The following is a 224,499-nucleotide window of genomic DNA, read 5'->3' as shown; positions in this document are numbered from 1 at the left end:
TCGGTCACGGCGCGGCCTTCCGGCAGGCTCAGCCGTGCCTCTGGACGCCTGCGCGACCGTCGCCCCAAGCCGTCCGCCGGTCGTGCATCGCTCGGACCTGGGGCGTCCGCAGGCTCCGGTGCCGATCGGTCCGTCTCGTCCCAGCGCGCCATGGCGTCCGGCCACAACCTGGTCCGGTCGATGGCCCGGCCATCCACCGGCGGCTCAAAATCGCTTGACCGGACCAGCCGAAATGATGACCAAGGGCGCGTCGACATTTCGGGTGCGTTCTCACAAAAAGACCACGCGGGCAGGAGGAAGCGAGATGAGTTTTTCACGCAGGAGCTTGTTGAAGGCGTCGGCGGCGGCAGCCGCGATCGGTGGCATCGGTGCGCCTTGGGTGGCACGGGCCGCTGAGGCCGAATTCAAGTACAAATACGCCAACAACCTGCCCGACACCCATCCGCTCAATGTTCGCGCCCGCGAGATGTCGGCAGCGATCAAGGCCGAGACCGACGGCAAGGTCCAGATCGACGTTTTCCCGAACAACCAGCTCGGCTCCGACACCGACATGCTGAGCCAGATTCGCGCCGGCGGCGTCGAGTTCTTCACGCTGTCAGGCCTGATCCTGTCGACCCTGGTGCCGGCGGCATCGATCAACGGCATCGGCTTCGCATTCCCGGACTATGAGACGGTCTGGAAGGCCATGGATGGCGAGCTCGGCGGCTACGTCCGCGGCGAAATCCAGAAGGCCGGCCTGATGGTGATGGACAAGATCTGGGACAACGGCTTCCGCCAGACCACGTCCTCGACCAAGCCGATCAACGGCCCGGACGACTTCAAGGGCTTCAAGATCCGCGTGCCGGTGTCGCCGCTGTGGACCTCGATGTTCAAGGCGTTCGATGCAGCCCCCGCCTCGATCAATTTCAGCGAAGTCTATTCGGCGCTGCAGACCAAGGTGGTCGAAGGCCAGGAAAACCCGCTGGCGCTGATCTCGACCGCCAAGCTGTACGAAGTGCAGAAGTACTGCTCGCTGACCAACCACATGTGGGACGGCTTCTGGTTCCTGGCCAACCGTCGCGCTTGGGAGAAGCTGCCGCCGGACGTGCGCACGATCGTCGCCAAGCACATCAATGCCGCCGCGGTGAAGGAGCGCGAAGACACCGCCAAGCTCAACGCCACGGTCAAGGAAGAGCTGACGGCCAAGGGCCTGCTGTTCAATCAGCCGCCGGTGATGCCGTTCCGCGACAAGCTGCGCAGCGCCGGCTTCTACGCCGAGTGGAAAGGCAAATACGGCGATCAGGCGTGGTCGCTGCTCGAGAAGTCCGTCGGCAAGCTGGCGTAACGGCTGGCCGATATGGCGAGCGCCGACGCTTCCCAGCTCACCGCCGGTGAACGGCTCCACGCGCCGCAGCGTAAGACGCTGATCGGCGCGCTGGAGGCTGGGCTCGGCCTGATGGTCGAGATTCCGGCGGCGATCCTGGTCGTCGTCGAGGTCGTCGTGCTGTTTGCCGGCGTGGTATCTCGCTACGTCTTCCACAGTCCGCTGATCTGGTCCGACGAACTGGCGTCGATCCTGTTTCTGTGGCTGGCGATGTTCGGCGCGGCGGTCGCATTCCGTCGCGGCGAACACATGCGGATGACAGCGATGGTGGCGGGGGCCTCCCCGCGCCTGCGCGCCTGGCTCGATCTGGTCGGCATCTGCGCGGCACTGGCGTTCCTGCTGCTGATCGCCGCGCCGGCCTACGAATACGCCTACGAAGAGAGCTACATCACCACGCCGGCGCTGTCGCTTGCCAACAGCTGGCGCGCCGCGGCGCTGCCGGTCGGCATCGCGCTGATGGCGCTGTTCGCAGCTCTCCGGCTGATCCGGTTCGGCGATCTCAAGCTGGTGTTCGGCGCTGCGCTGACCGTCGCGCTGCTGATCGGCGCGTTCTGGCTGGCGCAGCCGCTGTTCAAGCCGCTCGGCAACCTCAATCTGGTGATCTTCTTCGTCGGCGTGGTGGCCACTTGCGTGTTCGCCGGCGTGCCGATCGCGTTCGGTTTCGGCTTGGCGATCTACGGCTACCTGGCGCTGACCACCACGACACCGCTGCTGATCCTGGTCGGCCGGATGGACGAGGGCATGAGCCACCTCATCCTGCTGTCGGTGCCGCTGTTCGTCTTCCTTGGTCTGCTGATCGAGATGACCGGGATGGCGCGGGCGATGGTGGCGTTTCTCGCCAGCCTGCTCGGCCATGTCCGCGGCGGCCTGCATTACGTGCTGGTCGGTGCGATGTATCTGGTCTCCGGCATCTCCGGCTCCAAGGCCGCCGACATGGCGGCGGTGGCGCCGGTGCTGTTTCCCGAGATGAAGGAGCGCGGCGCCAAGCCGGGCGATCTGGTCGCCCTGCTCTCCGCCACCGGCGCCCAGACTGAAACCATTCCGCCGAGCCTGGTGCTGATCACCATCGGCTCGGTCACCGGCGTGTCGATCTCGGCACTGTTCACCGGCGGCCTGTTACCCGGCGTGGTGCTGGCGATCATGCTGTGCGGCCTGGTGTGGTGGCGCTATCGCGGCGAAGACCTTAGCCACGTCAAACGCGCGCGCGGCAGCGAGATCGGCAAGGCCTTCATCGTCGCCCTACCCGCGCTGGCGCTGCCGTTCGTGATCCGCGCCGCCGTGGTCGAAGGCGTCGCCACCGCCACCGAAGTCTCGACCATCGGCATCGTCTATGCCGTGGTGGTCGGCATCCTGGTGTACCGCAAGTTCGATTGGCGCCGGCTGCGGCCGATGCTGGTCGAGACCGCGGCGCTGTCGGGGGCCATTCTGCTGATCATCGGCACCGCCACCGGCATGGCCTGGGGCCTGACGCAGTCCGGCTTCTCGCGGGCGCTGGCGGCGGCGATGACCGGCCTGCCCGGTGGCTCCGCCACGTTCCTGGCAGTGTCGATCGTTGCCTTCGTGATCCTCGGCAGCGTGCTGGAAGGCATCCCGGCGATCGTGCTGTTCGGGCCGCTGCTGTTTCCGATCGCCCGCGCCGTCGGTATCCACGAGGTGCACTACGCCATGGTGGTGATCCTGGCGATGGGCATCGGATTGTTCGCGCCACCGTTCGGCGTCGGCTATTATGCGGCCTGCGCGATCGGCCGCGTCGATCCCGCCGAAGGCATGCGCCCGATCTGGGGATATATGCTGGCGCTGCTGATCGGCTTGATCGTGGTCGCGGCGATCCCGTGGATCTCGATTGGATTCTTGTAGAGGCGCTGCGGGGAGAACGCAGCGGCGCCGTCGTGAAGTGAGAGGCAGGTCGTCATGAGCACCCCGCAAGGTCATTACAGCATCGGTCTGGACAAGACCCCGGCCAACTTCGTGCCGCTGTCACCGCTGAGCTTCCTGGAGCGCACCGCCAACGTTTATCCGGAGCTGACCTCCGTGGTGTACGAAGGCCGGCACTACACCTGGAAAGAAACCCGCGCGCGCTGCCGCCGCTTCGCCTCCTGGCTGACCCGTAGCGGCATCGGCCGCGGCGACACCGTGGCGGTGATGCTGCCCAACGTGCCGGCGATGGTCGAAGTTCACTTCGCGGTCCCGATGGCTGGCGCGGTGCTGAACGCGCTGAACATCCGGCTCGATGCCGCGGCGATCGCATTCCAGCTCGATCACGGCGGCGCCAAGATCATCCTGGTCGATCCGGAGTTTTCGGGCGTCGTCGCCGAAGCGCTGAAGCTGATGACCAAGCCGAAGCCGCTGGTGATCGACGTCGACGACAAGATGTTTCCCGGCAGCCACCGGATCGGCGAGCTCGAATACGAATATGCGGTCGCGTCCGGCGATCCGACCTTCGCCGGCCATCGCCCCGAGGACGAGTGGGACGCGATCTCGCTCGGCTACACCTCCGGCACCACCGGCAATCCGAAGGGCGTGGTGACGCATCATCGCGGCGCGTATCTCAACGCGGTCAGCAACATCCTCGCCGGCAATCTCGGCCAGCATCCGGTGTATCTGTGGACGCTGCCGATGTTCCACTGCAACGGCTGGTGCTTCCCGTGGACGATCGCGGCCGCGGCCGGCATCAACGTCTGCCTGCGCAAGGTCGATCCGGCCAAGATCTTCGAGCTGATCCCGAAGCACGGCGTCACCCACATGTGCGGCGCGCCGATCGTCTATAACGCGCTGATCAATGCACCGGAGGCGCCGAAGGGCGCTGCGACGAAGCCCGTCGTCGGCCTGATCGCCGGCGCGGCGCCGCCGATGGCGGTGCTGGCCGGCGCCGAGACCATCGGCATCAAGCTGACCCATGTGTACGGCCTCACCGAAGTGTACGGCCCGGCGTCGGTCTGCGCCGAGCAGCCCGGTTGGGACGATCTGCCGGTCGCCGAGCGCGCCAAGCTTAAGCGCCGCCAGGGCGTGCCCTACCCGATGCAGGAAGCCGTCACCGTGCTCGATCCGGAGACGATGCAGGAGGTGCCGCGCGACGGCGAGACCATCGGCGAGGTGATGTTCCGCGGCAACATCGTGATGAAGGGCTATCTGAAGAACGAAAAGGCCACCAAAGAAGCGCTCGCCGGCGGCTGGTTTCACACCGGCGACCTCGGCGTGCTCGACGCCGACGGCTACGTCATCATCAAGGATCGCTCCAAGGACATCATCATCTCGGGCGGCGAGAACGTGTCATCGGTCGAGGTTGAAGACGTGCTGTACAAGCACCCGGCGATCCTGTTCGCCGCCGTGGTCGCCAAGCCCGACCCGAAATGGGGCGAAGTCCCCTGCGCCTTCGTCGAGCTGAAAGACGGCGCCACCGCCACTGAAGCCGAGATCATCGCCTATTGCCGCGAACACCTCCCCGGCTTCAAGACCCCGAAGAGCATCGTGTTCTCGTCGATCCCGAAAACCTCGACCGGCAAGATCCAAAAATTCATGCTGCGCGATCAGGTGAAATCGGCGAAGGCGATTTTGGAGTAATACTTCCCATCATTCCGGGCGCGAGCCGCACCGCCCGGGATACCTCGCGTTTGTCATTCCGGGGCGCTCGCAAAGCGAGCGAACCCGGAATCCATACGCCGCAGCAGTGCGATTACGTCGGGCGCTCGTCGATCTACCTTACCAAGTAACTAACCGCAGGGGTTATGGATTCCGGGTTCGCGCTTCGCGCGCCCCGGAATGACAAAAGAAGGCCGGACGCGTGGCGGCCTCAGCCCGCGATCTCCAGCCGCATCCCATCGAACCCCGGCACTACGCCCTCCGGTAGTTCCTTGCGCAGCGTCTCGTAATCGATGTCGGCACTCATGTTGGTGATCACCGCGCGCCTCGGCTTGAACTGCTCGATCCATTTCAGCGCGGTTTCGATGTTGAAGTGGCTGGCGTGGTGCTTGTAGCGCAGGCCGTCGATGATCCACAGGTCGAGGCCTTCAAGGGCGCCGAAGCTCGCTTCCGGAATATCATGGACGTCGGGCGTATAGGCCGCCCCGGCGATCCGATAGCCGAGCGCGGGGATATCGCCATGCTTCAGCAGAAACGCGGTCAGCGTCAGGTCGCTGCCGGCGCCTGCGATCGTCTTGCTGTCGCCGGCCTCGATCTCGCGCGATTTCAGGATCGCTGGATATGAGCTGCCCGGCGCCTGCTTGAAGCAGTAGGCGAAACGGCACAGTACGTGCTCGCCGGTCGATTGGTTGAGATACACCGGGATGCGCCGCTTCATCGCCATCACCACGGAGCGCAGATCGTCGATGCCGTGGGTCTGGTCGGCGTGCTCGTGGGTGAGGAACACCGCGTCGAGATGATCGACGTCGGCGCTGATCAGTTGCTCGCGCAGGTCAGGCGAAGTGTCGATCAGCACGCGGGTGATGCCGCCGTCCGGCGTGATGCGCTCGGCCAGCAGCGAGCAGCGCAGCCGCCGGTTCTTCGGGTTGGACGGGTCCGCGGCGCCCCAGCCGAGCGCCGGGCGCGGCACGCCGGCGGAGGAGCCCGAACCGAGGATGGTGAGCGTCAGCGTCATGCGGCGACCCCGATTGTCAAAGGCGTCATGCGGCGGCGGGCGCCGGCACCTTGCCGAACAGGCGGAAGAAGTTCTCGGTCGTCTGGCGGGCGATCTCGTCGAGCGACACGCCGCGGACCTCGGCCAGCACCTTGGCGGTCTCGACCACATAGGCAGGCTCGTTGCGCTTGCCGCGATATTTGCCCGGCGCCAGATACGGCGAGTCGGTCTCGACCATGACACGGTCGGCCGGCAGTTCGGCGGCGAGATCCCGCAGCGTCTGCGACTTCTTGAAGGTGAGAATGCCGGTGAAGGAAATCATCAGTCCGAGGTCGATGGCCTTCATCGCGAGATCGCGACCGCCGGTGTAGCAATGCAGCACCGCGCGAAAAGCTCCCTTCCCCATTTCGTCTTCGAGGATCTTGCCGCAGTCATCGTCCGCCTCGCGGGTGTGGATCACCAGTGGCAGCCCGGTCTCGCGCGCCGCCGCGATGTGGGCGCGGAAGCCGCGCTCCTGCGCAGGCCGCGAGCCCATTTCGTAGAAGTAATCGAGCCCGGCCTCGCCGAACGCCACCACCTTGGGATGCTGCGCCAGCTTCACCAGCTCATCGGTGGTGATGCCGTCTTCCTCGTCGGCATGATGCGGATGGGTGCCGACCGAGCAGTACACGTTGGGAAACCGCTCCGCGATAGCTACCAGGTCCGGCAGCTTCTTGACCCGTGTCGAGATCGTCACCATCCGCCCCACCCCGCTCACCTCGGCGCGGGCGACGATGCCGGCGAGATCGTCGGCAAAGTCGGGGAAGTCGAGATGGCAGTGGCTGTCGACCAGCATGGCGTCAGCTTGCCGCCGGCTCGACGTAGCGCGGGAAAATCGGCGCAGGGGCCGGCAGCGGCGTGCCCGGCACGATCCGGGTCGGCAGCGCCGCGAAGTCGCGCGAACCTTCCGCAACGCCGAGGATGTCGAGCAGCTTCGCCGCCGAGGTCGGGATCGCCGGCTGTGCCAGGATCGCAATCTGCCGCAGCACTTCGGCGGTGACGTACAGCACCGTCTTCTGCCGCGCCGGGTCGGTCTTGGCGAGCGCCCACGGCGCTTCGCCGGCGAAGTAACGGTTGGCTTCCGCCACCACCGCCCACACCGCGTTGAGCGCCTGATGGATCTGCTGCGTCGCCATCGCGGTCCGCGCCTGCGCGATCATGCCGTCGGCCATCGCCAGGATGGCGCTGTCGGTCTCACTGAACGCGCCATGCTCGGGCACTTTGCCGTCGCACTGCTTGGCGATCATGGTGAGTGAACGCTGCGCCAGATTGCCGAGGTCGTTGGCGAGATCGGCGTTGATGCGGTTGACGATCGCCTCGTGATTGTAGCTGCCGTCAGAACCGAACGGCACCTCGCGCAGGAAGAAGTAACGCACCTGATCGACGCCGTACTGGTCGGCCAGATTGAACGGGTCGACGATGTTGCCGACCGACTTCGACATCTTCTCGCCCTTGTTGAACAGGAAGCCGTGGGCGTAGACGCGCTTCTGGATCGGGATTCCCGCCGACATCAGGAACGCCGGCCAGTACACCGCATGGAAGCGGATGATGTCCTTGCCGATGACGTGAACGTCAGCCGGCCAGTAATGCCAGTTCTTGTCGGATTCATCCGGGAAGCCGACGCCGGTGATGTAGTTGGTCAGCGCGTCGACCCAGACATACATCACGTGCTCGGGATCGCCTGGCACCTTGACGCCCCAGTCGAACGTGGTGCGCGACACCGACAGATCCTTCAGCCCGCCCTTGACGAAGCTGACCACCTCGTTGCGGCGCGCGTCCGGGCCGATGAAGTCCGGCTGCTCCTCGTAGAGCTTCAACAGTCTGTCCTGATAGGCCGACAGTTTGAAGAAGTAGCTCTTCTCCTCGACCCACTCGACCGGCGTGCCCTGCGGGCCACGGCGAACGCCGTCCTCGCCGACGACGGTTTCATCCTCGGCGTAATAGGCTTCGTCCCGGACCGAGTACCAGCCGGAATAGCTGTCGAGATAGATGTCGCCGCTGGCCTGCATGCGCTTCCAGATTTCCTGGACGGACGCGTGATGCTGCTCCTCGGAGGTACGGATGAAGCGGTCGTAGGAGATGCCGAAGCGATCATCCATGTCGCGGAAGCGGCCGGCATTGCGGGCGGCAAGCTCAGCCGGCGTCATCCCCTCGCGCTGCGCGGTCTGGATCATCTTCAGGCCGTGCTCGTCGGTGCCGGTCAGGAAGAACACATCCTTGCCGTCGAGCCGCTGGAACCGGGCCAGCGCGTCGGTCGCGATCGCCTCATAGGCGTGACCGATATGCGGCGCGCCGTTCGGATAGGAGATCGCCGTGGTGATGTAGAATGAATTTCGCTGCGCCATCTGCGCGGACGCCTTTCAAATCTGGATCGGTTGAGCGCGGCGGCGCTGACCATGCCGGGCGATCGATCGCCGGATCGGCGTCAGCGCACCGCCTCCGCGAGAAGCCCGAACACCGAAAATACCAGCGGTTTCCGCTCGAGATTGTAGGCTTCGGTGTCGCGTGCGGCGCGGCCGATCTTTTCCCATACCTCCGCCAGCCGTGCAAGGCGCGGCAGTTCCGCGTTCGGATCTGGCGTGCGGAGCCGCGCCGCGACCCAGCGGTCGACCCCATCGACAAAGGCCTGCAGCGTCGCACGATCGGTGCCGCCGATCGCATCGCCAAGCGCGTGCAGCGCGCGGGGATCGACATTCGGCAGGCTGTCGAGCAGCGCGGTCGTGGTCTGCTGCAGCGACAAGGCGCCGCCGCCCATCAGCATCAGCGCGCGCGCGACGCTGCCTTCGGACGCCGCGGCCGCTTCGCCGAGCTGCGGATCATCGCGCTCGAGACCGGCCGCATCCGCCGCTGCGGCGATCACGTCAGCGGTCGCGAGCGGGCGCAGCATCAGCTTGCGGCATCGCGACTGGATGGTCGGCAGCACGCGCGCCGGCGCGTTCGACAGCAGCAGGAACAGCGAGCGCTGCGGCGGCTCCTCGATCACCTTGAGCAGCGCGTTCGCCGAATTGGCATTCAGGTCGTCGACGGTGTCGACGATGCACACCCGCCAGCCATCGATCGCCGCGGTGGCGCCAAAGAACGAGATCGTCTCGCGCGACTCATCGACGGTGATGACGTTGCGCAGCACGCCTTTGTCGTTGACCGAACGCTCCAGCGTCAGCAGCCCGCCATGGGCCTCGGCCGCGATATGGCGCGCCACCGGATGATCGGGGTCGATCGCCAGCGAGGCTGCGCTCCGCACCGCGTCCGATTGCGGCTCGCGATGCGTCAGCACGAACCGCGCCATCCGGTACGCCAGCGTCGCCTTGCCGATTCCCTGCGCGCCGCCGATCAGCCAGGCATGGGCAATCCGGCCGCCGCGATAAGCGTCGAGCAGCGCTTGTTCGGCGGCGTGGTGACCGTACAGCTCGGTGGTCTCGCGCGGATGCCGGACGGTGTTTTCCGGCGCCGCTGCCTTCGAGGCGGCCTTGCGGGCGCTCATGCCGATTTCGCCCCGCTGCGGGCTGGCTCCAGCAGACGCAGCCGTACCGCCTGCCAAATCCGGTCGGCGACCTCCTCCGGCTCGGCGTTGGCATCGATCAGCACGCAGCGCTCCGGCTCCTGCGCGGCGATCTGGCGAAATACCTCGCGGAGGCCACGGTGGAAATCGATCGCCTCGGATTCGAACCGGTCCGGCGTCTCGCTGCCGCGGCGCACCGCGGCGCGCGCCAGCCCGATCTCGACCGGAATATCGAGGATCACGGTGAGGTCCGGTTTCATGTCGCCGATCGTCACCTGCTGCAGCGCGTTGAGCAGATCCAGGCTCACGGCGCCGAGCTTGCCCTGATACGCCCGGGTTGAATCGTAGAAGCGGTCGCACAGCACCCATTCGCCGCGGGCCAGCGCCGGCTCGATCAGGGTGCGAACATGGTCGTCGCGGGCGGCGGCGAACAGCAGCGCCTCGGCATCGGCGCCGCCGATCAGCTTGCCGATCCCCGCCAGCAGCGCGCTGCGGATCGCTTCCGCGCCCGGCGAGCCGCCGGGTTCGCGGGTCACCAGCGCGCGCAGCCGCGCCTTCTCCAGCCGCTTCGCCAGCAACCTGATCTGAGTCGATTTGCCGGCTCCCTCTCCACCTTCAAAGGTGATGAAGCGCCCGCGCAATGAACGATTTGTCGGCTTCTTTTGAACCATGGTCAGAGCTTTGCCATGCCGGCCCGCACCAGGCCGATCGCCAGCTCGCTGGCGCCGTCGAGCGCGCGACGCATGGTCGAGCCGACCGGATCGGCCTCGGCCGCCTTCAGCGGCACCTCGACTGCCAGATTGGGGCCTCGCCACACCCGGACCATCCCAACCCGCTGGCCGGATTCGACCGGAGCCGGCACCGGCCCCTGATACACGATCCGCGCGATCAGTTTGTCGCTGCCGTTCTTGCGCACCATCACGCGGACCGGCTCGGCCGGCGTCAGCGGGACGTAGCGCTTCTCACCGCCGAACACCCGCGCGTAACCGATCGTCGCATCATTGGCGAACAGCGACCGCGACTCGAAATTGCGGAAGCCCCATTCCAACAGCTTCTTCGCTTCGCTGGCACGGTCATCAGCATCCTCGAGACCGTTCACCACTACGATCAGCCGCATCCCGTTCTGCACCGCCGAGCCGACCATGCCGTAGCCGCCCTCCTTGGTGTAGCCGGTCTTGAAGCCGTCGGCGCCCGGCATCGCGTTCAGCAGCGGATTACGATTGGTCTGGCGGATCTTGTTCCAGGTGAACTCCTTCTCACCGAACAGCGGGTAGTATTCGGGATAGGTCAGGATGATGTGGCGGGCGAGCTTCGCCAGCTCGCGCACGCTCATCTTGTTGTCGGGGTTCGGCAGCCCAGTGGAATTGGCGAAGGTCGATTGCGTCAGCCCGATCTCGCGCGCCCGCTTGGTCATCAGCTCGACGAACGCCGCTTCGCTGCCGGCGATGCCCTCGGCCAGCACCATGCAGGAGTCGTTGCCGCTCTGGATGATCGCGCCGTGCAGCAGATTGTCGACCGAGATGATGCTGTGGATCTCGGCGAACATCGTCGAGCCGCCGGCCGGCGCGCCGCCATTGCGCCACGCATTCTCGCTCACCCGGTATTCCTGGGTGAGTTGGAGTTCGCCGGCCTTGAGCAGATGAAACACGGTTTCGACCGTCATCAGCTTCATCATGCTGGACGGCGCGCGCAGTTCGTCGGCGTTCTTCTCGAACAGCACGCTGCCGCTCTCGGCATCGACCAGGATGGCGCTCGGCGCCTGCGCCTCGAAACCGGAATCGTCCTTCTTGGCGCCCTGCACGCTCTGGTTGGCGGCGGTCACCGGCCCTGCCCCAATCGCAATGGCGATCAGGCCCGCCAACAGGCCGCGCCAAAGGGACGAGCGCGGAGAAAGCAGCGAAGTCAGGACGGCCATCGACGGGATTTCCAGGGCAGCGTTACGACCGCCGGCCGTGCAACCGGCGCGGCCGTTTTCGATTGTGGTGACGGACGATCAATCCTACCGTGAGCGCAAGCTCGCTTCCACACAAACTCAATAACAATCAGGGCGGATACACCATGGCTTCCACACGCACCGTCACCGTCAATGGCATCGAGCTGTTCCTGCGTGAACAGGGTGAAGGTCCGCTGGTGGTCCTGTGCCACGGCTGGCCGGAGCTGTCGTATTCGTGGCGGCACCAGATCGGCGCGCTCGCGGACGCGGGCTATCACGTGGTGGCGCCGGACATGCGCGGCTTCGGCCGTTCCTCGGCTCCCCAAGCGGTCGAGGCTTACAGCATCTTCGATCTGGTGGGCGACATGGTGGCGTTGGTGGCCGAACTCGGCGAAACTCGCGCCGCGATCATCGGCCATGATTGGGGCGCACCGGTCGCCTGGCACGCGGCGCAGTTTAGGCCAGATCTGTTCGCGGCGGTCGCGGGCCTCAGCGTGCCGCCGCCGTGGCGCGGTAAAGGCCGGCCGCTGGACCTCTTGCGCGCCGCCGGCATCACCAACTTCTATTGGCAGTATTTCCAGAAGCCCGGGGTCGCCGAGGCTGAATTCGAGCGCGATGTCGCCGGAACGATGCGGGGCATGCTGTGCGGCGGCTTCGCCGACCCGGCGCGCTCGCTGTTCGTGCCGGAAGGGCGCGGCTTCGTCGGCCGGTCAGCCGCCACGCTGCCGCTGCCGAGCTGGCTGACCGAGGCCGAACTCGCCTTCTTCACCGAGCAATACAAAGAGAGCGGCTTCCGCGGCGGCCTCAATTGGTACCGCAATATCGATCGCAACTGGGAGCTGACCGCGCCCTGGCAAGGCGCTCAGATTCGCCAGCCCGCCGCGTTCATTGCCGGCAGCAACGACCCGGTGATTTCCGACAAGATGAGCGGGAAGCATCTGGCCGCGATCGAGCGGGTGCTGCCGAATCTGAAACAGAAGCTGATCATCGACGGCGCCGGACATTGGATCCAGCAGGAAAAGCCCGATGAAGTGAATGCGGCGCTGATCGCGTTTCTGAAGGAAAATTACTGAGACGATTGGAGCGGCTGGATCGAGCCGCTCAGTACAGGCCGCGGGCCGACAGCAGGTTGCCGATCTCGTCGTTGCGGCGGACCGGGGCGCTGGCCGGTTCTGCATCGGCTTCTTCGGAGCCGACATTGTAAGAGACCGCCCGCGGGTTCGGCGCCAGCGCCTGCCGGTTCGAGCGGCTGCTGCGCGAGGCCGAGACTTCGGTGGTGGCGCCGACTGAGGCGACGTCCATCGAGGTGTTGCCGAGCGAGTATGGGCGCCCTTCCGGCAGCGGAATGTCGCCGCGGATCCGGCCGCCTCCGCTGCTGGCGCTCGCGCTGCCGAAGTCCGGCACGAACGGCTTGGCCGACGCGATGCGGACGCCTGTGGGCGCCGGGGCCGGTTCGCCCTGACGCAGCGTCGCGATCAACTGCCGGTCGTCGGAGCCTTCGAGGGGCGCCCGGCCGACATATTCGACCCGCACCTTCGCGGTGCCTCTGTGTTTGAATTCAAGCAGTTCGGCGGCTTTGTTCGAAACGTCGATGAGCCGGTTGCCGTGATACGGGCCGCGGTCGTTGATCCGCACGATCAGCGACCGGCCGTTGGCCATATTGGTCACCCGGGCGTAGCTCGGGATCGGCAGGGTCGGATGCGCCGCCGACAGCGACGCCATGTCGAACACTTCGCCGTTGGCCGTCAGCCGGCCATGAAAGTCATCGCCGTACCAAGAGGCCAAGCCTTCGGCGCGGTAATGCGGATTCTCTTCAGGAACGTAGGTGCGGCCGGCAACCACGTATGGCTTGCCGACCCGATAGGTGCCGCCGCCCTTCGGCACGGGCTCGCCGAAAGCAACCACGCGCGGGCTCGACGACACGCCGTATTTCGGATCAAGCCGGCTGAATTGGCCGTTCTGGGCACAATTGGCAAGGACAAGGCAGGCACCCGCAGCGACCACGACACGCGCGGCACGGCCTTTGGAATCTCGCTCGCGAATCCCCATGAGTCCCCGAATACCATTCCCGCAGCCCGCGCCCAACTCGGCGCTTCCCCAGCCGCGACCGATGCACGCCCATTCCGGCATCGGTTGGGACCATATCGCACAGCGAACACGGCGAAAATGGGACCGCTCAAACTTGATCGATTGATGGTTAAGGCTTTTTCGGTCCACCAGCCGCCGCCGCCGCACTCAACGCTCTTCATCGCACGCTTGCCCCCGCACGCCGATTCGCGGAACACTGCGCCGCAGAGTGAAAGGACCGCCTGTGACCGCCCCCCTTCTCGATCGCACTCCGTCCCGTACAGATCTCGCTTGGGCGATCGCCCTCGGGGGCATTGCAACCGTGTCGTTCGCGGCGCTGCTCTATGCTTCGTGGCAGTTCGCCGGCACGCTATTCCTGATCTTTGCGGGCGTGCTGTTCGGCGTCTTCCTCAATGCGCTGACCGAGCTCACGGGTAAGCTGGTCGGCGGGCCACATGGCCTACGTCTGGCGCTGATCTGCCTGGTTCTGACCAGCCTGACGATCGGCGTGGCGTTTCTTGGCGGCAACACCATCAGCCAGCAGGCCAAGGCGCTGTCCGGCACGATCAAGACCCAGATCGTCAACGTGAAGGCGTTCCTCGAGCGCAATGGCGTCGACACCGGCTTCCTCGAGCTCAACACCACGCCAAGCGCAGCGCACCCCGAAACCACAACGCCCGTTCAGCCACGCAACCTGCCGAGCGCCGGCGAGATCGCTTCCGGCGGCGGCGCGATCGTCAGCCAGACCCTGAAGCTGATCCTCGGCACCATCGGTGCCGTCGGCAACTTCTTCATCGTGATGTTTCTCGGGCTGGCCTTCGCGGCGCAGCCGTCGGTGTATCGCAACGGATTGGTGCGGATGGTGCCGCGGCGCTATCGGGCGCAGGCAGATGTCATCGTCACCGACACCGGCGAGATGTTGAAACGCTGGCTGCTGGCGCAGCTGATCACCATGATGGCGGTGTTCGCCGTGACCGCGACCGGTCTTTCGTTGATCGGAATTCCTGGAGCGTTCATCCTCGGCATCCAGGCTGGTCTGCTCGCCTTCATCCCGACCGTGGGCGCCATTCTGGGCGGGCTGATCATCGTGCTTGCCGCGATCGGCTCCGGCTGGATCGCCGTGGTCAGCGCCTTCGTGCTCTTCCTCGGCGTCCACGCGCTCGAAAGCTACATCCTGACGCCGTTGATCCAGCGTCAGGCGATCGACATCCCGCCGGCCACGCTGTTCGCGATGCAGATCCTGCTCGGCATCGTGTTCGGGCTGTGGGGGCTGGCGCTGGCGTTGCCGCTGATGGCGATCGGCCGGGTCGTGCTCGACCATCTGCGCGGCGAGGAACCGGCCGAGCTGATCGCTCCGGCCGGCGCCGCACCTCTGGCGATTACCCCTGAGACGTAAGCACCGTCTCGGTGTGCTCGACATCCGGCGGCGCGGCGAAGAAGCCGCCGACGAGGCCGCGCCACTCGGTGAAGTTCTCCGAGCCGCGGAAGTCGACGGTGTGGTTCTCCAGCGTCTGCCACTTCACCATCAGGCGGTAGCGTTGCGGCTTCTCGATCGACTTGTGCAGCTCGAAGCCGCAGAACCCTTTGGAGCGGCCGAACGCCTCGCGCGCCTTGGCGACCGCGGCTTCGAAGTCGGCCTCGCTGCCGGGTTTGACGTCGATCTGTGCGATTTCGGTGATCATGCGCGTGCGCCTCGTCCGTGATGGGACGAGCGTCTTATCGCACCGGGCGGCGCAATTGAAGCGGTCGGAAGCGGCGGCTTAGGCGACCGCCTGCCCGACCTCGCCGCCTCGTGCGACAACCTGATGCTCGCGTGCCTGCGCGGCCTTGCGCCGGCTCTCCTCGAGCGACACCGGCTGCTCCACCGTTGCGACCACGCGATTCCGGCCGCCGCGTTTGGCTTGATACAGCGCGGTGTCGGCCGCGGCGAGCAGCACCTCGAGCTCGACACCCGCCGGGCCGCCGGCGACGCCGATCGAGACCGTGGTCGCCACTGGCGCGTCGTCGACCTCGATACCGCAATTCTGGAACGCCTCGCGGACGCGGTCGGCCGCGGTGACCGCCTCGTCGATCGGGCACGGCAGCAGCGCGGCGAACTCCTCGCCGCCGATCCGGCCCGACAGGTCCGATATGCGTAGCGAATTGGTAACGATGGCGGCAAACAGCTTCAGCACTTCGTCGCCGGCCGGGTGACCGAACCGGTCGTTGATCGACTTGAAGTGGTCGATGTCGAAGATCAGCGCCGACACCGGCCGGCCGGCGATCGCTTCGCGCTCGATCATCCGGGCGCACGCTTCGGAGAAGCCGCGGCGGTTGAGCATGCCGGTCAGCGGGTCCAGCGACGCGGCGGTCTTGTGCAAGCTGACCGAACGCTCGGACACCAGCATAAAGATCACGAACACGGTGCCGATCGCGTACAACACCAGTTCAACGGCAAACAGCACCACCCAGACGTTGCCGGCGAAGCCGGAATGCGGCGACGGCCACAGGTCGGCCAGCACGATCGGCAGCATCAGCACGGCGCCATGCAGCAGCGGCACCACCATCGTCGGCCAGCGCCGATGCATCGCTTTGCGACGCTCGGCAGCGAGCTGGCTGGCGGTCAGCCCCGCATAGGCGGCGACGATCGCGGCGCCGATCGTCATCCGCAGCGCGTCCTGCTCAGGCGGCAGACTGGTGACAGCGGCGAGCCAGGCGAGCGCGCCGAGGAACAGGCCCGGCCAGCTCGGCTTCAGGCCGTGGAACACCCGAGCTGCGTTCCACATCATGCCGCAGGCGATAAAGCCGAGGCTGGCCATCGCCAGCGTGATCACCTCGCCGAATACCGGAGTGAGGATGGTCCATAGCGCCACCGTGATGGCTCCGAGTAGGTAGGCGTTTCCCCACCAGTTCAGGGCCGGGATTTTCTCCTGGCGGCCGAAATAGTGCAGCATCACACCGAGCAGCGCGCAGATCAGAGTCGCAACAAGGAACAGTGTCGAGATATCGAGCGACATGGTGGGGTACTCGGTGGTGGCTTCCGGTGATGGCATTTCAACACCGCGGGCGCGGCGCTGATCCCCTCATGCAGGCGATTTGACTCCGGGTGAATTGAAATCGCGTTTGTTCGACAGGTCCGATTTGTCCGATAACTCGCTGGAAATTGCCGACAATTTGCGTGCAAAGCCACGCTCGCCGGTAAGCCTGCCCCCGGCCGCTTGCACCATTCCAAACGGCAATAAAAAAGGGCGCCCCGCAGGGCGCCCTTTGGATCGACCGGTGAGACCGGGAAAGATTAGCGCTTCGAGAACTGGAAGGAGCGGCGGGCCTTGGCCTTGCCGTACTTCTTACGTTCGACGACGCGGCTGTCGCGGGTCAGGAAGCCACCCTTCTTCAGCACGCTGCGCAGCTCCGGCTCGAAATTGGTGAGCGCCTTGGAGATGCCGTGACGAACCGCACCGGCCTGGCCGGACAGACCGCCGCCGGCGACGGTGCAGATCACGTCGTACTGGCCGGCACGGGCCGCGGCGACCAGCGGCTGCTGGATCATCATGCGCAGCACCGGACGGGCGAAGTAGGTTTCGACCTCACGGCTGTTGACGGTGATCTTGCCGGCGCCCGGCTTGATCCAGACGCGGGCAACCGCGTCCTTGCGCTTGCCGGTGGCGTAGGCGCGACCGAACTTGTCGACCTTCTTGGTGTAGGTCGGCGCGTCCGCGGCAGCGACGGTGGTCTTCAGCGCGGCGAGCTGGTCGAGAGACTGCATGGTCTCGGACATCTTATGCGGCCCTCATGTTCTTGCGGTTCATCGCACCGATGTCGAGCTTCTCGGGCTGCTGAGCTTCGTGCGGGTGTTCGGCGCCGGGATAGACGCGCAGGTTGCCCATCTGGACGCGGCCGAGCGGACCGCGCGGGATCATGCGCTCAATCGCCTTCTCAACCACGCGCTCCGGGAAACGACCTTCGAGGATCGCCTTCGCAGAGCGCTCCTTGATGCCGCCGATGAAGCCGGTGTGATGGTAGTAAACCTTGTTGTCGCGCTTGCGACCGGTCAGCACCACCTTCGAGGCGTTGATGATGATGACATTGTCGCCGCAGTCGACGTGCGGGGTGTAGGTCGGGAGGTGCTTGCCGCGCAGGCGCATCGCGACCAGCGTGGCGAGCCGGCCGACCACGAGACCGGTGGCGTCAATAATGACCCACTTCTTCGTGACTTCGGCGGGCTTGGCCGAAAACGTCTTCATGAGAATGATCCATGACAGGGGGAATTCGGTGCACGAAGCACCGGACTGCGGGCGCTTGTAGAGAAGCACCGCTTTCGCGTCAATCCCTCTCGGTCTGAATTTCGCTTGTTAAACCAGATGGTTACAAATAAGGTGCAATAATACCTTCTAAAACATCAAGCGACTGGAATGGAATAGGTCGACGTCACATGGGCGATCGGATCCGGCGAGGTGCCGGACAGCAGCGTCACCTCCCCGACCGCCAGCCGCCGGCCGAGCTTCAACAGCTTGGCGACCGCCACGACGTCCTGGCCGGGCTGGCCCTTCCGCAGGAAGTTGATGTTGAGATTGGTGGTGACGGCGAGCGCGACGGGACCGATCGCCGACAGCAGCACGACGTACATGGCAAAATCCGCCAGAGCCATCAGGGTCGGCCCCGAAACGGTGCCCCCGGGGCGCAACATCCGGTCGCTGTAGCGCTGCCGTAATAGAGATGTGCGACCATCGGCGGTCTCGATCGAAATGTCACCGTGGCTGAACGCCTGCGGGAACTCGCGCTGCAGAAATTCTTCGAGTTCGGCTACGCCCATCCTCGCATGTGTCATGTCGTTCCCGCCCCTGCTCTCGCTTCGTTCGGCTTGTTACAATAAGGTGACGCTCGTTCCCAGCGCTTCATTTTGTTCCCGGACGTCGCCATGACCGTGTTGCCCGCTTTCGCTGCGACCCAGCCTTCACCGATTCTGTTGCGTGAGACCGTCGACGGCGGTGTTGCAGTGCTGACGTTGAACCGCCCTGCGGCGCGCAACAGCCTGTCGCTGGAGATGATCGACGATCTGCACGCGGCGCTGGATCTGATCGGCCGCGATGACGGCGTGCGTGTCGTGGTGATCGCCGCCAATGGACCCGCGTTCTGCGCCGGCCACGACCTCAAGGAGCTGACCGCGCATCGCAACGACGCCGATCGCGGCCGTGCCAGCTTCACCCGGATCATGACCGCCTGCAGCGCGATGATGCAGGCGATCGTCAAGCTGCCCAAGCCTGTGATCGCAGCGGTGCAAGGCGTCGCCACCGCGGCGGGCTGTCAGCTGGTCGCGAGCTGCGATCTCGCCATCGCGTCCGAGCAGGCGACCTTCGCGACGCCCGGCGTCGATATCGGACTGTTCTGCTCCACCCCGATGGTGGCGCTGTCCCGCAACGTGCCGCGCAAGAATGCGATGCACATGCTGCTGACCGGCGAGCCGGTCGGCGCCGAAGAGGCCCGGCAGATCGGCCTGATCAATCGCGTGGTGCCGCACGGCACCGAGCGCGCCGCAGCAGTGGCGCTCGCCGAGCAGATCGCCGGCAAGTCGGCCCACACCATCAAGATCGGCAAGGAAGCGTTCTACCGCCAGGCCGAGCTCAACTTGGCCGACGCCTATCACTACGCCTCCCAGGTGATGGCCGAGAATATGATGGCCGCCGATGCCGAAGAAGGCATTTGCGCCTTCCTGGAAAAGCGCCCGCCGGAATGGAAGGATCGTTGATTAGCTCTTTCGACCATGCCCCGTCATTGCGAGCGAAGCGAAGCAATCCAGGGCCAAGCACCGGAAGCTGGATTGCTTCGTCGCTTCGCTCCTCGCAATGACGGACTTGTAAGATGAACCACGACAGCTACCCCGACAACGACATCCGCGCGATCCTGAATGGTGTGAAGACGATTGCGATGGTCGGGGCATCGCCGCTCAACGTGCGGCCGAGCTACTTCGTGTTCAAATATCTCACCGAGCGCGGCTACGACGTCATTCCGATCAACCCCGGACAGGTCGGCAAGAGCCTGCTCGGCAAGCCGTTCGTGGCGTCACTGAAGGACATCGACCGGCCAATCGACATGGTCGACGTGTTCCGCGGCTCCGCGCATGTGATGCCGGTCGTCGACGAGGTGCTGTCGCTGTCGCCGCTGCCGAAAGTGATCTGGATGCAGATCGGGGTGCGCAACGACGAAGCCGCCGCAAAGGCCGAGGCCGCCGGCCTCAAGGTGGTGATGGATCGCTGCCCGAAGATCGAATACGGCCGGCTGTCGTCGGAGATTTCCTGGATGGGGGTGAATTCGCGCACCCTCAGCGCCAAGCGCGCGCCGATTCCGGTTAAGGGAATGCGGCTGTCGCTCGATCGTCAGAGCGTCGCCGGTGCCAATACCGCCGCGTCCGACCGCGCCGTGAAAAGCCGCAACGAGGCGGGCTGAACGCCGCAGCGCGGCTGCCCGCCCGCGCTTGACCTGATCCGGGGTTCCGATCAGATAGCTCAACCATCAGCCAGAGTACGGAGGGATCGACCATGACCGAACGCAACCCGGGATTCGCGACACTCGCGGTCCATGCCGGCGCCCAGCCCGATCCCACCACCGGTGCGCGCGCGACGCCGATCTATCAGACCACGTCTTACGTGTTCAACGATGCCGACCACGCCGCCTCGTTGTTCGGCCTGCAGGCGTTCGGCAACATCTACACCCGCATCACCAACCCGACGACCTCGGTGCTCGAAGAGCGCGTCGCCGCGCTGGAAGGCGGCACCGCCGCGCTCGCCACGGCGTCGGGCCACGCCGCGCAGTTGGTTGCCTTGCAGCAGTTGATGCAGCCCGGCGATGAATTTATCGCCGCGCGAAAACTCTATGGCGGGTCGATCAATCAGTTCACCCACGCCTTCAAGAGCTTCGGCTGGAACGTGGTGTGGGCCGACACCGACGATGTCGCCAGCTTCCAGCGCGCAGTGTCGCCGAAGACCAAGGCGATCTTCATCGAGTCGATCGCCAATCCGGGCGGCAGCATCACCGACATCGAGGCGATTGCGGAAGTCGCGCGCAATGCCGGCGTGCCGCTGATCGTCGACAATACGCTGGCGACGCCCTATTTGATCCGCCCGATCGACCATGGCGCGGACATCGTGGTGCATTCGCTCACCAAGTTCCTCGGCGGCCACGGCAACTCGCTCGGCGGCATCATCGTCGATGCCGGCACCTTCGATTGGTCGAAGGACGGCAAGTATCCGATGCTGAGCGAGCCGCGGCCCGAATATCACGGCCTGAAGATCCAGGAGACGTTCGGCAACTTCTCGTTCGCGATCGCCTGCCGCGTGCTCGGCCTGCGCGATCTCGGTCCGGCGCTGTCGCCGTTCAATGCCTTCATGCTGCTGACCGGCATCGAGACGCTGCCACTGCGGATGCAGAAGCACTGCGAAAACGCCAAGGCGATCGCCGAATTTCTCTCCACCCACAAGGCGGTCGATGAGGTCAACTACTCCGGCCTCGCCTCCAGCAAATACGCCGCCCTCGCCCGCAAATACGCGCCGAAGGGCGCCGGCGCAGTGTTCACCTTCAGCCTCAAGGGCGGCTACCAGGCCGGCGTCGATCTCGTCGCCAATCTGAAGCTGTTCTCGCATCTGGCCAATGTCGGCGACACCCGGTCGCTGATCATCCACCCGGCCTCGACCACCCACAGCCAGCTCGACGACGCCCAGAAGACCGCGGCTGGTGCCGCGCCCAACATGGTGCGGGTGTCGATCGGCATCGAGGACAAGGATGACCTGATCGCCGATCTCGACCAGGCGCTCGGCGGCTAACCGGGAAAACACTGGAGCAGCGTCGTCGAGGAGCCGGCGATGAGTAGCGGCCATTTCGAACTGCGGCGGCTGGAAGCGCTCAGCAACACCGTGTTCGGCGTCGCGATGACGCTGCTCGCCTACCAGGCGCCGCGCGAGAAGTTCGCCGGCGGCGATCCGCAGTGGCACGAGATCTGGCACGTCTACGGTGCCTTTGTCTCGACGCTGCTGCTCAGCTTCATCGTCGCCGGGATGTTCTGGTACAGCCACCAGCAGCGGCTGGCCTACACCACTCACGCCGGCCGCAGCGAGGTGATCGGCAATCTGTTCTTCCTGTTGTCGATCATCCTGCTGCCGGTGACCTGCGGCCTTTACGGCAACAACTACGACTCGCCCAACGTCACCACGCTGTACGGCTTCAACCTGTGGCTGATCGCGCTGTTCAACACCGCGCTCTGGGCCATGGCGGTCGCGCCGCGCGGCGACTGGCTGAAGCTGGCGACGCCGGCATTTTCGTTTGTGCTGTTCAGCTTCGCGACATTGGTCTGTCTGGTCGAACCGCACTGGCCGAAATTCATCTGGCCGCTGGCGTTCCTGTCGCCCGTAATCAGCGCGTGGAGCGAGAAGCGGCGATAGCAACTCTTCATGACGGCATTCGTTGCCGCGATCGAAGTCGCCGCAGCCGCCGTAACTTGGCGGCCCCGAGGACCGTGACGCAGATCCATTCGAAGAACGGACTGACCAAGGCCCCTCAGAGCCTGACTTGAAATGCGGGCAATGAAATCAAGCACTTTCGTTTCAACCCGTCATGCCCGGCCTTGTGCCGGGCATCCACGTCTTGCAGCGAAAACAGCAAGCAAGGCGTGGATGGCCGGGACGAGCCCGGCCATGACAAAACTAATCGTCAATTGAACGGCTTAGGAAAGCTGTTGAATTTGCTGCCCGCATTTCCGATCAGGCTCTCAGAGACTAAGCCCGGCCGGGATCGACCAGGAGTTTGATGCAGGCGTCCGCCTTCGACAGCGTCGAAAAGGCAGCAGCCACGCCCCCGCGTCCGACTGTCCCCGAGATCAGGGGAGAGACGTCGCAGTGTCCCTCCGCGATCGCGTGCAGCGTGTCGGCGAATTCGGCGGGGCTGTAGCCGAACACGAACCGCAACGAGAGCTGTTTGTTGATCGCCAGCGACGGCTCGATCGTATCGCTTTCCATGCAGACGCCGACCACGATGATGGTCGCCGTCGGCGGGGATTTCTCGATCAGCTGCTGCAGCATACCCGGCACGCCCACGCATTCGAACACCACGGCATCGCGGATCGTGCGGCCCTGCAGCGTCGCGGCGCCGAAGCTCGCCAAGGTCGCGGGAACGTCGAGAGCCTCCCAGCGATCGTGTGGCGAGTGCTCGCCTGGATCGATCACCACATCGGCACCGAGCGCCACGGCGGCGGCGCGGCGATGCGGTGAGAAGTCGCTGGCGATGACCGGACCAATCCCCCGCGCCTTGAGCGCGGCGATCACCGACAGACCGACCGGTCCGCAGCCGATCACCAAGGCCACGCTGCGCGGTGTCAGCGGAGCACTGGCAACGGCATGTGCGCCGACCGCCATCGGCTCGGTGAGCGCAGCGCGCACGTCGTCAAGCCCATTCGGCACCTCGAGCAGCAGCGCCTCTTGCAGCACCATTCGTTCGGCAAAGCCGCCGGGAAAGCGGTTCGAGTAGCCGACGAGTTCGCTGCCCGCCGGGCCGAATGCGGCCGGCACCGAAACCACCTTGGTGCCCGGAGCAAGGGTTTTGTTGCAGCCAGGACCGTGATCGATCACTTCGGCGCAGAACTCATGGCCGAACACGACGTCCTGGGATGGGTCGAGGCTGGGTCGCCCGCCGGCGCGGCGGGTGAGCGCGATCATGTGATCGAGATGATGAAGCGCGTGAAGATCCGATCCGCAAATCCCGCAAACCAGCGTCTTCACCAACACCTGGCCGTCGCCCGGTGTGACTTCGGCGATGTCTGTGTCGACCAGCTGGCCGGCACGCCTGACGACAGCCTTCATTGCACACCTCCCGCCAGAGCGTTCATGACGCGCGGCAGATTGGGTTGCCCAGTGTGCGCGGTCAGTCCGCCATCGACCGGCATGGCAACGCCGGTGACATATGACGCGGCATCGGAGGCGAGGAAGGCGATGACTTGCGCGATCTCCGCTGGGCTCGCGAACCGCCCTATCGGCACACGATCTTCCCAATCGGCGCGCAGACCCGGGATACCCTGAACGCCTGCGAGGATCGGCGTGTCGACCGGACCAGGGCACACCGCATTGACCCGTATTCCATCACGCGCATGATCGATTGCTGCGGTGCGGGTGAAATTGATGACGCCGGCCTTCGCAGCGTTGTAAGCCGCGAATCCGAAGTCGCCGGCGAGGCCCGAAGCCGAGGCGGTGTTGACGATGGCCCCTGCCCGCTGGGCCACCATCACCGGAAGCGCCGCCTTGCAGCCGAAGAACACGCCGTCGAGATTGATCGCGAGCACCTTCTTCCAGTCTTCGACCGGCAGTGCAGCAATCGATGACAGGCTGCCAATCCCAGCGTTGTTGACCAGCACATCGATCCGCCTGAAGGCCGCTACCGCACCGTCGATCAGTGCAGTCACCGATGCGAAATCGGACACGTCGGTGGTGATGAACCGTGTGCGCTCGGCGCCGAGTTCAGCCACCAAGGCATTACCCGCCGCCGCATCGAGGTCGCCGATCACCACGCTCGCGCCTTCGGCATGAAGGAGCCGCGCGGTCGCCGCGCCGATGCCGGATGCTCCACCTGTGATCACCGCGGCTTTGCCGCCAAAGCGCGTGCGCTCATTCATCCTCTTGTCCTCCCTGTTCGATGCTTATAATTATAGTGGACTATAATAACAGCGCGGCAGACGCTGCAACAGGGAGGAATGAGATGGCAGAACAGGATCGCCTGGTCGGCGGACAATTACTGGCAAAGACGCTGAAGGCCGCTGGGGTCAGCCAGGCGTTTGCGCTGCACGGCGGACATCTCGAAGCGCTGCTCAAGGGATGCATCGAGGAAGACATCGCCCTGATCGATTTCCGTCACGAGTCGTCGGCCGGCCACGCTGCCGATGCGTATGCGCGTGCGACCGGCAAGCTCGGGGTCTGCATCGTCACAGCCGGGCCCGGCTTCACCAACGCGCTGTCGGCGATGACCAATGCGCAGCTCGATGGTTCACCGGTCCTGTTCATCGTCGGTGCGCCGCCGCTGCGCGAGATCGAAACCAATCCGCTTCAGGGCGGGATCGATCAGGTCGCGATTGCGAGGCCGGCCGTAAAATGGGCGTTCTCGATTCCCAGCACGGAGCGGATCGCCGATCTCACCGCGATGGCGATCCGCAAGGCGATGACACTGCCGCGCGGCGCCGTTCTGCTCGAAGTACCGATCGACGTGTTGCACATGAGCGTCGCGGCTGGGCGTGCCACTCCACCGGCCGGTGTCGGCGTCAATCCGCGCCCCGCGCCTGCCCCGGCTGAGGTTGCGCGATTGGCTGAACTGCTGCAGGCGGCCAAGCGTCCCGTGCTGATCGCCGGCAATGGCGCAGCTAATCGCGAAACCGCGGAGGCGCTGCGGGCATTGTGTGCCAGAGTGCCACTTCCGGTGTTCACCAAGTCACTTGCGTCAGGCATCCTGCCGCCGGGCCACCTCTGCAATGGCGGTGCCGCCGGCAACCTCGCCTTACTGCCGATGCTGGGGATCGAACGGCCGGATCTGGTCATCCTGCTGGGCGGCAAGCTCGGCCTGCTGCTTGGCGGGCGTTCGGGCGTGCTGGTGCCGCACGGCGCAACGCTGGTGCAGATCCACGGCGATGCGGCCGAGATGGGCCGGATCCGCGACGTCGATCTGGCCATCCTGGCGGACTGCACCGAGGCAACGCGCGCGCTCGACGCTGCCGTGAAAGACGCCCAGTTCAAGGAAATGGAGGCTTGGCGAGCGCAGGCCGTCTCGGCAACCGGGCTGTTCGCAACGATGTTTCCAGAACAGGAAACGACACGAGGCATCCATCCGTATCACGCGGCCCGCGCCGTGGCTGACGCGGCAGGGCCGGAGGCGACCTATGTGTTCGATGGCGGGGAAGCGGCGTCATGGGGCGCAGCTGCAGCGGTCGTCGACCGCCCGGGAGCGCTGCTCAGTCACGGCTATCTCGGCTGCCTGGGGATCGGACCGGGGTTCGCGATCGGCGCCCAGCTCGCCGCTCCGGAGCGGCGTGTGATCCATCTGACCGGCGACGGCGCGCTCGGCTTCCACCTGCAGGAACTCGACACCATGGTGCGGCACCGCTTGCCGATCGTCACCGTGGTTCTCAACAATGAAGTCTGGGGAATGTCGATCCACGGGCAGCAAATCATGTTCGGCAGCAACTATCATGTGATCTCGAAGCTGGGCGGGACGCACTTTGCCAACATCGCCCAGGCTTTCGGCTGTCATGCCGAGCGTGTGACCCGGTTTGCCGACATCGCGCCGGCTCTGGGACGCGCTTTCGCCAGTGGCGGCCCGGCGTTTATCGAGGTGATGACGGATGCTGACGTGGTGCATCCTGTGACGGTGGCGATGCTCGGTCAGGTTCAGGAAGGCAGCAACGACGTGTTGATCCCCTATTACGAGAATATCCCAGCAGATACGGCCTGAGATGACGCTATCGACGAGCACTCTGGAATCCCGGCGGCGCGGGTTGGTGACAGCCGCGCACGCCTTGATCCGCGAATCCGGCGGTGCCGGGTTTTCGATGATTCAGCTCGCCAAGCGAGCGGGAGTGAGCCCGGCGACGCCCTACAATCTGGTCGGGACAAAGGCCGACCTGTTGCGGCTGGTCGTGCGCGACGAGTTCGCCGCGTTCGAAACCCGCCTCGCCACCCGGCCCCCGGGATCGCCGCTCGCCCAACTCGAAGCGGCGATCGATCTGGTGGTGAAGCACTATTGTGCAGAGCCGGCGTTCTATCGCGGTCTTTACGCCGCGATGCAGGGCGAGCACGCCGCCGAGCTGCGCGGGATGATGCTCGCCGAAGGGCAGCAATTGTGGTGCGCGATGGTGCGCGCCGCAGTGGACGCCGGCGAAATCGAGCGCGTCGTCGATGACGAAGCTTTCACCGAGGTGCTGCTGCGCGCGATGGCCTCAACCACGGAAGCCTGGCTAGCCGTGAACTGGAGCCGGAAGCGTTTCGCCCAGGAGATGCATTTGGCGACGCGCCTGCTGCTGCTGGGCGTGGTCACCAAAACGGCTCGCAGCCGGATTGCTGCTAAATTCGCATCGTCGCGCCGGACCAGCGTGCGAAAGCCTGCACGAACGAGCCGGACTGCCAAGTCGTAGTCGGCCGCCGCGGCTATGCCGATAGGACTGGCTTGGATGGAAGCCGCTCAGCAGCACCGCGATCAAGCGCGGTTTGATGGTCGCTTGTCGCCGTCAGCCGTTCAGCCTGCAGCACGGCCAGCGTCAGCACCACCAGTGCCATCGCCTGATGTGCGAGGGCGAGGTCGATCGGCGCGGCGTACAGCACAGTGAAGATACCGAGCGCGGCCTGTGCGGTCAGCGCCAGGAACAGCAGCACCGCGCCGCGTGCCGCGGCCCCTGCCCGCGTGCGCAGCGCGTCGATCATGTGCAGCGCCGCCAATGTCCACAGTGCATAGGCCAGCATGCGATGATCGAACTGCACGGTGAGATGATTGTCGAACAGGTTCTTCCACCACGGGCTTTCGAACCACAGCCGCGCCGCGTCCGGGATCAGCGCGCCGTCGATCGTTGGCCAGGTGTTGTACACCCGCCCGGCGCGCAGGCCGGCGACCAGCGCGCCGGCGTAGAGCTGCACGAAGGTCAGCCCGAGCAGCAGCAGTGCGGTCGCTTTCAGCCGCGTCGGGGCGGTCGCGCGCGCCCGGTCCGACAGCCGGCGCAACGTCCAGACGATTGCGGCGTAGATGAGCAGCGCCAACGACAGATGCGTGGCGAGCCGCACCTGCGACACTTCGGTCCGCTGCGACAGGCCGGATGCCACCATCCACCAGCCAACCGCGCCCTGCAGCGCGCCGAGCGCGAAGATGATCCACAGCGCCCGCTTCCACTGCGGGCCGATCGCGCCGCGCCACAGGAACCAGAGGAACGGCAGCAAATAGACGATGCCGATGACCCGGCCGAGCAGCCGGTGGCTCCATTCCCACCAGAAGATCGTCTTGAACTGATCGAGCGTCATGCCGGCGTTCAGTTCGCGATATTGCGGGATCTGCTTGTAGCCGGCGAACGCGGCGTGCCACTGCGCATCGGTGAGCGGCGGTAGCGTGCCGGTGACCGGCTTCCATTCGACGATCGACAACCCGGATTCCGTCAGCCGCGTCGCCCCGCCGACCAGAACCATCACGGCGATCAGGGCCGCCACCAGGGTCAGCCAAATCCGTACGGCGCGAACTCGGGACGATGGCGGCGCCGCGGCGATGGTCATAAAGCATCCCTTGAACGGATTTTTCCGCACTCTATAGTCCGGCCGTTCTTACGCGCAAGGCGTTGCGAGAACGCATCAACGGCGTGTGAGCGAGGCATGAATATTCGAACCCGCAAATTGATTGGAACCGTCGGCCTGCTGCTGCTGGCGATCGTATGGTCGCTGACCGCGATGGCGTTCGCGCAGGCGCCGGTGATCGCAGAATCGAAATGGCTGCAGGCGGTGTACTACGTGGTCGCCGGCCTCGGCTGGGTGCTGCCGGCGATGCCGCTGGTCACTTGGATGTCGCGTCCCGATCCGACCGAATAACCGAGCCGCTGCAATTCAAAACAGAAACGCCGCCACCGGTGCAACGGTGGCGGCGTTGTTGTTTCAGAGATGAGAAGCTCGGATCAGAACAGGTAGTTGAACCGCAGCATCGCCTGGTGGCGTTCGAAATCGTCGAGATCGAGGTGGCGCGGATCGTTGCAGGCCTGGCCGGCGACCTGCGTGCTCCAGGTGCCCGACAGACCGATCTTCTCGGTCAGATGTGCCGAGAACGTCGGGCCGATATACACTGCATCGCCGGAGAACCGGTCGAGCCCGAGGCCCTCATAGGCCCGCACGTAGCGTGCCTCGACGCCGAGGATCAGCGTCGGATTGAGCTTATAGGACAGCGCGCCCTGCACGGCGAATTCGGAATCGTGCGACCAAGCATTGGCGAGATCGCGCGAGGCGCCGCCGGAGTACCAGAGGTTGAACGCCGCGAACAGCGTGCCGCGGATCAGCTCCTTGTCCATCAGCGCGGCGAACTCGGTGCCGTAGATCTGCGCGTCGAAACCGGTGAGTTCATCGACTCGGTTCCAACCCGGCGCGGCGTGCAGCGTCAGCCCGAACGGCATCTCGTCGCGATCGAGCACCTTGTAGCGGAACTCCATCGACGCGCCGGCGATCGCGTTGCGCCGGTTATCGATCATGTCGGGCACGCCGCTGATCTGGGTCGAAGCGAAGCTGACGCCGGGAGCGACGCGGAAATTGTCGGTCAGCGTGAACTTGAACTGCGACAGCACGCCGACGCCGGTGTAGGAGCCGAACCGCCGGCCGAACCGCCCGACGTTCTCGATCTCGAGTTCGATCTCGCCCTTCTTCCCGATGTCCGAACCCATGCTGAAGCCGAAGATGTGCTCGGTATCAACATCGTCATGGTCGGCCTTGGCGACAATCCCCTGCTCCAACGCCGGTACCGCAACCCTTGCGGATGGGGCGGCCGTATAGGACAGCCAGCCCGGCAGTTCCTCCGCGGCCGCCGCCGGCATCGCCAGCGCCGCGGTGAACAACGTCGCCATCGCTGCAGTCAGCGTCGTCTTACAATCGGAAATTCGGCCGCAACGGCCGCGCCACTTGGCAATACGCGCAATCATTAGTCGCCCCCGATGAATTCCATCGGTCTACTAATTGCAATTGCGAATGCCTCTCGGTCAAAGCCTTTTGTTTACAGGCCCTGTAAATGCGAGGCGTCTGAAAATTGATCGATGACAATGATTAGTAGTTGCGTACCGCGGCAGGATGGCAACGTTCCGCGACGGACGCCGCAGCCGGCTAACGATCAGCACCTTGAGCGACGTCGGCGGTGCAATGTTGCCGAAGCGGTACTCATCTACGACCGCCGGCATCCGTGCCGGCACGCTGCAAAGGACCGGACATGACCAAGCCTGCCAAGATCAACATCGGTATCCCGGAAGACAAGCGCGAGAAGATCGCCGACGGCCTGTCCCGGCTGCTCGCCGATTCCTACACGCTGTATCTGATGACGCACAATTTCCATTGGAACGTCACCGGGCCGATGTTCAACACCCTGCATGCGATGTTCATGACGCAATACACCGAGCAGTGGACCGCGCTCGACCAGATCGCGGAGCGGATCCGCGCCCTCGGCTTCCCGGCTCCCGGCACTTACAAGGAGTTCGTCAAGCTCGCCTCGATCGCCGAAGTCGAAGGCCAGCCCAAGGCGATGGAGATGGTGCGGCATCTGGTGACCGCGCAGGAAGCCACCGCGCGCACCGCGCGCGAGCTGTTCCCGCTGGTCGAAGACGCCAACGACCAGCCGACGGCCGACCTTTTGACTCAGCGTCTCGACGTCCACGAAAAGACCGCCTGGATGCTGCGCAGCCTGTTGGAAGACTGATCAGCCACCAAGTCGACTTGGGCGGTTTGCAGCGACGCTGCGGACCGCCTTTGCTTGTGAGAACCGCTATCGACTTTCGTCTCAAGGCGCGACGACCGAACTCAAAAAGCCCTGTGTTGCAGTTACTTTTCGTCGTTTGTGAAGGTTATCCGGCAGTCTTGCGATTGACCCGCATCAAAGATCGCTGCTGCGAATAAGAATTACTCTAGAGACCCTTCCGCATCGTCGCGGAGCGACCGTCGGTCCCCCCTCTGCGATGCCATCCTGCCCCTGGGGGTTCTCATGAAAACCGCACAAGTGTTGCTCTTGGCGACGGCGCTCTCCGTCTCGTTGTCGCTCCCGGCCCGTGCCGCCACCGACGAGCCGATCTCTCCGATCAAGCCGGCCGTGGTGAAAGATCCGAACCTGGTCGAGCTCGGCAAGAAGCTGTTCTTCGATCCGCGGCTGTCGAAGTCGGGCTTCATCTCCTGCAACTCGTGCCACAACCTGTCGATGGGCGGCTCGGACAATCTGAAGACGTCGATCGGCCATAACTGGCAGAAGGGGCCGATCAACGCGCCGACCGTGCTCAACGCCAGCCTCAATGTCGCGCAATTCTGGGACGGCCGCGCGCTGACCTTGAAGGATCAAGCCGGCGGGCCGATCGCCAACCCGGGCGAGATGGCGTTCACCCACGCGCTCGCGGTTGACCTTCTGAAGTCGATCCCCGGCTACGTCACCGAGTTCAAATCGGTGTTCGGACAGAACAGCACAGTCGACATCGACGAAGTCACGCGCGCCATCGCCGCGTTCGAAGAGACGCTGGTGACGCCGAACTCGCGGTTCGACAAATGGCTGCAGGGCGACAAGAAGGCGCTGACGCCGACCGAACGGGCCGGCTACGAGCTGTTCAAGGACTCCGGCTGCACCGGATGCCACAACGGCGCAGCGGTCGGTGGCAATACCTTCCAGAAGATGGGCGTCGTCGAGCCGTACAAGACCGACAATCCGGCCGAGGGCCGCTTCGCGGTCACTAAGGAGGAAGCCGATCGCTTCAACTTCAAAGTGCCGACGCTGCGCAACGTCGAACTGACCTATCCCTATTTCCACGACGGCGCGGCGCAGAAGCTGTCTGACGCCGTCGAGACCATGGGACGGATCCAGCTCGGCAAAACCTTTACGCCGGAGGAGAACGCCAAGATCGTCGCCTTCCTCAAGACGCTGACCGGTGACCAGCCCAACTTCAAGCTGCCGATCCTGCCGCCGTCGAGCGACAAGACCGCTCCTCCGAAGCCGTTCGACTGATCTCGGCCAACCAGGCGCATTGCGGACGGCGGAGCTGACACGCCGTCCGCACGCCACCGATAGTCTGGCACGACGGAACTAACTCATGACGTCGATCTGGAGCCGACTGGCGCGGCCCGGCCGGCTGGCGCTCGCCCTTGTGCTGGCCGCCATTGGCGGCGCGGTTGCCTGGGGTGGTCTCAACACCGCGATGCACGCAACCAACAGCCTGGCGTTCTGTACGTCGTGCCACGCGATGCGCGACAACGTGTATCAAGAATACAAGACCACCGCGCACTACACCAACCGTACCGGCGTTCGCGCCGTCTGTTCCGACTGTCACGTTCCGCGCGACTGGAGTCACATGCTGATCCGCAAGGTGACGGCCACCAAGGAGCTGTATCACTGGGCGATCGGCAGCATCGCAACCCGCGAGAAGTTCGAGGCCAAGCGTCACGAACTCGCGCGTCACGAATGGCAGCGGATGCGCGCCAACGGCAGCCGCGAATGCCGCAACTGCCACGCCTTCGAAGCGATGGACTTCCACAAGCAGACAGCGAAGGCGGCAGCCGCGATGCAGGAGGCCAGCAGGGCCGGCAAGACCTGCATCGATTGCCACAAGGGCATCGCCCACAAGATGCCGGACGTCACAGCAGGTCACCGCAAGGCGTTTGCGGCGCTGCAGGTCGACGCCGGCAAGCTGGCTGCGGCACCAAGCGCGACGCTGTATGCGATCGGATCCGTGCCCCTGCTGCTCGGCGATTCCAACGAAAGCGCCGGCGAACTCGCGGCCAGCACCGCGGTCACAGTTCGCGCCGTCGATCAAGGGCGACTCACGCTTGAGTTGACCGGCTGGCAGCGCGAGGGCTCTCCCGAACTTCTGTATCAGCGCTTCGGCAAACGCATCCTCGCCGCGACGTTGACCGAGGCGGCACGCGCGCGGCTTGAGAGCCTGGAGACCGCGACGGATGACGACACCGGTGATCAATGGACGCAGGTGCGGCTCTTGGTCGGCGCGGCGCCGGGCCGGTTCGTCGGTTCGCGCGCTCCGCTATGGACTCTGGCGGCGCGGATCGAGGACGATAATTGCACCCTGTGTCATGCGTTGAAGCCGCCGGGTAGTGCCAAGGCGGACGCCTGGATCGGCCATCTCAACGCCATGAAGCGGCTGACCGCGCTCGACGGGGAGGAAGTCGCCCTGCTCCGCGCTTACTTGCAGAACCATGCCAAGGACGTCGCGCCAGCGCCGTGAACTCGCGCGCTAGCTGCTCCGCCCGATGCCCCGTGCCGCATCCGGCATCAGGCCGGACAGGATCACGCGCAGATCTCGCAGCGAGCTCTCCCGGCCGTCCCAGGCGATCCGCGGCAGGGCTAGCGGATCGATCGGGCCTGCCCCGATCACGCCGGGGATCGACGTCATCGCCCCGGCGACCCCCGCCTCCTTGGCCATCGCGACATGCTGCGGACCGAAGCTGCTGCGCTCACCGAACGGATACGCGAAGTGCGAGGCGTCGCGGCCGAGCGCGGCCTGCAGCACCGCGCGGCCCATTGCGATTTCCTTTTGTGCCGCCGCGTCCGGCAGATTGGCCAGCACCGGATAGTTCACCGTTGCGCTGCCGATCGTCACCTTCGGATCGACGGCGAGCCGGCCAATTTCGTCCCAGTCCATCACAGCCTCGCGCGTGACTGACGCGAGATCGACCGCATAGCGCTTGCATAGATCCTGGATCGCCGCGGTGAGTGCCCCGGGCGTCATGGTGCGCAGCCAGCTCGCGAGGAAATGGAATACCTGCGCCTTGTCGGCAACCGTCGCAGTGTCGAACCGGCGTTCGTTGTGATCGATCAGCAGCGTGATCCGTTCGGTGCGCGCGATCACCTGCTCCAGCGCCAGCCACCAGGCTTCACCGATCCCATCCGGAAACGCCGTCGGCAGATACACCGCGAACGGTACAGCGTGCCGCGCCAGGATCGGATAAGCGAAAGTGGTGATATCGCGGGAGCCACCGTCGAAGGTCAGGCAGACGAACCGACCCGGGGGGCCCCCTTGAGCGATCCGGGTGCAAACCTCGGCGGGCGAGATGACCGGACAATTCCAGCGTTTCAGCGCGCGCAACAGGCGGTCGAGAAACTGCGGTGTAATCTCGCGAGCGCGCAGCGGCTGAAACCGGTCGCGGCGCCCCGGACGCACCCGATCGAACCGTAGGATCACCCCGCAGCCGCCGCCCTTCCATTCCGAGAAGCGCGCAGCACCGCTCGCATAAGCAAGCTGCAGCCGCGCCGCCGTCCACCAGCCGTTCGTCGACAAGGTTCAGTCCTTTGCGGCGCCGGGACCGGCAGCGGTTTCGTGGGTCATCATTACGCTTTGTTGAGATTTGTTTGTAAAGGTCCGCAGCGTTGCGCTAGTCACGCCTAGTTTATTCTCATTGGATCGCCGGATGACGATGATGGCCGAGCTGATCGAGGCCCGGACCGCCGATCGCATGGCGGCCGCGCAGAGCCGGATCGCCGACGTCGAGATCATCCCCGACATCGACTCCGCCGAACCAATCTGGCGCGCGCTCGAGCAGACCGGTCAGCATTGTTCGCCCTATCAGCGGTTCGACTTCCTCAGTGCCTGGCAGCGCCATGTCGGCCGCGCCGAGGGCCGACAGCCGTTCATTGTGGTTGCGCGCGACGTCGAGCGCCGGCCGCTGCTGCTGTTGCCGCTGGGTCTCGAACGCAAATTCGGCGTCCGCGTGGCGGGATTCCTCGGCGGTAAACACTCGACCTTCAACATGCCGTTATGGCGCCGTGATTTCGCGGCCAGCGCGGGTGAAGCCGACATCGCCGAGCTGATCAGGCGGATGCGGGATATTGGCGGAGCCGATCTGCTCGCATTCGAACAGCAGCCGGCGCGCTGGAACGATCTCGCCAATCCGCTGGCCCGCCTTCCCCACCAGCCGTCGGTCAATGATTGCCCGGTGCTGGTGCTGCCGCCCGGTGCGGCCCCGAGCGACTTGATCAGCAACTCGATGCGCCGCCGGCTCAAGGGCAAGGAACGCAAGCTGCAGGAGCTGCCTGGCTATCGCTATGCCCAAGCTCGCACGCAAGCCGATGTCGACCGCCTGCTCGAGGCGTTCTTCCGGATCAAGCCGGTGCGAATGGCGGCGCAGAATCTGCCGAACGTGTTCGCCGAACCCGGCGTCGCCGATTTCATCCGGCAGGCCTGCTCCACGGAGCTCAGCGGCGGCGGCCGTGCGATCGAAATCCACGCGCTGGAATGCGACGACGAGATGATCGCGATGTATGCGGGCGTCGCCGACGGCAGCCGCTACTCGATGATGTTCAACACCTACACGCTGTCGGACGCGGCGCGCTACAGCCCCGGCCTGATCCTGATGCGCCATATCATCGATCACTACGCCGCCTGCGGCTATCGCTGGATCGACCTCGGCATCGGCTCGGATGACTACAAGAAGATGTTCTGCAAGGACCTCGAGCCGATCTTCGACAGCTTCATCCCGCTGACACCGCGCGGACAGGTCGCTGGTGCGGCGCTGTCGGCGATCGGCCGCGGCAAGCACGCGGTCAAGCACAGTCCGGCGATGATGCAATTGGTGCAACGCGTGCGAAGCGTGCTGCCGCGCTGAAATCAAAGTTCCTTCAGATTGCCCAAACGAAATGCCCGGGACTAAGCCCGGGCGTTTCTCGTTGATCTGTTCGGTGGCTTTACGCCGCTGCGGATCGCTGTCCCGGCTCGATCGGATCAATCGGCTCGGCGGCGCGCAGCATCGTCACCTCGGAGAAGCCGACCGCAACGAGCTGCTCGGCCATTTTGGCGCGCGCCTCACTGGTCATCGTGGGCGCCGGCACGACGGCGGCCTGGGCCTGCGACGTCAGCAGCTCTGCCGGCAGGTCCGACGCGGTGCCGGCATCAAGCAGCACGTGGTCATACACCCGCATCAGTGCATCGATCGCCAGCGACAGCCGCGGCGAATGCAGCAGCATCCGGTCGAAGCCGGGCTTGCCGGCGCTGACCAATTGCAGCGACGAGGAGCGGTCGCGGGTGATGATCTGGCCGAACGCCGCCTCACCCAGCATCAATTCGGCAAGACCGGGTGCCGAGGGATCGATCGACGCGACCTTCAGCATCGCGGAGGATTCCGACAGGTCGATCAGCACAACCTTGGCATCCTGGGCGAGCCGGCGGGCCAGCACCAGCGCCGTCGTGGTAACCGAGTCGGTGTCGCCAGTGCCAAGCACGGTGAGTTTCCTCCCGCCCTCACCGGCCGTGCGCAAACGTTGCACCAGCGCTTCGATTTCTCCGACCGGCGCAGCGGCGGCCGCAGCAACGGGCGCAGTCTCGACCGGAGCCTGCTCGAGGCTCGGCGCGGGTGTAGCCGGCGCAGCAAAGGTCGGCGGTGCTGCCGGTGTGGGGCGCACGACGGGAGCCGCTGCCGCAACCGGCACCAGATCCGGCTCGACAACCGCCGGCGCAGCCACCTCACGAGCTCGCGGCTGGGTCATCCGCAGCAGTTCGCCGGTCGCGATGCTGCCCGAGGTCAAGAGCAGCGTCGCCAGCGTGGCGATCAGCACGATCGGCAACTTCTTCGGATAGTCGGGCGTATTGGAGACGATCGCACGCGAGATGATGCGGCCATCCGACGGCGATTGGTCGATCGTCTCGCGCGTCGTCGCTTCACGATACTTCGCCAGATAGGACTCCAGCAGATCGCGCTGCGCCTTGGCTTCGCGTTCCAGCGCGCGGAGCTGCACGTCCTGGCCGTTGGTCGCTGAGGCTTGCTTCTTCAGCTGATCGAGGCTGGCCGAGAGGTTCTCCACCCGGCTGCTGGCGATCCGGGCATCGTTCTCGAACGAGCGCGACAGCTTCACCGCTTCATCGCGGAGCTGTTGATCGAGGTCGGACAGCTGCGCCTTCAGTTCCTTGATCCGCGGATGACCGCCGAGCAGCGTCGAGCTCTGTTCGGCGAGCTGCGCGCGAAGCGTGACCCGCTGCTCCGACAGCCGGCGGATCAGTTCGGAATTCAGCACTTCGGAAGCTTCGATCGGGCCGCCGCTCTTCAGCATCTCCTTGATCAGCCGGGACTTGGCTTCGGCATCGGACTTCAGCGCACGGGCGTTGGCGAGCTGGGCGTTGATGTCGCCGAGCTGCTGGTTCGACAGCGTGGTGTTGTTGGTGCCGATGAACAGGCTCGACTTGGAGCGGAAGTCCTCGACCTTGTCTTCGGCCTCCGACACCTTCTTGCGCAGCGACTCGATTTCCCCGGACAGCCACTGCCCCGCCGCCTTGGCCTGCGCCTGACGCGCGTTCTGCTGCAGCACCAGATAGCCGTCTGCGATCGAATTGGCGACGCGCGCGGCAAGCTCGGGATCTTCGGACTGGAATTCGACCACCATCACCCGCGACTTGTCGACTGCGTACGCGGTCAGTCGCTCATAGTAAGCGTTCAGCACGCGCTCTTCCGGCGTCATCGCGAACGGATCGCGGCCGATGCCGATCAGCGCCAGCAGCGATTTGATCGGATTGATGCCTTTCAGCACCGGATCGAATTCCGGCCGCTCGGCGAGCTTGTTCTTCTTGATGATCTCGAGCGCGAGTTGGCGCGACAGCAGCAATTGAACCTGGCTGGTCACCGCTTCCGGGTCCGGGCCGCTGCGCTGATCGTCGCGATCGCCGCTCGGACGCAGGAAGGTGTTCTCGCGGCCGTCGATCAGGATTCGCGCCTCGGATTTGTAGCGCGGCGTGATCAGGTTCACGATCGCCAGCGAGACGACCAGCGCAAGCAGCGTCGGCGCGATGATCAGATGCTTTTTGCGGGCGAGCGCCTGCCCGATCAGCCGCACGTCGATGTCGCCGTCGGGCGGCAGCGGTGCCGGCTTTTCGATCTGAACGGTACGAGTTGGGGGGCGCTTGAAGATCGCCTGACGAATCGCAGGCTTCTGCGCGGGAGTCGGGGCGGTTTCGGTTGCAGCCGCTGAAGTTGCAGCGGTGGAGGATTCGCGTAATCGGGCTGATGCCTTCGCCGTATCGGTGTTCCGGCGCCAGAACGCGATCCGCATTGTCTACTCCTACGTGACGCGACCAACCGTCAGTTCGGTTCCGACTACAAACCATTAAGGTTGCTGTGCGGTTAATCTCGACGTAGACGGGTAACTAATTCATGCTGCCCGCGCTTACGCAAACACGTTTTGTTAACCACGAAAGTCGTTAATCGGAATCGACTTTTCCGGATCAATCCATGCCCCGCGCCGCCATTCTGACTGGCTTCTGTTCCGCTGCGCGCTGTCACGGCGGATGGCGCGGCGCGCCGTGCGCACCGGCGATCCGATGACCGCTGCCACTCAGGATCAGCCGCTCCGGATCGTCCATGCGGTGCGCGCTCCGGTCGGCGGTATCATCCGCCACATCCTCGATCTCGCCAACGGCCAGGCCGATCGCGGCCATCACGTCGCCCTAATCACCGACAGCCTCACCGGCGGCGACCGCGCTGTGGCCGCGCTCGACGAGATCGCGCCGAAGATGAAGCTCGGCGTCTATCGGCTGCCGATCCGGCGCGAGCCGAGCATCACCGATCTTTTCGTCTGGGGCCGCTTCGTTCGCCTGATCGCGACGCTGCGGCCGGACGTGTTGCACGGCCACGGCGCCAAGGCCGGCATCTTCATGCGCGTGGTGCCGCGGCCGGCCGGCTCGATCCGGGTCTACACCCCGCATGGCGGCTCGCTGCACTACCCGACCACGACCTTCAAAGGGCAGCTCTACAGCCGGCTCGAGCGGCTCTCGATGAACCGCACCGAACTATTCTTGTTCGAGAGCGAGTTCGCGCGCTCAACCTATGAGCGCATGATCGGCAAGCCCGAGGGGCTGGTCCGCTGCGTGTTCAACGGCGTCACCGCCGGCGAATTCGATCCGGTTTCGCTGGCGGCCGATGCCACCGACGTCTGCTACGTCGGTGAATTCCGTCACATCAAAGGCGCCGATCTGCTGATCGACGCGATCGCGCGGCTGCGGGCCGAGGGTCGTTCGGTGACGCTGACGCTCGGCGGCGACGGCGAAGAAACCGCGGCGTTGAAGGCGCAGGTGGCGCGGCTCGATCTCGGCGCCGCGGTGCGTTTCATCGGCCACGTCAAAGCTCGTCATGGTTTCGCGCAGGGCCGTCTGCTGGTGGTGCCGTCGCGCGGCGATTCCATGCCCTATGTGGTGATCGAAGCTGCCGCTGCCGGCGTCCCGATGATCGCCGCCAATGTCGGCGGCATCCCGGAGATTTTTGGTCCGGACCATCGCGACGCGTTGTTCGCCCCGAGCGATCCGGCCGCGATGGCGAAGGCAATCGCGACCGCGCTCGACGACCTGAATGCCGCCCGCGACCGGGCCAGGCGGCTGCGCGAGCGGATCTTTCTGCACTTCTCGCAAAAGGCGATGGTCGAAGGCGTGCTCGCCGGCTATCGCGAAGCCTTGGCGCAGCAGCGCTGAGCGTCGGCGGCCGCGCTAACCGTTTCTTGCGACTTTTCCGTTAAGGCCCGGACCGGGGGAGTTCGCCGGACGACAAAGTCGTGCCGACGCAAGAGACGGACATGAACAGATGGAGCCGATCAGCGCACGCTCGATGATCAGCGCTGCAGCGACGGAAGCCGTGGTCGCCAGCGGCGACGGCGCGCCGCGCGTGGAACGCCGCAAGCGTTTGTCGCCGGCCGCCCTCGCCGTCGCCAATCAGAAGGTTCCGCCGGCGTTTTCGCCGATCGTGATCGCCGGCTCCGTCCGCCTGGCCGATTTCTTGGTGATCGCCGCCGTCGGCATCGCGCTGTACTTCGCGCTGGTGGTCCGCCGCGATGGCTTTGCTTGGGAGTACATCGCGGCAATCCTCGGCACCACGGCGACCGCAGTCGTCGCATTCCAGGCGGCCGACCTCTACGAGGTGCAGCTGTTCCGCGGCACCTTGAAACAGATGACCAGGATCATCTCGACGTGGTCGATCGTATTCCTGCTGTTCATCGGCGCATCGTTTTTTGCCAAGCTTGGCGGCGAAGTGTCGCGGCTGTGGCTGGGTTCGTTCTTTTTCGCTGGCCTCGCCTTGCTGATCATCGAGCGACTGTCGGTGCGCGCGCTGGTGCGGCACTGGGCGTCGCAAGGCCGGCTCGACCGCCGCACCGTGATCGTCGGCGCAGACGCTAATGGCGCCAAACTGATCGAAGCGCTGAAGGCCGAGCACGCCGACGCCTCCGACATCCGCATCCTCGGCGTGTTCGACGATCGTAACGACGCCCGTTCGCAATCCACCTGCGCCGGCGTGCCGAAGCTCGGCAAGGTCGACGACATTCCGGAATTCGCCCGCCGCACCCGTGTCGACCTCGTGCTGTTCGCACTGCCGATCTCGGCCGAGACCCGCATCCTCGACATGCTGAAGAAGCTGTGGGTGTTGCCGGTCGACATCCGGCTGTCGGCGCACACCAACAAGCTGCGGTTCCGGCCGCGCGCTTATTCTTATGTCGGCAAGGTGCCGACGCTCGACGTGTTCGAAGCCCCGATCACCGATTGGGATCAGGTGATGAAGCAGGTGTTCGACCGCGCGGTCGGCGGCTTCATCCTGCTGCTCGCCGCGCCGGTGATGGCGTTGGTGGCGCTGGCGATCAAGCTCGACAGTCCGGGGCCGGTGCTGTTCCGCCAGAAGCGGTTCGGTTTCAACAACGAGCGCATCGACGTGCTCAAGTTCCGGTCGATGTATCACCATCAGGCGGACCCGACGGCGTCCAAGGTCGTCACCCGCAACGATCCGCGCGTCACCCGCGTCGGCCGTTTCATCCGCCGCACCAGCCTCGACGAGCTGCCGCAGCTGATCAACGTCGTGTTCAAGGGCAACCTGTCGCTGGTCGGCCCTCGCCCGCATGCGGTGCAGGGCAAGCTGCAGAGCCGGTTGTTCGACGAAGCCGTCGACGGCTACTTCGCCCGCCACCGTGTCAAGCCGGGCATCACCGGCTGGGCCCAGATCAACGGTTGGCGCGGCGAGATCGACAACGAAGAGAAGATCCAGAAGCGCGTCGAGTTCGACCTGTATTACATCGAAAACTGGTCGGTGCTGTTCGACCTCTATATCCTGCTGAAGACGCCGTGGGCCCTGCTCAAGGGCGAAAACGCATACTGAGGCGCTCGTTTCACGCGCACTCCCTACACCGTCATTCCGGGGCGCCGCGCAGCGGGAACCCGGAATCCCGAGGTTGTTGAAACGTCGTGCCTCACCAGGTCGAGATTCCGGGTTCGCGAGCTTCCGCTCGCGCCCCGGAATGACGAGATGAGAGTTTGCTACTTATTCCCGTACGACACACCCATCCCGGCCCGGACGTCGGCCTGGATGCCGTATGGCGCGATTGGATAGCGCAGGCCGTTCTTGGCGAGCTGCTTCATGCCGTCGATCGCCTTGGCAAGATGCGCGGGGCTGAGCGCCATCAGTATCTCTTCGTCCGGCACGCCGCCGTAGCGGCGTTCGGCGAAGCACGGCAGCGACAGGCTCGGCTCGCCGGTCTTCAGCGCCCTACCCCAGGAATCGGCGCAGGCGGTTTCGCCGACCACGCTCCATTCGAACTTCTTATAGCCGGCATACTGCAGCCCGTTGATCAGGATGATCATCTGACCGGGCGTTGCATAGACGAGGCAGATGTCCGGCGGATCGAGCCGGCCGCTCGCCAGCGGCGAAACTGCCATCGCCTGGTGATGGCCGAACGGCACCACGTCGAGCGCGTGCTGACGCGCGCTGGCGTCCTCCTGCGTTGCATGCCAGACGCCGACGTACGACCGTCCGGCAAGCCATTGCTCGTCCTGCGGCGCCAAGCCGATCACCGCGCGGCACTGCTCGCCGACCAGATCGGCGGCGGTGATACCGACGGTCCAGCCGAGCCGCGACGCCATCGATACGATCTGGTCGGTGGTGTGGATCGCGTTCGGCCGGCGGATCTTCGGCACCGCCTCCATCTCGGCGACGGTCCGGAACAGCTTCATTCCGATCACCGTGGTCTTCAGCCGCAAGAGCGCGTTGAGATCGGCGACCAGGCCGGCGAGATCGATGCGCTCCGGCGCGGCGGCGGCATCCATGGCGGGCTCCCTTCGGTTTGTTATTGGTCTTGGTCGCGCTCAGCCGAGCCGCCAGCCGACCTCGGCCGCGAAGCTCTGATAGAACTCGACCTCGTAGGCGCGCTCCGGCATGGCGCGAACGCGGGCGTCGAGCGCATGAGCATCGTCGCCGACCAGGATGCGCCAATCACCGCGGCGCACGCCGTCGAGGATACTCCGCGCCCGCTCCTTGGCGATCGCGCGAAGGTCGTCGTCGGAGGTCTGCGATAGATCGATCCCGGCGGCCGACAGACGCTGTCGCATGCCGGTGACTTCTTCGGCGCTGAGTTCGTCCGAGCTGTCGCCAAGCTGGATCCGCCGGGAGTTCGTCATGATCGACGTGCCGATGTGGCCCGGCATCACCACCGAACAGCGGACATGCGGTGCATTCAGCCGGAGATCGCCGATCAGCGCTTCAGAAAATCCCTTCACGGCGAACTTCGCGGCGCTGTAGGCGGTGTGCGGCACCGTGGGGCCGAGCGAAGCCCAGAAGCCGTTGACGCTGGAAGTGTTGACGATGTGACCGTGGTCGGCGGCGATCAGCATCGGCAGGAAAATGCGCGTGCCGAGATACACGCCGCCCCAGCAGATGTTGAAGGTGCGCTCCCACTGTTCGCGGGAATTGGCGATCATGCTGCCGCCGCCGCCGATGCCGGCGTTGTTGAACAACAGATGGATGCAGCCGGTGGCATGCTGGGCGGTGACCTCGTCGCGAAACCGCTGCATCTGCGCTTCGTCGGAGACGTCGACGACGTGGGTGGTGATCCGCACGCCTTGCGGCAGACCGTCGGCCTCGCACAGCCGCCGCGTTTCATCCATCGCGGCTTGCGCAACGTCGCAGATCGCGACGTGGCAGCCTTCGGCGACGAGCTGGCGGGCGAGTTCACGGCCCATTCCCGCACCGCCGCCGGTGATCACGGCAATCCTGCCGGCGAAATCCCTCATGGTCGCGTCGTCCCTTCCCGTTTTTTGATGCGCTCCGGTTCGAGCCGGAGCTGCAGGGGCGAGCTTAGCTGCAGGTCATCGCTTGCGCGAGTCCATCGCAAGGCATTGCAGCCGGCCTGCATTCGTCGTCAGGCGCGTCCCGGACAGCGCCGCGCTTTTGCGATTCGGTGAATTGCCCTAGTCTTGCAGGCAGATTCAGTCGATCCTTATGGAGTCCCCGATCATGCTGGCAGCCACCCTTCAGACCGCGGCGTTTCTGTTCCTGCTGCTGGTCGCGCTTCTGGTGTTTTCGGTGTTCGTCGCCTTCACGGCGCCAGCGCTGACCAAGTCGCCGAAGCCCGGCTTCACCACGGTGCTGATGTATTTTGCCGCCGAGCTCGCCGCGCTGATCGTGGCGATCTGGATCGTGGTCGAGGTGTCGTCGTTCGAACTGTTGCCGGTTTTGATCGCGCTGGCGATCGCCGCGGTGGTGTTCGCCCCGCAGCTCGTCGCCAAGATCCCGCTGCCGGAGCCGGTCGCCGGTTTTCTCGGGCGCAAGTAATCCCGCTGCGGAGCCTACCCGCGCCGCGCGGCGGGTCAGGCCAAGCAGAGCTCGCCACGATGCTGGAAAACCGCCCTCCGGGGCGGTTTTCGTTTCTGGGGAGATGAAAGCTAGGTTTAGTGGGCGTGCGCGCGGCGTATCCGGGCGATCGCGCCGGCGGTGATCTGCATTGTCACGCCGGCGAGCCAGCCGATCAAAATCAGCCAGCTCCAGACCGAATGCAGGTTGAGCCGCAGCACCACGGCGCTGACGGACGCAAACGCCGCGAGCGTCGCCAGAAACGTCCCGAATGCGCTGAGAAACTCCGCGGCGTCGATCTTGCCGCTGGCGCGGCTGTCCTCGTCGGCACCGTGGAATGGCAGCGGCGGAATGTCGATGCCGAGATAAAACCCGATCGCGCCGAGCGCGATCATCCCCAGCAAGAAGCCGATTGTGGTCAAGGCCGCGAAGCTGGTGCCGACATGAGCGCCGACGAAGGTGCCACACGCCGCGCCGGCCAGCGCCAGCCCGGTTCGTTCGAGAAAATGGGCGGCCTTCCGTACACGCAGTCGCATCGTCGAATCCTCGCTTGTCGCGATGCAACGACGTTATGACATTTCAATGAACCGCGGAAGGATGTGGGCTGCCGGTAACCTGAGGCCGTCACGGTCAGATCGTCGCGGCAAGCCGCCGCCCCGCGCAGCCAAGGCGACGCGGGACGGCCCTGGTCGATCAGAAGTTGAACGTCGTCGACAACAAGTAGGTCCGTGGCGCGCCGAGCCCGATCGCGGTACCGCTATAAGACGACGCGTAGTAGGCCACGTTTTCCACGTTCTCGATCGCTGCCCGCACCACGATTGGCTTGCCGTTCCACGGCGACAGGAAGGTGTACCGGGCTCCGAGATCGAACCGCGTCCACGCTGGCAGCACCTGGGTGTTGGCGGCGTTGGCAAAGGTCCAGCCGGTGTGGATCACACGGCCCGTCAACGTCAGGCCGTCGACGCCCGGCACGTCGACCTCGGCGCCGAGATTGACGTTGACCCGCGCAACGCCCGGCGCACGATTGCCGTCGTTGAGACCTCTGTCGGTCTTTTCCAGCACGCCGTCGATAAACGTGGCGCCGCCGAGCAGCCGCAGGCCCGGCGCCATTTCACCGAACACGTTGAGCTCGGCGCCACGGTTGCGCTGCTCGCCGTTGGCCGACAGCGTCAACACGCCGTTCGCACTCGACGCGATCGCGCTCGGCTGCTTGATCTCGAACAGGCTGCCGGTGACGCTGATCTTGCCGAAGTCGACCTTCACGCCGGTTTCGACCTGCTTGGTCTGGAACGGCGCAAACACCTGGCCGACATTTTCATAGCCGATCCCCACGGTCGTGCCCGGCTGCAGCCCTTCGATGTAGTTGGCATACAGCGTCACGTTCGACAGCGGCCGGATCAGCAGCGCATAGGCCGGGCTCCAGGCTGCGCCGTCCTGCCCGGTGGTGACGCCGGTGAGCAGATCGGTCGAGCTGTTGCTGACGTGCTGGCGCCGAACGCCGACCACGGCCTGAACGCCGCCGTTCAGGATCGACATCGTATCCGCGGCCCCGACGCTCCACTGCTTCAGGCTGACAGAGTTGCTGCTTGGGACCGAGAACAACGGTTCGGGGATCGCTTTGTAGTTGTAGATGTTCGATCCGACGAGACTGTTTGCGCCCAGATAGGAGCTGTCGCTGGGACGATCGAATACCCCGTAGTTCACCACGAATTTGTGGTTGATCGGCCCGGTGTCGGCCTCCCCGCGTAGCCCGACTTCACCGGTCTTGGCCGTGAACGTCTGCTCGCCGGCGAACGGGCGCGAGCCATAGTCGCCCGCCTGGTTGATGATGGTCGGCGACAGGAATTTGAAATCGATCTTGGCCTGATGATACCCGGCCGCGCCGTACACCGTGAGGCCGGGCGTGACGTCGACTTCGGCGCGCACGGTAGCGAAGGTGTCCTTCGGTTTCCAATAGGCCCAATCCGGAATCGCGTTGGAGTTGGCCGCGGGCGCGGGCGGCAGCGGCACAACGCTCGACTGGAAACTGAAGAACCGGATCGGCGGATTCAGGTTGTTGGCCTGATAACCGACGTCGGCCGAGACCCGGACGTTCTCGCCGCGATAATCCAGGCCCAACACGGCGTTGCCGAATTCGCTGCTCTGCCGGTCGAACGGCGTCTTGCCGTCGCTGTAGCTGCCGTTGAAGCGGACGCCCCACTCCTTGTGCTCGCCATAGCGCCGCGCCACATCGGCCTGCAGGCCGAATTGCGAGCGCGAGGCGTAGGTCGCGGTGAGCTGGGTGATGTCGTAATCCGGCGCCTTCTTGGTGACGAGATTGATGCTGCCGCCGACCGCGCCCAGCGGCGAGATGCCGGTGAGCAGCGCGGTCGGGCCTTTGAGGATTTCGACCCGTTCGATGAAATTGGCGCCGACGCTCCAGAACGGCGCCATGCCGTACATGCCGTTCAGCGCCAAATCGCCGACGTCGTAGTAGAAGCCGCGGATGAAATAGCCGTCCTGCCCGCCGCCGGCGGACGTCACCGCCCGCACCGATGGATCGTTGGCGACGACGTCGCGGATCGTGCGCGCCTGCTGATCCTGCATAAGCTTGGCGGTGTAGTTGGTCTGGCTGAACGGCGTGTCGAGCAGGCTGCGATTGCCGAGGAAACCGACCTGCCCGCCACTCGCGACCTGGCCGCCCGCGTAGCTTGCCGGCAGCGCGCCGAGCGTGCCGGTCGACGGTGTCACGTATGGCACCGGCGCGACCGGCGCAGGCGGCCGCGCCTCCCGGCGAGCGGCAACGCGTCGCGTGGTGCCGGCGCGCGTGCTGGCGACTGGACGCGCGGTGCGCGCCCGCTCGGCCCGCGGCGCATCCACGGTGACGGCCGGCAGATTGGATTGCGCTTGCGCGCCCTGCGGAATTGGAATCGTCAGCGCGACCGCACCGACGGTGCAGAGCAGAAGAGTTCGCCCTGTCGCTTTTGTTGTTGTTTGAAACATGCCCATGCCCCGATGTTGCTGGGAGGCCCAGCGCCATCGCTGCTGTAATCGAGCATGTCCGTCCGAACACGAGGTCGCAGCATAGAATACCTCAAACCGGCCGCGCGACGCGGACGAATGGGGGCAATCGACAAGTGATTAGTTGATGGAAGGTTCTTCAGCGCCTGTCAGCGATTAGCTGATGCACAGTGCTTGCGAGTGCGCGTATCGACGCAAGTCCGAGATGCGACAAATTGTCGTGTCAGACTGTCTTTTGATCGATTCTGAGAACTGTTACTTCGGAGCGAGTAGTAATTCCGACTTCGCCCGGCGATTGCGCCAACCTAGCTATTCGCAGTCCTCTTATCCGGCGCCGGATGACTTGGCAGATCATCGTGGGGGTGGTGATGGACGGCGGCTGTGACGTCGGTGAGACCGTCACCAGCCGTCCCATCGATCATGGTCTGCCCGAATTCGATCGTGCGCATACCGGCGCCGCCATCGTCCCCGTCCCGCTCCAGCAGCCGCCAAGGGATGAAGGCATTCTTCACCGATTGCCAGAACGACGACATGTCGTGCGCCCTCTAAAGCTCGTCTCGATAAGGAGTGTTGGACCTAGCGGCCGCGACCCGCCTAAATTCTATGGCTGGAGCCGAGGCAGAATAAAGCGCGCCATAACTCGCGCCGCACTCGATGAACAAAATACCGAAGGCCGATAAATGGTCGGAGCGAAAGGATTTGAACCTTCGACCCCTAGTCTCCCAGACTAGTGCGCTAACCGGGCTGCGCCACGCTCCGATGCCGTTTCGGCCCTGATGCTGTAGCGGCGATCGCGCGTTCGCGCAAGCTGCGGAAGATCAATTCGGGGGCGTGTTTGGCGAAGAATGCGGGGCAGGATCTGGCGTCCGGTCCGCACGCGACCTCAGACGCCGCCGGCCGTTTACGCTCCCACGGTCTCCATACTCTAGTGCCCGAGCGCGGTGCTGGGCATCGGCAAGTCGACGGCCCTCACATGCTCGCCGACAAGCCCAATCGTGAATGATTGGGACAAGTCCGGCCGCGACGAAACTGAAAGCTCTGCCGAACCTTAGACCGGAGTCTTGAGCTTATTGCTCAAGACCCTCGCCTGTCCTCAGCCGTCCTTGATCGCGGCGTCGAGCAGTTCGCGGCAGGCGATCAGATCGGTCAGTGCGGCGCGAAGCGGACCAAGATCGACCGGTGGCGGAGCCGGCGGCGCCTTGGCGGCGGGGAACTCCAGCGGCGGAAGATCGAACCGCGGCGGGCGGCCGGGAGCTGCCATGACGGGAGCCGGCTCGACGGCGAAATCGTCGTCGTGGTCGTCGTCCTCGTGATCGTCGAACCGCGGCGCGTGGCGCGACTCGGCCTCGAGGGTACGTCGCGGCGCGGGTGCTGCGCGCCGATCCGGTTCGGCCATCGTGGCGTGCAGGTCGAGCCCTTCGTCCTCACCATCGTAGTCGTCGTCATCGGCATCAATGCCGCCGGGAACGGGCTCAAACTCTTCTTCCTCGGCCACGGTCCGGGTGATCGCCGCCTCGACCGCGCCGAAACTGGCGTGGACCTCGGCGTCGGCCAGCCGCTGCACCGATTTAATGCCGTGCTCTTTCAGGATCCGCTGCACACCGCGGATGGTGTAGCCCTCGCCGTATAGCAGACGGCGGATGCCCTTGAGCAGATCGACGTCGTCGGGCCGGTAGTAGCGCCGCCCGCCCGACCGCTTCATCGGCTTGATCTGGGTGAACCTTGTTTCCCAGAACCGCAGCACGTGCTGTGGAATGTCGAGCTCGGCTGCGACCTCGCTAATGGTGCGGAATGCGTCGGGTGCCTTGTCCAAAGGCCAGCTCCCCGTCAGCTGCCGGATGCGGTTGCGGCTGCGTTTTCTTCAGACTCGTCGTCGGCTGCCGGCACGGCACCATTGGCGTTGATGCGCTGCTTCAGGATCGCCGATGGCTTGAACACCATCACCCGGCGCGGCGAGATCGGCACTTCGGTGCCGGTCTTCGGGTTGCGCCCGATGCGTTGCCCCTTTTGCCGGACCAGGAACGACCCGAACGACGACAGCTTCACCGTCTCGCCCCGCTCGAGGCAGTCGGTGATCTCTTTCAACACCAGTTCGACGAATGCCGACGACTCGGTGCGCGACAGGCCGACCTTCTGATAGACCGCCTCGCATAGATCGACACGTGTGACTGTTCGTCCGGCCATCGCCTGCCCCACCTCACGGCGAAAGAAAAATCCGCGCTGAAATTAAGAGGTTAACTACCGGCGGTCAACTCCACCGCGTCTCAAAGTTAGCACCGAACGCCATGGAAATGCTGCTAAAATTTTACGCGCACAACTACCAGCGGAGCAGCGCGGCGCCCCAGGTGAAGCCGCCGCCCATCGCCTCGAGCAGAACGAGGTGGCCCTTCTGGATGCGGCCATCGGCGACCGCAGTGCACAACGCCAGCGGAATCGAGGCCGCCGAGGTATTGCCGTGGCGGTCGACCGTCATCACAACCTTCTCCGGCGCGATATGCAGCTTCTGCGCCGAGGCGTCGATGATCCGCTTGTTGGCCTGATGCGGCACAAACCAGTCGACATTGTCGGCGCTGGTGCCGGAGGCGTTGAAGGCGTCGACGATCACCCCGGTGATCATGCCGACCGCGTGCTTGAACACCTCGCGCCCTTCCATCCGTAGATGGCCGACGGTTTGGGTGCTCGACGGGCCGCCGTCGACGTACAATTTGTGTTTGTGACGGCCGTCCGAACGCAGATGTGTGGTCAGCACGCCGCGGTCGGCCGAGGTGCCCCAGCCTTCCTGCGCTTCGAGCACGATCGCGCCGGCACCGTCGCCGAACAGCACGCAGGTGCCGCGATCATTCCAGTCGAGGATGCGGGAGAACGTCTCGGCGCCGATCACCAGCGCTCGCTTGGCCGAGCCGGCGCGCAGGTAATTGTCCGCAGTGGCGACCGCGAACACGAAGCCGGAGCACACCGCCTGGAGGTCGAAGGCGACACCGTGGGTCATGCCGAGCGCGGCCTGAACCTGCACCGCGGTCGCCGGGAAGGTGTGGTCGGGGGTCGAGGTCGCCAGCACGATCAGGTCGATCTGATCGGCGGTCAGGCCCGCATTGTCGAGCGCCGCCTGGGCGGCCTTGGTGGCCAGATGCGAGGTGAATTCGCCGTCGGCGGCGATGTGGCGTTCGCGGATTCCGGTGCGCTGGACGATCCATTCGTCCGAGGTGTCGACCGTCCGGGCCAGTTCTTCGTTGGTTAGGACCCGCTCCGGCAAGTAAGCGCCGCAGCCCAGTACGACCGAACGAATCACCGTCACGAGACAACCTCCTGAGCGCTCGGCGTCGCGACCAACGCGCCGGCATCACGATTGAGCGTTTGATTGATCTTGGTCAGGAGATCGTAGCGGACCATGTCATAGCCAACATCGACTGCGTAGGCAAAGCCCTCGGCATTGGTTCCGCCGTGGCTCTTGACCACGATTCCGTTAAGCCCGAGGAAAACGCCGCCGTTGGACTTGTTGGGGTCCATCTTGTCCTTGAGCGCCTTGAAGGCGTCGCGCGCGAACAGATAGCCGATCTTCGACCGCCAGGTCCGGGACATCGCGGCGCGCAGATATTCGGCGAGCTGGCGGGCGGTGCCCTCCGCTGCCTTCAGCGCGATATTGCCGGCGAAGCCCTCCGACACGATGACGTCGGCGGCGCCCTTGCCGATGCCGTCGCCCTCGACGAAGCCGATGAAATCGAAACGCTGCGAATTCATCGCGCGCAGCAACTCGGCCGCCTCGCGGATCTCCTCGCCGCCTTTGATCTCTTCGACGCCGATATTGAGCAGGCCCACGGTCGGCCGCTCCAGGTCGAACAGCACGCTGGCCATCGCCGCGCCCATGACCGCGAGCGCCTTCAGGTGCTGCGCGTCGCCGCCGATCGAGGCGCCGAGATCGAGCACCACCGAATCGCCTCGCATGGTCGGCCAGGTGGCCGCGATCGCCGGACGGTCGATGCCCGGCAGCGTGCGCAGGCAGAATCGCGCCATCGCCATCAGCGCGCCGGTGTTGCCGGCCGAGACCGTGACGTCGGCCTCGGTCTTCTTCACCGCGTCGATCGCCTGCCACATCGACGATTTGTAGCGACCGCGGCGCAGCGCCACGCTCGGCTTGTCGTGCATCGCCACGGCGACATCGGTGTGAATGACGCGCGAGGCTTTGCGCAGCGCCGGATGCGCGGCCAGCTCTTTCTCGATCAGCTTGGCGTCGCCGTAGAGCAGGAATTCAACGTCCGGATGCCGGCCGAGTGAGATCGCCGCGCCGGGTATCACGACGGAGGGGCCGAAATCGCCCCCCATTGCGTCGAGCGCGATTCGAACTTTTTGAGGCATGGGCGTTCCGGAAGCCTGATCGCCTGCGACCTTGTGCGCTTGGCCGTGGACTCAAAAAAAGCCCCGTCGGGGCGGTGAAAAGCGTGCAGCGCTGCACACCGATTTGGCCGGACAATAGCCATTCTCCGCCCCGATACAACATCTTGATCGGGCAGATTTAAGTCGCATTTCGTAGCGTGTGCGCATGATTTTCGGCTGCGAACAGGCCGCGTCTGCGGCGGCTGGGCAAACGCTGTCCGCTCAGCCCTTTTTCGGCTTGCGCGGACTGTCCGAGGCCGCTGGCTGTTGCAGCGCTTTCAACGCCGCGAACGGGTTCATGTCGGGATCGTCGCGATCGACGACCGGCTCGAACACCGCGTCCGGTTTGCGCGGATAAGGATCGAGTCCGAGATACAACGCATCGGTGGCGACGCGGCCGATATCGATGATGCCGCGTTCGATCGCCTCCGGTGGATCGCCTGGATCGGGCTCGCCCTCCTCGTCGACCGTGTCGGACAGCTCGCGAATCTGCTCCGGCGGCAGGAAGGTGAGATCGACGCTCTCGTCGATGACATTGTCGACCGGATCGAGCGTCACCACGCAGGTCTGCGTCACCTTGGCGCGCACCCGTCCGGTGAGATGGACGCGGCCGTCAGTGAACGGCTTCAGATCAAATGACGCGGTGGCCTCCGCGACCCCGCGCAGATCGCCGAGCGCGCTGATCGCCTCCCGCTCCGCAGCGCTCGCAACGATGTCGCGGTGCAGCCCGGTTTCGGGAATCTGCAGCACCACCACCGGCACGCTCCACGGATTATCTTCGCTCGCCATCGTCGAAAGTCCTCGTCTTAAGCGGTGGGCTGCGGAAACGGCAGCTCGCCGCTGCGCAGCTTGGCCGGCGGCACCGCGTCGAGCGCGTCAATCACCTGCCCGACATAGACCGCCAGCTTGCGCGCGTTCTCAATGTCGGCGCCGTCGAGAACGTTCCGGTTCAGCGCCAGCTCGAGGTCCTCGCGGCCTTCCGTCAGCGCCAGATCATACGCCGCCGAGCGGCCGTAGAATGCTTCCCCGAAGGCCTGCATCCGCTTCGGCACCGACAGGTCGCCGACGCCAAGCTCGCGCAGGTTGGCGTCGAGGTCGCTGCAGAAATAGTCGAACAGCGCCTGGGCGAAGGTCGATGCGTCCTGGATGCTGCGAATCCGCCGCAGCACCAGCCACAGATGGACCACCAGCATCTCGAATCGGCCGTTGACGGTGTCGGCGACGCCGAATTGCTGGTAAAAGACCGGCAGGCGCGACTGCGCCACGATCGTGCCATAGATCGCTTCAATGGTGCCGCGCGACGGCGTCCGGGGCGGACGGAGCAGATTGAACGGCCAAATCATTGCGGGTTCCAGGTCCGGGCCCGTACGGGCCTTTCGGGATTGCTTTCCGAGTTCCTGCCCGGTACGTCAACGCCCTGCGCGATGCAAGGGGATGAGGCCAACTCCCGGATGAGTATTTCGATCGACCGACGCGGGCGCGCCAACGCGCTGCGAAGCCGTTTTTCGCTGCCGCGCAACCTCGGCCTGGCCGTGGCGCTGACGCTGGTCGGCGCCGGTATGGGTGCCTGCACGTCAGAGCAATTCCAGAAGGGCTACATTCTGCCCAATGGCGCGCTGGAGCAGATTCCGATCGGCGCCAGCCAGGATCAAGTGCTGCTGGTGATGGGCACGCCGTCGACGGTGGCGACCCTGGACGGCGAGGTGTTCTACTACATCTCGCAGCGCACCGAGCGTGCGGTGGCGTTCATGCCGCAGAAGGTGATCGACCAGCGCGTGATCGCGATCTATTTCGACAAGAACCGCCAGGTTCGCCGTATCGCCAATTACGGCCTCCAGGACGGCAAGATCTTCGACTTCATCAGCCGCACCACGCCGACCTCCGGTCAGGAGATGAGCTATCTGGCGCCGCTGTTCCGGCTGATCAGCTTCCGCTAAGGCGGAGGCGGATCAACGCAATGATGTTGATGGGTAGGATGGGTTGAGCGCAAGCGAAACCCATCTCAGAAGCGTCGTCCCGGCTACGCCAGTCCCTTCCCCCGCGCCCACTCCGCAATCGTCGCGTTGACTTCATCGGGTGCGTCCTGCTGCACCCAATGCGACGCGCGCGGCAGCTTGTGCAGGGTGAAGTCCTCGACGAACTGCTCGTTGCCTTCGGTCAGCGCGATATCGAGCGCGAGATCGTCCTTGCCCCAAATCAGCAGCGTCGGCACGGTGATCACCGGATTGCTGCCGGCGCCGCCGGCAAGGCCGGAGAAATTGGCCCGATAGTAATTCAGCATCGCGGTGGCCGCGCCCGGCTGCAGCATGTTGCGGCGATAGATCTCGAGTTGTTCGGCCGGGATCTTCTGGCTGTGGCTCTTGAACATCTTGACCAGCGGCGCGCCACCCTTGCGGGTCAGCAGCCATTCCGGCAGCCACGGCAATTGGAAGAACGCGACGTACCAGGAGCGGCGGCGCTGCGCCCAGCCGCGGGCGAGCTCACGCGCAAACGCATCCGGATGCGGTGCGTTGAGGATGATCAGCCCGTCGAGATGCACCTTGCCGCGCAGCGCGGTCTGCCAGGCGATCACGCCGCCCCAGTCGTGGCCGATCAGAATACGGCGCTTGCCGCCAAGCGCGGCAAACAGCGCCGCGACGTCGTCGGTAAGGTGCTCGATCGAGTACGCCGCCTTGCCCTCGGGCCGCGACGTGCCGCCATAGCCGCGCAGATCCGGTGCCGCCACCCGCCAGCCGAGCTCCGCCAGGAACGGGATCTGCCGATGCCAGGATTGCCGCGCCTCGGGAAATCCATGCAGCAAGAGCGCGACGGTGTCGCCCTGCCCCGCGGTGTCGACCGCAAAGCGCAGTCCGTTGGCCTCCAGCGCCGCCGTCTCGATCGCCATCCCTCAAATCCCTGCCCTGTGCTGGCAGATCCTACACTAGGATTTGTCCTTGTTGATCTTCTTGATCTTGGCGTCCGTCGTCTCGATCGAACTCGCCAGCTCCAGAATCGCCTTCGACAGCAATTCGATCGCTTCCTTCTGATCCTGCGACTTGGCCGCGCGCAGCGCGTAGTTCTTGGCGGATGACAGCGACATGGGATCATTCCTTTGCAGCCGGTTGGTGACGTGTCCCGTCACTATCACGCGGAAGGAAAGGTCGCAGCCCCAATGCATTGATCCTCATCCTGAGGAGCCTCGGCGCAGCCGAGGCATCTCGAAGGATGGCCACAGGCGCGGGCAGCGCCGCGACCGTAACATCATGGTTCGAGACGCATCGCTTCGCGGTGCGCCTCGAACCATGAGGGCTTCGCTAGGCGCAAGAAAGAGGCTCCGTGGCAATCGCCGCGGAGCCCGTTGCGTCAGCTGCTCGAAGGCGACTAACTACTTCTCTTCTTCCATCGACACCGCGACGGCGGCGTTGGCGGAAAGGCGCACCTTGTTGCCTTCAACTTCGGCGACCAGGCCGCCGTCGATGAAGTGGTGATGGCCCTTGTGATGGCCCTCGCCGCTGTCCTTCTTGGTCAGCTTGATGCGATTGCCGTCGACACGATCGACGGTGCCGACATGCACGCCGTCGGCGCCGATGACTTCCATATGTTCCTTGATACCGCTCACACCGCTCATGTCGTGATCCTTCCGCAAGATGGGAACGGGTAACGCGGCGAGTTCCGATAGGTTCAATCCGAAGACGGGTGAGCTCGGGAGCGCTCTGCGATAGCGGCCTCAAAGCAAAAGCCCCGCGGCTTCGCCGCGGGGCTTTGTGTTGGACCAATCGGTCTGACGCTTAGTGCGCCAGGATCGCCAGCAGCAGCAGGGCCACAATGTTGGTGATCTTGATCATCGGGTTCACGGCCGGACCCGCGGTGTCCTTGTAGGGATCGCCGACGGTGTCGCCGGTCACCGCGGCCTTATGGGCGTCGGAGCCCTTGCCGCCGAAGTGGCCGTCCTCGATGTACTTCTTGGCGTTGTCCCAGGCGCCGCCGCCCGAGGTCATCGAGATCGCGACGAACAGACCGGTGACGATGACGCCGAGCAGCATCGCGCCGACCGCCGAGAACGCCGCCGACTTGCCGGCCGCACCGCCACCCGCGATCGCATAGATCGCGAAGTAGACGAAGATCGGCGACAGCACCGGCAGCAGCGACGGGATGATCATTTCCTTGATCGCCGCCTTGGTCAGCAGGTCGACCGCCTTGCCGTAGTCCGGCTTGTCGGTGCCCTTCATGATGCCGGGCTTTTCGCGGAACTGGCGACGCACTTCCTCGACGATCGCGCCGGCGGCGCGGCCGACCGCGGTCATGCCCATCGCGCCGAACAGGTACGGCAGCAGGCCGCCGAACAGCAGGCCGACCACGACGTACGGGTTGTTCAGCGAGAAGTCCGGGGCGACGCCGACGAAGTACGGCGACTTCTGCGCAATGAAGAACTTGAGGTCTTCATTGTAGGCCGCGAACAGCACCAGCGCGCCGAGACCGGCCGAGCCGATCGCGTAGCCCTTGGTGACCGCCTTGGTGGTGTTGCCGACGGCGTCGAGCGCGTCGGTCGACTTACGCACTTCCTTCGGCAGGCCGGCCATTTCGGCGATACCGCCGGCGTTGTCGGTGACCGGACCGAAGGCGTCGAGCGCGACGATCATGCCGGCCAGCGCCAGCATGGTGGTGGTGGCGATCGCGATGCCGAACAGGCCGGCAAGGCTGTAGGTGATCAGGATGCCGGCGATGATCACGATCGCGGGCAGCGCGGTCGCTTCCATCGAGATGGCGAGACCCTGGATCACGTTGGTGCCGTGGCCGGTGACCGAGGCCTGGGCGATCGATTTCACCGGGCGGAAGTCCGTGCCGGTGTAGTATTCAGTGATCCAGATGATCAGGCCGGTGACCGCGAGGCCGACGATGCCGCATTCGAACAGCGCCAGACCCGTGTAGGACACGCCGGGCAGCGGGCCGAAGCCGATCAACTGGTGGATGACGACGCCGACGCCGATCAGCGACAGCACGCCGGTGGCGATCAGGCCCTTGTACAGCGCGCCCATGATCGACTGGGAAGCGCCGAGTTTGACGAAGAAGGTGCCGACGATCGAAGTCAGGATGCAGATGCCGCCGATGGCGAGCGGCAGCGTCATCACGTTCTGCAGATGCGCCGGATCGGCGCTGCCGAAGAAGATCGCGGCGAGCACCATGGTGGCGACCGCGGTCACCGCATAGGTCTCGAACAGGTCGGCCGCCATGCCGGCGCAGTCACCGACGTTGTCGCCGACGTTGTCGGCGATCGTCGCCGGGTTGCGCGGATCGTCCTCCGGAATGCCGGCTTCGACCTTGCCGACGAGGTCGCCGCCGACGTCCGCACCCTTGGTGAAGATGCCGCCGCCGAGACGGGCGAAGATCGAGATCAGCGAGGCGCCGAAGCCGAGAGCCACCAGCGCGTCGACCACGGTGCGGCTGTTGGCCTGCAGACCGGCGAAGTGGATCAGGTAGATGAAGTAGAGGGTGACGCCGAGCAGCGCGAGACCGGCAACCAGCAGGCCGGTGATCGCGCCCGCCTTGAAGGCGAGCTCGAGGCCGCCGGCGAGCGAGGTGGTGGCCGCCTGCGCGGTGCGGACGTTGGCGCGCACCGACACGTTCATGCCGATGAAGCCGGCCGCACCGGACAGGATCGCGCCGATCGCGAAGCCGATCGCCACGAGGATGCCGAGGAAGTAAGCGAGCAGCGCGAAGATCACCACGCCGACGATGGCGATGGTCATGTACTGGCGCTTCAGATAGGCCTGCGCGCCTTCACGCACCGCGCCCGCGATTTCCTGCATCCGCGCGTTGCCCTGGTCGGCGGCGAGCACCGACGAGGTCGCCCAGATGGCGTATACGATCGATAGCGCTCCGCAGAGCACGATCACCCATAGAGCTGTCATACCTGATTGCCTCAGTCCCGAGTTTCACCCCCGTGCCTGCGCTGCGGGAGCGGCGCGGGCGCGCAACAAGATGGCGTGCCCTCTTTTGCGGGGCAGCCTCAAATCGCGGCGAACCTTGCCAAAATCACAGGTGCTCCGCAATCGCTGCGAAGGGACTAAGCTGGGCTTTTCCGCTGACCTTCGGAGTATTCCAGCGAACTTCCTCGCGTCGGAATACCAGTGACTAAGCGTCAGAAATGACTGAAAGACAGCGTCTTCAGCGGGATTTCAGCGCCGCCCGCGCCGAGCCATCGCGGCGGTGCGGTTCCGTCTTCGGCAACGCCGATGACTGTCACCTGCACATGGCTCCGCTGCGCCGCAGCAAGGAACTGATCGAGATTGGTTTGTGCAACGCCGCAAAGCAGTTCGTAGTCATCACCGCCGCTGAGTAATCGCGCCAGCTTCGACTCATCGGTTCCCGTGATCGCACGCGCAGCCTCCGACAACGGCACGGCGGCCGCGTCGAGAGTCGCGGTGACACCGGACGCGGCGCACATCTTGGCGAGATCGCCGGCGAGCCCGTCGGAGATGTCCATCGCCGCGCCGGCATAATCGCGCACGGCCTCGGCCAGCGCCGAGCGCGGCTGCGGTACCCGGTAGCGGTCGATCAGGAACGCACGCTTCTCATCGTGGGCGGTGGTCGCCCGGCCCTGCAGCAGGTCGAGCCCGAGCGCGGCATCGCCGATCGTGCCGGTGACGACGATAGCGTCGCCCGGGCGCAATGCGTCGCGCGCCACCATCCGGCCCGGCGGCACCCGGCCGAGCGCAGTCACTGAGATCATCATCGGGCCGGGAGTCGAGACCGTGTCGCCGCCGAGCAACGGGCAGCGGAACGTCGCCGCATCCTCGCCGAGCGCGGCGGCGAACGGGGCCAAAAAGCCCTCATCGGCCTGGCGCAGCGCCAGGGTCAGCAGGAAGCCGGCAGGCTCGGCGCCCTTGGCGGCTAGATCGGAGAGATTGACCCGGAGTGCCTTGCGGGCGATCGCCGCCGGCGGATCGTCGGGAAGATAATGCACGCCTTCGACGATCGCGTCGGTGGTCAGCACCAGATCGCAGCCCGTGGCAGCCAAGACAGCGGCGTCATCCACCAGCCCCCGCGCCCCCGGATCGGTCGCCAGAGGCTTGAAGTACCGCGCGATCAGATCGTCTTCACCGGAGGGCATGGTTTACTTCCCGCGACCGGTTTTGTGCCCGGCCAAATCCCGCGCGCACTGAGAGGCCAGAAAGCCGCCGCGCGCAAGTCGGCAGGGCCGACGGTTCAGCCGCGCTCAACCTTACCGCTCACTCGGCATCTAGCAGGGTCGGATCTTCGACCTCGCCGATCGCGCGCCTGACGAACTGCACGATGGCAGGGCCCTGAGCATCCGCCATCTGCTGCGGGGTGGCGCCGGTTTGCTCGTGGGTCCACACCGTCCAAACAGCGACCACACCTGGTTGGGCTTCGATCACTGCCGTACAAAATTTGGTCGTGCGATCACAGCCCATGCCGACTCTGTCGGGATAAATCATCTTTCTGATCTGGTCGTACTGTGGCTCTCCTCCGACCGTGCCGTAGCTTTTCAAAAGGTCGAGTTTGCTGCGGTCGAACAGATTGAACCGCTCAGGCAAACGTCGCAAAAGCCCCTTATGTTCGCCGCGGCAGAGCGCCTGCGACCAACGCCGCGTCAGCCGCGGGCAGATGCTCACCGAGGCGAGGTGCTCGCCGGTGTAGCGGTACTCGTGGATCAGGAAGTCGACGTGATCCATCGGCATCGGTTTGGCCGGATTGCGGGCGGCCTGCCGAATCTGGTCCGCGAAGCTTCGGGTTTGCCGGCCGCCGAAATCGAAAACGTGGTCCGGCCCTCTCAGGGCGACGATTGGAACGACGATATGCTGCCCCGCGACGGCGAAGTGTGCATCCGAGGCAAGGAAATTGATGTCAGGCGGTCGCTGACCTGGCGGGCTGACGACGATCCACGCGACGGCAGCGACGAATGCAAAAAGGCCGAGCAGAACAATCCAGGAGTGGCGAAAAGATCCCATGACCAGGCCCCGGCATCATTGCGGGGTCTGATAACTCAAATTCGTTGCAACTTGGCCTGCCCGGTCCATCGAATTTAACACGTCACAACGCGTTACTTCGTAAACTCGTCTTCGCGGAACCGCCGCGCGATCTGGTCGAGCACGGCATTGACCATGCCGGTCTCGTCCTTCTCGACGAAGGCGTGGGCGACGTCGACGTATTCGGAGACGACGACCCGCGCCGGGATGTCCTTGCGGTGTTCGAGCTCGTAGGCCCCAGCCCGCATCACCGCGCGCAGGATGGCGTCGATCCGCGCCAGCGGCCAGCCCTTGGCGAGCAGATCGTCGATCAGGGGATCGATCTGCTTCTGATCGCGCACCACGCCGGCGACGATGTCGCGGAAGAACGCCGCTTCGGCCGGCAGATACTGCTCGCCCTCGACCTCGTTGCCGATCCAGAAGCTCTCGAACTCGGCGAAGGTCTCGTTGATGCCGGCGCCGCCGATGTCCATCTGGTACAGCGCCTGAACTGCCGCGAGCCGGGCCGCCCCGCGGCGGTTGGCTTTGCGCTCGCCTTTCGGCACCGGTTTCTTGAACGCGGGTTTGTTGATCTCGGCCATCTGCATCAGGCCTTCGCCAGCCGGCGCTTGATCCGCAGCATCGCCAGGGCGGCGCGCGCGGCGTCGCCGCCCTTGTTGAGGTCGCCGGGCTTGGCTCGCGCCCAGGCCTGCTCGTCGGTGTTTACGGTTATGATGCCGTTGCCGAGCGGGAATTTGCGCGCGACGCTGAGGTCCATCAGCGCACGGGCCGACTCCATCGACACGATCTCGAAATGGATGGTTTCGCCGCGCACCACGCAGCCGAGCGCGATCGCAGCATCATACGGCTTGCCGGCGGCCTCGGCGGAATCGATCGCGATTGCCACAGCTGCGGGGATCTCCAGCGCGCCCGGCACGGTCAGCACGTCGTGGGTGGCGCCGGCGGCCTTCAGCTCGGCGACCGCGCCTTCCAGCAGCGCGTCCTGGATGTCGTCATAGAACCGCGCCTCGACGATCAGGACGCGCGCGCCCGAAACGTCGGTCTGGTCTTTCAGGGGTGCGCGCCGCGCGTCTGCCATGTGTCGCTTCTTCTTCGGTCGGTTGTCTGCATCTCGGCCAGTACGGACCTCATCCTGAGAAGCGGCCCATTGGCCGCGTCTCGAAGGATGAGCGCCGCGAAGCTCATGTTCGAGACGGCGCTTCGCGCCTCCTCACCATGAGGGCCTGCGGGTTGTAGGCGGAGGCCGGCGCAAAGCCAAGCCCGCGCATGGCGTCCTTCGGCGGGCTGCCGCCTATTTCATCTCGCTCAGGCGCGCGGCATAGCGGGCCATCAGGTCGACCTCGATATTGACCTCGCTGCCCACCTGCCAGCCGTTCAGAATCGTCGCCGACAGCGTGTGCGGGATGATCAGCACCGAGAATTTGGTGTCCTCGACGGTGTTCACCGTCAGCGAGGTGCCGTCGAGCGTCACCGAGCCCTTCGGCGCGATGAACCGCGCCAGCTCGCGGCTGGTTTCCAGCGTGAAGCGGGCCATATCCGGCAGCTCCTCGCGCGCCACCACCTTGGCGATGCCGTCGACATGGCCGGTGACGATGTGGCCGCCGAGCTCGTCGCCGATCTTCAGGGCGCGCTCGAGATTGAGCCGGGTGCCCGCGGTCCAGGCTTTCGCCGTGGTCTTGGCCAACGTCTCGGCACCGGCGTCGACCTCATACCAAGTCTTGCCGCCTTCGGTGCCGGAGCCGACCACGGTCATGCAGATGCCGTTCGAGGCGATCGAGGCGCCGTCGGCGATGGTCGACTGGTCGTAGGCGCAGCGGATCCGCAGCCGGTGCAACTGGCCCTGCGCGACCGGCTTGACGGTCTCGATCTCGCCGATGTCGGTGACGATGCCGGTGAACATGGAGTGCCTTCTAGTTCGAATCGTAAATGGTAAGGGTATCCGCGCCGACGCGCTCGGTGCTGCGGACACGCCAGTGCGGTGAGTCGCTAATCGCCTTCAGCGGCAGGCCGTGCAGCGCATCGATGCCGTCGGCGCCGATCGGATTGTCGCTGCGCCACAGCCAGATTTCATCGGCGAACTCGCCGGCGACCAGCGAGGCGGCGACGCGGGCGCCGCCTTCGACCAGGAGGCGCGTCACGCCCTTGTCGGCCAGCGCGTGTAGCACAGCCGGCAAGTCGAGGCCCGGGGTGTCGGCGCAATCGGCGACGTGGATCACCTCGGCACCGGCCGCACCGAGCCGCGCGGCAGTAGCAGCTTCGACGGTCTCGGAGGCCATCAGCCACAGCGGCGTGGTGCGGGCGGAATGCAGCAGTTTGCTCGTCGCAGGGATGCGTAAGCTCCGGTCGAGCAGCACGCGGATCGGCGACTGCGCCGCCATGCCAGGCAGCCGGCAGGTCAGTTCCGGATCGTCCGCCAGAACGGTGCCGATCCCGACCAGCACCGCGTCGGAACGGGCGCGCAGCAGATGGGTACGGGCGTTCGCCGCCTCGCCGGTGATCGCGACCGGCTTTTGGCCGGCGGCGGCGATCTTGCCGTCCGCGGAGACCGCCAGCTTGAGAGTCACCTGCGGGCGACGGTCGCGGATGCGGCGAATGTGGCCGGCGTGGTCGCGCGCAGCCTCCTCGGCGCAGACCCCAATCTCCACCGCGATCCCGGCGGCGCGAAGCCGAGCGTGACCTTGACCGGCGACCAGCGGATTGGGGTCTTCGATCGCCGACACCACCCGCGCAATGCCGGCGGCGATCACCGCATCGGCGCAAGGCGGGGTGCGGCCATGATGCGAGCACGGCTCCAGAGTCACGTAAAGTGTGGCACCGCGGGCGGCCTCACCGGCCCGGCGCAGCGCTTCGACCTCGGCATGCGGACGGCCGCCATCCTGGGTCCAGCCCCGGCCGACGATCACGCCATTCTTGACCAGCACCGCGCCGACCGCGGGGTTGGGCGCAGTGCGCCCCTGGCCGCGCCGGCCGAGCGCCAGCGCCAATTGCATGAAGCGGCGGTCGGCGGAATCGCCGGCTTTGGCCGCCTTTTCGGCGGCGAGCTTCTGGCCGATCTGCTCCTCCAGGATGCGGAAGATCATTTGCGGACCAGCGCCGCCCTCGCCTCGTCTTCGTGGGAGAGTTCGCCGAGCACGGCCTCGAAATCCTTGGCCTCGCGGAAATTGCGATAGACCGAGGCGAAGCGGACATAGGCGACGTCGTCGAGCTTGCGCAGGTGATCCATCACGCTCTCGCCGATCGTCTCCGACGAGATCTCGGCCTCGCCGCCGCTCTCCAGCTCGCGCACGATCGCCGATACCATCTGCTCCACCCGCTCCGGATCCACCGGCCGCTTGCGCAAACTGATCTGCACCGAGCGCACCAGCTTGTCGCGATCGAACGGCACCCGGCGGCCGTTGCGCTTGATCACGATTAGCTCACGGAGCTGCACCCGCTCGAAGGTGGTGAAGCGGAAGTTGCAGGCGATGCACACCCGCCGGCGCCGGATCACCGAGGAATCCTCGGTCGGCCGGCTATCCTTCACCTGGGTATCGAGGCTGTTGCAGTTCGGGCAGCGCATCGCGACGCGTCCTCAGAGCGGTCCGAGGGGATCGGTCCCTCACCTTTCGTCATGGCCGGGCTCGTCCCGGCCATCCACGCCTTGTGCCGTCGCCACGCTTGAAGGCGTGGATGGCCGGCACAAGGCCGGCCATGACGGGGTTGTTTACTGATAAATCGGGAAGCGGTCGGTCAATTCCTTCACCCGCTGCTTCACCGAAGCTTCCACCAGCGGCGCGCTGCCGTCCGGCGATTGTGCAATGGCGTTCAGCACTTCGGCGATCAAGTGACCAACCTGCTGGAACTCGGCGACGCCGAATCCACGAGTCGTCGCCGCCGGGGTGCCGAGGCGCAGGCCCGAGGTCACGAACGGCTTCTCCGGGTCGAACGGGATACCGTTCTTGTTGCAGGTGATGCCGGCGCGGACCAGCGCCTTCTCCGACACGTTGCCCTTCAGCCCCTTCGGTCGCAGGTCGACCAGCATGAGGTGGTTGTCGGTGCCGCCCGAAACCAGATCGAATCCAGCCGAGCGCAGCGTTTCCGCAAGCGCCTTAGCGTTTTCGACGACGTTCTTCGTGTAGACCTTGAAGTCGGGCTGCAGCGCTTCCTTGAACGCCACCGCCTTCGCAGCGATTACGTGCATCAGCGGGCCGCCCTGCAGGCCCGGAAAGATCGCCGAGTTGAACTTCTTGGCCAGCGCCTCATCGTTGGTGAGGATCAGGCCGCCGCGCGGGCCGCGCAGCGACTTGTGGGTGGTGGTGGTGACGACATGGGCGTGCGGCACCGGCGAGGCATGGACTCCGCCCGCCACCAGGCCGGCGAAGTGCGCCATGTCGACCATGAAATACGCGCCGACGCTGTCGGCGATCTCGCGGAAGCGCTTGAAGTCCCAGGCGCGCGGATAGGCCGAGCCGCCGGCGATGATCAGCTTCGGCTTGGCTTCCTCGGCGAGCTTGGCGACCGCATCCATATCGATCATCTGGTCTTCGCGGCGCACCGTGTAGTGCACCGGCTTGAACCACTTGCCGCTCATGTTGACCGGGGCGCCGTGAGTGAGATGGCCGCCGGCGGCGAGATCGAGGCCCATGAAGGTGTCGCCGGGCTGCAGCAGCGCCAGGAACACCGCCTGGTTCATCTGGCTGCCGGAATTCGGCTGGACGTTGGCGAAGTTGGCGCCGAACAGCTTCTTGGCTCGGTCGATGGCGAGGTTCTCGGCGACGTCGACGAATTCGCAGCCGCCGTAATAGCGGTTGCCCGGATAGCCTTCCGCGTACTTGTTGGTCATCACCGAGCCCTGCGCTTCCAGCACCGCGCGGCTGACGATGTTCTCGGAGGCGATCAGCTCGACCTCGTGGCGCTGGCGGCCGAGTTCGCCGCGGATCGCAGCGGCGATCTCGGGATCGGCCTGCTCCAGCGAGGCGGAGAAGAAGCTGTCGGGCGCGGACGCGGGATTGGCTGTGCTCATGGGAAAAGTCTCCACCGTCGCAGCCGGTTCATCGGGTGCGAGCGGTTACGGGATAGCGGTTCGGAAACGGCGGCTGCCGCATAGCACATCCGGCCCCGCCGGCCAAGGATCTGAACCATGCATTGCGGCATCCGGCCTCAGCCCCGCCCAGATATGGTGGCTGCGACAGAGTTGCAGAAGGGCTGCCAAACTGCCTGGAAACTCCTGGTTTTGTGCCGACCGGCGGTTCTGCCAGCTCCCTTTTCCCTTTGCGGAGGGAGCCGTGGCCTTCGACGAGCCTCGTCTTATGCCAGGTTAGGCCCGCACCTGCCCTCGACAGCGCCACCCGTCGGACTTAGCTTTTCGCCATGAACCTGATCCGCCGCACCTTCGATCTCGACTTGGCGACCGACGAGCGCCTGAAGGCGCTTGCGGCCGAGCGAGGTCAGGACGAAGCAGCGGTGCTCGCCAAAGCACTCGCGCTGCTCGACTCAGTGGGCGAGATCGAAATCCCGGATGTTGCGGAAGATCGTCGGCGTCTCGACCGGTTTCGGGAAACCGGCGAAGCGGTGCCGATTGCCGAAGTCCGGGCCTGGGTCGAAAGCTGGGGCACCGATAGCGAGTTGCCACAGCCACCGGCGCGGCCGGTGGGATGATCCGGTTCGCACCGGAAGCCGTCGACGATTTAGCGCGGGTGCGTGACTTTCTCGATGAGAAGAGCCCTGACGCTGCCAAGCGCGCTATCGCCACGCTCTTTGCTGCCCTTCAGCGCCTCGAAGACTTTCCGAATCTCGGTCGTCCGACCGACGACGTCAGTATTCGCCAAATTGTCGTTCCGTTCGGATCGGCCTGTTATGTCTTGCGCTACGTTTTAGGCGACAACGGCGATCTTCTCGTCCTGCGGGTTTGGCACGGTCGCGAGGCACGGACATGAGCGGTTGGCGGTAGCATGACGCAGAATTGATGGTGGCATCGCTGAGTTCGGCTTAGTGACAAACAAACCTGCATAACCTGTCCAAGTCCACTCCCCCTTGCGGTAGGGGGCGGGGGGCACGAGTCAAAAGCCTGCCACTCCGGCGTAGCTGATCGCCGAATTTAGCGTTTGACGGGACCTCGCTAGCAGCGCAACCGGACCACGCCTCACCTCGTCGCCCTCGCCCCCACTCGCCCATACTGTCCGCGAAAAAGCCCTGAGCCATTCGATGGCGCTGATTGAAAAATACGTTCCGGCGTTCAGCTTCAACGAGCGCCATGCCATCCAGGTCGACGCGCCGGGCGACAAGGTGCTCGACGCAATTCTCAGCTTCCGGCCGGAAGATGATCGGTTCTTCCGCCTGATGATCACGTTGCGCGAACTACCTATGCGTACCGTGCGCCTATTCGGCGGCGGCGGGCAGACCACACCAAAAGTGTTCGGCATCGACAACTTCACGCTGCTCGAACACGACGACCAGGAGGTGGTGTTCGGACTGGTCGGCCAATTCTGGCGACCCGATTTCGGCCTCGTCCGCATTGCGGATGGCGCAGCGTTCGCCGCATTTCAGCGCAGCGGCTTCGTCAAGCTCGGACTCAACTTCACGATTGCTCCGCAAAGCGACGGCCGCATTCGTCTGACGACCGAGACCCGCGCGTTCTGCCCCGATCGCGGCGCGCGCCTGAAGCTGTTGCCCTACTGGTACGCCGTCCGTCCGTTCAGCGGCGTGATCCGCCGCCGCATCCTCGCCGGCCTGAAGCGCCGCAGTGAGGCGGCGGGGAGCCAGCCACCAACGGGGCCATAACACCGCTGTTCGCATCACTGAGCCAGATAGCCCGAATTGGTCAACCGACGTCTATTGCCTTGCTCAGAAGGGCTGGCGTGGCGAACCGTTCGAGCGCGGCAGTTGACCATTTCCTGCCAGAGGCGCGGAATACACCATCGGGCGAGCGCGGAGCCTTTGTTGAACTGACCAGTGGTCCACGGCTGTGCACCGCCTGAACGACGCGGAGGTTGCCATGGAAGACCGATGGCTCGCATGGGCGAAACAGCTTCAAGCAATTGCCTCGACAGGCCAGTCCTTCTGCAAAGACGAGTTTGATCAGGAGCGCTATCGCGAGATCGCTCACATCGCCAACAGCATGATAGCTCAGCTGGGGACCGTACCGATCGAGCGCATCGAAGGCCTCGTGTCGGACTTCGCTAAGGGCTACGCCACACCCAAAGTAGACGTCCGTGGGGCTGTGATCGAGAAAGACAAAATCCTTCTCGTTCGCGAGAGGAGCGACGGGTGCTGGACACTTCCGGGAGGCTTTGCGGATGTCGGTCGCTCCGCGTCAGAAAACGTCGTGAAGGAGATTTGGGAAGAGGCCGGAATTGCCGTATCGGCACGGAGCCTCTATAGCGTTCGCCACAAGGCAAAGCAGCCCTACGAGCCGGACGCGCGCGATTTCTACAAGCTATTCTTCATTTGCGAAAGAACAGATCTGACGGCCCCGTCAGCCCGCGGTGAAACGACCGACGTCGACTTTTTCCCGGCGGATCGCTTACCCAGGCTGTCCCGCGGCCGCGTTGTCGAAAGCGATATAGAGGCTGCATTTGCGTTCCAGCACGGCTCGTTGCACACAACCATTTTTGATTGAGGATCGGCGACGCAAGAGGACAGCGGCTCAGGCGGGCTTGCTCGTATCGGTGCTGGTACCGCCCGCCCAAACGCTCAGTTCTAAAAATGAGACTTCGCCCTCCTCGCCGCCGCCACCGTCTGCGGGATCGATATCGTCACGGTCGTCCAAACGATCTGCTGCTCCACCATATAGTAGCCATGACTGAGCTTGTTGCGAGCTCTGTAGGCCAAGCCGAGCTGAAGCTCCGGAAAACGCGCTTCCAGCGTCGGGTCGAGCTTTGCGAGTTCGTTGGCTGCGACACCGATCGCTTCGGCGCATTTTGCAGCGGCGTCCTGGGTCTTTGGATCTTTTAGGAAGCTCTCGTAGTTCACGCCGGCCAAGTGACCTTCCAGCCGCTCCCCCCAGGCGATGATATCGTTCAGCCAATCGAGGACCGAGCGCCGGCTCACGGCAACGGCACGAGATCAGTCTGGATGCGGGCGGCGACGTCCGGAGCGAGCAGACCGGCAGTGACGATTTCGACTCGACAACCGAGTAGTGCTTCGAGAGCCTGCTCAGCACGGGCGAAGTCGTAAAGCGAAGTGGTTGGGGCGGCATCGACAAGGATGTCGAGATCGCTCCGCCGAGTGTCTTCACCGCGCGCGACTGAGCCGAACAGGCGTGGATTAGTCAGCCCGAACTCGCTGAGGATCACCGCCAGTCGATTGCCATGCGCGGCAATGGCTTCGGAGGGTCTTAGGAGCTCGGTAGTTGCTCGGGGCATACCTTATGTTAGCAGATTGGAGCCGCGGCGCCGAGGTGAATTTACAACCTTCGGGCGGCATCTGGTTCACCGATCACGTCCCGGATTTCGCAGCCTTGAGCGGGCTACCGCGCTAGCTACAGCGTCTCCTGCTTCGCCCCGCATTCCTTGCAGGTGTAGGCCACGCGGGTGACGCCCTTCGGGGCCTTCACCTTATTCGGGGCGCCGCATTTGCCGCAGGTGGCCATGATCACGGTGTCGCCCTGCTTCACCGTTACGTTGCGGTTCGCCATCGCCTCGCGCATCAGCCGTTCGGCCTCTTCGCGCATCGCCTTCTTGTCCATGTCGTCCATCGTTCGTTGTGTCGTCGCCACGCGTTGTAGCGCAGCGCGATGACGGCGACCGCATCAAATCCGCAGTGCCCTGCGAAAATCGGTTGACAGTGGGGCTCTGCAACCTCGCCCTGGCCTCACCGCTCGTCCGGCCCAGCCTGCGGGCGTCGCAGCCGCTTGCCTGGCATGACCAAGCTGCCGGGATGCCCCTTGCAATGCCCGCGCGGCTCGCCAATCTCTGCTGTCCCGCTCAACCACAATCCGAACCTCAATCCGGAGCTCATTGATGACCGACGCCCCCTACACGCCGCCCAAAGTCTGGACCTGGGACAAGGAGAACGGCGGCAAATTCGCGTCGATCAACCGTCCGATCGCCGGCCCCACCCATGACAGGGAGTTGCCGGTCGGCAAGCACCCGCTGCAGCTGTACTCGCTGGCGACGCCGAACGGCCAGAAGGTGACCATCCTGCTCGAGGAGCTGCTGGCGCGCGGCCATAGCGGCGCAGAATACGACGCCTGGCTGATCAAGATCGGCGACGGCGACCAGTTCTCGTCCGGCTTCGTCGCGGTCAACCCGAACTCGAAGATCCCGGCGCTGCTCGATCGCTCGGTAAACCCGCCGCAGCGCGTGTTCGAATCCGGCTCGATCCTGCTCTACCTCGCCGAGAAATTCGGCGAATTCATTCCGAAGGATCCGGCCGGCCGCACCGAATGCCTGAACTGGCTGTTCTGGCAGATGGGCTCGGCGCCGTATCTCGGCGGCGGCTTCGGCCATTTCTATGCCTATGCGCCGGAAAAGTGGGAATACCCGATCAACCGCTTCGCCATGGAAGTGAAGCGGCAGATGGACGTGCTCGACCGCCGCCTCGCCGAGACCGAGTATCTGGCCGGTGCCGAATATTCGATCGCCGACATCGCGGTGTGGCCGTGGTACGGCGGCCTCGCCAACGGCGTGCTGTATGGCGACAGCGCCACCTTCCTGGATGTGGCGAGCTACAAGAACGTGCAGCGCTGGACCAAGGCGATCGGCGCCCGCCCCGCGGTGAAGCGCGGCCGCATGGTCAACCGCATCAGCGGCGACCTCTCCACCCAACTCCACGAACGCCACGATGCCAGCGACTTCGAGACGAAGACGCAGGATAAGCTCGAGGCTAAGTAATCGGGAGAATTCAGACGGGGTCGCGTCAGCGCCCTCTCCTCCCCCACGTCATTCCGGGGCGCGAAGGCAGTTCGCGAACCCGGAATCTCGAGATTAGTCAGGCGAGCGTTTCCACAAGCTCGGGATTCCGGGTTCGCTCCCTGACGGGAGCGCCCCGGAATGACGGGGCAAACGGGTCGGTCCGCTGTGCCGAACTACACGCTGTGCCTGGGCGTCGCGACTTTGCCTTGGGTCGTGGCGATGCCCATCTCGAAGCTGTCGGCGATGCGGCGGGCGCGGATGATGAATTCGGCCGCCACCTCCGGGGTGAACAGCTCAGTCGCAGTCGCTTCGAACAGCTTGAGCCATCGGTCGAAATGCTCCGGCGCGAGGTTGAGCATCAGGTGCGGCCGCATCGGCCGGCCGCCATAGCGCCCGGTCTTCAGCAGCATCGACGACCAGAAATCGGTGATCTGGGCGATGTGGTGATCCCAGTCGTGCACTGCGCGGTCGAAGATCGGCCCGATCACCTCGTCCTCCCGGGCGCGGCCATAGAAGGTTCGCACCAGCTGGGCGATCTGGTCGTCGGTCAGAATGTCCGAATGGGCAAGGCTCATGACGACGATGTAGGCCACCCGGCGGCGCTGCTCAAGCCGGCCAGCCTTCGAGAAACGATCAACTCGTCGCCTGGCCTTCCAGGATCGCCAGATCGCGTTCCAGCAGCGGCAGCTGCTGGATTGCGAAGCGGCGGATCAGGTCGTTGTCCGGATGCAGCAGAAACCGCCGCATCAGCGCGATCATGCGGCGGAATTCCTTGACCTGCTTGGCGTGGAAATCGGCCATGAACCGCTCGCCGACGGCGCCGCGTAGGCCGGCCAGCTCGTTGCTGAGGATCACGTTGGAATGGTCGGGAAAATCGATCGACAGCAGCGTGAAAGTGTTGAGTCGGAACACCTGCTGGTCGCGCTCGCGGGCCTGCCGGGCCTGATCGGCCGCGAACTGCCGGAGCGCGTCGTCGCCGCGCGAATCTGCCAGCCCGGCGGCCTGAGTCTGAAACATGTTGAACTGGTGCAGGTAGCGCAGCACGTCGGCGGCGTTCGGCGGCCAGCCGAACACCTGCTTGATTCCGAGCGCCTCAACCAGGGCATGTTGTCGGGGCGTTTCTGCGCTGGCGATGACGCCGACGAAAATGACGATGGCCGGCAGGATCGCAACCAGTCCCGCGATCAGCCGCATCATCATCCGTGCACCGCCTGCTACAACCCCGTGTAGCCAGCTTTCACCGGATCATTGCTGCCGTCAAGCTCGCGTAAATAGACCAAACCGCACACCGTCAGGCGGTTGTCGTCGGTCTCGCCCGCCTCGACCAGCGTGCGGATATAGCTTTCGACTTTGGCTTTGGCATTCTCGGCCGCTTCCTGGTTGGTCAGCAGCCCATAGGTCTGGATCACGCGGTCAATGGCGCGTTGCATATCGTCCCCTTGTTGTCAGGCCGCAATCTTCGCGGACTCGAAGTTGGAGATCGCCTTGTTGGCGAGACGGATCGGATGGGTCTCGCCCCGCTGGAACATCTGCACGATCAATTCGAGCAGGCCGTCGTGGGTCGCCGTGGTGTCGGGGATCGCGCCGGTGCGACGCAGATAGTTCGCCGCGATATCGTAGGCCTTTCCGATCGTGTCGACGTTCATCACCCGAAGCCCTCGCTCGATCAGCATCGTCCTCTCCAACGGCTGGCGCAGGGATAAGTATCGAGGCAGACTAAGGTTCCAGAAGGTTCCGCGAAAATTCGGCAGCGCAAAACAAATCGGCCTCCCTTGTGGGGAGGCCGAGGACGACAGGTCTGGAGACTGACAGCGCGCGGGCCTGCTTCTTGTGAGCAGCGGCTCGGCAGTTGGCCGGCCGACGTTGGCGCGTATCTCTTAGGCGGCCTTACAGCCGATACAGGATCTGGTCGGTCCAGAACCGCTCGAGGCGATGCAGCGACTTGTTCAGCGTGGCGAACTCCTCGCTGGAGATGCCGCCGACCTGCTCCACCGTCTTGACGTGCTTCTGATACAGCGCCTCGACGATATGGCGGACTTCCTGGCCCTGCGGGGTCAGACGGATCCGCACCGAGCGGCGATCGACGCGCGACCGCTGATGATCGAGGAAGCCGAGTTCGACCAGCTTCTTCAGATTGTAGGAGACGTTGGAGCCGAGGTAGTAACCGCGGGTGCGCAGTTCGCCGGCGGTCAGCTCCTTGTCGCCGATGTTGTAGAGCAGCAGCGCTTGCACCGAATTGATATCAGCGCGACCGCGACGATCGAACTCGTCCTTGATGACGTCGAGCAACCGGCGGTGCAGTCGCTCAACCAGAGTGAGCGCCTCGAGATAGAGCGGCTGGACCGGCGTGTTGGCTGCTACTGCGGGTGCGGAGGTTTCCGCCGCCGTGGCGACTGCTTTGATCATGACACTTCCCCTGTCGTCTTTTTTGATCGACTTATTCGACGAAACTTCTGTCTCGTCTGATAGGTCCACCTTAAGGGGCCGCTTTGAACATCAGCTTAAATAAGACGATAAAGAGATCATGAATTTAAGACAGTGAACCGTGCATTAAGCCTGCAAATCAAGGGCTTTTTGCAACGATTGATTCACGGATCGACGGCGATTCAAGGGTTTTCCGGAGCCCCGTGTCGCATTTGAAGACAGCTTCGATCGAATTTGAAAGATCTGCGTAACGGATCCGGCGCCGCGTCCGCGATCCGGTTAAGGTCTTCACAACCCTATCCGGACCGCGTTTCGATAAAATGCCGCGAGCTTGTTTACGCGACGCCGCGGTTGCGGCCTTCCCAATATGGGGCACGCAGCACCTTGCGATCGATTTTGCCGAGACCGGTCACCGGAATCGCTTCGACGAAATCGATCGACTTCGGCGACCACGGTGCGCCACGCTTCTCTTTGACGTGCGCCTGCAGTTCGGCGGCGTCGTTGTTGGCGCCGGGCTTCAGCACCACGAACGCTTTGACGGCTTCGCCCCATTTGTCGTCGGGCACGCCGATCACCGCAGCCGACGCGACCGCATGGTGCGCCATCAACGCATCCTCGACTTCGCGCGGATAGATGTTGAAGCCGCCGGAGATGATCATGTCTTTGGTGCGGTCGACGATATAGAGATAGCCATCCGCATCTTTCACAGCGACGTCGCCGGTGTGCAGCCAGCCGCCGCGGAACGCTTCCGCCGTCGCTTCAGGCCGCTTCCAATAGCCGTCCATCACCAGCGTGCCGCGCACGCAGATCTCGCCGGGCTCGCCGGTGCCGACTTCGCGCATCTCGGAGTCGAACAGCTTGACGTCGAGCAACGGGCTCGGCCGGCCGCACGAACCGAGGCGTCCGGGCTTGGAGTCGTCGTGGTCGACCTTGCGCATCGTGGTGATGCATTGCGGCGCTTCTGTCTGGCCGTAGAGCTGCACGAACACGTTGCCGAAGATCTTGATGCCCTCGCGCAAGCGATCCGGCGACATCGGTGCGGCGCCATAAACGATCATGTCGAGCGAAGACAGGTCGTGACGCGCCCTCACCTGCGGCGCATCGATCAGCGCGTAGATCAGTGTCGGCACCAGAAACGCCGCGGTGATCTTGTCCTCGGCGACGACGCGGCAGTACGACTCGACCTCGAAGCCCTGCACCAGCCGCGTGAAGCCGCCGCGCATCATCACCGGATAGACCGTCACGCCGGCGGCGTGGCTGATCGGCGTGGCGGCGAGATAACGGATGTCGGCGGGCCAGTCCCAATCCGAATACAGGATCACCGCCATCGTGGTCAGCGCGCGATGCGGGATCATCACGCCCTTGGAGCGGCCCGTGGTGCCCCCGGTGTAGGCCAGCCACGCGATGTCGGAGGTCACACTGTCGTCGACCAGCGGCGCCGGCTGAACCACTGCGAAGCCATCGAGCAGGTCGCGAGCGCCGTTCACCGCTCCGAACGACAAGAGATGTTTCAGCCCAGGCACGCGGGCGCGGATCGCCTCGCCGCGCGCGGCGAACTTGCCGCCTTCGACGATCAGCGCATCGATCTCGGCATCCTCGATGATGAAGGCGTGGTCGTCCTCAGCCGCCATCGGATGCAGCGGCGTGTAGCGCATTCCCATCACCGTGGCGGCGCAGATCGCGGCCCAGGATTCGGCGCGGTTCGACGACAGGATCGACAGCGCGCTGCCCTTGGCGAGTCCGCAATCGCGAAACAACGCGATGAAGCGGCCGACGGCGTCGCCGAGTTCGCGATAGCTCCAGCGAATGCTGCCGTCGGCGATCGCCGGACGGTCACCGTAGCGCGCAATCGCATTGATGATCAGGCTGCCGCCCGTGCCGCCGGAATGAAGCTGGTCCATGGTTTCCCCCTTTGTTGTGGTTATTGTTGATACGGCGCCGCCTTGCGTGATGCGGCAGCGCTCGCCGCACGCGCTATGGCGGCCGTTCGCGCGCCGCCATCCAGGCAAGCGCCAGATAGGCGGCGAGCAGCAGCGCTTCGCCGAGCACCACCAGCAGGCTGCCGCCATAGATCGTCGGGAACATCAGTTCGATCACCGCCATCGACACGACGGTCGTCAGCCACACAACAGCGCCCCACGGCGTCGCGAGCCACAGCCCGACGGCGGCGACCAGCTCGATCACCGCGAAATAGATGGTGGCGGTCTGCCAGGCCATGGTCTGGACTTCGAACGCATCGTCTTCGCCGCCGACGAAGCCGGTGATCTGCGCCCAGTGGTAAAGTCCCTTGGCGACCGACAGCACCGCCATCACCCGCAGGAACAGCACCAGGCGCCGCGTCCAGTCGTTCTCATGATTATCCGGCCGCTCCGGCGAGATCGCCGCGACCGAAATCGCCTGGTCTCGCGGCGGTTGTTCGCGTGGTGGAAGTTCGGACATGCGGCTCGGCTACCGGATCGGTGGTGGTGCGGTGCGGTCTGACCTGACTCTTGGCCCGCCGGGCCAGCAAAATCAATCGGCTGTGATCGCCACGGAACATTCTGATTGCGCCAAATCAACAGTGCAGTGACGCGGGGGTGCCAAAATGCTACTTTCCATGAACACAGCAGAGCCTGCAGGGAGAGTTGGCACCATGGCGATCAAGTTCGGCCGTCCCATCGAGATTCGTGACCCCTCGACCCGGCCCGCCGCTCCGCCGCTCGATCTCACCATCCGTCCGCGCCGCAACCGCAAGACCGAGTGGGCTCGCCGTTTGGTGCGTGAGAACGTCCTGACCACTGACGACCTGATCTGGCCGATGTTCGTGATCGACGGCACCAACCAGCGGGTTCAGGTCGCCTCGATGCCGGGCGTCGAGCGACTCAGCGTCGACCAGATCGTTCGCGACGCCGAGCGCGCCGCCAAGCTCGATATCCCGTGCATCGCGCTGTTCCCGTTCACCGAGCCGTCGCTGCGTGACGAGCACGGCACCGAAGCCTCCAATCCGGAAAACCTGATCTGCAAGACGGTTCGCGCGATCAAGAAGGAATTCCCGCAGATCGGCGTGCTGTGCGACGTGGCGCTCGACCCCTACACCAGCCACGGCCATGACGGCCTGATCGAGGATGGCCGCATCCTCAACGACGAGACCGTCGCGGTGCTGGTGCAGCAGTCGCTGGTGCAGGCCCAGGCCGGCTGCGATGTGATCGCGCCCTCGGATATGATGGATGGCCGGATCGGCGCGATCCGCGAAGCGCTCGATGCCGCCGGCTACCTCGACGTTCAGATCATGGCCTATGCGGCCAAGTATGCGTCCGCCTTCTACGGCCCGTTCCGCGACGCGATCGGTTCGGCCAAGGCGCTGACCGGCGACAAGCGCACCTATCAGATGGACCCGGCCAACACCGACGAGGCGATCCGCGAGGTCGAACTCGATCTCGCCGAAGGCGCCGACATGGTGATGGTCAAGCCGGGCATGCCGTATCTCGACATCGTCCGCCGCGTGAAGGACACCTTCGGCGTTCCCACGTTCGCCTATCAGGTGTCGGGCGAGTACGCGATGATCGCCGCGGCCGCCAACAACGGCTGGCTCGACGGCGATCGGGCGATGATGGAAAGCCTGCTCGCCTTCAAGCGCGCCGGCGCCAATGGCGTGCTGACCTACTTCGCCCCGGCGGCGGCCGAGAAGCTGCGGCAGCAGGGCTAAGTTTCCATCCTGGCCTCTTTCAACCCTCCATCGATTCGCCGGCCTGCGGCGGATCAATGGAGGGTTTGTAATGTCGCGGCAGCCTTGCAAGGCGCGCCTGCCGTCGCCATGTCGAAACCCGACCACCGTTCTCTCGGAACGGTGCAACGGGGAGCAGGCTGATGGCTGACTATGGCGGGAGTGGCTGGCGCGGCGGCGAGGTACGGCCGGCGGCGTTCGATCCCTGGCTCAATCCGGAACTGTTTCAAGGCGTGCTGACCAAGCGCGTCTTCGCGTTCCTGATCGACCTCGTGGTGCTCACCATCCCGGTGCTGGTGGTCACGGTCTTCATCGCGATGTTCGGCCTGGTGACACTCGGCATCGGCTGGACGCTGTTCTGGCTGGTCTCACCGCTGTCGGTGATCTGGGCACTGGTGTACTACGGCGCCTCGCTCGGCGGCCCGCACTCGGCGACGATCGGCATGCGGACCATGGGCCTCGAACTCACCACCTGGACTGGCGAGCCCGGCTACTTCGTGCTCGGCGCGGCGCACGCCTTCCTGTTCTGGCTGTCGCTGTCGATGCTGACGCCGCTGGTGCTGCTGGTCGGGCTGTTCAATGCCCGCCGCCGCCTGCTGCACGACATCGTACTCGGAACTGTGATTATCAACAGCACCGTGCCCGCCTCCCAGCCGGCGCGCTCCTACTAAGGGCGAAAGCGATTGACCGGAGACGGACGTAAGGCGATGCTGGTCAGGTTGGAGGCCGACGACCCGACGTGACCCAGCACTCGCGCGACACACCGCAATTCTATCTGACGGCCCCCTCGCCGTGCCCGTATCTGCCGGGCCGGCACGAACGCAAGGTGTTCACCCACCTCGTCGGCAACAAGGCCGGCGAACTTAACGACCTCCTCACCCATGGCGGCTTCCGCCGCAGCCAGTCGATCGCCTACCGCCCGGCCTGCGACCAGTGCCGGGCCTGCGTCTCGGTGCGGGTGATCGCCAACGAATTCAAGCCGTCGCGCAACCAGCGCAAGCTACTGGCCCGCAATGCCGACCTCGTCGGCGAGCAGCGCAATCCGGTGCCGACCTCCGAGCAGTATTCGGTGTTCCGCGCCTATCTGGACCAGCGCCATCGCCACGGCGGTATGGCCGACATGACGGTGCTCGACTACGCGATGATGGTCGAGGACAGCCACGTCCAGACCCGGATGATCGAGTATCGCAAGCGCTCGCCCGACACCGGCGTCACCGGCCGCGGCGGCGAGCCGATCGCGGCGGCGCTGACCGACGTGCTCGGCGACGGGCTGTCGATGGTGTATTCGTTCTACGAGCCGAACGAGCAGCACCGCTCGCTCGGCACCTTCATGATCCTCGACCACATCGCCCGCGCGCGGCGGCTCGGCCTGCCCTACGTCTATCTCGGCTATTGGATCGAAGGCTCGAAGAAGATGGACTACAAAGGCCGCTACCTGCCGCAGCAGCGGCTGGCACCAAGCGGCTGGCTGCGGGTCGATGCCTTCGGCGAAATGCAGCCCGAGCCGCAGGATTAGCCGCGGCCTCGCGACACGCTGGCGCTCGCTCCATCACTCCCTCTCCGCTCCACCAGGTGAGTCAATGGGACAGCAGAAGCGCGCTCCCGCATCATGACCGCTGCCCCGCATTCGCTTCGACCTCACCGGGAATGATCTCGACCGTTGCAGTCATGCCCGCAGCCAGCTCGACGCCGGAAGGCACCCGGTCGAGATGAATGCGGACCGGGATGCGCTGGGCAAGACGCACCCAGGAGAACGTCGCCGCCACATTCGGCAGACCGAAACGACCGGGTGTTTCGTTGCTGTTCTCGATGCCCCGACCGATGCTCTCGACATGCCCGACCGCCGGCTGATCGAAACCCATCAGCTTGACCCGCGCCGGAGCTCCCACACGGATTTCTTGGAGTTTCGTCTCTTCGAAATAGCCGGTGATCCAGAAACTCGCCCCGTCGAGGATCGCGACATTTGTCACCCCGGCGGTCGCATAGTCGCCGGGCCGAAGCTTCAAATTGGTGACATACCCATCGACTGGAGAGCGAATGACGGAGCGCGCAAGATTGAGTTTGGCCAGCTCCAGCGTCGCCACCGCCGCCTGATAGGCCGCAGTGGCCATCGCCGCCGCGCCGCTCGATTGCTGGAGCGCTTCCTGTGAGACCACGTCATTCAGTTTGAGTTGCTGCTTCCGTTGAGCCGTGGCTTGCCGCACCAGCATATCCTGGTACTTCGCCTCAACGTCAGCCTCCGCCAACGCCACAGCCAGCCGAAGCCGCTCCGGGTCGATCTCGTAGAGAACGTCGCCACGTTTCACATACTGATTATCGGCGATCGGCACGGAGCGGATCGTGCCAGAGACTTCCGGCGCGATCTGGACCACATCGACGCTTACCCTGCCGTCGCGAGTCCAGGGCGTTCGTTCGTAATGGCTCCAAGCCTGAAGGGCGACGATTCCGGAAATAACGAAGACGCAGAGCGTCAGAGAATAGTGGCCGAGCAGTGATCCAAGCGATTTCACAATGACAGTCCGATCATTGGCAGGGACTGCATGAGCAGACCGCAAACGATGACAAAGATGGCGATTTCGACGAGCGGCCGATAGGCGAACAGGCGCGAGACGCCGATGTCGGTGCAGACGCGCATCGTCGCGATCGTGATGATCAACCCGATGAACGCAACGACGACGAGGCCGGGGATCAAGACGCCTCCGATATTCAGATCAGCGATCATCAGCCAGGGCTCCTTTCCTTGCGGCTCCATTCGCGCCGAGCGCGAAACGCAGGTCGATCAACAGATCGAATATCCGCGACCGGCCGATCTGTGAGCTGTGCTCCATCATCGCCGTCAGCCGCTCAATGCGCTGATCGAAATCGATAAGGACGGCTGGCGTTATCGGTCTCCTGCCGCGAAAGTGCGCGGCAATCTCGGTGAGAAGACCTTCTATTGCAGCGCGGGCCTCGCCCTTGAACTGCGGGATCGTCTTACGAAGCTGACCGGCGACGTGACCGATACGAAGAAGGCGGAGCGTATCGTCGAGCACGTCTGCATAGGCGTTCCTTGCCGCTCGCAGCCTCGGCAGCTGCAGCGCCGTTCGGTCAATCATCAGACTTGTCCAACGCGCCTCGTTCGGCGCGCCGCCCAGAGCGCGGCGGCCGACGTCCCGTCGACTGAGATGAAGCAGCCGATTGATCGCGACGTCGACCGGCACCGTCTGGAATATCGACATGCTGACCGCGGCGAACCCAACCGCCACGAACAGCGCGATCGCCATATTGAGCGAGGCCGCGAAATCGCCGATGTAGCTCGTTCCCAGCCCGGACAGGATCGGAATGGTGAGAGTGATGCCCATCGCCATGAAGGCCGTCGGCGCTCGCGCTTGGAGAGAGCCGGCGAACAGGAACGCGGGGGCAAGGACCGCAACGAGCACCGCGAAGTTTGTCACATGAGGAAGGATGACGAAGCTGTAGAACAGGCTGATCAGCACGCCGAAGATCGAGCCGACGATATATTTGACGACGAACGGCAGAGGTGTGTCGACATTTCCGAACAAGGTGCAGCAGACGCCGAGAATGGAGACTGCCGTTCCGCCGTCGGGCCACGCCGACCATATCCAGAAGGCGCAGCCGGCAAGGATGCCGACCATTGCGCCGAACGCTGCGCGGGCTGCCATCCATGGATCGCGGTGATAGACGTACCCCTTTGCAAGCTCGGGGCCGTGCAGCGCTGTTGCTCTTCGGACGCGCCGGTTGGCGGTCATGCTCTGACTGAGCTTGTCGCAGTCGTTCAGCAGGCCGATCATTTCCGCCAGATGGCCGGCAAGGTTGGCACCTACCCTGTCGACAGGCATCGTCGCGTCCGTGCCCAGACATTTCTGAATTGATCTCGCACGCCCGATCAGACGAGCAGCTTCCGCCTGCTGATCATCATCCGGCTGATTGACTGCGATCCAGCCTCCCACATCAGCGACCAACGCGGCCGGTTCATCGACGGCTGCGTGCTCGACGCTGAGAGAACGTACGCGCTCCTCGATCTCGGCCGTGAGTGGCAGAAGCCGAGCGAGCCGGTCGTGGATGAGCTGCACTGTCTCGCGGCGGGGCCTGGCAGACGCGGAATCGTATGGAAGATGTGTCGCCAGCCCCTGAATCATCAGAAGGTCGACAGCGAGCTGTTCGCGCCGTTGGCGGTTATCTTCCGACAATCCCGTCAGCGCGACACTCGCAAGCCGGCGAGCGTCCTGCAGCATCGCTGATAGCTTGCCGGTGAACTGGCCCGTCATCGGCTTTGGCCAAACATATCGATGGATCAGAACTGCGCAGAGAATGCCGATGCAGATCTCCTGGACCCGCAAGGAAGCCGTGTCGAAGACTGCGCCGGGCTCAAGTACGCTTGGAAAGCCGATCAGGCTCGTCGTGTAGCCTGCAAGGACAAAAGCGTAGGCTCGTGGTGTCCGATCGAGCAGCGAGAGAAACAGGCAACGGCCGATCCAGCCGGCGAGGATCAGGCAGCACACGATCGGATCGTTGACGAAGTTCGGCACGATCGCGACGGTCGCTATTGCGCCCACGAACGTCCCGGCGAAGCGATACACGCCACGGCTGACTGAGGCTCCCGCAGATGTCTGGGAGACGATGTAGACCGTGACGATGGCCCAAAACGGCTTGGGCAACCCGATCCGCAGCGAAATGTAATAGGCGAGCATCGCCGCGGCGAAACTCTTCGCCGAAAACAGGACCGCATCGGCATCTTCCTTCCTGGCGGGCTGGCGGAGAAAGTTCGCCAGCGCCTGGCGCGCTGCTGCGTGGGTCTGAGTCAAAGGGGACGTCCGGACGGCATGGAGTTCATGGCGCCAGTTGTGACCAATTTGCAGAAGCGAATAAATTCGGTATTACGACAACAAATCCCTGAAAACGGCCATTCGCATGCCCGTGCAATCTATCGTTTCCGTTTTCAACCCCGACCTGACGCGTCTGCCGGCGGTCGCCCATCGGCTGCATTTCTCGGACCATGAGTCGGAGGTGCCGTTGCATGTGCATCGGAAGGGGCAGCTGATCCTCGCCCTGCACGGAGCCGTCACCTGCACGGCCGCCAATGAAATCTGGATCGTGCCGCCCAACTGCGGGGTATGGATTCCTGGCGGCGTGCCTCACAGCGCGCGCGCGACTGCCAATGCCCAGCTCAATTACCTGTTCGTCGAACCGGAAGCGGCGAACCTTCCCTGCTCCAGTTGCACGCTGGCGATTTCTCCGCTGATCCGAGAATTAGTCGAGCGTCTCGCAGAGGAGAGTGCGGACTATCCCGCAGACAGCCATGCAGCCCGAATGGCGCGCGTGCTGCTGGACGAACTCGCGGACATGCCGCGAGAGCGGTTCAACCTACCAATTTCCAGCCATCCAAAGATCCGGGCCATAGCCGACGCTCTGACAGCCGAACCGTCCGACCGCAGGACCTTGAGCGATTGGGCAAAGCAGGTCGCAATGAGTGAAAGATCATTGGCGCGGCTGCTGATCCGCGAAACGGGACTGACATTCGGACGCTGGCGGCAGCAACTCCACCTCGTCGTCGCGCTCCGGGAACTTGCGAGCGGCGAAGCGGTGCATAACGTTGCGGCCGAACTCGGCTATGAGTCAGTCAACGCCTTCATCACCATGTTCAAGAAGGCGCTTGGAAGCACACCCGCTCAGTACTTCGCGCAGCGTCACGCGCTCACGAAGGCGGGGTCAAATGAGCAGAAGCGTGTTTGATCAGGCATCAGCTTGTTCGACAGGCAGACCCAGACGCTCGGATTTTCCGCGTCGTGCACTACCCGCCGGTCACGTAGTCGAACACCAGCTTGATATTCAGCACGACGATGATCGCTGCGATCAACGACGCGATGGCGGTGAGCCAGCGCGGCGCAACGAATTCGCCCATCTTCGCCCGGCTGGCGGTGAACACCACCAGCGGCACCACGGCGAACGGCAGTTGCAGGCTGAGCACCACCTGACTGAGGATCAGGAGCTGTCCGGTGCCCTTCTCGCCGGCGATGATCGTCACCGCAACCGCCGGAACGATTGCGATCAGTCGCGTCACCATCCGTCGCAGCCAAGGCTTGATCCGGATCTGGATGAAGCCTTCCATCACGATCTGGCCGGCCAGCGTGGCGGTGATGGTCGAGTTCAGGCCGCAGGCGAGCAGCGCGATGCCGAATAGCGTCGGCGCCAGCGTCGAGCCGAGCAGCGGCGCCAGGAAGGCGTGGGCCTGGTCGAGTTCGGCAATGTCGGTCTGACCGGCATGGTGGAAGGTTGCGGCCGCCAGGATCAGGATCGACGCATTGATGCTCAGCGCGAAGGTCAGCGCGATCGTGGAGTCGAAGGTCGCGAGTTTGATCGCTTCGTGCTTGTCGGCGGGGCTTGTCCCGAAACCGCGCGTCTGAACCAGGCCGGAGTGCAGGTAGAGATTATGCGGCATCACCGTGGCGCCGAGGATGCCGAGCGCCAGATACAGCATGCCGGGCTCGGTCAGCACCCGCGTGGTGGGGGCAAAGCCGCGGATCACCGCGCCCCAATCCGGATCGGCCATTGCGATCTGGACCGCAAAGCACGCCGCGATCACGCCGAGCAGCGCCACGACGAACGCCTCGATCCAGCGGAAGCCGAACGCCTGCAGGGCCAGCACCAGGAACACGTCGGCCGCGGTGATCAGCACGCCGATCTCGAGCGGAATACCGAACAACAGATTGAGCCCGATCGCAGTGCCGATCACTTCGGCAAGGTCGGTGGCGGTGATGGCGATCTCCGCCGACAGCCACAGCGGCCATGAGACCCAACGCGGATAGGCGTCGCGGCAGGCCTGGGCGAGGTCCCTGCCCGCGCCGACGCCGAGCCGCGTGCACAGCGACTGCAGCACCACGGCCATGATGTTGGAGACCAGCGCGACGGTGAGAAGTGCGTAGCCGTATTTGGAGCCGCCCGCGAGCGAGGTCGCCCAATTGCCGGGGTCCATGTAGCCGACCGCGACCAGATAGCCGGGGCCGAGGAAGGCGATCAGCTTGCGCCAGAACGGACCCTTGGCCCGGGTCGGCACGGTCCCGAACATCCCGGCGAGCGACGGCTCGCCGCGCGCCAACCGCCACCCCGTGGTCTGCTCCGGTGCCGGCGAGGGTTCGGCTGTCATTTGCGGCGATCTTGCATCCATCGCATCACAATGCAGGCTCACACAGCTTCTTGCAAGTCATTTGCAATAGCAAGAAGGTAGCCAAGCACTGGTCGATGACGATATTTGCGGTCAAGGAGCCTCCAGCGGCCGAGTCGCGGGCCACTTTGAACACTGCCACAAAAGACGTCAGTGGTCATTGATCAGGCTTCGACCGTACCGTGTCGGGTACCGGACGAGATACCGTTGCGATTTTCCAGCTTGCGTTCGCCCTCAAATCGCGCACAACGCCGCCATGACAAATCAAGCGCCAGAGCGGATGTCTTTTAGCGGCTTGCTGGGTTGGGCCACCAAGCCTCCGCAAGCCTATCTCGTGTACGCGATCTGCGTCGTGCTGGTCGGCGGCGTGTCGTTCTATGTCGGGACGCTGAAGCCAAAGCACACGCCGGGCCTGCCCCCTGCTCCAGCCGCTACAGCGCCGCAGAGCAAGTGACGCCCCTTGCGGCTCAGTGCAGCCGCAGGTTCGGGACGATCGGCAGGAACGTCAGCAGCAGGAACAGCGGGATCAGCACCAGGCCAGCCCGCAGCGCGTAGCCGAAGAAGCCCGGCATCTTGATGCCGCGCTCGGTGGCGATCGCATAGACCATGAAGTTCGGCGCGTTACCGACATAGGTCAGCGCGCCCATATAGACCGAGCCCATCGAGATCGCCGCGAGCGTACCGGCGAGCGGCCCCATAAGCTCGGCGGGGCGTCCGCCTGCCAGCTCGAAGAACACCAGATAGGTCGGCGCGTTATCGAGCACCGCCGACAACAGGCCCGTGAACCAGAAATACGGCACCTCGCGCGGCGTACCGTCGCTCGCCGTCACCGCCTCCAGCAGCGGCGCAAATAGCCCGCTCTTGCCGGCGTGCAGCATCGCCAGCACCGGGATGATCGCGACGAAGATCCCGGCGAACAGCTTGGCGACCTCGCGGATCGGCTCCCAGGTGAAGCCGTTGGCGGCGCGATGCTCGTCCGCCGTCCACCACAGCGACAGCAGCGCCAGCACCACCAGCATCGCGTCGCGCACCAGGTTCTGCAGCGCGACCTTGGTGCCGTAAACGTCGAATTCGATGCCGGGACGCCACTGCGCGCAGGCCAGAATGGTGGCGATGATGCCGGCGATCAGCAGGAAATTGATGCCGCCGCGAAATCCGATCGGCGCCTCGGCCGTCTTGGCCGGCGCATCGTGGCGCGCATACCAGCGGTCGAGCAGATAGAACACCACCAGCAGCACGCCGGCGACGATCAGGGTCTGCTGCCACAGGTGTTGGACCGGCCAGAAGAAATCCACGCCGCGCAGGAATCCGACGAACAGCGGCGGATCGCCCAGCGGGGACAATGCGCCGCCGATATTGGCGACCAGGATGATGAAGAACACTACGACGTGGACGTTGTGCTGCCGTCCCGCATTGGCGCGGATCAGCGGCCTGATCAGGACCATCGCGGCGCCGGTGGTGCCGATCAGGCTGGCGCACGCCGTGCCCACGGCAAGCAGTCCGGTGTTGATCAGCGGCGTCGCTCGGATGGTACCGGTGACCAGGATGCCGCCCGACACCGTGAACAGCGCGAACAGCAACACGATGAAGCTGAGATACTCGGCGAGCAGCGCATGGATCAGTGATGCCAGCGCGATGTCCCAGCCGTAGACGATCGCAATCGGCGCCAGTGCCAGCACGCCCCAGCCGGCGGCGATCTTGCCGTAATGCGCGTGCCAGACCTTCGGCGCCAGCAGCGGTCCGAGCGCGATCGACAAGAGGATGCCGGCGAACGGCACGCCCCAGGCCCAGCCGAGCGCCGCGCCATCGAGCTCGGCCGCCTGCGCTGGCCCCGGAAGCGCGGCGAAGACGAGCAGCGGAAGTAACAGGCGAAATCGGCGGGAGCAGCGTTCGATCATCGCATCCACTTCAAGGCAATTCGGGAGCGAGACGCAAAGCCAAACGAACGGCCCGCCTGCGACATAGCGCGCAGGCGGGCCAGCATCACGCGATGCTGCGTCCGAACTTGTTGGACTTCGGGAAGCCCTTCGGCGGCAGCCGGCCGGCGTCGGCGCGGTTGCCGCGCCATTCGGCGAGTTCCTTCATGGTCGCGCTGAACTCGCGGCCGGCGGAGTCGCGCCAGCTGAGGCCCTGCTTCGACGAGAAGGTGGCGATATCGGACAGGCCGCCGTCCTTGTACTTCTGCAGCCGCACGCCGCGGCCACGGGTCATCTCCGGCACCTGATCGAGCGGGAAGATCACCATCTTACGGTTGTCGCCGATCACCGCGACGCTGTCGTCGCCCTCGCCGACCACCGTGAGCGCGCGCGCCTCGTTGGGAATGTCGACGTTGAGGATCTGCTTGCCCTTGCGGGTCGAGCCGACGCACTCGTCCTCGTTGACCATGAAGCCCTGCCCGTCATGGCTGGCGATCAGGAATTTGCGTCCGCCGGTGTGCACGAACACGGTGACGATCGCGGCGTCCTGCTCCATGTCGATGAACATGCGGATCGGCTCGCCATGGCCGCGGCCGCCGGGCAGCTTGGCGACATCGAGCGCATAGAACCGGCCGTTGGTTGCAAGTAGCAACAGCTTCGACGTCGTCTCGGCGAAGAACGACTGGCCGAGCTTGTCGTCTTGCTTGAAGTTCAGCCCGGACAGGTCCTCGACATGGCCCTTCAGGGTGCGGACCCAGCCCTTGTCGGAGATCACCACCGTCACCGGCTCGCGCTCGACGAAGGCTTCTTCGATCGCGGCGAGATCGTGCTCCGGCGCGTCGGCGAACTGGGTGCGGCGCTTGCCGAGCGGCGTCTTCGGCCCGAACATCTCGCGAACCTTGCGAACCTGTTCGCCGACCTTGGCCCACTGCTCCGTCTCGGATTTCAGGATCGCATTGATGCCCTTCAGCTCCGCGCGGAGGTTCTTGTCCTCGGTGCGGATCTCGAATTCTTCGAGCTTGCGCAACGAGCGCAGCCGCATGTTGAGGATCGCCTCGGCCTGGATCTCGGTGAGATTGAAGGCCTTCATCAGCACCGGCTTGGGCTCGTCCTCGGTGCGGATGATCTTGATCACCTTGTCGATGTTCAAGTACGCGATCAGATAGCCGCCGAGCACTTCGAGCCGATGCTCGATCTGGCCCTTGCGATACTCGGAGCGGCGCAGCAGCACGTCGCGCAGATGATCGAGCCATTCGCGCAGGCACTCGGCGAGGCCGAGCACCTTCGGAATCCGGCCCTTCACCAGCACGTTGAGATTGAGCGGGATCCGGCTTTCCAGCTCGGTCAGCCGGAACAGCGATTCCATCATCAGCGTCGGATCGACGCTGCGCGACTTCGGCTCGATGACGATGCGGACGTCCTCGGCGGATTCGTCACGGATGTCGCCGACCAGCGGCAGCTTCTTCTCGTTCAGCAGCTCGGCGATCTTCTCGATCAGCCGCGACTTCTGCACCAGCCAGGGGATCTGCGTCACCACCACGGTCCAGGTGCCGCGCGCGCCCTCTTCCTGCTCCCACTTGGCGCGGGTGCGGAACGCGCCGCGGCCGGTGGTGTAGGCCTCGGCGATGCTCTCCTTGGAATCAATGATGATGCCGCCGGTCGGGAAGTCCGGGCCCTTGACGAAGCGCAGCAGCGCTTTCGACTTGGCGTCGGGTTTCTCGATCAGATGCAGCGCGGCGTCGCACAGCTCAGCGGCGTTGTGCGGCGGGATCGCGGTCGCCATGCCGACGGCGATGCCTTGCGCGCCGTTGGCGAGCAGGTTTGGGAAGCCGCCGGGCAGCACGACCGGCTCTTTCGACTGGCCGTCGTAGTTGGCGCGGAACGCGACGCCATCCTCGTCGATGCCTTCCAGCAGCAGGCGCGCGACGTCGGTCATGCGCGCTTCGGTGTAGCGGTAGGCCGCCGGGTTATCGCCGTCGATATTGCCGAAATTGCCCTGGCCGTCGACCAGCGGGTAGCGCGACGAGAAGTCCTGCGCGAGCCGCACCAGCGCGTCGTAGATCGACTGGTCGCCGTGCGGATGGAACGAACCCATCACGTCGCCGACGATCTTGGCGGACTTCTTGAACGGCGTGCCGGGGTCGAGCCGCAGCAGCCGCATGCCGTAGAGGATGCGGCGATGCACGGGTTTGAGGCCGTCGCGCGCGTCCGGCAGCGCCCGGTGCATGATGGTCGACAGCGCGTAGGCGAGATAGCGCTCTTCCAGCGCCTCGCGAAGCTGGACCTCGTGAATCTCGGCCGGCTCCGGCGGAATCAATCTTTTTCCCATGGCGTGGGGTTATCCCCTGACCGGAAGCGGAGCAAGCGCCAGCGGGCTTTCCGGCCTTGCGGATTCGCCTGGAACCTGGGCGCCCCCCTCCTGGGCCGCCGAGTCGAACCGGGCGCGGGCGCGCTCAATCTCGGGGAAGTTCTGCTCCGCCCAGCCGACCAGGGCCGTCAACGGTCCAAGCACGGACTCGCCCGACGCCGACAAACGGTACTCCACACTGGGCGGCTTGGTCGGAAACACCTGCCGGGCGACCAGCCCGTCACGCTCGAGATCGCGCAGCGTCTGGGTCAGCATCCGCTTCGAAATGTCTGGAACATCTCGCAGCAGCGCATTGAACCGCATCGGCTTTTCGGCCAGCGCGATCAACAGCAGCGTGCTCCATTTGCAGCCCAGATGGTCGAGCACGTTGCGCACCGGACAGCGCGACGCGTCGAAGCCGAGCTCGCGCCAGGCGGCATAACGGTCGGTCAGCGTGGCGCGGTGCGCGGCGACCGTCAGGTTATCTGCAGGTGACCTTGTCACGAAATACTGCCTCCTTACGCGGCCGGACGAAGGTCTCCAATATAGACCTACCCTCAATTGAAAACCACCAGGAGATCCTGATGTCCGCCTCCCGTTTCCTCGTCACCGGTGCCAGCGGCCAGCTCGGCCGGCTCGTCATCGACGGCCTGCTCAAGACCGTCCCGGCCTTCCAGATCGGCGTGCTGGTCCGCAGCGAAAAGGCCGCCGCCGAATTCGCTGCCAGAGGCCTGCACGTCCACAACGGCGACTACAGCCGTCCCGACAGCCTCAAGGCCGCCTTCGCCGGCGTCGACCTTGCTCTTCTGATTTCCTCCAGCGAGATCGGCCAGCGCACCGCGCAGCACCGCAACGCGATCGAAGCTGCCAGGCAGGCCGGCGTGAAACTGCTCGCCTATACCAGCCTGCTGCACGCCGACACCTCGCCGCTGGGGCTCGCCGAGGAGCACCGGCAGACCGAGGCGGCCTTGAAAGCGTCCGGCGTACCGCACGCCCTGCTCCGCAATGGCTGGTACAGTGAGAACTACGCGGCTTCGATTCCGGCCGCGCTGGCGCACGGCGCCCTGCTCGGCAGCGCCGATGGCGGCCGGATCGCCTCCGCGGCGCGCGCCGATTACGCCGCGGCCGCGGTTCGTGTGCTCACCGCCGCGGAGCCGCAGGCTGGCCGCATCTACGAACTCGCCGGCGATGCGGCCTACACGCTCGCTGAGTTCGCAGCAGAACTGTCGAGGCAATCCGGCAAAGCAGTCGCGTATCGCGATCTGCCGCAGGCCGACTACCAGGCTGCACTGGTCGGTGCCGGCCTGCCCGGACCGTTCGCCGCGCTGCTGGCGGACTCCGACGCCGGTGCCGCCAAGGGCGCGCTGTTCGACGACAGCCACACCTTGAGCCAGCTGATCGGTCGTCCGACCACGCCGATCGCGGCGACGATCTCCGCAGCTCTGAAAGCCTGATGCCGCGATCGCGGCATCTCGCGGATGTGACGCGGCCGGCTACGACTCCGCCGGCCGCTGCAGCGCGCGGGTGATCGCATTGATGAACCCCGCGCGGGCGTCCGAATGGCTTTGCCCGCGCGGCTCGAGCACATTGCGCAGCAGGAAGCGGCCGGTCAGCTCGAAGCCATCGAACAGGTCCTGCCCAGACCAGCCGCTCTCGCACGCCGTCTCGTCGTCACGCAGGAACGCCGGCAGTCGCAACAGGCGGTCGCGCCACGGTTCGCCGGCGCTGCGCGAAACGGCGCTGCCCGACTTCGGAGACACATAGATCAGTTCCGTGGTGCTGCCGGTCGCGGCGCAGACGGACAGATCGAGCCCGAAGCCGAGCTCGGCCAGGATCGCCAGTTCGAACCGGATCAGATGCGCGGCGGCGACTCCGAGGTCGTCAAAATCGTCGAGCGTGAACAACAGCCGCTGATAGATGTCCTCGTGCGGATCGCGCTCCGGCAGCAGCCGCGCCAGCGCGGCCAGATGGGTGACGCCGTACACCGCATAGGATGATGCCAGCAGCGTCGCGGCGCGCATCTTGGTGGCTTCCAACTGATAGTAGCCGAGATGCTCGTCGAGCCTTGCCCGCCATGACGCCAGCACGCTGTTGCCGGGCTGCAGCAACGGCCGCATCCGCGCCGACGCCCCGCCCCGCACCATGCCGAGATGCCGGCCATGCTCGCGGGTCAAAAGCTCGACGATCGCGGCGGACTCGCCATGGCGCCGCACCCCGAGAATGATGCCCTCGTCGCTCCATTCCATCGGACGAGCCTATCGGATTTCGCGCAGTCGCGCCTGCCGGCCTTACGCGGTGAACCAGCCTCGGGCGTCGCCGGTGTAGGACAGATACAGTCCAGCCGCAGTCAGGATGCAGGACGCAATATCGATCCACAGTCCGGCTTCGATGCCGCTGTCGCCGACGATCTGGGCCAGCGACACCACCGAAAACACCAACGAGGCGGTCAGCACCGCCCTCGCCCAGTTCTTGCGGGCGTGGGCGGCGAGCCACACCAGATAGCTCAGCAATACGATCAGGCCGGCCGCCATGGTGTTGGCGGCGGCCACCACACCGGCCGACATGCTCGGCTCGATCACGGTGCGATCCTGAAACGCCACCGAGATGCAGTCGAGCATCAGCGAAGTGAGCAGCAGCACTTCGAACCAGTACACATTGCGCGGCAGGCTGGTGGTGGTGCTGGTGGTCATTCCTTGGGGAACTCCAGGCCCATTTCGCGGTAACGATCCGGATCGTTACCCCAGTCCTCGCGCACCTTGACGAACAGGAACAGGTGCACCGGCTGCTCGAGGATCTCGCCGATCTCCTTGCGGGCCTCGGCGCCGATCGCCTTGATGGTCGCACCGCCCTTGCCGAGCACGATTTTGCGCTGGCTCTCGCGCTCGACGAAGATGGTCTGCTCGATCTTCACCGAGCCATCCTTGCGCTCGGTCCAGGTGTCGGTCTCGACCGTCGACTGATACGGCAGCTCCTGGTGCAGTTGCCGGAAGATCTTCTCGCGGGTGATCTCGGCGGCGAGATGGCGCAGCGGCGCATCCGACATCTGGTCTTCGGGATAATGGAACGGGCCCGGCGGCACCTGCGCAGCCAAGGCCTTGCGCAGATCGTCGACACCGTCGCCAGTCAGCGCCGAGACCATGAAGGTCTGATCGAATGCCAGCCGCTGATTGGCGGCCTGGGCCAGCGCCAGCAGCTTTTCGCGGGCGATCAGATCGATCTTGTTGAGCACCAGCAGCTTCGGCCGGTCGACATTGGCAAGGTTGGCCAGAATGTCTTCGGCCTGCTCGTTAATCCCGGCACGGGCATCGAGCAGCACGCAGACGATGTCGGCATCGTGCGCGCCGCTCCATGCAGTCTTGACCATCGCGCGGTCGAGCCGCCGCTTCGGCGCGAAGATGCCGGGAGTGTCGACCAGGATGATCTGCGAGGCATCTTCGATCACGATGCCGCGGATCAGCGCGCGCGTGGTCTGCACCTTGCGCGACACGATCGTCACCTTGGAGCCGACCAGCGCGTTGACGAGTGTGGATTTGCCGACGTTCGGCGCGCCGATCAGCGCAACGAAACCGCAGCGGGTCGCGGCGGTCGCCGCGTCTTCATGTTCAGCCATCATTGCCGCCTGTGCCGACGCCTTCACGCGCCAGCATCGCCGACGCCGCGACCTTCTCGGCCGCGCGCTTGCTGCCACCGACACCTTCGGCCGGCTCGAGGCCCGGCAGTATGACGGCGACACGGAATTGGGGATCGTGATGCGGACCGGTGCGCTCGACTTCGCGGTACACCGGCGTCGGCAGGCCGCGGGCCTGTGCCCACTCCTGCAACACGGTCTTGGGATCGCGCAGCGACCGCGCCGGCTTGCGCATCCGCTCGGTCCAGTTGCGGCGGACGAAATCGGACACTGTGTCGTAGCCGCCGTCGAGATAGATCGCGCCGATCACCGCTTCGCAGATGTCGCCGAGCACCGACTTGCGCAGCTTGGCGCCGGCGCCGGCCCCCACCGTGCCGAGCTTGATGCCTTCGACCAGGTCGAGACTGCGGGCCACGTCGGCGCAAGTTTCCTTGCGAACCAGATCGGCGAGCCGCTTCGACAACTCGCCTTCGTCGGCATCCGGAAACGCCCGGTACAGCATGTCGGAGACGATCAGGCCGAGCACGTGATCGCCGAGAAACTCGAGCCGCTGATAGCTGTCTGTGCGGCGCGCGGACTTCAGCGCGGAGACGTGGGTGAGCGCGGTGGTCAGCAGCGCCGGATCGGCGAAGCTGTGGCCGAGCCGTTGCTCGATCGCGGCTGCGGTCGCCTTGGACTTCGCCTTGCTGGCGCGCCGCTTCTTTGCAGCCGAAGGCTCCGCCGCCGGAACATCCTGCGGTTGCGGTTCACTGGCCGTCGAGGGTTGCTCGACGTTGGTCACATCATCGCTCATCGCACGATGGAGAAGATACGGCTCCAGCGCACCGCGGTCGGCCAGCGCCAGATCTGCCAGGCGTGCTCGCCCTCGGCGATCGAGAAGAAGATCATCTGGGCGCGGCCGATGATGTTCTCGTAAGGCACATAGCCCACCGCGGACAGCACGCGGCTGTCCGTGGAGTTGTCGCGGTTGTCGCCCATCATGAAGAAGTGGCCGGCCGGCACGGTGTAGACGTTGGTGTTGTCGTAGAAGCCGTTGTCGACGCAATCCAGCGTCTCATAGGACACGCCGTTCGGCAGCGTTTCCTTCCAGCGCTTGACGCGCGCGGTCGCTTCCGAGCCGCACGGATCTTCGCCGACGTAGTCCGACAGCCGCTCGCGGTCGACAGGCTTGTCGTTGATGTACAGCAGGCCTTCGCGCATCTGGATGCGATCGCCCGGCAGACCAATCACGCGCTTGATGTAGTCGGTGGAGTCGTCCTTCGGCAGGCGGAACACCACCACATCGCCGCGGTTCGGATCGGATCCGAAGATCCGGCCGGAGAACAGCGGCGGCGACAACGGGATCGAGTAGTGGCTGTAGCCATAGGTGTATTTCGACACGAACAGATAGTCGCCGACCAGCAGCGTCGCCTTCATCGATCCGGACGGAATGTTGAAAGGCTGGAACAGGAAAGTGCGGATGATCAGCGCGATGATGAGGGCGTGAATGACGACGCGGATGGTTTCGCCGACGCCGCTCTCAGATTTGGTTCCGGATGTCACGCTCATCGCTTTCCCGATTCCCGTCGCGGGGAGCCGCGCGGTGGACGACTGGACTGGTGCGGAACGGGTCCAGGTGATGGGCGAGACGTAGGCCGCAGCGACGGACACCGCCACGACCGGCGCTCGTTCGCCGAGGACTCGACCCCGCTGGGGATTCCGCGCGGTTTTAGACTGTTGTCGCGACCGGTGCAATCAAGCGTCGCGGCATCGCGGGCTAATGCTATGACGAATCAACCGCTTTTCCGTCTCACGAGGACGTGGCACCGGTCGCCTCGGCGGCCGCCGGGATCGCCGAGATCACCACGAAAGCCTGCGCGAGCGGCCATTCGTCGGTGATCGACAGGTCGATCCGCGCCGTCATGCCTGGAGGGGTCAACGCGGCGAGCCGGGCTTTGGCACCGCCGGTCAGCATCATGGTCGGCCGGCCGCCGGGCAGATTGACCACCCCCATGTCGCGCCACCACACCCCTTGCCGGATACCGGTGCCGAGGGCCTTCGAGCAGGCCTCCTTGGCGGCGAACCGCTTGGCGTAGGTGGCCGCGACCAGTTCCGACTTCTTGGCACGCCGCTCGGCCTTCGCCCGCTCCGCCTCGGTGAACACCCGATCCAGGAACCGCTCGCCGTGACGTTCGATCACCTTGGCGATCCGGGTGATGTCGATCAGATCCGAGCCGATGCCAATGATCATGCGGCGATCGCCTTGGCGCGGCCGCGGTCCATGGCGGCCCGCATCGCCCGCACGGTCTCGCCGAGGCCGACGAACAGCGCCTCTCCGATCATGTAGAAGCCGATATTCAGTTCGACGATCTGCGGCAGCTCAGAGATCGTCTCGGCGGTGGCATAGTCGAGACCATGACCCGCGTGGACTTCGAGCCCGGCCGACCGCGCTAGCGCGGCGCCGGCAAAGATCCGCTGCCATTCGGTATTGGCCTTCGCAGCATCGCCGTCGGTAATCGAGTCGCACCAGGCCCCGGTGTGGATTTCGATCGCTGGGGCCTTCAGCTTCGCCGCCATCTCGATCTGCGCCGGATCGGCGGCGATGAACAGCGAGGTCCGGATGCCGGCATCGTTGAAGCGCGCGATCGCCGGCCCGAGCGAGGCTTGCTGGCCGACCACGTCGAGGCCGCCCTCGGTGGTCAGCTCCTCGCGCCTCTCCGGAACGAGACACACCGCATGCGGCTTCACGCCGAGCGCGATCCTGATCATGTCGTCGGTTGCCGCCATTTCGAAGTTCAGCGGTTTGGAAATCTCCGCCTTCAGCCGCTGCATGTCGGCGTCGCGGATGTGGCGGCGATCCTCACGCAGATGCGCGGTGATTCCGTCGGCCCCCGCCTCGATCGCCGCGAACGCTGCCCGCAACGGATCGGGATGGCGACCGCCGCGGGCGTTCCGCAGCGTGGCGATGTGATCGATGTTGACGCCGAGACGAAGCGGAGGAGTTTTGGACATTATCGAGAACCGAAAGACTTGGAGTGGATATCACTCGTCATTGCGAGGAGCGAAGCGACGAAGCAATCCAGTTCAGTGCTCGTTGTCCTGGATTGCTTCGCTTCGCTCGCAATGACGAACATACTAACTGCCTCGTGCGACCTCTGGCCTCAGCCGTTCACCCGCTCGACGTGAGCGACGACGTCCTTGGCGCGCAACTGGGCGATGATCGCGCTGAGATGCTTGAGGTCATAGACCTCGAGATCGATGGTGAGCTCGGTGAAATCGGGCGAACGTCGGCTCATGTTGATGTTGTCGATGTTGCCGTCGTGCTCGGCGATGACACCGGCGATCTGCGCCAGGCTGCCGGGCTCGTTGACGTTCTGCACGAACAACCGCGCCGGGAAGCGCTGCGGCGTGGTCTCGTCGATGTCCCACTTCACGTCGAGCCAGCGCTCCGGCTCTTCCTCGAATTCCTTCAAGTCCGGCGACTGGATCGGATAGATGGTGATCCCCTCGCCCGGCGTGACGATGCCGACGATGCGGTCGCCCGGCACGGCGCCGCCGTTCGGCGCGAACTTCACCGGCAATCCGGAATGCAGACCGCCGATCGGAATCACCGAGCTAACCTTGCCGGTCTCGGGGGCCTTGCCGATCACCTTGTCCGGCACATCCTTCTTGCCGCCGAACCGCGCGATGCGCTCTTCCTTGTAGTCCGGGTACATCGCCCGGGCGACATCGGACGCCTTCATCTCGCCGCGGCCGACTGAGGCCATCACGTCCTCGACCGAGGCTCGCGCAAGCCGCGGCAGCGCGCCCTTCAGCTTGTCGTCGGCATATTCGATCTTGGCGCGGGCAAACAAACGCTCGACGATGCGGCGGCCGAGACCGGCATATTGATCGCGCATCGCAACGCGGGTCGCACGGCGGATCGCCGCCCGCGCTTTGCCGGTGACGGCGAGCGATTCCCATGCCGCCGGCGGCGCCGATTGCACCGGCGACGTCAGCACTTCGACTTCGTCGCCGTTCTGCAGCTCCGACGACAGCGGCGCGAACTTGCCGTTGATCTTGCACCCGACCGCGCTGTTGCCGACGTCGGTGTGCACCGCATAGGCGAAGTCGACTACATTGGCCTTGCGCGGCAGCGCGATCAGCTTGCCCTTCGGCGTGAAGCAGAACACCTGGTCGTGGAACAGTTCGAGCTTGGTGTGCTCGAGGAATTCCTCGGGGTTCGAGCTTTCCGACAGCATCTCGATGGTGTGACGGAGCCAGGCGAACGCATTCGACTCGCGGTTGAGCAGCTCGGTCGGTGAGCCGACGCCGTCCTTGTAGAACGCATGCGCGGCGATGCCGTATTCCGCGATCTGATTCATCTCGCGGGTCCGGAACTGCAGCTCGACGCGCTGCTGGCCTGGACCGATCACCGTGGTGTGCAGCGAACGATAGTCGTTCTGCTTCGGTGTCGAGATGTAGTCCTTGAACCGCCCCGGCACCATCGGCCAGGTCGTGTGCACGACGCCGAGCGCGCGATAGCAGGCCTCGACGTTATCGAGGACGACGCGGAATCCGTAGATGTCGGAGAGCTGCTCGAAACCGACCGACTTCCGCTCCATCTTGGTCCAGATCGAGAATGGCCGCTTCCGCCGCCCGGTGACCTCGGCGGTGATGCCGTGGCGGGCGAGATTGGCGGAGAGCTGACTTTCAATCTCGCCGATCAGATTGCGGTTGCGTTCGGCCAGCGCGTCGAGCCGCTGCATCACGACCGTAAAGGCTTCCGGATCGAGGCTGCGGAAAGACAGGTCCTCAAGTTCCTCGCGCATCTCCTGCATGCCCATGCGGCCTGCGAGCGGCGCGTAGATGTCGAGCGTCTCCTCGGCAATGCGCTGACGGGCGGCGGGCGGCACGAACTCGAGCGTGCGCATGTTGTGCAGACGGTCGGCGAGCTTGATCAGCAGGACGCGGACGTCGTCGGCGATCGCCAGCAGCAGCTTGCGCAGGTTTTCGGCCTGCTTGGCCTCGCGCGACACCAGTTCGAGCCGTTTCAGCTTGGTCAAGCCCTCGACCAGGGCGCCGATTTCGGGACCGAACATGGTGTCGATCTCGGTCCGGGTCGCCTCGGTGTCCTCGATGGTATCGTGCAACAGCGCGGCAACGATGGTGGCGTCGTCGAGCTTGAGGTTGGTCAGGATCGCGGCGACTTCGAGCGGGTGCGAGAAATACGGGTCGCCGGAGGCGCGGGTTTGCTCCCCATGCGCCATCATTGCGTAAACGTACGCCCGGTTGAGCAGATCCTCGTCGGTATTCGGATTGTAAGACCGGACCCGCTCGACCAGATCGTATTGCCGCATCATGCGGGCACGGGATCGGGGCTTGGCGGCAGCAGACGGCTCGGCGACAGCGGCTGCACCGCCGGCCTGCTCCATCTGCTTCGAACTCTGGCGTCCTGACGCCATTCCACAACCTTTATTGCATTGCAGCGACGGCGGAACTCCGCCCTCGGAGCTTTAATTACGCCCGCTAGCCCTCTGATCTTGTGCCATGAAAGGAACCAGAACGGCCAGAAAAAACCGCGATTTCGGCGGAGTTTAGGTCAGGGCAGCAATGCGCCGGACACTGTTCCGTGTGCACCCGATTCTCTTTCGAAAACGAAAAACGGCCCGGAAGCGATCCGAGCCGTTTTTGCAGAGCATCACGGAAACGTGCAAAGCCGCCGTAGGGCTTATTCGTCTTCCTCGGGCTGCTCTTCTGGAGGCGCCAGGCCCTCCAGACCCTTAAGCAGCTCTTCCTCGGTCATCCGCTCCATCGCCACTTCGGTGTCGTCGGCATCGACGCTGGCGCCGGCCGAACCGATCAGCGGAACGGTATCGGGCTCCGGCTCATCGACCTCGACGAACTTCTGCAGCGAGTGCACCAGCTCTTCCTTGAGGTCTTCCGGCGAGATCGTCTGATCGGCAATTTCGCGAAGCGAAACAACGGGGTTCTTGTCGTTGTCGCGATCAATCGTGAGCGGCGAGCCGGACGAGATCATGCGGGCGCGATGAGCGGCCAACAGGACGAGGTCGAACCGGTTGTCGACCTTGTCAATGCAGTCTTCCACGGTGACGCGCGCCATGGCCAGTCGCTCCGTTCAATAGGACCAAAATCGGGGTTAGACCGCTACCTATAGCGCGAAGGCGGCTTTCGCAAGCAGCAATTTGTCATTTGGCCGATCAGCCCCACTCTGATAATGCACCCGACATTCCGGGACGGCCGGCCAGTGGCCAACTCGGACGAACACGAGTCCGACAACAAAAGGCTTCTTTTCAGAAAGAAAAGTATAGAATACCGGCTGATGCTTCGTGCGGTTGAAGTTTGTGCCGGTTGCCCAGCGCGACGGCTATTCGTGCAAAAATTGACTTGAGCTGCGCAGCTATTTCCGTTGCGCCAAGAAGCTGACAACAGACACATGAGAGATCTTGATGTCCACTTCCTCCAGTAACAAAATTGCGCTGTTCATCGACGGTGCCAACCTTTACGCAACCGCAAAGACTCTCGGCTTCGACATCGACTACAAGCGGCTGCTGAAGGAATTTCAAAGCCGCGGCAATTTGGTCCGCGCCTTCTACTACACCGCGATCATCGAAGATCAGGAATACTCGTCGATCCGCCCGCTGATCGACTGGCTGGACTACAACGGCTACACCGTCGTCACCAAGGCGACCAAGGAATTCATCGACGCCTCCGGCCGCCGCAAGGTCAAGGGCAACATGGACATCGAGCTTGCTGTCGATGCCATGGAGCTGGCCGAACACATCGATCAGATGGTGTTGTTCTCGGGCGACGGCGACTTCCGCTCGCTGGTGGAAGCCGTGCAGCGCCGTGGCGTCCGCGTCACCGTGATTTCGACGATTTCCAGCCAGCCGCCGATGATCGCCGACGAGCTCCGCCGCCAGGCCGACATCTTTACCGATCTGGTCGAGCTGCAATCGAAGATCGGCCGCGATCCCGCCGACCGCCCGCCGCCGCGGGAACCGCGAGAGCCCCGCGAACCGCGTCACCACGCGCCGCAGTTCCTGCAGCGGCCCACTGCCTTGGCGTCGCGCGCCGGCGCTGACGACTTCGAAGACTAAGGTCCATGCCGACGTTGACGCGGGGCTCCGGGCCCCGCGTCCCGACCTCCCTCACCGACCCTGACCGCGACTGCCCGTTCTGCCCGCGTCTCGCTGAATTCCGCAGCGAAGCCCGCGCACGCGAACCGGGCTGGTTCAACGCGCCCGTCCCGTCCTTCGGCGGCGCCGACGCCTCGCTTCTGATTGTCGGCCTTGCGCCGGGCCTGCAAGGCGCCAACCGCACCGGCAGGCCGTTCACCGGCGACTATGCCGGCGACCTGCTCTACGCCACGCTGATCGACTACGGCTTCGCCAAAGGCCATTATCAGGCCAGACCCGACGACGGGCTGCAATTGATCGGCTGCCGGATCAGCAACGCGGTGCGTTGCGTGCCGCCGCAGAACAAGCCGTTGCCGATCGAAATCAACACCTGTCGGCGCTTTATGATCGCCACGATCGAGGCGATGCCGAAGCTGCGCGCGATCGTCCTGCTCGGACGGATCGCTCACGATTCAACGCTGAAGGCACTCGGCCTCCGCGCCGCCCAGGCCCCGTTCGGCCACGGCGCCGTGCACGAAGCCGGCCGCCTACGCCTCTACGACAGCTACCATTGCTCGCGCTACAACACGAACACCGGCGTGCTGACGACTCAGATGTTTCGCGATGTGTTCGCGCGGGTGCGGGCTGATCTCGACGCGTAGTTGGATCAGAAAGAATTGTCATTGCGAGGAGCGAAGCGACGAGGCAATCCAGAGGCCACACGTTCTGAGGCCTCTGGATTGCTTCGCTTCGCTCGCAATGACGGGGATGGGCCCTCCGAAACTGCTAACTAGCGCCGATTGCCCTTGAGCCATTCCAGCACGTCGCTGGCGTTCCGATCCGGTGGAAATACCGGATAGAACACGTGGCTGATGCGGCCGTCGTCGATGATCAGCGCCATGCGCTTGAGCAGCGTCATACCGGCGACCTGCATCGTCGGCAGGTTCAATGCACGGGTCAGCGCGAGGCTCTCGTCGGACAGCACCGCAAACGGCAGATGCAGCCGGGTGGCCATCTCGGTTTGATAAGCGGTCGATTGCGTCGACAGACCGAACACCGCATCGGCGCCGGCGGCCTTCAACTCGGCGAATAGATCGCGGAACGAACAGGTCTGCGGCGTGCAGCCGCGCGCACCGGGGATCATGTCCCAGTCGTCGACCAGGCTGATCTGACCGGGCACGCCCGTCCGCGGATAGACGAACAGCGCGGTCCGCCCGGGCAGCGACGACAGCGTCACCGAGCCTCCATCTGTCGCCGGCAGCGCGACCGACGGGATCGCGGCGCCCGCTAGATGCGCGGCGGCGCCATCATCGTCCGGTGCTGGGATCGCGCTCCAATCGACCTTGAGAAGATCTGGCTGCTTGGTCATGGGCGCCTCCCTCCGACCGGCTCAGCCGCGCGACCGCAGCAGACGGCCCTTCTCGCGGCTCCAATCGCGCTTCTTCTCGGTCTCGCGCTTGTCGTGCAGCTTCTTGCCCTTGGCGAGGGCGAGCTGCAGTTTGGCACGGCCGCGTTCGTTGAAATACAGCTTGAGCGGAATCAGCGTCATGCCTTCGCGCTCGACCGCACCGATCAGCTTGTTGATCTGCTTGCGATGCAGCAGCAGCTTGCGCGGCCGCTTCGGCTCGTGATTGAAGCGGTTGGCCTGCGGATACTCCGGGATATTGGCGTTGATCAGCCAGATCTCGCTGCCGCGGGCGTCCGCATAGGACTCCGCGATCGTGGTCTTGCCGTTGCGGATCGACTTCACCTCGGTGCCGGTCAGCGCAATGCCGGCCTCGACGGTGTCGTCGATCGCGTAGTTGAACCGCGCCTTGCGGTTCTCCGCGACCACCTTGATCGGGCGTTCGTTCTTCTCGGCCATTGTGGGCGATTCCTGTCGGCGCCGTCGTCGTCACCTATGGCGACGGACCGGCGCCCTTCTTCAACAAATCCCTGATCTCGGTCAGCAGTTCTTCCTGCCGCGTCGGGGTCGGCGGCGGCGACTTGGCCTCTTCCGCCTGTTGCTTCAACTTGTTCAGCGATCGGATCACCGCAAACAGCACCGCCGCGACGATCAGGAAGTTCAGCGTCACCGTGAGGAAATTACCCCAGGCGAGCACCGCCCCCTGCTTCTTCGCGTCGGCCAGCGTGCCCGCCGTGACCGTCTTCGACAGCGGCGTGAAGTAGTTGGAGAAATCCAACCCGCCGGTAACCGCTCCGATGATCGGCATGATCACGTCGCCGACCAGAGAGGTCACGATCGCGCCGAACGCTGCACCGATGATGACGCCGACCGCGAGGTCGACGACATTGCCCTTCATCGCGAAGTCGCGAAATTCCTTGAGAAGCCTCGAGCCCTTCTGCTCGAAGTGACGGACGGAATCGGTGCTGTTCATGCGCTCCCTGTCAGTTGATGACTCCTGCGTGCACCATCGCCGCACGGATCGTCTTGCCGGTCGGTTCGGTCACCGGCATCAGCGGCAGCCGGACCTCTTCCTGAATACGGCCGAGCAGCGTCAGGCCATGCTTGGCACCGGCGACGCCCGGCTCCTTGAACACGGCGTCGTGCAGCGGCACCAGACGGTCCTGGATCTTCAGCGCGCCGGGATAGTCGCCCGCGAACACCGCGCCCATCAAATCCGAACACAGCTTCGGCGCGACGTTCGACACCACCGAGATGCAGCCGTGGCCACCGGCCGCCATATAGGCAAGCGCGGTCATATCCTCGCCCGAGAGCTGGATGAAATCGGGACCCATCGCGTGGCGCTGCTGCGACACGCGGCCGAGATTGGCGGTCGCATCCTTGACGCCGACGATGTTGTCGAGCTCGTACAGCCGGCTCATGGTGTCCACCGACATGTCGACGACCGACCGCGGCGGAATGTTGTAGATGATGATCGGAATCCCGATCGCATCGTTCACCGCCTTGAAGTGCTGATACATGCCTTCCTGGGTCGGCTTGTTGTAGTACGGCGTCACCACCAGCACCGCATCGGCGCCGGCCTTCTCGGCGTGGCGCGCGAGCTCGACGGCTTCGCGAGTCGAGTTGGAGCCAGCGCCGGCGATCACCGGCACGCGGCCCTTGGCCTCCGCGATGCACCACTCCACCACCTTGTGGTGTTCCTCGTGGCTCAGCGTCGGGCTCTCGCCGGTAGTTCCGACCGGCACCAGGCCGTGGGTGCCCTGCTCGATCTGCCAGTTCACCAGGCTGCGAAACGCCTGTTCGTCGAGCGCGCCATTTTTGAAAGGCGTGACCAAGGCGGTAAACGACCCCCGAAATTTCGTCTTGGCTGCCATTCTATTCTCCTCAACGCCCGCCACCTTGCAACGAAGCGCCCTTCATACCGAGTCCCCACCCGACGGGAAAGGGTCCCATCGGCGGAGAAACCGGCGGTTTTGAGGATTCTGATCGGCGGTGGCCGCGGATCTCAGGCGGACGGCGCGACGGCGTAATCGTCGTCGGAGACATGCTCCATCCAGGTGGCGAAACTGCCGTCCAGCGCTTCCTGCATCGCAATATGGGTCATGCCGTTGGTCGGCGAGGCGCCGTGCCAGTGTTTCTCGCCCGGCGGAATCCACACCACGTCGCCGGCGCGGATCTCCCGCACCGGCCCGCCTTCGGTCTGGATCCGGCCGACGCCGGTCACGACATACAGCGTCTGGCCGAGTGGATGGGTGTGCCACGCGGTGCGCGCGCCCGGCTCGAACGCCACGCGCGTGGCGGCCAGCCGCGCCGGCGCCGGCGCGGCAACGATCGGGTCCTGCCACACCGTGCCGGTGAAATAGTCCTTGGGCGCCCGCTGGGTCGGGCGTGAACCCGCCGCGAAGATGTCCATCGACCAGGCTCCTTAGGTTTTGTCGGCCTTCTCCTTGAACGCGGCGTAGCGCGCCTTGGTTTCGGCGTTCATCGGATACAGGCCGGGCAAGACCGCGCCCTTGTTGACCTCTTCGACGATCCAGCCTTCCATCCGCTCCTGCTCCGGCCCCTCGGCGAGCACGTGGTCGAGCAGCGCCTGCGGGATCAGCACCGCACCGTCCTGGTCCGCCACGATGACGTCCTTCGGGAACACCGCGACGCCGCCGCAACCGATCGGCTGGTCCCAGCCGACGAAGGTCAGGCCGGCCACCGACGGCGGCGCAGCCGCGCCGTCGCACCACACCGGCAGACCGGTCCCGAGCACGCCCTCGAGGTCGCGCACCACACCGTCGGTAATCAGCGCCTTGATGCCGCGCTTGACCATGCGGGCACAGAGAATGTCGCCGAAGATGCCAGCGTCCTTGATGCCCATGGCGTCGACCACGGCGATGCAGCCTTCCGGCATCGCCTCGATCGCCGCGCGGGTCGAGATCGGCGAGGCCCAGGACTCGGGCGTCGCCAGATCCTCGCGCGCCGGCACGAAACGCAGCGTGAACGCCTCACCGACCAGCCGCGTCGCACCTGGACGCAGCGGCCGCGCGCCGCGCATCCAGACGTTGCGGAGCCCCTTCTTCAGCAGCACCGTGGTGATGGTCGCGGTCGAAACGCGCGACAGGATGTCGATGGCTTCCGGGGTCAGTGACATGAAGAGAGAGCTCCAGTGATTGTCGGCGCATCTTGCGGGCCGCGACTGCCGCGTCAAGACGCAACCCTGCGATCAGCAGCTCTCTCCAGCGCATGGCGATCATCGCAATTTATCACCTTCAAAGTCGCAGACTTATCGACCTCGCATGAGTTGCGAAGTGCTTTTCAGGCGCTCGGAAAAGGCGCTATCGCTGCCGGTAGCTTTGTGAGATCGTTGAAGCATGACCACCCCACCTCCCAGGATGCTGCCGAGCGGTGACACCGCGATCACCGTCGAGTTCGGCCGCGATATCAGTGATGAAGCTAATCGTCGCGTGCTGGCGCTCGATCGCAAGCTGAAGCAAGCTCCGATCTCCGGCATCGTCGAAACCGTGCCGACCTATCGGTCGCTTCTGGTGCATTACGATCCGGAGACGATCGGCTTCGGCGCGCTATCCGATCAACTGGTAACGCTCGCGCAGACGCCCGACGAAAGCGAAACCGTCGCCAAGCGGCGCTGGCGGATTCCGGTGTGTTACGGCGGCGAGCACGGTATCGATCTGGAGGATGCGGCGCAGGCTTTGAACACCACACCGGATGCGCTGGTCGCGCGCCACGCTGCCGGCGATTATCGCGTCGCCATGATCGGCTTCACACCGGGCTGGTCGTATCTTTCCGGCCTCGATCCGGCGCTGGCGATGCCCCGGCGGCAAGCGCCGCGACTGCACACTCCGGCCGGCACGATTTCGGTCGGCGGAATCCAGACCGGCATCCAATGTCTGGCCGGACCGAGCGGATGGCACCTGCTCGGCCGCACGCCGGTGCGCACTTATCAGTTGCATCGCGAGCCGATCTTTTTGCTCGAACCTGGCGACGCCATCAGCTTCGCGCAGATCGACGCCAAGGAGTTCGCCGAGCGCGACGATGCAGCGTCCCATGGTGAAGTCGTCGCGGAATTGCTGAGCGCATGACGAAGCTTGTGATCGATAGCGTCGGCCCGGCCACCTCCGTGCAGGATGCCGGGCGCCACGGCGCGCAGCGTTACGGCCTGCCGCCGAGCGGCGCGATGGACCGGCTGTCGCTTGCCGCCGCCAATGTGCTGGTCGGCAACAGCGCGTTCGCGGCGGCGATCGAACTCGGCCCGCTCGGCGCGAAACTGAGCCTCCGCGACGGCGCGGTGCGGCTGGCGCTGACAGGCGCCGAGCGGCCCGCTGCACTCGACGGCAAGCCGCTGGCATTCAACGAGTCGTTCATGCTCACCGAAGGTCAGATCCTCACCGTCGGCGTCGCGCGTGGCGGCGTATTCAGCTATCTGGGAATTGAAGGCGGCGTCGGCGGCGAGCCGATGTTCGGCAGTCTTGCTGTCAACGCGCGCGCCGGTCTCGGCAGCCCCTACCCGCGGCCGCTGCAGGCCGGCGACACCATTGAGGTCAAGTCCGCGGCACCGGCGCTCGAACGCCGCCTCGACCTGCCCGAGCAACAAGACGCGCCGATCCGCGTCGTACTCGGTCCGCAGAACGATGAGTTCGGCGACGCGGTCGAGACGTTCCTGGCCGGCGAATGGACGATCTCGGCGACCAGCGACCGCATGGGCTATCGGCTCGACGGTCCGCAGATCTCGCATCTCCACGGCCACAACATCGTCTCGGACGGCACCGTTGACGGCAGCATCCAGGTGCCCGGCTCGGGCCAGCCGATCGTGCTGATGCCCGATCGGGGCACCAGCGGCGGCTATCCGAAGATTGCCACGGTGATCTCGGCCGATCTCGGGCGGCTGGCGCAGCGTCAGCCCGGCCGGCCGTTCCGCTTTCAGGCGTTGAGCGTCGACGAAGCTCAGGAAGCTTATCGCGCGATGGCCAGGCTGACCCGCTCGCTGCCTGACCGGCTGCGCGACGCGCAGCACGCCACCATCGACCTCGACGCGCTGCTCTCCGCCAACGTCGCCGGTGCGGCGATCGACGCGCTGGCGGCGGAGTAATCGAATCTGACGACGGGACCAATCGGGATGAAGATCGATCTAAACTGCGACCTCGGCGAAGGCTTTGGCGTCTGGCAGATGGGTGACGATGCGGCGATGATGCAGATCGCCACCAGCGTCAACATCGCCTGCGGCTTCCACGCCGGCGATCCGGACATCATGCATGCGACCGTCAAGCTCGCGAAGCAAAACGGCGTCGCGATCGGCGCGCATCCGGGCTTCCGCGACCTGCACGGTTTCGGCCGCCGGCCGGTGCCGGGGATCACAGCCGCGGAAATCGAAAACCTCGTCGCCTATCAGATCGGCGCGCTGCAGGCGGTCGCGGCCCTCGCCGGCCACAAGGTCACCCACGTCAAGGCGCACGGCGCGCTGTCCAACGTTGCCTGCGAAGACGATATGACCGCCCGCGCGATTGCCTCGGCGATCAAGGCGGTCGATCCATCGCTGGTGTTCGTCGTGCTGGCGAACTCGAAACTGATGGTCGCAGGCGAAGCAGCCGGCCTGCCGCTGGCGCACGAGGTGTTTGCCGATCGGGCCTATGAGGACGACGGCAATCTGGTGTCGCGCAAGAAGCCTGGCGCGGTGCTGCACGACCCCGATGAGATTGCCGAACGCGTGCTGCGGATGGCGCAGGACGGAGCCGTCGTCTCCGTGACCGGCAAAGTGATCAAGATGCGCACCGACACGGTGTGCATCCATGGCGATACCAAAGGCGCGGTCGAGATCGCGCGCGGCGTCCGCCGCAAGCTGGAAGCCAGCGGCATCACCGTCGCGCCCTTTGCCGGCACCTGACGCGTAGCTACGCCCCGATCAGGGCCAGCAGCTCGGCGGTGAGCGCGCCGTCCGCGTTCCATTCATTCAGAATGGAGAAGTGATGATGCCGCGGCAGGATGCTCAGAGTGATGGGCAATCCTGCCCGCGCAGCGACGTTGGAATAGTCCAGCGACTGACGCTGCAGTTCGGGCAACTCGTCGCCGCCGACCACCAGCAACTGTGGCGCAGTGCCAAGGCGGGTGCGCCGGATCGGGCTCAGGATCTCGATCTCCTGCCGGTCGAGGCGTAGCGCGTCGTCGAGATAGCACAGCGCAATCGGCTCGAGATCGAAGATGCCGCTGATGCACACCGCGCCCCGGACCGCGGAATGCGCGCTCGCGACCGATGCGAGATGCCCGCCCGCGGACCAGCCGCTGACCACCAGCCTGCGCCGGTCGAAGCCGAAGCGCTCGATGTCGGCAGCGAGCACATCGAGCGCCAGATCGATTTCGGCGACGATGTCCGATAGCCGCGCCGTCGGTGCCAACGTGTAGCCGACGACGGCGACATCGATGCCGTGCGCGTTAGGGCCATCGGCGACGAAGGAGAACATCTCCTTCGAATTGCGCTGCCAATAGCCGCCGTGCAGAAACACCAGCAGCGGCGCGCCGGTTTGGCCGGAACCAAAATAGTCGAGCGAAGTCCGCTCGCGATCCGCATAAGGGATATCGAGCCGCGCTCCGGGACCGGCGCGGCGAACAGCGCTGTGCTGTCGCCAGCGTTCCAGCCATTGCGGGCTGTCGATCACAGCCGCGCTGTTGTTGTAGGCGGCATCGAGAGCCGCACGATCCATCCCGCGATAGACCGATCGCGACGCGTGGGGGGCTGCAACGTCCACGTCAGGAATCCGCCGTCGCTGCAACCTTGCGGCCTGTGCCGACATCGCTGGTCAGTTGCTGCGTGATGCTGCGCCGAAGCCTGTTGAACTCGACCGACGCCACGTCGCGCGGCCGAGGCAACTCGATCTCCACGTCTTGGTCGATCCGGCCCGGCGACGAGCTCATCACCACGACCCGATCGGCGAGCAGAACCGCCTCCTCGACCGAATGGGTGACGAAGATCACGGTCAGCTTGGTGCTGCGCCAGATCTCGATCAGTTCTTCCTGCAGCGCTGCGCGGGTCAGCGCGTCGAGCGCACCGAACGGCTCGTCCATCAACAGAATGTCGGCGTCGTTTGCGAGTACGCGGGCGATCGCCACGCGCTGTTTCATGCCGCCGGAGAGCTGGTGCGGGTAGCGGTCTGCGAATGCCGTGAGCCCGACCATCGCCATGAACCGATCGGTCAGTTTGTCGACTTCCTGCGCGGCGACGCGGCGATGGCTGGGGCCGAAGCCGATGTTCCGCCGGACCGTCAGCCATGGAAACAGCGCGTAGTCCTGAAACACCATGCCGCGGTCGGGGCCAGGTCCCCTCACCTCGCAGCCGTACACGCCGACTGAACCCTGGGTCGCCTGCTCGAAGCCGGCGATGATCCGCAGCAGGGTCGACTTGCCGCAGCCGGAGGCGCCGAGCAGGCAGATGAACTCGCCCTTACGCACCGTCAGATCGACGCTGCGTAGCGCTTCGACCGGGCCGTTCGAGGCCTGATAGATCTTGTTGAGCCCGCTGACCTCCAGGATTACCGGCGGCGCGTCGCGATGGGTGGCTTGATCAAGCATGATGCTGCGGGCTCCAGCGCAGGAAGTAATTGCTGAGGGACACCAGGATGCGGTCCGACAGGAATCCGGTGATGCCGATGATGATCATCCCGGTGATGACCAGGTCGGTGCGCGACAGTGTGCGGCCATCCATGATCACGGCACCGAGACCTTCGGGCACGCCGGTCATCTCGCCGACCACGATCAGGATCCAGGCGAACGACGCGCCGAGCCGGAGGCCGTTGAAGATGCTCGGCAGCGCCGCCGGCAGCACGACGGATCTGAACAGTTGCGGACCGTTGCAGCCGAGCATCCCGGCCGCCTCGAACAGCCGCACATCGACCGATTTCACGCCGAACACGGTGTTGAGCAGGATCGGATAGAACGCGCCGAGGAACACCAGGAACACCGCCGACTTCGGCCCGAGGCCGAAGAAAATCATCGACAGCGGCAGCCAGGCGGTAACCGGGATCGGCCGCAGCAGGGCGAGCGTCGGATCGAGCAGCGCACGCAGCAGCGGAATCCGGCCGATCATCAGCCCGAGCGGAATCCCGAGCAGCGCCGCCAGGAAGAAGCCGCCATACACGCGCTGCACTGACTTCCAGAAATGGATCGGCAGGCTGCCGCTATAGGCGTCGTCGTAGATTCCGCCGAAGGCGAAATCCCACATCATGGTCGCGACGCCGGAGGGCGGCGGAACCAGCCGCGTCCCGGTCCAACGCACCATCAAGTCCCAAACCAGCAGCAGACCGAGCGGCACGATCAGCGCAAGGGCGGCAGTGCGGAACCTGGCTGTGAGTTTGGCGAACTGTCTGGTGCTGCTGCCGCGTACAGTCGCGGCAGCCTTGGTGATCGCGGGGCCACTCATGGCGGATGGGGAGACCGTACTTTCCAAGCTCATCTGTCGCTCACGACGCCGAGATGGCCTTGATGAAGCTTGGATCAATGAACGTCTTGTAGTCGGGGAGCTGCCGGATCTGCTTCTTGTCGAGCATCTGGGCGCCGTAATACTGCGCCTGCTTTAGAAACTGATCATCGATGTTCCAGGTCAGCTCGACGTTCGGCGCCGCCTGCTCGATCGATGCCTTCTGCTGGCCGAGCTTCTGCATCGCCATCTCGACGAAGGCATCGCGGTTGCTCATCGCATACTCGCTGGCCTTGCGATGCACCTTCAGCAGCGTCCGGATCAGTTCGGGGTCTTTCACGATCAGCTCGCGCCGGGTGCTGAGCACCATGTTCAGCGAACCGGTCGGCGTCGAATACGGGTACTCGACGATCTTGCCGACGCCGCTGGCGAGGCTGATACCTGCCGCCGGCTCGGCGCCCACATAGGCGTCGATGTCGCCGCGCGCCAACGCCGGGGCCATGTCGCTGAACGAGACGCGGACCGCCTGAATATCCTTGATCGACATGCCCTCAGCGGCCAGCCGGTCGAGGATGACGACCTCCTGGGTCGAGCCCGGCCAGATCGCGACCTTCTTGCCCTTCAGATCCTTGATGCTGGCAATGCCCGAGTCCTTGCCGGCCACCACCGCCATGCCACGATTGCAGGCCGCGCCAACCACCACCACGGGTTCGCCGTTGGCGCCGCCGAGGGTTGCGGCCGCGAGGCCGAAGATGCCGAAATCGACCGAGCCGGTGACCACAGCGTTCTTGCCATCGGTCGGGCTCTCGAACGGCACCACCACCACCTTGACGCCCGCCGGCACGAATTTCTCGTAGAAGTACGGCGTGATGCCGTGGATCAGCTTCAAGGTCCCGACCTTGATGACGCGATCCTCCGCAAGCGCTGTCAGGCTGGTGGCGGCAAGCGCTGTCGCGGTCACCGCAAGGCGGATGAAGTGGCGTCTGGTGCTGTTGTGCATGGCTTCCTCGCTGCTGATCCCGGCAAGCCACTGTAGGTGCGACGCAACAACATCAGAAATTTATTGTTTATATCGGTTTTATAAGCTGGCTTAATAGAACCATGCTCGCCCCGCTCGACCTCCGCCTGCTGCAGACCTTCATCGTGCTGGTTCAGACCGGCAGTTTTTCCGAAACGTCGCGGCGATTGGGCCGGACCCAGCCGGCCGTCAGCCTGCAGCTCAACCGGCTGGAGGAAGCAACCGGAGCACCGCTGTTCACCAAGGTCGGCCGCAAGCTGGTCCTGACTAATCATGGTGAGCTGGTGCTCGGCTATGCCCGCACCATCATGGGCCTGCAGGACGAACTACGCGCCCGCCTCGCCGCACCGAAGCTCGACGGCGTGGTCGTGCTCGGGATGCCCGATCTGTACGCCGCGTATCTGCTGCCGGGCATTCTGGCTGACTTCCGCAGCGCCTACCCCAATGTCGATGTCGAGCTGAAATGCGCGCTGTCGAGCAAGCTGATGGCGTCGGTCGAGCGCGCGGAGATTGATCTGGCGATCGTCACGGGGATGCCCGCGTTCAAGGTCGGCGAGTTGGTGGCACAGGAAGAGCTGGTATGGGTTGCGTCTGAGCGAAGCTCAGTACACCTCGAAAACCCAGTGCCGCTGGCGATGCTCCCGCCCGGCAACATCTTCCGCGATTTCGGTCTCGCGGCGCTCGAAAGCATCGGCAGAATCTGGCGGCTGAGCTGCATCAGCGAGAGCATCAGCGGCATTCAGGCGGCGGTGTTCTCAGGGATCGCGGTCAGCGTTGTTGGCAAGAGCTCGGTGCTGCCGGGGATGCGTATGCTCGGCCGCGGTGATACGTTCCCCGCCCTGCCCAAAGTCGATTTGGTGCTCTACCGCTCGGCGCGAAGCTCCAATCCTGCGGCAGAGGCGCTCGCCAGCGTGATCGTCCGGCACTTTGCAAATTCAGCGCTCGCTCCCGCGGCGCGTTTCGTGCGAACCCAGGCGGGCAGCGGTTCACACGAGTAGTAGCCGTTGAACGAAACGATCAGGGCAGCCGTAGATGCGGGGCGGCGATCACGATCGCACCGATCAGACCGAATGCTGCGCCGAGCATCAGGACGTGAATATCGACGGCGACCGCCGACCACGACCGAAGCCGCTGGGCTGTCGCGGATTGCAAATGAGGCTGTTGTCGCACCGGTCCGTCTCCTGGTTCCGTAGAACAAGAAAGGCCTGGCCGTCGTCCTCCGCAAGACGGCCGCCGAAATAACAACGGGGCCGCTGCGCGGGTCCCGGAACCGGAAAAATTCGCCTCCTTCGGAACCCCACCGAAGAGCATTCTTCTCGCCCAACGGAGTTCCGGCCCGCCTTGCCAGCGCCGCCGATCCGGTTTAGCTCCTCTCCCACCCCAATCCAGGCAGTTCGACCATGCAGCAGGCCACCGCGCCCAAGATCAGTTTTGTTTCGCTGGGATGCCCCAAGGCCCTGGTCGATTCCGAGCGCATCATCACGCGGTTGCGCGCCGAGGGCTATGACCTGGCTCGCAAGCATGACGGCGCTGACCTCGTGATCGTCAACACCTGCGGCTTTCTCGACAGCGCCAAGCAGGAATCGCTGGCGGCGATCGGCGAAGCGATGGCGGCCAACGGCAAGGTGATCGTCACCGGCTGCATGGGCGCCGAGCCGGAGCAGATCGAAGCCGCCTACCCCGGCGTGCTGTCGATCACCGGACCGCAGCAATATGAAAGCGTGCTCGAGGCGGTGCATCGCGCGCGGCCGGCGCTTCACAACCCGCATCTCGATCTGGTGCCGCCGCAGGGCGTGCGGCTGACGCCGCGGCACTACGCGTATTTGAAGATCTCCGAGGGCTGCAACAATCGCTGCAGCTTCTGCATCATCCCGAAGCTGCGCGGCGATCTCGCATCGCGCCCGGCCGGCGACGTGCTGCGCGAAGCCGAGAAGCTGGTCGCTGCCGGCGTCAAGGAGCTGCTGGTCATCTCGCAGGACACCTCGGCCTACGGCGTCGATGTCAAGTACGCAGAGAGCCCCTGGAAGGATCGCAGCGTCCGCGCCAAATTCCTCGATCTGGCAAGCGAGCTCGGCGAGCTCGGCGCCTGGGTGCGGCTGCACTACGTCTATCCGTATCCGCATGTCGACGAGGTGATCGGCCTGATGGCGGACGGCAAGGTGCTGCCCTATCTCGACATCCCGTTCCAGCACGCCAGCCCCGACGTGCTGAAACTGATGAAGCGCCCGGCCGCGCAGGACAAGACGCTCGACCGGATCAAACGCTGGCGCGAGCAGTGCCCGGATCTGGCGTTGCGCTCGACCTTCATCGTGGGCTTCCCTGGCGAGACCGAGCGCGACTTCGAATTCCTGCTCGAATGGCTGGACGAAGCCGAAATCGATCGTCTCGGCGCGTTCAAATACGAGCCGGTCGCCGGCGCACCGTCGAACGCCCTGCCCGATCAGATCTCGGACGAGGTCAAGCAGGAGCGCTGGAACAGGCTGATGGCGCGGCAGCAGGCGATCTCTGCCCGCCGGCTGAAGCGCAAGGTCGGCACCCGTCAGCAGGTGATCATCGACGAGATCGGCCCGACCGTCGCCAAAGGCCGCTCCAAGGCCGACGCGCCGGATATCGACGGCGCGGTCTATCTGTCGAGCCGCCGCCCGCTGCGCGTCGGCGAAATCGTCACCGCCAAGATCGACCGCGCTGACGCGTACGACCTCCACGGCACCGTGGCGGGGTTCTGAACTCGCCGCTAACGCACGGCTCCTCGACATCTAATCACGTCATCGCCCGGCTTGTCCGGGCGACCCAGTATTGCAGAGCGCTGATTGCTCTACACCAGCGCTCTGCAATACTGGGCCCTCCGCTTTCGCGGAGGGTGACGGCTCGTTGTGGGGTGACGTTGTGCGACCTTACGGCTTCAGAATCGAGGCACCGGTCGTCACACGCCCTTCCAGATCGACGTGCGCCTTGGCGGCGTCCTTGAGCGCGTAGGCGTGGTTGATCGGGACGTGCAGCTTGCCTTCGATCACGGCTGAGAACAGCGTATCGGCGCCCTCGATCAGCTCCTTGCGGGTCCCAATGTAGTCGTTCAGCTTCGGACGGGTCGCGAACAGCGAGCCGTGGTTGTTGAGCTCGGTGAGCGGGAACGGCGGCACCGGGCCTGAGGCGTTGCCGAACGACACGAACAGCCCGCGCGGCTTGATGCACTTCAGAGAGCCGGGGAACGTCGCCTTGCCGACGCCGTCATAGACCACGTCGCACAGCTCATTGCGGCTGATCTGTTTGACTCGCGCTACCCAGTCCTCTTCGTTGTAGAGGATGACGTGATCGCAGCCATTGGCCAGCGCCAGATCGGCTTTGGCCTTGGAGCCGACGGTACCGATGACATGCGCGCCGAGCGCCCGTGCCCATTGGCACGCGAGCAGACCGATGCCGCCGGCGGCGGCGTGGATCAACACCCGGTGGCCGGGCTCGACCTTGAAGGTCTTGTGCAGCAGGTACCACACCGTCAGGCCCTTGAGCATCAGCACGGCGCCCTGCTCGTAGGTGATGTGGTCGGGCAGCTTCACCAGCTTGGCGGCTTCGATGTTGCGCTCGGTGGCATAGCCGCCGAGATTCGCGTAGTACGCGACGCGGTCGCCGGGATGGAAGTTGGTGACGTGCGGGCCGACCGAGACGACCTCACCGGCCGCCTCGTTGCCGATCACGAACGGCAGCGACGGCGCTTTGTAGAGTCCGGTGCGGAAATACACGTCGATGAAGTTGAGGCCGACCGCGTGCTGGCGGATGCGGACCTCGCCCTCGCCCGGCGGCGGCAGCTCGACGTCCTCGTAGACCAGAACCTCCGGTCCACCCACCTGATGCACCCGCACCGCCTTCGCCATTATCGTCCCCTCAGGTCTATTGTCAGCGTCACGGAATGCCATCGCCCCGGCCTTGTCAACCGGCGGCGATGCGGCAGCGCACGGCGTCAACGCGGCTTGGCGCGGTTACGCTTGGCCAGCACGTTGAAGAACTCCACCGCCGCCGAGAACAGGATGGCGAAGTAGATGTAGCCGCGCGGGATGTGGAACGCGAAGCCATCGGCCACCAGCGCCACGCCGATCAGCACCAGGAACGCCAGCGCCAGCATCTTGGTGGTCGGGTGCTCGGAGACGAATCGCGCCACCGGACCGGACGAGACGTACATCACCGCCATCGCGATCAGCACCGCCGCGACCATGATCTCGATGTCCTGGGCCATGCCGATCGCGGTGATGATCGAGTCGATCGAAAACACCAGGTCGACCACCACGATCTGTACGATCACCCAGAAGAACGCCCGATCGGCGGTCGAGGCTTGCGCCTCGCCGTTCTTGGCCTCGACCTCGGCATGAATCTCGTGGGTCGCCTTGGCGATCAGAAACAGGCCGCCGAGGATCAGGATGATGTCGCGCCAGGAGAACGCCCTGTCGGCGATGCTGAACACCGGCGCGGTCAGCCCGATCAGCCACACCAACACGCTGAGCAGCATGAGCCGAAACAACAGCGCCAGGCCGAGGCCGATCTGGCGCGCGCGGGTCGCCCGCGGCTCGGGGATTCGGGACACCAGCACGGACAGGAAGATCACGTTGTCGATGCCGAGGACAATTTCGAGCGCCGTCAGGGTGAGCAGCGCGGCCCAGGCTTCGGGACTGGACAACAATTCGATCATCGGGGGGCTCGTCGGAATAAGCGGATGACACTATCGGCAAGGCAGACATAGAGGGCGACCGCGCACAGCACGATGGTAACCGGCAGCGGGACTTCGAAGTCGCGGACAATTGCATAGGCAGCGAGCACCGCCCACAGCGCGATCAGCGCCAGCGTCAGCGTGCGCAACCGCGCCACGCGCACCGGATGCACGACGCGAAACGGCACGAAGGTGAGCACGATCAAGGCTGCTATTCCCAGGCTGCCGACGATCGCCGGCGGGTGCAGCAAGAACAGATAGAACGCTGCTGCGTTCCACAGCGCCGGAAAGCCGCGGAAGTGATTATCGTCGGTCTTCATCCGTCGGTCGGCGAAGTACATCGCCGAACTGATCACGATGCCGATGCCGAGCAGCGGCGCTGCGATCGGCAATAGCAGACCACTCGCGGTGATCGCATAGGCCGGCACGAACACGTAGGTGACGAAATCGACCACCAGATCGAGCACGTCGCCCGACCAGTCCGGCTGCAACCTTGCGACGTCCAGGCGCCGCGCCAGCGGGCCGTCGATCGCGTCGATCAGCAACGCCAACCCGAGCCAAGCGAACATCCCGGCCCAATGCTGGCGGACGGCTTCCAGCATCGCGAGCAATGCGATCGCAGCCCCTGCGGCCGTAAACAGGTGCACGCCGAGCGCGGCGGCGCGGCGTATGCCCGATCCGGGCGGCAATGGCGAAGGGTCCAGCTGGGTCATCGGGCCTCGTGCATATCAGGTTGGGTACCGGTCTGCACAATCAGTTGCGGCGTTCCGTCGCGCAAACGGCCGGAAACGTTAATGTTTCGCGGCGGACTTGAAATCGTCGCTGACGAGAGCAATTGTCCGTGCCATGACCCAGAGCCTGATCGAGCCTAACAGCTACGACGCCATCATTGTCGGCGGCGGTCCCGCCGGCCTCACCGCCGCCATCGCGCTTGCCGAGACCGGCGCAGCCACCGCACTGATCGCGCGGCTGGTGCCCTACGGCGATAATCGCACCACGGCTCTGCTGGGCGATTCGATCGACATTCTCGACCGACTTGACGTCTGGCGGCGCTGCTCAAGCAAGGCCGCCGCGCTGCGGTCGATGCGGCTGGTGGACGATACCGGCCGGCTGATACGGGCCCCCGAAGTGAAGTTCGCGTCCGATGAAATCGGCATGGACGCGTTCGGCTACAACATCGAGAACCGTGCCCTGCTGGTCGGCCTCGAAGAACGCGCGGCCGAGCTGTCGAACCTGCAGCGTTTCGACGATGAAGCTGAATCGGTCGTGCCGGGCGACGACGAAGTGATCGTTCGGATCCGCGGCGGCCGAACCATCTCGGCCAAGCTGGTGGTCGGCGCCGATGGCCGCCAGTCGCAGTGCCGTGAAGCCGCGGGCATCAAGGTGAGCAGCCGCGCCCTGCATCAGTCGGCGCTGACCTTCAACGTCAAGACCACCCGCTCCCACGACAACGTCTCCACCGAGTTTCACACCAAGGAAGGCCCGTGCGTATTCGTGCCGCTGCCGGGCCGTCGGATGAGCATCGTCTGGGTCGCCTCACCGAAGGAGGCGCAGCGGCTGATGGCGCTGTCCGACGACGAATTGTCGGCTGCGGCGGAGAAGCAGTCGCAGTCGATCTACGGCAAAATGACCGTCGAGCCCGGCCGCAATCTGTTTCCGCTGGCGATCGAGAAACCGGCCGCTTACGCGCAGCAACGCATCGCCTTGGTTGGTGAAGCCGCTCACGTCGTGCCCCCGATCGGGGCGCAGGGGTTGAATATGGGGCTGCGGGATGCCGGCGACCTTGCCGAGATCGTGCGCGACGCGCTGGCGAACGGCACGGATATCGGCTCGGACGCCGTGATGGCGCGCTATGGCCGCAGCCGAGGACCCGACATTGCCAGCCGCACCGCCGCGATCGACATCGCCAACCGCACCCTGCTCAGCGATCTCTTACCCGCGCAGATGCTGCGGGCGGCGGGGATGCATCTGATCAGCTCCGTAGCCCCGATCCGCCGGTTCGCGATGCGCGAGGGGCTGTCGCCGTTCTGGCGCTCGATCTGAGGACGGCTAGCCCGGGAACGGGATCTGCCCGGTCCGGATCAGCCACATCACGGTGGTGAGCGTCACCACCGACATGAAGGTCCCGATCAGCACCGCGACCGACGCCGGCTCGACCCACGTATTGTATTGCCGGGCGATCACGAACACGTTCAGCGCAGGCGGCAGTGACGCCATCAGCACTGCAGTCGCTGCCCATTCGGGCGAAAACGGCCCGAACGCCAATATCAGACAAAACACGATCACCGGGTGCAGCAGCAGCTTGACCGCCACCAGGCTGGGGATCTCCCACGGCACCCGGCCGAATGGCCGCAGCGCCACAGTAACGCCGAGCGTGAACAGCGCTACCGGCGCCGCTGCATTCTGCAAGAAGCCCAGCATCTTATCGACCGCGACCGGCAGCTCGACATGGAACGCGGCCGCCGCCGCTCCGCAATAGGCGGCGACGATCAGCGGGTGGAACAGGATCTCCCGCAGCACCGCGATGATGGTCGGGATCAGCGGCCGTTTGTCGGCAGCGGTGAGCGCCATGCCGAGCGGCACGATCGAAAACAGAAAGATCGTGTCGAAGCAGAAGATCAAAGCGGTCGGCGCCGCCGCCTGGGTGCCAAGCACCGCCAACGCCAGCCCCGGCCCCATATAGCCGATATTGCCGTAGCCGCCGGACAGCGCCGCCATCGTTGCTTCCCGCATCGACAGCTTGCCGATCAGCCGGCCGAGCACCCCTGACAGGAAGAAGGCGATCGCGGTCGCCAGCGTGGTCGCCAGCACGAACGGCAGGTTGTTCAGTTCCTCGAACGGCGTCTTCGACATGATCCGGAAGAACAGCGCCGGCAGCGAGACGAAGACGAGGAAGAAATTCATCCAAACCAGGCCCTGTTCGGGCAATTTCTTCCAGCGTCCGCAGGCGAAGCCGACGAAGATCAGGCCGAAATACGGCAGAGCGAGATTGAGAATATCGATCATGCAAAATGCGGCAGCGGGGCGTTGGAACCTAGCGGTATCAGGGAAACCCCGGGTGAACCACCGCGGAGCAGAGTCGCCGGTTTACCACTAGCGTCCGCCGCCAAGCTGGTCTATCCGACTCCCATGATCAAGACGCGAACCGCTAAATTTCAGATCGGTCAGATCGTCCGCCACCGGATCTTCTCGTTCCGCGGGGTGGTGTTCGACATCGATCCGGAATTCGCCAACACCGAGGAATGGTGGCTGGCAATTCCCGAAGAGGTGCGGCCGAGCAAGGACCAGCCGTTCTACCACCTGCTGGCGGAGAACGCGGAGTCGGAATACGTCGCCTACGTGTCGGAGCAGAATCTGCTGCCCGACGATTCCGGCGAGCCGATCCGGCATTCCCAGGTCGCCGAGATCTTCATCAAGGACAAGTCCGGCGGCTACCGGCCGCGCAATCCGTCGCTGAACTAATCGAGGACGCTCGGTTTCGATCGACGCATCGACCCGCCCAGCCGGGACTGATTGCCGGAACGCGCCGTCTCACGCGAAAGCACAAAAGCGCAGAGAGCCACATCCCTGCTAGGCTGTCGTGGGAAGGAGCTCTCATGACGCTGACGCCGGAGCTTTTGCGCCAGACCCTTACGATTGTGCTGAGCTTGGCGAAACAGGAGGGCGGCTTCGACTACCGCCTAATCGGCACCGCCGCGGACCTGCTGCGCGGCGTGCCGATCGAGCCCTGCGACGTCGACTTCCTCATGCCCACACGCAGCGATGTCGACACCTTCGCGCGGGCGCTTGCCGCCTACCGATGCCTGAGCCCGCCGACCTGGATGCCCTGTTGCGTGCAGTATTACGCGGCGTTCGAGGTGGGCGGCGTTCAGGTCGATGCCAGCACCGTCGAGCCTCCGGCGCAGTCTGCTTTCATCGAGGCCTTCGGCGGCGGCCCCTGGACGCACTTTTCCGAGATCGCCGTGGGCAACACGCGCGTGGCGGTGGTGGCGCCCGAATTGCGGCTGGCGACCGAACTCTGCCGTGATCGAAAGGATCGCGCCGAAATAATCGCCCGCTGGATGCGCGATCACGGCTGTGACGCGCCGCTGCTGAAGAACGCCATGGAGGCCCGCGGCATCGACCCGGCAACCCAGTTGTCCGTGATGGCAACCGTCACCGGCTGACAACGCGGCAGGCGCCGGCGAGTACGCAGAAAACAGAAAGGGCGCCACCTGGGCGCCCTTTGCATTTTGCGATTGCAGTCGCGTGTTACTTGGCAGCCGGGTTGGCGCCGGCCGGAGCCTGAGCTTCCAGCTTCTTGCGCTGCTCTTCAGCGCGCTTCTGTAGCTCTTCCTGCAGCTTCTTCTGGGTCTCTTCGAACTGCTTAGGATCGGTCGGCGGGCCGTCATAGGCCTTGGCGAACTCGGCCAACGGCAGCGGCAGCGTCAGCGGCGCGCCGTTAGAGTTGATCGCCTGGACGATCAGGTTCTGGCCCTTCTTGAGCTGATTGATCAGATCCGGCGTCGCTTCGTAGTCCGACATACAGCCGTTGGCGAAGCAGATCACATACGGGCTCTGCTGCGGCGCGTTGCTGTCGACGATGATGCGGGTGCCGTGCACGAGCTGCATGCCGAGCGGCAGCGTCACGCGCAGGATCTTCTTCGGCTCGCCTTCCGGCTCGATGATCACAGCGGCGATCACCGGCTGACCGGATTCGATACGGCCGTCCTTGCCGGTGAAGCACACCTGCTTGGCGTTGGCGTCCTGCCCCTTGAGGCAGAACTTGGTCCAGGGCGCGTAGATCAGCTGAACCTGTTGCTGCTCAGGCTGTCCCTGGGCGGGAGCCTGCTGCGCCGGCGCCGGGGCTGCCTTCGGCGCCGCCTTAGGGGCTGCCTTCGGGGCGGCCGGCTGCTGGGCCTGCGCGGCGGGGACGATGGTCAACGCCGCGAACGCGGTCGCCGCCAGCAGGGCGAAGGCCCGCCCGCGCGGCCCGGCCGACGCGACCAAGTTGCAAGACTTCATTCGGAAAACCCTTTCTGAAACGGTCGCGCACCCCAACCTGCGACGCTGGAGCTGACAGCGGTCCGTTTGGCCGCTGTCTCGGTGCCAATTGAGGCGGTTACGTGACGAGCCGGTGGGCATCATCGACTGCCCGCCTTCAATACATTGGCGAACGCAAAGATCAATGGCAACAATCCCCGGGCACCGGTTTCCAGCCGCTAATGTGGTAAAAATCCCGGCGTGGGACGCGTCGAATCAGAACACCGCTTCATCCGCCGAATCAAGGCCCTCGCCGTCGCGTTCGCGATCGGCGCTGGATGCCTGACCGGCGCCACCTCGGCAGGCGCCGAGCCGGCCGGCACTCCAGCACCTGCGATCGTCAGCCATGCGATCGCCATGCACGGCAAGCCCGCGCAGCCGGCCGACTTTACCGCGATGCCCTACGTCAACCCGGACGTCCCCAAGGGTGGCCGGATGATCGCCAGCGTTGTCGGCGCGTTCGACAGTCTCAACCCGCTGATCGTCAAAGGCATCGCCGTCCAGCAGATGCGCGGTTATGTGATCGAGAGTCTGCTGGCGCGCGGCCATGACGAGCCGTTCACCTTGTACGGCCTGCTCGCGCGCTCGGTCGAAACCGACGACATTCGCAGCTACGTCACATTTCGGATCGATCCCCGCGCCCGGTTTTCCGACGGCAAGCCGGTCACCGCCGAGGACGTGCTGTTCTCCTGGAAGCTACTCCGCGACAAGGGCCGGCCGAACCTCCGCCTGTATTACGGCAAGGTCGCCAGCGCCGAAGCGCTCGATCCCCTCACCGTCCGGTTCGATTTCGGCGGTGCGCCGGACCGTGAGCTGCCGCTGATCCTCGGCCTGATGCCGGTGCTGCCGCGCCACGCGGTCGATCCCGACAGCTTCGAAGAAACCTCCCTGAAACCGCCGCTCGGTTCCGGCCCCTACCGTGTCACCAATGTTCAGGCCGGTACTAGCGTCACCCTGACGCGCGACCCGAACTATTGGGGCCGCGACCTGCCGATCAACCGCGGCCTGTGGAACTTCGACGAGGTGCGGATCGATTACTTCCGCGAGTCCAATGCACAGTTCGAGGCGTTCAAGCGCGGGCTCTACGACTTCCGCGTCGAGACCGATCCGCTGCGTTGGAGCGAAGGCTATGACTTCCCCGCCGCACGGCATGGCGACGTGATCCGCGACGCGATCAAGCCGGGCACGCCGGAGCCGACCGACACCCTGGTGTTCAACACCCGCCGTCCGGTGTTCGCCGATGTTCGGGTGCGCGAGGCGCTGCTCAACCTGTTCGACTTCGAGTGGATCAATCGCAACTACTTCTTCGGCCTCTACACCCGCACCGCGGGGTTCTTCGGCGGCTCGGAGCTGTCGGCCTATGGCCGCGCGGCCGATGACGGCGAACGCAAGCTGCTCCAGCCATATCTGTCGCGGCTCCGCGCCGACATCCTGGACGGCAGTTTCAGGCTGCCGGCGAGCGACGGTTCGGGCCGCGACCGCGCCGGCCTGCGCCGGGCGCTCGATTTGCTGGAGCAGGCCGGCTACCAGCTCGACGGCACCGTGCTGCGCAAGCGCGACACCCGCCAGCCCCTCACCTTCGAGCTCTTGGTGACGACGCGGGAGCAGGAACGGATCGCACTGGCGTTCGCCCGCGACCTCAAGCGCGCCGGCATCACCGTGTCGGTCCGCACCGTGGATGCCGTGCAGTTCGATCAGCGCCGCCTCGCCTACGACTTCGACATGATCCCAAACCGCTGGGACCAGTCACTGTCGCCCGGCAACGAGCAGTCGTTCTATTGGGGGAGCGACGCCGCCGACACGCCGGGCACCCGCAACTACATGGGCGCCAAGGATCCGGCGATCGACGCGATGCTTGCGGCGCTGCTACGTGCCCGCGGCCGCGCCGATTTCGTCGACGCCGTGCGCGCGCTCGATCGCGTCCTGATCTCGGGGTTCTACGTGGTCCCTGTGTACAGCGTGCGTGAGCAATGGATCGCGCGCTGGAATCGTTTAGAACGTCCGAAGGCCACTGCCCTGACGGGTTATCTTCCCGAAACATGGTGGTATCGGCCGCCGCCGCAGCAACCGCCGCAGAGGTGATCCCGTGAGCCCGCCCAACACCTCGCCGACGCTCGACGGACTGTTTCGCCGCACCCTCGCCCGTCAGCCGGATGCGATCGCGCTGATCGATCCGCCGGACAAGCAGCGCATCACCGGGCAGCCGCCGCGGCGCATGACCTATGCCGAGGCCGACCGCGCGATCTCGGCGCTGGCCGCGCATTTCGTCACCGCCGGTCTGCCGAGCAATTCGGTGATCGCGGTGCAACTGCCGAACACCATCGAATTTCCGCTCACCGTCCTGGCGGCACATCGCGCCGGTCTCGTCGTTGCGTTGCTGCCGCAGCTCTGGCGCCACGCCGATCTCACCGCCGCGCTGAACCGCACCGGTGCGCGGGCGATCGTGTCGACACGCTGGATCGACGGCGTCAGCCACTCCGATCTGGCCATGAACGCCGCGGCGGAAGCTTTCTCGATCCGCCATGTCTGCGGCTTCGGCGATGACCTGCCCGAGGGCATGGCCTCGCTCGACGCCGCGATGGAAGATCCCACCGCATTGCCGCCGGCGCCGGGACCACAGGAAGCCCGCCGCGCCGCGGTGATCTCGTTCGATACCACCGGCGACGGCGTCCGGGCGATCCCGCGCAGCCATCTGCATCTGATCGCAGGCGGTCTGGTTGTCTTCCTCGAAAGCGCGATCCCGCAGGGCGCGGTGCTGCTGTCGGCGCAGACGCCGGCGACGTTCGCCGGGCTGGCCTCGTCTATGGTGACGTGGCTGCTCAGCGGCGGCACGCTGGCCCTGCACCACCCGTTCGATGACGCGTTACTGGAGCGGCAGATCGTCGACCTCGGCTGTCAGGCCCTGGTCGCACCGGCGCCCCTTGCTCTCCGCCTCGGCGAAGCCGGACTGACAGCGCAGGCTCCGTCGCTGCGCAGCGTGGTGGGCCTCTGGCGCGCACCCGAGCAGGTCGCCTCCAGCCCGAACTGGATCGGCACGCCGGCCCACTTCACCGACATCTATCTGTTCGGCGAAGCCGGATTGTTCGGCGCCCAGCGCACGGCGGAAGGTACTCCGGCTGCGATCATGCCGGGGCCGCACACCGCGCCGCGCGATCATGCCGGCGGTTCGACTGCTGGCGAAATCCTGATCACGCCGAAGGGCACGCTCGGGCTGCGTGGTCCGATGGTGACGCTCGCCGCCTATGCGCCGCTGCCGCCGCTCAACAGTTCGATCCCGATGGCGCCGCCGCCAGACTACGTCGACACCGGCTACGCGGCCCGACTCGACCGTGCCACCGGCTCGATCTGCATCACCGCTCCACCTGCCGGGGTGATGGCGGTCGGCGGCTATCGCTTCCTCGCCCAGGACCTGCAGGAATGGGCGAAGCGGCTCGGCCAGGGCGCGCTGCTCACGGCGCTGCCGGACCGGCTTAGCGGCTATCGGCTCGCAGGCCGCGCACAGGACAATTCCAGAGCTCGTGAAGCACTTGCAGAACTCGGCCTAAACCCTTTGATGGTCGAAGCCTTCCGCGATGCTCCGAAGGTCGATGAAAACCGCGCATCGACGTTGACGCCGCATTAACAGCGACGGCTTACGGTTTTCGCCTCGACCGCGGGAGCCGTTCTTGGAATGTCGTACCACGCGCCTATCCTCGTCGTAACCGACGATGAAAGCTCGCCGACCCTCGCAGCACTGACGGACGCCAAACTGTTTCCAGTGCTCGCTTCTGCATGGCCGGAAGCTGGCGAAGCGGTTGGCCGGCTGCGACCGTCGGCCGTGGTCGCAGATGGCGGTGCGCCCGCCGGCTCCCTTGAGACACTCGCCCGCCAGATCGGCTTGCTCCAGCCCTACGTGCCGCTGATCGCGATCGGCGCCGATGGCGGCCTGCCCGACAACGTCATGCCGTTCAGCGCCGATCCGCGCGAGCTGATCCATCTGGCGCCGCGGCTGCGGGCCGCGCTGCGGGTGCGGACACTGCACGCCACCGCGATGCGGCGCCTGACCGATCCGAGCGGCCTCACTGAACTGTCCGACCATGATCCGCTGCAGGACGCGACCGTGCTGCTGATCGGCCGCGGCGCCGCCTATCCGGCGCTGTCGGTGGCGCTCGGCGAACGGGTCGGGGTGGTCGGCGCGCTGTCGATCGAAGCCGCCGCCAAGCATCTCAACGCCCGCGATCTCGACGGCATCGTGCTGGCCGAAGGCTTCAGCTCACGCGTGGTGGATGCCTTTCTCACCGTGCTGTCGGAAGACACCCGGTTCCGGCATCTGCCGATCGTGGTCGGCATTCCGGCGCCGCACGGCAGCTTCGAACTGCCCAACCTCGAATTCGTCGACGGCGATCCGGCGCGGATCGTCGGCGCCGCGCTGCCGCTGGTGCGCCAGCACGCCTTCGAGGGCCGGCTCACCCGCACGCTGGCTTCGCTCGATGCCGGCGGGCTGCTCGATCCCCGCACCGGCCTCCTCACCGAGGCTGCGTTCGAGCGCGATTTTGCGACCGCCGTGTATCAGGCGCAGACTCGCGGCGAAGGCCTGTCGGTCGCGCGTTTCGTCCTGCACCGCGCCGATCGCCGCGCGGTCAACGACGCCGCACGGATCGTCAGCCGGCTGATGCGCAAGATGGACTTCGGCACGCTGCAGACCGACGGCACGCTGCTGGTGGTGTTCGCGGCAACTGACCTGCGCAACGCCCAGGCGATCGCGCGGCGGCTCAGCAGCGTGATCAAGCAGACGGCTCACAGCGCAAGGCGCGAGGCCCGGATCGATCCCGACGTCAGCGTCGCGACCCTGATGCCGGACGAATCCGCCCGCGCCATCCTCACCCGCGTGGTGCAGCAGGACCGCCGCCGCGCGGCGTCGTAGGCGTCCAGCCAAGACGATCCCGTCATTGCGAGCGCAGCGAAGCAATCCACGGGCCGGTGTACGGAGCTTCTGGATTGCTTCGTCGCTGCGCGCCTCGCAATGACGCTGAGGCGAAATCACGCCGCCTTGCGGTTCTCGGCGAGGTCGGCGAGCTGCTTGAGGATATCGGTCGTCCCCATCAGCCGTTCTTCCGGCGTCTCCCAGACCTGGAAGAACACCACCTTCATGTCGGGCCGCACCTTGGCGGCTTCGCCGTGGCGTTTGATGAAGAACACCAGCTTGTCCGGTTGCGCGAACGCGTTGTCGCGGAAGCTGATGACCACGCCCTTCGGACCGGCGTCGACCTTCTCGACATTGGCGCGGCGGCAATACGCTTTGATGGCCGCGATCTTGAACAGATAGCGCACCTCGTCGGGCAGCGGACCGAAACGGTCGCGCAGCTCGGCGGCAAAGTTCTCGATCTCCTCGTCGGTGTCGAGATCGGCGAGCCGGCGATACAGCGACAGCCGCACCGCAAGATCGGCGACGAAGTCCTCCGGGATCAGCACCGGCATGCCAATGGTGATCTGCGGCGACCAGCGGTCGGCGACCGGCTCGTCGACGATGCCGGCCTTGAGGTTGGTGATCGCCTCCTCGAGCATCTGCTGATACAGCTCGAAGCCGACTTCCTTGATGTGGCCGGACTGCTCCTCGCCGAGCAGATTGCCGGCGCCGCGAATGTCGAGGTCGTGCGAGGCTAGCTGGAAGCCGGCGCCGAGCGTTTCCAGCGATTGCAGCACCTTCAGCCGGCGCTCCGCCTGCGCGGTGATGTTGTGCTGCGGCAGCGTGAACAACGCGTAGGCGCGCAGCTTGGAGCGGCCGACGCGGCCGCGGAGCTGATACAATTGCGCCAGGCCGAACATGTCGGCGCGGTGCACGATCAGCGTGTTCGCGTTCGGGATATCCAGGCCGGATTCGACGATCGTGGTCGACAGCAGGATGTCGAACTTGCCGTCGTAGAAGGCCGACATGATGTCCTCGATCACGGCCGGCGGCATCTGGCCGTGCGCGACCGCGACCTTCATCTCCGGCACATGCTTGTCGAGGAAGTCCTTCACCTCGGCGAGATCGTCGATCCGCGGCACGACGTAGAAAGCCTGACCGCCGCGATAGCGCTCGCGCAGCAGCGCCTCGCGGATCATCAACGGATCATGCGGCGCCACGAAGGTTCGCACCGCGAGCCGGTCGACCGGCGGCGACGCAATGATCGAGAGGTCGCGCACGCCGGTCATGGCGAGCTGCAGCGTGCGCGGGATCGGCGTCGCGCTGAGCGTCAGCACGTGGACCTCGGAGCGCAGCTGCTTCAGCTTCTCCTTGTGGGTCACGCCGAAGTGCTGCTCCTCGTCGACGATGACGAGGCCGAGATCCTTGAACTTGATCGACTTGCCGAGCAGCGCGTGGGTGCCGACGACGATGTCGAGCGTGCCGTCGGCGATGCCTTTCTTGACCTGCGACAGCTCCTTGGTCGAAACCAGTCGCGACGCTTGGCCGACATTGACCGGGAAGCCACGGAAGCGTTCGGTGAAAGTCTTGGCGTGCTGCCGCGCCAACAGCGTGGTCGGGACCACGACCGCGACCTGCTTGCCGTCGAGCGCCACCGCGAAAGCCGCGCGCAGCGCCACCTCGGTCTTGCCGAAACCGACGTCGCCGCAGACCAGACGGTCCATCGGCGTGCCCTTCTCCAGATCGCCGAGTGCCGCGTTGATCGCGGCGAGCTGGTCCTCGGTTTCGTCGTAGGGGAAGCGCGCGCAGAACTCGTCATAGAGCTGCGGCTGCACCGGCAGCTTCGGCGCCTCGCGCAGATGCCGTTCGGCAGCGACCTTGATCAGTTCGCCGGCGATCTGACGGATACGGTTCTTCAGCTTGGCCTTGCGCGCCTGCCAGCCCGAGCCGCCGAGCTTGTCGAGTTCAACCGTGGTGCCGTCGGAGCCGTAGCGCGACAGCAGTTCGATGTTCTCGACCGGCAGGAACAGCTTGGTGTCATTGGCGTAGTGCAGTTCGACGCAGTCGTGCGGCGCGCCGCCGACTTCGAGCGTCTGCAGGCCGACGAACCGGCCGATGCCGTGCTCGACATGCACCACGATGTCGCCGGTCGACAGGCTGGTGACTTCGGAGATGAAGTTGTCGAGCTTCTTGCTGGCCTTGCGTTGCCGCACCAGACGGTCGCCGAGTACGTCCTGCTCGGTGATCACCGCAAAGGCGTCGGTCTCGAAGCCGGACTCCAGGCCGACCACCGCCAGCATGGTTTCGTTGCGCGGCGTCGCCTGCACGGTGCGCCAGGAATTGACGCTGGTGAGCGCGACCAGCTTGTGGTCCTTCAGCATGCTCGCCATGCGGTCGCGCGAGCCTTCGCTCCACAGCGCGATCACCACCTTCTTGCGCGCAGCCTGCAGCGCATAGACGTGCGCCACCAGCGTCTCGAACACGTTGACGTTGGCGTCCGCGCGCTCCGGCGCGAAGTTGCGGCCGGCACGGGCACCGGCATCGATCACGTCGCTGGTGTCGTCCGGCAGCGCGAACGGCGTCAGCCGCGCCAGGGCGACGCCTTCGAGCCGCGCGGTCCATTCACTGTCGGTGAGATACAGCCGATCCGGCGGCAGCGGCTTGTAGATCGCGCCGGAGCCGGGCTGCTCCATCGCTTCGCGCCGGGCGTCGTAGTAGTCGGCGATCTGCTTGAAGCGCTCGCGCGCAGCGTCTTCGCTCTGCGGCTCGATCGCGACCGGCGTTCCCTTCAGGTAATCGAACAGCGTGTCCATCCGCTCTTGGAACAGCGGCAGCCAGTGCTCCATGCCGGGATGGCGGCGGCCTTCGCTGACCGCGGCGTACAGCTGATCGTCCGGATGCGGCGCGCCAAACGCGGCGACGTAGCCCATGCGGAAACGGCGGATGGTCTCGGTGACGAGCTGGAATTCAGACACCGGCACCAGGTCCAGGCCGCGCATGGTGTGCAGCGTGCGCTGGGTCTCGGCGTCGAAGGTGCGGATCGATTCGAGCTGGTCGCCGAAGAAGTCGAACCGCACCGGCTGGTCGAGGCCGGCCGGAAACAGATCGAGAATGCCGCCGCGGACCGCATATTCGCCGGCTTCACGCACGGTCGATGCGCGGCTGTAGCCATTGTGTTCGAGCCAGGCGACGATCGAATCCATCGGCACGACGTTGCCTGGCGCAACCGACAGCGCCTGCGCGGCGATGATCTCGCGCACCGGCACCCGCTGCACGGCGGCGTTGACCGTGGTCAGCACGATCAGCGGTTTGTCGCTGCCGGTCAGGCGCGACAGCTTCGCCAGGGTGGTGACACGCTGCGCCAGGATGCCGGCGTGCGGCGAAACGCGGTCATAGGGTTGGCAGTCCCAGGCCGGAAACTGCAGCACCTCGAGATCGGGCGCGAAGAACTCCAGGCTGCGCGCGAGCTGCTGCATCCGCGGACCATCGCGGCAGATCACCGTCAGGCTGACAGCGGGCGCCTTGGGCTTGGCCACGACCGCGCGGGCCAGATCGGCGATGATCAGCCCCTCGGCGCCTTCGGCGACGTTGGCGAAGGTCAGCGCCTTGCCGGACGTAAGCTGTTCCGCCGGCGACCTGCTCGGAGTCTTCATACGGCGCCGTCCTGATGGCCGTAGGTCTTGATCCGTTCGAACAGACCGCCCTTAAACTCGGCCGGCAGCGTGTCGCCGCCGGCGACCGCGGCATAGAGATCGTGGTCGTTGACCTCGATCAGCCGTTCCAGCTCGTCGAGCTCCGCCTCCGACAGCGTGCCGATCTCGGCGTCGGCGAACTGGCCGAGAATCAGATCCATCTCGCGTGTGCCGCGATGCCAGCAGCGGAACAGAAGCCGCTTGCGGCGGTCGTCGAGCCCGCCGCTCGACCGTGTGGTGCCCGTCATGTCGAAATCCACCTCAACGCCAAAAGCCCGGACGTGCCGGGCGGCCCTGATATAGCGACCGGGATCGCCGCTGTCAGCCCGCACTGGCGCATTGCAATCGGCCGCAAATGCAGCCAACCCTGCGGGCAACCGCCCATCCACCCGCTTGGTTCGATGCGCCCTGCTCTGCTCAATCCGCTGTTCGCCCCGGTCACCAGCCTGACCGGCGTCGGACCGAAACAGGACAAGCTGTTCCGCTATCTGCTGGACCGCGACGACACCCCGCGGCTGGCCGATCTGCTGCTGCATCTGCCGAGCAGCGTGATCGACCGGCGCGCCCGGCCGAAAATTCGCGACGCGGTGCCGGGAACGGTGGTGACCCTGGAGGTGACGGTCGATCGCCACCGCGCGCCCCCGCCGGGCCGCTCGCGCGCGCCGTATCTGGTCTATGCCGGCGACGACACCGGCGACGTGGTGCTGACGTTCTTCCGCGCCAAGCCGGACCATGTGCAGAAGCTGCTGCCGGTCGGCGCCAAGCGCTACGTCTCGGGCACCGGCCAGCTCTACGACGGCACGCTGCAGATCGTCCACCCGGACCGGGTCGTCGACGAAGAGGCCTTCGCCAAGCTGCCGCAGATCGATCCGGTCTATCCGCTGACCGAGGGGCTGGCGATCGGCTCGCTGCGCCGGGCGGTGGCGCAGGCACTGACCAAGCTGCCGGCGCTGCCGGAATGGATCAGCCCCGAGGTGCTGCGGCGCTGCCGGTTTCCCTCGTTCGCCGAAGCGCTGAAGCACGTCCACATCCCGGATCAGCCGACCGACATTCTGCCCGATGGGCCGTATTGGTCGCGGCTCGCTTATGACGAACTGCTCGCCGGGCAGCTTGCTTTGGCGCTGGTGCGGGCGCAGCTCCGCCGCCCGGCCGGCAGCCGCAACGCCGGCGACGGTCGGCTGCGCCACAAGATCATCGACGCGCTGCCTTATGCGCTGACCGCCTCCCAGCAGCAGGCCGCGGCGGCGATCGCCGAAGATCTGCGCCAGCCGGTGCGGATGCTGCGGCTGCTGCAGGGCGACGTCGGAAGCGGCAAGACCGTGGTGGCGCTGCTGGCCGCAGCGGCGGTCGCAGAAGCCGGCAAGCAGGCGGCGCTGATGGCGCCGACCGAAATCCTCGCCCGGCAGCACATCAAGACCATCGCGCCGCTGGCCGAACGCGCCGGGATGCAGGTCGCGATCCTCACCGGCCGCGAGAAAGGCAAAGAGCGCCGCGAGATCTTGGCGCGGCTCGAAAGCGGCGAGATCGATTTTTTGGTCGGCACACACGCGCTGATCCAGGACGACGTGATCTACAAATCTCTGGCGCTGGCGGTCATCGACGAGCAGCACCGTTTCGGCGTGCGCGAGCGCCTGGCGCTGACCAGCAAGGGCGCCGATGTCGACGTGCTGGTGCTCAGCGCAACGCCGATTCCGCGGACGCTGGTGCTGACTTACTTCGGCGACATGGACGTTTCGGAACTCCGCGAGAAGCCCGCCGGCCGCCAGCCGATCGACACCCGTACGCTGTCCGATACGCGGCTGCCGGAAGTAATCGACGGCATCGGTCGCGCGATTGCCGCCGGCAAGCGGGTTTACTGGATCTGCCCGCTGGTCGAGGAATCCGAGAACGTCAAACTCACCGACGCCGAGCAACGCTTCGAATCGCTGCTGCAACGGTTCGGCGATCATCAGGTCGGCTTGGTGCATGGACGGATGCGCGGCAGCGACAAGGACCTGGTGATGGGCCAGTTCGCGCGCGGCGAGATCAGCGTGTTGGTCGCGACCACGGTGGTCGAGGTCGGTGTCGACGTCCCCGAAGCCACCATCATGGTGATCGAAAACGCCGAACGGTTCGGTCTGGCACAACTGCATCAGCTGCGCGGCCGGGTCGGCCGCGGCAGCGAGGCGTCGACGTGCTTGCTGCTGTATCGCGAGCCGCTGGGCGAGCTGTCGGCGGCGCGCCTGCGGGTGATCCGGGACACCACCGACGGTTTTCGGATCGCCGAGGAAGATCTCAAGCTGCGCGGCGAAGGCGATGTGCTCGGCACCCGGCAGAGCGGCCTGCCCGGCTACCGGATCGCCCGCTCCGAAGTCCATGCCCAGCTCATCACCCAGGCGCGCGACGAAGCGCTGCGGATTTTGAAGGACAACCCCAAGCTCGAAGGCCCGTCCGGCGAGGCGCTACGCTGCCTGCTGTATCTCTACGAACGCGACGAAGCGATCCCGCTGCTGGGAGCCGGTTAGAGGGCCATCTCGGGAGTTGGGTGAGCAGCCCCGCGTGCACGACGCTCGACCCGATTACGAAAATCAGACTCGAGCGCCGGCGTCATAGGTTCAGTTGTTCAGTTGCGGCGATCGGCATAGCCGGACGGCAATTTCTCCGGCGGGCAGTCGATAACGCTTTGATCGTCGCGGTCACGCCGCTCCATGAAGGTAATCGTGGCGAATTCGTCGATCACCAGCTTGGGATAGGTCGGTCCGGCATCTCGATAGGCGCGCATCGCATCGAGATGATCGTTCTGAAAACAAACCGTCTTCTTGGGATCTCGCGCGATCCAATCCGGGAAGAAGATCACGCCGTGCAGTTTGCGCTTGGGCAGATTGACGGCAACGCTGACGCAAGTTCCCGTCGGTTCGTCCCAGGAAATCTTGTAGATGCCCTCGCCCAGCCGGACGATGTGGGCGAACTGGTCGCGCACCCAACGTCCGCCGACCATACCGCTGTGAATCCGGTAATCGATCGTGTTCTCGTTCTTCACGTAGAGCTCGTACTGCCAGCCATTGTCATACGTGTAAATCAAATGGCTTCCGACAAAATCTACCAGTTCGGCGGGATGAAGGGATTCACTGACCTGAGACATATCGTGCTCCTGTTTGCATTTGCCGGATCATTGCATCTGAAAAATCGAATGAAAAATCTTCATTTCGGTGCATTATGATCTAATAATCCGAACGATGGAGGCGACCGTGGCCCAGGTGCCAAAAACGACGGTCGAGCAATGGGCCATATTGAGAGCGGTCGTCGAACTCGGCACCTACGCGCAAGCGGCCGAGACGCTGCATCGGAGTCAATCGTCGATCAGCTACGCCATCACCAACCTGCAGCACGCGGCGGGCGTTCAGCTTCTTCAAATCGAAGGTCGCCGAGCTGTCCTCACGGAGGCGGGCCGAGCGCTTCTGGCCGAAGTCGAACCCCTCATCGACGATTTTCTGCGCATCGAACAAAGGGCGTCGGCTGTGGGGCATGGCGAGCGCGTAGTGCTCCGGCTTTTGGTCGACAGCGTCTTTCCAAAACCCAGGCTGCTGGCCGCCTTACGCCGCCTGGCCGAGGTCCATCCGCACGTCGATGTTCGTCTCCGTGAAGCGGTCCGCCTGCCGATGCCGGAGCCGACCGACAGAACTTACGACATCGCGATCGCCCAGCCGGTGATTGGCGCGCGGTATGGCAAACGCGTAGCGGATGTCGACCTCATTGCCGTCGCCGCGAAGGGCCATCCCCTCGCGCATCGCACCCGCCCGATCAGCCGGGCGACCTTGGCGAGACACTTACGGATCGAGATTCGGGATCTCGAATTGTCAGCTCCCACGAAGGGGCAGACCGGCGGCAAAGCGTGGCACATGAGCACGATCGACTCCGCGCTCGGCGTCGTCCGCGAGGGGCTCGGCTACAGCTGGCTGCCTCGTCACTCGATCCAAGGCGACCTGGAACGCGGCGATCTCGTCGAGCTGTCCTTGAGCGAAGGCGGAGAAAGGCGCATCCCGCTGGACCTCTGCCTTGCCGATCACGAGTCCGCCGACGGCGCGGTCTTGTTTCTCGGCGAGGCGTTGATGATGCACGCGGAGTGACCGCAGTCCTGCGACAGAGGTGTCAATAAGGCGATCTGCTCACCTTGACGCGCCCCCGAACGCGCAGTCACCCCATCCGCCGGACGCCAGCTTAATCGACCTTGTCGGGCGCCTTGGTGACGCGGCGGCGCGAGAACGCCGATTCCGGCTCTCCGGGTTCGCGGACCTTCTTGGCGGCCAGCGCGGTCGCTGCCAGCGCTGCGATCTTCTTCTGCGGATCGGAACCCGGCTGCACCACGCCCGCCGACATGATCAGCGTCGCGGCCTCCTCGGCACTCATGTCGACCGGGATCACTTTGCTGCGCGGGACGTAGAAGAAGAAGCCGGTGGTTGGGTTCGGCGCGCACGGCAGGAACACCGAGATGTGCTCGTCCTGGCTCGGGATCTTGGTCGCGACTTCCTGGTTCGGCGGCAGCGAGATCAGCACGATCGACCACATCCCCGGCTGTGGGAACTCGACCAGGCCCACTTTTCGAAGGCTGTTGCCGTTGCCCGAGAACAGCGTCTCGAACACCTGCTTCAGGCCGCGGTAGATCGCCCGCACCACCGGCATCCGGCCGAGCAGCCGCTCGCCGAGATCGACCAGGCTGCGGCCGATCAGGTTGGCGGTGAGGAAACCGAGCAAAGTCAGGGCGACGAACGCCACGACCAGGCCGGAGCCCGGCACAGCAAACGGCAGATAGGTCTCGGGGCGGTAATCCGGCGGAACCAACGGACGCACGAAGCCATCGACCCAGTTCACGAACCACCAGGTCAGGTAGAACGTGATCGCCACCGGGCCTGCCACGATCAGGCCGGTCAGGAAGTAATTGCGGAGACGCCCCATCACGCCGCGCGGCGGGTCCGGCGGAAGATCACCGGTCGGGGTCGGAAGCTGGTCGGTCATCGGCAGTCCAGGTCGGTGCTACGGATGTCGCGGCCGAAGCCCCGACGCGAAGTTCACTGTAGCAGAGCGCCCTGGGGATAAGCGATCGATCCGACCCGGCCAGGCTCGATCGCGGCACTTCGGCGTTCTGCCAACGCCGCCAGATATAAGGGCTTCGGCAGCCGCCAACAACCGGCCGGGTGTGGACAGCCGGCCGGCCGCGACAACTTGCCGGATGCCTCGGCAGATCCTTGCGAACGCTTCGCGCCGAGGGGCCGCTGGGCGTGTGAACGCCCTATTCCACCGTGACCGACTTCGCCAGATTGCGCGGCTGGTCGACGTCGGTGCCCATCACCACGGCGGTGTGGTAGGCGAGCAGTTGCACCGGGATGGCATAGACCATCGGGGTGAACGCCGAGGGCATGTCCGGCATCACGATCGTCACCATCGACTCGACGGTCGCCTCCTCGGCGCCCTTGGCGTCGGTCATCAGGATGATCCGGCCGCCGCGGGCCGCGACCTCCTGCATGTTGGAGACAGTCTTTTCGAACACCCGGTCATACGGCGCGATCACCACCACCGGCATCTTCTCGTCGATCAGTGCGATCGGGCCGTGCTTGAGCTCGCCGGCGGCATAGCCCTCGGCGTGGATGTAGGAGATTTCCTTGAGCTTCAGCGCGCCCTCCAGCGCCAGCGGATACGACGTACCGCGGCCGAGATAGAGCACGTCCTGGGCTTTGGAGATGTCGCGCGCCAGCCGCTCGATCTGCGGCTCGTGGGTCAGTGCCGCAGCCATCAGGCGGGGCAATTCGATCAGGCCGTGCACCAGCTTGGCTTCGTCGTCATCAGTCAAGGTACCGCGCGCCCGTCCCGCCGCGATCGCCAGTGCCGCCAAAGCCGTGAGCTGGCAGGTGAACGCCTTGGTCGAGGCGACGCCGATCTCGGGGCCGGCCAGGGTCGGCATCACCACTTCGCTCTCGCGGGCAATGGTCGAGGTCGGCACGTTGACCACCGACAGCGTGTGCAGCCCCTGCTCCTTGGCGTAGCGCAGCGCCGCCAGCGTGTCGGCGGTTTCGCCCGACTGCGAGATGAAAACCGCCAGATCGCCGCTGCGCAGCGGCGCTTCGCGGTAGCGGAATTCCGACGCGATATCGATCTCGACCGGCAGCCGCGCAAAACGTTCGAACCAGTACTTGGCGACATAGCCGGCGTAGTTCGCCGTGCCGCAAGCGGTGATCGACAGATGCTTCACATCCTTGAAGTCGAACGGCAGCTTCATCGGCAGCGCGATCCGCTCGCTCGCCATGTCGAGATAGCGCGCCAGCGTGTGGCCGACCACTTCCGGCTGCTCGTGGATCTCCTTGGCCATGAAGTGGCGATAGTTGGCCTTATCGACCACAAACGACGAGGCGCCCGACTTCATCACGTCGCGCTTGACGACGTCGCCCTTGGCATCGCGGACTTCGGCGCTGGTGTGGGTCAGCACCACCCAATCGCCGTCGTCGAGATAGCTGATGTCATCAGTGAGCGGCGCCAGCGCGATCGCGTCCGAGCCGAGATACATCTCGCCATCGCCATAGCCGATCGCCAGCGGCGAACCCTTGCGGGCGCCGATCATCAGATCGTCGTAGCCCTTGAACACGAAGGCCAGCGCGAATGCGCCGCGCAGCCGCGGCAGCGCTGCCTTCACCGCGTCCTGCGGCGACAGCCCCTTGGCCAGAAACGAATTGACCAGATGCGCCACGACTTCGGTGTCGGTCTCGCTGGCGAAGGTGGCACCGCCACCTTCGAGCTCGTCACGCAGCTCGCGGAAGTTCTCGATGATGCCGTTATGCACGACCGCGACGCCCGACGCCGCATGCGGGTGCGCATTGGCCTCGTTGGGTTTGCCGTGGGTCGCCCACCGGGTGTGCCCGATCCCGACATGGCCGGCGAGCGGCTGCCGCTGCAATACCGCTTCGAGATTTCTCAGCTTGCCTTCGGCCCGGCGGCGCATGAGCTCGCCGTCTTCGAGCGTTGCGACCCCGGCCGAGTCATAACCTCGGTACTCGAGCCGCTTCAGCGAATCGACCAGCTGCTCAGCAACCGGTCCACGTCCCAGAATTCCGATGATGCCGCACATGCGGTTGAATAATCCCCAGTTCGCCGGGCGACCTGCCGACGCTCCCGACTTCTAGCGGCTTCTGTGAAAGCCTTGGTAGTCAACAATTATTGCGATTTGACACAAGGTTAAGCCAAACCGGCGGCTTCAATGCGCCTTCGGCTTGCGATGCCGCGACTTGGCGTCCCGGAAGCGCTTGGCCCAGCCGTCCTTGGCGGTCTGCACGTTGCGCTCGACTGCCAACGCGTCGTCCGGCACGTCCTTGGTGATCACCGAACCCGAGCCAACATAGGCGCCGGTACCGATCTTGACCGGCGCGACTAGCGACGAATTCGAGCCGATGAATGCGCCCGCCCCGATTTCGGTCTTGTGCTTGTCGAATCCATCGTAATTGCAGGTGATGGTGCCGGCACCGATGTTGGCCGACGCGCCGATGTGGGCATCACCGATATAGGTCAGGTGATTGACCTTGGCGCCGGCGTCGATCTGCGCGGCTTTGGTCTCGACGAAATTACCGATCTTTGCACCGTCGCCGAGCGACGTTCCCGGCCGCAACCGCGCATAGGGACCGACCTGCGCCTTGCTGCCGATCTTTGCTTCGGAAAGGTGGGAGAACGAGTGGATTACCGCGCCGTCGGCAATCGACACACCGGGGCCGATCACCACGAACGGCTCGATTACCACATCCTTGCCGAACGTCGTGTCGGCGGCGAGATACACGGTCTCCGGCGCGATCAGCGTCACCCCCGCCGCCATCGCCGCCTGGCGCAGGCGGGTCTGCATCACGGTCTCGGCCTCGGCGAGCTGCGCCTTGGTGTTGATGCCGCGGACCTCGTCCTCGCTGGTTTCGATCACGCTGGCGGTCAGGCCGAGGTCCCGAACGATCCCGACCGCATCGGTCAGGTAGTACTCGCCCTTGGCGTTGGCGTTGCCGATCTTGTCGAGCACGTCGAGCGCGATCTTGCCGTCGATCGCCATCACGCCAGCATTGCACAGCGTGATCTTCAGTTCATCGGCGCTGGCGTCCGCCTGCTCACGGATCGCCGTCAGCTTGCCGTCCTCGACCACCAGACGGCCATAGCCGGTCGGATCGGCCGCGCGGAAACCGAGCACCACCAGAGACGAGCCGTTGTGCAGCGGCTCGCGCAGACGGGCGAACGTCTCGGCCGAGATCAGCGGGGTGTCGCCGAACGCGATCAGCAGATCGTCGGCGCCCTGGGCGATCGCCTCGCGAGCCGCCAGCACCGCATGCGCGGTCCCGAGCCGCTGCGCCTGGATATGGATGGCCGCGTCAGAGCGGACACGTTTGGCCTCGGCGCCGACCGCCTGATGATCCGGACCGATCACCACCGCGAGCCGGTCGCGTTCGCCATGCGGCGCCGCGCTCAGCACGTGGGCGAGCAGCGAGCGGCCGGCGACCGGGTTCAGCACCTTCGGCAGCGAAGATCGCATCCGCGTCCCCTCGCCCGCGGCAAGCACGATCGTCAGGCTGTTTCTGGCAGTCATTTCAACATCCATGGTCTGGTGATGCGGCCCTCATAAAGGGTTTTGCCACGAAGGGGAAACGGGTTTGCGGCTCCGGCGGCAAGCGCGGCCCACCTGAAAACGGCAATTCCCTGATACTGTTGGGCATCTGATTCGCGTTGCGCGCTTCAAGGCTTTGAGACCATCCGATGGCCAGAAAAACCGACGATCTGGCAGACAGCTTCGCGACCGAGGAAACGGGCGGCTGGCTGACCCGGCTGCTGGCAGATGAAGAAGAGCTCAACACCCAGGACAAGTGGCGCCTGGGATCGTGGGCGGTTGCCTCGCTCGGTGCCGTCGTGCTCGCCGTTATGGCGGTCCAGAACGTCACCGACCGGCGCCGCGAGCAGACGGCGGCGGCGGACGTCGCTCAGCAGTCGCAGATGATCCAGCGCCTCGCCAAGGACACTCAGACGGCCACCAGCCGGCTCACCGCGGCGATCGAGTCGCTGAACACCGACCGCGACCGGCTGTATGCGCGCGTCGGCACGCTCGAACAGGGCCTGGACTCGGTCACAGGTTCGATCGCGCGGGTGCAGGCGGGCGGCAGCAAGCCGCACTCACCCGCGACCGACAATCCGATGGACCGTTGGGGACCGGCCGCAACCCTGCCGGAGATCCCCACCAAAGAGACGCCCCCACCTGCGCCGCCGGTCGCTCCGGTCGAAACCAAGCCGAATACGCCCGCCGCCCCTGCCAAGAAGCTGGGTGCGATCGAGCCTGCTTCCAACGCGGCCGCCCCGGCATCATCCCCCGCGGTCGCTGCAGCCGCTGCAGTGGCACCCGCTCCGGCCAAGCCGGAAGAGCCGGCCGCGGCCCAAGCTCCTGCTGCTGTGGAGGCGAAAAAGCCGTCGGATGACAAGGCGGTGGCGGAGAAACCTCAGGAGAGATCTCGGCTCGACAAACCGCGGCTGGAGCCGGCACCGCCAGAGCGGCCCGCGGCGCAGACCGCGGCGGCGATGATTTCGACCACGCCGTTGATGCCGTCGCGGTCGATCTTGGCACCGCCGGATCCCGGCGCGGCCAAGCTGCTCGAGCCTAAGGCGGCGACGTCGCCCGAAGAGACCAGCGAGGACGCCGAGGCTGCCGCCGAGACGCCGGCGCCGCGCACCGACTTCGGCGTCGACCTCGGCGCCGCCAACACCGTCGAGGGGCTGCGCGGGTTGTGGCGCAAGCTGTCGAAGACCCAGAAGGCGCTCAAGGGCCTGCAGCCGATCATCATGATCAAGGAAAACGGCAACGCCACCCAGTTGCGGCTGGTCGCCGGTCCGATCGCTGACGCCGCCGCTGCGGCGAAGGTCTGCGCGGCGCTCGGCAGTGCGGACCGGTCCTGCGAAGCGTCAGTCTATGACGGCCAGCGTCTGCCGATGGCAGCGCCTGCGAGCGCACCCCAACCGGCGCCGCAACGCCCGGTGCGCCGGCATCGCGAGCGCGTGACCTTGCAGCAGCCCGAACCGCCGCCGCCTCCGCCGGCACCAGCGCAGGATGCACCTCCGCCGCCACGGCCGGCCACCCTGTCATCGATCCTCGGCATCCGCTAAAAGCTCGGGGCGGCCTCGATCACGAACGCCGCGTCAGCTTGTTCGCCCTCTCGAAGCGCAGCATAATCACGCTATGAAGAAAAAGCCGTTCCGCCTTACTCCGTATCAGGTGCAGTTCCTGCTGATCGTCGGTTTCCTGACCGTCGGCTACGCGCTGTACCTGCGTTACCTCGCGATCGAGCTGTCGACCGTGGCTCTGGCCTGCGACGCAGGTTTGCGCTCGATGCTGTGCAAAGCCCGATTGCTGATGACGTATCTGTTTCAGAATTCGGTATTCGGCATCGCCGCGTTGGTGATCGCGGCGCTGCACTTCATCCGACCGTCGATCGTGCTGCTCACCGGCGGTGTGATCTGCGCCGGCCTCGGCATCGTACTTTACAATATCGGCCTGTCGGGGATCGCGATCGGGCTGCTTATTTTGGGGTTTGCGCGACCCGCGCCCGCCACAGCGTGAGCGCGAGCATCGCGTAAACTGCGCAGGTCCACAGCGACTGCCAGTTCTTCGGCCCTTCGTTGAACACCGTGTACAGCGCGCAAACGGCGAACAGGCCGGCGAACGAGGCTTCGGCGATCGGCCGGAGCCCCTGCTGCGGCCGGTTCAGCAGCATCAGCAGGAACAGCGGCACCACCGCCATCGTCAGCGACGCGAACGGGAAGTCGCGGTAGCGCGGATCGAAGGTGAAGCCGAGCGCGGTCTGAGCGCCGATCAGCACGGTGACCGCCACAGCCAGACCAAGCGCCCACGTCGCAAACGAGTGCGACCGGTCTTCGCGCGGTCCGAACAGATCCAGGAAGGTCGGAAGCGGCCGGCCGGACATCAACGCATGCGCGCCGAGGATCGGCGTCAAAATGCCGCTGGCGAGCAGCAGGCTCCACTGCGCCCAGCGCCCGACGCCGTAGCTTTCGACCAGCAGCTTGTCGACCGCGATACCGAGCAGGATGCCGGCGACCGTCGCCGACGTGCCGACCGCCAGCCAGGAGATCAGCCGCGGCGCCCACGGGCGCCGACGCAGCGTCAGGATTGCGGTCAGAAATACCAGAACGCTCAGCGTCATGCCGGCGGCAGCATCGAGCTTCCAATACGGGAAGTTGCTGATCGGCACACCGGCCGGATACTTCTCGGCACGGTTGTCGGCGTCGATCAGGCCCCAATAACCGCCGACCGTGCCTTCAAGGTCGCGCTTCCAAGGCTGGTCATAGGCTTCGATCAGATTGACGCGGAAGTTCTCCGCCTTGGCGAGAGCGAGAATCTCCGAAACCACCCGCGCCTGGTTGGCACGCGACGGCAACGCGCCTTCGCGCATCCGGCCGGCGCTCGGCCATCCGGTTTCGCCGATCAGGATTTCCTTGCCCGGGAAGGCGACCGCGACCTGCTTGCGGATCGCATCGACGTGGTTCGCGGCGTAGCGGGCGCGAACCGGCATGTCCTCCCAGTACGGCAGGATATGGATCGTGACGAAATCGACCGCGTCGTAGATCTCGCGGTTACGCAGCCAGTATTCCCAGACGTCCGCATAGGTCACCGGCACCTTGGCCTGCGCCTTCACTAGCCGGATAGTCGCAGCCAGATCCGCCGTCGTCATCTCGCCGCGAAGCAAGACTTCGTTGCCGACCACCAGACCTGTGATCACGTCCGGATAGGCTTTGGTGAGTCCGACCGCGGTTGCGATCTGCGCAAGGTTCTTCGAGCGGTCGTTCGACAGCCAGATGCCCTGCAACACCTTCAGCCCGACCTTGGCGGCGAGCGGCGGCAGCTGGTCGAGGCCGTTATCGATCGAATAGGTACGAACGCACTTCGAGATTTTAGCGAGCTGCGCCATATCCTGCGCGATCTGCTCGGCGTCGATATGCGTCGTCGGATCGAGCGGCGTCTGCGCGCCGCGGAACGGCGCGTAAGAGACGCATTCCAGTTTGGAGTTGGCTTCGATCGGCGCTCGTTCGAGCGTGATCGGCGTGGCGATCCACCACCACACACCGAAGATCATGGCCAACGAGATCGGGATCAACAACAGCGGCGTGCGCAAGGATTTCGATTCCGTCCGTCGTAAAAGGGTCCCGTCGATTAGCCGCTCGCGACCGATCTGCCAAGGCCGCCTTGTGCACTGCGCCGTTCAGCCGCCACGACAACAGACGTTCTTCCGCCATCAATTCGTCGCCATGCACCGAAGGACGAACTGCCATTGCTGGACAAAATCAAAAATGTCCGTCATGGGATTCTGCCGAGGGCCACGCCCTATCGGCGACGAATTCAAGCGGCATCAGGTGGATGGACCGGCGCCGCGATGGCCCGGCAACGAGATCGGGGACACGATGCGACGAGTATTCCTTGAGTTCCAGAACGCGATGCTGCGTTGCCTGGCCGTGAGCGGTCTTGCTCTGTCGGTCGGCGTCGGCGGCGCGATCGCCCAGAGCGGTGATCTGCGCGCCCAGGACCAGACGCAGAAGCCGCCGGCGGCCGCCAATAATCAGCCGGCTCAGTCGACTGCCGACGCGCTCAAGGAAAGCCAGAAGAAGACCGACGAATTCGCCGAAGCTGCGCAGGCAATCAACGGCCCCGCCGGCAATCCCGAATGCGTCTGGCTCGGCCGCCGCGTCGTGGTGCTGATGTGGCGCGACGACCTCGACACCGCATTCCGTCACCTCGACATGTACGATCGCTTCGGCTGCCCGACGGGTCACATTCAGGCGGCATTCAGGTGTGTCGTGCGATCTGGTCCTATCGACCCGAAAGCTCCCGACAGTCTCAGCGGACGCGTGCACGCATGCTGGATCAATCCGACCGCCCAGCAGCAGCCTGCCGCAGCGGCCGCAACGCCTCCCGGTCCGGCCGCCAAGCCGGCGCAAGCGCCTGCCCCGCAGCAACCGGCGGCTCCGGCTCCCGCACCTGCGAAATAACTCCGCGGCGCGCTGGAACGTTCGGGATTTTCTCGGGTTTGGTCGCCGGACGCCCTCAATTCGCCATGGGGTCGGCCGAGTTGCTTGGACACGGGGCGCATCCGTACAGTGATGCGCCCACGATGTGGACAGACCTCGGGGACGGGTTAGTCCACCTGCCAAACTGGCCCCTTATGGTTTAGTCGCGATGCGCGCTGTCGTCGCCGTTCTGCTTTTCGTCACCGCCGCTCACGCCGGGCTCTGGGGCCTCCTTCGGGAGAAACAACAAGCCGCCGACTTCACCGGCATGCTACCGAGCGTGTCCTACGCGCCGTTCGATGGCTCTGGCCATCCGGACGTCGACAACTTCCCGACCGCTGAGCGGATCCGCTCCGACCTGAAGAAGCTGTCGGCGCAGACCCGCGCCATCCGTCTGTATTCGTCGACCGGCGGTCCCGAGATGGTGCCCCCGATCGCCAATGAGTTCGGCCTGAAGGTCAATGTCGGCGCCTGGATCGACAAAGACGTTACCCGCAACGAGCGCGAGATCCAGGCCGCGATCGACCTCGCCAAGCACAACGCCAATGTCAGCGGCATCGTGGTCGGCAACGAAACGGTGTATCGCGGCGATCAGATCCCGCTGGAAAATCTCGGGCTGAGCGAGGAAGAGCGCTACCGTCTGGTGGCCGAAGAGAACCAGCGGGTCCGGGACGCCGAAGCCCAGCCGGCCGACAAACGTGACGAAGCGGTGCGCTGGGCCACGGCCGAAAACAACGTCCGTCGGCTGACCCGCCTGATCCAGCGCGTGAAGTCTCAGGTCAAAGCGCCGGTCACCTCTGGCGAAATCTGGAACATCTGGCTCGAGCACCCCGAGCTCGCCTCCTCGGTCGACTTCATCGCCGCGCACGTCCTGCCTTACTGGGAAGGCTTCTCCGCCAAGCAGGCGGTCGATCAGGCGATGATCATCTACCAGAAGCTGCGCGAGGCGTTCCCCGGCAAGCGCATCGTGATTGCCGAATTCGGCTGGCCGAGCGCGGGCTATAACCGCAAGGCCGCGGTGCCCGGTCAATTCGAACAGGCGGTGACGCTGCGCAACTTCGTCAGCCGCGCCGACTCGATCGGCATGGAATACAACATCGTTGAAGCGATCGATCAGCCCTGGAAGTTCTTCGAAGGCGGCGTCGGTCCGTATTGGGGCTTCCTCGACGCCTCGCGCCAGCCGAAGTTCGCTTGGACCGGCCCTGTGGTCGATCCGAACTACTGGAAGCTTGCCGGCATCGCGTTGCTGGTCGGCATCCTGCTGTCGCTGCCGATCCTGCAGCTTGCCGCGCCGACGGCGATGCAGACGCTACTGCTGTCGGCGGCCGCCCACGGCGCCGGCGCCTGGGCCGCGACGGTGTTCGCCTATTGGAACGGGCACTACTTCCTGTTCGGTTCAGCCTTCGCGCTGACGCTCGGCATGATCCTGCTGGTGCCGCTGGTGGCGATCGCCCTCGCCCGGATCGAGGAAATCTCGGCGGTCGCCTTCGGCCGCAAGCCGCGCCGCCTGATCACCCGCGCCCTCACGGACGCCCAGGAAGCCCGGCGCGCCGCCGCGCTCGCCAAGGGCGAACCGGTGACCTTCCCCAAGGTCTCGATTCACGTCCCGGCGTATTTTGAACCGCCGGAGATGCTGAAGCAGACGCTGGATGCGCTGGCGCGGCTCGATTACCCGAACTTCGAAGTCGTGGTGATCATCAACAACACGCCCGACCCGGCCTTTACCCAGCCGATCCAGGATCACTGCCGCGAGCTCGGCGAACGCTTCAAGTTCATCAACGCCGAGAAGGTCAAAGGCTTCAAGGCCGGCGCGCTGCGGATCGCGATGGAGCGCACCGCGGTCGATGCCGAGATCATCGGCATCATCGACGCCGACTATGTGGTGACCCCGGACTGGCTGAAGGACCTGGTGCCCGCCTTCGACGACCCGCGAGTCGGCCTGGTGCAGGCGCCGCAGGAGCATCGCGACGGCGACCGCTCGCTGATGCACTACATCATGAACGGCGAATATGCCGGGTTCTTCGACATCGGCATGGTCCAGCGCAACGAGTACAACGGCATCATCGTGCACGGCACGATGTGCCTGATCCGCCGGGCCGCGATGGACATGGCCGGCGGCTGGTCGAGCGACACCATCTGCGAGGACTCCGATCTCGGCCTCGAGATCATGGAGCACGGCTGGCTCACCCACTACACCAACACCCGCTACGGCTACGGCCTGCTGCCGGACACCTATGAGGCGTTCAAGAAGCAGCGGCATCGCTGGGCCTATGGCGGCTTCCAGATCATCAAGAAGCACTGGCGCCGGTTCCTGCCCGGCAACAGCCGCCTTTCCCGCGACCAGCGCCGCGAATTCGGCCTCGGCTGGCTGAACTGGCTCGGCGCCGAAAGCCTCGGCGTGGTGGTGGCGATCCTCAACCTGATCTGGGTGCCGATCGTGGCGTTCGCCGACATCGCGATTCCCGACAAGATCCTCACCCTGCCGATCATCGCCTCCTTCATCGTCACGCTGGCGCACTTCCTGGTGCTGTACCGGCTGCGGGTGAAGATCGGCGTGCCGCAGATGCTGGGGGCGATGATCGCGGCGATGTCGGTGCAGTGGACGGTGTCCCGCGCCGTCGCCCAGGGCCTGATCACCGAGCACCTCGCCTTCGCCCGCACTTCCAAGGGCGGCTTGACGATGATGTCGGTGGAATTCCAGGCGTTCTGGGAGGCCGTCATCGGCGTGCTGCTGCTGATCGGCGCCGCGATCCTGGTGGTCTCCAACAGCAACATCCAGATCACAGAGATCTATATTTTCGCCGGCGTCTTGGTGCTGCAGAGCCTGCCCTTCCTGGCGGCGGTGGCGATCGCGATTCTGGAGAACTCGCGAATCAACCAATTCGGCTGGTGGACCGCGACCGCGGTGCGGACCGCCGAATTGATCGGCCTGCGCCCCGTTGCCCTGCCGACCCCGATCCCGGCGCCGCAGAAGGTCGCCTCCGAACTTCACCGCGACGCGTAAGCGCGTCGCCGCCGTGCGCGCCAGCTGATTGGTTGCACGAGGAAGATTGGATAAATATCTGTGGGCTTGAGCCAATTCGGCTTTGGCTGCGGCTGGCGCGGTTACCGCGGGTATTGACCCCGCCGGCCCCGCCCCCTACACAGCGCCTCACGTGAGCGCGTAGCTCAGCCGGTAGAGCACGTGACTTTTAATCATGGGGTCGAGGGTTCGAGTCCCTCCGCGCTCACCATGCGCCTTACTCGTCAGATCGAAGACTGATCGGCTCGTCCAGAGCTGGCTCTTTATTCTCTTCGTCGACGGTCACTTGGCCCAGCAGCTCCCAAATCGATCGCCGTCACCCGTCCGCTCCGTGAGCTCGATTCGACCGGGAATGCGCGCACCAAGGGCCTTTTGGCAATCCGCTGGTCCACAATAAAGCGGCCGAACCCGGCATCTCGCTACCGCCTTACGACCAACGGATCACGCAGCGCTCACGAAAATTTGAGCCGGCTCAATGTTCGGTCGGGGGGAGCGGGTCATTATGCGCGCCATCGAGGGCCGCAACGCGGCTCGGCGATGCGCAGAAACCCCATTATGAGGTCTCAAAATGGCTGACAAGACGCTGACCGGCCTGACGGTCGAGGAGTCCGAAGAGCTCCACAAGCACGTGATCGATGGCACCCGCATTTTCGGTGCGATCGCGATCGTCGCGCACTTCCTCGCCTACGTTTACTCGCCCTGGCTGCACTAATTAGCTGCCCAAAGGAGTATAGAATATGAATCAAGCTCGTATCTGGACTGTGGTGAAGCCGACCGTCGGTCTCCCGCTCCTGCTCGGCAGCGTCACCGTGATCGCGATCCTGGTGCACTTCGCTGTGCTGTCGCACACCACCTGGTTCTCGAAGTACTGGAACGGCAAGGCCGCGGCGATCGAGTCGTCGGTCAACGTCGGCTAATCAATACTGCTCTTCTGAGCTGTGTTGCCAAACCGGGCTCCGAAAGGGGCCCGGTTTTCGTTTGGGGGCAGGCTCTGCCGCGGCGAGCCTTTGAATGCCCTCCCGCGGCGCGCGGTCAGGCCCTCGCCTTCGGCGCGGCCAGCGCGGTCGCGGTGCGCTTGATGGTCTTGGCGACCAGCAGCGCCTGCTCCTTGGTCAAGGCGAAGTCCTGCACGCCCTTCTGGGTGGTCAGCGACAGAATCATCACCTCCGGCTGAGCCTCCGGCCAGCCGGTGGCGAAGGCGGTGACGAAATCGGCCGAGGTCGAGCGCTGGGTCATCGAACGAAACTCCTTGGAAAAGCTCGCGGCTCATTGGCCGAAACCGGCCGCGCTGGCAAGCATCCGCAAGGCTAAGTCGCCCAGGCTGCGTCACCGCGCCGGCACGAACGCCGTCACCTCGAGCTCGACCTTGGCCCGGGGATCGACCAGCCCGCCGATATAGAGCAGCGTCGACGGCGGAAAGTGCCGGCCCAGCGTCTCCTTCCAGGCCGCACCGATTCCGGTCCCAGCGGCCTCGTATTCGGCGCGGCTGGTGAGATACCAAGTCAGCCGTACGATGTGCTCTGGGCCGGCGCCAGCCTCCGCCAGCAGCCGGGTCACGCGGCGCAGCGCGGCGCCGACTTGCGCGGCGAGATCGTCTGATTCGTACTCGCCCTGATCATTGGTGCCGGTCTGGCCCGCCAGCACCAGCCACTGACCGGGACCGTTGAAGGCGACGCCGTGCGCGAAGCCTCGCGGCTTGGCCCATCCATCCGGTTGCAGCACCCGCATCGTCGATCCTCCCTTGGTCACCGGCTTGTTCGCCGCTTTGACGGCAATTGCGCGCACAAGCGGCGGCGGAAATCAACCGCAGCGGCCGCAGGCAGGCCTCTGCGGCGCGGCGGTTGCCAAGCCTGCCGTTGTCGAAGATAGAGCGACCTCAGGAAACGCCGACGCCATCAACGAGCCAAACCGCCGCGATGACCCGCTCTCCCTCGATGTTGAAGGCCGCGCTGTGGATGGCCGGCTGGCTCGCGCTGATGGTGATCGTCGCCGTCGCCGGCCGCGAGACGCTGCGCGAATTGAGCGTGTTTCAAGTGATGGAACTGCGCTCGCTGATCGGCTTCGCGATGCTGTACCCGCTGATCCACAAGGCCGGCGGGCTGACCGCGATGGCGACGGCACGGCCGCTCGCGCATCTGAGCCGCAACCTGGTGCACTACGCCGCGCAGATCGGCTGGTTCTACGCGCTGACACTGATTCGATCGGCCAGGTGGTGTCGATCGAGTTCACCATGCCGATCTGGATCGCGATCCTGGCCGCGACCTTCCTCGGCGAACACATGAACGTCTGGAAGATCACCGCGGTCGTGCTCGGGCTGATCGGCGTCGTGGTGATCGTCCGTCCCGCCACCTCGTCGGTCGACCCGGGACAATTGATCGCACTCGGCGCGGCCGTCGGCTTCGGCATTTCGGTCACACTGATGAAGTCGCTGACCCGCACCGAGAGCACGCTCGCGATCATCTTCTGGATGCTGATCATCCAGAGCGCCGCCGGCCTGGTGCCGGCGCTGTGGCTGTGGCAATGGCCGTCGGCCTATGTCTGGGCCTGGATCGTGATCATCGCGTTCTGCGGCACGTTCTCGCACTACTGCATGGCGCGGGCGCTGACTTACGCGGACGCCACCATCGTGGTGCCGATGGACTTCCTGCGGGTGCCGCTCTCGGCAACCGCGGGCTGGCTGCTGTATGGCGAGCGGCTCGACGCCTACACGGTGATCGGCGCCGCGCTGATCCTGACCGGCAACCTGCTCAATCTGCGCGGCGGACCGCGGCCGCCCGCCGCGGCCCCGATCCGGAATACGCGCTAGCCGTCGAGGCCGGCGGCCTTGCGCAGCGCGGCGTTGATGCGGTCCTGCCAGCCCGGGCCGCCCTCCTGGAAGTGTTCCAGCACGGCCTGATCAATCCGCAGCGACACCATCTCCTTCACGCCCGGCACTGCCTGACGCTTCGGCGGCGCTTCCACCGGCTTGGCGGTGACCTTCTTGAAGGCGGCCTCCGCCTCGGTGCGGGCATCGTTCAACGTGCGGGGGCGGCGGGGCGGCTGCGACATGGCGGTTTTCTCGGCAGGTTGAGCAGACTTAAGGCGTTGACGAGACTCGTCGAATGACCGGCGAGCACACTCCGCGACAGCTGAACAAAAGCCGCGCATCGCGGCGCACAAGACTCAGCTGTGACGGAATTTCTTACGGTTGATCACGCCCTCTTGCGGGCCGCAATAGTAATTGAATCGCTAACGAGCACGTTCGCAATCGAGATGTCGGGAGCAAAGCGCGCGCGAGGCGTGCAGTGCAGAATCGAATTTCTCAAAACGAACGCATTTGTGTTGCGACATCGTCAGAGTTCCTAGTGTATAGTTCGAGCAACTGAGGTGGTGATCACTTCAGTCGAACACATGCCTGACGTTTCAGTTCATTCGAACTCTCAGGCCATTCAATCAATCAGGTCCAACGCTTTTGGAAGATGAGGAGGTCACGATGCCGGCGATTGCTGAAGTCCTGTCGACCAACGTTCCTCGTCCCGCACCACGCGGCAGCGATCTCCCCACCTGCCCGGTCTGCGCCGACTCGATGGTCGCAGCCGAAGCATCGGCCTATCTCACCGAAAGCGTCGTGAGCTATCTGTGGACCTGCGACACCTGCGGCTATGGTTTCGTCACCAAGCACTCGGTGAAACGGTTTTCCTGCAACTAATCGGGCGAACCGATCAGGCGCTCATATCAGGGATCGTTCCCGGCCGCATCGGACCACATCCGATGACGACGGGAACGGTCACCTAAAGATCGACGCCTCGACATCGGCAACACTGCGGGATGGCCCATCAGCTCATCAGCCTGCTCCGCCGCTCCTCGCGCCCTGGTGCTCAACGCGCATTGCCCCCGCCCGCTGAGTGGCGATATTGCCGGGAGACTAGGTCCAGCACTCTGTTAGGACAAACAAGCTACGATCGCCCTCACGCTCCCAATTTTCTCGACGTGGTGCCATCGGCGCTTCTCTTTGTTCCGCGCTTGTGCCGGTAAACCAATCCTCTCTGGCTTTCGCAACCGAACGTCTGCACCGCCAATTGCCTGCGATACAGGCCGAATGAACCGCGCTGATTCCCGATCCAACGCGACGCCATCCGCGATTGGGCACCCAAAGATTGGGACGGATTGCCACTTCTAAAAGACGCATTGCAAAGCGGGCCCGCTTCCACCCGTCTTCCATTAAGTTCCCGACAGCAATCCCCTTCTTAGCATCTGATCCTGACGCTCCCGATTTCCGGGGATGAGGACCGACCCTCCGCGCAATCACACCATGCGCGCCGGCTCGCAGACCACTCATCGCGTCGGTTGGCACTCGGCATAATAGCGAACGGCTAAAATGTACTCTGCACTCGACCGATCTTGGACAGATCAGCTTTCACAGAAAGCTATTCAGAAAGCAACAGAGCTCAATCTGCCTCTCAATCCGGAGATTTACGAAGTCCTTTTTGTGTACTTCCTCGGCTCACACAAATCATTGAGTACCGCGTTTGATGCGTTGACCGCACAGACCTGCAGCCCCACGGCACGCGATCTCGCACGGCTCCACCAAACCCACCTCTCCGCTCGTTCGACCGCCGGGCGCATCGACTCGATCGGCGAGTCCGTTCGCGACCAAACCACCAGCATCGCCACCGCGATCACGACCGCGTCGACGGCGACGGCGCATTACCAACACGTGCTCGCAACCGCCGGTCATGTGCTGCAGCTCGAGTCTACGAGCGGCAGCGCTCGGTTCGCGATCGACAAGATCATCGCGTGGACTGAACACATCAGTTCAACGAATGCGCTGCTGGTCCAGCAACTGCAATTGGCCGCGGAACGAGTCGCGGCTCTTCAGCAACAACTCGACGATGTCCGCAAGGATGCAATGACCGACCCTCTGACCGGCGTCGGCAACCGGAAGCTATTCGACCTCACTTTGTCACGCACATTGCCGCGAGCGACCGAGGACGAACCGCTGTCGCTGCTTCTGATCGACGTGAACCATTTCAAGGATTTCAACGACACGTACGGCCACGCCGTCGGAGACGACATCCTTCGGCTGATCGCCAGAACGTTGCAGGACAGCGTTCGCGACGGCGAGCTTGTATGCCGTGTCGGCGGCGATGAATTCGCGACGATTTTGCCTGAGCAATCGCTTCACGATGCACTCGCCATGGGCGAACGAATTAGCACTCAAATCACGCAACGTAAGCTCTACCGGCGCTCCACAAAGCAGACGATCGGACGGTTGAGCGTCTCCATCGGAGCATCCGAATGGAACACGGGCGATACCGCAGAGACGCTATTCGAGAAAGCCGACCACTGGATGTACGCTGCGAAACGTGCGTCTCAGACTCAAGCGCCTCCTATCGATGAGAGCGCTCCAAGTCGGCAGATTCGGTCGCCCACCCCCCTCGTTTGGCACGACTCCTATAGCTGCGGGCACCTGACCATCGATACACAACACCGCGCGCTCTTCGATCTGGCCAACAAGTACCTCGCCTGCGGTGCTGACGGTGGAGACTGTGATCGCATCGCACGATCTATCGTCGCGGCGGTTACCAAGCATTTTGCCAGCGAAGAGGCTGTCCTGCGAGCACATGGCTACGAAGAGCTCGACGCTCACATCGCCGAACACACGCGCCTTCTTGCCGAGCTGAAGGACCGGGTGTGCGCCGTTCTGGCCGGGCAACAGCCACGCGACCACCTGAGCGACTTCATCATCCAGTCGGTCGTTCTCGGCCACCTCATGCACGATGACCGACGCTTCTTCGCAATCGTCACTCAAACTTCAAGCCACGCAAACGGAGGACCCCGGCCTAAGCACGAGAAGTGCGCTTCCCCCGGATGAAGAACGCACCCTACTGCAAAAAACTCCATCCGCCAGACTCCAAGCTCTGCACCAGTGGAACCGCTCCCATGACGATCACTTGGAAACCATCTCACGCGATAGACAATGGCATTATTGATGAGGACCACAGGGCCATCATTCAAGCCATCAGTTCCATCTACAGCCTACTGGGCGACAACGAAGACGCAGTCCAGATCCTCGCAGCAACCCGAGAACTCCGAACTCTAGCCGAAGCGCACTTCGCTCGCGAAGAGCATCTGCAGGAGCTTCTCGACTTTCCCAATCGGGACGCCCATCGCGATGAACATATCGATCTGCTGAATGAAATTGACCTGCTTCTACGCGAGCTCGAAACGGCTGCCGAGAAGGTGTCGAGTGCCATGCGATTTCAGCTGAAAGGCTTCTTTCATCGATGGATTCTTGACCACGCCCTGGCGTCAGACCTCGAGATGCAACCGTACTTGGCCCCCACCATCAGTTCCGATAACCGCATTTGGCAAGCCGACAATGAGCTCGAAGACCGTTACTGCGACAGCTTTACGATTCACTGATCGCACACCAGCGAGTTCTCCCGCCCGGATCACGGTCATCACCGACTCGTCGGCCCGCACGAAGAGGCTCAAGCAAGCGTTGCAGAGGCATATCAACGTCCAATACGCGACACTGCCGAAGACCTGCGCCCGACTGTCCTCGGACGATCAGCTCATCGTCTGGGCTGACCTCAAATCGGTCGAGACCATCTTTGCAATTCGTAAGTTTCTGGATCAGAACCGGGGCGTCACGCAGCGCATCTTCCTGATCGAGGATCGCATCCATCCCGCATCAGCCCAAGCATACGCATTGGGGGCGACACACGTCCTGATCGTCGATCAGTCGATGACGTCGCTTCACCGGTTCTTGCGCGATTCCGCTGCCCAGAATCCGAATGCCGAGACCGAGGCCGCGGCACAGCATAGCGCCCAAATGTTGGAAGCTTCGTTCACGGCCATGAGCAATGGCGAACTCGTGGACATCGATGGACTTCAAGACTGCGCCGATTCGACCATCAGCTGCCTCAATCGCCACGGCCTCTCTGGCTGGCTCGGCGTCGTTCGCCGTCATCATAAGGCCACCTATCAGCACGTCCTCCTGGTGAGCGGCGTGTTGGTGGACTTTGGCATCAGCCTTGGGCTTCGGCACGCTGATCTTCGAACGCTTCATCTGGCGGCCATGCTGCACGATATTGGAAAAGCAAAGATCCCGCTCAGCATTCTGGACAAACCAGGCCGACTCGAGCCCCAGGAACGACTGATCATCGAACGGCACCCCTCGATTGGCTTCGATGCATTACAGGACAATCCCCGCGTGACGCCTGAAATTCTCGACGGTGTAAGGCACCACCACGAGTATCTCGACGGCAGCGGGTACCCCGATCGGCTGTCCGGCAGTGAGATCAGCGACATCGTTCGAATGCTGACCATCGCCGACATCTTCGGTGCGCTGATTGAGGAACGGTCGTACAAGCCTCCGATGCCTCGTCAGCAGGCCTACAACATCCTGCTCCAGATGACGACGAGGCTCGAAACCGCACTCGTGTCAGCGTTCGAGACGGTTGCCCTCGAACGTTGAACTCACAATCTGGGACGAGCCTGCTGGTAGCAATTGGCCTCAAGGCAGCTCAATGCCGGCTCCGACGTTGCGTGCGCTTTGGGAAGAAAGAAATGACGGCATGTCAAATGCCGCCCAATCCCAGCGTATGGAATTGTTAATCCTTCCACCAGGCAGCCAAGACGACGATCATCCTTCGTCGGTCAGGTCATGCGAAGGAAGATATCGAGGGACCTTCCGCCCTCGCCGCCCGCACGACCTGCCGCCATCAGGGGAATCCGATCGGCTCGCGCGTCAGATGGGCTACAGCCATATTGCGCTCGGAACGCACGGCTGAATTCCTGTGGACTAACAAACCCGACGCTAAGGGCAATCTGGGCAATCCGTCTCGTCTCGTTTGGATCACTGAGAGCTCGACAAGCCTGCCCGAGCCGATAATTCCTGATGTAAGCGGCTACGCCTCCGTGCGGCTCAAACAGCCGGTATAGCAGGCTACGCGATACGCCGAGCCCGCTCGCAAGAGTTGCAGGAGACAACCTCGGATTTGCAAGCTGCGCTCTGACGATGCGCCTGGCCCGCTCGACCAGGCCCATCACCACTCCATCGCGGGCCTCACCAAGGCTTCGTGAGCCCGGCACAAGACACGCAGACAGCATCGCCTCTGTCGCCTTAGCGATACCTGGAGCGTCGTCCTGTTTCACATGCGCCAATTGCCGCTCGAGCGCCAGAAGGTAGTCCGAAAGCAAGGAGGCAAGCGGAGACTGAAGGATGCTGTTGTTGAGCTTGTCTATTGCCGCCGCGTCCTTTGCAAACAAATCGCGCGGAATGAACACCATCAACGTCTCGATATCATTCATCTCACCGTGGCAGGCCTGCCCCAGCGAGTAGAATCCGATTTGACCAAATCGTTCGCTCGCGTTTCCGGCCGCCTTACGATCGCCAGCGATCGTGCAATTCGATCCAGACTTCAAGAGATAGAGATACCAATGGTCAGCGAGCGCCCGGCGAACGGCTTGCGTATCCCGCTTGAACTTGGCCCCGGGGTTCTTCTCCTGGCAAACCGCGATGGCGCCCAGATCCCACGTCGCCAATTCCACAGGCCGTGTCAGCGATTTGGCAGAGTTTGGCTCGAGATCTGCAACATCGCGCAGCTTCTCTCGCCAGGCGTCGAACCGATCTTGGCTGGAAAGGTCTGCCGTCGAGAAACGCGCAGGCTTGAGCAAGCGATCTGAATTGGCCGTCTTCGGCATCTCATACTCTCCGAACGATCGCCCGTTTGCTTCTCCTTGATGTCAACGATCAAATGATACATCAACATAGTGAGGCCCACCCCCAAGGGACATGATACTCCACGAGTAGATCCCGTGAAGTACCACAACCGCATGGCTGGTTTCACCCTGCCCGACTAACTACGCTCCACGCCCGTGCCATCCCCCTATGGATTCGCCGGGTATCAGTCAGAACTTCGAGCTTGATCTGTCAGGAAAATGGTTAGTTCATGTCCCTGACGACGGGTTTTCCTGACAAGGCGAGAGCCTGCTTAGTATGAACGGCGTCTAGCCATGATCTCTGAGCATCGAGCAGAGGTCGTCGCCCAACGGCGTCAAACTAATGCCTGAATTCAAGCGTGAGGGGCTGGTCGCTCGATCAAGCTATTGAATCGGCCCGTCGTGCGCCAGCACAGGCGCGCAGGCGAGCGCCGCGTAGTGCGCGGCGCGGGCGATCAGCGCGGCAGATCACCCCGTTCCCAGCCGGCGCGGGTGCGGAGCCTGAACTCTTCGAACTGACCGGTGGCGATCGCGGCGCGGATGTCGCGCATCAGCCTTTGGTAGTAGGCGATGTTGATCTCGGACAGTAGCATCGCGCCGAGCGTCTCGCTCGACTTCACCAGGTGATGCAGATACGCCCGCGAACAGTTGCGGGTCGAGGGCCAGTCGCTTTCCTCGTCGAGCGGCCGCGGATCGTCGGCGTGCTTGGCGTTGCGCAGGTTGATCGGGCCATACTGCGTGAATGCCAGACCGTGGCGGCCATTACGGGTCGGCATCACGCAGTCGAACATATCGATGCCGCGTGCCACCGCCTCCAGCATGTCCTCCGGCGTTCCGACGCCCATCAAATAGCGCGGCCGCTCCGCGGGCAGGATCGGCGCCGCCTCCTCGATCATCGCCAGCATCACGTCCTGCGGCTCGCCGACCGCGAGGCCGCCGATCGCATAGCCGTGGAAGCCGATGTCGATCAGCCCCTGCGCCGAGGCGTGGCGCAGCTCCGGCACGTCGCCGCCCTGCACGATGCCGAACAGCATGTAGCCGTCCGGCGCGGTTTCGAACGCGCGCTTGCAGCGTTCGGCCCAGCGCAGCGACAACTGCATCGCCCGCTCGATATCGGCGCGATCGGCCGGCAGCCGCACGCATTCGTCGAGTTGCATGGCGATGTCCGAGCCGAGCAGACGCTGCACCTCGATCGCGCGCTCCGGCGACAATTCGATCGCCGCGCCGTCGATGTGCGAGCGGAACGTCACCGCCTGTTCGTTGACTTTGCGAAGCTGCGCCAGCGACATCACCTGGAAGCCGCCGGAGTCGGTCAGCATCGGACCATTCCAGGTGGTGAATCGCTGCAAGCCGCCGAGCGCCGCGATCCGCTCGGCGCCGGGCCGCAGCATCAGGTGATAGGTGTTGCCGAGCACGATATCGGCGCCGGCGTCGCGGACTTCGCGCCAGTGCAGCCCTTTCATGGCGCCCGCGGTGCCGACCGGCATGAAGGCCGGGGTGCGAACGACGCCATGCGGCGTGGTGAGCCGGCCGGTGCGCGCGGCGCCGTCGGTCCCGAGCAGTTCGAAGTGATTGGGCACGGTCATGGGGTGATGTCGTTCCGGAACAGCAGGCTGGCGTCGCCATAAGAGTAGAACCGATAGCCGGTTTGAATGGCGTGGGCGTAGGCCGCCTGCATGGTGTCGAGACCGCAGAATGCCGACACCAGCATGAACAGCGTCGACCGCGGCAGGTGGAAATTGGTCATCAGCACGTCGACGGCGCGGAAGCGATAGCCCGGCGTGATGAAGATCGAGGTTTCGTCGGCGAATGGCGCGATGCGGCCGTCATCGCGCGCCGCACTTTCCAACAAGCGCAGCGACGTGGTCCCGACCGCGACGATCCGGCCGCCGGCTGCGCGCGCTGCGTTCAGCGCATCCGCGGTGCCGGAGCTGATCGTGCCCCATTCGGCGTGCATGCGATGCTCGCTGGTGTCCTCTGCCTTCACCGGCAGGAACGTCCCTGCCCCGACATGCAGCGTGATCCGGTGCAGCCCGACGCCCCGCGCGGCCAGCGCGGCTTCGAGTTCGGCGGTGAAATGCAGCCCCGCGGTCGGGGCCGCGACCGCGCCCTCATTGGCGGCGAACATGGTCTGATAATCGGTAGTGTCCTGCGCGTCGGGCAGGCGCTTGGAGGCGATATAAGGCGGCAGCGGCGTGGCGCCGATCTCAGCGATCGCCTGGTCGAGCACCGGGCCATGGACCGAGAACGCCAGCGTCACCTCACCGGCTTCGCCCTTGGCCTCCACAGTGGCGTCGAGATGCCCGAGCAGGCAGACCCGACCGTCATGGCCGAAGCGCACTACGTCGCCCGGCAGCAGCTTCTTGGCCGGCTTGACCAACGCCTGCCAGCGGGCGCCGTCGAGCCGCTTGATCAGCGTCGCTTCGATCTTTGGCTCGAGGCCGCGGCCGATCCGGCGACCGGTCAGCTGCGCCGCGATCACCCTTGTATCATTGACCACCAGCTGATCGCCGGGCGCCAGCAGCGACGGCAGATCGCGCACGATCCGATCCTCGAGCGGCGCGCCGGGGCGCACCACCAGCATCCGCGCGGCATCGCGCGGACTCACCGGCCGCAGCGCGATGTTCTCGGCAGGCAGATCGAAATCGAACAGATCGGTGCGCATGATTCCAGTACGTCATTGCCGGGCTCGACCCGGCAATCCATCCTCTTCAAAAAGATGGATGCCCGGGCCTCCGCCGCGCCGAAGAGGGCTACGGCCCCGCAGGCGGGTCAAGCCCGGGCATGACACCTTCTTGATGGCTACGCCGGCCTGAACGCGGCCGACGTATCACTGATCAAGCCGCAGCGTCGGCCGCGATGCTGGCCTTGACGATCTTGTCCGGATCCTTGACCGGCTCGCCGCGCTTGATCTTGTCGACGTTCTCCATGCCTTCGATCACCTTGCCCCAAACGGTGTACTGCTTGTCCAGGAAGCGGGCGTCGTCGAAGCAGATGAAGAACTGGCTGTCGCCGGAGTCCGGATTGGCGGCACGGGCCATCGACGCGGTGCCGCGGACGTGCGGCTCGGCGTTGAACTCGGCCTTCAGCTTCTTGCCGGAGCCGCCCATGCCGGTGCCCTGCGGGCAGCCGGTCTGCGCCATGAAGCCTTCGATCACGCGGTGGAACACGATGCCGTCGTAGAAGCCCTCGCGCACCAGCTCCTTGATCCGGGCGACGTGGTTCGGCGCCAGATCCGGGCGCATCTCGATCTTCACGGTGCCCTGGGTGGTTTCGAGGATCAGGATGTTGTCGTTATCAGCCATGCTCTCTTCTCTGTTGGTTTGGGACTCTGTCTGCGATCGTCGAACCGCAGCATGAACGGGCGTCCGGCGACGGCGCCCCCCATCGAGGGCGTGAATGGCAGTGGCGTGCATCGCTGCAACGCCTCCATCACCGCAACGCGATAGGCCAGGCTGTCGTCCCGGCCGCCCTCCGGGCTTTCAAAGGTGATCCGCGGCTTGCCGAGGATCTCGCCGCTGCGGGTGAAGCTCACCAGCACGGTGATCTGCATGCCGGGATTCCCGACCGGCAGACGCGGCGGACGCCAGCATTGCTTCATCACGGAAAACAATGCGTTGAGATTGTCGATCGGCGCGTTCTGCGCAGACGCGGGGCGAACGGTGAGACCGATCGTCCCTGCGATCAAAGCTACCGCGACTATCGTCAGTCGGCGCGGCAGCAATGAGATCGCCTATTTCACGTCGGAGGCGACCTGGACCTTCACCATCTTGTCCGGATCGGTCACGGCGCCGCCGGGCGAGGTCGGCGAAGCCTTCTTCAGCTTGTCGACGACATCCATGCCGGACACGACATTGCCGATCACGGTGTACTGGCCGTTCAGGCTCGGGCCGTCGGCGAACATGATAAAGAACTGCGAATTGGCGCTGTCGACGCTGTCGCCGCGCCGGGCCATGCCGACCACCCCGCGGGTGAACGGCACGTTGGAGAATTCCTGCTTCAGGTTCGGATACTTCGAACCGCCGGTGCCGTTGAAGTTCTGACCGTCGCCGGTCTGCGCCATGAAGCCACCCATCACGCGGTGGAACGGCACGTTGTTGTAGAAACCTTCGCGGGCAAGCTGCTTCAGCCGCTCGGCGTGCTTGGGCGCGATGTCGGCCCGGAGCGCGATCACGATGCGGCCCTTGGTGGTGTCGATGACGAGCGCGTTCTGCTTGTCGAGATTGGCGGGCAGCGGCTGCGCCAGCGCCGGCAGCGCAAACAGCAGCGCCGCGAAGAGGCCGATCAGACGGATCATGAAAACTCCGGGTCGGTTAGGCCGGCGAGCCGGCGGCAAACTTGGATTTCAGGGCGGACGCCACCTCGGCCGGAACAAAGGCCGAGACGTCACCGCCCATCGCAGCGATCTGCCGCACCAGTGTGGCGGTGATCGGGCGCACACCAACCGAAGCCGGCAGGAAAACGGTATGGATCGCCGGCGCCATGGTCTCGTTCATGCCGGCGATCTGCATCTCGTAGTCGAGATCGGTGCCGTCGCGCAGGCCGCGGATCATGATGGTCGCCCCCACCTTCTCGGCCGCGGTGACGGTGAGATTGTCATAGGTGGTGCAGCCGAACGCGCAGCCGGCCGCCTTGGCGACCGGGCCGAACACCTGTTCGACCATCGCGAGGCGCTCCTCGGTGGTGAACAGCGGCTTCTTGCCGGGATGAATGCCGATCGCCACCACGAGCTTGTCGCACAGCGCCACGGCGTGGCGGACGACGTCGAGATGGCCGTTGGTAACGGGATCGAAAGACCCCGGATAAAGCGCGATGCGTGACATCCGGCCCGTCTAGCGCGGCGCGCGGGATCGAGCAAGCGGCGCCAGTTCCTTCAAAACTGCAGCTGGCAGGCGGATTTATTTCGCGCTGCGGATCGAACCGGATCGCGGCTTCGCGCGTCTTCTGCATGGTAACGGGAGGCGCCTGAAAACACACACGTTTTTACGGGTTTGTTTCATGCGCCCGAAAGCCAAGAAACAAATCCCCGCGGTCATGAAACCTGAATGGCCGGGCGATGAAGACGTTCTGAAACCAGCGCTGGGTAAACCAGCCGCATCGGGAAGCGACAAAGCACTCCAGGCCGAAACGGCCGGACCATCGAGACGACAGGGGACACCGTCATGATCAAGGCTCTTTCCGTGATCGCGATCGCCGCCTTTGCTGCCGCGGCAGTCACCATTCTTCCGGGCTTTGCCCCGCAGGTCGAAGCCAGCGTTCCGCAGGCTCTGGCCAAGGGCGACCGGCTCGACATCCGTCCCCTCGGCACCGCCTGCTCGGAGCAGGCCTGGCCGAATTTCGAGCCGTCCTGCCTCCGCAACGCCAATGCCAGCCACGCGCCGATCGGTCAGGCGCGGCTGGTGACGGCGGAACGACATTAAGATTTTGGCGTTATCCGACCGCTAGTTTCCGCAAAGCGCTTCCCTCCAAGGGCGCTCTGTACCGAAGACCCCCGAGTTGCCCCCTCGGGGGTCTTTCGATTCTGGCGATCGTGCAGCCTGCTGACTGCGCGCCATAGCGTGGCGCTGAGGCGGCGAACGGACGCCGCCTCTCCTCGAGCGCCGGCCTAGCCGCCGTTGCCGTTTTCGCCGTCGTCGGTCTCCGGAATGCGCTCGACCGAGACGACCTTCTCGTCATCCGCGGTGTCGAACACGATCACGCCCTGCGTCGAGCGGCCGGCGACGCGAATGCCTTCGACCGGGCAGCGGATCAGCTGACCGTTGTCGGTGACCAGCATGATCTGGTCGGAGTCTTCGACCGGGAACGACGCTATCAGCTTGCCGTTGCGGCTGTTCACCGACATCGCCACGATGCCTTTGCCGCCACGCCCGGTGGTGCGGTACTCGAACGACGAGGTCCGCTTGCCGTAGCCGTTCTCCGAGATCGTCAGCACGAACTGCTCGGACGCCGACATTTCGGCATAGCGCTCCTGCGACAGCGCCGCGGACGTATCGCCCTCCTCGGCTTCAACTTCCGGCGTCTCGATCGGCTCGTTCTCCTCACCGGTCGCGGCACGGCGGATCGCGCCGGACTGCTTCAGATAGGTCGAGCGTTCGGCCGGCGTCGCCTCGAAGTGACGCAGGATGCTGAGCGAGATCACCTTGTCGCCGGACGACAGCGCGATGCCGCGCACGCCCATCGAGGTGCGGCCGCTGAACACGCGCACGTCCGGCACCGGGAAGCGGATGCACTGGCCGCCGGCGGCGGTCAGCAGCACGTCGTCGCGCTCGGTGCAGATCTGGACGTCGACGATCGCCTCGCCCTCGTCGAGCTTCATCGCGATGATGCCGGAGCGGCGGACGTCGACGAAGTCGGACAGCTTGTTGCGGCGGACGTTGCCCCCGGTGGTGGCGAACATCACGTCGAGCTCGCTCCACGAGGCTTCGTCCTCCGGCAGCGGCATGATCGTGGTGATGCGCTCGCCCTGCTCCAGCGGCAGGATGTTGATCAGCGCCTTGCCACGGCCGTTCGGCGGCGCCAGCGGCAACCGCCAGACCTTTTCCTTGTAGACCTGACCGCGCGACGAGAAGAACAGCACCGGCGTGTGCGTCGAGGCGACGAACAGCCGCGAGACGAAATCCTCCTCGCGGGTGGCCATGCCGGAGCGGCCCTTGCCGCCGCGGCGCTGCGCCCGATAGGTCGACAGCGGCACCCGCTTGACGTAGCCGGCGTGCGACACGGTCACCACCATGTCCTCGCGCTGGATCAGGTCTTCGTCTTCGACCTCGCCTTCCTGCTCGACAATCTCAGTCCGCCGCGGCGTTGCGAACTCGGCCTTGACCTCGCCGAGCTCGGTCTTGACGATCGTCTGCACCCGCGCCCGCGAGCGCAGGATTTCCAGATAGTCGGCGATTTCGACCGCGAGCTTGTCGAGCTCTTCGGAAATCTCTTCGCGTCCCAGCGCGGTGAGGCGCTGCAGCCGCAGATCGAGGATCGCCTTGGCCTGCTCGAACGACAGCCTGGCGGTGCCGTCCTCGTTGAGCTTGTGGCGCGGATCGTCGATCAGCGTGATCATCGCCGCGACATCGGCGGCCGGCCAGTCGCGCGACATCAGGGTCTCGCGCGCCGTGTTCGGATCAGGCGAATTACGGATCACGCGAATGATCTCGTCGATATTCGCCACCGCGATCGCGAGGCCGACCAAGATGTGGGCGCGATCGCGCGCCTTGTTGAGCAGGAATTTGGTGCGGCGGGTGACGACCTGTTCGCGGAATGCGACGAAGACCGTCAGCAGATCCTTCAGGTTCATCAACTGCGGCCGGCCGCCTTCCAGCGCCACCATGTTGGCGCCGAAATTGGTCTGCAGCGGCGTGAACTTGTAGAGCTGGTTGAGCACGACCTCAGGTACGGCGTCGCGGCGCAACTCGATCACCACGCGGAAACCGTCGCGGTCGGATTCGTCGCGCAGATCGCCGATGCCTTCGATCTTCTTCTCGCGCACCAGCTCGGCGATGCGCTCGACCATCGTGGCCTTGTTCACCTGATACGGAATCTCGGTGACGATGATCGCTTCACGGTCCTTGCGGACGGTCTCGATCTCGACCTTGCCACGCATCACGATCGAGCCACGGCCGGTCTGATAGGCGGCGCGGATGCCGGCGCGGCCGAGAATGATGCCGCCGGTCGGGAAGTCCGGACCCGGCACGATCTTGTTGAGATCGTCGATCGACAGCGCCGGATCGTCGATCAGCGCGATACAGGCGTCGATCACCTCGCCGAGATTGTGCGGCGGGATGTTGGTGGCCATGCCGACCGCGATGCCGCCGGCGCCGTTGACCAACAGGTTCGGGAACTTGGCAGGAAGAACCTGCGGCTCCCGTTCCGAATTGTCGTAGTTCGGCTGGAAGTCGACGGTGTCCTTGTCGATATCATCGAGCAGCGTCTGCGCGATCTTGGTCAGGCGGGATTCGGTGTACCGCATCGCCGCCGGCATATCGCCGTCGACCGAACCGAAATTGCCCTGACCATCGATCAGAGGCACGCGCATCGAGAAGTTCTGCGCCATGCGGACCAGCGCGTCGTACACTGACTGGTCGCCGTGCGGGTGATACTTACCGATGACGTCGCCGACGGTGCGTGCCGACTTGCGATACGGCTTGTTCCACTCGAAGCCGTTCTCGTACATGCCGAAGAGGATACGGCGATGCACCGGCTTCAACCCGTCGCGCGCATCCGGTAGCGCTCGCGCCACGATCACGCTCATCGCGTAATCGAGATAGCTGCGCTTCATCTCGTCGAGAATGGATACGGGGCGAATATCCGAGGGCGCCAGCGGCTCCCCGGGCTTCTCGTCGTCTTTGTCGGACAAGGGTGAATTCCGGTCAGAATCTGATCGGATTCGTATAGCGTATCGGGGTGTTGTGAACCACCCTTTCGGACGCGGTTTTCGAAGGTTTTTCCGCTCGTTTTTCCAAAGACTTACGGGGCGTTTTCGACGGTCGCGAAAAGCCTTCGTGAAAGGCGCCGAAATTGCCGCGATCGGCGCTTCCGCAAAGCGCCGATTCGCGCCCTCAATCCGGCCGCGGCACCGCGCCGAAACGGTCGACCACGACGTCGCGCTTGTTGTCCTCGACCCGCACCGTCATGGCGTATCGGCCGTCGACCAGATCCTTCGCCAGCACCTCAGTGTTGCGATGGAGCCAGCTCACGCCGGCCCCGTCCGCCGCATCGATCGACAGATCGAGCACGGTGCGGGTGGCCGCCAGGCGCTGCTCGATCGCCAGCAGAAGGTCATCGACGCCCTCGCCGCTCACCGCCGACACCAGAAGGCACGGATGATCCTCAGGCCGGCGCGCCGCGATGTTCTTCAATTCGTCCCGCTGCTCGGGCTCGAAGCGGTCGATCTTATTCCAGACTTCGACAATCCGGCCGCTGGCCGCATCGACGCCGAGCTGGCGCAGCACGTTGTCGACGTCGTGCTGCTGCGCTTCGGCATCCTCGTGGCTGATGTCGCGGACATGCAGGATCAGATCGGCTTCCAGCACCTCTTCCAGCGTCGCGCGGAATGCGGCGACGAGCTGGGTCGGCAGATTGGAGATGAAGCCGACGGTGTCGGACAGCATCGCCTTGCCGCCGTGCGGCAATTGGATCGCGCGGAGCGTCGGGTCGAGCGTTGCGAACAGCATGTCGGCCGCCTGCACGTCGGCCCGCGTCAGCCGGTTGAACAGCGTCGACTTGCCGGCGTTGGTGTAGCCGACCAGCGCGACCACGCGATACGGCACGCGCTGCCGACCGGCGCGATGCAGCCGCCGTGTCGCCTGCACCTTCTTCAGCTCGGACTCGAGTTTGGTGATGCGCTCGCCGATCAACCGGCGGTCGGCCTCGATCTGGGTTTCGCCAGGGCCGCCCATGAAGCCGAAGCCGCCGCGCTGGCGCTCGAGGTGGGTCCACGAGCGCACTAGGCGCGAGCGCTGATAGTTGAGATGCGCCAGCTCGACCTGGAGGGTGCCTTCGCGGGTCTTGGCGCGGCGCCCAAAGATTTCCAGGATCAGGCCGGTGCGATCGAGCACCTTGGCGTTCCAGGCTTTCTCCAGGTTGCGCTGCTGGATCGGCGACAGCGCGCAATCCATCACCACGAGGTCGGCTTCGTGCGCGGCAATCAGCCCGACGATCTCTTCGACCTTGCCCTTGCCGAGATAGGTCGCGGGACGAATCTGGCTGATCGGCGTGAGCACCGCCTCGACGACGTCGAGGTCGATGGCGCGCGCAAGACCCGCGGCTTCATCGAGCCGCGCGTCGTTGTCGCGGACGGCCGTATCCGCCGCGTCAGGATCACCCCGGCGCGTGCGCAAATACGGACCGACGACGATGACTCGTCCAGTCTCTCCGCCCTGCCCCGATCGCGGACGATCGGCGCCCTCGTCAATGCTGCGGGGTTCCAATCAGGCCCGCCTCAAGCTGGCGAGTCCTCGCCGCTTTCGAACAGCTGGATCGGCGCCCCCGGCATGATCGTCGAGATCGCGTGTTTGTAGACGAGCTGCGAATGACCGTCGCGCCGCAACAAAAGGCAAAAATTATCGAACCAGGTGACAATACCCTGCAACTTCACCCCGTTGACCAGAAAGATCGTCAGGGGAGTCTTTGTCTTGCGTACGTGGTTGAGGAAAGTGTCTTGAAGGTTTTGTGCGCGGTCTGCCGCCATTTTTTATCCCGCAATTGGTTTTGTCTTTTCTTGCCGGTGCGCGTCTCTCTATCGGAGCTCCACCCCGGTTGCCGACTCCTCCGAGATCCCCCTCCGGAAGCCGACGTCCGATTAGAGGGTAGGCATGGCTTTTAAGCAAGCAACTAAAACCCCGAGTGGATGCTCCCCGCGCCGCAAAGCTTAAGAAAACACCGCAAATCGGTGAAACTGCTCTCTTAGACGTTTGGCCAATGCGCCCGGCGTGCCGTTGCCAATCGGCTGCCCGTCGATCGCCACCACCGGCATCACGATCTGGCTGGACGCGGTCACGAATGCCTCGGCGGCACCGGCGGCCTCGGCCGGCGTGAACGGCCGCTCCTCGAACCGAACCTGCAGCGCTTCGAACGCATCCATCAGCACCGCACGGGTGACGCCGGGGAGTATGCCGGCCTCGGCCGAGCGGGTCACCACCCGGCCCTCTTTGGTGACGATCCAGGCGTTGCTGGAGGAGCCTTCGGTGACATAGCCGTCGCGGTCGACGTACCACGCCTCATAGGCACCGGTCTCGCGCGCCGCCTGCTTGGCCAGCACGTTCGGTAGCAGCGCCGTCGACTTGATATCGACCCGCGGCCAGCGATTCTCCGGCAGCGTGATCACCTTGATGCCGTGAGCGGCGTTGGCCTGCCCCTTCGCCGGATCGAGGCTGCGCGCCGTCACCACCACGGCGGGCTTCACCGACGCAGCTGGAAAGCCGTGATCGCGCCGCGCCACGCCGCGCGTAACCTGCAGATAGACGATGCCGTGATTCACCCGGTTGCGCCGCACCACTTGGTGCATCACGACGGACAAGGCCGCGAGCGGCATCGGCTCCTTGATCCGCAATTCGCCGAGCGAGCGCTGCAGCCGCGCCAGGTGCCGCGGCATGTCGACCAGCTTGCCGCCGCGCACTTCGCAGACCTCATAGACGCCGTCGGCGAACTGATAGCCGCGATCTTCGATGTTCACGCTCGCATCGCGCATGTCGAGATAACGGCCGTTGACATAGGCGATGCGCGACATCGATTGAATCCAGGTCTGAGATATGAATGGAAGGACGACTTAGCCGACGCCGAGCGCCTTGAGCTTGCGGTGCAACGCCGAGCGTTCCATGCCGACGAATTCGGCGGTGCGCGAGATGTTGCCGGAGAACCGGCTGATCTGCGCGATCAGATAATCACGCTCGAACGCCTCGCGGGCCTCGCGCAGCGGCAGACCCATGATGTGCTCGCCGTTATTGCCGGTCGGCATCGTCGGCACCATCGAGCCGACATCCTGCGGCAGCATGTCGGCGGTGATCACCGCATCCGGTCCGCCACCGGCCAAAATCATCAGCCGCTCGACGTTGTTGCGGAGCTGGCGGACATTGCCGGGCCAGACATGCGATTGTAGCACCGCCATCGCGTCCTGGCCGATCTGCCGGCGCGGCAGGCCGGTCGCCGCCGAGATCTGCTCCATGAAGTATTCGATCAGTTCCGGAATGTCGTCGCGACGCTCGGACAGCGGCGGGACGCGGATCGGCACCACCGACAGCCGGTGATACAGGTCTTCGCGGAAACGGCCGGCAGCGATTTCCTCTTCGAGGTTACGCGCCGTCGACGAGATGATGCGGACGTCGACATTGACTTTGGTGGTGCCGCCGCAGCGTTGGAAGGTCTGCTCGACCAAGACACGCAAAATCTTGTTCTGGGTCTCGCGCGGCATGTCGGCGATTTCGTCGATGAACAACGTGCCGCCGTGCGCCTCTTCGAGCGCGCCGGCCTTGCGGGAATGCTCGCCGTTGGCTTCGACGCCGAACAGCTCGATTTCCATTTTCTCCGGGGTGATCGCCGCGGCGTTGATCACCACGAATGGCCCCTCGGCGCGCGACGACGAATTGTGCAGCGTCCGCGCCGCCAGCTCCTTGCCGGCGCCGGACGGGCCGACGATCAGGATCCGGCTGTTGGCCTTGGCGGCGCGCTCGATGGTCTGGCGCAGCTGATTGATGCAGGCGGAGCGGCCGACCAGCGTCGAGGCCGACGGCGCGAGCTGCTTCAGCTCGCGCACCTCGCGCTTCAGCCGCGAGGTTTCGAGCGCCCGGGTCGCCACGAGGATCAGCCGGTCGGATTTGAACGGCTTTTCGATAAAGTCGTAGGCGCCACGCTTGATCGCCGCGACCGCGGTTTCGATGTTGCCGTGGCCGGAGATCATCACCACCGGGACGTCGGTGTGATCCTTCTTGATCTGTTCCAGCAATTGGAGACCGTCGAGCTTGCTGCCCTGCAGCCAGATGTCGAGGAAGATCAGGTTGGGCCGCCGATTGGCGATCTCGGCCAGCGCCGAATCGCTGTCGCGCGCGGTGCGCGTGGAGAAGCCTTCGTCCTCGAGAATACCGGCAACGAGATCGCGGATGTCCGCTTCATCGTCGACGATCAGAATGTCATTCGCCATGGTCGCGCCTGTCGCTTTAGCTGCCGCTGGCAGCCGCTATCCTTGGTTCGTTCTCGGCCTGCTGTTTTGGTTCACCCGATCCGGGAGGTGATGCCGGCTGACCGGACATCGCGAATCGGAGGCGCATCCATGCACCGCGCTGGCCTGGACGAACGTGGGATGCGTCGTTGAGTTCAATGCCGCCGCCGTGGTCGACCAGCACGCGTCCGACGATCGCAAGACCGAGGCCGGTGCCCTTCTCACGGGTGGTGACGTAGGGTTCGAGCAGCCGCGAACGGCTTTCTTTGGGCAGACCGATGCCGTTATCGATCACGTCGATCACGACAAAGTCGCCGTCGCGTGCCGCCACCACTTCGATCTTGCCCTTGCCGAGTTCTTCCTCGGGCACGGCCTCGATCGCCTCGGTGGCATTCTTGATGATGTTGGTGAGCGCCTGCGAGATCAGGCGGCGGTCGAACCGCGCGTGCAGCGGCTCGTCCTTGATCTCGGTTTCGATGTCGACGTCGGGATGCCCGACACGCATCAGGAACACCACCTGCCGCACCGTGTCGCCGACATCCTCGCCTTCGATCACCGGTTTCGGCATCCGGGCAAACCGCGAGAATTCGTCGACCATGCGCCGGATGTCATCGACCTGACGGACGATGGTGTCGGTGCACTGCTCGAAGATGCTCTTGTCCTCGACGATCACCTTGCCGAACTTGCGCTTGATCCGCTCCGCAGAGAGCTGGATCGGCGTCAGCGGATTCTTGATCTCATGCGCGATGCGGCGCGCGACATCGCCCCAGGCCGAGGTGCGCTGCGCCGACACCAGCTCGGTGATGTCGTCGAGCGTGATGATGTAGCTGTCGCTGGTATGGCCGGTCTGCTCGGCGGTGACGCGGACGTTGAGGATGCGTTCGCGACCGTCGCGGATGATGGTGATCTGGCCCTGCACCAGGCGCTGCGATCCCTCGCGCGCATTGGCCATGATCTCGTCGAGCTCGGGGATGATCTCGGACAGCGGATGGCCGAGCGCTTCGGCCTCGGCGTGACCGATCAGCTTCTCGGCCGAGCGGTTGAGGATGCCGATCGACAGCGAGCCGTCGACGCCGATGATGCCGGCGCTCGCTGACGACAGCACCGCCTCGATGAAGCGGCGCCGGCTGTCGATCAGTTCGCTGGCGCTGACCAATTCGTCGCGCTGGGTGCGCAGCTCCTGGGTCATCTTGTTGAAGGTCATGCCGAGCTGCGACAGGTCGCCCTCGGACTTCGACACTGGCACCTGGACGTGCAGGTCGCCGGTCGAGACCAGATGCGCCGCGCCCATCAGGCGACGGATCGGTGCCACCAGCCAATTGGCGAAGTTCAGGCCGATCAGCACCGCAGACATCAGCACGGTGAGCGCGATCACCGTGAACATCAGCGCGAACGCGACCTGGACGCCAAGCCGGCGCGCTTCGAGCTCGGAATATTCGGCGACGCTGGCCTGGGTCTGGCGCAACTGCGCCACGACGTGCGGATCGAGGAAGCGCGCAACGTACAGGAAGGTGTCTTCGAAGCCTTTCAGCCGGATCACCGCGGCGACGTAATTGGCTTCGATGAACACCGCGATCTGCGGTTCGGTGTCGTCGACGTTCTTCAGGAACTCCGGGGCCGGCACGTCGAAATCGCGGCGGATGCCGTTCTGCGCCGCCTCCAGGATGTTGCGATCCTTGTCGATCAGCATCGCGCCCGGCAAGTTGCGGGTGGCGGCGTCGTTGGTCAGGAATTCGCGGAAGGATTTGCGGTCGAGGTCGAACAGCGCCCGGGCGTGCGAGATGTCGTTGGCCATGCCGAGGATGTCGCCGCGGATCAGCTGGCCGTGCTCGTGCAGATAGGCGTTGGCGACGATCAGCGAGTTCTGGATCACGGCCCGGGTCGGGCCGGAGAATAGCCGGTCGAGGCCGCGGTCGAGCGTGACGTTGGCGACGATCGACACCAGCACCGCCGGCAGCACCGCGATCACCGAAAACAGGCTGACGATCTGGATGTGCAGCCGTGACGCCGCCCGCCCCCGCCGGCGGGCCTGGACCACCTTCCAGACCTCGCGGGCAATGATGCCGAGCAGCAGCAGGATGGTGACGGCGTTGATCAGCAGGAAGCTGACCACGACTTCCCGGGTCGGCGCGATCGGCGTCAGGCCGGTCAGGACGATGAAGGTCAGGAACGCCGAGAACAGCGCAATGCCGACCGCCATCGGGGCCAGCAGCTTGCGCCAGGTGCGCAGCCGCGGCTCGGCAATCGAGGGGTCGTCAACGGGTTGGGCCGACGTCTCTGCGCTGGTCATTCCGGCAATAATCATTGAATGCGTTCGGCCGCCGAATTGGGCAGACCGTGTGATGCATTCCTACAACAATGTTGCTCAATTGCGACAATATCGCGGCGCCTCGCCCGAGCCACCTCGGGCGAGTACGCGGTCCACAGCCGAAAAGCTTGCCCCGGCGTCTCAGCCGCCGGTGCGGTAGACTTGGATGTCGAGGTCGCGGATCTTCTTCCGCAGGGTGTTGCGGTTGAGCCCCAGCAAGTCGGCGGCCCGAATCTGGTTGCCGCGAGTCGCCGCCAGCGCGGCGGTGAGCAGCGGCACTTCGATCTCGCGCAGCACCCGGTGGTAGAGGCCGGGCGGCGGCACACCATTCGGGAAGCCCGAGAAGTGCGACGACAGATACATTTCGACCGCGCCACCGAGGTTGTCGACGGTGTGCGGAGCGTTGCCGCCCGCGACCACCGGCGGCGGCGCCAATTCGCCGTCGATCACCGAGGCGGTGATCACTTCCTGCGGGTACAGCGCAGCCAGTCGGCGCGCGAGATTTTCCAGCTCGCGGACGTTGCCCGGCCAGCGATGCTGCTTCATCCGCTCGAGCGCCGCGGCATCGAGCTTCTTGGCCGGCAGGCCGTCCTTCTCGGCCAGGGCAAAGAAGTGCCGGACCAGATCCGGCAAGTCCTCGATGTGCTCGCGCAGCGGCGGCAGCCGCAGCGGCACCACGTTGAGGCGGAAGAACAGGTCTTCGCGGAACAGGCCCTGCTGGATCAGGACGCGGAGGTCCTTGTTGGACGCCGCGACGATCCGGACGTCGGTCTTGATCGGGGTGCGGCCGCCGACCGTGGTGTATTCGCCTTGCTGCAGCACGCGCAGCAGCCGGGTCTGCGCCTCCATCGGCATGTCGCCGATTTCGTCGAGAAACAGCGTGCCGCCTTCGGCCTGCTCGAACCGGCCCGAAGCTCGGGTGTTGGCGCCGGTGAATGCGCCGCGTTCGTGGCCGAACAATTCGGATTCGATCAGATCGCGCGGGATCGCCGCCATGTTGACGGCAACGAACGGACCGTTGCGGCGCTTGCCGTAGTCGTGCAGCGCCCGCGACACCAGCTCCTTGCCGGTGCCGGACTCGCCGGTGATCATCACCGTGAGGTCGGTCTGCATCAGCCGCGCCAGAACGCGATAGATTTCCTGCATCGCCGGCGAACGGCCGACCAGCGGGATCGAGTCGAATTCGCCTTCGTCGTTGGCGCTGCTGATCCGTTCCTTCGGCTCGGCGAGCGCGCGGCCGACGATCGCGATCAGTTCCTTCAGGTCGAACGGCTTCGGCAGATATTCGTAGGCGCCCTTCTCCGATGCACGGATCGCGGTCATGAAGGTGTTCTGCGCGCTCATCACGATGACCGGCAGGTTCGGGCGCAGCTTCTTGATCCGCGGCAGCAGATCGAATGCGTTCTCGTCCGGCATCACCACGTCGGTGATCACCAGATCACCCTCGCCCTGGCTCACCCAACGCCACAGCGTCGCCGCGTTGCCGGTCAGCCGCACTTCGTAGCCGGCGCGCGATAGCGCTTGGTTGAGTACCGTGCGGATGGCGGTGTCGTCGTCCGCGACGAGAATACTACCTGCGGGCATTGGGAGTCCTCATCTTGCAGTCTGTGAGGCATCGGACGACGCCGGCGCGTCCTCGCCGTTCGGGGATTGAAGGGCCTTAGCGGTGTTGAACATCGGCATCAGCACCCGGAAGGTGGTTTTGCGCGGCTGCGATTCACACTCGATGATGCCGCCGTGATCGCCGACGATCTTCGCTACCAATGCAAGACCGAGGCCGGAGCCGGACGGCTTGGTGGTGACGAACGGATCGAACAGGTTCGGCAGCAGATCTTCGGGAACGCCGGGACCGTTGTCCCGCACACAGAATTCCAGCGGCAGCGACACCCTTGTCTTCTTGCCCGGCACCGACAGCCGGACACCGGGGCGGAACGCGGTGGTGAGTTGGATCTCGCCATCGGAGCCGAGATCGACCACAGCCTCGGCAGCGTTCTTCACCAGATTGAGGAACACCTGGATCAGTTGATCCTGATTGGCGAGCACCGGCGGCAACGACGGGTCGTAGTCCTCGATGAACTTGATGTTGCGGGCAAAGCCCGACTGCGCCAGCCGCTTCACGTGATCCAGCACCGAGTGGATGTTCACCGGGCCGCGCGCGACCGGACGGTCGTCGCCGAACACTTCCATGCGGTCGACCAGCGTGACGATGCGGTCGGCTTCATCGCAGATCAGCCGGGTCAGCATCCGGTCTTCGGCGGATGCCTGCTGCTCCAGCAGTTGCGCTGCGCCGCGGATGCCGGACAGCGGGTTCTTGATCTCATGCGCCAGCATGGCGGCGAGCGCGATAACCGAGCGCGCGGCGCTGCGATGCGTCAGCTGGCGGTCCATCTTGTCGGCGATGGTGCGCTCCTGCAGCATCACCACGATGTGGCCAGGCCGTTCGTTGAGCGGCGCGACGTGCAGATCGACCTGGCGGTCGGCGCCGATCCGCGGCGTGCCGAGATCGACCTTGTATTCGTTGACCGGCGAATGCCCGACGCGAACCTGTTCGATCAGCGCCAGCAGCGGGCTGCCGAACGGCACCAGGTCGGTCAGCGACTGCCGCCGCAGCAACTGCGTTGAAATCTCAAAGAACGATTCGGCCGCCATGTTGGCGTCGACGATCTTGCCGTCCGGGCCGACCAGCAGCACGGGATTCGGCAGCGCGTTGAGGATCGCATCGCTGTCGGTCGGCTGCGCCCGGCGCGGTTCGACGATGGCGTTCATGCGGCGGCCCTCCAGGCGAAATCATCGTAGGCATCGGCGAGCGCGCTATGCACGCGGGCCGGATTCTCTTCGGTCAGGATCGTGGTGCGCCAGCTCTTCAGAACCGACGGCGGAGCGCCGGCGCTGGCAGCGGCCACCTCGAGCGACCAGCCGAGATGTTTGCGAGCGTGACGCAGCCCGATTTTGACGCCGTACAGCGCCAGAATGTCGTCGTAGAGCGTGCGCAAGTAATCGCGCTGCGCGGCGAGCGGAGGCTCGGCCTCGACCTGACCGGTGGTGAGCTGGCGCCCCACCTGCCCCGGCAACCACGGCCGCCCCTGGGCGCCGCGCCCAATCATCACCGCGTCGGCTCCGGAGCGCTTCAACGCTTCGACCGCGCTGGCGTGGCAGGTAATGTCGCCGTTGACCACCAGCGGAATCGAGATCGCGTCCCGGACGGCGCGGACCGCGTTCCAATCGGCTTCGCCCTTGTAGAACTGCTGCCGGGTACGACCATGAACCGTGACGAGCTGCACCCCGGCGTCCTGCGCACGCCGCGCCAGCTCGGGCGCGTTGCGGGAACGATCGTCCCAGCCGAGCCGCATCTTTAGCGTCACCGGCACCCGAACCGCACCGATCGTGGCTTCGATCAGTGTCAGCGCGTGATCGAGATCGCGCATCAGCGCCGAACCGGACAGGCCGCCGGTGACGTGCCGCGCCGGGCAGCCCATGTTGATGTCGATGATGTCGGCGCCGCCGGCTTCCGCGATCCGGGCGCCCTCGGCCATCCAGCGCGCCTCGCAGCCGGCAAGCTGAACGACATGCGGCCCCTGCCCGACCTTGTCGCAACGCCGGACTGACATCCGGCGGCCGGCGACCAGGTCCTCGCTGGCGGTCATCTCCGACACCACCAGACCAGCGCCCAGCTCGGCAACTTGCCGGCGGAACGGCGCATCGGTAATGCCTGTCATCGGCGCCAACAACACCGGATCAGGCACCGCAATATTGCCAATCCTCAAAGGCGGCGAACCTGTTACAGTCGGGCGCGTCACTCGTTGCTCATTTGGTAGCCAGCGCAGTTGCAGGCTCGGCTTCGCTCAATGTTTGAGCATTGTAGATCATTGCCTACAGTTTAGCCAATCATATCTGACATGCAAGTGCGTTGCAGCAATTGTCCCCGGCCGCCGGCGGCTGCGGCGATGGAATCATGCTGCTTTCCTGCTCCGGCATGGTAAGGGCTGTGCACCGGCGCGACCAGCGCAGGCCATCCCAATTCCGTATCAATTGATCCGATGCCGAACTCGCCCCGTACTGCTGCCATTATCGTCGCCGCCGGTCGCGGCCTGCGCGCCGGCGCGGGCGGCCCCAAGCAATATCGCACCCTCGCCGGACGGCCGGTGATCGCCCGGGCGATGGAGCCGTTCTGCACCCATCCGGGCGTGATGGCGGTGCAACCGGTGACGAATCCCGACGACACCGAGATGTTCAATGCGGCGGTGGCCGGCCTGAATTTCCGCCCTGCGGTCGGCGGCGGCGCGACCCGGCAGGCCTCGGTGCGCGCCGGCCTGGAGGCTCTGGCCGAGCTGAAGCCGGATATCGTACTCATCCATGACGCCGCGCGCTGCTTCGTCACCCCGGAACTGATCTCCCGCGCCATCACCGCGGCCGGCACGACTGGCGCGGCGCTGCCGGTGGTCCCGGTGACTGACACCATCAAGCAGGTCGACGCCAACGGCGCGGTCGATGCGACGCCGGACCGTGCGGTGTTGCGGATCGCCCAGACCCCGCAGGCATTCCGCTTCGACGTGATCCTCGACGCCCACCGCCGCGCGGCCTCTGGCGGCCGGGATGATTTCACCGACGACGCCGCGATCGCCGAATGGGCGGGATTGACGGTGTCGACCTTCGAGGGCGATGCTAACAACATGAAGATGACCACCCCGGAAGATTTCGCGCGCGAGGAAAGCCGGCTGATGGCCGCCCTGGGCGATATCCGCACCGGCACCGGCTACGACGTGCATGCGTTCGGCGAAGGCGATCACGTCTGGCTGTGCGGCCTGAAGGTGCCGCACACCCGCGGCTTCCTGGCGCATTCGGACGGCGACGTCGGCCTGCATGCGCTGGTCGACGCAATCCTCGGCGCGCTGGCGGATGGCGACATCGGCTCGCACTTCCCGCCGACCGATCCGCAGTGGAAGGGCGCAGCCTCCGACAAGTTCCTCAAATACGCGATCGACCGTGTCACCGCGCGTGGCGGCCGCGTCGCCAATCTCGAAGTGACGATGATCTGCGAGCGGCCGAAGATCGGCCCGCTGCGCGACGCGATGCGTCAGCGCATCGCCGAGATCACCGGCGTGCCGGTGTCGCGCGTCGCGGTGAAGGCCACCACCAGCGAAAAGCTCGGCTTCACCGGCCGTGAGGAAGGCATCGCGGCGACCGCGTCCGCCACCATCCGGCTGCCCTGGGGCGCCGACGGACTGGCCGGCTGACGATGAGTAGCAACGACGCCCGCGCCCTCGCCCGCTCGTTGCTCGACCTCTGCCGTTCGCGGAAGCTGATGATCGCGACCGCCGAGTCCTGCACCGGCGGTCTGGTCGCCGGCGCGCTGACCGACATCCCCGGCTCGTCCGACGTGATCGACCGCGGCTTCGTCACCTATTCCAACGCTGCCAAGCATGACCTGCTCGGCGTCGAGAACGCCACGCTCACCACCTTCGGCGCCGTCAGTAAGGAAACCGCGATCGCGATGGCGGTCGGCGCGCTGGAGAATGCCGACGTCGATCTCGCGGTCTCGATCACCGGGATCGCCGGCCCCGGCGGCGCAACGCCCGGCAAGCCGGTCGGCCTGGTGCATTTCGCGGTGGCGTCGCGCGACGGCCGGATCTCGCACCGCGAGCAGCGTTTCGGCGCGATCGGCCGCAGCAACGTCCGCCAGCGCTCGGTGGTGGAAGCCCTGCGGATGCTGCTGGAACTCGCCCGCGGTCCGAAGCCGCCGACCAAGGCCAAGCGCGAAGTCGCCACCGGCGTTCACAAACGCGTCGCCCGCTCCCCCCGCCGCGTCGCCGCCAAGCGCCCGCAGCCGAAGCGGCCGGTGAAGCCGAAGAAGACTTAGCGGCGATGCAACTCGTCAGGCCGGCAGGGAGTGTATCACGGGGCCTGATCATCGCCTCCACCCTCCGCGACAGCGGAGGGCCCAGTATCCAGAGCGCTCGTGATCTTCGGAAGCGCTTCGGGATACTGGGGCGCCCGGACAAGCCGGGCGGTGACGGTGGATATTCAAGTATTCAACCTCTCCGTCATTGCGAGCGAAGCGAAGCAATCCAGCTCCGTGCATCGAGCTGGAATGCTTCGTCGCTGCGCTCCTCGCAATGACGCAAGGCTGATGACGGTGCGAAACTAACTACACCCGCGACAGCTTCGGGCCAGTGCCGTAGATCTGGTCGGCACGGGTTTCGAAGGCTTCGGCGAAACGGTGGAAAGCGGTGTCGAACATCGCGCCCATCAGGGTGGCGAGCATCCGGCTCTTGAACTCGTAGGCGATGAAGAAGCCGACCTCGCAGGCGCGCTCGGTCTTGGCCGCGAAGGTCCAGCGGTTCTCCAGATTGGAGAACGGGCCTTTGAGATACTCCACCAGGATCTTCAGATTGGCGCGATCGAGGGTGACGCGGCTGGTGAAGGTCTCCTGCACCAGCTTAAACGACACCGTCATGTCGGCGATCACCACCTCGTTGCCATCCGGCTGCTGGATGCGTTCGCGGATCTTCAGCGCCTTGCACAGCGGCACGAATTGCGGATAGCGCTCGACATCGGCAACGAGGTCGAACATCTGCTGGGCACTGTGCGGCACTCTGCGCCTGTTGGAAAACTGCGGCATCGTCTCGGACTTCAGGTCTTGGACTGTTAGCGGGCTCGCGCCGCGCGCGCCGCCTTGAGCTTGGCGAAGTCGTCGCCGGCGTGATGGGACGAGCGCGTCATCGGGCTCGCCGACACCATCAGGAAGCCCTTGGCGTAGGCAGTGGTCTGATAGCCGGCGAACTCGTCCGGCGTGACGTAGCGCATCACCGCGTGGTGCTTGCGGGTCGGCTGCAGATACTGGCCGATGGTGAGGAAATCGACCTCCGCCGAGCGCAGATCGTCCATCACCTGCAGCACCTCGTGGCGCTCCTCGCCGAGGCCGACCATGATGCCGGACTTGGTGAAGATGGTCGGATCGAGTTCCTTGACCCGCTGCAGCAGCCGGATCGAATGGAAGTAACGCGCGCCCGGCCGCACCGACAGATAGCGCGACGGCACGGTTTCGAGATTGTGGTTGAACACGTCCGGCTTGGCGGCGACCACGACTTCCAACGCGCCATCCTTGCGCAGGAAGTCCGGCGTCAGGATCTCGATGGTCGTGGTCGGGCAGGCTTCGCGCACCGCGCGGATCGTCGCGGCAAAGTGCGCCGCACCGCCGTCGGCCAGATCGTCGCGGTCGACCGAGGTGATCACCAGATGCTGCAGCCCGAGCTTCCGCGTCGCCTCGGCGACATAGGCCGGCTCGTTAGCGTCGAGCGCCGCCGGCATCCCGGTCTTGACGTTGCAGAACGCGCACGCCCGGGTGCAGGTGTCCCCCATGATCATGAAGGTGGCGTGCTTCTTATCCCAGCACTCGCCGATGTTCGGGCAGCCGGCCTCCTCGCACACGGTGTGCAGGCCGTTTTCCTTGACGATGCCGCGGGTCTCGCCATAGCCGCGCGTGGTCGGCGCGCGCACCCGGATCCAGTCCGGCTTCTTCGGCGACAGCGCGTCGGGCCGCGCCGCCTTCTCCGGATGCCGGGGGCGGACGGGATTGGCGGACACCGTATCGACGAGAACGACCATGAGCTGCCTGGGTTTGCGCGAGAACCCTACCTAATCCGGCCGCCCCCGTCCCGCAACCCGGGCTGCTTGCGGGCTGTTATCCCTTGGAATAATGCTCGAATTGTAAGCATAACGCGCATCGCCGGCCGCGCCTTCTGGCGCACAATCCCTGTCCCAGATGACCAAGCCCCGCGTTCCGAAGGCCTCGCCGGACGGAACACATCCCGCCCTCGGCCCGCTGCTGACGCGCCGGTTCTTTGCCCGCAGCGTCCACGAGGTCGCGCCCGAGCTGATCGGCGCAACGCTGCTGTTCGGCGGAGCCGGCGGCGTGATCGTCGAGGTCGAAGCCTATCACCACACCGATCCGGCGGCGCATTCCTATGGCGGGCCGACACCGCGCAACCAGGTGATGTTCGGCCCGCCGGGCGTCGCCTACGTGTATCGCTCCTACGGCATCCATTGGTGCGTGAATGTCGTCTGCGAGCCCGAAGGCTCCGCCAGCGCGGTGCTGATCCGCGCGCTGGAGCCGACCCACGGCCTTGCGGCGATGCGCAAGCGCCGCGGCCTCGACGAGCCACGCAGCCTGTGTTCCGGCCCCGGCAAGCTGGCGCAGGCGCTCGGCATCACCATCGCCCACAACGGCCTGCCGCTCGATGCCGCCCCGTTCGCGATCCACCGCCGGATCACCACGCCGGAGATCGTCACCGGACCGCGCATCGGCATCACCAAGGCGGCCGACTATCCGTGGCGCTACGGGCTGAAGGGCTCGCGATTTTTGAGTAAGCCGTTTCCGCGATCAATTTGATCGAAGCTGGGCCTCATCAAAACCGGTCATCGCCCGGCTTGTCCGGGCGACCCAGTATTGCAGAGCGCTGCGGCTAAGTAACGGGCGCTCTGGGATACTGGGCCCTCCGCTTTCGCGGAGGGTGACGTTTGTTTGCGGCGCAGCGCTGCGGCCTCAGCTTGCCGCCGCCCGCGCCCGCCGCAGATGCTCGGGATACCACACCGTAAAGATCGCAGTGCCGATCAGCACCGCGTAGGAGAGCAGCTCATAGGCGAGTTCGGGCAGTGCGACCTGCTCCATCTTGCCGAATGCCAACGCCGCGTTGATGGTGAAAGCCGTCGCCCAGATGCCGGTCATCAGCACGTTGATGCGGATGAATTTCGGATCGTTCCAGACCGCCGGATCGACATGCTCCTTGGCGTAGTCGAGCGTGAACGGCTTGCCGAGCAGAATGGTCAGCCAGGCCCCGGCTGCCAGCGCGCCGTTAGCCAGCACGCCGAGATGGCGCAGAGTCCAGGTGTCGTTGAACCCCATCACCGCGATGGTCGCGGCGCCAAAGAACACCACGCCGACCCACAGAATGATACCGCGATGGAGCTTCAGCACGCCCATCACGACCGTCAGCGCCAGTGCAACGCAGAGGCCGATCTCGACCCGGAGCAACGTGTCACGGGCGATAATCAGAAACGACAGCCACGGCGCAAACGAGATCAGCAGCTTGAGGAAAGCGAGCATCGGCACAGCCCCGTTGATGCCCGATCCTACGCGACTGCCGCGGTGTCATACTTTGGCGCCGATCAACGCCGAGGCGACGGACAGCCGGTGCAAGGACCGTCATTGCGAGCGGAGCGAAGCAATCCAGACCTCGCGCATTAAGCTGGATTGCTTCGTCGCTTCGCTCCTCGCAATGACCAGGGACATCGCGTTTAATGGCGCTCAGCCGAGCGTGTGGCACACCGCTTCGAGCCGGTTGCCGTCCGGGTCGGCGATGAAGGCTGCGTAGTAACCGGGATGATAATCGCGCAGTCCCGGCGCACCCTGATCGATGCCGCCGTGCGCGAGCCCGGCTTGCCAGAATGCGTCGACCACGGCGCGGCTGGTCGCCTTGAAGCACCAGTGCCGGCCATAGGCCGGCTCCGGCCTGTCGCCCTTGCGGATCGACAGATAGACGCGGTCCGGATGATCCGGCCGCGCCCGCTCGCCATAGCCGAGCCAATCGCCGCGGGCGCCGACCTTGACGACACCGAGCGCCGCCATGATCGCATCGTAAAACGGCTCGGCCACCGCAATGTCGGACACGGTGATCGAGACGTGGTCGAGCAAGGGTCAGCTCGCGTTCTTCAGCCGAAGCAGCGCTTCGAGGATCTTCACCTTGCGTGCGACCGCGGCCTCGCGCTTCTCGCGTTCTTCCTCGACAACTTCTTCGGCGGCGTTGGCGACGAACTTCTCGTTCGCCAGCTTGGCTTCGGCGCGCTTGATGTCGGCTTCGGCCTTGCCGAGTTCCTTCTCGAGCCGGACCTGTTCGGCGGCGAAATCGACCACGCCCTTCAGCGGCAGCGCCGCCACTTCGCCCCGCACCAGGAGCTGCACGGCCCCTTGCGGTGCCGCGTCCGCAAACGAGATGTCGCCGACGCGCGCCAGCCGCTTGATCACGTCGCTCCAGCGGCTCGCCCGCGCATTGGTGTCGGCGGAAGCGCCGGCCAGCACCAGCGGCGTCAGGGTCGACGGCACGATGTTCATCTCGGCGCGCACCGAGCGGATCGCGGTGACGAGATCGACCACCCAGCCGATTTCGGCTTCAGCCGCATCGTCGGTGAAGTCCGGCTCCTGCGGCTCCGGAATCGCCAGCATCGCCGGTCCGGCCATCGGGTCGGTCGCGGCAGAGGCCGCCAGCACTGATACCTCCTCGTCCGAGATCCCCTTGCGCGACCACGGCGCCAACACCAGCAGTCCGTCGCGCGGCGCGGTCACCGCCCACAACTCTTCGGTGATGAACGGCATGAACGGATGCAGGATCTTGAGGATCTCGTCGCGCGCCCACGCCACCATCGCACGGGTTTCGGTCTTGGCAGCGCCCTCCTCGCCCATCAGCACCGGCTTGGCGAGTTCGAGATACCAGTCGCAATACACGTTCCAGACGAAGCGATACGCGGCTTCGGCGGCGTCGTTGAAGCGATAGGATTCGATCGCCTCGGTGACCTCGCGCACCGCGCGGACGGTCTCGTGCGCGATCCAGCGGTTCAGCGTTTCCTTGGCCGCCGTGTAGTCGAAGCCGGCGGGCGCGACGCAGCCGTTCATCTCAGCGAAGCGGCAGGCGTTCCAAAGCTTGGTGGCGAAGTTGCGATAGCCTTCGACGCGGCTGGTTGCGAGCTTGATGTCGCGGCCCTGCGCCGCCATCGCCGCCAGCGTGAAGCGCAGCGCATCGGCGCCGTATTCGTCGATCAGGTTGAGCGGATCGATGACGTTGCCCTTCGACTTCGACATCTTGGCGCCCTTCTCGTCGCGGACGAGGGCGTGGATATAGACGGTCGGGAACGGCACATCGTCCATGAAGTGCAGGCCCATCATCATCATCCGGGCAACCCAGAAGAAGATGATGTCGAAGCCAGTGACCAGCACGTTGGTCGGATAGTAACGGTCGAGTTCGGGCGTCTCGTCCGGCCAGCCGAGCGTCGAGAACGGCCAAAGTGCCGACGAGAACCAGGTGTCGAGCACGTCCTCGTCGCGGGTGATGAAGCCCTCACGCTTGGCGGGATCTTCCGCCATGTCGTGGGCCTGCGCGGGCGTGATCACTTCCTGCTCGACGTAGTAGCCGAGCGCGTTGCCGACCGCCTCTTCCTCGGTTTCGGCCACGAACACCTTGCCGTCCGGCCCGTACCATGCCGGGATCTGGTGGCCCCACCACAGCTGGCGCGAGATGCACCACGGCTGGATGTTCTCCATCCACTCGAAGTAGGTCTTCTCCCAGTTCTTCGGCACGAAGGTGGTCTCGCCCGAGCGCACCGCGGCGATCGCCGGCTGCGCCAGCGTCTTGGCGTCGACGTACCACTGGTCGGTGAGGAACGGTTCGATCACCACGCCGGAGCGGTCGCCATGCGGCACCATGTGGACGTTGGGCTCGATCTTCTCCAGGAATCCGAAATCATCGAGCCGCGCGACGATCATCTTGCGGGCCACGAAGCGGTCGGTGCCGTTGATCTCCTCGGCGAATTCGCGCGCGCCTTCCGGCAGGCCTTCGAGATAGGCGCTGTTGTCCGCGACCGAGATCTTGCCCTCGATGTCGAGCACGTTGATCTGCGGCAGATGGTGCCGCTTGCCGACCTCGAAGTCGTTGAAGTCGTGCGCCGGCGTGATCTTCACCGCACCCGAGCCCTTCTCGGGATCGGAGTATTCGTCGGCCACGATCGGAATCCGCCGGCCGACCAGCGGCAGGATGACATGCTTGCCGACCAGATGCGTATAGCGCTCGTCTTCCGGATTCACCGCGACCGCGGTGTCGCCCAGCATGGTTTCGGGACGCGTGGTCGCGACGACGATGAAGGTCGACGGGTCGGCCGGGTCGAAGGTCTTGCCTTCGATCGGATAGCGCAGGTGCCAGAGGTTGCCCTTCACCTCGATCTGCTGGACTTCCAGATCAGAGATCGCGGTCAGCAGCTTCGGGTCCCAATTGACCAGCCGCTTGTCCTTGTAGATCAGGCCCTGGCGGTGCAGCTCGACGAACACCTTGGCGACCGCGCGGGACAGCCCCTCGTCCATGGTGAAGCGCTCGCGCGACCAGTCGCACGACGCGCCGAGCCGCTTGAGCTGGTTGACGATGACGCCGCCGCTCTCGGCCTTCCACTGCCACACCCGCTCCAGGAACTTGGCGCGGCCCATGTCGCGGCGGCTCGGCTCCTGGCGCTCCATCAGCTGGCGCTCGACCACCATCTGGGTGGCGATGCCGGCGTGATCGGTGCCGGGCTGCCACAGCACGTCGCGGCCGCGCATCCGCTCAAACCGGCACAGGATGTCCTGCAGCGTGTTGTTGAGCGCATGGCCCATGTGCAGCGAGCCGGTAACGTTCGGCGGCGGAATCACGATCGAGTACGGGACGGCGTCGCGGCGATCCGGACGGCCGGCCTTGAAGGCCTCCGCGTCTTCCCAGGCGCGCGAAATGCGGGCCTCGATGTCGGCTGGCTGGTAGGTTTTCTCGATCATGGCGCTGCAATCAAAAAAGGCGCGTCGCCGGGCCGCGAACGCGCTCGTTGGACGACGCTAGAAACCTTCCGGCGCGCCGCAAGTCAACAATGGAGGCCGGTCCATTGGATCAGGCGGAGGATCAGGCGGAGGCAGCGCCTCCGCCAAACGGGCTCAGCGCCCGCGCGAGACCCGCTCGATTTCCTGGCGAACGATCCGCTCGACCAGCGTCGGCAGATTGTCGTCGAGCCAGGCCTTCAGCATCGGCCGCAGCATCTCCTTGACCAGATCCTCGAGGGTCCGGGCATTGTTGCTGAGCACCGTGGTGGCGAGCGAATTGAACGCCGATTCCACCGCCGCGGCGGTGGTCCGCGACAGGATCGGCTGCTGCGGCTCTTCGCTCCAGGCCGCCGCTGCAGGCGACGGCTCGTAGGCCGGCTCCGGCGCGCGCGGCTTCGGCGCGGCTTCGGCGAATTCGATGTCGTCCTCGATCGGCGCCTTTTGAACGGGCGGCGGCGGAGGTGGCGGCGGCGCCGGCTCGGGTTCGGGCTCCGGCAGCGCCATCTCGTCGGTCAGTTCGAGCACGTCGCCATCCGGCTGCGGCGGACGAACCTCCTCCTCCGTGGTGTCGGCGTCGAGGCCGGCCAGCAGCGCGTCGATGTCATCCTGACTGTTGCTCTCGGCCGGGGCCGGCGTTGGCGGAGGCGCCGGCTTCGGCGCAGCGGCGGCGGGTTTGGGCGGCGCGGCTTGCGCCACCGGACTCGGTGCAGACGGAGGTGGGGTCATGGCCGCGGGCTTGCTCGGCGGTGGAGCCGGCTTGGGCGGCTCCGGCTTCGGGGCAACGGCCACCGGCGCTGGAGCCGGGGTCGCGGGCTTGGCTTCGTCATCGGCAATGATGCGACGGATCGACGCCAGAATCTCCTCCATGGAAGGCTCTTGCGCCTTTGCAGGCTGCGTCATCTCCGACTCCACATCATCACGCCCTTCCCGGCGTTGTAACATCAAAGCTCTACGGGAGAGACCGGTTCCGGATCGGCGGCGCCAGGTTTCGCGTTGGAAGCAGGACTTGTCCCCAGCTTCAACTACGGTACGCCCCGAGGTCCGCTCCACGTGTAACAACGTGGAGCGCCGCGAAACACGGGCGCATCTCCGACTCGAATCGTCACGACGACCCGATCAACGGTAGGCAGCCGATTAGTTGTTTGCAAGCAAACGCGCCCGGGCAGAATCCCGGGCGCAGTCGCGGCCGCAATCAGCGACCGTCGGGAGTCCGCACGCCGCCCCAGCTGTCGCGCACCTGCTGGTAGTGCACGCTGGGATCATAGACGTCGGTCTTGAGGCCGAGCACCTGCGGCGACAACCGGCCGACCGCGTTCAGCACCGCATAAGAAGCAACGACGCGGTCATGCTGCGCGGTCACCAGCGCGACGCGGGCATTCACCAGCGCCTGCTGTGCGTTCAACACGTCGAGCGTGGTGCGCTGGCCTGCGCGGGCTTCTTCACGCACGCCGTTGAGCGCGATTTCCGAGGCCTTGACCTGGGACTGCGCCGACGAGACCTGCGCCTTGGCGGCCTGCAGCTGACCCCACGCCTGCACCACGCTGGCGCGGGTCTGGTCGCGCACCTGTTCGAGGTTGAGGCGCTGCTGCGCCAGCGTTTCCTTCGACTGCCGGATCAGCGCGTATTCACCGCCGCCCTGGTAGATCGGGACCGACAGCTGCGCGACGCCCGAAGCGAGGAACTGGCGCGGCGACGAGATCGACGGCTCCCACGACTGCTGCGCGCTGGCCTGCAGCGTCAGTGTCGGGAACAGCGCACCCTCGTTGATCTTCACGTTCAGATAGCTGACATCGATGCCGTACATCGCAGCGGTGACGTTCGGATTCTCGACCAGCGCCAAATTGATCGCCTGGGCGAGCGAGGTCGGCAGATAGCGATCGACCGGCGAGCCCGGCGCGAGATTGCCCGGCTCGGTGCCGATGATGCGGCGGTAGTTCGACCGCGTCGTGGTCAGCGTGGATTCGGCGGCGAGCTGCTGGGTGTTGCCGGCCGCGAGCTGCGCCTGCGACTGCGCCACGTCGGTGCGGGTCACCTCGCCGACGTTGAAGCGATCGTTGGTCTGCCGCAGCGTCTGCTCGAGCACGCGCACGTTGGAGCGCTGCACTTCGAGCGTGGCCGAGTCGCGCAGGTAGTCCATGTAGATGGTCGCGGCCGACAGCAGCACCGACTGCTCCAGCACACGAAGACCTTCACGCGCCGACGACACCTGGCTCTCGGCCGCACGGGTGCGGTTCGCCGTCTGATTGCCGTTGAACAGCGTCTGCGATGCGGTCACGCCGACCGAGCGCGGGACCTGCGTCCCGGACGCCTGAAACTGGTTGCCGGCGACCGACGAAATCACGTCGGTGTACTGATAACCGCCGCTGGCCGTGACGGCGACCTTGGGCCGGTAGCCGGACAGAGCCTGAGGGACCGATTCGTCGGTGGCGCGGACCGAAGCGCGCTGTGCATTGAGCTGAGGATTAGTCTGGTAAGCGCGAACTAGCGCGCCTTCGATGGTATCCGCTCGGGCCGCTGTCTGCGACACGCACGCCAGAACGATGCCGGCAGCCGCGAGGCCGGAAATCCGCTTAAGCCCATCCATTCTGGCAATCCAATCCTGAACTTTTCCCCACACCGGACTTTCCGGTGCCCAACGCCGTGCGCTCGGCCGAACGATGTCCGGTAAGTCCATCCTCACCATAGGACACGGAATTGACCGAAGAAACCCCCCGGCCGTGGTGCACAACGAAACTTGCGAGCTGGGGCATTCGCGCCACAGGTATGATTCCTCGAAAGAATCCGGCCGCTTGCGTCAGAATTCGAAGGCCGGCGCGCGCTCCAAACCGGGCAGCACGGGAATCGACGCATCGAACAGAATGCGGGCACCGTAGTCGCCGTGCGAACGGGTCACCACGGTAACGCGCTGCGGCCGACCGTTGGCGAAGGCGCCGACCAGGCGGCCGCCGAGCTTGAGCTGATCGTACAGTGCGGTCGGTTCGACCTCGGTGGCGCCGCACAGCAGGATCGCGTCGAACGGCGAGTCGTGCAGATCGCCCTTCGCCGCCTCAGCGACCCGGACATTGACGTTGGACAGCCCCAGCGCCGGCAGCGTCGAGCGGATGCGCTGCGCCAGCGATTCGTCATCGATCGTCGTGGTGACGCGGGCAACCAGCTTCGCCGCCACGGCCGCGATGTACCCGGTCGGACAGCCCACCACGAGCACGCGATCGTCGTGCTGCAGCTCGGCAGCCTGCAGCATCCGCGCGGTCATGATCGGATTGAGCATGAAGTGCTTGTGGCCGTCGTGGCCTTCGATCTCGAGATCGAGGTCGAGATAGACCAGCTCGCGCTTCGATTCCGGCACGAATGCCTCGCGTGGCAGCGCCCGCATCGCATCGATGATTCGCCAATCGGTCACGCTGGCAGGCCGAATTTGCCCGTCGACCATGTTTTGCCGCGCGCGCTCGAATTCCAACATCCTCGATCCCCTGCGTGAAACCCGCGCCATCCATGCTGCAACGCCGCTGAAAACGCAACATGTCGCCGCACTCAACAGATTTAGTGCAAAGGGGGCTTCACGCGGCGCAGATCATCCCCTACATAGCCCTCGCCGTCACGGCGGCTCGCCGCGGCGTTGCGGCGGAAAACGGCCGGTGTGGATCGACCGATTTCTGCTTTCCAACGCCGAACGGCTTTGTTATACGCTGCCCCGCGAAGCGCTGCTTCGCATGTTCCCTGGTAGCTCAGTGGTAGAGCAACCGGCTGTTAACCGGTTGGTCGCTGGTTCGAATCCGGCCCGGGGAGCCATTCTCATTTTCCATCATTGCAGGTCGTGACGCCCACGCTAGCTCGTGGGCTCCCGAGGATTCGCCAGCTCCCTCACATCGGCGCGCCAGCGACCTTTCACGCCGCTGTGACTCCGCCTCCCCCGACCCCCGGAACGTTCTCGCGCCGACGCACGTTGCGTCGGCATCGGAAACAAAGAGGGAGACCACAGATGTTGAAGCCGATCACCTTTGCCGCTGCCGTTCTCGCGGGCGCCGTGGCCCTGACCAGCGCCGCCTCGGCTCAGCAGCCGACGCAGATGCGCGGCCAGCTTTACGGCGAGACGTATCGTCATCAGGGTTATCAGGAGCGTGGCTACCAGGAGCGCAATTGGCGCGACAGCAACGCGTTCTGGCCGGGCCAAGTGGCTGCCGGCGTCGTTGGCGGCGCGATCGGTGCGGCGGGAGCTATCGCCACGGCGCCGTTCGAGGCCGGCTATCAGGGCAACTACGACATGCGCAGCTACGCCGAGCGTAACGGTTTCGTCTGTCTGCCGGGCACCACCTTCCGCGGCGAAGACGGACGGATGCACCTCTGCCAGTAAGAAGCCGTTCAGCATAACGGTCGAACCGAGCCGCCTCCTCCCCCGGGGGCGGCTTTGTTTTTGACCGCATCCGTTGCGGATCAGCTCACCACGCTCCGCGCGACGAAGGCGGATCGCTAAAATTGTAGCGATCGGCTCAACCGGCCCCACAACAGTTTTTGCCACACTCAGGTTCGGACAGGGGAGCCGAACCATGAGCGAAGCCGAATACGATCTGTTGCTGGAATCGATCAGCGACGCCGTTGCGGAAAGCACGCAGGACAACGTCGTGCGTCCGAACATAGTGGCGACGATGCGCCGTGCCGCCAACGACAATTCGGTCGAATGGCCGCTGCTGCCCTTCCCGTCCGACTGGTACGCCTCCTGCTGAGCGAGGCGCTGCTGCCGCCCTAGCGGCCTTCCTGCGCGACGGTGTCCGCCAGCGAATCCAAATGCCGCTCCGCCAGCTCTTCGATCACCAGATCGGGCTTCTCGCGTTCGATCAACGGCGCGATCTCGCGTGACGGCTTGAAGCCCGACCGGGCGACATAGACCACCTCACCAAAACTGCGCGACGAAGGTCCGTCCGCGCCTATGCGATTCCAAGCGCAACGGTGCACCCGACGCGGTTCGCGTCGAGCCTAAGGGAAGACGGCTAAGTGCTTGATTGGAAAGTGGAGGCCACGACCAGAATTGAACTGGTGTACACGGTTTTGCAGACCGTTGCGTAACCACTCCGCCACGTGGCCCCACGCGGCGAACTCATATACGGCCGAACGGCGATAGGCAACCGTCGCACAGCACGTTGCAGCGATCGAGATCGCCGCGTCAGGCCGCGGCGCGGGCGCGCGCCCTCACCCGCGCTTCTTGCGGCGCCAGTCGCGCTTCTTCGGCTTCGGGGCCAGATCCGGCCGCTCGGCCCGGACCTGCTTGAACCGCGCCAGCATCCGGTCGAAGGCTGACAGCAAGGCGGTCTCGATCTCGGGGCGGTGCTCCAGCCGCGACAGCAGCATGGCGGCGGCTTCCAGCGTCGACAGCCCGTCGCGGCGCGGCTCCTTGCGCAGCCGGCCGTAGCGCGACGGCGCCGCGGGGTCGAGAATCACCCGCTGGCACTTCAGCATCCAGGCGTTGCGCCACCACAGCGCCTTGGCCTGGCTCCAGGTGCCGTCGAGCAGCACCACGCCCTCGATCTCGTCGAGGATCATGTCCTGATACGGCTCGGGCTGCCCCTTGGCGTCGACCGCGAGGATCTCGCGCCCCTCGGCCAATTCGGCCGCGCGGGCCGAGCCAAGATACAGCACCGCCCAGCGCGACGGATCGTGCACGGTGCGGCCGAGCGCCTTGGACAGGCTCGGCCATGACAGCCCGATCCGCACCACCGCGTTCTTGAAATGCTGCGCGGTCAGCCGCGCGGTGCCGAGCGCGCGGTCCTGCTCCTGAGGATGCTGCAGAATCAGAAGCTGGATGCGGCTGGCGATCGGCTCGACGGTGTCGCAGATGCACAGCGGCAGCGCTTTGCCGCAGCGCTCGCACTCCGGCTCCGGCGCGCCGAGCTCTGCCGCAGGTGTCTGGTGTTCGGTCGTCATCTCGTTCCTACTCCGCCGGCACTGCGGCCGGCGCACCGCGGCGCCAGCGCCGCTGCCGCACCCGGTCGATCAACAGATAAATCACCGGCGTCGTATACAGCGTCAGCACCTGCGATACGAACAGCCCGCCGATGATGGTGATGCCGAGCGGCCGGCGCAGCTCGGTGCCGGGGCCGACCGCGACCACCAGCGGAATCGCCGCGAACAGCGCCGCCAGCGTGGTCATCAGGATCGGCCGGAATCGCACGATACAGGCTTCGAAGATGGCGTCGGCGGATGGCAGGCCGCGGTCGCGTTCGGCCTCCAGCGCGAAGTCCACCATCATGATCCCGTTCTTCTTGACGATACCGATCAACATGATGATGCCGACGAAGGCGATCACCGACAGCTCGGTGCCGGTGACCAGCAGCGCCAGCAGTGCGCCGAGCCCCGCCGACGGCAGCGTCGAGATGATCGTCAGCGGATGCGCCAGGCTCTCGTAGAGCACCCCGAGGACGATGTACATCGCGATGAAAGCCGCCAGGATCAGCAGCGGCTGCTTATTGGAGGTGGCACGGAAATCGCCGGCATTGCCGTCGAACGAGCCGCGGATCCCCTCCGGCATGTGCAGTTCGTCGACCGCGCGCTGAATGTTGGCGGTCGCCTCCTGCAGCGGCACGTCGGGCAGCGTGTTGAACGACACCGTGGTCGACGGCACGCCCTGGGTATGAGCGACCGCCAGCGCCGCCAGCCCGCGCTCGGCGCGCACCACCGCCGACAACGGCACCTGATCGCCGCTGGTGCTGTCGACATAGATCCGCTTCAGGTCGGTCGGGTCGGTCTGGAAATTCGGATCGATCTCCAGCACCACCTGATACTGGTTGCGCTGGGTGTAGATCGTCGCGATCTGACGCTGCGAGAATGCGTTGTTGAGCGCGTTGTCGATGTCCTGAATCCGCACGCCGAGCCGCGACGCCATGGTGCGGTCGATCGACAGCGTCAGCTGCAGGCCGCCGTCGTCGCGATCGCTGGTGACGTCGGTGATACCGTCGACCGTCTGCATCCGCTTGGCGACGATCGGCGCCCATTTCTGCAACAGGTCGAGATCGGGACTGCTCAGCGTGTACTGATAGTTGGATTCGCTGGAGCGGCCGCCGCCGCGCAGATCCTGGGCGGCGAACATGAACAGCCGGATGCCGGCAACGCGGCTGAGCTGCCGGCGCAGGCGATCGATCACCATCTGGGTGGTGACACCTTCGCGTTCGGCGGTCGGCTTCAGATTGATGAACATCGTGCCGCGATTGGCGCCGCCGGCGCCCGGTCCGCCGCCGCCCAGCACCGAGCCGACGCCGCTCACCGCGGGATCGGCCATCACGATGTCGGCGAGCTCCTCCTGCAGAGTCCGCATCGACTGGAACGAGATGTCGGCCGAGGCGCGGGTCGAGCCGATGATGAAACCGGAATCGTCGATCGGGAAATAGCCCTTGGGCACCTTAATATACAGCGTCACCGTGAGCGCGATGGTGGCGATGAACACCACAACTGTCAGCCACGGCACCGACAGCACGCCGCGCAGCGTCCAGGCGTAGAAGCCGACGATGCGGTTCAGCGTGCCTTCGACCGCGCGATCGAACCAGGTCTGTTTCGGCGACGCTTCGGCGCGGATGTAATGGGCGCAGATCATCGGCGTCACCGTCAGCGACACCACGGTCGAGACCACGATCGCAAACGTCAGCGTCAGCGAAAACTCGCGCAGCAGCCGGCCGATCAGGCCGTCCATGAAGATCAGCGGCGCGAACGCTGCGACCAGCGACAGGCTGATCGACAGCACCGTGAAGCCGATCTGCCGGGCGCCCTCCATCGCGGCCGGCAGCGGCGCCATGCCGCGCTCGAGGTTGCGGTACATGTTCTCGATCATCACGATCGCATCGTCGACCACGAAGCCGACCGCGATCGCCAGTGCCATCAGCGACAGATTGTTGATCGAAAACCCGCTGATCCACATTCCGGCGCAGGTCCCAGCCAGCGCCAGCGGCACCGACACGCCGGCGGCGATCGTCGGCGTCAGCCGGCGCAGGAACAGCAGCACCACCGCCATCACCAGCACCGCGGTCGCCAGCAGCGTCCACTGCATGTCGTCGACGCTGGCGCGGATTGTGCCGGTGCGGTCGGCCAGCACCGAGATATCGACACCGGCCGGAATCCACTGCTTCAGCTCGGGCAGCAGGGCTTTGACCCGGTCGACGGTCTCGATGACGTTGGCGTCGCCCTGCTTGGTGATCTGGATGATCACCGCCGGCTGCTTGTTGTACCAGGCGATGGTGCGGGCGTTGCGGGTGGCGTCGCTGACGGTGGCGACATCCGACAGCCGCACCGTGCCGTTCGTATCGCTCTTGATGACGATGCTGCGGAACTCCTCCGCGGTACGCATCTGCGGATTGGTCGACAGTGTTTCGGTCAGCCGCGGCCCGTCGAATGAGCCGACCGGGCCGACCGGATTGGCGTTGATGATCGCGGTGCGGACGTCGTCAGTGGAAATGCCCGCATTAGAAAGCGCGACCGGGTTGAGCGCGATCCGCACCGCAGGCTGGTCGGCGCCGGAGACCGTCACGTCGCCGACACCCGGCACCTGCGAGATGCGCTGCGCCAACACCGTGTCGGCGACGTCGTAGATCGCGCTCGCCGGCATGGTCTTGGAGGTCAGCGCCAGGATATAGACCGGCGCCGCCGCGGAGTTGAACTTGCGGAACTTGGGCAGCGTCGGAAGATCTGTCGGCAGATCGCTGACCGCGGCGTTGATCGCCGCTTGCACATCGCGCGCGGCGCTATCGACGTTGCGGCCGATCGAGAACTGCAGTTGAATGCGGGTATTGCCGAGCGAGCTGGTCGAGGTGATCTGATCGAGCCCGGCAATCTCGCCAAGCCGTCGCTCCAGCGGTGCCGCGACGGTCGAGGCCATCACCGACGGCGCCGCCCCAGGCCGCGACGCCTGCACCATGATCATCGGGAAATCGACGTTCGGCAGCGCCGCCACCGGCAGCACCGCATAGGCCACCATGCCGACCAGAAACAATCCGATCGCCAGCAGCGTGGTGCCGACCGGCCTTCGGATGAACGGGTCGGACATCGAGGCCATTACAGCCCCTCCCCGGCGCCGGCCAGCGGCGGCGATGGCGTCGCCGGCGGGACCGGCGGCAATGCCCGCTCCAGCTTCCGGTTGATGCGGTCGAGCGCTAGATAAATCACCGGCGTGGTGTACAGCGTCAGCAACTGGCTGAGCAGCAGACCGCCGATGATCGAGATGCCGAGCGGAAACCGCAGCTCAGATCCGGTGCCGCTTTCGACCGCCAGCGGCAGCGCGCCGAACAAGGCCGCCAGCGTCGTCATCATGATCGGCCGGAAACGCAGCCGGCAGGCCTGCACGATCGCCTCGTAAGACGACATCCCCTGTCCGCGCTCGGCTTCGAGCGCGAAGTCGATCATCATGATGGCGTTCTTCTTGACGATGCCCATCAGCAGGATGATGCCGATCAGGCCGATCACCGACAGATCCTGGCCGAACAGCATCAGCGCCAAAATCGCACCGACGCCGGCCGACGGCAGCGTCGACAGGATGGTGATCGGGTGGATGTAGCTCTCGTACAGCACGCCGAGCACGATGTAGATCGCCACGATCGCGGCCAGGATCAGCCATGGCTGGCCGGCGAGCGCCTTGGAGAATTCGGCGGCGTCGCCATAGAACACCCCGACGATGCTGCCGGGCATCCCGATCTGCTTCTCGATGGTTTCGATCCGCTTCAACGCCTCGCCGAGTGACGCATCGGGAGCAAGGTTGAAGCTCATCGCCACCGACGGGAACTGCGCCTGGTGCGAGATCGCCAGCGGCGCGATGGTGCGCTTCAAATCGGCGACCGCCGAGATCGGCACCTGGGCGCCGGCATTGCCGGGCACATACAGCTTGGACAGGATCGACGGGTCCTGCTGATAGACCGGCATCGCTTCCAGCACCACGCGGTACTGGTTAGCTTGGCCGTAGATCGTCGAAATCTGCCGCTGCGCGAAGGCGTCGTTCAGCGTGTCGTTGATCGCCTGAACGCTGACGCCGAGCTGGCCGGCGCGTTCGCGGTTGACGTCGAGCGCGGCCCGCAGGCCGCCCTCCTGCGCCTCGGTCGAGACGTCGCGGAACAGCGGATCGCGGCGCAGTTCGGCAAGCAGCCGGTTGGCCCATTGCGACAGCAGCGCCGCATCGGTCGCGGTCAGCGTGTACTGATACTGCGAGCGGCTGGCCTGGGTCGAAATCTGCACGTCCTGCACGGCCTGGAAGTACACGGTCATGCCGGGAATGCCGGCGACGCGCTGCTTCAGCCGTTCGATCACCTCGCCGACGTCGGACTTGCGGTCGCCGCGCGGCTTCAGCGTCAGCACCAGCCGGCCGACATTCGGCGTCGGATTGACCGAGCCGGCGCCGATCACCGACACCACGCCGACGACATCCGGATCGGCTTCGATCGCCTGGGCGGTTTCGGTCTGCCGCGCCTTCATCTCGGCGAACGACACCGCCGGTCCCGCTTCCGTCACCGCGGTGATCGAGGCGGTGTCCTGCAGCGGGAGGAAGCCCTTCGGCGCGATCGCGTACAACACCAGCGTCGCCGCGATGGTCAGGAACGTCACCACCAGCGTCGCGCGCTGATGCTTCAACACCCACAGCAGGCTGCGGTGATAGGCCTCCGCGCCGCGATCGATCCAGGCGGTGATGGTGGCGAGCCCGGGCACCTGGCGCTCGTCGCGGGCATGCTTGAGCAGCCGCGAACACATCATCGGCGTCAACGTCAGCGACACGATCGCCGAGGTGACGACCGCGATCGTCAGCGTCAGCGCGAATTCGCGGAACATCCGGCCGACCAGGCCGGACATGAACAGCAGCGGGATGAACACCGCGATCAGCGACATCGTCAGCGAGATCACGGTGAAGCCGATCTCGCTGGCGCCCTTCAGGGCCGCCTGCATCGGGCTCTCGCCGTCCTCCATGTGACGAACGATGTTCTCGATCATCACGATGGCGTCGTCGACGACGAAACCGGTGCCGATCGTCAGCGCCATCAGCGACAGATTGTCGAGGCTGAAGCCCATGAAATACATCACGCCGAAGCTGGTGATCAGCGACAGCGGCAGCGCCACACCGGCAATGATGGTGGCGCGCATCGAGCGCAGGAACAGCAGCACCACCAGCGTCACCAGAACCACGCTGAGCAGCAGCGTGAACTGGACGTCGTGCACCGAGGCGCGGATGGTTTCGGTGCGGTCGCTGACCACGGTAAGCTTGACGCCGGCCGGCACCAGCCGCTGGATCCGCGGGATCTCGGCGCGGATACCCTTGACCACGTCGATGACGTTGGCGCCGGGCTGGCGCTGTATGTCGAGAATGACGGAAGGCGTGCCTTGGTACCAGGCGCCGGTGCGCTCGTTTTCCAGCCCGTCGACGATCTGCGCGACGTCGCCGATCGTCACCGGCGAGCCGTTGCGGTACGCCACGATGATCGGCCGGTACGCGTCCGCGGCAGCGATCTGGTCGTTCGCCGCGATGGTGTAGGCCTGCTGGGCGCCGTCGAGCGAGCCCTTGGGGCCCGACACGTTGGCGTTGGCGATCGCCGTGCGCAGGTCCTCCATCGAGATGCCGTAGGCGGCGAGACGGGCCAGATCGGCCTGCACCCGTACCGCCGGCTTCAGCCCGCCGAGCACGGAGACACGACCGACGCCGGAGATCTGCGCCAGCCGCTGCGCCATCAGCGTGTCGGCGAGGTCGCTCATGGTGCGCAGCGACACCGTGGTCGAGGTCAGCGCCAGCGTCATCACCGGCGCGTCGGCCGGGTTCACCTTGGCGTAGACTGGCGGGTAAGGCAGGTTCTTCGGCAGAATGCCGGCGGCCGCATTGATCGCCGCCTGCACGTCCTGGGTCGCGCCATCGATGTCGCGGTTGAGGTCGAACTGCAGCGACACCTGGCTGACGCCATAGGACGAGGTCGAAGTCATCGCCGTCAGCGACGGAATCTGCCCGAGCTGCCGTTCCAGCGGCGCCGTGATCAGCGACGCCACGACGTCAGGGCTCGCGCCTGGGAGCTGGGTCGTCACCTGCACCGTCGGAAAATCGACCTGAGGCAGGGCCGACACCGGCAGCGCCAGATAGCCGAGCAGACCGCCGATCATCAGCGCCACGCCAAGCAGCGAGGTCGCGATCGGACGTCGGATGAACGGCTCAGATACGCCCATGAAAACTCACCTCAGCGTTGCGTCCTGACGTCTCGCGCTCCGGCATCGGTCACCGTCGCGCTGGCAGCGGACCGCGTCAGGGCGCCTTGGGCGCACCCGACGACGGGGCTCCGCCTGCGGCCGGTGCCTGCTGGCCGGCTTCACCGCGGCGGCGCTTGCCCTGCCCCTCGCCGGCTTCGTTGCCTCCCTGGCCCTGAGCACCCGGCGGACGACGGCGCTTCTGCGGAGCGAGATCGGCGGTCGGAATCTGGCTGGCATCGCCGATCGTCACCTTGGCGCCGTCGGCCAGATTGGCAAAGCCGGTGGTCACCACCCGGTCGGCCGGCGTCAGCCCCTCGGCGACCACGGCCTCGCTTTCGTTCTGCTGCGTCACCTTCACCGGGCGGGCATGAACGGTGTTGTCCTCGCCGATGATGTAGCTGAACGTCCCGGCGGGGCCGCGCTGCACAGCGGACACCGGCACCACGATCGCCTGCTTCAAGGTGTCGACCTTGAGCCGCACGTTGACGAACTGGCCCGGCCAGAGCTGCAGCTTGGCGTTGGGGAATTCCGCCTTCAGCTTCACCGTGCCGGTGGTCTGATCGACCTGATTGTCGATCCCCTTCAGCATGCCGGTGTCGACCACGGTGACGCCGTCATTGCCGAACACGTCGACCGGCAGCGGCGCTTCGGCGGCCGCGGCATTGACCCGGACGATCTGCTGCTGCGGCAGGCTGAACTGCACCGCGATCGGCTTGAGCTGCGTCAGCACCACGATGCCGGTGGAGTCCGAGGCGTGCACGATGTTGCCCTTGTCGACCTGGCGCAGGCCGGCGCGGCCGGAGATCGGCGCCACCACCTTGGTGTAGCTCAGCGTCGCCGCGGCATTATCGATCGCGGCCTGATCGGAACGCACCTGCGCCTCGAGCTGCGCCACGGTCGCCTTCTGGGTGTCGGCCTGCTGCTTGGAGCCGGCATTGGAGGCCGCAAGCTGCTGATAGCGCGCCAGATCGATCCGGGCGTTGGCGAGCTGGGCTTCGTCCTGCGCCTTCTTGGCGACCGCCTGATCGTATTGCGCCTGATAGATCGCCGGATCGATCTCCGCCACCACGTCGCCGGCCTTGACGTCCTGGCCTTCAGTGAAATTTACCGCGATCAGCTTGCCGTCGACCTGGGCGCGCACCGTCACGGTAGCGAGCGCCTTCACGGAGCCGACGCCGTCGAGATACACCGGCACATCGGCAACCTTCGGCGTCGCCGCCAACACCGGGACCGCGAGGTCCGGCGGCATCCGCCGCTCCGCCTGCTTGGTCTGGATCGCGCGCCAGGCGATGAAGCCGAGGCCGCCGAGGATGGCCACGACCAGCAGCAGCGACACGCTGCGGCGGCGCAGGCGGTGGCCCCAACCGTTGCGTCCGGGCCCGGCGCCGGACGTATCCTTCGCATCCGGCTTAAAGAGCATCGGCCGTTCTTTCCATCTTTGGCTCCCAGCCGCCCCCGAGTGCCTGAAACAGACTGACGATCGCCTGGAAGCGCGCAAGCTGCGTCTGGATCAGCGCGTCCTCGGCCTGGAATAGCGTGAGCTGCGTATTCAGCACGGTGACGATGTCACTGGTGCCGGCGCGGAGCTGCTGCTCGGCGAGATCGAACGCACGCCGCGACGACGCCACCACGTCGCGCTGCAGCCGCAGCCGCTCGGTGTTCTGCTTGATCGACTCCAGCGCGTTGTCGACATCCGCGAATGCCGACACCACGGTCTTGCGATAGGTCTGCAGCAGCTCTTCCTGCTGCGCCTGGGTCAGATCGAAATTGCCCTGGATGCGGCCGCCATCGAAGATCGGCTGCGTCAGCCCCGCGGCGATGTTGGAAAACGTCGCTTGCGGCGTGAACAACGACGCCAGCGCTGCGCTCTGATAGCCGCCCTGCGCGGTGAGCTGGATGGTCGGGAAGAACTGCGCCCGCGCGCTGCCGACATTCGCAGTTGCGGACGCAAGCTGCGCTTCCTGGCGGCGGATATCAGGCCGCTGGGTCAGCAGATCCGACGGCAGCCCCGGCGTCACTCGCGGCGACGACAGCCGCGTCAGCGAACCGCCGGCGATCTTCACGCTCTCGGGCGGACGCGCCACCAGCGTCGCCAGCGCGTTGACGTTCTGCGCCAGCGTCAGCCGCAGCGGCGGCAGCGCGGCGCGCTGGTTCGCCAGCACACTCTCCTGCTGCGCCACGTCGAGATCGGTGCCGGTGCCGGCTTTGAGACGCTGCTTGATCGCGTCGAGAATCCGGCTGGCGCTCTTGATGTTGCCTTCGGCGGTGCGAATCCGGTCCTGGGCGGCGAGCACCTGGAAATACGCGTTGGCGACGCTCGCCATCGTGGTCAGCATCACCGTGTCGCGGTCGAACCGGTTCGCGGTGGCGGTCTCCTCGGCCGCGAGCGCGGCGTCGTGGTTCTTGCCCCAGAAATCGATCTCGTAAGATGCGCTGAGCGACGACGAATAGGTGCTGTAGCGGCGGCCCGCGATCGTGGTGTTGGAGATGTTCGAGCCCGAGGTCTTGACCTGACTGCCGTTGCCGCTGGCGCTGAGGCTGGGCAGCAGCGCCGCGCCGGTGATCCGGGCCTGCGCATCGGCTTGGCGGATACGCGCGACCGCGGCGGCGACGTCGAGATTGACGGTCTGCGCCTCTTCCATCAGTTGCGTCAGCTCGGCGGACCGGAAGCCACGCCACCAATCCAGCGCCGGCGGCTTCTTGACCGCGGTGCGCGACGCAGCCTTGTAGCGATTCGGCAGGTCGAGCGCGGGATCGGGCAGATCTTGCGTGAGGATGCAGCCGCCGGACGCAGCGACCAGCGCCGAGGCCACCACCAGTCGGGCTGCGCGGCCAAGGTAGCGAAGTGTGGTGCTCATGCTGGGCGCGATCCATCTCCCGGCGCGGCGTAAAGCCGCGCACGCCGCGCCACGATCGACTTCGGCGCACGATGTTCTCTGCCAGTCACTTGCAACTCGATCACGGAAGACTGCTGTTTGAAAGCCAGCCGCCATTGTAACGGGCGGAAACGCCGACGCACAGGGCCGTCATCGCCGCGTTCAGTGACAAGTTGTTTCCGGTATCCCGCCGCCTGAGCCGGCTTCGGCGGTGCGATTCTCCCGATTCCATCGGTGTTCCCTCAGCTTGACGGCCCCGCCGAATACGGCAAAGCTTACAAAGATTTCATCTGCTGATACGGCCGTCCGAGGACGATTCCCTGCCCGCCCTTCGAATTTTTTCGCTGCCGGACGTGCTGAAACTCTCGAGCCTGGATGCCGTAACTCGGTCGCCGGTGGGCTAGAGGGGGCTTGGAATGCGCGTTGCTATCGTCGGAACGGGAATCGCGGGGAATGCTGCCGCGTGGGCGCTGTCCCAGCGCTATCCTGTCACAGTCTATGAGCGCGAATTGCGCGCTGGCGGCCACAGCCACACCGTCACGGTCGATTACGACGGCACCTCGATCCCGGTCGACATCGGATTCATCGTCTACAACCAGCTCAACTATCCCGACCTCACCGCGATGTTCGCGCATCTCGGCGTCGAGACCGTCGAAAGCTGCATGAGCTTTTCGGTCAGCGCCGACGCCGGACGATTCGAATGGAAGGGCGGCGGCTCGAACTGGCTGGAAACGGCGGACGGCCTGTTCGCGCAGCGCCGCAATCTGCTGTCGCCGTCATATCTGAAGATGCTCCGCCATATCCTGATCTTCAACGAGCGGAGCGTCGAAGACTTCAAGACCGGCGCCCTCGCCGGCCTGTCGCTCGGCGACTATTTCACCTGCCGCAAATTCGCGCCGCGATTGCTGACCGATTATCTGGCGCCGATGGGCGCCGCGATCTGGTCGGCGCCGGCGTCGGAGATCCTGGATTTCCCGGCGGAGAATTTCGTCGCCTTTTTCAACAACCATCGGCTGCTGCATTACGAACGCCCGATCTGGCGCACCGTGAAGGGCGGCAGCGCGCGCTATGTCGAGAAACTGACCAGCGCCTTCAAGGACGACATGCGGCTCGGCGCCGCCGTCACCTCGATCGAGCGCTCGCCGAAGGGCGTGATCGTCCGCGACAGTCTCGGCGGCCTCGGCGTGTTCGACCACGTGGTGATCGGCGCCCACAGCGATCAGGCGCTGGCGATGCTGTCGGACGCCAGCGACATCGAGCGCGACATCCTCGGCAGCATCGGCTACGCGCCGAACATGGTGTACCTGCATCGCGACCCGCGGCTGATGCCGAAGCGCAAGCGGGCCTGGGCGTCGTGGAATTTCCTGCGCTGGCAGCGCGAGGGCTCGCCGGTCAATGACGTCGCCGTCACCTACTGGATGAACCGGCTGCAGGGGATCGATGCCGACAAGCCGCTGTTCGTCAGCCTCAACCCGCCGTTCGAGCCCGCGCCCGAACTGACCTTCGGCCGCTACGCCTGCGACCATCCGCAATACACCGCCAAGGCGTTTGCGGCGCAGCGCCGCGTCGGCGAGCTCCAGGGCCATCGCAACACCTGGTTCTGCGGCGCCTGGACCGGCTACGGCTTCCATGAGGACGGGCTTCGTTCGGGTCTTGCGGTCGCCGAACATCTCGGCGCCCCGGTGCCGTGGCGCGGCCCGCCGTCGGAATTCCGCGAAGCGGCCGAATAACCATGGCCGCCCTCGCCGCCTCAACCTCCTCGACCCGCGGCGCGCCGCCCGCAGCGGCCGCGTCGCTGTATGTCGGCGAGGTGATGCATGCGCGGCTGAAGCCGGTTGGGCACCGTTTCCAATACCGGGTGATGTCGCTGCTGATCGATCTCGATCGTCTAGATGAGGCCGACCGGATGTCGCCGCTGTTCGGCGTCAACCGGCGCGCGCTGTACAGCTTCCATGAAACCGATCACGGCCCCCGCGACGGCACCTCGCTGCGCGCCTACGCTCAGGCCAGCGCCGCGGCGAAGGGCGTCGATCTCAGCGGCGGCCGGGTGCTGCTGCTGACCTATCCGCGGATCGCCGGCTACACCTTCAATCCGCTGTCGGTGTATTTCTGCTACGACGCCTCCGGCGCCCTCGCTGTGGTGATCTACGAAGTCCGCAATACCTTCGGGGACATCCATCCTTACGTGCTGCCGGTGAGCGCCGGCGAACTCGGGCCCGCCGGTCTGCGGCAGGAGCAGGACAAGCTGTTCTACGTCTCGCCCTTCATCGAGATGGCGATGCGCTATCACTTCCGCATCGTGCCGCCGGGCGAAATCGTGCGCTTGCGGATTCTCGAGACCGACGCGGACGGCCCCGTGCTCGCTGCCACTTTTGCAGGCACGCAGCGTGTTCTGTCGACGGCATCGCTGCTACAGGCTTTCCTCGCGCTACCGCTGATGACGATAAAAGTGATCGCCGCGATCCATTGGGAAGCGCTGCGGCTGTGGATCAAGGGCGCCAAGCTCGTTCCGCGTCCGGCGTCGCCGCCGCCTCCGACCGGCTTTGCAGCCGGCGGTCACGATGCTTATACTCACTAAAGCTAAAGTATGAGCCCGGCGTTGCTCCCGTCCCGCTGGGCGCAAGCAATGGAACTGGAATGTCCGAGTTAGTAGCGCTGACCCCCGACAACGTCGATGACCGTGTGGCCGATCTGCCGCGCTTGGTCCGGATGGCGCTGGCGTTCGGTGCGCGGCTGCAGCGCGGCACGCTCGACGTCACCCTGCCCGATGGCCGCCGCTTCCGCCTCGGCGGCGCCGAACCTGGCCCCGCCGCCGAGATGCGGCTGCACAGCTACGCGTTTGCGTCGCGGCTGATCAATGGCGGCGACATCGGGATCGCCGAAGCCTATCTGAACCGCGAGTGGGATACGCCGGATCTCACCCAGTTCCTGTATCTGTTCTGCGTCAATCACGAGATGATCCAGGCGATGCTGGCGGACAATCCGCTGATGCGGCTGGTGCAGATGGTGCGGCACTGGTTCAACCGGAACACCAAGCGGCAGGCGCGCAAGAACATCTACGCGCATTACGACATCGGCAACGAGTTCTACTCCGCCTGGCTCGATCCGAGCATGACGTATTCGTCGGCGCTGTTCGAAGATCACACCCACGATCTGACCGCGGCGCAGATCAACAAATATCAGCGGCTGGCCGAGGCGATCGACCTCAGGCCGGGACAGTCGGTGCTGGAGATCGGCTGCGGCTGGGGCGGCTTTGCCGAATACGCCGCCAAGACCTTCGACGTCCGCCTCGTCGGCCTGACGATCAGCCGGGAACAGCGCGATTTCGCGCAGAAGCGGATGTTCGAGGCCGGACTCGCCGACAAGGTCGAGATCAGGCTGCAGGACTACCGTGACGAGCGCGGCCGCTATGACCGCATCGCCTCGATCGAGATGATCGAAGCGGTCGGCGAGGAATTCTGGCCGAAATACTTCTCACAGTTGCGCGATCGGCTGATGCCGGGCGGCTTGGTCGGTATCCAGGCGATCACTATCCAGGATCGCTTCTTCCAGACTTACCGGCGCGAGGTCGATTTCATCCAGCGCTACGTGTTCCCCGGCGGCATGCTCCCCTCACCCGGCGTGCTGAAATCGCTCGGCGAGACGTTCGGCGTGCCGGTGGTGCGCGAGCGGGTGTTTGGAGAAGATTATGCCAAGACGCTCGCAACCTGGAGAGACAATTTCCGCGCCGCGTGGCCGAAGCTGACGTCGCAAGGCTTCGACGACCGCTTCCGCCGGTTGTGGGAATACTACCTGTCGTATTGCGAAGCCGGCTTCCTGTCCGGAAACATCGACGTCCGCCAAGTGGTGTTCGCGAAGGCAGGCTGATCTCGGCTGCATGGTCGCCGCGTTTGCTCAATGCGGCGGCATGCGTGCCTTGTCTCGCGCCGCGCGGTCTCTTACCTTGAGGGCCCGCAACGTCACCAGCCGGACAGCATGAGCATCAAGAACGACGTCGTCGACGCCATCGGCAACACGCCCCTGATCAAATTGAAGCGCGCGTCGGAACAGACCGGCTGCACCATTCTCGGCAAGGCCGAGTTCATGAATCCGGGCCAGTCGGTGAAGGATCGGGCTGCGCTGTTCATCATCCAGGATGCGGTGAAGCGCGGTGCGCTGCGGCCCGGCGGCGTCGTGGTCGAAGGCACCGCCGGCAATACCGGGATCGGGCTGGCGCTGGTCGCCAACGCGCTCGGCTTCCGCACCGTGATCGTGATCCCGAACACGCAGAGCCAGGAAAAGAAGGACATGCTGCGGCTGTGCGGCGCCGAACTGATCGAGGTGCCGGCCGTCCCCTACGCCAATCCCAACAACTACGTGAAGCTGTCGGGCCGCCTCGCCGCGCAGCTCGCCGAGACCGAGCCGAACGGCGCGATCTGGGCCAATCAGTTCGACAACGTCGCCAATCGCCAGGCCCACATCGAGACCACGGCGCCGGAAATCTGGAAGCAGACCGACGGCAAGGTCGACGGCTTCGTCGCCGCGGTCGGCTCCGGCGGCACGCTTGCCGGCGTATCGCTCGGCCTGAAGCAGTTCAATCCGAAGGTCCGCATCGTGCTCGCCGACCCGTTGGGCTCGGCGCTGTACAATTACTACAAGAACGGCGCGCTGAAGTCGGAAGGCACTTCGATCACCGAAGGCATCGGCCAGGGCCGCGTCACCGCCAATCTCGAAGGCGCGCAGATCGACGACGCCTATCAGATCCCCGACGATGAAGCGGTGCCGCTGATCTACGATCTGCTCGAACACGAAGGCCTGTGCCTCGGCGGCTCGAGCGGCATCAACGTCGCCGGCGCGATCCGCCTCGCCAAGGATCTCGGCCCCGGCCACACCATCGTGACCATCCTGTGCGACTACGGCAGCCGCTATCAGTCCAAGCTGTTCAATCCGGACTTCATGCGCAGCAAGAACCTCCCGGTGCCGGACTGGATGGAGACCAAGAGCACGATCCAGGTGCCGTTCGAGCAGGCCTGAACGCCAAGGGATACAGGCGCGGCCGCGACATCCTGAGCGACCTCGTTAACCCGCCGCCAACCGTGCTCATACGGGGCGCTGCGCATTAAACTGAAACTTCATGGCGCCGGCCGATCCTTGCGCAAAACAAGGAGCGCGTCGGCTCATGTCCGTGTTCAGGTCGTTCGGCGCCACGCTGGTGGCGGCGGTTGCTGTGCTGTTGGTCTCAGATGCTTTGTTCGGTGACGACAGCTACCGCTTCGATCGGTCGCTGTACGACAGCCGGCTTTATGCCCCGCGACACACGCCAGGCGCGGCGGGGATAAGCGACTTCGACGAGGCGATGACGCCGGCCGAGCGCATCCGCGAAACATTCAGCCAGTTCACCGTCAGCAGCGCCAAGCGCTACACGTCGCGCGCGACGATCATCAGATAGCAGAGCGCCAATCGTCCGGCCTCAGCGCAGGATCTGGCTGAGGAATAGCTTGGTGCGCGCGTGCTGCGGATGGGCGAAGAATTCCTTCGGCTCGTTCGCCTCGATGATCTGCCCGGCATCCATGAACACGACGCGGTCGGCGACCTCACGGGCGAAGCCCATTTCGTGCGTCACCACCAGCATGGTCATGCCCTCTTCGGCGAGGTCGACCATGGTGTCGAGCACCTCCTTGACCATCTCCGGGTCGAGCGCCGAGGTCGGCTCGTCGAACAGCATCACTTTCGGGTTCATCGACAGCGCCCGCGCGATCGCGACGCGCTGCTGCTGACCACCTGAAATCTGGCCGGGATATTTATTCGCCTTGTCGGGAATCCGCACCCGCTCCAGGAATTTCATCGCGGTCGCTTCGGCATCCTTCTTCGGGATGTTGCGCACCCAGATCGGCGCCAGCGTGCAGTTCTCCAGCACAGTCAGGTGCGGAAACAGGTTGAAGCTCTGGAACACCATGCCGACTTCGCGGCGGATCTCGTCGACGTGCTTCAGCGTCGGCCCGAGGTCGATCCCGTCGACCACGATCTGGCCTTCCTGAAACTCCTCCAGCGCGTTGATGCAGCGGATCAGCGTCGATTTGCCCGAGCCCGACGGCCCGCAGATCACGATGCGTTCGCTGCGCGCGACATCGAGGCTGATGTCGCGCAGCACGTGAAACTCGCCGTACCATTTGTTCAGGCCCGCGATCGAGACGATCGGAGTATCAGCCATCAATCGATCCTTCCGTCAGGTCCGCCGGTGCGCGTTGAGCCGGTGCTCGACCGACAGCGAATAGCGCGACATCCCGAAGCAGAACACGAAGTAGATCAGCCCGGTGAACGCGAAGCCGGTGAACAGCGTCGTCGGCGTCGACCAGGTCGGATCAGCAAATGCGGCGCGGAGCTGGCCGAGCAGATCGAACAGCGCGACGATCGACACCAGCGAGGTGTCCTTGAACAGCGCGATGAAGCTGTTGACCAGGCCCGGAATGACGTGGCGCAACGCCTGCGGCAGCACGATCAGCCCGGTGGTCTTCCAATATGACAGCCCGAGCGCGCTCGCCGCCTCCGCCTGCCCGCGCGGGATCGCATTCAGGCCGCCGCGAATGACCTCGGCATTATAGGCACCGGCGAACAGCGCGATGCCGATCAGCACCCGCATCAGATTGTCGATGGTGAAGTTGCCCGGCAGGAACAGCGGCAGCATGTAAGTGGCGAAGAACATCACCGTGATCAGCGGCACACCGCGCCAGAATTCGATAAAGGCGACCGAGAAGATCCGGATCAGCGGGATCGTCGAGCGGCGGCCGAGCGCCAGCGCAATGCCGATCGGCATCGACGCGACGATGCCGGTGACCGACACCACCAGTGTCACCAGCAGGCCGCCCCACATCCGGGTATCGACCACAGGCAAGCCGCCGCGGTCGAGCCGCAGCGCGGCGACCATCACGGCGATGCCGACGAAAATGCCGACCGTGGTCGCCAGCGCGCGCCAACCGTTCCGGACCCCGGTCAGGATGAACACCAGCGCAGTGACGGCGACCGCGGTGAGCAAGAGATCAAGCCACACCGGTTGTGACGAGGCCTGGATCCAGTCGCGCAGCGCCACCAGCGGCCAGCTCAGCCACACCAGAACGGTGTCGAGGCCGAGCAGCACCTGACCGATCACGCTGCCGATCGGCCCGCCCGCGGCGAGCTTGCGGCCGGCGCGGCCGACGCTGTCGGCAACACCGCTCGCCAGGTCTGCGCTCCAGGTGACGCCGAAGCCCTGCACGCCGCCGCCATGCAGCAGAAAGAACGCCAGCACCGGAAAGGCGACGAAGAACAGGCCGGCATTCAGCGTCTTGGCCGGCGCCCGCGGGATCAATAGCGGCAGCAGCAGCAGCGCGCCGAGCGCGAACACCAGATCGACCCGCCAGCGTTCCGGCGTCGGATAGAAACCGTAGATGAACTGCGAGAACTTGGCCTGCACGAACGGCCAGCAGGCGCCGACCGGATGACCGGCCTTGTCGGCGAGGCAGTCGGTGCGGTTCGAACCGGACCACACCGCATCGACCAGCAGGAACTTCAGCGTCGGCACCACGGTGAAGTACAGCAGCAGCGCACCGACGATGGTCAGCAGGATATTGGTCGGCGAGTTGAACAGCCGCTGCCGGATGATGCCAATCACCCCCGGCTGATGCACCGGCGGCGGCCGCTGCGGCACCATCTCGCCGCGCACGAACACTGGCGTCACGGACCCGAGCTCGCTCATGCGCCCATGCTCCGGTTGATCCGCCATGCGTACAGGCTCATCAGCGCGCTGGTGACCAGCGAGATCAGCAGGTACACGCCCATGGTGATCGCGATCACCTCGATCGCCTGCCCGGTCTGGCTCAGCGTGGTGCCGGCGAACACCGAGAACAGGTCCGGATAGCCGATCGCCACCGCCAGCGACGAGTTCTTGGTCAGGTTGAGATATTGATTGGTCAGCGGCGGCAGGATCACCCGCAGCGCCTGCGGGATCACGATCAGCCGCAGCGTCTGCCCGCGCGACAGGCCGAGCGAGGCGCCCGCCTCCATCTGCCCCTTGTGTACCGACAGAATGCCGGCGCGGACAACTTCGGCGATGAACGCGGCGGTGTAGGTCGACAGCGCCAACGTCAGCGCCACGAATTCAGGCGCCAGCCGCGAGCCGCCGACGAAATTGAAGCCGCGCAGCACCGGCACTTCCAGCGAGAACGGCTTGCCGACGATCAGGAACGCGATCAGCGGCAGTCCGATCAGCAAGCCGAGCACGATCGGCCACACCCGCATCAGCTTGCCGGTGGCAAACAGCCGGCGCCGGGCGTAGAGCGGCAACACGATCGCGGCAGCGATTGCAATCAGCAGCGCGACCAGGAAGCCATCGAGCCCCGCCTCGCCCACCAGCCGCGGCACCACGATGCCCCGGTTGGACAGGAAGAAGCTGTCCATCACCGAGACGCTTTGGCGCGGTGACGGCAGCGCGCCGAGCACCGCGAGGTACCAGAACAGGATCTGGAACAGCAGCGGCAGGTTGCGGACGATCTCGACATAGCCGCCGCCGATGCGCGAGATCAGCCAGTTCGGCGACAACCGCGCCAGCGCGACCGCGAAGCCGATCACGGTGGCGAAGAAGATGCCGACGACCGACACCACCAGCGTGTTGATCAGGCCGACCAGGAACACGCGGGTGTAGCTGTCGGACTCCTGATACGGGATCAGCGTCTGGCTGACGCCGAACCCCGCGGTGTGCGACATGAAGGCGAAGCCCGAGGCGATCCGCTGGTTGGCGAGGTTGTCGCGGGCGTTGTCGACGATCTCGTAGCCGATCCAGACCAGCGCCGCGACGAACAGCACTTGGGCGAGCAGGCCCTTCCAGCCTGAGCGACCGCCGAGCACTCGTCGCAGTTTCGCGACGAGCTGTGGCGGCGGTGGACGTGCGTCGATCGCCATCGGCGCGGATCTTTACGCGATCAGCGGATCGGCGGGGCGTACATGATGCCCCCCTTGTTCCAGAGCTTGTTGAGGCCGCGCGCGATCTCGAGCTTGGAGCCGGTGCCGACGTTACGCTCGAACGATTCGCCGTAGTTGCCGGTCGCCTTGATGATGCGGGCGACCCAATCCTTGGTCAGGCCGAGCTGTTCGCCGAGGTTACCGTCGGTGCCGAACACGCGCTTCAGCTCGGGCTTGTCGGACTTGGCCATCTCGTCGACGTTCTTCTGGGTGACGCCGAGCTCTTCGGCATTGACCAGCGCGAACAGCGTCCACTTGACGATGTCGAACCACTGATCGTCGCCATGGCGGACCAACGGGCCGAGCGGCTCCTTCGAGATCACTTCCGGCAGCACGATATGATCGGCCGGGGTCGCCAGCTTCAGGCGCTGGGCGTAGAGCTGCGAGACGTCGGAGGTGAACACGTCGCAGCGGCCGGACTCGTACGCCTTGACCGCCTCGTCGGCATTGGCGAACGCGATCACCTCGTACTTCATGTTGTTGCCTTTGAAATAGTCGGCAACGTTCTGCTCGTTGGTGGTGCCGGTCTGCACGCAGATCGAGGCCCCGTTCAGTTCCAGCGCCGAGTTCACCTTGAGAGACTTCTTGGCCATGAAGCCCTGGCCGTCATAATAGCTGATGCCCGCGAAGTTCACGCCGAGCGAGGTGTCGCGCGACAGCGTCCAGGTGGTATTGCGCGACAGCACGTCGATCTCACCGGACTGCAGCGCGGTGAAGCGGTCCTTCGCCGACAGCGGCACGAACTTCACTTTGCTGGGGTCGTCGAACACCGCGGCCGCGATCGCGCGGCAAACATCGACGTCGAGGCCGGTCCAGTTGCCTTTGTCGTCGGGCGCCGAAAAACCGGGCAGTCCCTGGCTGACGCCGCAGGACAACATGCCGCGATCCTTGACCGTCTTCAGGGTCTGCGCGTCCGCCGACGTCACCGAGAATACGGCGGCGGCTGCAAAGGCGGCGACGAGCGATACACGTTTCATGGAATGACCTTTCAAGGGATGTCCTGGCCGCTTCAATCGGCTTCGTGGGCGATGCGTTCCGATTGGATCCGCCGTTCGATCGCCCGAAGGCCCGCGCGCGGCAGCCGTTGCCCGGCACCATGCTGCAAAACTCTCGCCCGGCATTCGCGAGCCCCTCAGCACGATCTCCAGACAGACCGGTATGCATCACAGAACGAGACGCGCGCCGGGTCAAGGGGTTGACGGCCGTCTTCCAGAAGCTGCTATTACCCCCATTCGTCGAAGTAGCCGAAGCACACGCACGAGCGCTGTCACATTCGGCACAACCACCAGCGAGCCACCATGGACGCCTCCGACTCCAGCGGGACACCCGCGCCGCTCAGCACGCAGACCCGTCTCGTCACCGCAGGGCGCGACACTGCGGCGCAGAAGGGCTTCGTCAATCCGCCGGTGGTGCATGGTTCGACGGTGCTGTACCCGACCGCGGCCGATCTGCACGCCCACCGCGGCGAGTACTCCTATGGACGGCACGGCACCCCGACCACCAAGGCGCTACAGCAGGCGTTGATGGCGCTCGAAGGTCCGCAATGTGCCGGCGTCGGCATCACGCCCTCCGGCGTATCGGCGATCTCCACCGCCCTGCTCGCTGTCGTCAAAGCCGGCGATCATGTGCTGGTGTGCGACAACGCGTATCGGCCGACCCGGCTGTTCTGCGACCAGATGCTGAAGCGGCTCGGCGTCGAGACCAGTTATTTCGATCCGCTGATCGGCGCCGGCATCGCTGCGCATTTCCGGCCGAACACGGCGGTGGTGGTGGTCGAGGCGCCCGGCTCGCAATCGTTCGAGATGCCGGACATCCCGGCGATCGCGGCGGTCGCCAAGCAGCACGGTGCGCTGGTGATCGACGACAACACCTGGGCGACGCCGCTGTATCATCGCTCGCTGGAACAAGGCGTGGATATCTCGATCCAGGCCGCGACCAAATATATCGGCGGTCACTCCGACATCATGTTCGGCACCATCTCGGCCAACGCCGCCGCGTGGCCGAAGGTGTCGGAAGCGATCCGGCTGCTCGGCGTCTGCGCCGGCCCGGACGATGTGTTCCTGGCGCTGCGCGGTCTGCGCACCCTGGAGGTGCGTCTCGCCCGCCACTATCAGGCCGGCCTGGAAATGGCGCGCTGGCTCGCGGCGCGTCCCGAGGTGCAGCGCGTGCTGCATCCCGGGCTCGATACCGATCCGGGCCATGCGATCTGGAAGCGGGACTTCACCGGCGCCTCCGGGCTGTTCTCGGTCGTGCTGCAGCCGTCGCCGCAGGCTGCCGTCGATGCGCTGCTCGACACCGTGTTGCTGTTCGGGATGGGCTATTCCTGGGGCGGCTTCGAAAGCCTGGTGATCCCGTTCGACTGCGCCTCGTATCGGACCGCAACACCGTGGAACCCGGGCGGCCCGGCGCTGCGGCTGCATATCGGGCTGGAATCGACCGACGACCTGAAGGCCGATCTCGACCGCGGCTTCGCGGCGTTCAACGCGGCGCGGTAAGCGCCCGCTCCGTTATTGCGAGGAGCACCCGGATCGGCACTTCGCGCCGTCCGGGCACAGGGTCCGCGACGAAGCAGTCCAGCGCAGCGCAGTGAGCTTCTGGATTGCTTCGCTTCGCTCGCAATGACGGGGATAGTTCTCGTTCTGATCGCGCTGAGCAGCGTCAGACGGTTCGCTGAGCTTCAACGATCGGTTGAAGCGGATTTGGCCCTGCCAAGGGTCCAAAGTCCTCATCCTGAGGAGCCCGGCCTCGCCGGGCGTCTCGAAGGATGAGGGGCCACATCGCCTGCGGCGCATGGTTCGAGACGGCGCTTCGCGCCTCCTCACCATGAGGTTCTGCAAGCTGCGACCGCTAGGAAGTGCGGTCCTGATCTGTCGAAGCCAGAAATGCTCTAGGCTCGATCAGTTCGGTACGCTCTCCGAGCCGCGGGCGTGCGCCTTGATGATCAGCATGATGTTGCGCACGTATATGATGGTCGCCATCGCCTGGCCGAGGATGATCACCGGCTCGCGCTTGGCGATGCCGTAGATCAGCGTCATCAAGCCGCCGCCCATCGAGAAGAACCAGAACGCCATCGGCACCACGCTCTTGCCGGCGCGCTCGCTCGAGATCCACTGCACCAGGAAGCGCGCGGTGAACAACAGCTGCGCGATCAGGCCGAAGGCGAGCCAGAAATCGAACTTGGCGACGAACACGTCGTAGAGATAGTCGCCGAGTTCCTGACCGTATTGAATCAGCATCAGTTCACCTCAGTGGCGACCGGTGTCGCTTTCTTGCGGCGGATCAGCCACCACACCCCGGCGAGATCCATCAGCCCGACCCACAGCCGATCGAAGAAGCCATAGTTGGACTTGCCCGACAATCGTGGCCGGTCGGCGACATCGACGTAAACAATGTCGAAGCCTTCGCGGCGCACCAGCGCCGGCAGGAACCGATGCAGGCCGTCGAAATACGGCAGCGACAGGAAGACGTCGCGCCGGAACGCTTTCAGGCCGCAGCCGGAGTCGCGGGTGCCGTCGCGCAGGATGGCGTTGCGGACCTTGTTGGCGACGCGGGACTGCAGCCGCTTGAAGCCGGTGTCCTTGCGGCCCACCCGCTGGCCGGCGGCAAGGCCGACCCGCGCCCCGCCCTGCTCCAGCGCAAAGATCAGTTCGGGAATGAACGCCGGGTTGTTCTGGCCGTCGCCGTCGAGCGTCGCGACCATGCCACCGCGCGCCGCGCGGACGCCGGTCCGCACCGCCGCCGACTGGCCGCAGGACGCGGCATGGCGAATCTGGCGCAGATTGGGCCGCTCGGCGCGCAACGCGGCAAGCCGCTGCGGTGTGGCATCGGTCGAGCCGTCGTCGACATAGACGATCTCGTAGATCCAGCGCCCATCGAGCGCGGCGGCGATCTCGGCGATCAGCGGGGCGACGTTGTCAGCCTCGTTGCGCACCGGTACCACGATGGACACCGCAGGCGGCGGTCCGGACTGAGACAAGGTTTCAGGCATGCTTCGGAACAATCCGGGGCCGACGGGAACTCGCGGCCGGGCGCTGTCTGCGCGCCCGCTTCTTATGGGGCGGAGCCGCCGCGGGCAACCCTTTTGACGCGATCCCAGGACGGCCCTGGCAGCGGGTCGATGGTGCCATCCTGCCGGATGGTGAACGCCAGCCGCCGCGCCGCGAACCAGTACCGCACCGCCATTGCGCCCACGAGCCCAAGCAAGGCACCGGCGACGACGTCGCTCGGATGGTGGGCGAGCAGCACCAGCCGGCTGACCAGGATGGCGAACACGTAAGCCGCCATCAATGCTGTCAGCCGCGGCCACAGCGCCGCCACCGCAAAGCCAAGCGCCGCCGCGGTGATCGAGTGGCCCGACGGGAAGCTGGCATAAGCCTCGTTCCAGGCGAACAGCGAGAAGTTGTACGGATCGGCGGCACCGCCGACGAACGGACGGCCACGGCCGATGATGCCCTTCAGCACTTCGCCGATCGCGACCGGCACCAGCACGGCCAGAAACAGGAATTGCACGCGGGTGCCGAAACCGATCATCACCGCGCGCGACATGCCGCGCAGCAACGGCACGATCAGCAAGATCAGCAGCAGCAAGCCTGCGAGCACCCACAGCACATAAGCGGACTTGCCGAAATCGGTGATGATCTTCACCGGCCACAGCGACGGCGTGCCCCGCGGCGGCATCAGGCCGATCTCGAACGCATCGACGCCGACCATCAGGATCACGATCGCCAGCGACAGCACGGCCGTCAGCCACAGCGCGTGCCGAGCCCAGCGCCGCGCAGCTTCGGCGCGCCGCGAATGCGACGGCGGGCGGACGAGCTGCGCCAGCGCGCGGCCGATCACCAGCAGCAGCTCAACGGGGTAGATACGCTGCGGCCGGCCGGCCTTGGCGGGCACGGCCATGTTATTGCGTGCCTTCGGAGCGGAAGATCGCGATCGAGACCGGCTTGCCTTGCGAGAAGTTGTAGCCGTCGATCCGGGCAGCAACATTGTACCGCAACCCGATCGCCTCGGCCCGGCTGGCGAACGCCCTCTCGCTGCGCGACTCGACGATCGCGAACCGGCAGGAGCCGCCGAGCAGGAAGTCTGCAGCGCCGGAGCCGTCGGTGAGCAGCGTATCGGTGCCGGTCATGAACACCAGGCTCGGCTCGTGATAGCCGGCCGCGGCCGCCTTCGGCCCGACGCAGACCACCTTGCGCAGCTCGCGGGCGATCTCGACGCTCGGGAACACCGGCCGCAACGTCGGGACCACAACACCAAACACCGCCACGACCAGAAACAGCGACGCCAGCGCGCCGTTGAGCAGCGAGGCTTCGGCGCGGTTGTCGTCGAACAGGCGCCAGGCGAACAGACCGAAGATCAGCGAGCCGGCCGCGAACGGCCACGCCAGGAACATCGGGTGGCGCGTCAGATACACCGAACCGATCACCACCAGCGGCAGGATGATGGCCGGAATCGCGAACCACCACGCCGAGCCGCGCGCCAGCCACGAGCGCGACAGCACCCGCCGCTCGATCGCGCCGGCGGTCATGATTGCGATCGCTGGATACAGCGGCAGCACGTAGTGCGGCAGCTTGGTGATCACCAGTTCGAACACGATCCAGGACGGGACCAGCCAGGCGAGCAGATATTGGGCGCCCGGCTCCCGCCGCGCCCGCCACACCGCCGGCGCCGCCATCGCGGCCAGCGGCGCGCCGGGCCAGAACGTCGCCCAGAACAGCAGGAAATACAGACCGGGAGGCGCGCCGTGGGATTCCTGCGGGCTGGCGATCTTGCTCAGCATGTCGCCGCCGACCGAGTCCGCGAAGAAGGTGTCGCCGGCGCGCAGATAGATCGCGATGAACCACGGCAGCACCCACAACAGCATCCACGGCACACCGAGCAGCGGCCGCAGCCGCCACAGCCAAGCCGCCGAGCGATCCAGGATCGCCAGCGGGATCACCGTCAGCGCGATGAACATCAGGATCAGCGGGCCCTTGAGCAGAATGCCCGCCGCCAGCGCGGTCCAGAATACCGCCGGCACGCTCCACGACCGCTCCGGACCGATGTCGCCGCGCTGCCAGCCGAGATAGGCCCGTGCCATCGCGCCGAGCGCGGCGGTGACGGTGAACAGCAGGAACGCGTCGGTCTTGGCGAGACGCGCCTCGACCCCGAGCAGGATGCAACTACACAGCATCAAGGCGGCGATCACCGCCCCGCGTCGTCCGACGAAGGCCAGCGCCGCCCAATAGGTCATCAAAACCGCGCCGATCGCACCGGCCAGCGACGGCACCCGGTACAGCCAGATCCGGACCTGCGCCCGCGGCAAGCCGAGCTTGCCGGCGGTCTCGACCACGGTGGCCTGCAGCCAATAGATGCCGACCGGCTTCTTGTAGCGAACCTCGTCCTGATAGCGGATGTCGATGAAGTCGCCGGTCTCGACCATCTGCTTGGTCGCCTGCGCGAACCGCGCTTCGTCGCGGTCGATCGGCGGGATGTTGAAGAATCCCGGCAGGAAGAACAGCAGCCCGACCAGCACCAGGAAGGCCGACGCGCGCAGGTGACTGACCGTCACGAAGTCCAGCACCGCAACCAGCCCGCGGCCGGGATCGACGGTGGTTTTAGGTTCGCGCGGCGCGCCGAAACGGGGTCTGGCAGAGGTCTCGATCATCGGCCTCGCATACGCTGAAACCGATACAGCGACAACTGCTTAGCCCGGCTCTATTGAATTCTGACAACAACTGTGTCCGCGGCGCCAGAGGCGTCCATCACGGTGAGCCGGACGAAGCCCGGACCGGGCGGCGCGATCAGCCGCTGCCGCCGTCCGTCGATCTCGCCGACCGACAATCCGTTGACCATCACGGTCATCGGCAGCACCCCGCCGGCAACCTTGACCGGCAGCGCGCCGGCCGAGGCTTCGCTGACCGCATCGATCCGCGATCCGTTCAGGGGAAACTGGATCCGCAGCGCCTTGTCGTCGCCGGGCTGCACCAGATCGCCCGACGACCGGAACCGCCGCAGCGGCAGCGGCAGCTTGGCGTTGGAGGCGACGAGCGTGCCTTTCGGCGCCTTCGGCAGCGGCGCCCGCATCTGGCCGCTGCGGGCGAAGGCGTCGAACAGCACCGGGGCGGCGGCGACGCGGCCGATCATCCCGGGCACCGGGGCGCCATCGGGCCGGCCGACCCAGACCCCGATCGTCATCCGGCCATCGAACCCGACCGACCAAGCGTCACGATAACCGTACGAGGTGCCGGTCTTGAACGCGATCTGGTTGCGCACCGCATTCTCAGGCGGCGGCGTGCCGAGCAGAACGCTGCCGACCTGCCACGCTGCGACTTGATCCAACAGGCGCAGAGTCTCACGCTTGTCGTTGCCGGAACTTGTGATTTCGCGCAGCGGCAGCACGCTGCCGAGGCGCGGCAGCCCGCTGTAAAGCTGCACCAAGTCGATCAGCTTGACGCCGACGCCGCCCAGCCCGATCGCCAGACCCGGCGCTTCATCCTTGGGCAGCACCAGCTCGGTGCCGGCCTGTTTCAGCCGCGAGGCCAGCCGCGAGGCGCCGACGCGGTCGAGCAGTTCGATCGCCGGAACGTTGAGCGACAGCTGCAGCGCTTTCCGCACCGGCACGGTGCCCTGGAACGTCATGTCGAAGTTCTCGGGCGCATAGGCGCCGTACCGCACCGGGCGGTCGTCGATCAGGCTCTCGGGGTGAACGAAGCCGTCCTCGAAGGCGAGCCCGTAGATGAAAGGCTTCAGGGTCGAACCCGGCGAACGTACCGCACGGGCCATGTCGACCTGCCCAGCGCGGCGGTCGTCGAAATAGTCCGCCGAGCCGACATGGGCGAGCACGTCGCCATTGGCATTGTCGACCGCGACGATGCCGATCGAGATGTCGGGGCCGAGCGCGGCGGCGCGGTCGCGCGCCAGCGTCTCGAGCGCGCGCTGCAGACCGGCGTCGAGCGTCAGTCGGATCAGCTTGGCGTTCTTGTCGGCGATCACCGCCTGATCGGCAGAATGCGGCGCCAGCACCGGCATCGGCTTGCGCTGGCGTGCGACCGGCACCGCCCTCGCCTGCGCCGCGTCGTCGTCACTCACGACGCCGTCTTCGACCATCCGCGCCAGCACCCGGTCGCGCGCGGCCTGGGCGGCATCCGGGAAGCGATCGAGCCGGCGCGTTTCCGGCGACTGCGGCAACGCTACCAGCAGCGCCGATTCCGCCAGCGTCAGCCGCTTCGGCTCCTTGCCGAAATACGCGATCGAGGCGGCGCGAATGCCTTCGAGATTGCCGCCATACGGCGCCAGCGCCAGATAAAGATCGAGGATCTGCTGCTTCGACAGCGTCTGTTCGAGTTCGACCGCGCGCACCATCTGCCGCAGCTTGGCGCCGACCGAGCGCTGGCGCCGCGGCTCCATCAGCCGCGCGAGCTGCATGGTGATGGTCGAACCGCCGGAGACGATCCGGCCGTGACTGACGAGCTGCAGCGCGGCGCGTCCGACCGCGAGCGGATCGACGCCGTGATGCTGATAGAACCGCTTGTCCTCGTAGGCGAGCAGCAGCTTGAGGTAGCGCGGATCGACTTCGGTTGCGGCATCGACCGGCAACCGCCAGCGTCCGTCGGCCATCGCAAATGCCCGCAGCAGCTTGCCGTGGCGGTCGACCACCGTCACCGAGGTCTGCCGCGCCTCGTCGAGCGGCAACGGGCCGAGCGAGACGGCGTAAGCGACAAGGCCACCGATTGCGACGGCGATCAGGAGCGCCGACACGAGGGCGGTCGTCCTGATCCTCCCCCAACCTCTCCACCCGTCATTGCGAGGAGCGAAGCGACGAAGCAATCCACGCCGCGCGCGTGGCGCTGGATTGCTTCGCTCCGCTCGCAATGACGCCTTGGCAGGCGTCAGGACCTCTCGCGACGCTGCGGGCGTGTTGGTCGGCCGCTCGCTCATTTCGCAGCCCGCACCTCGATCGTGCCGGTGCCGGTGCGGCCGTAGCGCGAGGGATTGTACATGTCCTCGACCACGGCCTGCGGCAGCACGTATTTGCCGGGTGACACCGCGCGCACCACGTAGGCGACCGTGAACACCGACTTGTCGTCGGCCTTGCGGTCGATCGCGGCGGTGAAGCGGTCATCGCGGAACTCGGTATTCACCGGCTCGGCGCCATCGGCGATCCAGCTCAGCGTGCCGGAGTCGCCCGACGACACCAGATGCGGATTGTCGATCTCCAGGCCCGCCGGCAGGTAATCGGCGATCATGACGTGGCCGTATTCCGGCTTCGGCTCGGTGATCGTCAGCACCACCGCGAAGCGGTCGTTCTGCTTCGCCTTGGCGATGTCGGCCGGCTCGCCGCCGAGCGTGAAGTAATTGCGCTCGATCTTGAAGCCGTTGCTGGCAGCCGGCTCCGGGGTGATCGGCGAACCGCTCACCGTCACCACCGCCTGCACCGGGGAGTCGCCGGTGTTGGCGATCTTGAGCGGCTGAGCCTTCACCTCGTCCGCCTTGTAGCTGCGATACAGCGCCGTCTTCACCGCATCGCCGTTGAGGTCGACCGCCATCGTCTCCTTGGCGAGCGCGCGCGCCGCCAGCACCAGCCAGGCGTTCTCCTGGGTCGAGGTGTAGGGCGACAGGCCGCGCGCGGCTTCGACCCGCTGCACCGCCGTCGTCAGCGTCGGCCGCGGCGCGTTGCCTTCGCTGGCAAGCGACACCAGGGCCGCGGCATCGCGCAGCTCGGAGCCGTAATCGGTCCGGCCGAACACGATCGACGGCTTGGGATTGAGGCTGTCGGCCGCCGCCGCATACACCCGCTCGGCGCGGGCGCGGTCACCGACCAGCGCCAGCGCCGCGGCGAGCTGCGCCTTGGCGATCGGGGTGGCCAGCTTGTCGAGCTTGGTGTCGGCGAGATAGCGCAGGTCACCGATCGGTGCGGCGCCGTTGCGGGCGAGCACATAGAGGCCATAAGCGAGATCGCGGCCGCCGTCCTTCTCCGGCTCGTCGGCATTGACCACCGAGTTACGGATGCGGTCGAGCGCGCTGCGGAACGCGACGTCCGGCACCACGAAGCGCTTCTCGCGCGCCCGGGTCAGGAAGTCGGTGACGTAGGCATCGAGCCAGGCGTCATCGCCGCCGGTCGACCACAGCCCGAACGAGCCGTTCGAGCCCTGCCGCGACAGCAGCCGGTCGATCGCGCCCTTGATCCGCTCGTCGGCGCTGCCGTCCATCGCCAGATGCGCGCCGGCGGCGAGATCGTTGACGTAGAGCAGCGGCATCGCCCGGCTGGTGATCTGCTCGGAGCAGCCGAACGGATAGCGGTCGAGCGCCTTGAGGATGGTGGCGGCGTCGAGCGCGGTCGACATGCTGACCGACAGCGACAGCCCGCCGGTGCCCGGCACCAGATCGGAGAACATGTCGGAGGTCAGCGTCAGGCTGTCGCCCTTGGCCAGCGTCCGGATCGAACGCCGCGCCAGGGTCTGGTTGGCGGGCCGGACGTCGAGCGCATAGTGCCGCGCCAGCGACAGGCCGTTCGGCCCCTGGATCGCGACATCGAGCGCCGCGGTGCCGGCGCCGCCGGCGTCGAGCATCAGCTTGGCCGAGCCGCGCTGCTTGGCGGCAAGCTTCATCGTCGTGGCCGCTTCGCCGCTGAGCTTCACCGGACCGCTGGCGCTGACCTTGATGGTGTAGTCGCCCGCAGCGCCTTCGACGTTGTCGAGGTCGAACGCCATGGTGCCGCGGTCGCCGTTACGCAGGAAGCGCGGCAGCGTGGTCGTCAGCACCACCGGATCGCGCACCGTGACGTCGGTGTTGGCGCGGCCGACCTTGGTGGCGGTCCACGCCACCGCCATCACCCGCGCGGTACCGGCGAATTCGGGAATGTCGAAGTCGATCGTCGCGGTGCCATCGGCCGCCACGGTGACGATGCCGGAATACAGCGCCAGCGGCTTCTGCGTCGGCGGGCTGCCCTGCAGCTCGGCCGCGGAGGAGTCACCGCCGGAACGGATCTGGCCGCGCGCGCCCTGCATGCCGTCGATCAGTTGGCCATAGAGGTCGCGGATCTCCGCGCTGAGCCGGCGCTGGCCGAGATAGTACACGTCCGGCGCCGGCGGCTTGTAGCCGGTGAGATTGAGGATGCCGACGTCGACCGCGGCGACCACGATCTTGGCGTCTTCGCCGGGCGACAGCCCGCCGAGCCGGACCGGCAGTTTCAGCGTGGTCGACGGCCGCACCAAGGCCGGCGGCGACAGTTCGACCGACAGCGTGCGCGCCGCCTTGTCGATGCCGAACCATTTCAGGCCGATCGCACGGCCCGGCATCCGCTGCGCGGCGGTGTCGAGCGGCCGGCGCAGCGTGGTGACCACATAGGCGCCCGAGCCCCAATCCTTGCCGACCGTGAGCTTGACCTGCGAGCTGCCCGGCTTGACCTGCAGCGACTGCGTGGTCAGCAGCCGGTCGCCGAGCACGTTGACGGTCAGAAGACCCGCGGTGCGCGCGTTGACGGTGACCGTCATGGTGTCGCCGGAGGCATATTCCGGCTTGTCAATCGAGGTCTCCAGCAGATCCGGCGTATCGGCCGAACCATCCGAATACCAGCCGACGTCGAACTGCACCGAGGTCAGCGGACCGGCGACATCGGCGGTCTTGACGTCGAGCCGGTAGCGGCCGGGCTCCGGGTTGAACTGCAGCCGGGCCGGCTCGCCGGCCTTGATCGACAGATCGCCATCGGCGACCCGCTTGGTCGACTTCACCGGCTCGTAGTCCCAGGACGAGTTCTGCCGGTACCACTGATAATGCGACTCGATCTTGAGCAGCTCGTAACGCAGGCCATTGCGCGGCAGCGAGCTGCCGTCCGGCGCCACGAAGGCGACGTCGAATTTGGCAACGTCCCCCTCGGCGACGTTGCGGTCGGCGAACAACGGCTTGACGCCGATCATCGCCGCCGCCGGCGCGACCGGCAGCACCAGCTTGCGCTCGACCGCGCGGCCGCCGGCTTCCGCCATCCGGACGAAGATCTGCGCCTCCTGCGGCCGGGTCGAGGACGGCGGCTTCGGCAGGCTCACCTCGAAGGTGGCGGCGCCGTTGGCGTCGGTCTCGGGCAGGTTTTCGAGCGGGGTACGCTCGTTGCTGGTGGTCTCCTCGTCGGCGACGCCGAACTGATAGCCGGCATAGCCCGGACGCCCTTCGGCCGGCGCCACCAGCAGCTCGCCTTCGATCTGCAGCGCCGAGGCCGGCGCGCCGTACAGGAAATGGCCGTCGACCTTAAGTTCCACAGGAGCATCAGCTTTGATCGCTTTGTCCTTGGTGGAAATGTCGAATTCGATCCGATCCGGAACATAGTCTTCGACCATGAAGGTGGTTTCGCCGACGCTGGCGCCCTTCGGATCGGTGAACGCACGCACCCGCCAGGTGCCGGTCGGCACCGCCGAATTGAGCGCGACATCGAGGCTGCGGCCGCCGGCACCCTGATCGGACAGCACGGCCCGGCGGTATTCGACGCCGTCCGGGCGCTCCACCACCAGCGTCATCGGGCTGGCGGTCATCGCCACCCCCTGCCCGTCGCGCAACAGCGCCGTGAGGTGCACGGTCTCGCCGGAGCGGTACACGCCGCGCTCGGCATAGACGAAGGCGTCGGCGCCGGCCGGCACCGCACGCCCGGCGACGCCGCGGTCGGACAGGTCGAAGGCGCTGGTCTTCAGGCTGAGGAAGGCATAGTCGGCCTTGTCGCTGGACGCGGTCAGCAGCGCCGGCGACAGCCCGCCCTCGCCGCGCGCCAGACCGGCTTCGAACAGCACGTGGCCGGAGGCGTCGGTCTTGCGGGTGGCCAGCACCTCGTTGTTGCGCGCGATCAGCCGCACCTCGGTATTGGCGAGCGGATCGGTCGAGGCCAGCGAATTGACGAAGACGTGGACGCCGTCATTGCCGGAGAACGCGGTCAGGCCGAGATCGGAAACGATGAACCACTGGGTGGCGAGCTGGCCGTCATCGTCGGAATTGGCGGTCGGCCCCTTCGGCGCCGCGGTCATCACATAGACGCCGGGCTGCAGGTCGCCGAGCACCTGATCGACCGGGAACGCAGTGGTGACGTCGGCGTTCAGCGCCGCGGTCGCGGTGTCGAGCTCGCCCGACCACACCTTGGCGCCGCGCTCGTTGCCGAGGTCGCTGAGCTGGTAGCGGCTCAGCGTCCGCTGGAAGTCGCTGTCGACCACGGTGTTGATCAGGTTGCGGTCGCCGATCCGGAACACCTGCACCGCCACGGTCGGGGTGTTGACGCTGACCAGCGGAATGCCGCGCTGGCCGGTGCGCGGCAGCACGTAGGCGCGGCCGGTGAAGCGCACGAGCGGCTTGCGGTCGCGGACGTAGACGTTGAACTCGGCCGATTTCGCCAGCGCCTCCTTCACGGTCGACGGCAGGCCGGCGCGCAGATTGATGTTGTAGCGCTCGCCGTGCTTCAGCCCCTCGACACAGAGCTGGCGCTCCTCGTCGCTGATCGCCGGCTTGTCGGTACCGGCCAGCGTCACATAGGGCGCGAAGTCGGTGCGCTTGGCGAGCTCTTCGGAGAACTGGAAGCACACCCGCGGCGACGCCGAATCCGAGTCCACGGTGTAATCGAGCAGCCGGAAGCCATGGTCGGCGCGCAGCTTCTCATATTGGCCGCGGATGTCGGCGACCTCGCGCAGCTCCAGCGAAATCCGCAAGGCATCCAGCGCCGGCCGCCACAGGCTGCGGTCGGCCATCGCGCGGCCGAGCAGCGCCAGCGCGTCGGCCTCCTCGCCCGGGCTCTTGGCGCGCTGGTAGGCGATATAGGCCGCGGTGGTCGCGCGCTCGCGCAGGAAGGTCCGTTCGGAACTGGTGGCGGCCTTGATCTGCAGCACGGTGCGGGCGAGCCGCAGCCAGTTGTCGCCGTCGGACGGATCGAGCGCCGCGATCTGCCCCAGCGTCTGCAGCCCGCCGCGGTAGTCGCCGCGCTTGAACGCAGCGTCGGCGTCGCTGCGCAGCACCGCGGTCGGCTTGTTGGTGGCCGCCGCCTCGCTCTTGATCTGGGCTTCGAGCTTGATCGCGGCATCCGCCAGCTCGTCGCGCTGGAACGCCTTGTCGGCCGCCTGTGCCGATGCGAGCCCGAGCGCCAATCCGGCGCAAAGCGTGAGGGCGCGAACCAGACCGATCATGCTTGAACTCCCTTGCCGCGAACGAGCGTCGCGTTAGACCCTAGCGCTTTAGACCCACGTCATGCCGTGACGAAGATGACGCCGTGATGGCTGCGGGCGGGCGCAAGGCCGCCGGTTTCGCCATCCATCTTCCGCCCTCGCCGGCCAGCCCGGCTCGAGACTCACATCCTCGCCCGCGCGCGCGCCGAAAACAACGCGCCGCATGCGTTGGACGCAGGATGGTGGCAAATGGTTCGGGGCGGTTGTCGCGGAAGCGGATTTTTTGTATCCGGTGGTGCTATAAAGCCCCCACCGGTCCCATAGCTCAACTGGATAGAGTAGCGGATTTCTACTCCGCGGGTTGCAGGTTCGAATCCTGCTGGGATCGCCAGCTGCTCATTGAGCCTTCGTCCTTTCAACGACTTTCGTTTCGTTTTGGCTCACCGGGTCAACAGGTCAGCCAACAGCTGTTATGGAAATGAGCTTCGCTCCGGCGGTCTCAGCAAGCTTATAATGCGGTTTGCTTCCTCGAAGTCCGCGGCGGTTCGCCGATCGTCTTCCATCCGAACCATGCCATAAGCTGAGGTGCGGGCGTGCCTTGAAGCGCGTGGCACACGGCTACGCGCCCTAAGGCCGCCGCCGAATGGATGAGAACTCGCCGACCAAGTTCGATGAGATCGTGTCATCCGATGACGCCAAGAAAACTACTTCCGTGGATATCGACCACACCCCGCCGCGGCTGCCGCCGCCCAACGCAGGATTCAGTATCGATTGGGCTAGTACCGGGAAAGCGGCTCATCGGCTGCACCGCCCCAATAGACGGCCTAGCGTTTTAGTTTAAGTTACTGAAACTAAAATGCTTTTTGTCATTATTCAGCCATTTTGCATGGGCATTTGGTTCCGAGATTTGGAGGAACCAATGGAAATTCTGCTTAAATCAGTGACCCAATGCTGGCGAACCTTTACGTTCGTATTCTGCACGGCGACGATCGCAGCTACCTTGTGGTACGCAGTGCCGATCTACAAGGTTATCGCCCCACTCAGCGAGCGACAGAAACTGCTGTGCGCCGAGAAATTGCTGCTGAACAATGGCGTCACGCCGGACGAGTGCTCCACTATCCCCTGACAAACGTGCTCCGCCCCCGTCTACTTCGCGCTTAAGGATTCCTTCGGGTCAAGGGACGCAGCAGAACAGCGCGTCATCGCCGAGGACAAATTTACCCCTGATTGAAACGGGGATAAAATGCGCGCGCTATGGCGCTCCAAAGATTGCGTGTCATCCTAATCGAATTGCTCGAATCAGGGGATACTCATGAGCGTCTTTTTAGTTACTTGGGATATCAACCGCGCAAGTTCGAATTACGCGGAAGCTCGGCAACGCCTGATAATTCACTTGGAGCGCTATCCTCACATTAAGGACGAGGGGCTCGACTCCGTTTGGTTCATTCAGTCATCAAACAAAGTACAAACCGTTGATGAAGATATACGAACAAAACTTGATGCTAATGATCGCCTGATGGTCACACAACTCGTGCGCGGGCAACACGCAGGATGGCTTCATAAGAGCGTCTGTGAATGGATTGAAGCGCGGCTCTGAGCTGAATCAGACCAAGGCGACCGGTACTAAGCGTGGCCGCTAATCCTGAAGTGAATTGCATTTCAGCCAGGGAAGTTCGCTTTGTCGACAATGACGATTGAAGAGATCCGCATTGCGGCCACGGAGAAACTGACAGCCGAACGCGCCGAAGCCTCGACCATAGCCGAGACCACGCCTACGGCCCTTACACCGAAGCTGGCAGCGTTCTGCGCCACGCTGGCCAGCAGTTCACCTCTCTACCTCCCTGTTGTTCCGGATCGAAACGGCTTCTACGGCTGGTGCAATAGCGGAGTAATGGAAAAAACACGCGTTGACGGTGGCGCACCTGTTTACGGATGGACAATCTGGGAATGGCCTAATGTGCTCGCGACTGCCGAGTTTCATTGCGTCTGGGAGAGCCCAAACGGCGAACTGATCGACATTACACCGAAGCCAAAGGACGAAAAGACTATCCTCTTTGTCCCAGACCGTTCCTACAACAAGGATTTCGATTTCGACAACAGGCCCGGCAATCGCCGATGCAACGCCTACGAAGGCATCAGTAAAACCGTCACCGCAGCTAGAAAAATCGAATCACTCGGGGCATCACAGCTCGCATACGAAATGCGTCGCGCGACAAAGGCCAATGTGTCCCTTCAGCAGTGGATCGAAAATAAGCTACAGGATGACCCTCGGACGGGCATGATTGATCGGTTGATCGAGGCGACGGACCAGCACGAGGCCCACTTCGATACCCTAGGTACCGATGGAATGATCAAACCAGATCGGAAGTTCTTCGATCTTCTAAAGCGCCGGTTAGCGGCGCTAGACCAAGTAAAGGCTGCCTTCCGAACTTAAGGTGGGCCTTATCACCTTCACGCTGGTTTTACGATTTCTAGGCAAACACTCGCTCACGCTCCTAGCTCACCGGCACCCGGGGCTTGCGATGATGCCGGACGACCGGCGGCGCCGGCGGTGCGACCGGCTGCAGCGTCACCACGACCGGGTTGGGCTTGTGATCCATCGCGGCGCCGGTGGCGGCGTCGACGCCCATGCCGACCACGCCGCCGAGCAGCAGGTTGCCGGCGCCGCCGGCGCCGCCGCTGCCGGAGACTTCGCGGGTCAGCGGGATGATCTGCGGTTCAAAGCCTTCCTTGCTCAGGCTGACGGTGATGTCGGCGTTGCGGTTGACCTCGACCACGCACGGCGTGACGCAGGAGAACGGCGCCTCGGTGCCGGACACATCGGCCTTGGCGCCCGACGGCGTGGTCGCGATCGAAATGTTCTCCGTAGTGCCGCGCGTCACCGACGCACACCCCGACAGCAGCAACGCGGCCAGCACCGCGCCTCCCAATGACCGCATCGCAACCCCTCTGATACCGATGCTTCCAGAGCACCGTGTTACAGCGGAATTTCAAGCCGCGGCGGGCCGCCAAAGCCGCAACTGAGACGCAGGGACAAAGCTATCTGCAGAATGTCCCCACGCCGCGCGATCGGCGCCCGGCGGTGGTCCGGCTCGCCGATGATCCCGCGCCGACGACGCGGCAGCGGGCCGGCGGCCGAATCGGGTACCGATCTGACGACCGGCAAGCATTCGAGATCGCGTGGACCAGTCCCAAGCCCGAGCCATTCTGCATCTGAAAGCGGAGATCGTCCGGGTCCGCTCGTTCGGCCAGTCGCACCTCTACAAGTTCTGGGCCTTCAAGGTCGACGAGATCAGCGACCCGGTGTGGACCGATGGTGCGGCGACCACTTCCACGGTGTGGCTGACGACCGATTACGGGCTGCTCGACGGGACCGGCTACCGGGACCGCCGCAAATTCCGGATCGATCCCGGCGGCCGGGTGTCGCTGATCCAGGCCAGCAGCCATGACGGCAGCATCGTCGAGGGCCGCAATGCCGGACGGCTGGCGAGCGGCGTGGCGCGCGCGGTGGCCTGGCCCGGCACCGGGCGCTGATCAGAACTGCCGGCTCTTGAGCAGATACGCCGGGATCGCCAGCCCCGCCCCGATCGCGCCGACGATCGACAGCACGCGCACGAACGCCTGCGAGGCCGCGACGATCTGCGCGGTCGAGGAGCCGGTGGTGTCGGCGGCGACCGCCATATAGCCGAGCATCGCCTGGCCGAAGAACGCGCCCGGCACCATCGGAATGCAGCCGGCCAGCGCCACCGCGTTGCAGGCCGGGCCGAGCCAGCGCAGCGCCAGGATCGCGGTGAACGAGGTGACGAAGGCCGCCGCGAAGGTCGCGGCCTCCAGGCTGCCGCCGGTCTGCTGCACCACGGTGCGGACCGCCAGCGCCAGCGCCCCGGCGACCGCGCACCAGGCCAGCGTGCGCCAGCCGAAATTGAACAGCACGCCGAAGCCAGCCGCGGCCAGCGCGCCGAACGCGGCCTGATGCGCCAGATACGGCAGCATCGCGATCCAGGTCGCGCTCATGTGTGGATCCTCAGCACGAATTCGGCGAGCCACAGCCCGGTGACGGCGAACACCATGATCATGATCACGGTGACGGCGCGGGCGCTGCCCATGGTCGGATAGCCGTCCATCACGTCGGTCTGGGCGTTGGTGGACGGCACGCCCGGCACCAGCAGCAGGATCGACGCCATCATCGCCAGCTCGGTGGTCGAGCTGCCGATCAGCCGCGCGCCGAGACCGCCGAGCGCCGCCGAGATGCAGCCGACGATCGCCGCGACCACGAACACGTTGAAGCGGCGGCCGAGCAGCAAATGACGAACGCCCTGCCCGATGCTGGCCGCCGCCAGCACCGGCCCGAACGACAGCCAGTCCGAGCCGAGCAGCCGGCCGAACGCGGCGCAGGCGGCACCGGTGGCGATCGCCACCAGCCACGGCGGATGCCGCGGCGTCTCGCTCTGCAGCCGCTTCAGCTCGGCCTCGATCGCGTCCGGCGTCATGTCGCCGCGCGAGGCGCGCTTGAGCAGCTCGCGCACCGCAAAGTCGAGCCGGTGGTTGACGCCGTGCGGACCGATCTGAATCATGCGCGTGAAGCTGTGATGGCCGCGCGCCAGCGTGATCTCGAACGAGGCGTAGCCGGAGCGCATCCCCAGCACCTCGACGCCGAGCGCCTCCGCAACCATCCGCGCGCCTTCGTGCACCACGCGCACCGACGCCCCGCTCTGCGCCAGCACCGCGCCGGCCTGCAGGGCGACATGTGAGATCCGCGCCAGCGAATACGGATGGATCGGTTCGAGGTCTGCAGGATCTGGCTGAATCATCGTCATGGTCGGTGGCTATACAGATTGAAGTGGGGCGAAAGCAGGATTGGTCGGATAGGTGCGCTACATGGATACTAACCGCTTAACTAATCGCGGTCGCATATTACCATTTGCGCTTGATCAGTGACGGGTTAACGCCGTTGGCGTTGAACGCTTCCAATTCCGCAATGCAGGTCTATGCTCATCGCGGTCTCGGCCGCTGCTTATTCGAGGAATGGGGTTGAAGATGAAGTTACCGACATTGATCGTCGCCTGCATCGCCGCCGCTGTGGTGGTGTTCGGCGTCCGCAATTTCAAGGCAGAGCCCAACCCGAACGAGGCGACCGAACAGGCGGCGGCCAGTGCGGCTGCGGTCCCGGTCAGCCCGATCAAGACGCTGACTTCGACCTCCTGCCCGTCCGACGGCTGCCCGATCTCTTGCGAGGACGACGACACCCTGCTGTCGGCGTTCTGCGTCAGCGGCACCAAGGCCCGCTTCGCCGACACGCTCAAGCTTGCAAGCGGCAAGCTGACCGCGACCTGCGGCATGGGCGCCAGCAGCATCCTGGCCTATTGCGGCCGGCAGTAACCGCGGCAACGACGGCCCGGCGCAGGCCGGGCCATCGCATCATCGGCCTTACTTGAGGCCGAGCAATTCCACATCGAAGATCAGGGTCGCGTTCGGCGGGATCACGCCGCCGGCGCCGCGCGCGCCATAGCCGAGCTCCGGCGGAATGATCAGCGTGCGCTTGCCGCCGACCTTCATGCTGGCAACACCCTCGTCCCAGCCCTTGATCACCCGGCCCATGCCGATCGGAAACTCGAACGGCTCGTTGCGGTCGACCGAGGAGTCGAATTTGCGGGTCTTGGCGCCGTTCTCGTACAGCCAGCCGGTGTAGTGCATCACGCAGATCTGGCCGCGCGCCGGCGACGCGCCGGTGCCGACCTGGGTGTCCACGATCTGGAGGCCCGACGGCGTGGTGACGGCTTTGACGGATTCGGACATGGCGGGGGTGCTCGACATCAGGGCCGCGGCGGGAGACAGCGCAACGACGGCCAAAGCCAGCACAGCGCCGGCGGGAAAAGCGAAACGCATCGGATTGTCCTTTGGGAAGATCGACGTCGGTCGCGGTGAGGCCCGGTTGTAGCCGCTTGGCACCGATCCGACAACCAAGCCAAGCGGGGCCGCCTGCCGGCCGCTCGCAGCCGACCGCCCCGCCCCGTCATCCCAGCCGACCGCGGCCCCGCGGCGAGCCGGGCCGCGATCGTACGGCTCAGTCCCCCGCGAACAATGACGGCCCGAACTTGTAGTTCACCCCGAGCGACACCGTCTGCAGTCTGTTGCTCTGCGGCGCCAGATTGACGCCGTCCAATGCCGGCGTGACCGACGTCGCGAACACCGGGGATGCCCCGAAGTCGAAGTACTTGTATTCGAGCGCCATCGACCACGACGGCGCCAGCGCGTATTCGAGACCGCCGCCGATGGTCCAGCCCCAATTGGTGCTGGTGTTCGCCAGCGTCGTGCCGCCGACACCGACGGTGTTGAACTCATCCTGCTGGCGATCCCACGCCGCGCCGCCCTTGACGTAGAGCAGCGTGCGATCGATCGCATAACCGCCCCGCGCCGTCAAAGCGCCGATCGCGTCGATCTTGCTGCCGCAGTCGAAGCCGGCCACCACAGGATTGGGATACGCGCCGAAGCAGGTGTTGGTGCCGCGGATATTCGCCCAATTGGCCGAGGCTTCGACACCGGCGACGAGATGACCGAACTGGTAGTTGGCGCCGATCTGGCCACCGAGCAGCGCGCCGCCGAGGTCGACGCGATCACCTGTCGTCGGGGTCGGGAATGGGTCCGCGTAGGTGGTGCGGCCCCAGCCCGCGCCGACGCTGGCGCCGACATAGAGGCCGGTCCAATTGACGGACACGTTCCGCGGCGGCGCCTTGGTGATGCCGGCGGCCGAAGTCTCTGCCGTCTCGACATCGCCGAACTTGTACGAGGTCTGCACGAAGCCGCCGTAGCGCTCGGCGTAGAACTGCATCGGCGAGGTGGTCGCCTCTCTCGGGAAGATCGTGCTGGCGCTGTCGGTCGCGAAGTACCAATAGCGGCCGCCGACGCCGACGCTGAAGCGATCGGTGACGGCGTAGGACAGGATCGCTTCGAATTGCGTCCCCCAGCCGTGGCCGACCTCCGACTGCGGATTGATGTCGGCGCGGAACCAATGATTGTCGAAGCCGGCGCGATTGACGTAAGGCAGATAGGCCGCATCGACCTCCAGCCGCAGCCGTTCGGTCAGCGGCGCGCGAACGTTGAGGCCGAGCGCAACACCGCGCCAGGACTCGGTCTCGCTGAGACCGACGAAGTTGGTGGGAAACGGGACGCCACAGGTGTCGAAGTCGGTCGCGATCTGCCGACAGCCGAAGCCGTTGCCGGTCTGGTAGAACGAACGATAACCAACGAACCCGCCGAGCTTACGGCCGCCATCGTTGATGAAATTGTAGCCGATGTCGGCGCTGCCGAAGGCCATGCGGCCGTCGCGCATCTCCGAGATCGTGTTCGAATAATTCACTTCGCTCGGAAAGTCTTCGTCGTTGAGCTGACCGCTCACAAGATGGCCGAGACCGAGATTGGCCTTGGCGAACAGACCCGAGGCGTGATCGACGCGAACGAAGGCTTCGAGCGAATGTCCGGTCTGATCGCCGTAGATCAGCCGCGAATTTAATCGGCTCGGCTGGAAATTGTCGTTCAGATCCTTCTGCATCCGACCCGAGCTGCCCCAATACCGGGTGCCGGCCTCGATCTGCCAGCCGAGCGGCAGAGCGGCGGCCTTGACGAACAGCGGCACGTCGCCGCCCGCATTGAGCGTCGGTGCGCCCGAGCCTAGCCGATAGTTGAGACCAGCCTTGACCAGATCGAGCTTCTGCTTGAAGCCGACCTCGGAGGCATTGCCGAACTGATCGACGTACGCGGTGTCTTTGGTGCCGAAATCGACGTGATTGTATTCCACGAAGGCCGACAGGTTCGGGCTCAGCGCGTATTCCAGGCCGGTGCCGGTGACCCAGCCCCAGCGCGTGCCGCTTTCGGTGAAGCGGCTGGCGCTGCCTGCGCGCTGCACATCGCTGCTGCCGGTTGCCCACGCCGCGCCGGCTTTGCCGTAGATCAACAGGTTGCCCCAAGTCTGGCCGAGCCGACCGGTGATCGTGCCGAGCGACGACAGCTCGTTGTGGCAGGTGAAATTTCTCCGTGTCCCGATATCGGTGGCGCATTTGGCGTAGCCGCCGATATCCGCTGCGGCGGCGGACGCTTCAACGCCGGCGACCCAGCGGCCGAATTGATAGTTCGCGCCGATCTGACCGCCGCCGAACAGACCAGAACTATCGCCGCGCCCGGGGAACCCGCCCGACGTCGACGCGGCGAGCAGCGCGCCGGTCGCCGACTCCCAGTCGTTGCTACCGAAACCTCCGCCGGCATGGACGCCGAGATAGATCCCGGTCCAGCTCCACTGCGGCAGCGGAACTCCCGGGAGCGGCGCGGCGCTGACCGAGGCCGCGCCGAGCCGGTAGTTGAGGCCGACCTTCACCAAGTGCGCGGTCTGGCCGATCGACACGGTCGATACATCGCCGAACTGATCGGCCATCGTCAGTGAGCGATTGCCGAAATCTGCGTAGTTGTACTCGATCTTGCCCGACAGGCCGGGCAGGAAGGCATATTCGACGCCGGCGCCGAGCAGCCAGCCTGTGCGCGTCTCGGACGCTTCAAGCACATTGACGAAGTTGCCGCTGACCATCCGGCGATTGACATCGGCCCAAGCGGCGCCGGCCTTGCCATAGAACAGTAAATCGCCTGCGGCGTAGCCGAAGCGCGCGGCCAGCGTCCACAGCTCATCAATCCGGCTGGTGCAGG

At 65.2% G+C, this 224,499-nt stretch carries 210 protein-coding genes, 5 tRNA genes and 1 pseudogene (1 of these 216 cut by a window edge); 76 read left to right on the top strand and 140 right to left on the bottom strand.

Going from position 1 to position 224,499, the window contains the following annotated elements:
- The first annotated feature begins 304 nt into the window (after positions 1-304).
- The 3 genes from RPPS3_RS14350 to RPPS3_RS14340 are packed head-to-tail and all read left to right on the top strand — an operon-like array spanning position 305 to position 4,924.
- Positions 305-1,324 carry a TRAP transporter substrate-binding protein gene (locus tag RPPS3_RS14350; protein WP_107344705.1) on the top strand — a complete coding sequence of 340 codons (1,020 nt, stop codon included), beginning with the start codon at positions 305-307 and terminating at the stop codon, positions 1,322-1,324.
- A 12-nt stretch (positions 1,325-1,336) separates the two neighbouring features.
- Entirely contained in the window at positions 1,337-3,220 is a 1,884-nt protein-coding gene (locus RPPS3_RS14345; protein WP_107344704.1) for a TRAP transporter large permease, read from the top strand.
- Between the two features lie 54 nt (positions 3,221-3,274).
- On the top strand, positions 3,275-4,924 hold the full coding sequence (locus RPPS3_RS14340; RefSeq protein ID WP_107344703.1) for an acyl-CoA synthetase: 1,650 nt from the start codon (positions 3,275-3,277) through the stop codon (positions 4,922-4,924).
- Between the two features lie 229 nt (positions 4,925-5,153).
- On the opposite strand, the gene RPPS3_RS14335 is transcribed toward RPPS3_RS14340, so the two are convergent.
- The 6 genes from RPPS3_RS14335 to RPPS3_RS14310 form a co-directional block, all read right to left on the bottom strand.
- Complete coding sequence (locus tag RPPS3_RS14335) at positions 5,154-5,957, bottom strand: MBL fold metallo-hydrolase (protein WP_107344702.1); 804 nt, start codon at positions 5,955-5,957, stop codon at positions 5,154-5,156.
- A 25-nt stretch (positions 5,958-5,982) separates the two neighbouring features.
- Positions 5,983-6,771 carry a TatD family hydrolase gene (locus RPPS3_RS14330; protein ID WP_107344701.1) on the bottom strand — a complete coding sequence of 263 codons (789 nt, stop codon included), beginning with the start codon at positions 6,769-6,771 and terminating at the stop codon, positions 5,983-5,985.
- Positions 6,772-6,775: 4 nt separating this feature from the next.
- The gene (metG, locus tag RPPS3_RS14325) at positions 6,776-8,320 is read right to left on the bottom strand and encodes a methionine--tRNA ligase (RefSeq protein WP_107344700.1); all 1,545 of its coding nucleotides are present in this window, start codon (positions 8,318-8,320) and stop codon (positions 6,776-6,778) included.
- 80 nt (positions 8,321-8,400) lie between these two features.
- Entirely contained in the window at positions 8,401-9,456 is a 1,056-nt protein-coding gene (locus RPPS3_RS14320) for a DNA polymerase III subunit delta' (protein ID WP_107344699.1), read from the bottom strand.
- Positions 9,453-10,145, bottom strand: a complete 693-nt coding sequence (gene tmk / locus RPPS3_RS14315; RefSeq protein WP_107344698.1) for a dTMP kinase — start codon at positions 10,143-10,145, stop codon at positions 9,453-9,455. Before tmk ends, RPPS3_RS14320 begins: the two co-directional genes overlap by 4 nt.
- A 2-nt stretch (positions 10,146-10,147) precedes the next feature.
- Positions 10,148-11,389 (bottom strand): D-alanyl-D-alanine carboxypeptidase family protein, encoded by a 1,242-nt coding sequence (locus tag RPPS3_RS14310; RefSeq protein WP_107344697.1) that lies wholly within the window; start codon positions 11,387-11,389, stop codon positions 10,148-10,150.
- 143 nt (positions 11,390-11,532) lie between these two features.
- Here RPPS3_RS14310 and RPPS3_RS14305 point away from each other — a divergent pair, with 143 nt between their 5' ends.
- On the top strand, positions 11,533-12,480 hold the full coding sequence (locus tag RPPS3_RS14305; RefSeq protein WP_107344696.1) for an alpha/beta fold hydrolase: 948 nt from the start codon (positions 11,533-11,535) through the stop codon (positions 12,478-12,480).
- 28 nt (positions 12,481-12,508) lie between these two features.
- Here the strand turns inward: RPPS3_RS14305 and RPPS3_RS14300 are convergent, their stop codons facing one another.
- Positions 12,509-13,456: a septal ring lytic transglycosylase RlpA family protein gene (locus RPPS3_RS14300; protein ID WP_107344695.1), complete on the bottom strand. Its 948-nt coding sequence runs from the start codon at positions 13,454-13,456 to the stop codon at positions 12,509-12,511.
- 262 nt (positions 13,457-13,718) lie between these two features.
- On the opposite strand from RPPS3_RS14300, the gene RPPS3_RS14295 reads away from it, so the two are divergent.
- Complete coding sequence (locus tag RPPS3_RS14295) at positions 13,719-14,870, top strand: AI-2E family transporter (RefSeq protein WP_107344694.1); 1,152 nt, start codon at positions 13,719-13,721, stop codon at positions 14,868-14,870.
- Here the strand turns inward: RPPS3_RS14295 and RPPS3_RS14290 are convergent.
- The 5 genes from RPPS3_RS14290 to RPPS3_RS14270 all read right to left on the bottom strand — a co-directional run bounded on the left by RPPS3_RS14290 (position 14,854) and on the right by RPPS3_RS14270 (position 18,281).
- Entirely contained in the window at positions 14,854-15,156 is a 303-nt protein-coding gene (locus RPPS3_RS14290; RefSeq protein WP_107344693.1) for an antibiotic biosynthesis monooxygenase family protein, read from the bottom strand. The genes RPPS3_RS14295 and RPPS3_RS14290 overlap by 17 nt on opposite strands.
- Positions 15,157-15,234: 78 nt before the next feature.
- Entirely contained in the window at positions 15,235-16,470 is a 1,236-nt protein-coding gene (locus tag RPPS3_RS14285; RefSeq protein ID WP_107344692.1) for a GGDEF domain-containing protein, read from the bottom strand.
- Between the two features lie 278 nt (positions 16,471-16,748).
- On the bottom strand, positions 16,749-17,231 hold the full coding sequence (gene rpsI / locus RPPS3_RS14280; protein WP_107344691.1) for a 30S ribosomal protein S9: 483 nt from the start codon (positions 17,229-17,231) through the stop codon (positions 16,749-16,751).
- A gap of 1 nt (position 17,232) precedes the next feature.
- Positions 17,233-17,697: a 50S ribosomal protein L13 gene (gene rplM / locus RPPS3_RS14275; RefSeq protein ID WP_011158318.1), complete on the bottom strand. Its 465-nt coding sequence runs from the start codon at positions 17,695-17,697 to the stop codon at positions 17,233-17,235.
- A gap of 155 nt (positions 17,698-17,852) precedes the next feature.
- Entirely contained in the window at positions 17,853-18,281 is a 429-nt protein-coding gene (locus RPPS3_RS14270) for a PaaI family thioesterase (protein WP_107344690.1), read from the bottom strand.
- 90 nt (positions 18,282-18,371) lie between these two features.
- On the opposite strand from RPPS3_RS14270, the gene RPPS3_RS14265 reads away from it, so the two are divergent.
- The 4 genes from RPPS3_RS14265 (at position 18,372) to RPPS3_RS14250 (ending at position 21,885) form a co-directional block, all read left to right on the top strand.
- Positions 18,372-19,199 carry an enoyl-CoA hydratase gene (locus RPPS3_RS14265; protein ID WP_107344689.1) on the top strand — a complete coding sequence of 276 codons (828 nt, stop codon included), beginning with the start codon at positions 18,372-18,374 and terminating at the stop codon, positions 19,197-19,199.
- A 113-nt stretch (positions 19,200-19,312) separates the two neighbouring features.
- Complete coding sequence (locus tag RPPS3_RS14260) at positions 19,313-19,897, top strand: CoA-binding protein (RefSeq protein ID WP_107344688.1); 585 nt, start codon at positions 19,313-19,315, stop codon at positions 19,895-19,897.
- A gap of 92 nt (positions 19,898-19,989) precedes the next feature.
- Complete coding sequence (locus RPPS3_RS14255; RefSeq protein WP_107344687.1) at positions 19,990-21,270, top strand: O-acetylhomoserine aminocarboxypropyltransferase; 1,281 nt, start codon at positions 19,990-19,992, stop codon at positions 21,268-21,270.
- Between the two features lie 39 nt (positions 21,271-21,309).
- Positions 21,310-21,885, top strand: a complete 576-nt coding sequence (locus RPPS3_RS14250; RefSeq protein ID WP_107344686.1) for a TMEM175 family protein — start codon at positions 21,310-21,312, stop codon at positions 21,883-21,885.
- Positions 21,886-22,218: 333 nt separating this feature from the next.
- On the opposite strand, the gene RPPS3_RS14245 is transcribed toward RPPS3_RS14250, so the two are convergent.
- On the bottom strand, positions 22,219-23,298 hold the full coding sequence (locus tag RPPS3_RS14245) for a zinc-binding dehydrogenase (RefSeq protein ID WP_107344685.1): 1,080 nt from the start codon (positions 23,296-23,298) through the stop codon (positions 22,219-22,221).
- Complete coding sequence (locus tag RPPS3_RS14240; protein WP_107344684.1) at positions 23,295-24,104, bottom strand: SDR family NAD(P)-dependent oxidoreductase; 810 nt, start codon at positions 24,102-24,104, stop codon at positions 23,295-23,297. Before RPPS3_RS14240 ends, RPPS3_RS14245 begins: the two co-directional genes overlap by 4 nt.
- Positions 24,105-24,187: 83 nt before the next feature.
- Here RPPS3_RS14240 and RPPS3_RS14235 point away from each other — a divergent pair, with 83 nt between their 5' ends.
- Complete coding sequence (locus tag RPPS3_RS14235) at positions 24,188-25,927, top strand: thiamine pyrophosphate-binding protein (protein ID WP_107344683.1); 1,740 nt, start codon at positions 24,188-24,190, stop codon at positions 25,925-25,927.
- A 46-nt stretch (positions 25,928-25,973) separates the two neighbouring features.
- Entirely contained in the window at positions 25,974-26,606 is a 633-nt protein-coding gene (locus RPPS3_RS14230; protein ID WP_234819956.1) for a TetR/AcrR family transcriptional regulator, read from the top strand.
- Positions 26,607-26,619: 13 nt separating this feature from the next.
- Here the strand turns inward: RPPS3_RS14230 and RPPS3_RS14225 are convergent, their stop codons facing one another.
- Positions 26,620-27,726 (bottom strand): COX15/CtaA family protein, encoded by a 1,107-nt coding sequence (locus RPPS3_RS14225; RefSeq protein ID WP_107344681.1) that lies wholly within the window; start codon positions 27,724-27,726, stop codon positions 26,620-26,622.
- 96 nt (positions 27,727-27,822) lie between these two features.
- Between RPPS3_RS14225 and RPPS3_RS14220 the strand changes: the two genes are divergently transcribed.
- The gene (locus RPPS3_RS14220) at positions 27,823-28,035 is read left to right on the top strand and encodes a DUF2842 domain-containing protein (RefSeq protein WP_011158308.1); all 213 of its coding nucleotides are present in this window, start codon (positions 27,823-27,825) and stop codon (positions 28,033-28,035) included.
- 83 nt (positions 28,036-28,118) lie between these two features.
- On the opposite strand, the gene RPPS3_RS14215 is transcribed toward RPPS3_RS14220, so the two are convergent.
- Positions 28,119-29,051: a transporter gene (locus RPPS3_RS14215; RefSeq protein ID WP_107344680.1), complete on the bottom strand. Its 933-nt coding sequence runs from the start codon at positions 29,049-29,051 to the stop codon at positions 28,119-28,121.
- A gap of 356 nt (positions 29,052-29,407) precedes the next feature.
- On the opposite strand from RPPS3_RS14215, the gene RPPS3_RS14210 reads away from it, so the two are divergent.
- The 3 genes from RPPS3_RS14210 (at position 29,408) to RPPS3_RS14200 (ending at position 32,405) form a co-directional block, all read left to right on the top strand.
- Positions 29,408-29,890, top strand: coding sequence for a Dps family protein (locus RPPS3_RS14210; RefSeq protein WP_011158306.1), 483 nt, complete (start codon positions 29,408-29,410; stop codon positions 29,888-29,890).
- A gap of 282 nt (positions 29,891-30,172) precedes the next feature.
- Positions 30,173-31,174, top strand: a complete 1,002-nt coding sequence (locus RPPS3_RS14205) for a cytochrome-c peroxidase (RefSeq protein WP_107344679.1) — start codon at positions 30,173-30,175, stop codon at positions 31,172-31,174.
- A gap of 85 nt (positions 31,175-31,259) precedes the next feature.
- On the top strand, positions 31,260-32,405 hold the full coding sequence (locus tag RPPS3_RS14200; RefSeq protein ID WP_107344678.1) for a NapC/NirT family cytochrome c: 1,146 nt from the start codon (positions 31,260-31,262) through the stop codon (positions 32,403-32,405).
- 9 nt (positions 32,406-32,414) lie between these two features.
- On the opposite strand, the gene RPPS3_RS14195 is transcribed toward RPPS3_RS14200, so the two are convergent.
- On the bottom strand, positions 32,415-33,458 hold the full coding sequence (locus RPPS3_RS14195; protein ID WP_107344677.1) for a polysaccharide deacetylase family protein: 1,044 nt from the start codon (positions 33,456-33,458) through the stop codon (positions 32,415-32,417).
- Between the two features lie 130 nt (positions 33,459-33,588).
- Between RPPS3_RS14195 and RPPS3_RS14190 the strand changes: the two genes are divergently transcribed.
- On the top strand, positions 33,589-34,782 hold the full coding sequence (locus RPPS3_RS14190) for a GNAT family N-acetyltransferase (RefSeq protein ID WP_107344676.1): 1,194 nt from the start codon (positions 33,589-33,591) through the stop codon (positions 34,780-34,782).
- Between the two features lie 79 nt (positions 34,783-34,861).
- On the opposite strand, the gene RPPS3_RS14185 is transcribed toward RPPS3_RS14190, so the two are convergent.
- On the bottom strand, positions 34,862-37,213 hold the full coding sequence (locus RPPS3_RS14185; protein WP_107344675.1) for a GumC family protein: 2,352 nt from the start codon (positions 37,211-37,213) through the stop codon (positions 34,862-34,864).
- Positions 37,214-37,481: 268 nt separating this feature from the next.
- Between RPPS3_RS14185 and RPPS3_RS14180 the strand changes: the two genes are divergently transcribed.
- The gene (locus RPPS3_RS14180) at positions 37,482-38,624 is read left to right on the top strand and encodes a glycosyltransferase (RefSeq protein WP_107346602.1); all 1,143 of its coding nucleotides are present in this window, start codon (positions 37,482-37,484) and stop codon (positions 38,622-38,624) included.
- A 109-nt stretch (positions 38,625-38,733) separates the two neighbouring features.
- A complete protein-coding gene (locus RPPS3_RS14175) occupies positions 38,734-40,290 on the top strand; it encodes an undecaprenyl-phosphate glucose phosphotransferase (RefSeq protein ID WP_107344674.1) in 1,557 nt (518 codons plus the stop codon).
- A 158-nt stretch (positions 40,291-40,448) separates the two neighbouring features.
- Here the strand turns inward: RPPS3_RS14175 and RPPS3_RS14170 are convergent, their stop codons facing one another.
- Both RPPS3_RS14170 and RPPS3_RS14165 read right to left on the bottom strand, forming a co-directional pair.
- Positions 40,449-41,234, bottom strand: a complete 786-nt coding sequence (locus RPPS3_RS14170) for a DUF169 domain-containing protein (protein WP_107344673.1) — start codon at positions 41,232-41,234, stop codon at positions 40,449-40,451.
- 39 nt (positions 41,235-41,273) lie between these two features.
- Positions 41,274-42,197 (bottom strand): SDR family NAD(P)-dependent oxidoreductase, encoded by a 924-nt coding sequence (locus RPPS3_RS14165; protein WP_107344672.1) that lies wholly within the window; start codon positions 42,195-42,197, stop codon positions 41,274-41,276.
- A 223-nt stretch (positions 42,198-42,420) separates the two neighbouring features.
- On the opposite strand from RPPS3_RS14165, the gene RPPS3_RS14160 reads away from it, so the two are divergent.
- Positions 42,421-42,738: a hypothetical protein gene (locus tag RPPS3_RS14160; RefSeq protein WP_107346601.1), complete on the top strand. Its 318-nt coding sequence runs from the start codon at positions 42,421-42,423 to the stop codon at positions 42,736-42,738.
- Positions 42,739-42,854: 116 nt separating this feature from the next.
- Here RPPS3_RS14160 and RPPS3_RS14155 read toward each other — a convergent pair whose 3' ends face one another.
- The 10 genes from RPPS3_RS14155 to RPPS3_RS14110 form a co-directional block, all read right to left on the bottom strand.
- On the bottom strand, positions 42,855-43,292 hold the full coding sequence (locus tag RPPS3_RS14155; protein WP_107344671.1) for a hypothetical protein: 438 nt from the start codon (positions 43,290-43,292) through the stop codon (positions 42,855-42,857).
- A 157-nt stretch (positions 43,293-43,449) separates the two neighbouring features.
- Entirely contained in the window at positions 43,450-45,744 is a 2,295-nt protein-coding gene (locus tag RPPS3_RS14150; protein WP_107344670.1) for a TonB-dependent receptor, read from the bottom strand.
- A 317-nt stretch (positions 45,745-46,061) separates the two neighbouring features.
- Positions 46,062-46,289: a hypothetical protein gene (locus tag RPPS3_RS14145; protein WP_107344669.1), complete on the bottom strand. Its 228-nt coding sequence runs from the start codon at positions 46,287-46,289 to the stop codon at positions 46,062-46,064.
- 148 nt (positions 46,290-46,437) lie between these two features.
- Positions 46,438-46,515, bottom strand: a tRNA-Pro gene (locus RPPS3_RS14140).
- Between the two features lie 334 nt (positions 46,516-46,849).
- Positions 46,850-47,569 (bottom strand): MerR family transcriptional regulator, encoded by a 720-nt coding sequence (locus tag RPPS3_RS14135; protein WP_107344668.1) that lies wholly within the window; start codon positions 47,567-47,569, stop codon positions 46,850-46,852.
- 14 nt (positions 47,570-47,583) lie between these two features.
- Positions 47,584-47,940, bottom strand: a complete 357-nt coding sequence (locus RPPS3_RS14130; protein WP_107344667.1) for an integration host factor subunit alpha — start codon at positions 47,938-47,940, stop codon at positions 47,584-47,586.
- Between the two features lie 133 nt (positions 47,941-48,073).
- Complete coding sequence (locus RPPS3_RS14125; RefSeq protein WP_107344666.1) at positions 48,074-49,051, bottom strand: beta-ketoacyl-ACP synthase III; 978 nt, start codon at positions 49,049-49,051, stop codon at positions 48,074-48,076.
- Positions 49,048-50,109 (bottom strand): phosphate acyltransferase PlsX, encoded by a 1,062-nt coding sequence (gene plsX / locus RPPS3_RS14120; protein ID WP_107344665.1) that lies wholly within the window; start codon positions 50,107-50,109, stop codon positions 49,048-49,050. The genes RPPS3_RS14125 and plsX overlap by 4 nt, the downstream gene beginning before the upstream one ends.
- A 240-nt stretch (positions 50,110-50,349) precedes the next feature.
- Positions 50,350-50,916 (bottom strand): YceD family protein, encoded by a 567-nt coding sequence (locus tag RPPS3_RS14115; RefSeq protein ID WP_107344664.1) that lies wholly within the window; start codon positions 50,914-50,916, stop codon positions 50,350-50,352.
- A gap of 17 nt (positions 50,917-50,933) precedes the next feature.
- Positions 50,934-51,470, bottom strand: a complete 537-nt coding sequence (locus tag RPPS3_RS14110) for a ubiquinol-cytochrome C chaperone family protein (protein WP_107344663.1) — start codon at positions 51,468-51,470, stop codon at positions 50,934-50,936.
- A gap of 108 nt (positions 51,471-51,578) precedes the next feature.
- On the opposite strand from RPPS3_RS14110, the gene RPPS3_RS14105 reads away from it, so the two are divergent.
- The gene (locus tag RPPS3_RS14105) at positions 51,579-52,064 is read left to right on the top strand and encodes an outer membrane protein assembly factor BamE (protein ID WP_107344662.1); all 486 of its coding nucleotides are present in this window, start codon (positions 51,579-51,581) and stop codon (positions 52,062-52,064) included.
- Positions 52,065-52,147: 83 nt separating this feature from the next.
- Here the strand turns inward: RPPS3_RS14105 and RPPS3_RS14100 are convergent, their stop codons facing one another.
- From RPPS3_RS14100 to glyA, 12 genes are all read right to left on the bottom strand, one after another.
- Positions 52,148-53,011 carry an alpha/beta fold hydrolase gene (locus RPPS3_RS14100; RefSeq protein ID WP_107344661.1) on the bottom strand — a complete coding sequence of 288 codons (864 nt, stop codon included), beginning with the start codon at positions 53,009-53,011 and terminating at the stop codon, positions 52,148-52,150.
- Between the two features lie 36 nt (positions 53,012-53,047).
- Positions 53,048-53,206: a hypothetical protein gene (locus RPPS3_RS24640; protein ID WP_165858132.1), complete on the bottom strand. Its 159-nt coding sequence runs from the start codon at positions 53,204-53,206 to the stop codon at positions 53,048-53,050.
- A gap of 285 nt (positions 53,207-53,491) precedes the next feature.
- Complete coding sequence (locus RPPS3_RS14095; RefSeq protein WP_199852141.1) at positions 53,492-53,734, bottom strand: DUF2171 domain-containing protein; 243 nt, start codon at positions 53,732-53,734, stop codon at positions 53,492-53,494.
- A 160-nt stretch (positions 53,735-53,894) separates the two neighbouring features.
- Positions 53,895-56,015, bottom strand: a complete 2,121-nt coding sequence (locus RPPS3_RS14090; RefSeq protein ID WP_107344660.1) for a sodium-translocating pyrophosphatase — start codon at positions 56,013-56,015, stop codon at positions 53,895-53,897.
- Positions 56,016-56,245: 230 nt separating this feature from the next.
- Entirely contained in the window at positions 56,246-57,217 is a 972-nt protein-coding gene (gene thiL / locus RPPS3_RS14085; protein ID WP_107344659.1) for a thiamine-phosphate kinase, read from the bottom strand.
- A 118-nt stretch (positions 57,218-57,335) separates the two neighbouring features.
- On the bottom strand, positions 57,336-58,076 hold the full coding sequence (locus RPPS3_RS14080; RefSeq protein WP_107344658.1) for a hypothetical protein: 741 nt from the start codon (positions 58,074-58,076) through the stop codon (positions 57,336-57,338).
- A 92-nt stretch (positions 58,077-58,168) separates the two neighbouring features.
- Positions 58,169-58,675 carry a transcription antitermination factor NusB gene (gene nusB, locus RPPS3_RS14075; RefSeq protein WP_107346599.1) on the bottom strand — a complete coding sequence of 169 codons (507 nt, stop codon included), beginning with the start codon at positions 58,673-58,675 and terminating at the stop codon, positions 58,169-58,171.
- Between the two features lie 5 nt (positions 58,676-58,680).
- The gene (ribH, locus tag RPPS3_RS14070) at positions 58,681-59,172 is read right to left on the bottom strand and encodes a 6,7-dimethyl-8-ribityllumazine synthase (RefSeq protein WP_011158279.1); all 492 of its coding nucleotides are present in this window, start codon (positions 59,170-59,172) and stop codon (positions 58,681-58,683) included.
- A gap of 213 nt (positions 59,173-59,385) precedes the next feature.
- Positions 59,386-59,994, bottom strand: a complete 609-nt coding sequence (locus RPPS3_RS14065) for a riboflavin synthase (RefSeq protein WP_107344657.1) — start codon at positions 59,992-59,994, stop codon at positions 59,386-59,388.
- 10 nt (positions 59,995-60,004) lie between these two features.
- On the bottom strand, positions 60,005-61,174 hold the full coding sequence (gene ribD / locus RPPS3_RS14060) for a bifunctional diaminohydroxyphosphoribosylaminopyrimidine deaminase/5-amino-6-(5-phosphoribosylamino)uracil reductase RibD (protein WP_107344656.1): 1,170 nt from the start codon (positions 61,172-61,174) through the stop codon (positions 60,005-60,007).
- Positions 61,171-61,653, bottom strand: coding sequence for a transcriptional regulator NrdR (gene nrdR / locus RPPS3_RS14055; protein ID WP_107344655.1), 483 nt, complete (start codon positions 61,651-61,653; stop codon positions 61,171-61,173). Before nrdR ends, ribD begins: the two co-directional genes overlap by 4 nt.
- Positions 61,654-61,797: 144 nt before the next feature.
- Positions 61,798-63,096 (bottom strand): serine hydroxymethyltransferase, encoded by a 1,299-nt coding sequence (gene glyA / locus RPPS3_RS14050; RefSeq protein ID WP_107344654.1) that lies wholly within the window; start codon positions 63,094-63,096, stop codon positions 61,798-61,800.
- Between the two features lie 347 nt (positions 63,097-63,443).
- Here glyA and RPPS3_RS14045 point away from each other — a divergent pair, with 347 nt between their 5' ends.
- The 4 genes from RPPS3_RS14045 (at position 63,444) to RPPS3_RS14030 (ending at position 65,691) form a co-directional block, all read left to right on the top strand.
- A complete protein-coding gene (locus RPPS3_RS14045; RefSeq protein WP_107344653.1) occupies positions 63,444-63,731 on the top strand; it encodes a hypothetical protein in 288 nt (95 codons plus the stop codon).
- Positions 63,728-64,009: a type II toxin-antitoxin system RelE/ParE family toxin gene (locus RPPS3_RS14040; RefSeq protein ID WP_107344652.1), complete on the top strand. Its 282-nt coding sequence runs from the start codon at positions 63,728-63,730 to the stop codon at positions 64,007-64,009. The genes RPPS3_RS14045 and RPPS3_RS14040 overlap by 4 nt, the downstream gene beginning before the upstream one ends.
- Positions 64,010-64,277: 268 nt before the next feature.
- Positions 64,278-64,853 carry a hypothetical protein gene (locus RPPS3_RS14035; RefSeq protein WP_107344651.1) on the top strand — a complete coding sequence of 192 codons (576 nt, stop codon included), beginning with the start codon at positions 64,278-64,280 and terminating at the stop codon, positions 64,851-64,853.
- A 214-nt stretch (positions 64,854-65,067) separates the two neighbouring features.
- Complete coding sequence (locus RPPS3_RS14030) at positions 65,068-65,691, top strand: NUDIX hydrolase (RefSeq protein ID WP_107346598.1); 624 nt, start codon at positions 65,068-65,070, stop codon at positions 65,689-65,691.
- A gap of 80 nt (positions 65,692-65,771) precedes the next feature.
- Here RPPS3_RS14030 and RPPS3_RS14025 read toward each other — a convergent pair whose 3' ends face one another.
- From RPPS3_RS14025 to RPPS3_RS14015, 3 genes are all read right to left on the bottom strand, one after another.
- Positions 65,772-66,122, bottom strand: coding sequence for a HepT-like ribonuclease domain-containing protein (locus tag RPPS3_RS14025; RefSeq protein WP_107344650.1), 351 nt, complete (start codon positions 66,120-66,122; stop codon positions 65,772-65,774).
- The gene (locus RPPS3_RS14020) at positions 66,119-66,367 is read right to left on the bottom strand and encodes a nucleotidyltransferase family protein (RefSeq protein ID WP_205523462.1); all 249 of its coding nucleotides are present in this window, start codon (positions 66,365-66,367) and stop codon (positions 66,119-66,121) included. Before RPPS3_RS14020 ends, RPPS3_RS14025 begins: the two co-directional genes overlap by 4 nt.
- A 185-nt stretch (positions 66,368-66,552) precedes the next feature.
- Complete coding sequence (locus RPPS3_RS14015; protein ID WP_107346597.1) at positions 66,553-66,759, bottom strand: hypothetical protein; 207 nt, start codon at positions 66,757-66,759, stop codon at positions 66,553-66,555.
- 274 nt (positions 66,760-67,033) lie between these two features.
- Between RPPS3_RS14015 and yghU the strand changes: the two genes are divergently transcribed.
- Positions 67,034-67,906: a glutathione-dependent disulfide-bond oxidoreductase gene (gene yghU, locus RPPS3_RS14010; RefSeq protein ID WP_107344648.1), complete on the top strand. Its 873-nt coding sequence runs from the start codon at positions 67,034-67,036 to the stop codon at positions 67,904-67,906.
- A gap of 194 nt (positions 67,907-68,100) precedes the next feature.
- On the opposite strand, the gene RPPS3_RS14005 is transcribed toward yghU, so the two are convergent.
- From RPPS3_RS14005 to RPPS3_RS13975, 7 genes are all read right to left on the bottom strand, one after another.
- Positions 68,101-68,502: a group III truncated hemoglobin gene (locus RPPS3_RS14005; protein WP_107344647.1), complete on the bottom strand. Its 402-nt coding sequence runs from the start codon at positions 68,500-68,502 to the stop codon at positions 68,101-68,103.
- Positions 68,503-68,560: 58 nt separating this feature from the next.
- Entirely contained in the window at positions 68,561-69,121 is a 561-nt protein-coding gene (locus RPPS3_RS14000) for a DUF4142 domain-containing protein (protein ID WP_234819955.1), read from the bottom strand.
- A 20-nt stretch (positions 69,122-69,141) separates the two neighbouring features.
- Positions 69,142-69,357: a hypothetical protein gene (locus RPPS3_RS13995; protein ID WP_107344645.1), complete on the bottom strand. Its 216-nt coding sequence runs from the start codon at positions 69,355-69,357 to the stop codon at positions 69,142-69,144.
- Positions 69,358-69,372: 15 nt separating this feature from the next.
- Positions 69,373-69,600 (bottom strand): hypothetical protein, encoded by a 228-nt coding sequence (locus tag RPPS3_RS13990; RefSeq protein WP_107344644.1) that lies wholly within the window; start codon positions 69,598-69,600, stop codon positions 69,373-69,375.
- Positions 69,601-69,814: 214 nt separating this feature from the next.
- On the bottom strand, positions 69,815-70,333 hold the full coding sequence (gene ldtR, locus RPPS3_RS13985) for a transcriptional regulator LdtR (protein WP_013502490.1): 519 nt from the start codon (positions 70,331-70,333) through the stop codon (positions 69,815-69,817).
- A gap of 353 nt (positions 70,334-70,686) precedes the next feature.
- Complete coding sequence (locus RPPS3_RS13980; protein ID WP_107344643.1) at positions 70,687-72,252, bottom strand: AMP-binding protein; 1,566 nt, start codon at positions 72,250-72,252, stop codon at positions 70,687-70,689.
- A 73-nt stretch (positions 72,253-72,325) separates the two neighbouring features.
- Positions 72,326-72,790, bottom strand: a complete 465-nt coding sequence (locus RPPS3_RS13975) for a DUF6163 family protein (RefSeq protein ID WP_107344642.1) — start codon at positions 72,788-72,790, stop codon at positions 72,326-72,328.
- A gap of 193 nt (positions 72,791-72,983) precedes the next feature.
- On the opposite strand from RPPS3_RS13975, the gene hemB reads away from it, so the two are divergent.
- The 3 genes from hemB (at position 72,984) to RPPS3_RS13960 (ending at position 75,570) form a co-directional block, all read left to right on the top strand.
- Positions 72,984-74,036, top strand: coding sequence for a porphobilinogen synthase (gene hemB, locus RPPS3_RS13970; RefSeq protein WP_107344641.1), 1,053 nt, complete (start codon positions 72,984-72,986; stop codon positions 74,034-74,036).
- Positions 74,037-74,197: 161 nt separating this feature from the next.
- A complete protein-coding gene (locus RPPS3_RS13965; protein WP_107344640.1) occupies positions 74,198-74,725 on the top strand; it encodes an RDD family protein in 528 nt (175 codons plus the stop codon).
- Between the two features lie 68 nt (positions 74,726-74,793).
- Positions 74,794-75,570 carry an arginyltransferase gene (locus tag RPPS3_RS13960; protein WP_107344639.1) on the top strand — a complete coding sequence of 259 codons (777 nt, stop codon included), beginning with the start codon at positions 74,794-74,796 and terminating at the stop codon, positions 75,568-75,570.
- Between the two features lie 91 nt (positions 75,571-75,661).
- Here RPPS3_RS13960 and RPPS3_RS13955 read toward each other — a convergent pair whose 3' ends face one another.
- From RPPS3_RS13955 to RPPS3_RS13945, 3 genes are read right to left on the bottom strand one after another with little or no spacing between them, the layout of a single operon-like run.
- Positions 75,662-76,564 carry an efflux RND transporter periplasmic adaptor subunit gene (locus RPPS3_RS13955; RefSeq protein ID WP_107344638.1) on the bottom strand — a complete coding sequence of 301 codons (903 nt, stop codon included), beginning with the start codon at positions 76,562-76,564 and terminating at the stop codon, positions 75,662-75,664.
- Positions 76,561-76,776 carry a DUF1656 domain-containing protein gene (locus tag RPPS3_RS13950; protein ID WP_107346596.1) on the bottom strand — a complete coding sequence of 72 codons (216 nt, stop codon included), beginning with the start codon at positions 76,774-76,776 and terminating at the stop codon, positions 76,561-76,563. The genes RPPS3_RS13955 and RPPS3_RS13950 overlap by 4 nt, the downstream gene beginning before the upstream one ends.
- Complete coding sequence (locus RPPS3_RS13945; protein WP_107344637.1) at positions 76,766-78,859, bottom strand: FUSC family protein; 2,094 nt, start codon at positions 78,857-78,859, stop codon at positions 76,766-76,768. The genes RPPS3_RS13950 and RPPS3_RS13945 overlap by 11 nt, the downstream gene beginning before the upstream one ends.
- A 106-nt stretch (positions 78,860-78,965) precedes the next feature.
- Here RPPS3_RS13945 and RPPS3_RS13940 point away from each other — a divergent pair, with 106 nt between their 5' ends.
- Positions 78,966-79,787 (top strand): AraC family transcriptional regulator, encoded by an 822-nt coding sequence (locus RPPS3_RS13940; RefSeq protein ID WP_107344636.1) that lies wholly within the window; start codon positions 78,966-78,968, stop codon positions 79,785-79,787.
- Between the two features lie 58 nt (positions 79,788-79,845).
- Here the strand turns inward: RPPS3_RS13940 and RPPS3_RS13935 are convergent, their stop codons facing one another.
- Positions 79,846-81,219 carry an Nramp family divalent metal transporter gene (locus RPPS3_RS13935; RefSeq protein ID WP_107344635.1) on the bottom strand — a complete coding sequence of 458 codons (1,374 nt, stop codon included), beginning with the start codon at positions 81,217-81,219 and terminating at the stop codon, positions 79,846-79,848.
- Between the two features lie 277 nt (positions 81,220-81,496).
- Between RPPS3_RS13935 and RPPS3_RS13930 the strand changes: the two genes are divergently transcribed.
- A complete protein-coding gene (locus RPPS3_RS13930) occupies positions 81,497-81,670 on the top strand; it encodes a hypothetical protein (RefSeq protein WP_234803384.1) in 174 nt (57 codons plus the stop codon).
- Between the two features lie 13 nt (positions 81,671-81,683).
- On the opposite strand, the gene RPPS3_RS13925 is transcribed toward RPPS3_RS13930, so the two are convergent.
- The 3 genes from RPPS3_RS13925 to RPPS3_RS13915 form a co-directional block, all read right to left on the bottom strand.
- Positions 81,684-83,114, bottom strand: coding sequence for a sodium:proton antiporter (locus RPPS3_RS13925; RefSeq protein ID WP_107344633.1), 1,431 nt, complete (start codon positions 83,112-83,114; stop codon positions 81,684-81,686).
- An 85-nt stretch (positions 83,115-83,199) separates the two neighbouring features.
- Positions 83,200-85,461 (bottom strand): DNA topoisomerase IV subunit A, encoded by a 2,262-nt coding sequence (parC, locus tag RPPS3_RS13920; protein WP_107344632.1) that lies wholly within the window; start codon positions 85,459-85,461, stop codon positions 83,200-83,202.
- Positions 85,462-85,470: 9 nt separating this feature from the next.
- Positions 85,471-85,983: a winged helix-turn-helix transcriptional regulator gene (locus tag RPPS3_RS13915; RefSeq protein ID WP_107344631.1), complete on the bottom strand. Its 513-nt coding sequence runs from the start codon at positions 85,981-85,983 to the stop codon at positions 85,471-85,473.
- 80 nt (positions 85,984-86,063) lie between these two features.
- Between RPPS3_RS13915 and RPPS3_RS13910 the strand changes: the two genes are divergently transcribed.
- Positions 86,064-86,933 carry an SDR family oxidoreductase gene (locus tag RPPS3_RS13910; RefSeq protein WP_107344630.1) on the top strand — a complete coding sequence of 290 codons (870 nt, stop codon included), beginning with the start codon at positions 86,064-86,066 and terminating at the stop codon, positions 86,931-86,933.
- Positions 86,934-86,972: 39 nt separating this feature from the next.
- On the opposite strand, the gene recO is transcribed toward RPPS3_RS13910, so the two are convergent.
- The 9 genes from recO to rpoZ all read right to left on the bottom strand — a co-directional run bounded on the left by recO (position 86,973) and on the right by rpoZ (position 95,189).
- Complete coding sequence (recO, locus tag RPPS3_RS13905; protein WP_107344629.1) at positions 86,973-87,725, bottom strand: DNA repair protein RecO; 753 nt, start codon at positions 87,723-87,725, stop codon at positions 86,973-86,975.
- Positions 87,726-87,767: 42 nt separating this feature from the next.
- Positions 87,768-88,169: a hypothetical protein gene (locus RPPS3_RS13900; protein ID WP_107344628.1), complete on the bottom strand. Its 402-nt coding sequence runs from the start codon at positions 88,167-88,169 to the stop codon at positions 87,768-87,770.
- On the bottom strand, positions 88,166-89,089 hold the full coding sequence (gene era, locus RPPS3_RS13895) for a GTPase Era (RefSeq protein WP_413776069.1): 924 nt from the start codon (positions 89,087-89,089) through the stop codon (positions 88,166-88,168). The genes RPPS3_RS13900 and era overlap by 4 nt, the downstream gene beginning before the upstream one ends.
- The gene (gene rnc / locus RPPS3_RS13890; RefSeq protein WP_107344626.1) at positions 89,082-89,900 is read right to left on the bottom strand and encodes a ribonuclease III; all 819 of its coding nucleotides are present in this window, start codon (positions 89,898-89,900) and stop codon (positions 89,082-89,084) included. Before rnc ends, era begins: the two co-directional genes overlap by 8 nt.
- Positions 89,897-90,655: a signal peptidase I gene (lepB, locus tag RPPS3_RS13885; protein ID WP_107344625.1), complete on the bottom strand. Its 759-nt coding sequence runs from the start codon at positions 90,653-90,655 to the stop codon at positions 89,897-89,899. Before lepB ends, rnc begins: the two co-directional genes overlap by 4 nt.
- Positions 90,656-90,896: 241 nt before the next feature.
- The gene (gene acpS / locus RPPS3_RS13880) at positions 90,897-91,337 is read right to left on the bottom strand and encodes a holo-ACP synthase (protein ID WP_107344624.1); all 441 of its coding nucleotides are present in this window, start codon (positions 91,335-91,337) and stop codon (positions 90,897-90,899) included.
- Positions 91,334-92,098, bottom strand: coding sequence for a pyridoxine 5'-phosphate synthase (locus RPPS3_RS13875; protein ID WP_107344623.1), 765 nt, complete (start codon positions 92,096-92,098; stop codon positions 91,334-91,336). Before RPPS3_RS13875 ends, acpS begins: the two co-directional genes overlap by 4 nt.
- A gap of 149 nt (positions 92,099-92,247) precedes the next feature.
- Positions 92,248-94,530, bottom strand: a complete 2,283-nt coding sequence (locus RPPS3_RS13870) for a RelA/SpoT family protein (RefSeq protein WP_107344622.1) — start codon at positions 94,528-94,530, stop codon at positions 92,248-92,250.
- 266 nt (positions 94,531-94,796) lie between these two features.
- Positions 94,797-95,189, bottom strand: coding sequence for a DNA-directed RNA polymerase subunit omega (gene rpoZ / locus RPPS3_RS13865; RefSeq protein ID WP_011158242.1), 393 nt, complete (start codon positions 95,187-95,189; stop codon positions 94,797-94,799).
- Positions 95,190-95,535: 346 nt separating this feature from the next.
- On the opposite strand from rpoZ, the gene RPPS3_RS13860 reads away from it, so the two are divergent.
- Together RPPS3_RS13860 and RPPS3_RS13855 are read left to right on the top strand one after the other, a co-directional pair.
- Positions 95,536-96,186, top strand: coding sequence for an NYN domain-containing protein (locus tag RPPS3_RS13860; RefSeq protein ID WP_011158241.1), 651 nt, complete (start codon positions 95,536-95,538; stop codon positions 96,184-96,186).
- A gap of 5 nt (positions 96,187-96,191) precedes the next feature.
- Positions 96,192-96,866: a uracil-DNA glycosylase gene (locus RPPS3_RS13855; RefSeq protein WP_107344621.1), complete on the top strand. Its 675-nt coding sequence runs from the start codon at positions 96,192-96,194 to the stop codon at positions 96,864-96,866.
- Between the two features lie 128 nt (positions 96,867-96,994).
- Here the strand turns inward: RPPS3_RS13855 and RPPS3_RS13850 are convergent, their stop codons facing one another.
- From RPPS3_RS13850 to RPPS3_RS13825, 6 genes are all read right to left on the bottom strand, one after another.
- Positions 96,995-97,573, bottom strand: a complete 579-nt coding sequence (locus RPPS3_RS13850) for a peroxiredoxin (protein ID WP_107344620.1) — start codon at positions 97,571-97,573, stop codon at positions 96,995-96,997.
- Between the two features lie 21 nt (positions 97,574-97,594).
- Positions 97,595-98,068: an SsrA-binding protein SmpB gene (gene smpB, locus RPPS3_RS13845; RefSeq protein ID WP_107344619.1), complete on the bottom strand. Its 474-nt coding sequence runs from the start codon at positions 98,066-98,068 to the stop codon at positions 97,595-97,597.
- A 34-nt stretch (positions 98,069-98,102) separates the two neighbouring features.
- Positions 98,103-98,582: a large conductance mechanosensitive channel protein MscL gene (gene mscL / locus RPPS3_RS13840; protein ID WP_107344618.1), complete on the bottom strand. Its 480-nt coding sequence runs from the start codon at positions 98,580-98,582 to the stop codon at positions 98,103-98,105.
- A 10-nt stretch (positions 98,583-98,592) separates the two neighbouring features.
- Positions 98,593-99,483 carry a 4-hydroxy-tetrahydrodipicolinate synthase gene (gene dapA, locus RPPS3_RS13835; protein WP_107344617.1) on the bottom strand — a complete coding sequence of 297 codons (891 nt, stop codon included), beginning with the start codon at positions 99,481-99,483 and terminating at the stop codon, positions 98,593-98,595.
- A gap of 131 nt (positions 99,484-99,614) precedes the next feature.
- Positions 99,615-100,022 carry a (R)-mandelonitrile lyase gene (locus RPPS3_RS13830; RefSeq protein WP_012496115.1) on the bottom strand — a complete coding sequence of 136 codons (408 nt, stop codon included), beginning with the start codon at positions 100,020-100,022 and terminating at the stop codon, positions 99,615-99,617.
- A gap of 12 nt (positions 100,023-100,034) precedes the next feature.
- Entirely contained in the window at positions 100,035-100,748 is a 714-nt protein-coding gene (locus tag RPPS3_RS13825) for a ribonuclease activity regulator RraA (RefSeq protein WP_107344616.1), read from the bottom strand.
- 220 nt (positions 100,749-100,968) lie between these two features.
- On the opposite strand from RPPS3_RS13825, the gene pxpB reads away from it, so the two are divergent.
- The 3 genes from pxpB to RPPS3_RS13810 are packed head-to-tail and all read left to right on the top strand — an operon-like array spanning position 100,969 to position 103,496.
- Entirely contained in the window at positions 100,969-101,697 is a 729-nt protein-coding gene (pxpB, locus tag RPPS3_RS13820; RefSeq protein WP_107344615.1) for a 5-oxoprolinase subunit PxpB, read from the top strand.
- On the top strand, positions 101,694-102,704 hold the full coding sequence (locus RPPS3_RS13815) for a biotin-dependent carboxyltransferase family protein (RefSeq protein ID WP_107344614.1): 1,011 nt from the start codon (positions 101,694-101,696) through the stop codon (positions 102,702-102,704). The genes pxpB and RPPS3_RS13815 overlap by 4 nt, the downstream gene beginning before the upstream one ends.
- Positions 102,705-102,731: 27 nt before the next feature.
- Positions 102,732-103,496: a LamB/YcsF family protein gene (locus RPPS3_RS13810; protein ID WP_107344613.1), complete on the top strand. Its 765-nt coding sequence runs from the start codon at positions 102,732-102,734 to the stop codon at positions 103,494-103,496.
- Positions 103,497-103,503: 7 nt separating this feature from the next.
- Here the strand turns inward: RPPS3_RS13810 and RPPS3_RS13805 are convergent, their stop codons facing one another.
- From RPPS3_RS13805 to RPPS3_RS13790, 4 genes are read right to left on the bottom strand one after another with little or no spacing between them, the layout of a single operon-like run.
- Positions 103,504-104,355: an alpha/beta hydrolase gene (locus RPPS3_RS13805; protein ID WP_107344612.1), complete on the bottom strand. Its 852-nt coding sequence runs from the start codon at positions 104,353-104,355 to the stop codon at positions 103,504-103,506.
- A 1-nt stretch (position 104,356) separates the two neighbouring features.
- The gene (locus RPPS3_RS13800; protein WP_107344611.1) at positions 104,357-105,175 is read right to left on the bottom strand and encodes an ABC transporter ATP-binding protein; all 819 of its coding nucleotides are present in this window, start codon (positions 105,173-105,175) and stop codon (positions 104,357-104,359) included.
- Positions 105,168-106,055, bottom strand: a complete 888-nt coding sequence (locus RPPS3_RS13795; RefSeq protein ID WP_107344610.1) for an ABC transporter permease — start codon at positions 106,053-106,055, stop codon at positions 105,168-105,170. The genes RPPS3_RS13800 and RPPS3_RS13795 overlap by 8 nt, the downstream gene beginning before the upstream one ends.
- A 7-nt stretch (positions 106,056-106,062) precedes the next feature.
- On the bottom strand, positions 106,063-107,019 hold the full coding sequence (locus RPPS3_RS13790) for an ABC transporter substrate-binding protein (protein WP_107344609.1): 957 nt from the start codon (positions 107,017-107,019) through the stop codon (positions 106,063-106,065).
- Between the two features lie 101 nt (positions 107,020-107,120).
- Between RPPS3_RS13790 and RPPS3_RS13785 the strand changes: the two genes are divergently transcribed.
- A complete protein-coding gene (locus RPPS3_RS13785) occupies positions 107,121-108,035 on the top strand; it encodes a LysR substrate-binding domain-containing protein (protein WP_107344608.1) in 915 nt (304 codons plus the stop codon).
- 19 nt (positions 108,036-108,054) lie between these two features.
- On the opposite strand, the gene RPPS3_RS24510 is transcribed toward RPPS3_RS13785, so the two are convergent.
- Positions 108,055-108,207, bottom strand: coding sequence for a hypothetical protein (locus RPPS3_RS24510; RefSeq protein ID WP_159060686.1), 153 nt, complete (start codon positions 108,205-108,207; stop codon positions 108,055-108,057).
- A 230-nt stretch (positions 108,208-108,437) separates the two neighbouring features.
- On the opposite strand from RPPS3_RS24510, the gene rimO reads away from it, so the two are divergent.
- The gene (gene rimO / locus RPPS3_RS13780; RefSeq protein ID WP_107344607.1) at positions 108,438-109,763 is read left to right on the top strand and encodes a 30S ribosomal protein S12 methylthiotransferase RimO; all 1,326 of its coding nucleotides are present in this window, start codon (positions 108,438-108,440) and stop codon (positions 109,761-109,763) included.
- A gap of 168 nt (positions 109,764-109,931) precedes the next feature.
- Here rimO and RPPS3_RS13775 read toward each other — a convergent pair whose 3' ends face one another.
- The 3 genes from RPPS3_RS13775 to pcsA form a co-directional block, all read right to left on the bottom strand.
- Positions 109,932-110,906, bottom strand: coding sequence for a quinone oxidoreductase family protein (locus tag RPPS3_RS13775; RefSeq protein ID WP_107344606.1), 975 nt, complete (start codon positions 110,904-110,906; stop codon positions 109,932-109,934).
- An 86-nt stretch (positions 110,907-110,992) separates the two neighbouring features.
- The gene (locus tag RPPS3_RS13770) at positions 110,993-111,715 is read right to left on the bottom strand and encodes a TerC family protein (RefSeq protein WP_107344605.1); all 723 of its coding nucleotides are present in this window, start codon (positions 111,713-111,715) and stop codon (positions 110,993-110,995) included.
- Positions 111,712-112,446: a phosphatidylcholine synthase gene (pcsA, locus tag RPPS3_RS13765; RefSeq protein ID WP_107344604.1), complete on the bottom strand. Its 735-nt coding sequence runs from the start codon at positions 112,444-112,446 to the stop codon at positions 111,712-111,714. Before pcsA ends, RPPS3_RS13770 begins: the two co-directional genes overlap by 4 nt.
- A 133-nt stretch (positions 112,447-112,579) precedes the next feature.
- Between pcsA and RPPS3_RS13760 the strand changes: the two genes are divergently transcribed.
- The gene (locus tag RPPS3_RS13760) at positions 112,580-113,776 is read left to right on the top strand and encodes a UbiH/UbiF family hydroxylase (RefSeq protein WP_107344603.1); all 1,197 of its coding nucleotides are present in this window, start codon (positions 112,580-112,582) and stop codon (positions 113,774-113,776) included.
- Positions 113,777-113,782: 6 nt separating this feature from the next.
- Here RPPS3_RS13760 and RPPS3_RS13755 read toward each other — a convergent pair whose 3' ends face one another.
- Complete coding sequence (locus RPPS3_RS13755) at positions 113,783-114,739, bottom strand: AEC family transporter (RefSeq protein WP_107344602.1); 957 nt, start codon at positions 114,737-114,739, stop codon at positions 113,783-113,785.
- Positions 114,740-114,862: 123 nt separating this feature from the next.
- Here RPPS3_RS13755 and hspQ point away from each other — a divergent pair, with 123 nt between their 5' ends.
- Both hspQ and RPPS3_RS13745 read left to right on the top strand, forming a co-directional pair.
- Entirely contained in the window at positions 114,863-115,195 is a 333-nt protein-coding gene (hspQ, locus tag RPPS3_RS13750; RefSeq protein WP_011158219.1) for a heat shock protein HspQ, read from the top strand.
- 134 nt (positions 115,196-115,329) lie between these two features.
- Entirely contained in the window at positions 115,330-115,899 is a 570-nt protein-coding gene (locus RPPS3_RS13745; protein WP_107344601.1) for a hypothetical protein, read from the top strand.
- A gap of 85 nt (positions 115,900-115,984) precedes the next feature.
- On the opposite strand, the gene RPPS3_RS13740 is transcribed toward RPPS3_RS13745, so the two are convergent.
- Positions 115,985-116,737 carry an invasion associated locus B family protein gene (locus tag RPPS3_RS13740; protein ID WP_107344600.1) on the bottom strand — a complete coding sequence of 251 codons (753 nt, stop codon included), beginning with the start codon at positions 116,735-116,737 and terminating at the stop codon, positions 115,985-115,987.
- 219 nt (positions 116,738-116,956) lie between these two features.
- On the opposite strand from RPPS3_RS13740, the gene RPPS3_RS13735 reads away from it, so the two are divergent.
- From RPPS3_RS13735 to RPPS3_RS13725, 3 genes are read left to right on the top strand one after another with little or no spacing between them, the layout of a single operon-like run.
- On the top strand, positions 116,957-118,837 hold the full coding sequence (locus RPPS3_RS13735; RefSeq protein ID WP_107344599.1) for an extracellular solute-binding protein: 1,881 nt from the start codon (positions 116,957-116,959) through the stop codon (positions 118,835-118,837).
- Positions 118,838-118,841: 4 nt separating this feature from the next.
- Entirely contained in the window at positions 118,842-120,377 is a 1,536-nt protein-coding gene (locus RPPS3_RS13730; protein WP_107344598.1) for a class I adenylate-forming enzyme family protein, read from the top strand.
- A gap of 48 nt (positions 120,378-120,425) precedes the next feature.
- Positions 120,426-121,658, top strand: a complete 1,233-nt coding sequence (locus RPPS3_RS13725; RefSeq protein ID WP_107344597.1) for a hypothetical protein — start codon at positions 120,426-120,428, stop codon at positions 121,656-121,658.
- Between the two features lie 116 nt (positions 121,659-121,774).
- Here RPPS3_RS13725 and mfd read toward each other — a convergent pair whose 3' ends face one another.
- A complete protein-coding gene (gene mfd / locus RPPS3_RS13720; RefSeq protein WP_107344596.1) occupies positions 121,775-125,293 on the bottom strand; it encodes a transcription-repair coupling factor in 3,519 nt (1,172 codons plus the stop codon).
- On the bottom strand, positions 125,290-125,580 hold the full coding sequence (locus RPPS3_RS13715) for a succinate dehydrogenase assembly factor 2 (protein ID WP_013502545.1): 291 nt from the start codon (positions 125,578-125,580) through the stop codon (positions 125,290-125,292). The genes mfd and RPPS3_RS13715 overlap by 4 nt, the downstream gene beginning before the upstream one ends.
- 153 nt (positions 125,581-125,733) lie before the next feature.
- On the opposite strand from RPPS3_RS13715, the gene recG reads away from it, so the two are divergent.
- Complete coding sequence (recG, locus tag RPPS3_RS13710) at positions 125,734-127,836, top strand: ATP-dependent DNA helicase RecG (RefSeq protein WP_107344595.1); 2,103 nt, start codon at positions 125,734-125,736, stop codon at positions 127,834-127,836.
- 98 nt (positions 127,837-127,934) lie between these two features.
- Here the strand turns inward: recG and RPPS3_RS13705 are convergent, their stop codons facing one another.
- A complete protein-coding gene (locus RPPS3_RS13705; protein WP_107344594.1) occupies positions 127,935-128,453 on the bottom strand; it encodes a phenolic acid decarboxylase in 519 nt (172 codons plus the stop codon).
- A 94-nt stretch (positions 128,454-128,547) separates the two neighbouring features.
- On the opposite strand from RPPS3_RS13705, the gene RPPS3_RS13700 reads away from it, so the two are divergent.
- The gene (locus RPPS3_RS13700) at positions 128,548-129,438 is read left to right on the top strand and encodes a LysR family transcriptional regulator (protein ID WP_107344593.1); all 891 of its coding nucleotides are present in this window, start codon (positions 128,548-128,550) and stop codon (positions 129,436-129,438) included.
- Between the two features lie 91 nt (positions 129,439-129,529).
- Here the strand turns inward: RPPS3_RS13700 and RPPS3_RS13695 are convergent, their stop codons facing one another.
- From RPPS3_RS13695 to glmU, 3 genes are all read right to left on the bottom strand, one after another.
- Positions 129,530-130,324 carry a DUF502 domain-containing protein gene (locus RPPS3_RS13695; RefSeq protein WP_107344592.1) on the bottom strand — a complete coding sequence of 265 codons (795 nt, stop codon included), beginning with the start codon at positions 130,322-130,324 and terminating at the stop codon, positions 129,530-129,532.
- Positions 130,325-130,598: 274 nt separating this feature from the next.
- On the bottom strand, positions 130,599-132,425 hold the full coding sequence (gene glmS, locus RPPS3_RS13690; protein ID WP_107344591.1) for a glutamine--fructose-6-phosphate transaminase (isomerizing): 1,827 nt from the start codon (positions 132,423-132,425) through the stop codon (positions 130,599-130,601).
- A gap of 126 nt (positions 132,426-132,551) precedes the next feature.
- Positions 132,552-133,910 (bottom strand): bifunctional UDP-N-acetylglucosamine diphosphorylase/glucosamine-1-phosphate N-acetyltransferase GlmU, encoded by a 1,359-nt coding sequence (gene glmU, locus RPPS3_RS13685; protein ID WP_107344590.1) that lies wholly within the window; start codon positions 133,908-133,910, stop codon positions 132,552-132,554.
- 167 nt (positions 133,911-134,077) lie between these two features.
- Here glmU and RPPS3_RS13680 point away from each other — a divergent pair, with 167 nt between their 5' ends.
- Positions 134,078-135,469: an SPOR domain-containing protein gene (locus RPPS3_RS13680; RefSeq protein ID WP_107344589.1), complete on the top strand. Its 1,392-nt coding sequence runs from the start codon at positions 134,078-134,080 to the stop codon at positions 135,467-135,469.
- A 73-nt stretch (positions 135,470-135,542) separates the two neighbouring features.
- Positions 135,543-135,923, top strand: coding sequence for a hypothetical protein (locus RPPS3_RS13675; RefSeq protein ID WP_107344588.1), 381 nt, complete (start codon positions 135,543-135,545; stop codon positions 135,921-135,923).
- Here the strand turns inward: RPPS3_RS13675 and RPPS3_RS13670 are convergent.
- The gene (locus tag RPPS3_RS13670; protein WP_234819954.1) at positions 135,883-137,454 is read right to left on the bottom strand and encodes a beta-(1-6) glucans synthase; all 1,572 of its coding nucleotides are present in this window, start codon (positions 137,452-137,454) and stop codon (positions 135,883-135,885) included. The two genes, RPPS3_RS13675 and RPPS3_RS13670, sit on opposite strands and share 41 nt — an antisense overlap.
- Positions 137,455-137,779: 325 nt before the next feature.
- On the opposite strand from RPPS3_RS13670, the gene RPPS3_RS13665 reads away from it, so the two are divergent.
- From RPPS3_RS13665 to RPPS3_RS13645, 5 genes are all read left to right on the top strand, one after another.
- Positions 137,780-138,364 (top strand): beta-1-3, beta-1-6-glucan biosynthesis protein, encoded by a 585-nt coding sequence (locus tag RPPS3_RS13665; RefSeq protein ID WP_107346595.1) that lies wholly within the window; start codon positions 137,780-137,782, stop codon positions 138,362-138,364.
- Between the two features lie 187 nt (positions 138,365-138,551).
- Positions 138,552-141,386: a glycosyltransferase gene (locus RPPS3_RS13660; RefSeq protein ID WP_107344586.1), complete on the top strand. Its 2,835-nt coding sequence runs from the start codon at positions 138,552-138,554 to the stop codon at positions 141,384-141,386.
- A 153-nt stretch (positions 141,387-141,539) separates the two neighbouring features.
- Positions 141,540-141,615, top strand: a tRNA-Lys gene (locus tag RPPS3_RS13655).
- A gap of 357 nt (positions 141,616-141,972) precedes the next feature.
- The gene (pufB, locus tag RPPS3_RS13650; RefSeq protein WP_011158204.1) at positions 141,973-142,116 is read left to right on the top strand and encodes a light-harvesting antenna LH1, beta subunit; all 144 of its coding nucleotides are present in this window, start codon (positions 141,973-141,975) and stop codon (positions 142,114-142,116) included.
- Positions 142,117-142,141: 25 nt separating this feature from the next.
- Positions 142,142-142,321, top strand: a complete 180-nt coding sequence (locus tag RPPS3_RS13645) for a light-harvesting protein (protein ID WP_011158203.1) — start codon at positions 142,142-142,144, stop codon at positions 142,319-142,321.
- A gap of 115 nt (positions 142,322-142,436) precedes the next feature.
- On the opposite strand, the gene RPPS3_RS13640 is transcribed toward RPPS3_RS13645, so the two are convergent.
- Both RPPS3_RS13640 and RPPS3_RS13635 read right to left on the bottom strand, forming a co-directional pair.
- Complete coding sequence (locus tag RPPS3_RS13640) at positions 142,437-142,640, bottom strand: hypothetical protein (RefSeq protein ID WP_011158202.1); 204 nt, start codon at positions 142,638-142,640, stop codon at positions 142,437-142,439.
- Positions 142,641-142,730: 90 nt separating this feature from the next.
- Positions 142,731-143,132, bottom strand: coding sequence for a RidA family protein (locus tag RPPS3_RS13635; protein ID WP_107346594.1), 402 nt, complete (start codon positions 143,130-143,132; stop codon positions 142,731-142,733).
- Between the two features lie 188 nt (positions 143,133-143,320).
- On the opposite strand from RPPS3_RS13635, the pseudogene RPPS3_RS13630 reads away from it, so the two are divergent.
- Positions 143,321-144,210 (top strand): annotated as a pseudogene (locus RPPS3_RS13630) (DMT family transporter).
- On the opposite strand, the gene RPPS3_RS13625 reads toward RPPS3_RS13630, so the two are convergent.
- Entirely contained in the window at positions 144,207-144,452 is a 246-nt protein-coding gene (locus tag RPPS3_RS13625; RefSeq protein WP_107344585.1) for a BrnA antitoxin family protein, read from the bottom strand. The pseudogene RPPS3_RS13630 and the gene RPPS3_RS13625 overlap by 4 nt on opposite strands.
- Before the next feature lie 424 nt (positions 144,453-144,876).
- On the opposite strand from RPPS3_RS13625, the gene RPPS3_RS13620 reads away from it, so the two are divergent.
- The 4 genes from RPPS3_RS13620 to RPPS3_RS13605 all read left to right on the top strand — a co-directional run bounded on the left by RPPS3_RS13620 (position 144,877) and on the right by RPPS3_RS13605 (position 148,866).
- Entirely contained in the window at positions 144,877-145,092 is a 216-nt protein-coding gene (locus RPPS3_RS13620; RefSeq protein ID WP_013502561.1) for a hypothetical protein, read from the top strand.
- 669 nt (positions 145,093-145,761) lie between these two features.
- Positions 145,762-147,258: a diguanylate cyclase domain-containing protein gene (locus RPPS3_RS13615; protein WP_107344584.1), complete on the top strand. Its 1,497-nt coding sequence runs from the start codon at positions 145,762-145,764 to the stop codon at positions 147,256-147,258.
- A gap of 68 nt (positions 147,259-147,326) precedes the next feature.
- Positions 147,327-147,809, top strand: a complete 483-nt coding sequence (locus tag RPPS3_RS13610) for a bacteriohemerythrin (RefSeq protein WP_159060685.1) — start codon at positions 147,327-147,329, stop codon at positions 147,807-147,809.
- On the top strand, positions 147,766-148,866 hold the full coding sequence (locus tag RPPS3_RS13605; RefSeq protein WP_234819953.1) for an HD-GYP domain-containing protein: 1,101 nt from the start codon (positions 147,766-147,768) through the stop codon (positions 148,864-148,866). The genes RPPS3_RS13610 and RPPS3_RS13605 overlap by 44 nt, the downstream gene beginning before the upstream one ends.
- A gap of 182 nt (positions 148,867-149,048) precedes the next feature.
- On the opposite strand, the gene RPPS3_RS13600 is transcribed toward RPPS3_RS13605, so the two are convergent.
- The 7 genes from RPPS3_RS13600 to coaD all read right to left on the bottom strand — a co-directional run bounded on the left by RPPS3_RS13600 (position 149,049) and on the right by coaD (position 154,936).
- On the bottom strand, positions 149,049-150,095 hold the full coding sequence (locus RPPS3_RS13600) for a helix-turn-helix domain-containing protein (RefSeq protein ID WP_107344582.1): 1,047 nt from the start codon (positions 150,093-150,095) through the stop codon (positions 149,049-149,051).
- 473 nt (positions 150,096-150,568) lie between these two features.
- Positions 150,569-151,699, bottom strand: coding sequence for a tRNA guanosine(34) transglycosylase Tgt (gene tgt / locus RPPS3_RS13595; RefSeq protein ID WP_107344581.1), 1,131 nt, complete (start codon positions 151,697-151,699; stop codon positions 150,569-150,571).
- Positions 151,696-152,778 carry a tRNA preQ1(34) S-adenosylmethionine ribosyltransferase-isomerase QueA gene (gene queA / locus RPPS3_RS13590; protein WP_107344580.1) on the bottom strand — a complete coding sequence of 361 codons (1,083 nt, stop codon included), beginning with the start codon at positions 152,776-152,778 and terminating at the stop codon, positions 151,696-151,698. The genes tgt and queA overlap by 4 nt, the downstream gene beginning before the upstream one ends.
- Positions 152,779-152,950: 172 nt before the next feature.
- A complete protein-coding gene (locus RPPS3_RS13585) occupies positions 152,951-153,418 on the bottom strand; it encodes a peptidylprolyl isomerase (protein ID WP_107344579.1) in 468 nt (155 codons plus the stop codon).
- Positions 153,394-153,837, bottom strand: a complete 444-nt coding sequence (locus RPPS3_RS13580) for a hypothetical protein (protein WP_107344578.1) — start codon at positions 153,835-153,837, stop codon at positions 153,394-153,396. Before RPPS3_RS13580 ends, RPPS3_RS13585 begins: the two co-directional genes overlap by 25 nt.
- A gap of 9 nt (positions 153,838-153,846) precedes the next feature.
- Positions 153,847-154,410 (bottom strand): peptidylprolyl isomerase, encoded by a 564-nt coding sequence (locus RPPS3_RS13575; protein ID WP_107344577.1) that lies wholly within the window; start codon positions 154,408-154,410, stop codon positions 153,847-153,849.
- 16 nt (positions 154,411-154,426) lie between these two features.
- Positions 154,427-154,936, bottom strand: a complete 510-nt coding sequence (gene coaD, locus RPPS3_RS13570; protein ID WP_107344576.1) for a pantetheine-phosphate adenylyltransferase — start codon at positions 154,934-154,936, stop codon at positions 154,427-154,429.
- 339 nt (positions 154,937-155,275) lie between these two features.
- Between coaD and RPPS3_RS13565 the strand changes: the two genes are divergently transcribed.
- A complete protein-coding gene (locus tag RPPS3_RS13565) occupies positions 155,276-155,533 on the top strand; it encodes a hypothetical protein (RefSeq protein ID WP_107344575.1) in 258 nt (85 codons plus the stop codon).
- Positions 155,534-155,718: 185 nt separating this feature from the next.
- Here the strand turns inward: RPPS3_RS13565 and gyrA are convergent, their stop codons facing one another.
- The 9 genes from gyrA to dusB all read right to left on the bottom strand — a co-directional run bounded on the left by gyrA (position 155,719) and on the right by dusB (position 168,828).
- A complete protein-coding gene (gene gyrA / locus RPPS3_RS13560) occupies positions 155,719-158,460 on the bottom strand; it encodes a DNA gyrase subunit A (RefSeq protein WP_107344574.1) in 2,742 nt (913 codons plus the stop codon).
- Between the two features lie 202 nt (positions 158,461-158,662).
- Positions 158,663-160,033: a GTPase HflX gene (gene hflX, locus RPPS3_RS13555; RefSeq protein ID WP_107344573.1), complete on the bottom strand. Its 1,371-nt coding sequence runs from the start codon at positions 160,031-160,033 to the stop codon at positions 158,663-158,665.
- Between the two features lie 11 nt (positions 160,034-160,044).
- Entirely contained in the window at positions 160,045-160,293 is a 249-nt protein-coding gene (hfq, locus tag RPPS3_RS13550; RefSeq protein WP_011158147.1) for an RNA chaperone Hfq, read from the bottom strand.
- Between the two features lie 180 nt (positions 160,294-160,473).
- The gene (locus tag RPPS3_RS13545; RefSeq protein WP_107344572.1) at positions 160,474-161,331 is read right to left on the bottom strand and encodes a D-amino-acid transaminase; all 858 of its coding nucleotides are present in this window, start codon (positions 161,329-161,331) and stop codon (positions 160,474-160,476) included.
- 39 nt (positions 161,332-161,370) lie between these two features.
- Positions 161,371-162,738, bottom strand: a complete 1,368-nt coding sequence (locus tag RPPS3_RS13540; protein ID WP_107344571.1) for a sigma-54-dependent transcriptional regulator — start codon at positions 162,736-162,738, stop codon at positions 161,371-161,373.
- Positions 162,739-162,754: 16 nt separating this feature from the next.
- Positions 162,755-165,046: a sensor histidine kinase NtrY-like gene (locus RPPS3_RS13535; protein ID WP_107344570.1), complete on the bottom strand. Its 2,292-nt coding sequence runs from the start codon at positions 165,044-165,046 to the stop codon at positions 162,755-162,757.
- A 159-nt stretch (positions 165,047-165,205) separates the two neighbouring features.
- Positions 165,206-166,648, bottom strand: a complete 1,443-nt coding sequence (gene ntrC / locus RPPS3_RS13530) for a nitrogen regulation protein NR(I) (RefSeq protein WP_107344569.1) — start codon at positions 166,646-166,648, stop codon at positions 165,206-165,208.
- A 9-nt stretch (positions 166,649-166,657) separates the two neighbouring features.
- Positions 166,658-167,830 (bottom strand): two-component system sensor histidine kinase NtrB, encoded by a 1,173-nt coding sequence (locus RPPS3_RS13525; protein ID WP_011158142.1) that lies wholly within the window; start codon positions 167,828-167,830, stop codon positions 166,658-166,660.
- Positions 167,827-168,828, bottom strand: a complete 1,002-nt coding sequence (gene dusB / locus RPPS3_RS13520; RefSeq protein ID WP_107344568.1) for a tRNA dihydrouridine synthase DusB — start codon at positions 168,826-168,828, stop codon at positions 167,827-167,829. The genes RPPS3_RS13525 and dusB overlap by 4 nt, the downstream gene beginning before the upstream one ends.
- A gap of 273 nt (positions 168,829-169,101) precedes the next feature.
- On the opposite strand from dusB, the gene RPPS3_RS13515 reads away from it, so the two are divergent.
- A complete protein-coding gene (locus tag RPPS3_RS13515; RefSeq protein ID WP_107344567.1) occupies positions 169,102-170,298 on the top strand; it encodes a bifunctional 2-C-methyl-D-erythritol 4-phosphate cytidylyltransferase/2-C-methyl-D-erythritol 2,4-cyclodiphosphate synthase in 1,197 nt (398 codons plus the stop codon).
- A gap of 2 nt (positions 170,299-170,300) precedes the next feature.
- Positions 170,301-170,921 (top strand): CinA family protein, encoded by a 621-nt coding sequence (locus RPPS3_RS13510; RefSeq protein WP_107344566.1) that lies wholly within the window; start codon positions 170,301-170,303, stop codon positions 170,919-170,921.
- A gap of 288 nt (positions 170,922-171,209) precedes the next feature.
- Here the strand turns inward: RPPS3_RS13510 and RPPS3_RS13505 are convergent, their stop codons facing one another.
- A complete protein-coding gene (locus RPPS3_RS13505) occupies positions 171,210-171,683 on the bottom strand; it encodes a type II toxin-antitoxin system RatA family toxin (protein ID WP_012496037.1) in 474 nt (157 codons plus the stop codon).
- Positions 171,684-171,709: 26 nt separating this feature from the next.
- Entirely contained in the window at positions 171,710-172,669 is a 960-nt protein-coding gene (gene lipA / locus RPPS3_RS13500; RefSeq protein ID WP_107344565.1) for a lipoyl synthase, read from the bottom strand.
- A 157-nt stretch (positions 172,670-172,826) separates the two neighbouring features.
- On the opposite strand from lipA, the gene RPPS3_RS13495 reads away from it, so the two are divergent.
- Positions 172,827-173,453: a DNA-3-methyladenine glycosylase gene (locus RPPS3_RS13495; protein WP_107344564.1), complete on the top strand. Its 627-nt coding sequence runs from the start codon at positions 172,827-172,829 to the stop codon at positions 173,451-173,453.
- 153 nt (positions 173,454-173,606) lie between these two features.
- On the opposite strand, the gene RPPS3_RS13490 is transcribed toward RPPS3_RS13495, so the two are convergent.
- From RPPS3_RS13490 to RPPS3_RS13465, 6 genes are all read right to left on the bottom strand, one after another.
- Positions 173,607-174,167, bottom strand: coding sequence for a hypothetical protein (locus RPPS3_RS13490; protein WP_107344563.1), 561 nt, complete (start codon positions 174,165-174,167; stop codon positions 173,607-173,609).
- A gap of 201 nt (positions 174,168-174,368) precedes the next feature.
- Positions 174,369-174,755 (bottom strand): VOC family protein, encoded by a 387-nt coding sequence (locus RPPS3_RS13485; RefSeq protein ID WP_107344562.1) that lies wholly within the window; start codon positions 174,753-174,755, stop codon positions 174,369-174,371.
- 3 nt (positions 174,756-174,758) lie between these two features.
- Positions 174,759-177,629, bottom strand: a complete 2,871-nt coding sequence (locus RPPS3_RS13480) for a valine--tRNA ligase (RefSeq protein WP_107344561.1) — start codon at positions 177,627-177,629, stop codon at positions 174,759-174,761.
- 153 nt (positions 177,630-177,782) lie between these two features.
- Complete coding sequence (locus tag RPPS3_RS13475; RefSeq protein ID WP_107344560.1) at positions 177,783-178,568, bottom strand: PopZ family protein; 786 nt, start codon at positions 178,566-178,568, stop codon at positions 177,783-177,785.
- Between the two features lie 292 nt (positions 178,569-178,860).
- Positions 178,861-180,252, bottom strand: a complete 1,392-nt coding sequence (locus RPPS3_RS13470; protein WP_107344559.1) for a TolC family outer membrane protein — start codon at positions 180,250-180,252, stop codon at positions 178,861-178,863.
- A gap of 210 nt (positions 180,253-180,462) precedes the next feature.
- Positions 180,463-181,128, bottom strand: coding sequence for a protein-L-isoaspartate O-methyltransferase family protein (locus RPPS3_RS13465; protein ID WP_107344558.1), 666 nt, complete (start codon positions 181,126-181,128; stop codon positions 180,463-180,465).
- A 254-nt stretch (positions 181,129-181,382) separates the two neighbouring features.
- On the opposite strand from RPPS3_RS13465, the gene RPPS3_RS13460 reads away from it, so the two are divergent.
- The 3 genes from RPPS3_RS13460 (at position 181,383) to RPPS3_RS24635 (ending at position 182,389) form a co-directional block, all read left to right on the top strand.
- Positions 181,383-181,457, top strand: a tRNA-Asn gene (locus tag RPPS3_RS13460).
- 190 nt (positions 181,458-181,647) lie between these two features.
- Positions 181,648-182,019, top strand: coding sequence for a hypothetical protein (locus tag RPPS3_RS13455; RefSeq protein ID WP_107344557.1), 372 nt, complete (start codon positions 181,648-181,650; stop codon positions 182,017-182,019).
- Between the two features lie 193 nt (positions 182,020-182,212).
- Positions 182,213-182,389: a hypothetical protein gene (locus tag RPPS3_RS24635; protein ID WP_199852140.1), complete on the top strand. Its 177-nt coding sequence runs from the start codon at positions 182,213-182,215 to the stop codon at positions 182,387-182,389.
- Positions 182,390-182,408: 19 nt separating this feature from the next.
- Here RPPS3_RS24635 and RPPS3_RS13450 read toward each other — a convergent pair whose 3' ends face one another.
- The 7 genes from RPPS3_RS13450 to RPPS3_RS13420 form a co-directional block, all read right to left on the bottom strand.
- Positions 182,409-182,555, bottom strand: coding sequence for a hypothetical protein (locus RPPS3_RS13450; RefSeq protein WP_234819952.1), 147 nt, complete (start codon positions 182,553-182,555; stop codon positions 182,409-182,411).
- 118 nt (positions 182,556-182,673) lie between these two features.
- Positions 182,674-182,747, bottom strand: a tRNA-Cys gene (locus tag RPPS3_RS13445).
- Between the two features lie 105 nt (positions 182,748-182,852).
- On the bottom strand, positions 182,853-183,584 hold the full coding sequence (locus tag RPPS3_RS13440; RefSeq protein ID WP_107344556.1) for a tRNA-uridine aminocarboxypropyltransferase: 732 nt from the start codon (positions 183,582-183,584) through the stop codon (positions 182,853-182,855).
- Positions 183,585-183,591: 7 nt separating this feature from the next.
- A complete protein-coding gene (locus tag RPPS3_RS13435) occupies positions 183,592-186,699 on the bottom strand; it encodes an efflux RND transporter permease subunit (RefSeq protein ID WP_107344555.1) in 3,108 nt (1,035 codons plus the stop codon).
- Positions 186,699-189,830: an efflux RND transporter permease subunit gene (locus tag RPPS3_RS13430; RefSeq protein ID WP_107344554.1), complete on the bottom strand. Its 3,132-nt coding sequence runs from the start codon at positions 189,828-189,830 to the stop codon at positions 186,699-186,701. Before RPPS3_RS13430 ends, RPPS3_RS13435 begins: the two co-directional genes overlap by 1 nt.
- 76 nt (positions 189,831-189,906) lie before the next feature.
- Complete coding sequence (locus RPPS3_RS13425) at positions 189,907-191,271, bottom strand: efflux RND transporter periplasmic adaptor subunit (RefSeq protein ID WP_199852139.1); 1,365 nt, start codon at positions 191,269-191,271, stop codon at positions 189,907-189,909.
- Positions 191,261-192,709, bottom strand: coding sequence for an efflux transporter outer membrane subunit (locus RPPS3_RS13420; protein ID WP_107344553.1), 1,449 nt, complete (start codon positions 192,707-192,709; stop codon positions 191,261-191,263). The genes RPPS3_RS13425 and RPPS3_RS13420 overlap by 11 nt, the downstream gene beginning before the upstream one ends.
- A gap of 434 nt (positions 192,710-193,143) precedes the next feature.
- On the opposite strand from RPPS3_RS13420, the gene RPPS3_RS13415 reads away from it, so the two are divergent.
- The 5 genes from RPPS3_RS13415 to RPPS3_RS13395 all read left to right on the top strand — a co-directional run bounded on the left by RPPS3_RS13415 (position 193,144) and on the right by RPPS3_RS13395 (position 198,155).
- Entirely contained in the window at positions 193,144-194,457 is a 1,314-nt protein-coding gene (locus RPPS3_RS13415) for an NAD(P)/FAD-dependent oxidoreductase (RefSeq protein ID WP_107344552.1), read from the top strand.
- Positions 194,458-194,459: 2 nt separating this feature from the next.
- Positions 194,460-195,305: a DUF1365 domain-containing protein gene (locus tag RPPS3_RS13410; RefSeq protein WP_107344551.1), complete on the top strand. Its 846-nt coding sequence runs from the start codon at positions 194,460-194,462 to the stop codon at positions 195,303-195,305.
- 59 nt (positions 195,306-195,364) lie between these two features.
- Positions 195,365-196,594, top strand: a complete 1,230-nt coding sequence (locus RPPS3_RS13405) for an SAM-dependent methyltransferase (RefSeq protein ID WP_107344550.1) — start codon at positions 195,365-195,367, stop codon at positions 196,592-196,594.
- A 108-nt stretch (positions 196,595-196,702) separates the two neighbouring features.
- A complete protein-coding gene (locus tag RPPS3_RS13400; protein ID WP_107344549.1) occupies positions 196,703-197,740 on the top strand; it encodes a cysteine synthase A in 1,038 nt (345 codons plus the stop codon).
- A 100-nt stretch (positions 197,741-197,840) separates the two neighbouring features.
- Positions 197,841-198,155: a hypothetical protein gene (locus tag RPPS3_RS13395; RefSeq protein ID WP_234819951.1), complete on the top strand. Its 315-nt coding sequence runs from the start codon at positions 197,841-197,843 to the stop codon at positions 198,153-198,155.
- Positions 198,156-198,176: 21 nt separating this feature from the next.
- Here RPPS3_RS13395 and RPPS3_RS13390 read toward each other — a convergent pair whose 3' ends face one another.
- The 4 genes from RPPS3_RS13390 to RPPS3_RS13375 are packed head-to-tail and all read right to left on the bottom strand — an operon-like array spanning position 198,177 to position 202,677.
- Positions 198,177-198,917 (bottom strand): amino acid ABC transporter ATP-binding protein, encoded by a 741-nt coding sequence (locus tag RPPS3_RS13390; protein ID WP_107344547.1) that lies wholly within the window; start codon positions 198,915-198,917, stop codon positions 198,177-198,179.
- A 15-nt stretch (positions 198,918-198,932) separates the two neighbouring features.
- Positions 198,933-200,438, bottom strand: coding sequence for an amino acid ABC transporter permease (locus RPPS3_RS13385; protein ID WP_107344546.1), 1,506 nt, complete (start codon positions 200,436-200,438; stop codon positions 198,933-198,935).
- Positions 200,435-201,640 carry an amino acid ABC transporter permease gene (locus RPPS3_RS13380; protein ID WP_107344545.1) on the bottom strand — a complete coding sequence of 402 codons (1,206 nt, stop codon included), beginning with the start codon at positions 201,638-201,640 and terminating at the stop codon, positions 200,435-200,437. The genes RPPS3_RS13385 and RPPS3_RS13380 overlap by 4 nt, the downstream gene beginning before the upstream one ends.
- Before the next feature lie 20 nt (positions 201,641-201,660).
- The gene (locus RPPS3_RS13375; RefSeq protein ID WP_107344544.1) at positions 201,661-202,677 is read right to left on the bottom strand and encodes an amino acid ABC transporter substrate-binding protein; all 1,017 of its coding nucleotides are present in this window, start codon (positions 202,675-202,677) and stop codon (positions 201,661-201,663) included.
- A gap of 321 nt (positions 202,678-202,998) precedes the next feature.
- Here RPPS3_RS13375 and metC point away from each other — a divergent pair, with 321 nt between their 5' ends.
- Positions 202,999-204,195 (top strand): cystathionine beta-lyase, encoded by a 1,197-nt coding sequence (gene metC, locus RPPS3_RS13370; protein ID WP_107344543.1) that lies wholly within the window; start codon positions 202,999-203,001, stop codon positions 204,193-204,195.
- A gap of 402 nt (positions 204,196-204,597) precedes the next feature.
- On the opposite strand, the gene RPPS3_RS13365 is transcribed toward metC, so the two are convergent.
- From RPPS3_RS13365 to RPPS3_RS13340, 6 genes are all read right to left on the bottom strand, one after another.
- Positions 204,598-204,936: a lipid-A-disaccharide synthase N-terminal domain-containing protein gene (locus RPPS3_RS13365; RefSeq protein WP_012496014.1), complete on the bottom strand. Its 339-nt coding sequence runs from the start codon at positions 204,934-204,936 to the stop codon at positions 204,598-204,600.
- Entirely contained in the window at positions 204,936-205,688 is a 753-nt protein-coding gene (locus tag RPPS3_RS13360; RefSeq protein ID WP_012496013.1) for a glycosyltransferase family 2 protein, read from the bottom strand. The genes RPPS3_RS13365 and RPPS3_RS13360 overlap by 1 nt, the downstream gene beginning before the upstream one ends.
- A gap of 62 nt (positions 205,689-205,750) precedes the next feature.
- Positions 205,751-206,599 carry a phosphatase PAP2 family protein gene (locus RPPS3_RS13355; protein WP_107344542.1) on the bottom strand — a complete coding sequence of 283 codons (849 nt, stop codon included), beginning with the start codon at positions 206,597-206,599 and terminating at the stop codon, positions 205,751-205,753.
- A gap of 1 nt (position 206,600) precedes the next feature.
- Complete coding sequence (locus RPPS3_RS13350; RefSeq protein WP_107344541.1) at positions 206,601-208,346, bottom strand: ArnT family glycosyltransferase; 1,746 nt, start codon at positions 208,344-208,346, stop codon at positions 206,601-206,603.
- Positions 208,347-208,396: 50 nt separating this feature from the next.
- Complete coding sequence (gene pbpC, locus RPPS3_RS13345) at positions 208,397-210,619, bottom strand: penicillin-binding protein 1C (RefSeq protein WP_107344540.1); 2,223 nt, start codon at positions 210,617-210,619, stop codon at positions 208,397-208,399.
- Positions 210,616-215,829, bottom strand: coding sequence for an alpha-2-macroglobulin family protein (locus RPPS3_RS13340; protein WP_107344539.1), 5,214 nt, complete (start codon positions 215,827-215,829; stop codon positions 210,616-210,618). Before RPPS3_RS13340 ends, pbpC begins: the two co-directional genes overlap by 4 nt.
- Before the next feature lie 293 nt (positions 215,830-216,122).
- On the opposite strand from RPPS3_RS13340, the gene RPPS3_RS13335 reads away from it, so the two are divergent.
- The 3 genes from RPPS3_RS13335 (at position 216,123) to RPPS3_RS13320 (ending at position 218,242) form a co-directional block, all read left to right on the top strand.
- Positions 216,123-216,199, top strand: a tRNA-Arg gene (locus tag RPPS3_RS13335).
- Positions 216,200-216,727: 528 nt separating this feature from the next.
- A complete protein-coding gene (locus tag RPPS3_RS13330; protein ID WP_159060684.1) occupies positions 216,728-216,934 on the top strand; it encodes a hypothetical protein in 207 nt (68 codons plus the stop codon).
- Positions 216,935-217,495: 561 nt separating this feature from the next.
- Positions 217,496-218,242 (top strand): hypothetical protein, encoded by a 747-nt coding sequence (locus RPPS3_RS13320; RefSeq protein WP_107344536.1) that lies wholly within the window; start codon positions 217,496-217,498, stop codon positions 218,240-218,242.
- Positions 218,243-218,303: 61 nt separating this feature from the next.
- Here RPPS3_RS13320 and RPPS3_RS13315 read toward each other — a convergent pair whose 3' ends face one another.
- Positions 218,304-218,747 (bottom strand): translation initiation factor 2, encoded by a 444-nt coding sequence (locus RPPS3_RS13315; protein ID WP_107344535.1) that lies wholly within the window; start codon positions 218,745-218,747, stop codon positions 218,304-218,306.
- A 241-nt stretch (positions 218,748-218,988) separates the two neighbouring features.
- On the opposite strand from RPPS3_RS13315, the gene RPPS3_RS13310 reads away from it, so the two are divergent.
- Positions 218,989-219,342 (top strand): hypothetical protein, encoded by a 354-nt coding sequence (locus tag RPPS3_RS13310; RefSeq protein ID WP_107344534.1) that lies wholly within the window; start codon positions 218,989-218,991, stop codon positions 219,340-219,342.
- Here RPPS3_RS13310 and RPPS3_RS13305 read toward each other — a convergent pair whose 3' ends face one another.
- Both RPPS3_RS13305 and RPPS3_RS13300 read right to left on the bottom strand, forming a co-directional pair.
- Positions 219,343-219,822, bottom strand: a complete 480-nt coding sequence (locus RPPS3_RS13305) for a threonine/serine exporter family protein (RefSeq protein ID WP_012496005.1) — start codon at positions 219,820-219,822, stop codon at positions 219,343-219,345.
- A complete protein-coding gene (locus RPPS3_RS13300) occupies positions 219,819-220,625 on the bottom strand; it encodes a threonine/serine exporter family protein (RefSeq protein WP_107344533.1) in 807 nt (268 codons plus the stop codon). Before RPPS3_RS13300 ends, RPPS3_RS13305 begins: the two co-directional genes overlap by 4 nt.
- 220 nt (positions 220,626-220,845) lie before the next feature.
- Between RPPS3_RS13300 and RPPS3_RS13295 the strand changes: the two genes are divergently transcribed.
- Positions 220,846-221,187: a hypothetical protein gene (locus tag RPPS3_RS13295; protein ID WP_107346591.1), complete on the top strand. Its 342-nt coding sequence runs from the start codon at positions 220,846-220,848 to the stop codon at positions 221,185-221,187.
- Between the two features lie 48 nt (positions 221,188-221,235).
- Here RPPS3_RS13295 and RPPS3_RS13290 read toward each other — a convergent pair whose 3' ends face one another.
- The gene (locus RPPS3_RS13290; RefSeq protein WP_107344532.1) at positions 221,236-221,694 is read right to left on the bottom strand and encodes an FKBP-type peptidyl-prolyl cis-trans isomerase; all 459 of its coding nucleotides are present in this window, start codon (positions 221,692-221,694) and stop codon (positions 221,236-221,238) included.
- 178 nt (positions 221,695-221,872) lie between these two features.
- Positions 221,873-224,499, bottom strand: partial view of an outer membrane protein gene (locus tag RPPS3_RS13285; protein ID WP_234819949.1) — the 3' portion only. 292 nt of this gene lie beyond the right edge of the window; the window shows 2,627 of its 2,919 coding nt (coding positions 293-2,919); its start codon lies off the right edge, out of view; its stop codon occupies positions 221,873-221,875.

This window comes from Rhodopseudomonas palustris, from assembly GCF_003031265.1.
In the GTDB taxonomy this organism is placed as follows: Bacteria; Pseudomonadota; Alphaproteobacteria; order Rhizobiales; family Xanthobacteraceae; genus Rhodopseudomonas; species Rhodopseudomonas palustris_H.
This window is presented reverse-complemented; position numbering and strand designations above follow the sequence as displayed.

Bases quoted from the DNA above. Each gene is read 5' to 3' on its own strand.
- RPPS3_RS14350 (WP_107344705.1), top strand. From the start codon at position 305: ATGAGTTTTTCACGCAGGAGCTTGTTGAAGGCGTCGGCGGCGGCAGCC.
- RPPS3_RS14345 (WP_107344704.1), top strand. From the start codon at position 1,337: ATGGCGAGCGCCGACGCTTCCCAGCTCACCGCCGGTGAACGGCTCCAC.
- RPPS3_RS14340 (WP_107344703.1), top strand. From the start codon at position 3,275: ATGAGCACCCCGCAAGGTCATTACAGCATCGGTCTGGACAAGACCCCG.
- RPPS3_RS14335 (WP_107344702.1), bottom strand. From the start codon at position 5,957: ATGACGCTGACGCTCACCATCCTCGGTTCGGGCTCCTCCGCCGGCGTG.
- RPPS3_RS14330 (WP_107344701.1), bottom strand. From the start codon at position 6,771: ATGCTGGTCGACAGCCACTGCCATCTCGACTTCCCCGACTTTGCCGAC.
- metG (WP_107344700.1), bottom strand. From the start codon at position 8,320: ATGGCGCAGCGAAATTCATTCTACATCACCACGGCGATCTCCTATCCG.
- RPPS3_RS14320 (WP_107344699.1), bottom strand. From the start codon at position 9,456: ATGAGCGCCCGCAAGGCCGCCTCGAAGGCAGCGGCGCCGGAAAACACC.
- tmk (WP_107344698.1), bottom strand. From the start codon at position 10,145: ATGGTTCAAAAGAAGCCGACAAATCGTTCATTGCGCGGGCGCTTCATC.
- RPPS3_RS14310 (WP_107344697.1), bottom strand. From the start codon at position 11,389: ATGGCCGTCCTGACTTCGCTGCTTTCTCCGCGCTCGTCCCTTTGGCGC.
- RPPS3_RS14305 (WP_107344696.1), top strand. From the start codon at position 11,533: ATGGCTTCCACACGCACCGTCACCGTCAATGGCATCGAGCTGTTCCTG.
- RPPS3_RS14300 (WP_107344695.1), bottom strand. From the start codon at position 13,456: ATGGGGATTCGCGAGCGAGATTCCAAAGGCCGTGCCGCGCGTGTCGTG.
- RPPS3_RS14290 (WP_107344693.1), bottom strand. From the start codon at position 15,156: ATGATCACCGAAATCGCACAGATCGACGTCAAACCCGGCAGCGAGGCC.
- RPPS3_RS14285 (WP_107344692.1), bottom strand. From the start codon at position 16,470: ATGTCGCTCGATATCTCGACACTGTTCCTTGTTGCGACTCTGATCTGC.
- rpsI (WP_107344691.1), bottom strand. From the start codon at position 17,231: ATGTCCGAGACCATGCAGTCTCTCGACCAGCTCGCCGCGCTGAAGACC.
- rplM (WP_011158318.1), bottom strand. From the start codon at position 17,697: ATGAAGACGTTTTCGGCCAAGCCCGCCGAAGTCACGAAGAAGTGGGTC.
- RPPS3_RS14270 (WP_107344690.1), bottom strand. From the start codon at position 18,281: ATGACACATGCGAGGATGGGCGTAGCCGAACTCGAAGAATTTCTGCAG.
- RPPS3_RS14265 (WP_107344689.1), top strand. From the start codon at position 18,372: ATGACCGTGTTGCCCGCTTTCGCTGCGACCCAGCCTTCACCGATTCTG.
- RPPS3_RS14260 (WP_107344688.1), top strand. From the start codon at position 19,313: ATGAACCACGACAGCTACCCCGACAACGACATCCGCGCGATCCTGAAT.
- RPPS3_RS14255 (WP_107344687.1), top strand. From the start codon at position 19,990: ATGACCGAACGCAACCCGGGATTCGCGACACTCGCGGTCCATGCCGGC.
- RPPS3_RS14250 (WP_107344686.1), top strand. From the start codon at position 21,310: ATGAGTAGCGGCCATTTCGAACTGCGGCGGCTGGAAGCGCTCAGCAAC.
- RPPS3_RS14245 (WP_107344685.1), bottom strand. From the start codon at position 23,298: ATGAAGGCTGTCGTCAGGCGTGCCGGCCAGCTGGTCGACACAGACATC.
- RPPS3_RS14240 (WP_107344684.1), bottom strand. From the start codon at position 24,104: ATGAATGAGCGCACGCGCTTTGGCGGCAAAGCCGCGGTGATCACAGGT.
- RPPS3_RS14235 (WP_107344683.1), top strand. From the start codon at position 24,188: ATGGCAGAACAGGATCGCCTGGTCGGCGGACAATTACTGGCAAAGACG.
- RPPS3_RS14225 (WP_107344681.1), bottom strand. From the start codon at position 27,726: ATGACCATCGCCGCGGCGCCGCCATCGTCCCGAGTTCGCGCCGTACGG.
- RPPS3_RS14220 (WP_011158308.1), top strand. From the start codon at position 27,823: ATGAATATTCGAACCCGCAAATTGATTGGAACCGTCGGCCTGCTGCTG.
- RPPS3_RS14215 (WP_107344680.1), bottom strand. From the start codon at position 29,051: ATGGCGACGTTGTTCACCGCGGCGCTGGCGATGCCGGCGGCGGCCGCG.
- RPPS3_RS14210 (WP_011158306.1), top strand. From the start codon at position 29,408: ATGACCAAGCCTGCCAAGATCAACATCGGTATCCCGGAAGACAAGCGC.
- RPPS3_RS14205 (WP_107344679.1), top strand. From the start codon at position 30,173: ATGAAAACCGCACAAGTGTTGCTCTTGGCGACGGCGCTCTCCGTCTCG.
- RPPS3_RS14200 (WP_107344678.1), top strand. From the start codon at position 31,260: ATGACGTCGATCTGGAGCCGACTGGCGCGGCCCGGCCGGCTGGCGCTC.
- RPPS3_RS14190 (WP_107344676.1), top strand. From the start codon at position 33,589: ATGACGATGATGGCCGAGCTGATCGAGGCCCGGACCGCCGATCGCATG.
- RPPS3_RS14185 (WP_107344675.1), bottom strand. From the start codon at position 37,213: ATGCGGATCGCGTTCTGGCGCCGGAACACCGATACGGCGAAGGCATCA.
- RPPS3_RS14180 (WP_107346602.1), top strand. From the start codon at position 37,482: ATGACCGCTGCCACTCAGGATCAGCCGCTCCGGATCGTCCATGCGGTG.
- RPPS3_RS14175 (WP_107344674.1), top strand. From the start codon at position 38,734: ATGGAGCCGATCAGCGCACGCTCGATGATCAGCGCTGCAGCGACGGAA.
- RPPS3_RS14170 (WP_107344673.1), bottom strand. From the start codon at position 41,234: ATGGATGCCGCCGCCGCGCCGGAGCGCATCGATCTCGCCGGCCTGGTC.
- RPPS3_RS14165 (WP_107344672.1), bottom strand. From the start codon at position 42,197: ATGAGGGATTTCGCCGGCAGGATTGCCGTGATCACCGGCGGCGGTGCG.
- RPPS3_RS14160 (WP_107346601.1), top strand. From the start codon at position 42,421: ATGCTGGCAGCCACCCTTCAGACCGCGGCGTTTCTGTTCCTGCTGCTG.
- RPPS3_RS14155 (WP_107344671.1), bottom strand. From the start codon at position 43,292: ATGCGACTGCGTGTACGGAAGGCCGCCCATTTTCTCGAACGAACCGGG.
- RPPS3_RS14150 (WP_107344670.1), bottom strand. From the start codon at position 45,744: ATGGGCATGTTTCAAACAACAACAAAAGCGACAGGGCGAACTCTTCTG.
- RPPS3_RS14145 (WP_107344669.1), bottom strand. From the start codon at position 46,289: ATGTCGTCGTTCTGGCAATCGGTGAAGAATGCCTTCATCCCTTGGCGG.
- RPPS3_RS14130 (WP_107344667.1), bottom strand. From the start codon at position 47,940: ATGGCCGGACGAACAGTCACACGTGTCGATCTATGCGAGGCGGTCTAT.
- plsX (WP_107344665.1), bottom strand. From the start codon at position 50,109: ATGCCTCAAAAAGTTCGAATCGCGCTCGACGCAATGGGGGGCGATTTC.
- RPPS3_RS14115 (WP_107344664.1), bottom strand. From the start codon at position 50,916: ATGGCGAGCGAAGATAATCCGTGGAGCGTGCCGGTGGTGGTGCTGCAG.
- RPPS3_RS14110 (WP_107344663.1), bottom strand. From the start codon at position 51,470: ATGATTTGGCCGTTCAATCTGCTCCGTCCGCCCCGGACGCCGTCGCGC.
- RPPS3_RS14105 (WP_107344662.1), top strand. From the start codon at position 51,579: ATGAGTATTTCGATCGACCGACGCGGGCGCGCCAACGCGCTGCGAAGC.
- RPPS3_RS14100 (WP_107344661.1), bottom strand. From the start codon at position 53,011: ATGGCGATCGAGACGGCGGCGCTGGAGGCCAACGGACTGCGCTTTGCG.
- RPPS3_RS24640 (WP_165858132.1), bottom strand. From the start codon at position 53,206: ATGTCGCTGTCATCCGCCAAGAACTACGCGCTGCGCGCGGCCAAGTCG.
- RPPS3_RS14095 (WP_199852141.1), bottom strand. From the start codon at position 53,734: ATGAGCGGTGTGAGCGGTATCAAGGAACATATGGAAGTCATCGGCGCC.
- RPPS3_RS14090 (WP_107344660.1), bottom strand. From the start codon at position 56,015: ATGACAGCTCTATGGGTGATCGTGCTCTGCGGAGCGCTATCGATCGTA.
- thiL (WP_107344659.1), bottom strand. From the start codon at position 57,217: ATGCCCTCCGGTGAAGACGATCTGATCGCGCGGTACTTCAAGCCTCTG.
- RPPS3_RS14080 (WP_107344658.1), bottom strand. From the start codon at position 58,076: ATGGGATCTTTTCGCCACTCCTGGATTGTTCTGCTCGGCCTTTTTGCA.
- nusB (WP_107346599.1), bottom strand. From the start codon at position 58,675: ATGGCCGAGATCAACAAACCCGCGTTCAAGAAACCGGTGCCGAAAGGC.
- ribH (WP_011158279.1), bottom strand. From the start codon at position 59,172: ATGGCAGACGCGCGGCGCGCACCCCTGAAAGACCAGACCGACGTTTCG.
- RPPS3_RS14065 (WP_107344657.1), bottom strand. From the start codon at position 59,994: ATGTTCACCGGCATCGTCACCGACATCGGCGAGATCGAGACCGTCAAG.
- ribD (WP_107344656.1), bottom strand. From the start codon at position 61,174: ATGATCTTCCGCATCCTGGAGGAGCAGATCGGCCAGAAGCTCGCCGCC.
- nrdR (WP_107344655.1), bottom strand. From the start codon at position 61,653: ATGCGCTGCCCGAACTGCAACAGCCTCGATACCCAGGTGAAGGATAGC.
- glyA (WP_107344654.1), bottom strand. From the start codon at position 63,096: ATGAGCACAGCCAATCCCGCGTCCGCGCCCGACAGCTTCTTCTCCGCC.
- RPPS3_RS14045 (WP_107344653.1), top strand. From the start codon at position 63,444: ATGAACCTGATCCGCCGCACCTTCGATCTCGACTTGGCGACCGACGAG.
- RPPS3_RS14040 (WP_107344652.1), top strand. From the start codon at position 63,728: ATGATCCGGTTCGCACCGGAAGCCGTCGACGATTTAGCGCGGGTGCGT.
- RPPS3_RS14035 (WP_107344651.1), top strand. From the start codon at position 64,278: ATGGCGCTGATTGAAAAATACGTTCCGGCGTTCAGCTTCAACGAGCGC.
- RPPS3_RS14030 (WP_107346598.1), top strand. From the start codon at position 65,068: ATGGAAGACCGATGGCTCGCATGGGCGAAACAGCTTCAAGCAATTGCC.
- RPPS3_RS14015 (WP_107346597.1), bottom strand. From the start codon at position 66,759: ATGGACAAGAAGGCGATGCGCGAAGAGGCCGAACGGCTGATGCGCGAG.
- yghU (WP_107344648.1), top strand. From the start codon at position 67,034: ATGACCGACGCCCCCTACACGCCGCCCAAAGTCTGGACCTGGGACAAG.
- RPPS3_RS14005 (WP_107344647.1), bottom strand. From the start codon at position 68,502: ATGAGCCTTGCCCATTCGGACATTCTGACCGACGACCAGATCGCCCAG.
- RPPS3_RS14000 (WP_234819955.1), bottom strand. From the start codon at position 69,121: ATGCGGCTGATCGCGGGACTGGTTGCGATCCTGCCGGCCATCGTCATT.
- RPPS3_RS13995 (WP_107344645.1), bottom strand. From the start codon at position 69,357: ATGCAACGCGCCATTGACCGCGTGATCCAGACCTATGGGCTGCTGACC.
- RPPS3_RS13990 (WP_107344644.1), bottom strand. From the start codon at position 69,600: ATGCTGATCGAGCGAGGGCTTCGGGTGATGAACGTCGACACGATCGGA.
- ldtR (WP_013502490.1), bottom strand. From the start codon at position 70,333: ATGATCAAAGCAGTCGCCACGGCGGCGGAAACCTCCGCACCCGCAGTA.
- RPPS3_RS13980 (WP_107344643.1), bottom strand. From the start codon at position 72,252: ATGGACCAGCTTCATTCCGGCGGCACGGGCGGCAGCCTGATCATCAAT.
- RPPS3_RS13975 (WP_107344642.1), bottom strand. From the start codon at position 72,790: ATGTCCGAACTTCCACCACGCGAACAACCGCCGCGAGACCAGGCGATT.
- hemB (WP_107344641.1), top strand. From the start codon at position 72,984: ATGGCGATCAAGTTCGGCCGTCCCATCGAGATTCGTGACCCCTCGACC.
- RPPS3_RS13965 (WP_107344640.1), top strand. From the start codon at position 74,198: ATGGCTGACTATGGCGGGAGTGGCTGGCGCGGCGGCGAGGTACGGCCG.
- RPPS3_RS13950 (WP_107346596.1), bottom strand. From the start codon at position 76,776: ATGATCGCTGATCTGAATATCGGAGGCGTCTTGATCCCCGGCCTCGTC.
- RPPS3_RS13940 (WP_107344636.1), top strand. From the start codon at position 78,966: ATGCCCGTGCAATCTATCGTTTCCGTTTTCAACCCCGACCTGACGCGT.
- RPPS3_RS13935 (WP_107344635.1), bottom strand. From the start codon at position 81,219: ATGGATGCAAGATCGCCGCAAATGACAGCCGAACCCTCGCCGGCACCG.
- RPPS3_RS13930 (WP_234803384.1), top strand. From the start codon at position 81,497: ATGTCTTTTAGCGGCTTGCTGGGTTGGGCCACCAAGCCTCCGCAAGCC.
- RPPS3_RS13925 (WP_107344633.1), bottom strand. From the start codon at position 83,114: ATGATCGAACGCTGCTCCCGCCGATTTCGCCTGTTACTTCCGCTGCTC.
- parC (WP_107344632.1), bottom strand. From the start codon at position 85,461: ATGGGAAAAAGATTGATTCCGCCGGAGCCGGCCGAGATTCACGAGGTC.
- RPPS3_RS13910 (WP_107344630.1), top strand. From the start codon at position 86,064: ATGTCCGCCTCCCGTTTCCTCGTCACCGGTGCCAGCGGCCAGCTCGGC.
- recO (WP_107344629.1), bottom strand. From the start codon at position 87,725: ATGGAATGGAGCGACGAGGGCATCATTCTCGGGGTGCGGCGCCATGGC.
- RPPS3_RS13900 (WP_107344628.1), bottom strand. From the start codon at position 88,169: ATGACCACCAGCACCACCACCAGCCTGCCGCGCAATGTGTACTGGTTC.
- era (WP_413776069.1), bottom strand. From the start codon at position 89,089: ATGGCTGAACATGAAGACGCGGCGACCGCCGCGACCCGCTGCGGTTTC.
- rnc (WP_107344626.1), bottom strand. From the start codon at position 89,900: ATGAGCGATGATGTGACCAACGTCGAGCAACCCTCGACGGCCAGTGAA.
- lepB (WP_107344625.1), bottom strand. From the start codon at position 90,655: ATGAGCGTGACATCCGGAACCAAATCTGAGAGCGGCGTCGGCGAAACC.
- acpS (WP_107344624.1), bottom strand. From the start codon at position 91,337: ATGATCATTGGCATCGGCTCGGATCTGATCGACATCACCCGGATCGCC.
- RPPS3_RS13875 (WP_107344623.1), bottom strand. From the start codon at position 92,098: ATGTCCAAAACTCCTCCGCTTCGTCTCGGCGTCAACATCGATCACATC.
- RPPS3_RS13870 (WP_107344622.1), bottom strand. From the start codon at position 94,530: ATGGCGTCAGGACGCCAGAGTTCGAAGCAGATGGAGCAGGCCGGCGGT.
- rpoZ (WP_011158242.1), bottom strand. From the start codon at position 95,189: ATGGCGCGCGTCACCGTGGAAGACTGCATTGACAAGGTCGACAACCGG.
- RPPS3_RS13860 (WP_011158241.1), top strand. From the start codon at position 95,536: ATGTCCACTTCCTCCAGTAACAAAATTGCGCTGTTCATCGACGGTGCC.
- RPPS3_RS13855 (WP_107344621.1), top strand. From the start codon at position 96,192: ATGCCGACGTTGACGCGGGGCTCCGGGCCCCGCGTCCCGACCTCCCTC.
- RPPS3_RS13850 (WP_107344620.1), bottom strand. From the start codon at position 97,573: ATGACCAAGCAGCCAGATCTTCTCAAGGTCGATTGGAGCGCGATCCCA.
- smpB (WP_107344619.1), bottom strand. From the start codon at position 98,068: ATGGCCGAGAAGAACGAACGCCCGATCAAGGTGGTCGCGGAGAACCGC.
- mscL (WP_107344618.1), bottom strand. From the start codon at position 98,582: ATGAACAGCACCGATTCCGTCCGTCACTTCGAGCAGAAGGGCTCGAGG.
- dapA (WP_107344617.1), bottom strand. From the start codon at position 99,483: ATGGCAGCCAAGACGAAATTTCGGGGGTCGTTTACCGCCTTGGTCACG.
- RPPS3_RS13830 (WP_012496115.1), bottom strand. From the start codon at position 100,022: ATGGACATCTTCGCGGCGGGTTCACGCCCGACCCAGCGGGCGCCCAAG.
- RPPS3_RS13825 (WP_107344616.1), bottom strand. From the start codon at position 100,748: ATGTCACTGACCCCGGAAGCCATCGACATCCTGTCGCGCGTTTCGACC.
- pxpB (WP_107344615.1), top strand. From the start codon at position 100,969: ATGACCACCCCACCTCCCAGGATGCTGCCGAGCGGTGACACCGCGATC.
- RPPS3_RS13815 (WP_107344614.1), top strand. From the start codon at position 101,694: ATGACGAAGCTTGTGATCGATAGCGTCGGCCCGGCCACCTCCGTGCAG.
- RPPS3_RS13810 (WP_107344613.1), top strand. From the start codon at position 102,732: ATGAAGATCGATCTAAACTGCGACCTCGGCGAAGGCTTTGGCGTCTGG.
- RPPS3_RS13800 (WP_107344611.1), bottom strand. From the start codon at position 105,175: ATGCTTGATCAAGCCACCCATCGCGACGCGCCGCCGGTAATCCTGGAG.
- RPPS3_RS13795 (WP_107344610.1), bottom strand. From the start codon at position 106,055: ATGAGCTTGGAAAGTACGGTCTCCCCATCCGCCATGAGTGGCCCCGCG.
- RPPS3_RS13790 (WP_107344609.1), bottom strand. From the start codon at position 107,019: ATGCACAACAGCACCAGACGCCACTTCATCCGCCTTGCGGTGACCGCG.
- RPPS3_RS13785 (WP_107344608.1), top strand. From the start codon at position 107,121: ATGCTCGCCCCGCTCGACCTCCGCCTGCTGCAGACCTTCATCGTGCTG.
- rimO (WP_107344607.1), top strand. From the start codon at position 108,438: ATGCAGCAGGCCACCGCGCCCAAGATCAGTTTTGTTTCGCTGGGATGC.
- RPPS3_RS13775 (WP_107344606.1), bottom strand. From the start codon at position 110,906: ATGGCGAAGGCGGTGCGGGTGCATCAGGTGGGTGGACCGGAGGTTCTG.
- RPPS3_RS13770 (WP_107344605.1), bottom strand. From the start codon at position 111,715: ATGATCGAATTGTTGTCCAGTCCCGAAGCCTGGGCCGCGCTGCTCACC.
- pcsA (WP_107344604.1), bottom strand. From the start codon at position 112,446: ATGACCCAGCTGGACCCTTCGCCATTGCCGCCCGGATCGGGCATACGC.
- RPPS3_RS13760 (WP_107344603.1), top strand. From the start codon at position 112,580: ATGACCCAGAGCCTGATCGAGCCTAACAGCTACGACGCCATCATTGTC.
- RPPS3_RS13755 (WP_107344602.1), bottom strand. From the start codon at position 114,739: ATGATCGATATTCTCAATCTCGCTCTGCCGTATTTCGGCCTGATCTTC.
- hspQ (WP_011158219.1), top strand. From the start codon at position 114,863: ATGATCAAGACGCGAACCGCTAAATTTCAGATCGGTCAGATCGTCCGC.
- RPPS3_RS13745 (WP_107344601.1), top strand. From the start codon at position 115,330: ATGACGCTGACGCCGGAGCTTTTGCGCCAGACCCTTACGATTGTGCTG.
- RPPS3_RS13740 (WP_107344600.1), bottom strand. From the start codon at position 116,737: ATGAAGTCTTGCAACTTGGTCGCGTCGGCCGGGCCGCGCGGGCGGGCC.
- RPPS3_RS13725 (WP_107344597.1), top strand. From the start codon at position 120,426: ATGTCGTACCACGCGCCTATCCTCGTCGTAACCGACGATGAAAGCTCG.
- mfd (WP_107344596.1), bottom strand. From the start codon at position 125,293: ATGAAGACTCCGAGCAGGTCGCCGGCGGAACAGCTTACGTCCGGCAAG.
- RPPS3_RS13715 (WP_013502545.1), bottom strand. From the start codon at position 125,580: ATGACGGGCACCACACGGTCGAGCGGCGGGCTCGACGACCGCCGCAAG.
- recG (WP_107344595.1), top strand. From the start codon at position 125,734: ATGCGCCCTGCTCTGCTCAATCCGCTGTTCGCCCCGGTCACCAGCCTG.
- RPPS3_RS13705 (WP_107344594.1), bottom strand. From the start codon at position 128,453: ATGTCTCAGGTCAGTGAATCCCTTCATCCCGCCGAACTGGTAGATTTT.
- RPPS3_RS13700 (WP_107344593.1), top strand. From the start codon at position 128,548: ATGGAGGCGACCGTGGCCCAGGTGCCAAAAACGACGGTCGAGCAATGG.
- RPPS3_RS13695 (WP_107344592.1), bottom strand. From the start codon at position 130,324: ATGACCGACCAGCTTCCGACCCCGACCGGTGATCTTCCGCCGGACCCG.
- glmS (WP_107344591.1), bottom strand. From the start codon at position 132,425: ATGTGCGGCATCATCGGAATTCTGGGACGTGGACCGGTTGCTGAGCAG.
- glmU (WP_107344590.1), bottom strand. From the start codon at position 133,910: ATGACTGCCAGAAACAGCCTGACGATCGTGCTTGCCGCGGGCGAGGGG.
- RPPS3_RS13680 (WP_107344589.1), top strand. From the start codon at position 134,078: ATGGCCAGAAAAACCGACGATCTGGCAGACAGCTTCGCGACCGAGGAA.
- RPPS3_RS13675 (WP_107344588.1), top strand. From the start codon at position 135,543: ATGAAGAAAAAGCCGTTCCGCCTTACTCCGTATCAGGTGCAGTTCCTG.
- RPPS3_RS13670 (WP_234819954.1), bottom strand. From the start codon at position 137,454: ATGATCTTCGGTGTGTGGTGGTGGATCGCCACGCCGATCACGCTCGAA.
- RPPS3_RS13665 (WP_107346595.1), top strand. From the start codon at position 137,780: ATGCGACGAGTATTCCTTGAGTTCCAGAACGCGATGCTGCGTTGCCTG.
- RPPS3_RS13660 (WP_107344586.1), top strand. From the start codon at position 138,552: ATGCGCGCTGTCGTCGCCGTTCTGCTTTTCGTCACCGCCGCTCACGCC.
- pufB (WP_011158204.1), top strand. From the start codon at position 141,973: ATGGCTGACAAGACGCTGACCGGCCTGACGGTCGAGGAGTCCGAAGAG.
- RPPS3_RS13645 (WP_011158203.1), top strand. From the start codon at position 142,142: ATGAATCAAGCTCGTATCTGGACTGTGGTGAAGCCGACCGTCGGTCTC.
- RPPS3_RS13640 (WP_011158202.1), bottom strand. From the start codon at position 142,640: ATGACCCAGCGCTCGACCTCGGCCGATTTCGTCACCGCCTTCGCCACC.
- RPPS3_RS13635 (WP_107346594.1), bottom strand. From the start codon at position 143,132: ATGCGGGTGCTGCAACCGGATGGATGGGCCAAGCCGCGAGGCTTCGCG.
- RPPS3_RS13625 (WP_107344585.1), bottom strand. From the start codon at position 144,452: ATGTCGCAGCCGCCCCGCCGCCCCCGCACGTTGAACGATGCCCGCACC.
- RPPS3_RS13620 (WP_013502561.1), top strand. From the start codon at position 144,877: ATGCCGGCGATTGCTGAAGTCCTGTCGACCAACGTTCCTCGTCCCGCA.
- RPPS3_RS13615 (WP_107344584.1), top strand. From the start codon at position 145,762: ATGTACTCTGCACTCGACCGATCTTGGACAGATCAGCTTTCACAGAAA.
- RPPS3_RS13610 (WP_159060685.1), top strand. From the start codon at position 147,327: ATGACGATCACTTGGAAACCATCTCACGCGATAGACAATGGCATTATT.
- RPPS3_RS13605 (WP_234819953.1), top strand. From the start codon at position 147,766: ATGAGCTCGAAGACCGTTACTGCGACAGCTTTACGATTCACTGATCGC.
- RPPS3_RS13600 (WP_107344582.1), bottom strand. From the start codon at position 150,095: ATGCCGAAGACGGCCAATTCAGATCGCTTGCTCAAGCCTGCGCGTTTC.
- tgt (WP_107344581.1), bottom strand. From the start codon at position 151,699: ATGACCGTGCCCAATCACTTCGAACTGCTCGGGACCGACGGCGCCGCG.
- queA (WP_107344580.1), bottom strand. From the start codon at position 152,778: ATGCGCACCGATCTGTTCGATTTCGATCTGCCTGCCGAGAACATCGCG.
- RPPS3_RS13585 (WP_107344579.1), bottom strand. From the start codon at position 153,418: ATGGCTGATAACGACAACATCCTGATCCTCGAAACCACCCAGGGCACC.
- RPPS3_RS13575 (WP_107344577.1), bottom strand. From the start codon at position 154,410: ATGATCCGTCTGATCGGCCTCTTCGCGGCGCTGCTGTTTGCGCTGCCG.
- coaD (WP_107344576.1), bottom strand. From the start codon at position 154,936: ATGTCACGCATCGCGCTTTATCCGGGGTCTTTCGATCCCGTTACCAAC.
- RPPS3_RS13565 (WP_107344575.1), top strand. From the start codon at position 155,276: ATGATCAAGGCTCTTTCCGTGATCGCGATCGCCGCCTTTGCTGCCGCG.
- hfq (WP_011158147.1), bottom strand. From the start codon at position 160,293: ATGGCGGCAGACCGCGCACAAAACCTTCAAGACACTTTCCTCAACCAC.
- RPPS3_RS13545 (WP_107344572.1), bottom strand. From the start codon at position 161,331: ATGTCGCGCATCGCCTATGTCAACGGCCGTTATCTCGACATGCGCGAT.
- RPPS3_RS13540 (WP_107344571.1), bottom strand. From the start codon at position 162,738: ATGGCGAATGACATTCTGATCGTCGACGATGAAGCGGACATCCGCGAT.
- RPPS3_RS13535 (WP_107344570.1), bottom strand. From the start codon at position 165,046: ATGACCAGCGCAGAGACGTCGGCCCAACCCGTTGACGACCCCTCGATT.
- ntrC (WP_107344569.1), bottom strand. From the start codon at position 166,648: ATGCCCGCAGGTAGTATTCTCGTCGCGGACGACGACACCGCCATCCGC.
- RPPS3_RS13525 (WP_011158142.1), bottom strand. From the start codon at position 167,830: ATGAACGCCATCGTCGAACCGCGCCGGGCGCAGCCGACCGACAGCGAT.
- RPPS3_RS13515 (WP_107344567.1), top strand. From the start codon at position 169,102: ATGCCGAACTCGCCCCGTACTGCTGCCATTATCGTCGCCGCCGGTCGC.
- RPPS3_RS13510 (WP_107344566.1), top strand. From the start codon at position 170,301: ATGAGTAGCAACGACGCCCGCGCCCTCGCCCGCTCGTTGCTCGACCTC.
- RPPS3_RS13505 (WP_012496037.1), bottom strand. From the start codon at position 171,683: ATGCCGCAGTTTTCCAACAGGCGCAGAGTGCCGCACAGTGCCCAGCAG.
- lipA (WP_107344565.1), bottom strand. From the start codon at position 172,669: ATGGTCGTTCTCGTCGATACGGTGTCCGCCAATCCCGTCCGCCCCCGG.
- RPPS3_RS13495 (WP_107344564.1), top strand. From the start codon at position 172,827: ATGACCAAGCCCCGCGTTCCGAAGGCCTCGCCGGACGGAACACATCCC.
- RPPS3_RS13490 (WP_107344563.1), bottom strand. From the start codon at position 174,167: ATGCTCGCTTTCCTCAAGCTGCTGATCTCGTTTGCGCCGTGGCTGTCG.
- RPPS3_RS13480 (WP_107344561.1), bottom strand. From the start codon at position 177,629: ATGATCGAGAAAACCTACCAGCCAGCCGACATCGAGGCCCGCATTTCG.
- RPPS3_RS13475 (WP_107344560.1), bottom strand. From the start codon at position 178,568: ATGACGCAGCCTGCAAAGGCGCAAGAGCCTTCCATGGAGGAGATTCTG.
- RPPS3_RS13470 (WP_107344559.1), bottom strand. From the start codon at position 180,252: ATGGATGGGCTTAAGCGGATTTCCGGCCTCGCGGCTGCCGGCATCGTT.
- RPPS3_RS13465 (WP_107344558.1), bottom strand. From the start codon at position 181,128: ATGTTGGAATTCGAGCGCGCGCGGCAAAACATGGTCGACGGGCAAATT.
- RPPS3_RS13455 (WP_107344557.1), top strand. From the start codon at position 181,648: ATGTTGAAGCCGATCACCTTTGCCGCTGCCGTTCTCGCGGGCGCCGTG.
- RPPS3_RS24635 (WP_199852140.1), top strand. From the start codon at position 182,213: ATGAGCGAAGCCGAATACGATCTGTTGCTGGAATCGATCAGCGACGCC.
- RPPS3_RS13440 (WP_107344556.1), bottom strand. From the start codon at position 183,584: ATGACGACCGAACACCAGACACCTGCGGCAGAGCTCGGCGCGCCGGAG.
- RPPS3_RS13435 (WP_107344555.1), bottom strand. From the start codon at position 186,699: ATGGCCTCGATGTCCGACCCGTTCATCCGAAGGCCGGTCGGCACCACG.
- RPPS3_RS13430 (WP_107344554.1), bottom strand. From the start codon at position 189,830: ATGGGCGTATCTGAGCCGTTCATCCGACGTCCGATCGCGACCTCGCTG.
- RPPS3_RS13425 (WP_199852139.1), bottom strand. From the start codon at position 191,271: ATGCTCTTTAAGCCGGATGCGAAGGATACGTCCGGCGCCGGGCCCGGA.
- RPPS3_RS13420 (WP_107344553.1), bottom strand. From the start codon at position 192,709: ATGAGCACCACACTTCGCTACCTTGGCCGCGCAGCCCGACTGGTGGTG.
- RPPS3_RS13415 (WP_107344552.1), top strand. From the start codon at position 193,144: ATGCGCGTTGCTATCGTCGGAACGGGAATCGCGGGGAATGCTGCCGCG.
- RPPS3_RS13410 (WP_107344551.1), top strand. From the start codon at position 194,460: ATGGCCGCCCTCGCCGCCTCAACCTCCTCGACCCGCGGCGCGCCGCCC.
- RPPS3_RS13405 (WP_107344550.1), top strand. From the start codon at position 195,365: ATGTCCGAGTTAGTAGCGCTGACCCCCGACAACGTCGATGACCGTGTG.
- RPPS3_RS13400 (WP_107344549.1), top strand. From the start codon at position 196,703: ATGAGCATCAAGAACGACGTCGTCGACGCCATCGGCAACACGCCCCTG.
- RPPS3_RS13395 (WP_234819951.1), top strand. From the start codon at position 197,841: ATGGCGCCGGCCGATCCTTGCGCAAAACAAGGAGCGCGTCGGCTCATG.
- RPPS3_RS13390 (WP_107344547.1), bottom strand. From the start codon at position 198,917: ATGGCTGATACTCCGATCGTCTCGATCGCGGGCCTGAACAAATGGTAC.
- RPPS3_RS13385 (WP_107344546.1), bottom strand. From the start codon at position 200,438: ATGAGCGAGCTCGGGTCCGTGACGCCAGTGTTCGTGCGCGGCGAGATG.
- RPPS3_RS13380 (WP_107344545.1), bottom strand. From the start codon at position 201,640: ATGGCGATCGACGCACGTCCACCGCCGCCACAGCTCGTCGCGAAACTG.
- RPPS3_RS13375 (WP_107344544.1), bottom strand. From the start codon at position 202,677: ATGAAACGTGTATCGCTCGTCGCCGCCTTTGCAGCCGCCGCCGTATTC.
- metC (WP_107344543.1), top strand. From the start codon at position 202,999: ATGGACGCCTCCGACTCCAGCGGGACACCCGCGCCGCTCAGCACGCAG.
- RPPS3_RS13365 (WP_012496014.1), bottom strand. From the start codon at position 204,936: ATGCTGATTCAATACGGTCAGGAACTCGGCGACTATCTCTACGACGTG.
- RPPS3_RS13360 (WP_012496013.1), bottom strand. From the start codon at position 205,688: ATGCCTGAAACCTTGTCTCAGTCCGGACCGCCGCCTGCGGTGTCCATC.
- RPPS3_RS13355 (WP_107344542.1), bottom strand. From the start codon at position 206,599: ATGGCCGTGCCCGCCAAGGCCGGCCGGCCGCAGCGTATCTACCCCGTT.
- RPPS3_RS13350 (WP_107344541.1), bottom strand. From the start codon at position 208,346: ATGATCGAGACCTCTGCCAGACCCCGTTTCGGCGCGCCGCGCGAACCT.
- pbpC (WP_107344540.1), bottom strand. From the start codon at position 210,619: ATGAGCGAGCGGCCGACCAACACGCCCGCAGCGTCGCGAGAGGTCCTG.
- RPPS3_RS13340 (WP_107344539.1), bottom strand. From the start codon at position 215,829: ATGATCGGTCTGGTTCGCGCCCTCACGCTTTGCGCCGGATTGGCGCTC.
- RPPS3_RS13330 (WP_159060684.1), top strand. From the start codon at position 216,728: ATGGAAATTCTGCTTAAATCAGTGACCCAATGCTGGCGAACCTTTACG.
- RPPS3_RS13320 (WP_107344536.1), top strand. From the start codon at position 217,496: ATGACGATTGAAGAGATCCGCATTGCGGCCACGGAGAAACTGACAGCC.
- RPPS3_RS13315 (WP_107344535.1), bottom strand. From the start codon at position 218,747: ATGCGGTCATTGGGAGGCGCGGTGCTGGCCGCGTTGCTGCTGTCGGGG.
- RPPS3_RS13305 (WP_012496005.1), bottom strand. From the start codon at position 219,822: ATGAGCGCGACCTGGATCGCGATGCTGCCGTATCTGGCGCATCAGGCC.
- RPPS3_RS13300 (WP_107344533.1), bottom strand. From the start codon at position 220,625: ATGACGATGATTCAGCCAGATCCTGCAGACCTCGAACCGATCCATCCG.
- RPPS3_RS13295 (WP_107346591.1), top strand. From the start codon at position 220,846: ATGAAGTTACCGACATTGATCGTCGCCTGCATCGCCGCCGCTGTGGTG.
- RPPS3_RS13290 (WP_107344532.1), bottom strand. From the start codon at position 221,694: ATGCGTTTCGCTTTTCCCGCCGGCGCTGTGCTGGCTTTGGCCGTCGTT.